Below are 226,812 nucleotides of genomic sequence, written 5' to 3'. Positions count from 1 at the left end.
CTTATCTACGCGCGGGGATCGGGCTGCCAGCGGCCCTCGACCAGGTCGCGCACTTTTTGTGCCACGGCCTCGGCAGTGATCCCGAACTTCTCGTAAAGCGTTTCCGCAGGGGCCGACGCACCGAACCCGTGCATGCCGACAAAGCCCGACTTCTCGCGCTTGCCGCGCTCGCCATAGAGCCAGCGGTCCCAACCAAAGCGGATGCCCGCCTCGACGGCCACGCGCACCGGGCCACCTGGCAACACGCGCTTGCGATACGCCTCGTCCTGCTCCTCGAACAGCTCCCAGCAGGGCATAGACACCACCCGCGTGCCGATCCCTTCGGCGTGCAGGATATCACGCGCCGCCATTGCGATCTCGACCTCAGAGCCGGTCGCCATCAGGATCGCCTGACGCTTGCCCTCGGCATCGGCCAGCACATAGGCGCCTTGCGCCGTGAGGTTCTTGGTCTTGTGTTCGGTCCGCACGGTCGGAAGGTTCTGCCGGGTCAGTGACAGCACGGACGGCGTCTTGGTCTGGGTGAACGCGATCTCCCACGCCTCAGCGGTTTCCACCGTGTCGGCAGGACGGAACACCAGCGTGTTCGGCGTTGCGCGGCTGATCGCCAGATGTTCGACCGGCTGGTGGGTCGGGCCGTCTTCGCCCAGACCGATGCTGTCATGCGTCATCACGTAGACCGTCGGCACCTGCATCAAGGCCGAGAGGCGCATCGCAGGGCGGGCATAATCGGTGAAACACATGAACGTGCCGCCATAGGGGCGGATGCCACCATGCAGCGCCATGCCGTTCATCGCCGAGGCCATGCCGTGTTCGCGAATGCCCCAATACATGTAGCGGCCCTTGCGGTTGTCCACGTCGAACACGCCCAGATCGCCGGTCTTGGTGTTGTTCGACCCGGTCAGGTCAGCCGAGCCGCCAAAGGTTTCCGGCAGGATTGGATTGACAACTTCAAGCACCATTTCCGAGCTTTTGCGCGTGGCCAATTTGGGCGCGCTTTCGCTGATCTGCTTTTTCAGCGCCTTGATGGTTGAAGACAGCTTCTTCGGCGCTTCACCGGCCATGGTGCGCGCGAATTCAGCCTGACGGGCATCCGACATGTCGGCCAGTCGGGCTTCCCACTCAACACGGTCTGCCGTGCCGCGGCGACCGATTTCTTCCCACGCCGACTTGATGTCGGCCGGCACTTCGAACGGGCCGGTGGTCCAGCCCCAGACCGCTTTGGCCGCCGCGTTCTGGTCCGCATTGGTCAGCGCGCCGTGACCTTTGGAGGTGTCCTGCGCCGCGTGACCCAGCGCGATATGTGTCTTGCAGGCGATCATCGACGGGCGCTTGTCCGCCTTCGCAGCAGTGATCGCCGCGTCGATCTCGGCCGGGTTGTGGCCGTCGATCTCCTGCACGTGCCAGCCCGCTGCAGTAAAGCGTGCAACCTGATCGGTGCGGTCGGACAGCTCAACCGTGCCGTCGATGGTGATGTTGTTGTTGTCCCAGAAGACGATCAGCTTGGACAGCTCCTGACGTCCTGCAATGCCGATGGCTTCGTGGCTCACGCCCTCCATCAGGCACCCGTCGCCTGCGATCACGTACGTATAATGATCGACCAGCTTCTTGCCGAAGCGCGCGCGCAGCGCTTCTTCCGCCATCGCAAAGCCAACCGAGTTGGCGATGCCCTGACCCAGCGGGCCGGTTGTGGTCTCGATCGCCTGTGCGAGAAAGTTCTCGGGATGGCCTGCGGTTTTCGCGCCCCATTGGCGGAAATTCTTGACCTGATCCAGGGTGATTTCGGGATCGCCCACAAGGTACAGCAGCGAATAGAGCAGCATCGATCCGTGACCCGCCGACAGGATGAACCGGTCGCGGTCGTGCCAGCCGGGATGGGCGGCGTCGAACTTGAGGTGCTTTTCATAAAGCACGGTGGCCACATCCGCCATGCCGATGGGCATGCCCGAATGTCCGGAATTGGCGGCAGCCACGGCATCAAGCGTCAGCGCACGGATCGCCGCCGCCTTGTTCCAATGGTCGGGGTTCTGGGCTTTGAGGGTCTCGATATCCACGGGCCGTCTCGTCCTTCATGATGGGGGCAAAAGGGGTCGTTGAGGGCGCTCATACCAGCGTCAACGCAGAGTTCAAGCGGCACAGCCTTGCCATATGTGCATAAGGGGGCGCATTTTCGAACGCGGATTGTTAAACTTTCACATTAAGAGGACGGAGCGATTCGTTTCGAGAGCACGGAAAAATGCGTCTGGCGGTGTCTCGCCAACGGTGGGCGCACAACAAACGGGGATCAGGCAAATGACCCAAATTGACGAGTTGCAATATCGCATAACGGCGGCGCTGGACCGGGTGGCACAAGGTGTAGCCCGGTTGGAAGAGCGTGCAGCACAGGCCGTTCCAGAGGTGCCCGCCGAGCCGGGAATCGACCCGGCAGAGGTGGCGCATCTACAGGATGCGCTGGACGAGGAAAAGCTGGCCAACGCCCAGTTGGAAGAGCGGGTGCGGAAGCTCCACGAAACCCACCGGCAAGAGATCGAAGCGATCAAGGCCGCAGCGGCACCGGCACCAGCGGCACCCACGGTGGATGTGGCGGCGTTGGACCTCGATCTCCAGCGCCTGCGCCAGTCCAACGAGATGCTGCGCGCCACGAACGAAGAACTGCGCAAGGCACTGGCCGAGAATGTTGGCGAACCGCATCTCATCAACAAGGCCATGTTGGCCGAATTGGAGGGCCTGCGCGCCGCCCGCTCGGTCGAGGCGGCAGAGACACGCGCGATCATCGCGTCCCTGACGCCGTTGCTTGAAGCTGCAGCTGAAACCGAGGAGGCGAACTGATGCCCGAAGTCGAAATCACCATCGGCGGTCGCAGCTTTGATGTGGCCTGCCAGGAAGGCGAAGAGCAATACCTGCATTCTGCGGCCCGCATGCTCGACACCGAAGCACAGGTTCTGGCGCAGCAGGTCGGACGTATCCCCGAAGCACGGATGCTCCTCATGGCGGGGCTGATGCTTGCAGACAAGACGGCCGGTCTTGAGGACAAGCTGCGCGAAAGCGAAGACCGTGCAGCCGCCTACCTGTCGGAACTGCGGGCGCTCAAGGACGCGCCGCCGCCCCAGCCGGAACGGATCGAGGTACCGGTGGTGCCAACGGACGTGACCGAGTCGCTTCAGGAAATCGCGGCACGCGCCGAAGCTCTGGCCCGCGATGTGGAAGAAAAAGCAGGGTAGGGCGACACTGCCTCAGACCCAAACGCAAAACGGCGCCCGTCAGGGCGCCGTTGGTCATTCGCGAGAAACGAACCGATCAGGAATTCGCTTCGCGGATCTTCTCGGCGGCGTCCTTGTCATAGCCGACGCCGTTCTCATCAAAGAGCTGGTCCAATTCGCCCGAAAGGGTCATCTCGGTGATGATGTCGCAGCCACCGACGAATTCGCCTTTGACATAAAGCTGCGGGATCGTCGGCCAGTCGGAATATTCCTTGATGCCCTGACGGATATTCTCGTCCGCCAGCACGTTCACATCGGCATACTCGACGCCCATGTAGTTCAGCACGCCAGCCACCTTGCTCGAAAATCCGCATTGCGGCATCGTTTTGGTGCCTTTCATGTAGAGCACCACGTCATTCGACTTCACGGTCTCTTCGATAATCTGTTTCGCGTCAGTCATTCTCTTGCTCCATCTCTTCGCGGCGTTTCCGATCCTTGCGGATATACGGCATGGTTGCGCCGACAGTTATCACAGTGACAAGGCCAATGGCTGCAAACATTGGCCAGGTGTTGGTCAGAAAGTCGATCATGCTGCGCCTGTGTGGCGGGCCGTTTCTGCCGGACGACACCACGTGGCATCGGCAAAAGGACCGATCGACAGGATCATCAGGATATTCCAGAGCCGCGCGGGCATCAGGCCGGTGCTTTCGTGGTGAGCGCCAGCGCGTGCAACTCGCCCTGCGATCCATCCATCTTGCCCTTGAGGGCGGCGTAGACGGCACGCTGCTGCTGGACCCGGTTCATGCCCTTGAAGCTTTCGTCGATCACCTCGGCCGCGTAATGATTTCCGTCGCCGGCCAGATCGGTGATGGTGATCTTGGCGTTGGGAAACTCTGCGCGGATCAGGTCTTCGATTTCCTGCGCTTGCATGGCCATGGCGCTGCTCTCCGGTTGTGGACGTTGCAAAAGATGTATGCCGGGCTTTGGTATTCCGCAAGCCGGTGCTGACGATCAGGCCGCCAGCGACACCCAGACCGGGACGTGATCCGACGGTTTCTCGCGTCCCCGCACCGCGCTTTCGATCCAGCACTCTGTCATCAGGTCGGCGCATTCGGGTGTGAGCAGGAAATGGTCGATGCGAATGCCATTGTTCCGCTCCCATGCGCCCGCCTGATAATCCCAGAACGAATAATGCCCGTCACCTTGGGTGCAGGCGCGGAAGGCTTCGGTAAAGCCAAGGTTCAGAATGCGGCGGAAGGCAGCGCGCGACTCGGGCCGGAAGAGCGCGTCATCGGTCCATTGCTCGGGCTTGGCCGCGTCCTCTGCCTGCGGAATGATATTGTAGTCGCCCGCCATCAACGCTGGCATCTCGTCCGCCAGCAGGTCCCGCGCCCGGGCTTCCAGCCGCTTCATCCAGTCCAGCTTGTAGTCGTATTTCGGCCCCGGCGCCGGGTTTCCGTTGGGCAGGTAGAGCCCGCACACCCGCACGGCTTGCGTATCGCCGATCACCGTCGCCTCGATCCAGCGCGCCTGTTCGTCGCTGTCGTCACCGGGAAGGCCGCGCGTGACATCTTCCAACGGCAGCTTGGACAGGATCGCCACGCCGTTGAACCCTTTCTGACCGTGGGTTTCCACGGTGTACCCCAAATCTTCCAGTTCTTGGCGCGGGAACGCCTCGTCCACCGATTTGATCTCTTGCAGCAGCGCCACATCCGGCGCGCTGTCGCGCAGCCAATCCGTCAGTGCGGGCAGGCGCGCCTTGATCCCGTTGATGTTGAACGTGGCGATTTTCATCTGATGTCTCCCCGATTGTCCCCTCTATCCCAAGAAGGACCGGTCCAGACAAGCGCCGATCGTGTCGAATCGAGTGACATTGGAGCCAGAGATTCGCGCCTCGACACGGCGCAGGACTTGCACAAACGGCATGCCATCTCTGCTCGCATGAACTTATCCCCAGATTTTTGAAATCTGTTGATAACTTCAGGACCCATTCGACAGGAACAACCTATGAGTGAATCTTCATGTGGATAAGTCTTTTGAATACCCGTTAAACGATAATTGATCTTCTCAAATTCAATTTTTACGTGCCAGCTTTGGAACATCAAACCAGCCAGAGGAGGCCAACATGACCGCAGTTCGCAAACTTCAGATTACCAATAACCTTCTGCAAGATCAGCAAATTTCCGACATGCACGGTGGCGACGCAACAGCTTTGTTCACATCGGGTTCCGCGCCGTTCGCATCGACCGATGCATTGATGGGCGATGCCGTCGAGATGTTCACCTCTGGCTCCGCTCCGGCAACCAGCGCAACCGCTCTGATGGGCGACGCGACAGGCCTCTTCACATCCGGTTCCGCACCGGCAGGCACATCCGCCAGCATCGGCGACGCGGTCGAAATGTTCACCTCCGGTTCCGCGCCGACCACGTCCGATGCCCGCACAGGTGATGCTGTCGAAGCGTTCACTTCCGGTTCGGCACCGACCACATCCGATGCCCGCACCGGCGACGCCGTCGAAGCGTTCACCTCCGGCTCCGCACCGACCACATCCGATGCCCGCACTGGTGATGCTGTCGAAGCGTTCACTTCGGGTTCGAGCCCGGTGACCGCCGAAACCACAACCGATGGCGAGGGCTGTGCACTCTTCACGTCCGGCTCTTGAGTGACGCTTTGACCCGGGGCGGGGAGGCCTGTCCCTTGTTACCCCCCAAGGAGGATTGAACCATGACCAATGTCATCACTTTCACCCCCCCGTCCCGGATCACATCGCAAGAAGCGCGCCTTGGCGCGCTTCTGAGCTGCTTTGCCGAACACCGCCGCCATGGCGATGACGTGTTCTGGCTCAAGGAAAACGCAGAAATTTTGAACATTCTGGAATGTACGGGCACCCGTCCGGGTGATGCCGCGCTCGACGCCTACACGGAATTTTACCAATCAGTCGAAAAACGCCTGCGCTTCTTCCCACAATACTACCGGTTCTTCCTGTCGATCACGCTCGACCTTGAAGACCTCGGCATGGCTGGAAACCACGCAGAGCGCATTGTCCATTGGGCGCAGACCCGGGATCTGCCTCGCGCAGAACTGTCCGATCTGCAACGCATGGAAGCGCAGCGGCTGATGGCACGGCGCGATATGGCGCCAAAGGGCGAGGACGCGACACTGGAAGACCGCGCGCGCTACTTCATGGGACGGTCCGACACCTTCGCGTTGCCCAACAAGAAAGCCGCGTATGAGCTGACACATCTTGTGTTCTATCTCAGCGAATATGGCCGCTGCGACCCGCAGCTTGACGCCGACGGCAAGCGCAGTCTGCACTTTGCCGGAATCCTCGCATTCATCGAACAGAACGCCGATCTCTTGTCCGAGATTTGCATCGCGATGCATTACGCCGGAGACGTGCCGCCCGTGCTCTGGACCGATTGGCTGAAACGGGAAACGGCGCTCTTTACCGTGACTGATGGTCCATCCGTCAGCGTTCAAGACGATTACCACGAATTTCTGGTGTGCAACTGGCATCAGGCTTTGGTCGGCGATACCGCCTTCGCCAAGGGCTTTGTCTATGACCGGATGCGGTTTGACCACAATGTCAGCCGCGCCACACCCATGCGCGAGATGTCAGAAGCGATGTTCAGCCTGGACGATGCCCGCAGCGGGGATTGGATCAGCATGCGTCTTTACATGGAAGACCGGCTGTCACCCGAGGCCATGCGCGTGCTGGAACAGGCGGAAACCTCGTCGAACCATTTTCACGACTTCTTCCATGGCTTCGCCCGCGCCGAAACGCCCAACGCATTGCATTGATGGGAGGGGGGCCGCAGCCCCCGATCCTTACATCGAGAAGCTTGTACCGCAGCCACAGGATGATGTGGCATTCGGGTTCTCGATCACGAACCGCGCGCCAATCAGTTCTTCGGAAAAGTCGATCACCGCGTTTGAGAGAAACGGCAGGGACACCGAATCCACAACAACGCGTTCACCTTGCCCTTCAAGCACCAGATCGTCTGCCGCCGGTTCATCCAGTTTGATCTCATACTGGAACCCGGAACAGCCACCGCCTTCAACCGCGATGCGCAGGGCCTTGCCCTCGGCACTGGCGCCGATCTCGGACAAACGTTCGAACGCACGAATCGTCACTTTCGGTGGAAGCTGCATGTCACCCTCGGGTTCGCTTTGAATTGTTCCGTGATCTGAATATAAGGGCAGTCGGGACAGGGAACAAGAACAGGCGGTCGAACATGACGGCGCAATTTGCATGCGATCCGGCCACGTCGCGCGGTAGGCTATACCCCGAAGAGGAAAGCGCCTTTCGCTCCTGTTTCCAGCGGGACCGGGATCGGATCATTCACGCCTCGGCATTTCGACGGCTCAAGCATAAGACACAGGTCTTCATCGAACACGAGGGCGATTACTTCCGTACGCGCCTGACCCATTCCATCGAAGTTGGACAGGTGGCGCGCACCATTTCCAAGACGTTGGGGCTGGATCTGGAACTGACCGAAGCCGTGGCGCTGGCGCATGATCTGGGGCACACGCCTTTTGGTCATACGGGAGAAGACGCGCTTGATGCGCTGATGCAGCCCTATGGAGGGTTCGATCACAACGCACAGGCGATCCGCATCGTCACCGCCCTGGAGCGGCACTACGCCGATTTCGACGGGTTGAACCTCACCTGGGAAACTCTTGAAGGCATTGCAAAACACAACGGTCCGGTGAAGCAGCCGATCCCGCACGCGCTGGCGGCATATAACGCAAGGCACGATCTGGAACTGCACACACACGCAAGCGCCGAGGCGCAGGTCGCGGCCTTGTCCGACGACATCGCCTACAACCACCACGATTTGCATGATGGCCTGCGGGCAGAGCTGTTCTCGACCGACGAACTGGCTGAGCTTCCCATCGTAAGTGATTGTTTTGCAGAAGTAGATCGCATCTACCCCGGCCTGAATTACTACCGCCGCCGCCATGAGGCGCTGCGCCGGTTCTTCGGCGTTCTGGTCAGCGATGTGATCACCGTAACCCGCGCCAACCTGAAAGAGCTCGACCCAAAATCGCCCGAGGACATCCGCGCAGCGGGGCGGATGATGGTGCAATTCAACCCTGCGCTCTGGTCTGACCTCAAGGTGATCCGCGAATTCCTGTTCCACCGCATGTACCGCGCGCCCGGCGTGATCGAGATGCGCGCGCAGGTCACCAAGGTGATCAACGAACTCTTCCCGCTTTTTATGTCCGATCCGGCCCTTTTGCCCAAGCAATGGCGCAAGGATGTTGCAGAAATTGAAACCGAGACGGAACTCGCACGGCTTGTCGGGGATTACATAGCCGGGATGACCGACCGGTTTGCCCTGCAGGAGCATGCGCGCCTGACGGGTTCGGATGTGATTTCCGCAAGGTCATAAAAGGAATACATCGTGGCAACACCTGCAGACGCCGGAATGAATCCGGTCACCGCTTTTGCATTGGTCGGAGTTCTGGGCGTCGGCGCCCAGTGGCTGGCATGGCGGTTGAACCTTCCGGCGATTGTTCTGATGTTGCTGGCAGGTCTGCTCGTGGGTCCGGTGTTCGGCATCCTCGATCCGTCCGTGGCGATGGGAGATTTGCTGCAACCGATTGTGGCAATTGCAGTGGCGATCATCCTCTTTGAAGGGGGTCTGACGCTCAATTTCAAATCCCTGACGGATGCGGCGGTTGGCGTTAAACGACTGGTCTTTATCGGCGGCCCCATCGGTTGGCTGCTGTCTGCCTCCGTGCTGCATTATGTAGGTGGGCTCAGTTGGGCCACGTCGGCAGTGTTTGGCGGCATCATGATCGTCACCGGGCCAACGGTGATTGCACCGCTGTTGCGTCAGGCGCGGTTGAAACGCCGCCCGGCGGCGCTTTTGCAATGGGAAGCCATTGTGAACGACCCGGCAGGCGCTTTGGCCGCAGTTTTGGCCTTCGAAGTGGTGCTGGTCTGGCAGACCGCGACCACGGTGGAACAGGCCATCACCGAGCTTGCCATCGGAATCGTTGTCGCCACTCTGGTTGGGCTTGCCGCAGGCTGGGGCATCGCGAAATCCTTCTCCAGCGGCTGGGTGCCGGAATACATGAAGGTGCCGGTGCTGTTTGTGAGCGTGCTGGTGGCCTTTGCCGCCTCGGACTCGCTGCTGCATGAAAGCGGGCTTCTTGCCGTGACCATCATGGGCGTCTGGATCGCCAACGCGCATCTGCCCAGCCATGCCGAGATGCACCGCTTCAAGGAACATGCGACGATCCTGCTTGTATCCGGCGTGTTCATTCTGCTGGCCGCCAACATGACCCGCGAGACCCTTCTGGCGATGAACTGGCAGACGCTGGCGACGGTGGTCGCCGTGATCCTGATCGCGCGCCCGGTGACCGTGCTGATTTCGCTGGCCTTTTCCAACGTGCCTTGGGCGGAACGCCTGTTGGTGGCTTTCACCGGCCCGCGCGGCGTGGTTTTGGTCGCCGTTGCGGGCCTCTTCGGGGACCGTCTCGTTCAGGCCGGGATCGAGGACGCGGCGCAGATCTCGTCGCTCGCCTTTGCGCTGGTGGCCGGCACGGTTGTTTTGCACGGATTCACGCTGAAGCCGGTAGCGACGTTGCTTGTTTTGACCGCATCCAGCACCCCCGGAGTGCTTTTGGTGGGTGGGAACCGCTGGACAGTGGAATTCGGGTCGCTGCTGAAAAAGCTCGATCTGCCAGTGATGATCTCGGACCCGAACCGCAGCCATCTGCGCGAGGCGCGGGATGCAGGCCTCAGCATCTACACGGGCGACATTCTGTCGGAAGGGGCAGAGCACCGGCTGGATCTGATGGCCTATGAAACCGTCATCGCCGCCACCGACAACGATGCCTACAACACACTGGTCGCCACCGACCTCGCTCCGGAGTTCGGACGCGAGAATGTCTACCAGTTGGCCCGTGAAACCTCGGATTCAGCCCGCTATGCTCTGCCGCCGAAACTGGGCGGGCGGGCCATTGGCGCGGGCGAGACCTACTGGCAGGTGCAGCGCCGCATGTGGGACGGTTGGGAATTCCGCTCCACCACATTGTCCGAGGAATTCACCCTCGAGGATTGGTACAACACCCATCCAGAAGGCATCCCGATTGCCGATATCGGCCCGCGCGGCACGCTGCGCATTCTGGGGCCGAAGGATACGCCCAAGGACACGCGCGGCACCCGTCTGATTGCCATGCTTCCGATGAAAGAGCATCGCGCCAAAGTCGAACAGCAAGCCTGAGGTTTGACGCCGCGCGCCAAGGTGGTAGAGGACGTTCCGAACAAAGGACGTGTGACATGAACCTCTTCTCCGATATCCGGGCGCTTGTGATTGATAGCCTGAACGCGATGGTGGCCGAAGGCGCGCTGCCAAGTGGTCTCGACTTTGCCAATGTGACGGTCGAGCCGCCACGCGACCCGCTGCATGGTGATATGGCCACCAACGCGGCGATGGTGCTGGCAAAACCTGCCGGAGCCAAACCGCGTGACATCGCCGAGGCTCTGGCTGCCAAGCTGGTTGATGATGCGCGTGTGTCGTCCGCCGAAGTCGCCGGTCCGGGCTTTCTCAACATGCGGCTTGGCGATGGCGTCTGGCAGTCCTTGCCCAAGGCGATCCTGACCGAGGGCACGACCTATGGCAAATCCGACATGGGGCAGGGCAAAAAGGTCAACGTGGAATATGTGTCTGCCAACCCCACCGGCCCGCTGCATGTGGGTCATACACGGGGCGCGGTCTTTGGGGATGCATTGGCGTCGTTGCTCGATTACGCGGGATATGACGTCACAAGGGAATACTACATCAACGATGGGGGCGCGCAGGTCGATGTGCTCGCCCGGTCGGTGTACCTGCGGTATCAGGAAGCGCACGATCTGAGCGTTGACTGGCCCGAGGGCAGCTATCCCGGTGACTACCTGATCGAGGTGGGTGAAGCGCTCAAGGACAAGATCGGCGACAAATACCTCAACGCGCCGGAAGAAGAGTGGCTGGAAGAGGTGCGCGACTTTGCCACCGATGCGATGATGCTGCTGATCCGCAGTGACCTTGCCTTGCTCGGCGTCGAGATGGATCGGTTCTTCAGCGAAAAATCGCTCTATGGAACAGGCATGATCGAAGCCGCAATCAAGTCTCTTGACGATAAGGGTCTGATCTACCGGGGTACGCTGGAACCACCCAAGGGCAAAACACCCGAGGATTGGGAACCGCGCGAACAGACCTTGTTCCGGTCCACTGCGCATGGGGATGATGTGGATCGGCCGATCCAGAAATCGGACGGGGCATGGACGTACTTCGCCCCCGACATCGCCTATCACTATGACAAGGTTCAGCGCGGCTATGACCTGTTGATCGACGTCTTCGGCGCCGATCACGGTGGCTATGTGAAACGGATGAAGGCGGCGGTCAGTGCGCTGTCAGACGGAAAGACACCGCTCGACATCAAGCTCACGCAGTTGGTCAAGCTGTTCAAGAACGGAGAGCCGTTCAAGATGTCCAAGCGGGCAGGGACCTTTGTCATGCTCCGCGACGTGGTCGATCAGGTGGGTCCCGATGTGACGCGGTTCCACATGCTCACCCGCAAGAATGACGCGCCGCTTGATTTCGATTTCGACAAGGTGCTGGAACAGTCCAAGGACAACCCGGTCTTTTACGTGCAATACGCCAATGCGCGGGTGCATTCGGTGTTGCGCAAGGCCAAAGAGGCCGGAATTGCTGTGGATGATGCCACGCTGGCCGGGGTCGATCTGTCAGGCATGACCCACGACAGCGAATTGGCCGTGGCCCGCAAACTGGCTGAATGGCCGCGTTTGGTCGAGATTGCCGCCCGCACAAACGAGCCGCATCGGATCGCGTTCTATCTCTATGAACTCGCCTCCGATCTGCACGCGCTGTACAACAAGGGCAACGATGTTCCGGAACTGCGCTTTTTGCAGGAAGGCAACACCGACGCCACACAGGCGAAAATCGCCCTCGCGCGGTCCGTCTCTGTTGTTATTTCCGCAGGCCTTGGTATCTTGGGAGTCACTCCGGTCGAAGAAATGCGCTGACACAAGCGCCGCGATCGGTTGAGGCAAAGGCAAGAAACCACCGGTGGCAACGACCGCCGGACAATGAGGCGGACATGGCAGACATGCATATGACGGGCCCCGCACGCGGGGAAGGGACGTCTGGCAACCTGGCCACGACAGCCAATTGGCTGGGCGCGGCCATGTCGCTGGCACTGGTGATTGGTGTGGCAGTTTGGGGATACCGGCTGATCATGCGTGACGTTTCGGGCGTGCCCGTGGTGCGGGCGATCGAAGGCCCGATGCGCGTCGCTCCGGAGAATCCCGGCGGACAGATCGCGCGCCACGAAGGTTTGGCGGTGAACGACGTCGCCGGGCTTGGCACCTCGGCGCCGCCACCGGATCAGATCGTTCTGGCCCCACGTCCGCTTGATATCACCGAAGACGATATGATCGTGACCGAGATCACAGACACCCGCACGCTCACTCCGCAGGAAGAAGTTGCGCTTGCAGCACTTCAGCAGGATGCCGCAACACAGGCTCCGGCACTGTCGCTGACCGATATCGCGAATGCAGATGACCCGATCAAGGCGTTGGCAGATCAGATCGCGGCAAACGCAACGCCCTTCACGGAAATCGCCCCGGCGCCCGGAACTGGCGTGTTCGACAGCACAGCCGAAACGGAAGAGCTGGCGTCCGCGGACGTCATTCCGCAGTCGGTTCCGGGTGTCGCGCGGTCGTTGCGGCCAGCGCAGCGCCCTGCGGGACTTCAACTCGCATCCCTGTCGTCCCCAGCTGCGCGGGATGTGTCCGCTGGCGTCGCGGAACGCGACCCTGGTGCCATTCCGGCAGGCACCCGTCTGGTGCAATTCGGCGCGTTTGACAGTCCTGAAATCGCCCGCGAGCAATGGACGAAGCTGTCGGCCCGGTTTGGCGAATACCTTGGCGACAAGGAGCGCGTGATCGAAGAAGCCACATCAGGCGGTCGTGTCTTTTACCGTCTTCGCGCACATGGGTTCGAGGACCTGAGCGAGTCGCGGCGCTTCTGCGCTGCCCTTGTGGCCGAGGGTGCGGACTGCATCCCCGTGGTCAGCCGGTGACATCCAAACCGTTCGGAGCGGCCATTTTCGGCTGTGATGGCGTGCGCTTGTCCAAGGAAGAGCGCGCATTTTTTGCCGATGCCAATCCGTTTGGGTTTATCCTGTTCGACCGCAATCTCGAAAGCGCGGATCAGATCCGTGCTTTGACATCGGACCTGCGCGCAGCAGTCGGCTGGACCGCGCCCATCTTCATCGATCAGGAGGGCGGCCGCGTGCAAAGGTTGCGAGCGCCATTGGTCACCGACTGGTTGCCGCCTTTGGATCATGTGACCCTGTTGGGCCCCAATGCCGAAGCGGGCATGCGCCTGCGCTATCGGATCATCGCGCATGAACTGATGGCGCTTGGCATTGACGCGAACTGCGCCCCGATGCTGGATGTCGCCCGCCCCGAGACCCATCCGTTCCTGCGCAACCGGTGTTACGGATCAAATCTTGACCAAGTGGTAAAAATTGGCCGCGCCGTGGTCCAAGGCCACGAGCAGGGCGGCGTATTCCCGGTGATCAAACACATTCCCGGCCACGGTCTTGCGCAGATGGACAGCCACCTTGACCTGCCGCGCATCGATGTGCCCACGGGCACGCTGGATCAGATCGATTTCGCGGCTTTCCGCCCCTTTGCCGATGTGGCCATGGGGATGACGGCGCATCTGGTCTACAGCGCGTTCGGCGAAACAGGCCCCGCCACCACGTCGCCGACGATGATACAACGCATCCGCCATGATCTGGGCTTTACTGGCCTTCTGATGACCGACGACATCGGCATGCAGGCGCTGTCGGGCACCGTGCCGGAACGAGGCGCTGCATCCATCGCCGCAGGCTGCGACGTGATCTTGCACTGCAACGGAGATCTGGCTGAACGCATTGCCCTGATGGACCGTGTTGGCACGATGCCCGACGCCAGCCAATCCCGTGCCGAGGCCGCGCTGGCGCGTCGAACCCAGCCTCAGGATGTTGACATTGCCGCCCTCAAAGCCAAGCTTGCGGAACTGGAGCAAGGGCGCTGTGCATGAACGACGCGACATCGGACATTTTTGAAAGCTCAGTCGCGGATCGGCTGGCGGCGGAAGCACTGATCGTCGACGTTGACGGGTTCGAAGGCCCGCTTGACCTGCTTCTGACACTCAGCCGTACTCAGAAAGTCGACCTGCGCAAAATTTCTGTCCTGGAACTGGCGCGGCAATATCTGGGCTTTGTCGAGAAGGCCAAGGCGTTGCGCATCGAACTGGCCGCCGATTACCTTGTGATGGCGGCGTGGCTCGCGTTTCTCAAATCCCGCCTGTTGCTGCCACCGGATCCCACCGAAGACGGCCCGTCCGGCGAAGACCTTGCCGCGCATCTTGCGTTCCAGCTGGAACGACTGCAGGCGATGCGGGATGTGGCCGCGAAGCTGATGGCCCGCGATCAGTTGGGCCGCGATTTCTTTGCCCGAGGGATCACTCAGGACGTCGAACGGGTGCGCAAGGTCGAATACACCGCAACGCTGCTTGACCTGATGCAAGGCTATGCCCGCATCCGCACCAAAGACGAGTTCCGCCCCTTCGTGATGGACCGCGACGCGGTCTTCACCATGGAACAGGCGCTGGAGCGGATGCGCGGGCTGATCGGCTTTGCAGGGTCTTGGACCGACATCTCCAGCTACATGCCGGACGGTTGGGATGCGGACCCGGTGCGCTGGCGGTCGGCCACGGCGGCGACCTTTGCCGCGTCCTTGGAACTAGCAAAGGAAGGCAAGGTCGAGCTGCGCCAGTCCGATACTTTCGCGCCCATTGAACTGCGCCGGAGAGACGGACGATGACCGACGACACCGATATCGACACCGAAGTCGAGAAAAGCCTCTTCGAAGCCCCGCCCATGGGCGAACAGGAACGCATGGTCGAAGCGATCCTCTTTGCCACGGCAGAACCTGTCACGGTCAAGGATCTGAACGACCGCATGCCGCACGGGTCAGACGCCGCCGAGGCGCTGGTCTACCTGCGCAAACGCTACGAGGGCAGGGGTGTGAACGTGGTCAAGGTGGGCGACGCCTGGGCCATCCGCACGGCACCGGACCTTGGGTTTCTGATGCAAAAGGAAACGGTCGAAACCCGCAAACTCAGCCGTGCCGCCATCGAAACGCTGGCGATCATCGCCTATCACCAGCCCGTCACCCGCGCCGAGATCGAAGAAATCCGCGGCGTTTCGGTCAGCCGCGGAACGGTGGATCAGCTTCTGGAAATGGAGTGGATTCGCTTTGGCCGACGCAAGATGACGCCGGGCCGCCCGGTGACATTTGTCGTGACGCAGGACTTTCTAGACCATTTCGGCCTCGAATCCGCGCGCGACCTGCCAGGGCTCAAGGAATTGCGCGCCGCTGGCCTGCTGGAAAACCGCCCGCCACTGGGAACGCTTCCGCAGATGGGCGAAGGCGACGTGGATTCCGAGGAAGAGACCGAAGAGGGCCAGTCCGAACTCTTCGAGGACTGAGCTTTTTTCCGTTAACGGAAAGATACGATGCGTCGACGCATCGCGCGCCCAAACCGACCGATTTTTCGCAAAAAGATGCGGATTTCCTGAAACAATGCCTGAAAATCGTCGCATTTGTCGCCTATCTCCCCCCTGAGGCAGACGCAGCAAACGGAGGACGACATGAACCTCAATCAGATTATCAACATGGTTGTGCGCACGGTGATGCGCCGCGTGATCAATTCCGGCATCAACGCTGGCATGAATGCCGGCCAGAACGCTCTGGCCAAGCGCAAGAAGCCTGTAGAGGCTCAGAAGCAAAATCCGCGCGGTTAAACCGCCGCAAAGTGTTTGGACAGCTTCAACCCCTGTCCCTGATAATTCGACGCGATCCCCGCGCCATAAAGCTGGCTCGGGGATTGATCCATTTTCTCATAGACCAAACGGCCGACGATCTGGCCGTGCTCCAGCACAAACGGCGCCTCATGGCATCGCACCTCAAGCACGCCGCGTGAGCCTGTGCCACCGGCCGCATCATGACCGAAACCGGGATCAAAGAACCCGGCATAATGCACACGAAACTCCCCGACCATCGCAAGGAATGGTGCCATTTCGGCGGCATAGTCGGGTGGGATATGCACGGCCTCCCGGCTCACAAGGATGTAGAACGCATCCGGATCAAGGATGATCAGGCCATTTGTTGTCCGCACCTCTTCCCAGAAATCGGACGGCGCGTAATGCCCCAGCTTCTCGAGGTCGATCACCCCGGTGTGCGGTTTGGCGCGATAGCCCACCAGATTGCCTGTTTGAGGCTTCAGATCGACGGAAAAACCCAACCCGTCGCTGATCACCGCAGGTCCACCCGTCACCAATGTTTGCTCTTCATGCAACGCCCGCAGCGTGGCGTCTGACAGCACAGACTGACCATTGCGGAACCGGATCTGGTTAAGGCGCATGCCCGGACGCACCAGCACGGAAAACGAGCGCGGGCAGATTTCGGCATAGAGCGGACCGGTATAGCCGGGGGCCACGCGGTCGAATTCGGTGCCTTCATCGGTGATGGTGCGCGTCAAAAGATCAAGTCGCCCGGTCGAGCTTTTGGCGTTGGCGACAGCAGAGATGTCGGAGGGCAGGGCAAGCCGCTCCATCAATGGCACAAGGTAGACACAGCCTTTTTCCAGCACCGCGCCCCCCTCAAGCGAAATCCGGTGCATTTCGAAATCCGCCAACCGGTCCTCGACGCGCCGACCTTTGCCCGCGAGAAAAGACGCCCGTACGCGGTAGGCGATATTTCCCAAACGAAGATCAAGACTGGCGGGTTGGACCTGTCCTTCGACAAAGGGCGTCGACGCCGCAATGACACCCCGGTCCATCAGATCCGTGATTTGCTGATTGGCCAAAACACCTGTCATCGGAACCCCCTTCGTCGCAGTTCGTCTTGCATAGCAAGACGTTGCGCCCCGTGCGAGGCGTTTTTCCCCACATCTTGCAGAGAACGCGGAATTGATAGCTGTGTGTTGATTGGTCGGGCTAGCAGGACTTGAACCTGCGACCTTCCGTCCCCCAGACGGACGCGCTACCAGGCTGCGCTATAGCCCGACTGCGGCCTGTCATAACGGTTTTGGTCCGGGCCGCAAGTGCGAATTTCGGCCGCTCGGCGCTTGAGGGTGTTATCGCACCCGGGCTTTCAATTGTTCGAGAATCGGCGCGATCTGTGCCGCCTGATCAGCCGACAGACGCGATATGCGCGCGAGATGGGTCAGCGCGCTTGGAATCGGCTCTGCCGGCGCGGCCACGGCCGGAGCAGCTATGTCTTCTGCAACATCTGTGGGCACCTCGGTCTCTTCTGCCGCCACGCGATCCGCCATTGATCGCTGAAGAAAGCCGGGCAGCGCGGTCTGCGGTTCAGGCGGTGGGGCAGGCGTCACCTCGGGTTCCCGCGCAACCTCTGGCTCAGGCTCTGAATCTGGCTCTGGCTCTGGCTCTGGCTCTGAAAGGGCAGCCTCTTCCACGAATTGAGCCACAGCAATTTCTGGTTCTTCGGTTACCGGAGCCAGTGGTTCCGCAACCTCCGCGTCGGCCATGGCAACAGGTTCGTCGTCCCCGACTGAAAGCGCCTCGACGGTTTCCTCGGAAACCTCTTCCTCGACGACCGGCTCCGCCATTGCGGGTTCCGGTTTCGCAAAAGGCACGACCGTATCAACCGGCTCGGCTTCGACCGCTTCGTCGAGATAGGCGAGATCCGCTTCTTCCTCTTCGCTCAAACTTAATTCACAAAGCGAAGAAACGTGCTTAATGCCTTGTTCACGCAGAATTTTCTGAACGCCTTTGATGGTCATGCCGTCATCATGGAGAAGCTTCTTGATGCCTCCCAGTAGGCGCATATCCGCAGGGCGATAGTACCGCCGCCCGCCCGCACGCTTGACGGGTTTCACCTGCGTGAACTTGCTTTCCCAGAACCGCAGAACGTGGGCCGGGGTGTCCAGCCACTCTGCCACTTCGCTGATCGTGCGGAAGGCGTCTGCGGATTTGCTCATGCGGTCAGCCCTTGTTGCCAGCCGCCACGCGGTCCTTCATCAGATGAGAGGGACGGAAGGTGAGCACCCGACGCGGATTGATGGGAACCTCTTCGCCGGTCTTCGGGTTGCGGCCGACACGCGCCGCCTTGTCGCGGATGGAGAATGTCCCGAAGGACGATATCTTGACCTGCTCACCCGCAACCAAAGCGTCGGACATGTGGTTCAGCACCGTCTCGACCAAATCCGCGCTTTCATTTCGCGACAGCCCTACCTCGCGAAACACGGCTTCGCTAAGGTCCATACGCGTCAGTGTCTTTTGTCCCATTGCACAAACCTCCCCGGTTCAGGGCAGCATGCGCTTTGAGATTTTCCGAGTCAATATCAACGGCTTGCAGGTGGCTATTTAGAAAGGTTTTTTGCCTACCAGCGAAGAACGACAGCGCCCCAGGCCAAACCGCCCCCGATCGCCTCGGTCACCACCACGTCGCCGCGTTTGATTTGACCGCGTTCCACACCAACGGACAGGGCCAGAGGAATCGATGCAGCAGAGGTGTTGCCGTGGTCCTGAACTGTGACCACAACGTTGTCCATCGACAGGCCCAGTTTCTTGGCGGTGCCCTGAATGATGCGGATATTGGCCTGATGAGGGACGATCCAATCGACGTCCTCATTGGCGATTCCGGCTTTCTCCATCGCGGTGGTCGCGGTTTGGGCCAGTTTCTCCACCGCATGGCGAAAGACTTCCTTGCCCTGCATGCGCAGAAAGCCGGTGGTCTGGGTGCTGACGCCGCCATCGACGTAGAGAATGTCGCGGTGCTGACCATCGGAATTCAGATCCACAGACAGGATGCCGCGGTCGGTCTTGTCGCCGATTCCGTCCTGCGCTTCGAGGATCACAGCGCCCGCGCCATCACCGAACAGAACGCAGGTGGACCGGTCGGACCAATCCATGATGCGGCTGAAGGTTTCCGCCCCGATCACCATGATCCGCTTGGCCTGACCTGACACGATCAGCGCGTTAGCATTGGCCATGGCGTAGATGAATCCGGCGCAGACAGCCTGCACGTCATAGGCAAAGCCCCGGTTCATTCCCAGAGCGGCCTGAACCATGGTCGCGGCAGAGGGGAATGTCAGGTCGGCCGTGGAGGTGGCCAGCACGATGGCGTCCAGATCATTCGCCGTCAGCCCGGCATCGGCAAGCGCGTTTCTGGCTGCCTTGGTGGCCAGATCCGACGTGGTCTCGCCTTCAGCCGCAAAGTGCCGCCGTTCGATCCCGGAGCGGGACTTGATCCACTCGTCGGACGTGTCCAGCGTTGCCTCGAATTCGGAATTTGGGACCACGCGCTCGGGCAGGTAATGACCCAGCCCGACGACAACCGAACGTATGGTCATTTCGGGCTCTCCTCGTCAGTTTTTTTATTATCTTCGATGATCGTGGCCGCGCTTTCGGTGATCGACGCAAGGCGCGCGGCCAACCGTTCGGAAAAGCCCGATTGCGCGAGTTGTACCGCCAGCTTGATCGCGGCAGACACGCCTGTCTCGTCCGCCGACCCATGGGATTTCACGACCGTTCCGTTCAGACCCAAGAATACACCGCCGTTCACGCGTCGCGGGTCGATCTTTTTCTTGAGACGTCGCAGCGATGTCAGCGCCAAGAGCGAGGCCAGCCGCGACAGGGGCGAGTAGGCGAACGCTTCCTTGAGACGATCTCCGATCAGCGACGCCGTGCCTTCGCCTGTTTTCAGGGCGATATTGCCGGTGAAGCCATCGGTGACGATCACATCACAGGCCTCACCGGGAATATCGCCGCCTTCGACAAATCCAACAAAATCGAATTGCGCTTTCTCGGCCATCCGGGCGATCAGCTCATGCGCCTCTTTCAGCTCGGCCTTGCCCTTGTGCTCTTCGGTGCCAACATTGAGCAGGCCGACACGCGGCCGCTCCAGCCGTAGGCCGTTGCGGGCGTAAGACACACCCATCAATGCATATTGCAGAAGGTCTTGGGCATCGGCACGCACATCGGCGCCAACGTCCAACATCACGTTGAAACCCTGCGGATTGCGCGACGGCCAAAGAATTGCAATAGCCGGGCGGTTCACCCCCGGCAATTTGCGCAAACGGATCATCGACACCGCCATAAGCGCGCCCGTGTTGCCACAGGACACCGCGACCGTCGCTTCCTTGTTGCGGACAGCTTCGATCGCTGCCCACATGGACGTGTCCTGACCGTGCCGCACGATCTGGCTGGGTTTGTCTTCCATCGACACAATGCCCGAGGCATCCCTGATCTCGCAGCGTCCGGCCAGCGCCTTCTTCCGCTCGATCAGCTTTGCAAGCTTGTCTTCGGGCCCGTGTACGAGGAACCGGATATCCGGATTCGCCTTCGCAGAACGAGACATGCCGGAGACGACAGCCTCCGGCCCCAGATCGCCGCCCATGGCGTCGATAGATAGCACGATTGGCGTTTTCCCCACCTTGTTATGATCCTGCAACGAGGTCATGCGGAGGGTTTCGCCCAATCGTTACTTATGCCGCGTCTTCGTCCAGGTCGATTTCGTCGGCCTGTGCAATCACTTCGCGGTCTGCGTAGTGGCCGCAGGACGGGCATACGTGGTGCGGACGCTTGAGTTCGCCGCAGTTGGAGCACTCGTTCGGATTAGCAGCAACCAGAGCGTCATGTGCGCGACGGTTGTTGCGACGCGACTTGGATACTTTGTTCTGTTGGACAGCCATGTCTCAACCTCAATTGTCTATAATCTGTGGCATGCTCGCCATGCCGCGTTTTGGGTGTGTCCGGCCTCTTAAGGGGAAACCGGGCCGGGTGACAACCCCACCTCAGATGAAGGCGCGAACATAGGGGCAATCGTGAAATCCGCAAGCGTTTTCTGGCGGGTTTCTTTACGAGTTTTCATCGAACCGATCCCGCAAGGCGGCAAGACCAGCGAACGGCTTGGTGTCCTCGTCCTTCAGGGGTGCCACGCCGTCCTCTGTGAACACGGCTTCCCCCAATTCGGCATTTTCAGACCGGGGATAAAGCGGCAGGGCCAGCAGAAGCGATTCGACCATGACATCCTGCGCCGAGATGATCGTACCCAGAGGTTCGGCACTGGTGTCCTCGGGCATCTCCGATTCCGAACCGGGCTCAACATCGTCGAAATACTCGGCAGGCAGATACCGCCGCTCCACCGGTTCGTCGATCCGGGTGGTCACCGGATCAAGCGTCACGACGCAAGGCTGCACCACGGTTGCACCAAGCTGCCCCGTCAAGGCCCATCCACGCGCGCCGGATGGCGAAATCTCGCCGGTAAAGCGCAATTTCTTCACGCCCAGCACATTTAGCTGCGCCGCAATCTTGGCCCGCACCTCTGCATCGGGCTGCAAGTCGAACGGAGTTTCCCGCCGGCTCGACAGGTCGCTGACGCGAAATTCTCCGGGTTTCAGAACCTGTTGTGGCATATCTTGTGTGCACCCTTTGCTTGAACGCAGGCCCAAGGCCGTGTAATCGGGATAAAAGGCAGCGAACGCCAACGCAAGAGAGGCGCCATGCAGGGCATCAAATCGACAGTCAGGATCGGGCTCGTGACGCTCCTGTGCATTGCCCTTGCCGGCTGCACGGCCCGCTACCGCACGCATGGTTATGTCCCCTCCGAAGATGAATTGCAGCAGATCGTCCCCGGCGTCGACACGCGGGGCACGGTCGAGGATCTGATCGGCGTTCCGTCAACCTCGGGAACTCTGAACGAATCCGGCTTTTACTACATCGAAAGCGATGTCCGGCACTTCGCCTGGAAAGCACCGGAAGTTGTCGACCGCGAGGTTCTGGCCATCACCTTCGATTCAGCCGGCGTGGTCCAGAACATCGAACGCTTTGGTCTCGAAGACGGTCAGGTCGTACCGCTTGCGCGTCGGATCACCCGGTCGGGCGACGGTGACATCAGCTTCATCCGCAAACTCTTCGGCAATATCGGCGGATTGAACGCAGCCGACTTCCTGAACTGATGGATTTGGCGGCGGCGGCGTATCCCGTCGCGGCTGAGACAGCCCATGTGTCTCTGTACCTGAACGGCCACAGCGCCGTCATCAGCGCCGCCCCCGATGTGCGCCAAGCCGCGCTTGCCATGCGCGCCAAGGCGTTTCGCTACGGGTTGGACGATGAAGACACGTTTGACGATGGGTTTCTTCATGGAATTGTTTGGTCCGGGAAAGACACGCCGCGTGTCGCCTTCCGCGTCCGCCTTATCCGCGATGCTGCGGATTTGGGCGACAGCTACACGGGACAGTTCTACGATCTTGCACCGCTGCGTGCCCATCCGGGTGCCTATCTTGAATTGGGTCGGTTCTGTCAGGCCGAAGGGCCGACCGATGTGATGGCGTTGCGGTTGGCATGGGCGGCGCTTGGCGTTCTTGTGGATCGCAACGGCGTGGGCATGATGATTGGCTGCAGCTCATTTCCCGGTGCCGACCCTGAGCGCCATCTTCCGGCGCTGGCCGCATTGCACGCACACCATCTCGGCCCGGACAGGCTGCGCCCGAAACGTCTGTCTTCGCTGTCCGTCGATCTGCCCCGGACAGGTGCCGTCACAAGCAGCCTGCCGAACCTGCTGCGCAGTTATCTGGGCATGGGCGGCTGGGTCAGTGACCATGCGGTTCGGGACCTCCAGCTCGACACGTTGCACGTCTTCACAGGTCTTGCCATCGACGCCATGCCGGAAGCCCGCAAGGCGCGGTTGCGCGCCGTCGCACGCGCCGCGCAGGTCGATACCACCAACCCCCTTGACCTTGCGCGCGCCGCGCCGTAGCGCGGCGGCATGGCCGTCATTCCTCTTCTCCAGCTCAACGACATCTCGCTGACCTTCGGTGGTGAGCCGGTGTTCCATGATCTCAGCCTTGTGGTGCAGCCCGGGGACCGCGTTGCGCTTGTGGGGCGAAACGGTTCGGGCAAATCCACCCTGATGAAAGTGATGGCCGGGCGCGTCGAAGCCGACAAGGGCGACCGCATCGTGCCGCCGGGCATCAGCACCGGCTACATGGAACAGGACCCCGATCTCAGCGCCTTCGCAACGCTTGGCGACTATGCGATGCATGGGCTTGATCCTTCGGAACTTTACAAGGTGGAGCGTGCGGGCGAGGGGCTCAAATTCGATCCCGCCCGCGCGGTCGAGACCGCCTCGGGCGGCGAACGCCGTCGCGCGGCGCTGGCGCGGCTGATGGCGCAGGACCCGGACCTGATGCTGCTCGACGAACCAACCAACCACCTCGACATCGAAGCGATTGGGTGGCTCGAAGACGAATTGAAGCGCACCCGCAAAGGGTTTGTCCTGATCAGCCACGACCGTCGTTTCCTGACGGAACTCACCCGTGCGACGCTCTGGATCGACCGGGGGGAAGTGCGGCGGCAGGAAAAGGGATTTGCCACCTTCGAGGCCTGGCGGGACAAGACCTGGGAAGACGAGGATCTCCAGCGCCACAAGATGGACCGCAAGATCAAGTCCGAGGCACGTTGGGCTGTCGAGGGAATCAGCGCACGGCGCAAGCGCAACATGGGACGCGTCCGCGCCCTGCAGGACCTGCGCGGCGAACGCGCCGCAATGATCCGGCGGCAGGACACCGCCGCGATGGAGCTGGCCTCCGGCCCGAAATCCGGCCGCAAGGTGATCGAGGCGGTTGGCGTGACCAAGAGCTTTGGCGACACCCAGATCGTCCGCAATTTTTCGCTGACCGTGCAGCGCGGCGACCGGGTGGCTTTTGTCGGCCCGAACGGAATCGGCAAAACCACCCTGATCCGCATGCTGATGGGCGAAATCGCCCCGGACGAGGGCACGGTCAAGCTGGGCACCAATCTGGTGCCTGCCGTCTTTGACCAGACCCGCGCACAGTTGAACGAAGACCTGAGCCTTTGGGAAAACCTGACCGGCGATCCCGAAATGCGGGTGTCCGGAAAGGCGGATCAGATCATGGTCCGCGGCGCGCCGAAACACGTGGTGGGATACCTTAAGGAATTTCTATTCGACGAACGGCAGGCCCGCGCTCCGGTGCGGTCGCTGTCGGGCGGAGAAAAGGCGCGGCTGCTTCTGGCTCGGATCATGGCCCGGGAATCGAACCTTCTGGTGCTGGACGAACCGACCAACGATCTTGATGTCGAAACGCTCGACCTCTTGCAGGATCTTTTGGGTGACTATGACGGCACGGTCCTTCTGATCAGCCACGACCGCGATTTTCTTGACCGCGTGGCGTCAACCACCGTTGCGATGGAAGGGCGGGGCCGCGCCACCGTTTATGCCGGGGGATGGAGCGATTATCGCGCACAGAGGGGCGACGATGAGGCCGAAAACGCGACGATGAAACCCGTGTCGAAACCGGTCTCGAAACCTGTTGCAGCACCGAAATCGAAATCCGGCCTAAGCTTCACCGAAAAACACCGGCTGGAAGAGTTGCCCGCCGAGATCGACCGCCTGGCAGCCGAGATTGCCAAGCTGGAAGAGCTGATGTCCGATCCAAACCTCTTCACGCGCGAACCGGTGAAATTCAAGAAAGCGTCCGAAGCGCTTGTGGCGCGTCAGACCGCCTTGGCAGCCGCAGAAGACCTGTGGCTGGAGCTTTCGGAAAAGGCCGAGGCCGGGTGACGTTTCCGTCAACGGAAACGCAAAACGCGTCGACGCGTTTCGCAGCGCTGCGTGGCAGTCGCGGAGCTCCGTCCTAGGTTCGAAACGATGACGCACACGCCCATCTTCATCGGCGCACGGATCTATCGCGGGTCAAGCTATGGCGCACACCATCCGCTGTCGATTCCGCGTGTCCCGACGGTTATTGAACTTTCCCGCGCCTTGGGCTGGCTGCCTGATGCGCAGTACCGCACCAGCCCCTGCGCCAAACCCTCGGCCCTGACCGGGTTCCACACCCCGGACTATATTGCTGCCCTGCAGAAGGCTGAGGCCACCCAGCAGCCAGACCCGGATTTCGATCTGGGCACGTTGTCGAACCCAGTCTTTCCCGAGGTGTACCGCCGCCCGGCAACGGCTGCGGGTGGCGGGCTTCTTGCCGCAGAGCATGTCCGCAACGGTGGCGTCGCCTACAACCCCGGCGGCGGCACACATCACGGGCTTCCGGACCGCGCCAATGGCTTCTGTTATGTCAATGAACCGGTGCTGACCATCCGGCACCTGCTGGGTATGGGCCTGAGCCGCGTTGCCTATGTCGATATCGACGCACATCATTGCGATGGCGTGGCGGTGGCCTTCCATGGGTCCGAACAGGTGCGGATGATCTCGATTCACGAAGAAAAACGCTGGCCCTTTACCGGAGCGCTTGAGGATGATGCAGGGGGTGCCGCGATCAACATCCCGGTGCCGCGCGGGTTCAATGACACCGAGTTCGATTTGATCCTGAACGATGTAATCCTGCCCGCGGTGGCCGCGCAGAAGCCCGACGCGATTTACCTGCAATGCGGTGCGGATGCGGTGACCGAGGATCCTCTGTCGCGCCTTGCCCTGTCGAACAGGTGTCATGTAATGGCCGTGGACGCCCTGCACGCGATGGCACCGCGCCTCATCGTGGCGGGGGGCGGCGGCTACAATCCGTGGAGTGTCGGCCGCGCCTGGACATGTGTTTGGGCCACGTTGGCAGGCCATGACATACCGGAGAGGTTGCCCGAGGCAGCGTCGGCAATTCTGCGCAGCCTGCACTGGTCGCGCAAGGCACAACCAACAGACGACCTTCTGGATACTCTGCTTGATCCACCCCGACATGGGCCGATTTCTGATCAGGTTCGCACAGCGGTCGCGGTTTTGACGAAACGGTTATCCATTCAGACCGGGAAGCACCAACCTTAGCTCGACCCGGTCATCCAGCGCCTCGAGTTCTGTTTCGACGGCCGCCTCGCAACAGATCCGGGCCAGCAGCAGGAACTGGACATCGGGAGGCCCCACATCTGGCAGATCCAGACATGCCGCGCCGTTCAGGACTGACCAGATCGGCCATGTTTTGCGTAGCGTTTCAGCCCGTGCCGTTGCGGTCAGGGTGTTTTCCGAAAGCGAAATGCCGATGAGACCACCTTGCGGCAAGGCCGTTTCAAGACACAGGGCCGACAGGTAGGCCAATTGCGTGTCGTTCCGACCCAGATCGCGATCAATGTGCCATTCTGCGGAAATGCGTGTGCCAGCATAATGATCCGCCAGCGTCTTGCGTGCCTCGGCGCATGCGATTGGGCGGGTGTCCGAAGCCGTGCCAAAGGCGATGCGAAAAAAGCGGATGCGTGCTGCCGCGTGATCGCAGCTTTGCTGGATGAGCGACATTTCCGGCCCATCCCGCGCGCCGGATGTCATGCCCACCAGTTCCAATCCGTTGGAAATGGCGCCAATAGGGCTGATCAGGTCATGGCAAATGCGCGACCCGATCAATGCCGCCAGTGAAGCCCCGTCCTGATGCACTATATCCTCCTCAACGCAGCAAGGAGCCCGCGCATGTCTGACCTGAATGGATTGTTGGAACCCGGATCGCTGGTTCGCCACCCCGATGAGCCGGATTGGGGGATCGGGCAGGTGCAGTCCAATATCGGCGACCGGATCACGGTCAACTTTCGCGAAGTCGGAAAAGTGGTCATTGACGGGTCACGCATATCACTGGTTCCTGTGTTCGACCACTAACATCACAACCAAGAGTTGACAAAATCTTAATGGCCGGGCGAATTGCGCTTTTTTGGGCCAGCCCGACGCCGTTGCGCGTCAGCAAGGCGCACTTTATGGTGTCCGCGAACCAGTGCGGCGGTCCAAATGCTCCAGAATTCCCCCCAGCTTCAGGTCTCGCTTGCCCGGTCTGCGGACGAGATCCAAGCCGCACAGCGGCTGCGGTACGATGTTTTCGTGACCGAACTTGGTGGCGACGGGGACGGGGTCGATCACACCCGACGGATCGAGACCGATGCGTTCGATCCCCATGCCGACCATCTGCTGCTGCGCGATCTTCACCACAGCGACGGCGAAACAATGGGCATCGTCGGCGTCTACCGGCTGATGACCGCGCGCCACGCCAAGGCCGCGGGCAGGTTCTATTCCGCGTCCGAATTCGATCTCGCCCCATTGTTGAACAGTGAACTCCGGCTCTTGGAGCTGGGGCGCTCCTGCCTGCATCCCGATCATCGCGGGGGCCCGGCGCTCATGGCGCTGTGGCAGGGATTAGCCGACTATGTTGCGGAGCACAGCATCGACATTCTTTTCGGGACAGCCAGCTTTCATGGCACCGATCTGAACGCGCTTCTGCATCCGATTTCACATCTGCATGAAGCCTATCTCGCGCCCGAAGCGCTGAGGGTCACGTCGATCATGCAGACCGAAACGCCCCTGTTGCCCGCTGACAAGATCGACCGGAAGGTTGCGATGCGCGACACGCCCGCGCTGATCAAATCCTACCTCAAACTTGGTGGAACAATCGGGCAGGGGGTCTATGTCGATCACGCCTTCAACACCACCGATGTCTGCCTCATCCTCGACACCGCAAAGATGACCGCTGGCGCGCTCCACCGTGTCACCCGGCGGGCGTCATGAGTCCCACCTGGGACAGCGACGACCCGATCGCCGAGACACGGATCTCTGCCGCAGGATGGCTGCGCGTCGTTCTGCGTGGCGTCGTTCTGGCCCTTGTGGTGTTCGGAGGGTTGGGCCTCATGCTCTTGTTGCGCCTGATCGAACGGCCGATTTTCGGCGTCGACCGTCCGATCACCCCCTATATCACGCAGGCTGTGTGCCGGTCCGCCTTTGTCATCATGGGTCTTCCTCTGGTGGTGCGTGGTCCAAGGATGAAAGTGCCCGGCGCTGTGGTGGCCAATCACGGGTCCTGGCTTGATATTTTCGCACTCAATGCGCGCAAAAACGTCTATTTCGTCTCCAAATCCGAGGTGGCATCCTGGCCCGGCATCGGCTGGCTGGCCCGTGCGACGGGCACCGTCTTCATTGAACGCGATCCCCGCGATGTGAAAAACCAGATCGCCGTTTTCGAAGAGCGGTTGCAGCACGGTCATCGACTGTTGTTCTTCCCGGAAGGCACATCAACCGACACGCTGCGGGTCTTGCCTTTCAAGCCCACGCTTTTTGCGCCGTTCTTTTCCGACCGGATTGTCCATGACATGCACATCCAGCCTGTCACAGTTGTTTATCACGCACCGGACGGGGCTGATCCGCGCTTCTATGGTTGGTGGGGAGACATGGGCTTTGCGCACCACTTGATCAAGGTGCTGGCTGAAAGCCGACATGGCCGAGTGGAACTGATCTATCACCTGCCTGTCCGGGTGGACGCGTTTCCAAATCGGAAATCTTTGGCCAGTCACCTTGAGTCGCAGGTGCGATCGGCCCACCCGACGCGTGACGAATGACGCCGGTTCCATAAGGATACAGTCCCTGCCGGCGCATTCTCAGTTTGCGCACTAGGCCAATCGACCCAAAGATCAGAAACCCCACCTGTATAAAGAACGCCCCCAGATTGAAGGCGCCCACGAGGCTGATCAGGACCAAAGTGGCTGCTGTGAGCTGATTGCAGGAATAATACGGCCCATTGCCGCAGATCCGTCCGGTTTGAACCAAGGCAAACCCGCCGACATACAGGATCGAGCCAAGCACCCCGCAAAGCTGGAGCACATCCGGATAGCTGCGCATCGCATCCAGCAGGTCTGACATCAATGGGCTCCAAGTAATAAGCCCGACCGCCGCCCATGACGGACAGTCGGGCGATAATGTTTAAATGCGCACCGGCAACAGATGAGGGCTGCCACCGACACAAGTTTGAAAAGGGATTTTCGAAACAGACATTGATCCTCGTTACCCCCATCACACCCTGCATTCGATCCAGGATCGAATAAGCCGTCACCTTGAAATAATATGTCGGCTTATCAGGCTGCGAAGAACTATCCTTACACTCTCTTTATACAAATGACGTTAAGTCAGCGCAGGTCTGGAATACCTGACCTTGGTCCGTTCCACCCGTGAATTGAGTGTGAAACTCCGACCGCAGTCACCTGTCCAACTGATGTCTGCCTGCTGTCTATCCGAGTCGCGTAACACCAAAGCAAAACGGCGCAGGTCACCCCGCGCCGTTTAGATTTCAAATATTATCAGATAGCTAAGGCGCGATCTTCACCCTTGATGGGATCACGTTTCAGCACCGGACTCGTCTTCATCACCCTGATCGGCGATCCAGGCGACCGAAACGACCTCTTCATCGGCCCCGGTGTTGAACACCCGCACGCCACCTGCGCTGCGCGACCGGAACGAGATGCCGTCAACCGGTACCCGGATCGACTGGCCTTTGGAGGTTGCAAGCATGATCTGATCGTCCATCTCCACCGGGAAACAGGCCACGATGGCTCCGCCACGCATGCCCTTGTCGATGGCCTGAACCCCTTGGCCACCACGTCCGCGCACAGGGTAATCATGCGACGACGACAGCTTGCCCGCACCTTTGGCCGTGATGGTCAGGATCAGGTTCTCCGCCGCCGACATCTCGGCATAGCGTTCCTGAGTGATGGAGCCGGGTGCTGCTGCATCCTCGTCATCATCGATCTCGGCATCATCTGCCAGACCCGCCACCGCGCGGCGCATCTTGAGGTAGGCTGCCCGTTCCGCGGGATCTGCCTCGAAGTGCCGGATCACGGCCATGCTGACCACACGGTCGCCGTTGTTCAGACGGATACCCCGGACACCGGTCGAATCCCGGCCTTTGAAGATCCGCACCGCCGTGGTTGGGAAGCGGATCGCGCGACCGGCGTCGGTGACCAGCATCACGTCGTCCTCTTCCGATGCGATCCGCGCATTCACCAGTTCCACGCCCTCGGGCAGTTTCATCGCGATCTTCCCGTTGCGCATCACATTGGTGAAATCGGAAAGCGCGTTGCGGCGCACGTCCCCTGCGGTGGTGGCGAAGATGATCTGAAGATCATCCCAGTCTTCCTCGTCCCGGTCCACCGGCATGATGGCGGCAATGGAAACCCCTGTCGGGATCGGCAGGATATTCACAATCGCCTTGCCCTTCGCCGTGCGACCGCCTTGTGGCAGACGCCAGGTCTTGAGCTTGTAGACCATGCCATCGGTGGTGAAGAACAAAAGCTGCGTATGAGTGTTGGCGACGAAGAGCGTGGTCACCACGTCGTCATCCTTGGTCGACATCCCCGACAGACCCTTGCCGCCGCGCTTTTGCGCCCGGAATTCGGTCAGCGGTGTACGCTTGATCCAGCCGGACTGGGTCACTGTGACCACCATGTCCTCGCGCTCGATCAGGTCTTCGTCTTCCATGTCGCCCGACCAGTCGACAATCTCGGTCCGGCGCGGCACAGCGAACAGCTCGCGCACCTCGCGCAGCTCGTCCGCGATAATGCCCATGATCCGGTCGCGCGAGCCGAGGATTTCAAGATATTCGCGGATCTTGCCTGCGAGTTCTTCCAACTCGTCTGTGACTTCCTTGACCCCGATCTGGGTCAGGCGTTGCAGACGCAGTTCGAGAATGGCCCGCGCCTGAACCTCGGACAGGTTATAGGTCCCGTCTTCGTTCGCGGTGTGGGTCGGATCATCAATCAGTTTGATATAGGGCAGGATGTCCCGTGCGGGCCAGCGCCGCGTCATCAACCGATCCCGTGCCTCTGCCGCATCTGCAGATGACCGGATGGTCGCGACGATCTCGTCGATATTGGTGACGGCCACGGCCAGACCGCACAGGATATGGCTGCGCTCCCGCGCCTTGCGCAGGAGATGCGCGGTCCGTCGCGCCACCACGTCTTCGCGGAAGTCGATGAACGATGTCAGGAACTTGCGCAGGGTGAGTTGCTCGGGACGGCCGCCATTCAGCGCCAGCATGTTGCAGCCGAACGAGGTTTGCATCGGCGTAAAGCGGAACAGCTGGTTCAGCACCACCTCGGCGGTGGCATCCCGCTTCAACTCGACCACAACCCGCACGCCATTGCGGTCGGATTCGTCCTGAACATGGGCAATGCCCTCGATCCGCTTTTCCCGCGCCGCCTCGGCGATGCGTTCGATCATTGTGGCCTTGTTCACCTGATAGGGAATTTCGTCGATGACAATGGCCCAACGGTCCTTGCGGATCTCCTCGACGCGCGTTTTCGCGCGGATGATCACAGACCCGCGCCCTTCAAGATAGGCTTTACGCGCACCAGACCGACCCAGCATGATGCCGCCCGTCGGAAAGTCGGGGCCGGGGACGTATTCGATCAACTGTTCGGAACTCAGATCCGGCTCTTCAATCAGCGCCAGAGTGGCATCAACCACTTCGCCCAGATTGTGCGGTGGGATGTTCGTCGCCATACCAACGGCAATACCGCCCGCACCGTTGACCAGCATGTTCGGGAACCGCGCTGGCAGAACCGTCGGTTCGCGGTCCTTGCCATCGTAGTTGTCCTGAAAATCGACCGTTTCCTTGTCGATATCCGCCAGCAGATAGGCGGCAGGCTTGTCCATCCGCACTTCGGTATAGCGCATGGCCGCCGCGTTATCGCCGTCCATCGAGCCAAAGTTGCCCTGACCATCCAAAAGCGGCAGCGACATCGAGAAATCCTGTGCCATCCGCACCAGCGCGTCATAGATCGCTGAATCGCCGTGCGGGTGGTATTTCCCCATCACGTCGCCTACAGGACGCGCCGATTTGCGATATGGCTTGTCATGCCCGTTGTTGCTTTCGTGCATCGCATAGAGGATGCGCCGGTGCACCGGTTTCAGGCCGTCGCGCAGATCGGGGATCGCCCGGCTCACGATCACGCTCATCGCGTAATCGAGATACGAGGTCTTCATCTCGTCGGTGATCGACACCTGAGGACCCGCGTATTTCGGGCGCTCTGGCGGCATATCTTCTGTGTTTTCAGGAGTTTCTGGCGTGTCGCTCACGTGGATAGCCTGCTGTCTTTATGTCTATATTTTGTTGGCCTAATGTATATCAGAGACAGGATGTAGGCTGCAATGCACTTGACCAAATTAGTGGCATCCCCGCCTTGGCACTCACGCCTCGAAATGGATAACATACTGTTTTTGTTGAAAGTTAACGAATCCGTGGCAAACTTATTCGTACAACAAGAAACGATGAGGTTTGCATGACCGAAATGAGTGAAACCGAGTTGATGCTGCGGGGCTACGGGCTGACCACGGCGCAATTGTTCTACCGGATGCCCGATTACAAGAACGTGCTGAACACGTTCGTCTGGCAGGAATACGATTTGGCCCCGGACCATCCCAAACTGTTCGAGTTCATCGAGTTCTGGCAGGACACGATCGAAGGCCCGCTGCATTCGGTGCAATACACCCACCGCAAGCTTCTGTCCTCGGGAGAGTGGCGGCAGATCGTCGGGGAATTCACGGTGCACTAAGATCGTCGTCTTCGGGTTTGCCTCCAGGGCCTTTCGCCACCGTCATCCTCGAGCTTGACCATTGGGCCTCCCGATACCGTTATCCTCGGGTCATGCCCGAGGATGACGCTCTTTACTTCTGCGTCACACCCCGTAGAGCTCTCCGAACTTCGCTTCGAGATAGTCGAGCAAAGGCCCCTCATTAGGGGCGAACCCGCAGGCCCGCTCAATCACCTCGCGCGGCTCGTAAAGCCCGCCATGCCGTTGCAGATTGTCTCTAAGCCAACCCGTCGCGGCTGTGGTGTCACCCGCCGCCAGTTGCGCATCCAGATCCGGCACCGCCTTGCGCAGCGCCTCGTGCAGGCAACCCGCATAGACATTGCCCAGCGAATAGGTGGCGAAATAGCCGAACAGCCCCACCGACCAGTGCACATCCTGCAATACACCGTTGGACGGCTTGTCCACCGCATAGCCGAAATCGGCCTCGAACCGCGTGTTCCACGCCTCTTCCAGATCGGAAACATCGAGCGTTCCGGCAATCAACTGCCGTTCCAGATCGAACCGCAACAGCACGTGCAGATTGTACTGCACCTCATCCGATTCGGTCCGGATATAGCCTTTATGAACGCGGTTCACCGTGCCGTAGAACGCGTCCGGATCATTGATGCCGAAATCGCCAAACGCCTCGACCATCTGTCCATGCAGCCAGCCGGTAAAGGCGCGTGAGCGGCCCAGTTGGTTCTCATAGATCCGCGACTGGCTTTCGTGCACACCCATCGACACACCGCGCCCCAAGGGCGTCAGCAGGTAGGCCTGGTCGATGTTCTGCTCATAGGCCGCGTGACCGACCTCGTGGATTGTCGAATAGATGCAGTTGAACGGATCTTCCGGGTTCGTCCGCGTCGTGATCCGCACGTCATTGCCGGAACCCGAGCTGAACGGATGCACCGCCTTGTCCACACGCCCGCGGCTCATGTCATAGCCAAAGGTCTTGGCAATGTGCCGCGACAGCTTCATCTGCGCGCTTTCATCAAACGTGCCGCTTAGTGCTGCCGGGGCAGGGGCGCCCAACACCTTGTCGCGCAGCTCTACCAGACGCGGCCGCAAAGCACCGAACATCGCGTCGAGATCCGCCGCCGTCGCCCCTGGCTCGTAATCCTGCAACAGCGCGTCATAAGGATCGCCGCCTTCAGCCAAAGCCGCACCTTCCTGCCGCCGCAGATCCAGCACACGCTCCAGCGTCGGCGCAAAGGCCGCGAAATCGTCATTCGCCCGCGCCTCAGCCCAGATGCCCTGCGCCATCGACGTGGTGCGCGCCAACTCCGCCGCCAGATCGGCAGGTACTTTTGACGCCCGGTCGAAATCGCGCTGGATGTGACGCAGATGCGCCTTGGCCTCGTCATCGCCGCCCTCGGCCTTGGCCAGCCAATCCCCCACACGCGGGTCCATCCGTCGCGCATGCAGCACCGATTCCAGCGCCCCCATCTCCTCGGCCCGCTGCGCGGCAGCCCCGCGTGGCATGGTGGTTTCCTGATCCCAGCCAAGACGACCGGCGACCTGGCCCAGCGCCTCGGTCTCGCGCGTGAAGGCCATCAACTCGTCATAGGCGGTGGTCATGCCGTCGCTCCTCGAATGGATTGTTGAACCGGATACTGCGCCCCGAACCGCGCCCGCAGGATCAGCACCCAGAGGATCACAGCCCCCACCTGATGCGCAATCGCGATCTGCCAGGGTGCCATGTAAAGCACCGTCACGATGCCCAGCGCCATCTGCACCCAGAGCATCGCGAAGACCGCGTTGAAGCGAAACCGCGTGTCCGCATTGGGCGACTTGCGCGCCCTGAGCCAGACCACGATGCCGAAGGCCAGCAGCAGGTAACCCGCCATCCGGTGCATGAACTGCACCAGCCCGGCGTTCTCGAAGAAGTTGCGCCAGATGGGCTCAATATCGAAGGGGAAGGGCGGCAGAAACGCCCCGGCCATCAATGGCCAGTCGTTATAGGTGCGCCCGGCATCAATGCCGGCCACCAACGCGCCCAGCAGGATTTGCAGGAAGGTAAAGTGCAGCAACCCGGTGCCCAGCCCATAAAGCTTGCCCTCGCGTGACCGCCGCGCCTGCATCAGATCGCGTTCTTCGCGCCCCAGCTCGAACGTGTACCACGCGATGAAGCCAAGGATCACGAAGGCCAGCCCCAGATGCGTCGCCAACCGGTATGAGGCCACGTCAAGCATGGTGCCGGTGAGACCGGACGACACCATCCACCAGCCGATTGCACCCTGAATGCCACCCAGCACGCCAAGGAAGAACAGACGCCCAGTCCAACCGGTCGGGATCTTGCGCGCCAGCAGGAAGCCGAAAAAGCCCAATGCCCAGACAAGGCCGATCACCCGGCCCAACTGCCGGTGCCCCCATTCCCACCAGTAGATGAACTGGAACTCGGCAAGGCTCATGCCCTTGTTCTGCAACTGGTATTCCGGGATAGCGCGATAGAGGTCGAACTCCCGCTGCCAATCCTCAGCCGTCATTGGCGGCAAAGCCCCACTCAGGGGACGCCATTCGGTGATCGACAAGCCGCTGTCAGTGAGCCGTGTCAGCCCGCCCACCGCGATCATCACCATCACCAGCGCGAACAGGATCATCAGCCACACCCGGATCGCGCCACGCGCGCCGCGCTTGCCCGCGTCGATCATGCCACCCTTTGGGGTTTCCTTGCGCGGTGTCTCTGCACCAACTTCTTCAAAGATGCTGCGTTTGCTGCTCATTCACGGGGTCTCCTTCTTGGCCGAGACACTAGGCTTGGGGCAGGGGCGCTTCAAGGCGCAGGCCTAGCCCTTCTCCTTCCAGCGCACCATTTGCCGCAGCACACCGTGCAGCGTCTGCACATCGGCACGGGTCATGGGCATCCGCGACCACATGTTCCGCAGGTTCAGCTTCATGCTGTCCGCCTTGGTTGCGGGAAAGAAGAACCCCGCTTGGTCCAGCGTGTCTTCGTAATGTTCGGCCAGCTTGTCCATCTCGATGGCATTGGCCCAGTCGCTGCCCGCCATTTCCATGACCTCGGGCACAGTCTCAACTGATTGCCGCCGCCATTCGTACCCGGTGAGCAACACACATTGCGCAAGGTTCAGCGACGGAAACTCCGGGTTCACCGGAACCGAGATGATGGCATTGGCCAGCGCGATATCCTCGTTTTCCAGCCCGGCGCGTTCGGGACCGAACAACACCGCCACCTTTTCGCCGCCCGCGATCTTCTCGCGCGCAACCTCCATCGCCCGTTCCGGTGTCAGAACGGGCTTCGTGAGGTCCCGCTGCCGCGCCGTGGTCGCAAACACATACGTACAATCTGCCACTGCCTCCACGGTGCGATCGAAGAGCACCGCATCATCCAGAACGCGCCCGGCGCCCGAGGCCATGGCAACCGCGCTCTGGTTCGGCCAACCATCGCGCGGCGCCACAAGACGCATCCGATCCAGCCCGAAATTCAACATGGCTCGCGCAGCGGCACCGATATTCTCGCCCATCTGCGGGCGGACCAGCACAAAGGCGGGCTGCGGCGTGTCGCTTGGCATGGATGGTGTCTCCGAAAATCCCAGGTCGCGCCTGAGTATTGCGCGCAGGCTCAAAGGGCAAGCGGTGCAAGCCCTTGGCGCAGGGCGTGAAATCGCTGTATAGGGTGGCGATGACCAAGAAAGGGGCCGAAGATGTCCGACGCAGAGCAGCCGCAGATCTACCTGATCACGCCACCCGAGATCGAACTCAGCCATTTCCCGACCGATCTGGCCCGCGTGCTGGACGCGACCGAGATCGCCTGTATCCGCCTCTCTCTGGCCACCCGCGACGAAGACCTGATCCTGCGCGCCGCCGACGCCGTGCGAGAGGTGGCGCACCGGTTCGACGTGGCCTTGGTGATCGACACCCATGTGGTTCTCGCCCAGCGCCTCGGCCTCGACGGCGTGCATCTGACAGACGGTGCGCGCTCGGTGCGCATGGCCCGCAAGGAACTGGGTGCTGACGCCATTGTCGGCGCGTTCTGTGGCCACCTGCGCCATGATGGCATGAACGCCGGAGAAGCCGGAGCCGATTATGTCAGCTTCGGACCGGTGGGCGAGACGACATTGGGTGACGGATCGCGGGCAGAGGCAGAACTGTTCGAGTGGTGGTCTGAAATGATCGAGATCCCGGTGGTCGCCGAGGGCGGACTTGATGCCGACATCATACGCACCCTGTCACCGATCACGGATTTCTTTGGCATCGGAGAGGAAATCTGGCGGACAGATGATCCCGTGGCCGCACTGAAAACCCTGACCGCGGCGATGGCTGGCTGACCGGGGTAGGGGGCTGTCTGCCCCCTCGGCGCGTGCCGCGCCTCACCCCCGAAAGTATTTCTCAACCAGAGAAGTAACGAAGCGTTAACCTTAACGCGGCATCTTGCATGAGCGGTACAGGCGGAAGCGCCGATGACCGTAACCGGAGAAGCCCCCTGCCACAAATGCAGGGGGTGGACCCGGCCCATATCTTCTCTGGTTCACAAATACTTCGGGGGTTTGGGGGCAGAGCCCCCAAGCGTAGGATCAGGGAATGATCCTCGTGTATTTCACGCCTTCCAGCGTCGCGCCCAACCGCAGACCCGCCTGACCGAAGATCACCGCAATCACCGGTGCCAGCGATGTGGTGGTCTCGGCGGCAATGGTTTCACCACCTTCGGGGATCGCATATTCGATATTGGCACCTGCGGCCCAACCGGGCGAGCGGCGGAAGTTCATCAGCGCGTCTTCGGTCATGAAGAAGAGCACATGGGCGTATTGCTGCGCGCCGATCTGCAGGCCCGCGCTGGCCTTGGTGGTCGAGTAGTAATCCACCGTGATCCCACCCACACGCAACGCTCCGCGCCCGAAGGCGCCTCCCAGACCCAGACCTGCCTCGGTCACCAATGGCATGACCAGCAAACCATTGGCATTGGCGGCAAGGTTCTGCGTTCCGGGGAAGCGGCGGTACATTTCTGCAATCGTCGCATCTACCCGCGCGTCGATCCGTGCGCCACCATTGCCGCCCACGCCGTTGTTACAGCCGGCCAAAAGGAATGTCCCGCCAAGCCCAAGGGCCAGTTCGCGTCGTGTCAGGGATGTCATTGTCTCTGCTCTTTCTTTGCCGATGCCTCTGAAATCCGGCTGTGCCGCCGGTTGCGCATCAGTATAGCCGCAGAGACGCGCGCTGTCACTAAGGATAGATCACGATAAGCGGCGCACCGCTATCCGTTGAGCAACCGCGCTGCAGCCGGGGCAAAATAGGTCAGCACCCCGTCACAGCCTGCGCGTTTGAAGGCCATCAGGCTTTCCAGCATCACCCGGTCGTGATCGAGCCAGCCACGCTCGGCCGCGCCCGCCAGCATCGCGTATTCTCCGGACACCTGATAGGCGAAGGTCGGCACGCCGAACATGTCCTTGGTGCGGCGGCAAATGTCGAGATAGGGCATGCCCGGCTTGATCATCACCATATCGGCCCCTTCGGACAGGTCCCGCGCGATCAGGCGCATGGCCTCGTCGGAATTGCCGGGGTCCATCTGGTACCCCTTCTTGTCGCCCTTGAACGCCCCGGACGCCCCCACCGCATCGCGGAAGGGACCATAGAACGCACTGGCATATTTCGCGGCATAGCTGAGGATGGCGACGTTCCTGAACCCTTCGCTTTCCAAAGCCCCGCGCATCGCGGCGATGCGGCTGTCCATCATGTCGGACGGGCCGATAATGTCCGACCCGGCGCGCGCCTGAGACAGCGTCTGCTTGACCAGCGCCTCGACGGTTTCGTCGTTGAGGATATAGCCGCTCTCATCCATGTACCCGTCATGGCCGGTGATGTTGTAGGGGTCGAGCGCAACATCTGTCATCACCATGATGTCCGGCACGGCATCCTTGATCGCGCGAGTGGCGCGGTTGGACAGGTTCTCGGGGTTCCAGGCCTCGGCGCAATCCTTGGTCTTCAGAGACGGGTCGGTGTAGGGAAACAGGCAGATTGCCGGAATCCCGAGGCTGTAGGCCTCACGTGCCGCTTCGACCACTTTGTCCACCGACCGGCGCACGACACCCGGCATGGAGGGCACGGGTTCTTCGATCCCCTCACCATCGCGCACAAAGACCGGCCAGATGAAATCATCGGGCGTCAGGGTGTTTTCGCGCACCATGGCACGCAGGGCTTCGGTGCGGCGCAGACGGCGCAAACGTGTGGCGGGAAAAGCGGGGGTGATCGGTTTCATCGGGGCAGTCCTTGTCTTTGCCGTATTTGGGTGGCATGGAATGACCGCTGGAACAAGGCCTGCCACGCGTTAAGGCCATTTGAACAAGGGATGACGCGCGCCTTGGATTGGTACTCTACCGTCTTTGAACTGATCGACATGCGGTCGTTTTCGAACCTCTGGTTCTGGATCGCGTTGGCCGTTGCGTGGTCTTCGGCCAGCCATTGGGTGCTGGGCGTGCCCTTCGACATGGTCAGTCGCGCACGGCGCAAGGGGGGGCAGGCGGCAGAAGATTTGACTGATCTGCTGCGCATCAACACCACCCGGCTGCTCTACATCGCAGACGAAGCCGGGCTTTGGGTGATTGCCTCGGGCACCTTCTTCCTGACCGGCTTTGCCGTGTTGGGCTGGGTCTACTGGGTCGAGATCGCACAGGCCCTGTTTCTTCTCGGGTTCCCCATGTCGCTGGTCAGCCTTCTGAGCGTCTACACAGCCCATGCCTTGCACGAAAAGGATCACGACCTTGACGCGGTCTACAAACGCCTTGGTCGCCACCGTCTGATCGTTCAGGGTATCGGCATGGTGTCGATCTTTGTCACCGCGATGTGGGGCATGTACATGAACCTCAGCGTTGGCGTTCTTGGCGGTTGACGCGGAGCCGGTGCCGCGCCACATGAGCGCGCTATGAAGACATCCCAACACATCACCATGGGCGGCGCGCCCGAAGGCTATGACGCCCGTCTGGTTCTGGCCGAAGCCGAGAAACACGGCGGCGCGGTCTGCCACATCGCCCGCGACGACCGTCGTTTGGCGCAAATGCGCGAGGCGCTGCGGATTTTTGCGCCGGGAATGCCGGTCTTTGTCTTTCCTGGCTGGGATTGTCTGCCCTATGACCGGGTGTCGCCGAACCCCGACATTTCCGCCACACGCATGGCAACTCTGGCGGCGCTCACTCATGCGATGCCGCAGCAATATGTGCTGCTCACCACCATGAGTGCGGCCACGCAGCGGTTGCCCGCCCGCGAGGTGCTGCGCGAGGCCGCCTTTACCGCCCGTGTCGGCAATCGCGTGAACGAAGAGGCACTGCGGAATTTCCTTGTTCGGATGGGGTTTTCCCAAGCACCCACCGTTCTTGAACCCGGCGATTATGCCATTCGAGGCGGCATAATTGACATCTACCCGCCAGGGGATGGTGGGCCGGTGCGGCTTGATCTGTTTGGCGATGTTCTGGACGGGGCGCGCCGGTTCGATCCGGCAACGCAGCGCACGACAGAAAAGCTGGATCTGGTGGAACTGGCCCCGGTGTCGGAGGTCATTCTGGACGAAGCAGCGATCACCCGCTTTCGCCAGAACTATCGCATCGAATTTGGCGCGGCAGGGACCGACGATCCGCTCTACGAGGCGGTGAGTGCGGGACGCAAACAGGCCGGGATGGAGCATTGGCTACCGTTTTTCCATGCGCGTCTTGAAACACTCTTTGATTACCTGCCCGGTGTTCCCGTCACACAGGACGATCAGATCACGCCGGCACGGCTCTCGCGGTGGGACGGGATTGTGGACCAGTACGAGACCCGCAAAGCCGCGCTTGCGCAGAAGTCGCGCATGGACACGGTCTACAAGCCGGTGTCGCCCGAACAGCTTTACCTTGACGATGCCGCGTGGAACGCGGCTTTGGGTGACCGACGGGTTGTGCAATTCCATCCGCTGGCGCAGGCCTCTGGCCCCGGCGTGGTGGATGCAGGCGGGCGCATCGGGCGCAATTTCGCACCGGAGCGTCAACAGGAAAGCATCAGCCTTTTCAGCGCTTTGGCGGATCATGTTCGTAAGAAGATGCAGGATGGCCCTGTTGTTATAGCGTCCTATTCCGAGGGCGCACGTGAACGCCTGTCCGGACTGATCGAAGACGAAGGGCTGGCCGAAACGATTCATGTCAACGATCTGACCCGTGTCGGCAAACGCGGTCTGCACCTTGCGGTCTGGCCGTTGGAACAGGGGTTCGAAGCACCTTGGAGTGAGGCTGGCAAAGAGGCCCGGATCACCGTTGTGTCCGAGCAGGACGTTCTAGGTGATCGCCTGATCCGGTCCCCGAAGAAGCGCCGCAAGGCCGAGAACTTCCTCACCGAAACCCAATCGCTGTCTCCCGGCGATCTGGTGGTCCACGTAGACCACGGCATCGGTCGCTATCTGGGGATGGAGGTCATCACGGCCGCAGGCGCCGCGCATGAATGCCTCCTGCTCGAATATGCCGAAAGTTCAAAGCTTTATCTACCGGTCGAAAACATCGAACTGTTGTCCCGCTACGGTCACGAGGAAGGCCTGCTGGACAAGCTGGGTGGTGGTGCGTGGCAGGCCAAGAAGGCCCGCCTGAAAGAACGCATCCGCGAAATGGCGGACAGGCTGATCCGCGTCGCGGCAGAGCGTGCGTTGCGCAAGGCCCCCGTGATGGACCCGCCGCCGGGTGCGTGGGACGCGTTCTCGGCCCGGTTCCCCTATCAGGAAACCGACGACCAGCTGCGCGCCATCGAAGACGTGATGGCGGATATGCATTCCGGCCAACCGATGGACCGTCTGATCTGCGGCGATGTGGGCTTCGGCAAGACCGAGGTCGCGATGCGCGCGGCCTTTGTCGCCGCCATGTCCGGCGTTCAGGTGGCGGTGATCGCGCCGACCACGCTGCTGGCCCGCCAGCACTACAAGAGTTTTGCCGAACGCTTCAGGGGATTTCCTTTGGAAGTCAGACCCTTGTCGCGCTTTGTGTCGGCCAAGGATGCCAACGAAACCCGTGACGGGCTTGCCCGTGGCACGGTGGATATCGCGGTCGGAACACATGCGCTTCTGGCCAAGGGCATCCAGTTCAAGAACCTCGGCCTCTTGATCATCGACGAAGAGCAGCATTTCGGCGTCGCGCACAAGGAGCGTCTGAAGCAGTTGCGCTCGGACATTCACGTGCTGACGCTGACCGCCACGCCGATCCCGCGCACGCTGCAATTGTCGCTGTCGGGCGTGCGTGACCTGTCGATCATCGGCACACCGCCGGTCGACCGTCTGGCGATCCGCACCTATGTCAGCGAATTCGACGCGGTGACGATCCGCGAAGGGCTGCTGCGCGAGCATTATCGCGGCGGCCAGAGCTTTTTCGTCGTGCCGCGCATCAGTGACCTGCCCGAGATCGAAGACTTCCTGAAAACGCAGGTGCCCGAGGTGTCCTATGTCGTGGCCCATGGTCAGATGGCGGCGGGCGAGTTGGACACCCGCATGAACGCGTTTTACGACGGCAAGTATGACGTTCTGCTGGCGACCACCATTGTGGAATCGGGCCTCGACATTCCGACCGCGAACACGATGGTCATCCACCGCGCGGATATGTTCGGGCTGAGCCAGCTCTACCAGATCCGGGGCCGGGTGGGCCGGTCCAAGACCCGCGCCTATGCCTATCTGACGACAAAACCCCGCGCCAAACTGACCCCTGCCGCCGAAAAGCGCCTGCGGGTTCTGGGGTCGCTCGACACGCTGGGGGCGGGGTTCACTCTGGCATCGCAGGATCTCGACATCCGGGGTGCGGGCAACCTTCTGGGCGAGGAACAATCCGGCCAGATGCGCGATGTGGGCTACGAGTTGTACCAGCAGATGCTGGAAGAGGCGATCGCCAAGATCCGCTCGGGCGAAATGGAAGGCCTGACCGAGACCGACGACCAATGGGCGCCGCAGATCAATCTTGGCGTGCCGGTGCTGATCCCGGAAGAGTATGTGCCGGATCTCGATGTGCGTCTGGGTCTCTACCGTCGCCTGTCGTCGCTGCACAGCAAGGTGGAGCTGGAGGGCTTTGCCGCCGAGCTGATCGACCGCTTCGGCAAGCTCCCGCGCGAGGTGAACACGCTGCTTCTGATCGTGCGGATCAAGGCGATGTGCAAACGGGCCGGGATCGCGAAACTCGACGGCGGGCCGAAGGGGGTCACGATCCAGTTTCACAACAACAAGTTCGCGTCGCCTCAGGGGCTGGTGGAGTTCATCCAGGACCAGAAAGGTCTTGCCAAGGTCAAGGACAACAAGATCATCGTCCGCCGCGACTGGGCCAAGGACAGCGACAAGATCAAGGGTGCCTTCGCCATTGCTCAGGATCTGGCCAAGAAAGTGAAAGACGCCGAAGCGAAGACGAAAGCGTAATCCCAATCCACCGCGCGGTCGCAGTCAATTTTTTCAGCCAAGGGTGCAGCCGCCCTTGACCGAAAGCTGCCATCGCGGGACAATCCAGCATCTCTAAACGTTTCTATAAATCAATTCGAGGCATGACAGGCGTCGCCCTATCGAAAGTCATTTTCGAAAGGACGACTTCTATGCCCGCATTTTATCGTGAAAGCCCGACGCGGCTGGTACAGGATCAGTCGACATGTTGGGCAGCTGCAGCCGAGGCCTATACGGAAAAGACAATAGGCCAGGATCACGTAACCCTGGTCGAACTGATGGATGAGGCGAAAGCCGCCGGCATGAGTGCGTGGAATGGCGCGCTCAAGGGCGGAGACAAATCTATCAAATGGCTTGCGAACCGTTTGAATTTGCAATGGTTCCACGGAAGCAACCTCGCCTCCAACGCGTCGATGCTGCCGCGTCTAAAGACAAGCCACGTCATTTACATGTATCGGAAACGGACATGGAAAACGTCGGTTCATGCCGTTTGTGTCTGGGGAACGGATGACAATATTGTCGCCGCCATGGACCCCTTGCACGGACAATGGACATTCGATGACCCGGCGACTTTTGACTATTCTTGGGAGCTTTGTCTCTGGCGGAAAAATCTCGTCTCAAATAGCCTGTAGCATGCCACGCTGCATCGCAGCACCTGTTCCGGCAAGCCGCCAAAATTTTCCGTACGCAAACGGTGGGGACTGAAACATGCGAACCGGTCAGCTTTACATCTTCGGCGACAGCCTTTCTGACGATGGGGCCCGCGCGGTTCAGGTGCAGGACGAACCGATTGACCTGTTTTTCGCGGGGCGTGCCTCGAACGGGCCGGTCTGGCACGAATATATCCGCAATGATCTGGCCATCGCGCCTGCGGCCATGTCGATCAGCCAGGCACCCAACTTTCAGGGCTACCTCAGCGGCTCAGCGCTGAACGGTATCAATTTTGCGCATTCCGGCGCGGTATCGTCTTCGACCGACGATCCGTTGCTTCCGGGGGCGGTTCAACAGGCCGAAGGGTTTGCAGCCTTGGTGGCTTCGGGCGACATCCCGGCCCCGGACGATCAGGATGTGTTCGTGATCTGGATCGGCGGCAACGATTTCCTGAGCTTCGCGGACGCCACGATTTCGGACATCTTCGACATCCTGAATCTGGACGAGTCGATCATCGACAATATCGAAACCGCCGTCGACACACTGGCGGCCGTGGGCGCACGCAATTTTGTCTTCCTCGGACAACCCACCATCGGCGGTGCGTTCCTCGGGGCCGAGGCGCCAGCGGGGTCGTTGCTGGCCAGTCTTTGGAACAGCCTGACGAAGACGTATAATGACGCCCTTCAGGATTACGCAGACGGCGTGGGCGCGGTGGACGGGCAGACATCGCTTTTTATTGATATCGCAGACTTCATCGACGATCTCGAAGACAATCCCGCGCAATACGGGTTCACGAATGTGACCAGTGACATCTTCACGGATGGCGCAGATCCCGCGGATCAAAGCTATTTCAGTGTCGACGGCATCCACCCGACCGGCGCAGGCCATGCCGCAATTGCCGAATATGTCGTTCGGGCCGCTGCTGCGGCCGGGTTCGATCTGACCGCGATGGCTGGCAATGTCGTCCCCGGTTCGGCGCGCGACGATGATCTGATGGGCACTGCCGGCCCCGACAGCCTCACCGGGGAGGGCGGCAACGACATGCTTTCGGGAGGCGACGGGCTGGACATCGCGATCCTGCAGGGCGCGCAGAACCTCTACACGTTGACCATTGGCGATGAGATCACCCTGACGGACCGCAGCGGTGTGGACGGCACCGACACCCTGCGCGGGGTCGAGTTTCTTGATTTCAGCGATGGCCGCTTTGACCTGACGCGCTTTGACGATGGCGTGACCCTGACAGGCGACCAGTTTCGCAGCCTGACCGAAGTCTATGTCAGCTATTTCAACCGCGCCCCCGATGCGTTGGGATTGCTTTTCTGGGCAGATGCCTTGGCAAACGGCACAACGCTGGACCGGATTTCGGATGCATTCGCCATGTCCGAAGAAGGACTGGATGTTTTCCCACTCGACGCGCAATTGTTCGAATTCGTCTCGTCCGTGTACCAGAACACACTTGGCCGCGCCGGCGATGATGCAGGCGTGAATTTCTGGGCCAATGCCTTGCAATCGGGTGGTGTGGGGCGCGGCGACTTCGTATTGCGCGTTCTGGAAGGCGCGCGCGCGGCCCCACCCGAAGACGCAACGCCCGAGTTCCTTGCCCAACAGGTGGCAGACCGGGCCTATCTTGACGGGAAGATCGACATCGGGCTTTACGTCGCAACGCAACTTGGTCTGAGCGATGTGGCCGCTGCCTCAGGTATCATGGCCCTTTACGACGGGTCCGGCCAAAGTGTTGCAGCCGCGATTGCCGCAGCGGACCAGACGTCCGAGGTCGCGTCGGGCATCGACGGCAGCGGGCAGTTCCTGATCGAGCTGGTCGGCATTGGCGATGCGCTGTCGATCGTGTGACGCGTGGATCGCCGCCTAACCATCTGACATGCCCTTGCGCAGCGCTGGCAGCTCGAGGTCGTCGTGGATTGTCACCTCATTCTCGGGTGATATCGAGACAACCCGGAGATAGGGCGCTCCTGCCGAAGGGTCGGTGACATGGTTCCGGGACAGCCCGGCGACCAAGGCGCCCGTACCGGGCCGCCGATCCACGGCTTCTGCCAATTCGCGTCTGAACCGGCATTGGAAGCTGTTGCAAATGTCAGCGCGCAGCGGGCGGTCCAACGTGCAGCCTTGCGGTCCGTGATACACGCAACTGCCGGTGGTCGAAATCGCCGGAATGCGAGACAGGTATGCCTGCACAAGCGCTTCCGGCGTCACCTCCGGGTCTTTCCAGCGCTGACAGGTGATGGTTCCCTCCGTCAGGAAGGCGTGCCGGTCACCACCCAAGAGGCAACAATCCCCCTGGCACGCGATGCAGGCGGCATTCAGAACGACGGGTTCCTCGTTTTCCTGCTTCAACCGGGTGACGTAACCCGGATCATTCTCGGGTGGTTCCGGGTGGGTTGAGACGCCGTCAGCTTTGGCAAAGCTGGACTCGACAATGGAACGCAGATGCGCCTCGAAGGCGGCGCGGCGCGCGTCGGGCAATGGCACCTGTGGCAGGTCGATATAGGGCGCGAGGCCATGTGCGATGCGTCCCAGATGGGGCACACCGATCTTTCTTGCTGCGTCCCGAAGAACACGGCGGGTGCGGCGGTGCGAAATCGCGCGCAACTCGGCCTCTTTCTGATCTCGTTTGCGGGCAATCGCGGCTGTGACCTCGATCTTGTGGCGGGTCCGGCAATTTACGTTGTCACAGATGTCCTCAGCATCTTCCGCAAGCGGACGCCGACACAGGCGGCACAGCCAAGGTGGACCGTGGCGAAGGGGGCGGTGGAAAACGGGGCCAGCCATATCTGCACTTTCAAAAAATCTGATCGGAAATGCAGACAGGATGGCACAGAACCGGACGCGGTCAATCCATTAAAGCGGAGCGGGACAGGTGTGGAAGGAGTGGAGCGGGTAGCGGGAATCGAACCCGCAACGTAAGCTTGGGAAGCTCGCGTGATACCTTTTCACCATACCCGCGCTCTGGAGCGACGGGATACGCCGCGGGCTGATCCGCGTCAAGATCGCTCCGCATGATTGCCATGTCCGAGGGAACGATCCGGCACATCGCGCGTTGCCTGACCAACGAAACCCATAAACACAATCGAGGTCAGCATGTCGAAGATGGAAACCATCAACCCAGCCACCGAAACCCCCATTGCCACATACGAGGTGATGGACAGGGACAGCGCGGTGGCCAAGGTCGAGGCCTGTCATGCCGCGTTCCTCGACTGGCGCAGCAAGACACATCAGGAGCGCGCGCCGTACCTGACGAAGATCGCCAAGGCGCTGCGCAGCAATGCCGATGACCTGGCCAAGCTGATGACCCGCGAGGTCGGCAAGCTTTACCGGGACAGCAAGTCCGAGGTGGAGCTCTGTGCGCAGATCTTCGAATACACCGCCGAACATGGGCCGGCCGAACTGGCCGACGAGACCCGCACCCATTCCGGGGGCGAAAAAACAGGGCTTGTCACCTATCAGCCCATCGGCGTGATCTACTCCATCCAGCCGTGGAATTTTCCGCTCTACCAGCCGGTGCGCGTGCTGGCGGCGAACCTGATGGCGGGCAATGGCGTCGTGTTGAAACACGCGTCAATCTGCACGGGCAGCGGGCTGAAACTGCGCGAGATCTGTATCGAGGCGGGTCTGCCCGAGGATCTGTTCCAGGTGGTGATCATCGCCCACGACACGTCGGACGATCTGATCGCCCACAAGCTGGTGCGCGGTGTGACCATGACCGGCAGCGATGGCGCGGGTCGCCATATCGGCGCACTGGCGAGCAAGCATCTCAAGAAGACGGTTCTCGAACTGGGGTCGAACGACGCCTACCTTGTGCTGGAGAAGGCCGACGTCGAATTGGCGGTCAAGACCAGCGTCATGGGGCGGCTCTTCAACAACGGCGAGACCTGTGTCTCGGCCAAGCGCTTTGTCGTGACGGACGCTGTCTATGACGCCTTCGTCGATGCCTTTGTCGAACAGATGAAGGCGATCAAGATGGGCGATCCGATGGATGAGAACACGCAGCTTGGACCGCTCTCCAGCAAGGACCAGTTCGATACCGTGAAAGAGCAAGTGACGAAAAGCGTCACCAAGGGCGCGAAGCTGCTCTGCGGTGGCGATCCGAAAGACGACACAGGGCATTACTACCCAGCGACCGTCCTCGCCGATGTCTCGCCGGGGATGCCCGCCTATGACGACGAAATCTTCGGCCCCGTGGCCGCCGTCATCCGCGCCAAGGATGATGAGGACGCGATGCGCATCGCCAATGACAGCCGCTACGGCTTGGGCGGCGGCATCTTCTGCCAGGACGAAGAGCACGCGATGAAACTCGCCCGCGATCACTTTGACACCGGCATGGTGCGGATCAACAGCTTTGGCGCGGCGGATCCGAACATGCCGTTCGGCGGTGTCAAGGACTCAGGCTACGGCCGCGAACATGGCGGGTTCGGGATGAGGGAGTTCGTGAACATCAAGGCGATCTTCCGTCCCTGAACCGACCCCTCCGATCTGAAAGGACATATCATGAATATTCTAGTAGCCGGAGCCACCGGCAAAACAGGCCTGCGCCTGACCCAAACCCTCTTGGCCAATGGCCACCACCCGATTGCGCTGGTGCGCGACAGCTCTGACACCTCGGATCTGCCCAATGGCACCGAGACGCGCCATGGCGATCTGACCGACCTGCAACCGGGCGTCTGTGATGGCTGCGACGTGGTGGTCTTTGCCGCCGGGTCGGGCAGCAGCACCGGGCCGGAAATGACCGACAAGGTTGACCGAGACGGCGCAAAGCGGCTGGTCGATCTGGCCAAGGACGCGGGCGTTTCGCGGTTTGTCATGCTCAGCACCGTGGGCGCGGGCGACCCGGACCCCGACAGCAAGCTGGGGCATTACCTGATGGCCAAACACGAGGCGGACGAACACCTCAAGGCGTCAGGGCTGGACTTTGCCATCCTGCGGCCCGTGGCGCTGACCGATGAGGACGGGTCGCGCGACATCGTCTTTGGGGATGCCGTAGACGTGCAGGGCGAGGCCGCCCGGGGCGACGTGGCCTATGTGCTGGCGCAGGCGGTGGACGACCCGGAGTGGCGCGGCAAAACGCTGCTGATGGCGTCGGCATGAGATTGGGGTGCGTGCTTCGGTGCGCACCTTTTTCGTTGGGGTGATGCGTGAAATCAAAGCGAAGCTCTGAAATTTCTCATTCTCGCCTCAATGAATCTATTTCACCAGATTAAGGCGGTGGTCGCGCATAGGTTGCGTGTCATATCGTTTTTTTTGATGAAATGGGAAAACTCATGTTGAAACGCATAATCATGGCAAGTTTGCTTTGGTCATTGTCACCAGTGGCTGTCAGTGCATTCGAAATCAAACAGCCAGATGCATTTTTTAACGAACCCTTTAACTCACAGCGCCAAGCGTGCCTTGACCAATTCGAGACAGCACTTGTGAGCCGATTTGATAAACTGACCTCTATCTCCTTGGGCGATCCATCATTCTTCAGTGACATTGACGGGACTTACGCACTTGTCACTTTCGCTGGCGTCACATTCGATAGCGGCCATGGTTCTGCAAACGGTGCGATTACCTGCCTCTTTCTGGAAGGTGGACGTCGGTTGACCCACGTGTCAGCGACGTTCCAGCCCCCTGGTATCATGGGAGCGGCACGCGCAGGCTTTCCTCAACAGCGCTTGCTGTCCGCCGGAGCGCAGGTATTTTAGCAAGTGTATTTTGCGTGAAATCACGCACCATACGCCATGTCACCACATTGGATCACAGAGCAAGCGTCCGACCGGGTGGGCGCGGAACGCGCCCGCCATGGGGCGGGCGGACGCGTCGCCGCCGCTGCGCGACGGCGGGGTTTCGAATGTCTGGCGTAGAGGTCTGGTAGGGTGCGTGCTCGCACGCACCATCATCTTACATTCCTACAAGGTGCGTGAAATCACGCACCCTACAGCGAGGCTTCCCCTTCACCCCCGCTTCCGCCGCCGCACCCGACCGCCGTCACTCCCATCCCCCTGCGTGTTGAACCCGACGACGGGCAGAGTCACCACCTTGCCCAGTTCCGGGAACGGGTCGGTGGCGTGGGGGATGGCGTTGGCGGCGACGAAATGTTCCTGAAAGCGCGGCTCGATGGCGGTTTCGACCTTGGTGATCTGGCGCACGGTGCGTTCGATCTCGGCCCGCGCGGCCAGATTGCAGAGCGCGATGCGCGCCCCGGTGCCAGCGGCGTTGCCCGCGCTTGATACCTTGTCTAGCGGCACGTCCGGGATCATCCCGAGCACCATCGCATGTTTGGCGCTGATATGCGCCCCGAACGCGCCTGCCAGCACTACGCGGTCCACCACGTCCACGCCCATCTCGTCCATCAACAACCTCGCGCCCGCGTAGAGCGCGGATTTGGCCAGCTGGATCGCGCGGATGTCGCCTTGGGTGACGGTGATGCGCGGGCCGCCCTCGGCCGTGGCGTCGTGGATCAGGTAGGCGTTGGTGCGGCCTTCGGCAAAGCAGCGGTCGGTCCCGGTCTGCGCCGCCGATCCGATCAGGCCCGAGGGGTCGAGCAGCCCCGCAATGCGCAACTCGGCCACCGCCTCGATGATGCCAGAGCCGCAGATGCCGGTGATGCCGGTGGCGGCGGTCTCGTCCCAGAAGCCGTCCTCGTCCGACCACTTGTCACAGCCGATCACGCGGAAGCGTGGTTCCTTGGTGACGGGGTCAATGCGGATCGCCTCGATCGCACCGGGCGCGGCACGCTGGCCGGATGAGATCTGCGCACCCTCGAAGGCGGGGCCGGTGGGCGAGGAACAGGCGAGCACGCGGGTGGTGTTGCCCAAGAGGATCTCGGCATTGGTGCCCACATCGACGATCAGCACGAGATCGTCAGATTTGCCAGGCTGTTCCGACAGCGCCACAGCGGCGGCATCCGCCCCCACATGGCCCGCGATGCAGGGCAGCAGGTGGATCTGGGCACTAGCGGGCAGGGTGGTGAGGTCGAGATCGCGGGCGGTCAGGTTGAGGTGGTTCGATGTGGCGAGCGCAAAGGGCGCCTGACCCAGTTCTACCGGGTCGATGCCGAGGAGCAGGTGGTGCATCACGGGGTTGCAGACGAACACGGTTTCCAGAATGAGAGAGGGGTCAATCTGCGCCTCTTTGGCGATTTCCTCGGCCAGCGTGTTGATCGCCTCGCGCACCGCGCGGGTCATCTCGGCATCGCCGCCGGGGTTCATCATGGCGTAGGAAACGCGGCTCATCAGGTCTTCGCCAAAGCGGATCTGCGGGTTCATGATACCCGATGAGGCCACGACTTCGCCTGTGTCGAGATTGGTCAGATGCGCCGCGACGGTGGTGGAGCCAAGGTCGATGGCAAGGCCGTAGAGGCCGCCTTCGTGCAGCCCCGGCCATGCGGCGATGATCTGCGGCGTGGCGTCTTTGGTTGTCTTGTGGAGTGCCACGGTGATCGCCCATTTGCCTTTGCGCAGAACGGGTTGCAGGCGGGACAGCACCGGGAAGGCGCAAGTGATCTGTGCGATCTCCCACTGGTCCTTGAGCGCACGGGCGACGCGCTCCAGATCACCGGTGGGGGTGTGCATGTCGGGCTCATCGACCTCGATGTAGTAAAGCCGGGTGGCCGGGTCCATTTCGATCACCCGCGCGCTGGCGGCCTTGCGGACAACCTGACGGTGGACCTGGGATTCGGGCGGCACGTCGATCACGATGTCGCCCTGAACCTTGGCCTGACAACCCAGACGACGCCCCGGCTTCAGCCCGCGCTTTTCGTCATACCGCGCCTCAACCGCGTTCCAGTCGGACAAAGCGCCCTCTTTTGCGGTGACGCCATGTTTGGAGAATTCGCCATAGCCGGGCGTGATCTGGCATTTTGAACAGATGCCGCGCCCGCCGCAGACGGAGTTGAGATCCACGCCCAATTGCCGTGCGGCCGTCAGCACCGGGGTGCCGACAGGGAACCGGCCGCGTTTGCCGGAGGGGGTGAAGACGACGAGCGGGTCTTGTTGGGACATGGGATTCTCTCTGGCCTTTGTTGACCGGGACCATAGCGTTCCGCGCGGTGGGAAAAAGGTGAATTGCGTCATAATGTTTATGCAGAGCGGCATGGGATGCGGCGTTGACCGGCTTGGACGCCCGGTGCAAGAGTGAAGACGACTTTGTGATGGAGTGTCCCATGCGTAACCTGTTCCGTCTCATCACCCATGGCGCGGCGTTTGTCGCCGGTCTCGCGCTTGGCATCTACATCCTGCCGATCCTGACCGCCGCGCCTGCGCCGGATGCCGGTATGCTTGAGGAAAAAGCGTCCCGCGCGCTGTATTCGGTTGAGTTGACACGCGATCTGCGCGGCAGCGATTTCCTGCACTGGGACGAGGGCATGATCAGCGTCACTCCCGAAGAGATCGTGCATGAGGGCAAGCTGGCGCCGGGACCGGATTACAAGCTCTACCTGACCAAGGAATTCGTCGACCACGAGGACGCGTTCGAGCCGATCAAGGCCGAGGCGGTGCTGATCGGGGATGTGAAATCCTTTTCGGGCTTTTTGCTTGCAGTACCGGAAGGTGTCGACGTGGCAGACTACAACACGGTTGTGGTCTGGTGCGAGGCGTTTGGCGAGTTCATCACCGCCGGGCAGTACAAATAGCGCGCAGGACGACCCCGCCGCGGCAGGGCCGGGCAGGGCGTCTGGATCATCTGTCCTGAGTGGAAGCGGCGCCGCCCCTTGGGCCTGACCGTTCTCTCGTGCTAACAAAGCCGTGGCTTTGGACCTGTACCCCGGTGACGGGGCCTAGTGTGACCGGTCTCTCATGGTCGTCCCCGCACCGGGGCGTTCGAGAGCAATGTCAGTTCTGGTGTCGCGGCATGGGAGTGACCCTTCCCGCTCAAAAGCTTTTGTGCGGCAGAAGGTGACGCAGAGGCGTTAAAGACTTAGAAAGCCTGCGTCCGGTGGCGTGCAAGCACGTTTGAACGCGCCTAGTCCTTGCCCTCAAGCCAGCGCAGGATCTCACCCCGGTCTCCGTCGAGATCGGGAGCAGCGGGGCGCACCGTCGGATCGCCAAGGCCAGACATCTTGATCGGGTTGCCTGCTGCCTTGAAGGCAGGGCGTCCATTGCGGTCAAGCACGTCCACCACCATATTGCGGGCGAGGATCTGCGGATCGCGCATCACTTGCGCCACGTCCTGGATCGGACCGCTTGGGATGCCCGCTGCGCCCAGTTTGGCGATCCAATGAGCGCGAGTCTTGTCAAGGGTCACCGCCTCGATCAACCGCTTGAGAAGGCGGGCATTTTCCACCCGCGCCGGATTGGTTGCAAAGCGCGGATCGTCAGACAAAGGCAGGTTCAGCGCGACGCAGAGCTTTTCGAACAGCACGTCGTTCCCGGCTGCGATCACGAACAGACCGTCCGAGGCATGGAAGGTCTCAAACGGCGCGATCGACGGATGCCGCGCCCCTGTCGGCACGGGAGGCGTTCCGGTAACCGAGGTGATGGCGATGGCGTGTTCGAGGATCGCAAGTTGGGCGTCCAGCATCGACACGTCCACCTTGCGACCAACACCGCTGCGTTCACGGTCCATCAGCGCGGCGAGCACACCTTGGCTCAGGTACATGCCCGCCACGATATCGCCGATGGAGGCACCCACCCGCACAGGCTCGCGCCCCTTTTCGCCGGTGATCGACATGACCCCGCCGCGTGCCTGCACAACCATGTCATAGGCGGGACGTTTGGCCTCGGGCCCGGTATGGCCGAAGCCGGACACCGCGCCGTAGATTAGGCGCGGGTACTCGGCATGCAGGTCGTCCCATCCATAACCCAGCCGCTCCATCACGCCGGGGCGGTAGTTTTCAAGGATGACATCGGCACGCGGCAAGAGCCGTTCGAAAATCGCGCGATCCTCCTCCTTCTTGAGGTCCAGCGCGATGGATTTCTTGCCGTGATTGATGGCCGCAAAATAGGCGGATTTGCCTTTGGCAAAGGGCGGAAAGGCGCGCGTGTCGTCGCCTGCGCCCGGTCGTTCCACCTTGATCACATGCGCGCCCAGATCGGCCAGCGTCATGGAACAGAATGGTCCGGCCAGCACATGGGTGAGGTCGAGGATCGTGATGCCTGCGAGCGGTTTGGTCATGGTGTGCCTGCCGAGTCGGTTTTTTCCAAGTGAACGCAGCCGACCCAACAAGTGCAACAGGGCTGTGATGGGTCGGCGGAAACCCGTCGTTTGGGCTTATCCGCCGCGCTGCCCTCGCGCGTGAAAGACAAAGCCGAGAAGGTTCATCAAAACCTGAGCGGCGAGGATCGAGGTCGATCCTGTCGGGTCGTAATCTGGGGCCACTTCGACAAGATCGATCCCAACGATCTCGTGCTTGCGAGCCACCTGTTGCAGCAGTTCGAGCACGTCGTAATAGAGGAACCCACCATGGCTCGGGGTGCCCGTGCCGGGTGCAATCGACGGGCAGAAAGCGTCGATGTCGATGGTGATATAAACCGGCGCACCTTGGGGCAGGCGGCTTGCCACACCTTCGGGGCCAAGCTTGCGGGCCTGCCGCACCGACAGGATGTCCGACCCGCGCGCGCGGGCATCCTCATAGCCCTCGCGCGCGGTAGAGCTGACATTGCGGATGCCGACCTGCGTCATACCCGAAACCCACGCCTTTTCAGAGGCGCGGCGCATCGGGTTGCCGTGGCCGTTGCGCACGCCGTGGCGTTCGTCGACGAAATCCAGATGGGCGTCGATCTGCAGGATGTGGAGCGGATCCGCGCCCTCGAACGCATCGATACAGGGAATGTTGATCGAATGGTCTCCACCGATCACCACGGGCAAAGCGCCCGCCTTGCGGATCGCCTCGACACTTTTGCGGATATTGGCGTGGCTTTGCACAGTGTCGGTATGGACAATGTCTGCATCGCCCAGATCGATAATCCGCGTGTCGGCCAGATAGGTCACGTCGTCTTCGTGATCATAGGCCCCGGCATGGCCAAAGCTGAACAGCGTCGATGCCTCACGCACGCCGCGCGGGCCGAACCGGGCACCCGCGCGCCATTGGGTGCCTGCATCAAAGGGCGCGCCAAGGATCGCCACATCGGCGTCAATCTTGCCCCAGTCCGGCTGGTACGGGCTGCGGGCAAAGGTACAGATGCCTGTAAAGGGCAGGTTCAGGCGTCCCGCCTCGTATCCATGTGCCATGGGTGTCACTCCAGTTGATCCAACGCCAGACTGCGGCACCGCTTTGCCGCCGTAAAGAGCGGATTGGGGCTTTCCCCCAAGGGCAACCCATGCAATAGGGACGTGCCTAACGATGCTGTCCGTGGAAAGGGATTCCGATGGAGATTCGCGAGGCTCTCACCTTTGATGATGTTCTGCTGGTGCCGGGGGCGTCAGAGGTTCTTCCGTCCACCGCCGACACCCGCACCTGGGTGACGAAACGCATCGCGCTGAACATCCCGCTGCTGAGCTCCGCCATGGACACGGTGACCGAAGGCCGCATGGCCATCACCATGGCACAGGCCGGCGGCATGGGGGTGATCCACAAGAACCTCAGCGTCGAACAGCAGGCGCGCGAGGTGCGGCGGGTCAAACGGTTCGAGAGCGGCATCGTCTACAGCCCCGTGACCCTGCGCGCCAATCAGACGCTGGCGGATGCCAAAGCGTTGATCGAGCGGTACAATTTCACAGGCTTCCCGGTGGTGGATGAGCAGGGCCGCGTGGTGGGCATCGTCACTAACCGCGACATGCGCTTTGCCACCTCGGACGACACGCCGGTCAGCGTGATGATGACCTCCAAGGACCTGGCGATCCTGCGCGAACCTGCCGACCGCGACGAGGCGATCAGCCTGATGAAATCGCGCCGCATCGAAAAGCTGCTGGTGGTGGATGGCAATGACAAGCTGACCGGGCTGCTGACCCTGAAGGATACGCAGCAGGCGGTGCTGAACCCGACTGCCTGCAAGGATGAACTGGGCCGGTTGCGTGTGGCGGCCGCCACCTCTGTCGGGGATGCCGGGTTCGAGCGGACAGAGGCGCTGGTGGCCGCAGGCGTGGATATCGTGGTGATCGACACGGCGCATGGTCACTCTCGCGGCGTCCTGGAGGCGGTCACCCGCGCCAAGACCCTGTCGAACGAAGTGCAGGTGATCGCTGGCAACGTGGCGACAGCCGAGGCGACCCGCGCCCTGATCGATGCAGGGGCCGATGCGGTCAAGGTCGGCATCGGACCGGGGTCGATCTGCACCACCCGCATGGTGGCAGGCGTGGGTGTGCCGCAGCTGACCGCGATCATGGATTGCGCGCGCGCTGCAGGCGACATTCCGGTTATCGCCGATGGGGGCATCAAGTTCTCGGGCGATTTCGCCAAGGCCATCGCGGCAGGTGCCTCGTGCGCCATGGTGGGAAGCATGATTGCAGGTACGGACGAGTCCCCGGCGAGGTCATCCTCTACCAGGGTCGCAGCTTCAAAGCCTATCGCGGCATGGGCTCCATCGGCGCCATGGCGCGTGGATCGGCGGATCGCTATTTCCAGAAGGACGCCGCCAGTGACAAGCTGGTGCCCGAAGGCATCGAAGGGCAGGTGCCCTACAAAGGCTCGGCCAGCGCGGTGCTGCACCAGTTGGTGGGCGGGTTGCGGGCGGCCATGGGCTATACCGGTTGTGCGACCATCGACGAGATGCGAAACAACTGCCAGTTCGTCAAGATCACAGGGGCCGGTCTTAAGGAAAGCCATGTGCATGACGTTCAGATCACGCGCGAGTCGCCGAATTACCGGCTGGCCTGAGCGGACTGACGCACGCGAATGACTCCCGCTGCACGATGGGCTGCCGCTGCGAGCATCCTTGATCAGATCGCTGCCGGAGATCCGGCGGAAAAGGCGCTGACCACATGGGCGCGCAAGTCGCGCTTTGCGGGCTCCAAGGATCGTGCGGCCATTCGCGATCATGTCTATGACATTCTGCGCTGCTGGCGCAGCACTGCGGCACTTGGTGGCGGCGAAACCGGCCGCGCGCGTGTCCTTGGCAGGCTGCGGCAAATCGGTGAAGATCCGGACGCGGTGTTTATCGGCGACGGTTATGCGCTGAGCCCCTTGTCAGAGAAAGAGCGCGAGGCTGGCCATCCGCCAATCGGAGCCGAAGCACTGGACCTTCCCGATTGGGTTTATGAACGATTTCTCAGCAGCTTGTCCGACAAAGCTGATGCAACAGCCGAAACCCTGCGCCATCGCGCGTCTGTGTTTGTCCGGGTCAACCTGCTGAAAACCGACCTTGCCTCCGCACAGGCCGCGCTGCTTGAAGACGGGATCGAAACCGTGCCGCACCCGCTGTCCGAAACCGCGCTCGAAGTGATCGAGGGCGCGCGGCGCCTGTCGCAGACCGAAGCCTTTCGGACCGGATGGGTCGAACTTCAGGATGTGGCAAGCCAGGCCGTGGTTGACGCCTTGCCTTTGACGGAAGGGATGCGCTGCCTCGACTTTTGCGCCGGAGGAGGCGGCAAAACACTCGCCTTGGCCGCGCGCCTGCGTGGACCGGTCGATGCGCATGATGCTGACCCACGCCGGATGTCGGACCTGCCGGACCGAGCCGAGCGTGCCGGGGCCACCGTGACGCGGGTCGACCGGCCCAAGGGAACCTATGACCTTGTTCTCTGTGATGTTCCCTGTTCCGGCAGCGGATCGTGGCGGCGGTCACCCGAAGGCAAATGGCGGCTCACCCCCGAGCGTTTGGACGAACTGACAGGAATTCAGGCAAAGATCCTTGATCAGGTCGCCGGACTTGTCCGCCCCGGTGGCACGCTGGCCTATGCGACATGTTCTGTGCTCACCTGCGAAAACGAGGCGCAGATCGACGGTTTTCTGTCCCGCCACTCCGAATGGCGCGTCGCAATGCAACAGCGATTTGACTTGTCTCAGGGCGGTGACGGCTTCTTCGTTGCAACGTTGACAAAAACCTGACTCCAAAATACAACTATAGCGTGCATTCCCGTTAAGTGTCGCTTAAGTTTCATGCGGTCTAAAGACAGGGAACCTTTGTGCTTGGGGCTTTGTCGATGACCGTATACGACCGCTTTGTACCCGCATCCCGACTTGCATGGCCCGCCGCTGCATGGCTGTTGGCCAGTGCTCTGGGCAGCGCTGGTCTGGCGATCATCGCGCCTGACGACCTTGTCCGCGCCGGACTTTCAGCCACCGCAGCGGCGTTCGGATTGGCGTGTCTCGTTCTGGTCGTACACCAGAAAATCCGAATGTGGTCTACGGCAAAATCTCTGAAACACATGGCGTTGCTGGTCGAACATGACATAACGCCCTGCCTCGTCACCGATCTGCAAGGAACGATATTGCAGGCCAACAGGGTCGCATCACGAACCTTCAAGATCGCCCCGGAACGGATGCTGCGCGACATCGTGGGTGAACACGTTGTCGATCCATCAGGTCTCATCCATCGCGTGCAAAGCGCCGCTTTGGTCGAGGGGATCGGTTCTGAAAAAATCGTCCTGAAGGATCGGCACCTCAGGCTCGTCGCACATCAACTTGGCCCGACAGCACTGATGTGGCGGCTCGAACTGGTGCTTGCGCGGGACGACCCGATGACCGCAACCAAGATCACTTATCCCAGCATGACCGTCGGGCGCGGTGGCACGGTTCTCTGGATGAACGCTGCGGCACGGGACCTTGCGGGCGGCCGCGTGCGGGTTGTCGAAGATCTGATCACCGATCCACCCTTGCGGCCGGGTCAAACCCACCGCGTGCGGTCCCACGGTGAGGCGCAGGAGTTCACGATCAACGTGCATCCCGCAGGCTTGGGGCGCGAAGAAGTGGTGTTTGTGCCCAACATACAGCCCTCGGATACAGCGCCTGACGACATGGGGTTCGAGGCTTTGCCAGTGCCGCTGCTCAAAGTGACGCCGCGCGGCGAGATCAGCAAAGCCAACCGCTGCGCCCGCGACTTGCTGCATGCTGATGACGGAAGCACTCACAGCCTTGCCGACCTGATGGAAGGGCTGGGACGGGCGATCCCGGATTGGCTGGCCGATGCCGCCTCGGGCAAGGGGCTGGGGCGGTCGGAATTCCTCAGACTGACGCGCCCGGACAAAGAGGTTTTTGTTCAGGTCACGCTGGCGCGGGTTGTCGAAGATGGCGAAGTACTTCTTGTGGCGGTGCTGAACGACGCAACCGAACTCAAGAGCCTCGAAGCCCAGTTTGTTCAAAGTCAGAAAATGCAGGCAATTGGCCAGCTCGCAGGCGGCGTGGCGCATGACTTCAACAATCTTTTGACTGCAATATCAGGGCATTGCGACCTGTTGCTGCTCAGGCACGATCAAGGCGACCCAGATTATGGCGACCTTGTTCAGATCCATCAGAACGCGAATCGCGCAGCAGCGCTTGTCGGGCAACTGCTGGCCTTTTCACGCAAGCAGACGCTACGGCCTGAACGGTTGGAATTGCGCGATATCCTGTCGGACTTGACACATCTGCTCAATCGTCTGGTCGGCGAAAAAACGGCACTTGATCTGCGCCAGGCCTCGGGTCTGCCGCCCATTCGCGCCGACAAGCGGCAGTTGGAACAGGTGATCCTGAATTTGGTCGTCAACGCCCGTGACGCCATGACGAAGGGCGGCACAATCCGGATCGAAACCTCTGAGCGTGTTCTGCACAAACCGATGCAGCACGGGCGCGCGCGGGTGCCCGAAGGGGCTTACGTGGTGGTGCAGGTCAAGGATGATGGGGTCGGCATCGCGCCGGACAAGCTCGAAAAAGTGTTCGAGCCTTTCTACACCACAAAACGCACCGGCGAAGGCACGGGGCTTGGCCTGTCCACCGTCTATGGAATCGTGAAGCAAACAGGCGGGTTCATCTTTGTGGACAGCACCTTGGGCAAGGGCAGCGTCTTTACCGTCATGTTCCCCGTCTGCGATGATCCGGTGATCGAAGAGCCTGTTCTGCCCGACCCGCCACGCGCTGCTCCGGCCCGGTTCGGTGAAGGGGTTGTGCTGCTGGTCGAGGACGAAGCGCCGGTGCGGGCCTTTGCATCGCGCGCCTTGGCCCATCGCGGCTTCCGCGTGATCGAAGCCAGCACCGCCGAAGACGCGCTTGATTTGCTGAAAGACGCGGATCTCAAAGTGGATGTCTTTGTAACGGATGTTGTCATGCCCGGCCTCGACGGGCCAAGCTGGGTGCGCAAGGCCCGCAAGATGCGGCCGGATGTGCCGGTGGTGTTCATGTCCGGCTACGCGGAAGACGTGTTCAAGTCACAGGGCGCACGGATCGAAGCCTCGGCGTTTCTGGCCAAGCCGTTCTCGCTGACGGAACTGACCTCGATCGTCAATCAGCAATTGGCGACACTCCCGGCACCAACCCCGGGCGCAGAGACTCACCCCTGATGGCCCCGCACCGGGATCGACTCCCACAGCGTAAATTCCGCCGCTCTTTCCCGCCGCACCAAGGCTTCGACGTCGGGTGAGGCCTGCAAATCGAGACGGGGTGAAACATTCACGCTTGGAATGTCGGGCAGATCACCAAGGCGTTCGGCAAGAAAGGCGCGCAACCCGGCCTGATCCTCGTAGCGGAAGAAATGCGAGACCGCCGTTCCGTTGGGCCGCGCCTCGACGAATTTTGCCTGATTGCCGACATTGGCGAAGGCAGGCGGAGCGTCACCACAACTGGCTTTAAGAAACGCGTCAAAGCTGTGCCCCTTGGTCGAAGTCGGCCGACCGTCAAGCGCCGGGCGCTGCCTGTATCGGTACCAGCTGCCCAGCCAATCCAGCGGTTCCCGGATGACCGCCACCAACTCCATCTCTGCTGCTCCCATCTTCTCGAACATGGGGCGGAAGAATCGATTGTACCGATAGACCGGCGCGTGTTTGAGCTCGGGCGGATCGGTGATCACCATGGACGCGCGTGGGCTCAAAGCCTGCGTATAGGCATGGGTGCCCGTCTTGGGCACCGACAACAGCACAAGCCGTTCGTTCCAAAACACCAACATATGCGCCGCTCCGATCCTTTTTGTGGCGTCATAAACCACTCCTTAACCAAAGCGCGCAACAGTGCATGTGAAAATAAACATTGAAATGTTCGCGTTTTGATCTCATAAAGCACGAGAACAAGAGGCGAACAAAAGCAGCAATTGCCGCCCCGGACGGGGTGTGGAATAAGGATCAAAAGCAATGGCAACGGCAGATCTTCTTACCATGGACAGCAAGCGGGACGCGAACAAACAAAAGGCGCTCGATTCGGCGTTGGCCCAGATCGAACGCCAGTTCGGCAAAGGCTCGATCATGAAGCTGGGTGGCGACAATGCCATGCGCGACATCGAGGCGACATCGACCGGATCGCTTGGTCTGGACATCGCGCTTGGCATCGGCGGCCTTCCGAAGGGTCGGATCATCGAAATCTACGGCCCTGAAAGCTCGGGCAAGACCACGCTTACGCTGCATTCCGTGGCCGAAGAGCAGAAAAAAGGCGGCGTCTGCGCCTTTGTCGATGCGGAACACGCGCTTGACCCACAATACGCGAAAAAGCTGGGTGTCGACCTGAACGAATTGCTGATTTCCCAGCCTGACACTGGTGAACAGGCGCTTGAGATCGTGGATACGCTGGTGCGTTCCGGCGCGGTCAGCCTCGTGGTGGTCGACTCGGTTGCGGCCCTGACCCCGAAATCCGAACTTGAAGGCGATATGGGCGACAGCAGCGTCGGTGTGCATGCCCGCCTGATGAGCCAGGCGATGCGCAAGCTGACAAGCTCGATTTCCCGCTCGAACTGCATGGTCATCTTCATCAACCAGATCCGTATGAAGATCGGTGTGATGTTCGGCAGCCCTGAAACCACAACGGGCGGCAACGCGCTCAAGTTCTATAGCTCGGTCCGTCTGGACATCCGCCGCATCGGGTCGATCAAGGACCGCGACGAAGTGGTCGGCAACGCGACCCGCGTAAAGGTCGTCAAGAACAAGGTGGCACCCCCCTTCAAGCAGGTGGAATTCGACATCATGTATGGCGAAGGCATCTCGAAAACCGGGGAGTTGATCGACCTTGGTGTCAAGGCCGGCGTGGTCGAAAAATCGGGTGCCTGGTACTCCTACGGCGACGAACGGATCGGGCAGGGGCGCGAAAACGCCAAGACCTTCCTCAAGGAAAACACCGCGATGGCGCTGGAGATCGAAGACAAGATCCGCGCAGCTCACGGGCTCGATTTCGACATGTCCTCGTCCGATGACGACGAAACACCGGACGACATCATAGACAACTGATCTCACGCAGATGGCGACTGCAGAAACGCCCCGGGTTCAGACATGAATCCGAGAATACTCGGAACAGGGTGGCGGATGCGCCACCCTGTTTCCGTTTCAGCGTGACCTCTGCTGTGGACAGCCCCTCTGGCAAGGGCTATTTCAGGCCGAACCCGGATTGCCCGGACCCCGAATACCTTGCAGGTCAGGTCACACATGCCCACGCTGAACGATATCCGCTCCACGTTTCTGAACTACTTTGAAAAACAGGGTCACGAGGTTGTTGCCTCAAGTCCGCTTGTGCCCCGCAATGACCCGACACTGATGTTCGCGAACTCGGGCATGGTGCAGTTCAAGAACCTGTTTACCGGCGTCGAACACCGCGACTACAAACGCGCGACCACCGCGCAGAAATGTGTGCGCGCGGGCGGCAAGCACAATGACCTCGACAATGTGGGATATACCGCGCGCCACCACACGTTCTTTGAAATGCTGGGGAATTTCAGCTTTGGCGACTACTTCAAGGAAGAGGCGATTCCGTTCGCATGGGAATTGATCACCAAACATTTCGGCATCCCGGCCGAGCGTTTGTATGTCACGATCTACCACACAGATGACGAAGCCTTCGAGATCTGGAAAAAGGTCGGCGTGCCGGAAAGCCGGATCATCCGCATCGCCACATCGGACAATTTCTGGCAGATGGGCCCAACCGGCCCTTGCGGCCCCTGCACCGAGATTTTCTACGACCATGGCGACCACATCTGGGGTGGCCCTCCGGGAAGCCCCGAGGAAGATGGCGACCGGTTCATCGAGATCTGGAACATCGTCTTCATGCAAAACGAGCAGTTCGAGGATGGCTCGATGCGGGCGCTCGATATGCAGTCGATCGACACAGGCATGGGTCTAGAGCGGATTGGCGCGCTCTTGCAGGGCAGCCACGACAATTACAACACCGACACGATGCGCGCGCTGATCGAGGCATCGGCGGATGTGACATCAAGCGACCCCGATGGTCCGGGCAAGACGCATCATCGTGTGATCGCCGATCACCTGCGGTCCACCTCGTTCCTCATCGCCGATGGCGTGATGCCGTCGAACGACGGGCGCGGTTACGTTCTGCGCCGGATCATGCGCCGTGCGATGCGTCATGCGCATTTGCTGGGCTCTCAGGATCCGGTCATGCACAAGTTGGTCCCGGCACTTGTCCGCCAGATGGGTGCGGCCTATCCGGAACTGCCGCGCGCACAGGCGTTGATCGAGGAAACGCTGCGGTTGGAAGAGACACGGTTCAAGCAGACGCTGGATCGTGGCCTCAAACTGCTGGACGAGGAATTGGCCGGCCTGGGCGAAGATGCCCCGCTGCCGGGCGCTGCCGCGTTCAAACTGTATGACACCTACGGCTTCCCGCTTGACCTGACGCAGGACGCACTGCGCGAAAAGGGCCGGACGGTGGACACCGACGGGTTCGATGCGGCCATGGCTGAACAGAAGGCCAAGGCACGTGCAGCATGGTCGGGCACAGGCGAATCCGCCGATCTCGCGATCTGGTTCGATCTGGCGGAAACCCACGGTGCAACTGATTTTCTTGGCTATGACACCGAGACCGCCGAAGGACAGATGCTGGCGCTAATCAAGGATGGCGCGGTGGTGGATGCGTTGGCGACGGGCGAATCCGGCTGGATCGTGCTGAACCAGACGCCGTTCTATGGTGAATCCGGTGGTCAGGTGGGCGACACGGGCTGGCTGCGCCGCCTTGAAGACGAAGACGATCAGGCCGAAGTGAGCGACACCCAGCGCATGGGTGGCGGCAAGGTGTTTGCGCATCACGTGACCATCAAAAGCGGGACGTTCAAGAAGGGCGAAGCGGTTCAGCTTGAGGTGGATCACAGCCGCCGCACGTCGATCCGTGCGAACCATTCAGCCACGCACCTGCTGCACGAGGCGCTGCGCCGCGCGCTTGGCGATCACGTCGCGCAGCGCGGGTCGCTCAATGCGCCGGATCGACTGCGGTTCGATTTCAGCCACGGCAAGGCGCTAACGCAAGACGAACTGCGGCAAGTCGAGGCCGAGGTGAACGCCTATATCCGCCAGAACGCTCCTGTCGAGACACGGATCATGACCCCGGATGACGCCCGCGCCATCGGGGCGCAAGCGCTGTTCGGCGAGAAATACGGCGACGAGGTGCGCGTCGTGTCGATGGGCACGCAAACGGGCTCGGGCAAGGGCGCGGATGGCAATACCTACTCGCTGGAGCTTTGCGGAGGTACCCATGTGCGGCGCACGGGCGACATCGGCGTGTTCGTCACGCTCGGCGATTCCGCATCCAGCGCGGGTGTCCGCCGGATCGAGGCGCTGACCGGGGCGGATGCGTTCCGCTACCTGTCCGAGCAGGATCACCGTCTGACCGAAGTGGCGCTGGAGCTGAAGGCGCAGGCCACGGACGTGCCCGCAAGGGTGCGCGCGCTGCTGGACGAGCGCAAGGCACTGTCGAACGAGGTGGCACAGTTGCGCCGCGAACTGGCGATGGCCGGTGGCTCGGGGCAGGGCGGTGGCGCCGAGGCCCGCGAGATCAACGGCGTGAAGTTCCTCGCACAGGTTCTGTCGGGCGTGTCAGGCAAGGACCTGCCCCCCCTGATCGACGAGCACAAATCACGGATCGGGTCGGGCGCGGTTCTTTTGATCGCAGACACAGGTGACAAGGCGGCTGTGGCGGCCGGCGTGACCTCGGATCTGACTGGGGCCATTTCCGCAGTTGATCTGGTCAAAGCGGCTGTGACAGAATTGGGTGGCAAGGGCGGCGGTGGCCGTCCGGACATGGCGCAGGGCGGTGGTGCCTCGGCCGAGAATGCCGACGCCGCGATCAAGGCCGCCGAAGCCGTTTTGGGAGGATAAACCATGCCCGCACTCTGGATTGCCCATGTCACGGTGACGGACCCCGAGTCCTACGCAAAATATGCCGAGCTGGCCGGTCCTGCGATTGCCAAACATGGTGGACACTTCATTGCCCGTGGTGGCCGCTATGTGCAGCTTGAAGGGCAGGAACGGCCGCGGAATGTCGTGGCCAAGTTCCCCTCGGTGGAAGCGGCAGAGGCCTGCTATAATAGCCCGGAGTACCAGAAGGCGCTCGACCATGCGCGGGATGCGTCCGAGCGGGAATTGCTGATCGTCGAAACCACCGAGTGATCCCCCTCAAAGACCTGATGTCCCGCCATGCGCAGGACGGATGTCTGGATTGGATCGGCGTGCGCCCCGCGCGGCTTGCCGATCTTGTCTCTCTGAACGAGGTCGAATTCGCACTTGATGGGTTGGACGGCGATCACGCCCGGCCCGGAAAACGCGCAGTCACCCTGATTCAGGCAGAACATATCCCGGTGATTGCCGCGCTTGCGAAGCACGCGCGCCTTGCGCCGGAAATTCTCAGACGCAATCTGGTTGTGTCCGGTCTGAATCTGTCCGCGCTGCGCGGTGCCGTCATTTCGGTCGGCAGCGCACATCTTTGCATCACAACCGTCTGTGCGCCGTGTTCACGGATGGAAGGCGCGTTGGGACATGGCGGTTACAGCGCGATGCGCGGCCATGGTGGCTGGTGTGCGGAGGTGGCGAAACCGGGCCGCGCCAAAATTGGCGACCCGGTTTGCGTTGTGGAGCATGACCCGTAATCAGGATCCGGGCGTCTTGGACATCCGCTTGCGTTCGTGCGGATCGAGGTAGCGCTTGCGCAGACGGATCGCGTTGGGCGTCACTTCGACCAGTTCGTCGTCGTTGATATAGGCGATGGCTTCTTCCAGCGAGAGCGTGATCGGCGTGGTGAGGCGCACGGCTTCGTCGGTGCCGGACGCCCGGACGTTGGTGAGCTTTTTACCCTTGAGCGGGTTCACTTCCAGATCATTGTCGCGGCTGTGCTCGCCAATGATCATGCCTGTGTAGACGGCTTCCTGCGCACCGATCATCATACGACCACGGTCTTCGAGGTTCCAAAGCGCATAAGCGACCGACACACCGTTTTCCATCGAGATCAGAACACCTGCGCGCCGACCCGGAATTGGGCCTTTGTGCGGGGTCCAGCCGTGGAAGACGCGGTTGAGAACACCCGTGCCGCGCGTGTCGGTCAGGAATTCACCGTGATAGCCGATCAACCCGCGCGACGGGACATGGGCGATGATGCGGGTCTTGCCAACACCGGCAGGGCGCATTTCGACCAGTTCGCCTTTGCGCGCGCCGGTCAGCTTTTCGATCACCGCACCGGAATAGTCATCATCGACGTCGATGGTCGCTTCTTCAACGGGTTCCAGCAGCTTGCCGTTTTCGTCTTCCTTCATGATGACCTGCGGGCGCGAGATCGATAGTTCGAACCCTTCGCGGCGCATGTTTTCAATCAGAACACCCATCTGGAGTTCGCCACGGCCCGACACCTCAAAGGCTTCGCCGCCGGGAGTGTCCTTGATCTTGATCGCGACGTTGGATTCCGCCTCTTTCATCAGACGGTCACGGATCACGCGGGATTGCACCTTCTTGCCATCACGACCGGCAAGCGGGCTGTCATTGATGCCAAAGGTGACGGTGATGGTGGGCGGATCAATCGGCTGCGCTTCAAGCGGTTCTTCCACAGCCAGCGCACAGATCGTGTCGGCCACGGTGGCCTTTGACATGCCCGCGATGCTGACGATGTCGCCCGCCAACGCCTCTTCGATGTCCTGCATGCCAAGGCCACGGAACGCCTGAATCTTGGTGACACGGAACTGTTCGATCTTCTGACCCACACGGCTGAGCGCCTGAACCGTGGCACCCACCTTGAGACGGCCGGACTCAACGCGGCCGGTCAGGATGCGGCCCACAAACGGGTCGGAGCCCAGCGTGGTGGCCAGCATGCGGAAATCGTCATTCTGGTGCTTGATCTGCTTGGGTGCAGGCACGTGGTCGACGATCAGCTTGAACAGAGCATCGAGGTTCTTGCGTGGACCTTCAAGCGTGGTGTCGGCCCAGCCGGAACGGCCCGAGGCGTACATGTGCGGGAAATCAAGCTGGTCCTCGTTGGCGTCAAGGTTGGCAAAGAGGTCAAAACACTCGTCCAGCGCGCGGTCGGGTTCAGCGTCGGGCTTGTCGACTTTGTTCAGCACCACGATGGGACGCAGACCAAGCGCCAGCGCCTTGGAGGTCACGAATTTTGTCTGCGGCATCGGGCCTTCGGCGGCGTCCACAAGCAGAACAACGCCGTCAACCATCGACAGGATGCGCTCCACCTCACCGCCGAAATCGGCGTGACCGGGAGTGTCGACGATGTTGATGCGCGTGCCTTTCCATTCAACCGAAGTTGCCTTGGCCAGAATGGTGATGCCGCGTTCGCGTTCGAGGTCGTTGCTGTCCATTGCGCGTTCGGCGACAGCCTGGTTGGCGCGGAACGCGCCCGATTGTTTCAGCAGTTCGTCAACCAGCGTCGTCTTGCCGTGGTCAACGTGAGCGATGATCGCAATGTTGCGAAGGTCCATGAATCTTTGTCTCGTACAGGGAAGAGTTGGCCGGGGGTTACAAGGGACCGTCAAGGAAGGCCAGCAAAAAAGCCCGGTGATATGGGTGTTGCCGTTCAGCCCCCACAGGTTCCTCACGAGAGAGTGACAGGGAACCGGCAATAAAGCACTGACGGCATGGGCTTTTTGGGCGGGCTTTGGCCGGAAAACCGCCCGTTTGAAGAAAGCTCTGCCCATGACGTTGAAACGCGATCAAGGGTGCCGACGTTGAGACAACAGCACGGCAGGACGCATCTGCGCCTGCCGTGATCAATGAGGCAAACGAGAAAGGAACTCTCATGAAACGCATTCTGCTTGGAACGGCCCTTGTGGCCACAGCAGCAACCTCCGCTTATGCAGGCAGCGCCGATCCGGCCCCTGTGGAGCCGATGATCGTGGAACCCGTCACTGTGGCTCCGGCCCCGATGGGGGGCGACTGGACAGGTGCCTATGGCGGTCTGAGCTTTGGCAACCTGTCTGCTGAGGCCGACGGCGGTCTTGACGACAGCGAAGCGGTCTATGGCGTCTTCGGTGGCTATGACTATGACTTCGGTCAATTCGTTGTTGGTGGTGAACTCGATTACCAGACCGGCGAAGACATCCAGTTGGGCGGGATCGAGGTCGACGACATCCTGCGTGCGAAGGTCCGTGGCGGCTACGACCTTGGCCAGACATTGGTTTATGCCACCGTCGGTGCGGCACAGCTGAACACCAATATCGGCGATGATACCGGCTTCGTTGGCGGTCTGGGTGTCGAATACAAAGTGACCGAGCAGTTCACCGTGGGTGGGGAATACCTGGCCCACCGCTTTGACGATTTCGACGGGACAGGCGTCGATGTCGATGCGGATACGGTGTCGATCCGGGGCAGCTTCCGCTTCTGATGCCACCCTTGGTCGCAAGGCACGAAACGCGCATCGGTCCCTCCGGTGCGCGTTTTTTAATGGGTTGCGGTGCCCGAGAAGAGATTGATGACCAGTATGCCCGCCATGATCAGGCCAATCCCGAGGATCGCTGCCAGATCAAGCTTCTGCCCAAAAACCGCAAATCCAATGACCGCGATAAACACGATCCCCATGCCTGACCACATGGCGTAGGCGATGCCGACTGGAAAGGTCCTGAGCGCGATGGCGAGAAGATAGAACGCCACCCCATAAGCCACCACCACAATGACCGAGGGCAGGGGGCGGCTGAACTGCTGGCTGGCCTGCAACGCGGTGGTGCCGATGGTTTCCGCCAGAACGGCGAAGATGAGGATGACATAGGGCATGGCGATCTCCTGTGGGACAGGAACTTCATGGCCCATAGCGTCCGGGGGGACCAGCCCCCCGGAGCACTTCTTCAGGTCAATTCAGATGAATGTTGAATCGGCTGCGGATTACGGCGTCGACATCCGGCGCAAACCGGGCGCGGGCAGGTTTCGACAGGATCTTCTCTTTCCGCTCGGTCGCCTTGTTCACGAGGATCGGCTGGCCTTGCTCCACCCATTCCTTGGGCGATGCGCGGTTGCCCAGCACCGGGTAGACATAATCGCGCTGCATCCGGTTCAGTGTGTCATCGCTGCCAAGATAATGGCCCGGCCCGCCAAGGCATGTGGCGCGCATGACCTCAAGGCTCAGGTCGTCCTCGGTCACTTCGATCCCGCGCACACAGCGCATCGCCTGACCGATCAGGTCATCGCCCAAAATCAGGCTTTCGTGGCAGAAGCCCAGAAGCGAGGCATGCATCCCGGCGGCTTCGTACACCATGTTAAGACCCGCAAGCCCGGCCATGACGTTGGAACACATCTGTTCCCAGCCCGCCTGCATATCCGGCAGCTTGGCGTCGGCAATCCCTGCCGCCGCACCTCCGCACAGGCCATAGTAGCGGTGCATCTGCGCGCAGCCCGCCGTCAACAGCGCCTGTTCGCCAGATCCGCCCGACATGGCGCCTGTGCGCAAATCCGACACGAAAGGCCATGTGCCGAAGATCACCGGATGGCCAGGCGCCATGGCGTTGACATAGACGACACCTGCCAGACATTCCGCAACCGCCTGCACGATGGCCCCGGCGATCGACGCAGGGGCGGTCGCCCCGGCCTGACCCGCGCTGAGCAGCAGAACGGGCATGCCGCCGCGAATACAGGCCTCCATAACCTGACAGGCCTCGGTCGCGAATTTCATCGGTGGGACGACGAAACAGTTGGAGTTCGACACAAAGGGCCGGGCGCGCCACGCGTCTTCGCCCCCTGCGATCAGGTGAAGCAGTTCGAACGCGTCGGGCACAAAGGACGGTTCGGTAAAGGACACGCCGACATGTTTGTAGGTGCCGGAACAGCAGGCATAGATGGTGTTGAGGTCCATCTCCTTGTTGTCCAGAATATCCCGCGCCACCATCGGACGCTGCAGGAAATGGATGTTGTCCAACTGGTCCGCGATGCGGGCGGCGTCGTGCAGATCCTGCACCGTGCTTTCGCGGTAATGTCCGGTCTCCACGTCGACCATGTGCACCGCAGCACCAGCCGTCCCGTAATGGACGCGGGTGCCCGAGAGGTCGAGGTCATAGAGCGGATCGCGACCGCACAGGGTCACGGACCGATTGGTCAGTGCCAGCATGTCTTCGACCAGCGCACGCGGGAAACGGATGCGTCCATCGTCACCCAGCACCGCTCCGGCCTTGGTCATGATCTCGATGCCAGAGGCCGGGGCTTCGGAGAGGCCGATCTCTTCCAGAGCGGTCAGGGCGGCATTGTGGATGCGGTCCATATCCGCAGGGTCAAGCGGCGTGTAACGGCCACCGGACATGCCCGCACGGATGGGGCGGAGGTTGTCGGCCAGGGGATTTGCGCGTGCTTCACGCCGGGCAGCACGGCCACCGGCGCGACGAGGGGACAGATCAGTCATGGGATGTCTCTTGTGAAGGGGAATGCTGGGTCGGATCGGAAGGCAAACCGATCAGGGACGACCCCGGGCAGCGCGTCCCCGCCGCGCCCCGATGGTGCGCAGAACAAGTGTCAGGGCGGAACGATCACCGCGCATCTGCATCTCCATATTGATGCAAAGATGCTGCCTTCAGCGAGCCTCGCAATCTGCGCTGATTGCGACAAGGTGTCGTTTTTGTCTGTTTCTTGTGCAGAAGCGGATCAGGATCGCGCCACGTACCGATCGCGACGATGGTTCACGGTGATGATCATGTTCAGAATCACCGCTCCCAGAAGCGACCAGATCACCACGTCCGCTGGAAGAATCCAAAAGGCGAAGCCGAACACGAAGACGTCAAACAACAGCTGCGTGTTTCCTGCCTGAATGCCACGTGTGTCCTGCAACCAAAGCGCCACGACACCCACACCGCCCAGTGTTGCCCCATGCCGGATCAGCGACAAAAGCCCGATCCCCGCCAATACGCCACCCACCACCGCGCTAAGTGCCGGGTGCACCATGTCGAGGGTTAGAACATAGGGGAAAAGTTCGGAGATCGTGGACATCAGCGCGACCGCGGCAAAGGTCTTGAGCGTGAAGGTCCAGCCAAGCTGATAGACCGCAAGAATGTAGAAAGGCAGGTTCAGCACGAAGAAGACCGCCCCGAAAGGCCAGTTGGTTGCATAGCTTGTAATCAACGCAAGCCCGGCAATCTGCCCGGTGATCAGGTTGGCCTGAGACAGGAACTGGATCGCGAGCGCCACAAGGGTGGCCCCGATCAGGATGCCCTGGATGTCTTCAAGAACCGTGTGACGGTCTGCGGGTGGTTTGCTGAGCAGAAACATAGGTCAGCAATTATGACATATTTTCCGAATGTCAAGTCGCTCACCACCGGCCAGAGGCGCCACCCCCGCCGGATCGTCCGCCGCCGAAACTGCCCCCGGATGACGACGACACGCGGGACACCGTGAACCGGCGAACGTCGCGGTAGCTGCATTGACTGCACCGTGTGATCGCCTCGCCAGCGCCTTCGCTGGTCTTCGTCGCCTTGCGCAAGGTCTTTCGCGTTCGGCTCAGGGCGCGGCTTCCGCAATTCGGGCAGCGCCGCAAGCGGGTCATCAGGTCGCCAATGAACCGGCGCGCCACGATCAGGAAACCGCCGATCAAGGACACCACAACCATCCATGTCGAGATCGTATCATCCGATACAGGCGCTTCGGATCCCCCCGAGAATGGCAGCGCAATGGAGGCGATCACATCTTCGACCCCGTCGGTGATGCCGGTGGCGTAGTCGTCATTTGAAAACGCTGGCAGGAAGGATCGGTTGATGACATCCGCCGCGACACGATCCCAGTCGCGCCCATAACCCGCGCCCAGTTCGATGCGCATGGCACGGTCTTCGGAAAGGACCATCACAAGGATACCGTCGTTGCGGGTGGCATCGCCGATGCCCCAGTGATTGAAGAGACCCGTGGCAAAGCTTTCAAGTGTCTCGTCCGGCGCGTAGGGTATTTGCGAGGGCAAGGTGAGGACGGCAAATTCGATACCCGTGTCTGCCCGCAATCCAGAAAGCCGCGCATCCAGCGCCGCTTCCTCGGCATCGCTCAGGAGATCGGCCCTGTCGGTGATCGTGGTGCGTTCGTGATCCGGGTAGGACTGCGCCCAGAGCGGAGCCGCAAGAAACAGGAAAACCGCGAACCACCGCATCGTTCTTACCCCGTCAGAGCCGAATTCAACCGTTGGTCCAGCTTTTCGAGGAAACCCATCGTGGTCAACCAGCTTTGCTGTGGTCCGACCAGCAAGGCCAGATCCTTGGTCATGTACCCGGCCTCGACCGTTTCCACGACCACCCGTTCCAGTGTTTCCGCAAAGGCGCGCAGGCTGATGTTCTCGTCCAGCTTGGCGCGATGCTTGAGCGCGCCGGTCCATGCGTAGATCGACGCGATGGAATTGGTCGAGGTCTGTTCGCCCGCCTGATGCTGGCGATAATGGCGGGTGACGGTGCCGTGGGCGGCTTCGGCCTCGACGATCTTGCCATCGGGGGTCATCAGCACCGAGGACATCATCCCCAATGACCCGAACCCCTGCGCCACCGTGTCGGACTGCACGTCGCCATCGTAGTTCTTGCAGGCCCAGACAAATCCGCCCGACCATTTGAGCGCAGACGCGACCATGTCGTCGATCAGGCGGTGCTGGTATTCGATGCCCTTGGCCTCGAAGGCCTCGCGGAATTCGGTGTCGTAGATGTGCTGGAAGATCTCGAGAAAGCGGCCATCATACTGTTTCAGAATGGTATTCTTGGTGGACAGGTAGACCGGCCAGCCGATGTTAAGCCCGTAGTTGAACGACGCGCGCGCAAAATCAGTGATCGAATCGTCGAGGTTGTACATGCCCATGAACACGCCTGCCGACGGCGCGTCATAGACATCGCGTTCGATCACCGTGCCATCTTCGCCGACGAATTTCATCGTGAGCTTGCCCGCTCCGGGGAACTTGAAATCCGTGGCCTTGTACTGATCGCCAAAGGCGTGGCGGCCAACGACGATGGGCTTCGTCCAGCCCGGCACAAGGCGCGGCACGTTGCGGCAGATGATCGGCTGGCGGAAGATCACACCGCCAAGGATGTTCCGGATCGTGCCATTGGGCGACCGCCACATCTGTTTGAGGCCAAACTCCTCGACCCGCGCCTCGTCCGGGGTGATGGTCGCGCATTTGACGGCGACACCCACCTCTTTGGTCTTTTCGGCGGCATCGATGGTGATCTGGTCATTGGTGCGATCCCGCTCCTCGATCCCGAGATCGTAGTAGAGCAGGTCTATGTCCAGATAGGGCAGGATCAGCTTCTTCTTGATGAAATCCCAGATGATCCGGGTCATTTCATCGCCATCCATTTCAACGATGGGATTATCGACTTTGATCTTCGACATTGGAGGTTCCCTTTCCTTTGTCGGGTCAGTGGGTGCCCAGCGACGGCGACATTTGCGCCTCGGCTTTCATCATCAACTGCGTCAAATACAATGCCAACACTGCATTGAGGAACATGGCAGCCGCCAGCGGAATCGGGGTGCCGTCGAACAAAAGCCCGACCGGGATCGCCAGCGTGACGCCGACGACCGTGGCAACGGCTCCGATCACGCTTGCCGCCATGCCCGCGATATGGCCCATCGGTTCTTGTGCGATGGCCATAAGATTGCCCAGCGTCATGCCTGCCTGAAAGAAGACGGTGATCTGCCAGATTACAAACAGCGCGAAGTAGAGCGTGTCCGGGATATACCCGGCACCGGCGGCATAGCCGATGGCCACCATGAGGGCCGAAAACCCAACCTGCGCCAGCAGCATAGCGCGGACAAGGAACATCATGCCCAGCCGCATCACAAGGCTGGCATTCAGAAAGCCCGACGAGCCCGCGACAATTGCGACAAAGCCGAACCAGATCGCAAAGGTATCGGCGCGGCCAAAGGTAATGTCGTAGATCTGCTGAACGCTCGAGAGCATGGCAAAGAGCATGGAAAAGCACAGGCTTTGCACGAGGATCGAGAGGCGCACGACGGGATGGGCGAACATCTCGACCACCGCGCTGCGCAAGGAGTGAATGCGGAACGGACGGCGATCCTCTACCGCCAGTGTCTCGGGCAAGCGCAGCGCAAGCCAAACCGCCGAAATCACGGAAAAGATCATGAACCCGTAGAACACGGCGCGCCAACTGTAGGCGTCGATCACAATCGCGCCCAGAAACGGGGCGATGGCAGGCACCAGCGTGAAAATGATCATGATGAGCGACACGATCTGCGCCATGCCGCGCCCCATGTAGAGGTCGCGCACGACGGCCATGGCAACAACGCGCGGACCGGCAGCCCCGATCCCCTGACACACCCGTGCGATCAGCAACACTTCCAGCGTTTGCGCCTGTGATGCGACGAATGCGCTGACCGTATAGAGCACGGCGCCCCATAGCATGACCGGTTTGCGCCCGAACGTGTCAGACAGCGGGCCGGTGAAGAAGGTGCCAAGCCCCATGCCCATGACAAACATGGTCAGGATCAACTGCGCCTTGTTGATATTGTCCGGCGTCAATTCCTCTGAGATCTGCGGCAGAGCGGGCAACATGGCGTCGATGGACAGCGCAACGGTTGCCGCCAGCATCGCCATCAATGCAATGAATTCTGTGCGCGGCATGGCGTTCTGCATGAGACTGTCCTGAAAATGTGGTGACAGCCCTAACAGCACTTTTACCGAGGGAACAGACCCGGCGACCTTTAGTGGCGTCGCGATGCCGGGGACGGTTCACGTTCGCTGGGATCGTCGTCGGTATTGGCGGTTTCATCTGGTTCTTGAAACCGCGCGACAAGCCATTCGGTATGCTCTTCGCGTTTGCGCATGGCAAACATGCCGAATTGCTGAATGGTCACCGCAAAGACGCCGAGACCGACAAAAATGAAAACGGTTGTGCCGATTTTACCAAGCGCGGTTGCCGGCACAAGATTGCCATAGCCCACGGTCGACAGGGTCACGACGGTAAAGAAATACAAATCGAGCCAGCTCCACCCTTCAGCCCAGCGGAAGAACACCGTCCCGCCTGCGACAATCGCCGCGAGGGTGACAACCAGAGTGATGACGCGGAAGGGAAACTGCATCGCTCAGGACGCGGTTTGCGCCAGATCGTCCATGACTTGCAGCCAAAGCTCGGTCGGTTGCGCGCCGGGAACGGCATGTTGGCTGGCCACGATAAAGGTCGGTACCGATGTCACCCCCATTCCGCGCGCGACGGCGTCGCGGTCTACGATCTCGCGGCGGTCTTCGTCGGTGGCGAGAAGGCGCAGAACGACACTGGCATCCATGCCGCAGGAATCCGCGATGTCGGCCAACACGTCAGCCGCACCGATATCGCGACCTTCAACAAAATATGCGGTAAACAGGGCATCGACGACGGCGTTCTGATGGCCTTCGATCCCGGCCCAGTGAATAAGCCGGTGCGCATTCAAGGTATTGGGCGTCTTTTCAATGGCTTCGAAGTTGATCTTCAACCCGGCCTTTTCGGCATGTTGCACCACGGGCGCATAAGCGCGGACCGCGCCTTCCTTGCCACCGAACTTCGCTTCGAGATAGGCGCGGCGATCCATGCCCTCTTTCGGCATGTCCGGGTTCAACTGGAACGGATGCCATGTGATCAGGAACGGATGATCCGGGCGCTGCGCCAGTGCGCGGTCAAAGTTGGTCTTGCCGATATAGCACCAAGGGCAAATCGGGTCGGACATGATGTCGAGCTTGACCATGTGTCATTCCTTTGCAGTCGTTGAGGACGGTCTAACAGACTGTGCCGCGATTGATAAGCGCAGGTCAGAGCATTGGCTGGTCGGGCAATGCGCGGCGCAACAGTTTGTTATTGGCATTGCGGGGCAGGGACGCGATGCGCGTGTAAAGACGCGGTTGTTTGTATCGGGCAAGGCGTTCGGCGGCAAAGGCATTCAGGCTGTCGGCATCCAAGGCATGATCGGCCACGTAGTAGGCGGCGATGATGCGAGTGTCTGTTTTGATTTCGATATCGGTGACGCCGACCTCGTGGATGTCGGGATGGGTCAGCAACGCGGCTTCGACCTCAAGCGGGCTGACGCGGTAGCCGCCTGCATTCATCATGTCATCAGCCCGGCCATGATAGCGAATGTCTTTGTTTTCAGTCATTTCACCCATATCGCCCGTCAGGAACCAGTCGCCCTGAAAGCGCGCGGCGGTCTCTTCTGGTTTGTTCAGATAGCCAAGCATCAATCCCGGATCATTGCGATGGACGGCGATGATACCGGGGGTGCCGAATGGAACGGGGCCAGTGTCCCCGATGATCGCCACGCGGCGGCCCTGTTGGGGCCAGCCAAGGCTTTCGGGGGGAAGGTCGGGCGATCCCGGTGGCGCGGAAATGAAGGTCGAGCATTCGGACATGCCGAACGCCTCGTAGACGCGGGTGCACGTCGCGGCCAGCCACGCGTCGCGGATCGAGGCGGGCAGCTTTTCTCCGGCGGAAAGGCCATGGCGCAGTTTGGGAAGGTCAAGCTGACCCAACTTCAGGACATTTCGATAAACCCCTGGCGCTGCTGCGAAAATCGTTGCCTCATGGCGTTTGAGCAAAAGCGGGATCTGCGCGTGTTCAACGCCCTGTGCCGGGATCAGGGCCGTTGCGCCCTTTGTCCACGGGTCCAAAAGGCCAGTGCCCAGCGTGTAGGTCCAGTTGAACGCGCCTGCGTGCATCAGGCGGTCGGACTCGGTCAACCCGTACCAGCCGTCCATCATCATGCCCCGCGCCCAGATCGCGCGGTGGGCGTGGCAGACGGCACGGGGTTTGCCCGATGTGCCGGAGGTGAAGATGATATAGGCGAGGCGGTTCGGATCGCCGTAGTCGTAGGTGGCGGGGGGCAAACCGTACCATTGAGAGATCTGATCCGTACGGATTACCCGTACGGTTGAAGGACAGGCGGTCTGGCCGTCATGCAGAACCGCCGCCGGACCCGTCATGTCGATCAACACCTGTACCTCAGGCTCGGTGAGCTGGGACGAGGTGGGAATGGGAACGATGCCGACCGCGATGGCTGCAAGATAGGCGACCGGGAATTCGACCGAATTGCCGACCCGCATCAGAAGCCGGTCACCCGGTTTCAATCCGCTGTTCAGAAGCCCGCTGGCGGTGCCGAGGATGGCGCTGCGCAGGCGGTCAAAGCTCCAGCGTTGGGCACCGGTGGGTTTGACCACGGCCAGCGCGATCTTGTCCGGCACACGGTCAGCCGCAGCCAGAACATGGGCGGTCAGGTTGAAATTCTGCGGGCAGGGCGGCCAGTGGCCGGTGTCGAAAAGCGAGGTCATGGCAACAGCCCTAGGCCGCAATTGACAGCGCCGCAAGCGCCGGTTGCCGGAGCGGAAGGCCATGCTTATAGATGACTTCATAACTCATGATCCAAAGAACCTGATCCGCATTGCGCGGGACACCGGAAGCCACGATCAGCCCGAACCGCTGAACCTGGGCGAGCGCGTGCGCGACCTGCGCAAGGCGCGGAACTGGACGCTCGAACAGGCCGCGCAGCAGGCGGGGCTGGCACGATCGACCTTGTCGAAGATCGAGAACGGGCAGATGTCGCCCACCTACGACGCGCTGAAAAAGCTGGCCATTGGATTGCAGATCAGCGTGCCACAGCTGTTCACGCCGCCGCAGCGGGAAAAGGTGAATGGCCGGATGGTGATGACCCCCAACGGAAAGGGCCAGCACCACGCCACGACCACCTATGAGCACGAGCTATTGGCGGAAACCCTGACCAAGAAGCAGATGCTGCCTTATCGCGCGCGGGTGCGTGCGCGTTCGGTGGACGAGTTCGACGGTTGGGTCCGCCATGACGGCGAGGAATTCCTGTATGTCCTGACCGGGGTCATCCGGCTCTACACCGAGTTCTACGAACCGGTTGAGATGCGCCGCGGGGACAGTGCCTATTACGATGCCACAATGGGGCATAACGTGATCTCGGTGTCAGACGACGACGCCAGCATCCTGTGGGTCACATCACTGACGTCTTGATCCGGGATCGACCGGGCAAGACGGTCAGGGGCATTCAGAGAAGCCGAACCGCTTCAGAACCACAATTGCACGGTGCGGGACGTGGTCGAGATATCCTGACCGATCCCGTCAACCGTGGCACAGGCGCTGAGCGCGCCTGCGATCACAATCAGCAGAGTGCATGCTCGCATGGTTCACTCCTCTTCCCACCACCAGACATCGGGCTGCCAGCCGATCCAGTCGCCATAGATCGGGATGTCGGTCGGATATTTCAACTGTTTCGCATGAGCGATGCGGCTGATGTTCCACTGGTAGATCGGGATGACATACCGGCCCGTGGTCAGTACCCGGTCCAGCGCGCGGGTGGCCGCGATGAAATCCTCGCGTGTGTCCGAATTGAGGATCTCGTCGATCATGGCTTCGGCAGCGGGCGAACACATGCCCATCCAGTTGCGTGTGCCGGGGGCTTCGACGCCGTCACAGCCCCAGTAGAGCTTCTGTTCGTTGCCGGGGCTGAGAGACATGCCCCAGCGGTTGTAGCTCATGTCGAAATCGTAGTTGTTGGTGCGTTCCTTGAACTGCGCCGCGTCGATCGTGGTGATCGTCGGAGTGATGCCGACCCGTTCCAGCGACTGAGTGTAAAGGTCGATGATCGACTGTTCTTCGGTGCTGCCTTGCTGGAGCAGGATTTCGAAGGTGAAGGGCTGCCCATCGGGGCCAACCATCTGGCCGTCGGTGATCGTGTAGCCGGCCTCTTCCATCAGGTCGATGGCGGCGCGGATGTTGCCACGGTTGCGTTCGGTGCCGTCGCTGACCGGCAGGGCGTAGCCGTCGAGCGCGCCCGGCAGCAGGTCTGCGGCGAAGGGTTCGAGCAGATCGCGCTCGCGTCCCTCGGCGGGGCCGTCCTGCATGCCGAGCACCGAGTTCGAGAAGTAGGACGTGATGCGCGGCTGTTTGGAGCCGGTCATGGTTTCGTTGATGAATTCGAAATTGAACGCATGCAGCATCGCATCGCGTACACGCCAGTCCTTGAACTGGTCGCGGCGGGTGTTCATCACGAACCCGGTCATGCCTGACGGGCGTTCATGTGGAATCACCGACTTGACCACATCGCCGCTGTCGATGGCGGGGAAATCGTACTGGGTGTCCCATTTCTCGACATTGAATTCGCGGCTGGAATTCAGCGCACCGGCCTTGAACGCCTCGAACATGGCAGTTCCGTCGCCGTAGAATTCCATGCGGATCTCATCAAGGTTCGCCTGACCGCGCATGAAGTTGACGTCTTTGCCCCAGTAGTCGGGATTGCGTTTGAGGCTGACAAAGCGGCCCGCCTCGAAATCGTCGATCACGTAAGGGGCGGTGGAGATCGGCACCTCGTCGATGCCGGAGGCGTCGAATTCCTTGCCTTCCCACTGGGCCTTCTTCAGGATCGGGCGCATGCCGATCAGCAGCGCCATTTCCGGATCGTCTTCGTTGAAGGTGAAGCGGATGCTGCGCGGACCGGTCTGCTCCATCGACGCGACTTTTTTCCACGCGCCGTGGTAGCGGGGGTGACCGATTGTGCCGAGGGTCTCATAAGACCACATCACGTCTTCTACGGTAAGCGGCGTGCCATCTGAGAACGCGGCCTCTTCGCGGAGGACGAATTCGACCCAATCTCGATCCTCGCCCACCTCAATCGATTCGGCGAGAAGACCGTAGAGCGTGAACGGTTCGTCCCAGTTTCGGCCCATCAGGCTTTCATAGGCGAGGAACCGGAGCTGCCACGGGGTCGAGCCTTTGGAGATATGCGGGTTGAGGCTGTCGAAGCTGCCAACCTCACCAGTCACGATGCGTCCCCCCTTTGGCGCATCCGGGTTTGCATAGGGCAGGGACACAAAATCCGGTGGCAGTTCGGGGTCCCCATACATAGCTATGCCGTGCTGCGGGTCTGCCGCGCCCGATTGCGCGCTAAGCGCGAGTGCCAGTGCGGCGATGCTGATGTGCCTTTTCAGGAATAAAACCGATCTCATTTTCGCAACAATCCCTGTCTGCCCTTATTTTGTTGTCTGAGAACGTAACTGGGCTTTTGAGGCTTTTCAAACTTTTAGCTTGGATCACCGCGAAGAATTGCCTATAAAGGACTTACTGCTCGATAGGTTTCTTGCCTGTATGAAACCTGCCTCAATAACTTAACCCCGGCTTCGTGCCGGGGTTTTTTTCTGTCTGATGACCAGCCGTTCTGCAAGGATGACGCAGCAGCAGGAGAGGTGACATGGACAGCTTGACCCAAGTTCTAAAGGCCTATGGCGATGCGTGGTGCGAAGTCGATGCTGAAAAACGGCGGGCGCTTCTGGAAATCGCATGGGCAGACGATGGGCTTTATCAGGATCCCGGCAGCGAGGCGCGGGGGCGCGATTCGCTGCATGCGCTGATCGGGCGTGTTTTGGCCCGATTTCCCGGAGGACGAATCGAACTGACCTCGGGGGTGGATGCGCATCACGACCGCATCCGGTTTGCATGGCGCATGGTGATGGCGGATGGGACGGTTCCGATCCAAGGGATCGACTGTGGACGGGTCGGCGCAGATGGCCGCCTGACCGAGATCATCGGCTTTTTTGGAGCGCAGCCGCCAGAGGTGTGAACCAACATCCTTCCTTTGTGTTATGCACATGCAGCATGTAGCATGCTGCACAAGCAAAAGACCAAGGAAGGAGCGATCATGTCGCTGAAAGGGAAAACTGCTGTCATCACCGGTTCGAATTCCGGGATCGGGTTGGGCGTTGCACATGAATTGGCCCGTGCCGGCGCGGACGTGGTGATCAATTCGTTCACCGACCGGGACGAGGATCATGCGCTCGCCGCGGAGATCGCCAAGGAGCATGGCGTCACGGTGCGCTATATCCAGGCCGATATGTCGAAGCCCGACCAGTGCCGCGCGCTGATCGAACAGGCGGGGGCCTGCGATATTCTGGTGAACAATGCGGGCATCCAGCATGTCGCCCCGATCGACGAGTTCCCGATCGAGAAATGGGACGCGATCATCGCCATCAACCTCAGTTCGGCCTTTCACACCACCGCAGTTGCATTGCCGATGATGCGCAAGGCGGGCTGGGGCCGGATCATCAACATCGCCAGCGCCCATGGCCTGACGGCGTCACCGTTCAAATCGGCCTATATTGCCGCCAAGCACGGGGTTGTCGGCCTGTCCAAGACAACGGCTTTGGAAACGGCACGGGAACACATCACCTGCAACGCGATCTGTCCGGGCTATGTTCTCACACCGCTGGTCGAGGCCCAGATCCCCGATACGGCCAAGAAGTACGACATGAGTGAGGAAGAGGTGACGCAGAAGGTCATTCTGGAGCGCCAGCCTTCCAAGGAATTCGCCACGGTCGAGCAGATCGGCGGCACGGCGGTGTTCCTCTGCTCGGATGCGGCGGCGCAGATCACCGGGACGACGATCTCGGTGGACGGGGGCTGGACAGCGCTGTGATCTCCTTTTTCACGAGGGGCCAGCCCCTCGTGCTCCCCGGAGTTTACTTGGCAAGATGAAGGAGCAGGTGGTGGTATGGTAAAGATCAATCTTGCCCTTCAGGGCGGCGGCGCACATGGCGCGTTTACTTGGGGTGTGCTGGACCGGCTTCTGGAAGAGGAAGACGTGGAGATCGCGGCAATCACCGGCACGTCGGCAGGGGCGCTCAATGGCGCGGCGCTCAAGGCGGGGTGGCTGCTGGACGGGCGGCAGGGGGCAAAAGACAACCTCGACTGGCTCTGGGCACAGGTGGCGCGGCTGGATGATCTGGCAGTGCCGAAATGGATGCAGGCCTGGCTGCCTACACCGGGGGCGATCAGCAAGGGATTGGAGTTTTCACCCGCTTACATGCTTGGTGACACGCTGGGGCGGATGATGTCGCCCTATGCCTGGGGGCCGCTCTACGAGAACCCGCTCGAAAAGATTGTTGACCAGTTCGATTTCGGGCGGGTCTGCGCGATGGAAGGCCCGCGCCTCTATGTCTGCGCGACGCAGGTGCGCGATGGCAAGGTGCGGATTTTCAAAGGCAAGGCAATCAGCACCAAGAGCATCCTTGCTTCGGCCTGTTTACCAACCCTCTTTCAGGCGGTCGAGGTGGAAGACCCGCAGACCGGCATCGTGGAGCCGTTCTGGGACGGCGGCTATACAGGGAACCCGGCGCTGTTTCCGCTGTTCGATGCCGACCTGCCGGATGACGTGGTGATCGTGAACATCAATCCGCTGAAGCGGGATACCGTGCCGGTGATGCCCAACGAGATTCAGAACCGGATCAACGAGATCAGTTTCAACTCATCGTTGCTGCGCGAATTGCGGGCCATCGAATTCGTCCAGCGCCTGATTGCGGATGGCAAGGTGCAGGAGGGCGCAATGAAGAACGTCCGGGTGCACATGATCGCCGATGACGACCTGATGAACGATTTGTCGGTCGCAACCAAGCTGGTCCCCGTACCATCGGTGATCGCCGAATTGAAAGAGGCCGGCCGCCGCGCCGCAGGGACATTCCTTGCGCATCACAAGGAAGATCTGGGGCAACGGCAGACCGCCGATCTTGTCAAAATGTTTGGCTGAGCCACGCCATGTAGACGGCGTAGAGCAGCAGAAAGACGAGACCCGAAACGCGGCTGATGGCACGGCGCCAGAAGAGCAGGCCGATGAGAACAGCCGTTGTCGCCAGCATCACGCCGATGTCGGGCAGGAGGCTGCTTTCGATAGGCAGCTTTGCGAAAAGGGCCGTGGTGCCCAGAATACCGAGGATGTTGAAGATGCCGGAGCCCAGGATGTTGCCGAGCGCCACATCCGATTGCCCGCGCCGCGCCGCCATGACGGTGGTTGCAAGTTCCGGCAGCGAGGTGCCGACGGCGACCAGCGTAAGCCCGATCACGGCTTCGGGCACGCCATAGGCGCGGGCGATGCCGGTTGCGCCATCGACCAGAGCAATGGCGCCCCCGATGGTGAGGGCGAGGCCGACCACCAGGAACATCGCCGCCTTGGGCAACGGGTCGGTCGGGATATCTACATCATGCGCCGGAACTGCGCTGCTGCGGAACGCGCCCCAGAGATAGACCCCGAGAAGCGCCAGATGACCAATACCGGCGACGAAAGAAATCTGTCCGGCCACCGCCAGAACGGCCAATCCAAGAGCGCTGCCGCCAACCCATGCCGCTTCGCGCGGCAAGCCAGCCATCTGTGCCGACACCGGACGGATCAGGGCGGCAAGCGCGAGGATCAAAAGGATGTTGGCGATATTGCTGCCAACGACGTTCCCGAGCGCGATGGCCGGCGCCCCGGCAAGTGCAGCGCTGAGCGAGGTGACAAGTTCAGGAGCCGAGGTCCCGAAGCCTACCAGCGTGAGGCCGATGACCAGCGGAGACACGCCAAAACGACGCGCCACGCCGACAGCGCCGCGCACCAAAAGATCGCCGCCAACAAGCAGCGCCACAAGGCCAAAGGCCACGAGTATCAAGTTCAAGGAAACCACCCCAACGGGTCGCGTGCGGGACTGCAGCAGACCGTTCTGATCAAGTGTGTGGGATCGAAACCCCGTTCAAGCCGGGACGCAAAATAATCAGGCTGCCTTGGCAGGCTGGGACGGGTCTTTGGCGTTGGGATAGACCAGACCCGCCGAAATCACCAGTTTCGCCGCATCCTCGATGGTCATGTCGAGTTCGATCACGTCTTCTTCGGGGAAGAAGAGCAGAAATCCCGATGTCGGGTTCGGTGTGGTCGGAACGAACACCGAGATCAGTTTGCCCATGGTCTCGGCGCGGTCGGAAATTTCGCCTCGTGCATCGGTCGAGATAAAGCCAATCGCCCAGATGCCCTTGCGCGGGTATTGGATCAGGCAGGCCTTTTCGAAGTTCCGCTCGGACTGGGCAAAGATCGTTTCGGCGATCTGTTTGACCCCGCTATAGATCGACCGGATCACCGGCATGCGTTCGACAAGGCTTTCGGCGAAACGGATCAGCGAGCGCCCGATCAGGCCTTTGGCGACCCAGCCCACGAAGACCGTGAAGACGAGGAAGAAGATCACACCGACGCCGCGCAGGTTGATGCCGATATATTCTTCGGGATTGAACCGGCTCGGCACCAGCGGCAGGACAAAACCGTCGATCCAGCCCATGATTGTCCAGATCAGCCAGATCGTCAGGGCAACTGGCGCGATGACAACGATGCCCGTCAGAAAGCTTGCCCGAAGCCGTGCAAGGAGGCCTGGCTTGCGTCGTGCTGGTTCAAAAGGGGTGGTCATGTCGGGTCCGTCACTGGTTCGTTGAAAACCTAGGAGGTCGGGCTGCGGTCTACAATGGGTGCCGGGGCCAAGATCCTGTTTTTCAACGCAGAGCTACCAATTCCTGTGCAATTTGCGCCCCAAGACGAGCATTGTTCAGCACCAATGCGATATTTGCCTTGAGCGACCGTCCTTCGGTCAGTTCGAAAATACGCTGCAGCAGGTAAGGCGTGAGGGCCTTTCCCGAGATGCCATGCGTTTCGGCGTCCTGCGTGGCGCGGGTGATGATCGGGTGAATCTCGGTATGAGGGATTTCGGCCTCGGCCGGGATCGGGTTGGCGATCAATTGCCCGCCGGGCAGGCCAAGTGATGCGCGCATCAGATGCGATTTGGCGATTTCTGCGGGTGTGTCCGCACGCAGCGGCGCTTTGAGGTTCGACCCGCGTGACCAGAAGGCGGGCAGAACATCCTGGCCATAAGCCATCACCGGAACACCCAGCGTTTCCAGCACTTCGAGCGTTTTCGGCAGGTCAAGGATGGCTTTCGCACCCGCCGCAACGACCGTAACCGGAGTTTGCGAGAGTTCCTGAAGATCGGCGGAGATGTCAAAGCTTTGATCGGCACCGCGATGGACGCCGCCAATCCCGCCCGTCGCAAAGACTTTGATCCCGGCGAGATGGGCCGCGATCATGGTTGCGGCGACGGTTGTGGCACCCGTGCCGCCCTTGGCCATACAGACCGCCATGTCGGCACGGCTGAGCTTGGCGACCTGTTTGGCCTGCGCCAGTGCTTCAAGCTGGTCAGCGCTCAGGCCCACGCAGAGGCGGCCTTCGATCACAGCGATGGTGGCGGGTTCGGCACCTGCGTCGCGCACGGTGGCCTCGATGGCGCGCGCGGTCTCGAGGTTCTGGGGCCAGGGCATCCCGTGGGTGATGATGGTCAACTCGAGCGCGACGACGGGTTTTCCCGCATCAAGCGCGGTCTGGACAGCGACGGAGATATCGAGGGGCAGGGTGGTCATGTCAGGTTCCTCCGGCGACATAGGCGGCAGCAGTGGCAAGGGCGCGGTGCAGGGCTGTGGGGCGGTCGGCACCGCGCAACTCTGACGCGATATGGGCGGCCATGAAGGTGTCGCCAGCGCCCGTGACACGGGTGACCATCACCTCGGGTGGGCGTTCGGCGAGGATGCCCTCGGCTGTGGCGTCGCAGGTGACATTGCCACCATCGGTGACCAAGGCGCGTGCGGCTCCGCGTTCGATCAGCGCAGCCCCGGCTTGGGGAGCATTGGTGAATTCGGTCTGGCACAGAAGGCCCGCCTCTTCGAGGTTTACATAGAGCACCCCTTTGCCCGCGCGGATGAAGGGCAGCAGTCGTTCCGCTTTGCCGGGCGACGCGGGTGCAATGCGCAGATCGGCTGCGGCAAAGGCCGGGTGATGGACGATCTGGTCGAGCAGCGTTTCCGTAAGGTTGCCATCCAGCGCGATGGGTCCGGGGAAGGGAGCTTCGACAAATCCCACAGGCCCGGTGATCAGCGGGCGCAGGATCTTGTCACCCGCCTGCTCCAGCGAATGGGCGTCGGCGATGGCGGCGATCAGGCCGTTCTTGCCCTCGACCGCCATGTATTGATCAGTGGGCAGATCGTCCGAGCGGTAGAGGTGATCGGTGATCAGCCCAAGTCGGTCGCAGGCGGCAACCAATTCGTTGCCTTCGGGATCACGGCCAACGACGCTCAGCAGGGCGGGCAGCAGGTCAAACCGCGCCAGCGTCATTGCGATATTGAGCGCAACACCACCCGGCAGACGGGTGATATGGCCGGGCACGTCTGCGCCCTGTTTCATGTGGCGGTCTGATCGGCCGATCACGTCCCAAAGGACGGAGCCGATGCAAAGGATATCGGGGCGCTGTGTCATGCGCCCGTCATCGCCTGAGTGCTATTTCAGCGCAAGGGTTGGAATGAAGAACGTACCGTCGCGCCGCCCATTGTTGCCGCGCCTGCTTTGTGGCAGGCCTGCGCACAAGAATTGAACGGAGTTTTGCGACAATGATGAAACCAACCCTGATGCGTCCCGGCGGACTTCCCAACAGCGCGTCCAGCCCCGTGGTGACGCCGCTCATGCCGTCGGTGGTGTATGCCAGCACAACCCCGGATCAGCTTGACGATCAATACGAAGGCCGTACCGAAGGCTACACCTATGCGCGCGAGGGCCATCCCAACGCCGATGTTCTGGCGCGCCGGATCGACGCAATGGAAGGCGCTCCCGTTCCGGGGATCGTTCTGGGGTCTGGTATGGCGGCGGTGACAGCCGTGCTGCTGGGACTGTGCAAGGCGGGGGATCATGTGGTCGGTGGTGATCAGCTTTACGGGCGGTCCCTGCGGATGATGCGCGACGACCTGCCCCGATTGGGGATCGCAACCTCGCTCGCCGATCCGACGGATGCGGCGGCGATCGCGGCGGCGCTGCGGCCCAATACGCGATTGGTGCTGATCGAGGTGGTGTCGAACCCGACGCTGCGGATTGCGGATGTGCAGGGGATCGCCGATCTCTGCCGCGAGAAGGGCGTGCTTTTGGTCGTCGACAACACCTTCACCACGCCGCGCGCTGTCACACCGTTCGAACTGGGCGCGGATGTGGTGCTGCATTCGGTGACCAAGCTGCTGGCCGGCCATTCGGACGTGACGCTGGGTTGGGTGGCGACGCGGGACGCCGCCCTGAGCAAGGCAATCTACGATTTTGCAGTGACCACGGGCATGACGCCCAGCCCGTTCGATTGCTGGCTGGCCGAGCGCGGGTTGATGTCCTTTGACCTGCGCTTTGACCGGGCGGAATCGAATGCCGCACGTCTGGCAGATCATCTGGCAGCGCAACCTTTGATCAAGCGCGTGCTCTATCCGACGCGCCCGGACCATCCCGACCGCGCCCGTTCGCAAGGGCTTTTGCAGGGACGCGGCTGCAACATGGTGAGCTTCGAGTTGCATGGTGGACGGGCAGAGGCCAACGCCTTTACACAAGGGGCGCATCAGATCGCCTTTGCCCCAACGCTGGGGGATGTCGGCACCACCCTGTCACACCCGGCGAGTTCTTCCCATCGAGGACTCACCCCCGAGGCGCGCGCGGCACAAGGCATGACCGAAGGGTTCTTCCGAGTGTCCGTCGGGCTTGAGGATCCGGACGCACTGATTGGAGCGTTCGACGCAGGCCTGGCATCGGTGGCAGCGGTCAAATGACCGCAGCGCCCCGCGATGTTCTGATGGTTCTGGGCATTCCGGCGCTGCTTATTGCGCCGGATCACCGGATTTTTGCGACCAATGCCGCTGCCGAAAAGCTGCTGGGCAAGAATATCGAGGGACGGCATTTCATCACCGCACTGCGCCAGCCGACTTTGCTGGATACGATCGAGCAGGTTCAGCGCGACGGCACCCGGCGCGAAACCCGCTATCTGACCAATGACGGGCAGCACGACATCACCTATCGAGTCACCTGCGGCGCGGTGCCGATGCAGGGAAAGCAGGGCGTTCTGGTGTCTTTTGAGGACATCACGCCGATGGAGCAGGCCGGGCAGATGCGCCGCGATTTTGTGGCCAATGTCAGCCATGAGCTGCGCACGCCTTTGACAGCCCTCTTGGGGTTCATCGAAACGCTGCAGGGGCCGGCACGAAATGACGCCAAGGCGCAGGAACGTTTTCTGGGCATCATGGGGGCGGAAGCAGAGCGCATGAACCGCCTTGTGTCGGATCTGCTATCACTCAGCCGCGTCGAAGCCGAAGAGCGCGTGCGTCCGGCGGGCCAGGTCGATTTGGGGGCGATGATCGAACAAACGCGCCACAGCCTTGCGCAATTGGCGGACGAGGCCGGGATCGGCATGTCGGTCCATTTGCCGCCAGAGCCTATCGTGGTGCCGGGTGACGCCGACCAGTTGCGGCAGATCCTGACCAACCTCGTTGAGAATGCGATCAAATACTCGGGCAAAGGTGCCTATATCCGGATCAGCCTGGGCGTTCCCGATTACGAGACGCGGCTGCGCGGGCAGGGGGTGCGGATCGAGGTGAGCGACACCGGACCGGGCATTGATGCGGTTCACCTGCCGCGTCTCACCGAACGTTTCTACCGGGTCGACAGCCATCGCTCTCGCGAATTGGGCGGCACCGGGCTGGGCTTGGCCATCGTAAAGCACATCGTCAACAGGCACCGGGGCCGTCTGCAGGTTGAAAGCCAGTTGGGCAAGGGCACGACCTTTACCGTGATCCTGCCGATGGACGGACGTCAGGACTGAACCGGCTGTCATCGGCATGGACTGCCGACAATTCCGTCAACGGAAACGGATGATGCGTCACCGCATCATCCCCGGCCCAGAGGATCACCCCAGTGAATAGCCAGCGCCACGCACTGTGCGCAGAGGGTCCGCTCCACCGGTCGTGGTCAGCGACTTGCGCAGGCGACCGATATGCACATCGACAGTCCGGGTGTCGACATAGATGTCCCGGCCCCAGACCCGGTCCAGAAGCTGTTCCCGCGACCAGACACGGCCCGGCTTCTCCATCAACGTTGACAGCAGGCGGAATTCGGTTGGGCCGAGTTTGACTTCGGAGCCGTCCCGCGTGACGCGGTGGGTTTCGGCATCGAGGATGATGTCCTCGAATTCGAGCCGCAATCCTGCTGCTGCCGGTCGGGTGCGCCGGAGTTGGGCGCGGACGCGGGCCATTAATTCCACAACCGAATACGGCTTGATCACATAGTCATCCGCACCGGTTTCGAGGCCGCGCACGCGGTCCACCTCTTCCGAGCGGGCGGACAGCATGATGATCGGCACATTGCGCGTGTCCGCGCGGGTCTTGAGTTGGCGGCACACTTCGATGCCCGAAACATTCGGCAGCATCCAATCCAGCACGATGATGTCGGGCTGTTCCTCGTCAACAAGGATCAGCGCCTCTTCGCCGTTTTCCGCCTTGGCCACACGAAAGCCCTCGGCTTCGAGGTTGTATCCCAGAACCTCGCGCTGTGCGGGTTCATCTTCGACGACCAGAACCGTCGGCTGGACGCTGGACATGGCTTACACTCCGCGGTTGGCTACAGATGACATCTCGGTATCGGTCGAGGTTGTGTCTTCTTTCTGGCGCGGCTCTTCGGGCTTTTCGCCAGTGACAAGGAACACCACCTGTTCTGCAATCGAGGTCACGTGGTCGCCCATGCGCTCCACGTTCTTGGCGATGAAATGCAGGTGCATACAGGGTGTGATGTTGCGCGGGTCTTCCAACATGAATGTCAGGAATTCCCGGAACAGCGTGTTGTACATCTGGTCGATGTCCACATCACGTTCGATCACGTCGCGGGCCAGCGCTTCGTCGCGCTGGATATAGGCGTCCAGCGCGTCCTTGAGCATGATCTGTACATCGCGCGACATGCGGCGCAACTGCGCAGCCGATCCGTTGATCGCCGGCATGGTCATCAGAACCGCGTTGCGCTTGGCAAGGTTCTTGGCGAGGTCACCGATCCGTTCGAGGTTTGCGCTCATGCGCATGACCGACAGGATCACCCGCAGGTCGATGGCGGTCGGCGCACGCAGGGCGATGACGCGGGCGGCTTCTTCGTTCAGAAGCTCCTCCAGTTCGTCAATCACCCGGTCATTGGCGCGGACCTGTTCGGCAAGTTCGAGGTCACGGGTTTCGAGCGCCTGTGCGGCGTCGAGGATCGCCTGCTCCACAAGTCCGCCCATCTTCATGATGCGGGCCTGAATGCCTTCAAGATCGCGGTCAAACGCGCTTGAGATGTGGTCTTTCGTTCGGGTCACGATGTTATCCAATCCGTCCGGTGATGTAGCTTTCGGTGCGGCTGTCTTCGGGGTTCGTGAAAATCTTCGACGTGTCGTCGTATTCAACCAGATTGCCCAAGTGGAAGAAGGCAGTTTTCTGGCTCACACGCGCGGCCTGCTGCATGGAGTGGGTCACGATCACCACTGCGTAGTTCTGGCGCAACTCGTCAATCAATTCCTCAACCTGCGCTGTGGCGATGGGGTCAAGCGCGGAACACGGCTCGTCCATCAGCAGCACTTCGGGTTCGGTCGCAACGGCGCGGGCAATGCAGAGGCGCTGTTGCTGGCCACCTGACAGGCCGGTGCCCGGCGCCTGAAGACGGTCTTTGACCTCTTCCCAGATCGCACCCCGACGCAGAGCGCGTTCGACGATATCGTCCAGTTCGGCTTTATTGCGCGCCATGCCATGGATGCGCGGACCATAGGCGATGTTGTCGTAGATCGACTTGGGGAACGGGTTCGGCTTCTGGAACACCATGCCGACCTTGGCGCGCAGCTGCACCGGATCGACACGCTTGTCGTAGATGTCGTCGCCGTCGATCAGGATATCGCCTTCGACGCGGCAGATGTCGATCGTGTCGTTCATCCGGTTGAGGCAGCGCAGGAATGTCGACTTGCCGCAGCCGGACGGGCCGATGAACGCGGTCACCGTGTTGTTCTCGATCTCGACCGACACGTCCTTGATCGCGTGATTATCACCGTAATAGACCTGTACGTCTTTGGCTTTGATCTTGACGTCCGTCACGGCGGTCTCCTGTGTGGGATGTGGAATATCGTACATGGGGCAGGGTCCTGTTTACCAGCGGCGCTCGAAGCGACGGCGCAGAATGATGGCGATGATGTTCATCGTCAGGAGGAAGATGAGCAGGATGATGATCCCGCCCCAGGCTTTTTCGTAGAACCCGGCATCGGCGCGGGCGGCCCAAGTGTAGATCTGTGCAGGCATCGCGGAATTGGGGTCGATGAAACCTGATACCACACCTTCTGGATAGGCGCGCGCGATAAAGCCGACCATGCCGATCAGCAGCAGCGGAGCGGTTTCCCCAAGCGCCTGCGCCAGACCGATGATGGTGCCGGTGAGGATGCCCGGTGCGGCCAGCGGCAGGACGTGGTGGAACACGGTCTGCATCTTGGACGCGCCCACGCCCAGAGCGGCTTCGCGGATCGACGGCGGCACCGCCTTGAGCGACGCACGGGTGGAAATGATGATGGTCGGCAGGGTCATCAGCGTCAGCACCAGACCACCGACAAGCGGGGCCGACTGGGGCAGGTGCATGAACTGGATGAACACGGCGAGACCAAGGATACCGAACACGATGGACGGCACGGCGGCAAGGTTCGAGATGTTCACTTCGATCAGGTCGGTGAACCAGTTCTGTGGCGCGAATTCCTCGAGATAGATGGACGCGGCCACACCGATGGGCAGCGACAAGGCAAGCACCACCAGCATCATGAAGAACGATCCGATCACCGACACACCGATGCCCGCACCGCCGGGGTTGTCCACACCGGAATCCGACCCGGTGATGAAGTTCCAGTTGAAGTTGCGCACGATGATGCCCGCGTCCGCAAGCGCGTCCACGATATCAAGGTCGCTGGCTTCGAAAAAGCGGCTATCGACAACGCTGTCACGGGTAACGCGGCCCTTGAAGTAGCCGTCCACGCGGGACGAGGCGGGCAGGCTGAAGGTGACCGGCGTGCCGATCTGATCGGGGTTTGCGCGGAAATATTCACGGATCGTGCTACCCGGCTTGCCCAGAAGGCGTTCAATCGCAGCAGCGTCGAAATCAACCGAGATGCCCTTTTCGGTCAACGCGGTGCTCAGCTTGTTGATGAAGATTGCTTCATAGGCCTTGGTCTTCAGAACCTGACTTTCCGCGGAGTCGAACTCTTCCTGCGTCAGGACAAATTCCAGTTTCATCTCTGCCTGCGTGAAGGCCGGGATCCCAGACCGCAGGATAGAGACCGCCAGAACAACAAGGAAGAAGATGCCGATCAGGATCGCAATCATGCCGTAGGCCTTGAAGCGCTTCTCGGCGGCGTTGCGTTTCTTGGTGCGGGCGTCGACGGTTGTCAGGCGGCCCTTCATCGGGACGCTGTCCATGCTGGCGTCGGTCATTCGTACTGCTCCCGGTATTTGCGCACGATGTAGAGCGCGAAGATATTGAGCCCGAGCGTGATGACAAAGAGCGTCATCCCAAGGGCAAAGGCGACAAGCGCTTCGGGCGAGGCGAAGTCCGAGTCGCCGGTCAGCTGCGATACGATCTTCGCGGTCACTGTTGTCATCGCTTCGAACGGGTTGAGCGACAGGCGTGCTGCGGCACCCGCGCCCAAAACCACGATCATGGTCTCGCCAATGGCACGGCTCGCGGCGAGAAGGATCGCACCGACGATGCCGGGCAGGGCGGCAGGCAGAACCACCTGGCGGATGGTCTCAGATTGGGTCGCACCCAAACCGTAGGACCCGTCGCGCATGGCTTGCGGCACCGCATTGATGATGTCGTCCGACAGCGACGACACAAACGGGATCAGCATGATGCCCATGACCAAACCGGCGGTCATCACAGCGGTGCCAGCCTGCATCCAGCCAAGGCCGTCATCGCCAAACACGCTGACCAGCAGCGGGCCTACGGTGAGCAGGGCGAAGAGACCGTAAACAATGGTCGGGATACCCGCCAACACTTCGAGCATCGGCTTGGCAAAAGCGCGGACCTTGGGACTGGCGTATTCCGAGAGGTAAATCGCAGAGAACAACCCGATGGGAACCGCCACGATCAGCGCAACGATGGAGATGTAGAAGGTGCCCCAGAGCAGCGGCAGGATGCCAAGGTCCGACGAGCCGCCGCGACCCGAGAAGCTGGGTGCCCAGCTGGTGCCGAAGAAGAACTCTGACGCCGGGTAGAGGCGGAAGAACTCGATCGTGTTGAACACCAGAGACAGAACGATGCCCAGCGTGGTGAGGATCGCGATGGACGCGGCCGCGATGAGCAGGACACGCACGCCCTGTTCCACAACATTGCGCGCACGGAAATCCGGCCGTGTTTCCTTGAACGCCCAAAGGCCACCGGCAACAGCGATCAGCAGAACAACGATGCTCATAAGCTGGTAACCGGTGCTGTTCATCACACGGAATTGCTGGGCTGCCCGCAAGATAGGCTGTGTAATCTGCGAGGTCACGATGGCACCGGCATCGGACAGTCGCTGTGTCACGTCAGAGATGTCGGCGCGCATGTTCCGCGCCTCGTCTTCGGTCATGTTGCCGGTGGCAATGGCCAGATCAATGCCATCCGCTGCGCGACGCACTTCCGCCAGCACGAGGCTGCGCGACGAGGTCTCGGCGATATCACTGTCGGGGATTGCTCCAGACACAACGCTGTTCACGTAAAACGGTTGCGCGATAAGCCAGATCACCAGAACCAGCAGGGCAGGAATCGCGGATTTCATCGCGGCATTGCTGCCGTAGTAATTCGGGAGAGAATGAAGGGAGCGTCGGTCCTGACCCGACATCGCCATCACACGCATGCGTGCGAGCACAAAGGCAGCGCCAGCGATCGCGAGAACAATCAGGAAAAGCCAGAGTAATGGCATGTGGCCCCCAGGGTCGTCACAAGAAATTCAGAAGAAAAAGGAGGCGGCGATGTCTGCCGCCTCCTGATTGACCAGGTGGTCAGACATTTACATGTCTGCGCCCATGACCTTTTCGTCAGCAACCATCTGCTGTGTCTTTGCCAGTTCCGGATCGGACACGAGGCCGTACTGAGCGAGCGGGCCGTTCGGGCCTGCGAGATCGTCGGAGATGAAGAACTCAGCGAATTCCTTGAGGCCCGGGATCACGCCGATGTGTGCTTTCTTCACGTAGAAGAATAGCGGGCGGGAAACCGGATACTCACCGGAAGCGATGGTGGCGGTTGTCGGCTCAACGCCGGACATGGTGGCCACTTTGAGCTTGTCGGTGTTGTTCTCGTAGAATGCGAGGCCGAATACGCCGATGCCGTTGGTGTTGGCATCGATACGGGCGAGGGTTTCGGTGTAGTCGCCGTCGATGTCGACCGACTTGCCGTCCTGACGCACGTCAAGGCAGGCGTCTTCTGCGTCGTCTTCGGACATGCCGCCGTCGACCATCGCCTTCATTGCGCCGGTTTCTTCACAGCCGATCAGAAGAACCTTCTCTTCGAAGACTTCGCGGGTGCCGTGCTTGGTGCCCGGGATGAACATCGCGATTTCTGCATCCGGCAGATCCGCGTTGAACTCGGACCAGTTGGTGTGGGGGTTGTCGACGATTGCGCCATCCTTCAGAACCTTCGCGCCGATGGCGTTGAAGATATCGGTCGGTGTGAACGCGGTGAAGGCCGGGCCGGACTGCTGCGACGCAAACACGATGCCGTCATAGCCGATGCGGACTTCGATGATGTCGGTCACGCCGTTTTCCGCGCAAGCCGCAACTTCTTTCTCACGGATGGCGCGGGACGCGTTTGCGATGTCGATGGTGTTTTCACCAACGCCTTCGCAGAAGCGCTTGAGGCCCGACGAAGAGCCGCCGGATTCGACAACCGGTGTCGGGAAGTCGGTGTTGTCGCCGAACGCTTCGGCCACGATGGACGCGTAGGGCAGAACGGTGGACGAACCGGCAACCTGCACGTTGTCACGTGCCACAGCGGCTGTTGCAGATACGGCTGCAATCGCAAGCACCGATACAGAGAGTTTTACGGACATTATGTCAGCTCCTTGGTTGGATATCTCTCGGCCATCCCCCTGATGACCGTTGGCGGTGGGTCTAGACGGCTTTCGCCATGCTTTTGTGACAGTTGCGTAACAGTTTCATGACATGCCGGGATTGATGAGCAGAAAGACCACCTTCAAGCATCAATGCATTGATTTTAATATAGAATAATTTTTCAAGTTGACGCAGGGGCAAGCGCCAATCGCGCTCAGACAGCAAGTCAGAACACCCGAAATCTCCAAAACGACAGAGATTTGTGTAACATCGTCGACTGACTCGCTGTGATGCGCGAATCCGAATTGGCACGAGCCGGGACTGCGTTCGGGGGCTATGCACTACGCGCGCAGCGCTTAGGCTGAACACACCGGATAGAATACTTTAAGTGTGGACTTTACCTAATTGAAATCGCTAGGGGAACTGTGGTCAATCGCACTCCTTATTTCGCATAATCAGTATTATGTAACTAATTGATGCGCCTCTCTCTAGACAAAACCGCGAAACTGGCCATACACAACCATCATGAACGGTTCTCGACAGATAGTGACGCCCGAGCAAAGCGCAGCCCTCTTGGACCTGACGCACTCCAACAGCATCGAAACGCTGTGGGACTTGCATTGCCGCCGGATGGCGGATTTCGGATTCGACCGACTGCTCTATGGCTTTACCCGTTTTCGCACAGCAACCTCTTTGGGAGATCCGGACGACTTTATCGTTCTGTCGAACATCGATACGGCATATGTCAGCACGTTCATCAATGACGGCTTGTACCGGTCTGCACCGATGGTGCGCTGGGCGCTGGAGAATGATGGTGCCGCAAGTTGGACCTTGTTGCGCATGATGATGGAAAGCGGCGCAGTCACAGACGACGAGCGCCGCATTCTGGAATTCAACACCAAGCACGGGCTCACGGCTGGATATTCGATCAGCTTTCGGAGCCTGTCGGACCGCGCCAAGGGTGCAATCGCGCTGATCGCCGAAGATGGCATGTCTCAAGACGATGTGGATGCGCTTTGGGCACAGTCCGGAGAATTGATCCAGTTGATGAACAATATCGTTCATCTCAAGATTCTGACCCTGCCCTACACGCCGCCGAACCAAAGCCTCACCAAACGCCAGCGTGAAGCCCTGGAATGGGTTGGCGGCGGCAAGACGATGCAGGACATCGCGACCATCATGGGACTGACACCGGCAACGGTTGAAAAGCATCTCAGACTGGCGCGCGAGGCACTGAACGTCGACACAACGGCACAAGCGGTTTTGAAAGCAGCCCTGCAAAACCAGATGTTTATCAGCGACCGCTGACGGCGTGAAAAAACTGTGAGGTCAGGAAATCCAGACTTCCTTGACCCTGCGTAAATTGGCAGAATGGTGATGTTCCGTGAGTGGTGGCAATTTCGGCCAAGGAACGCGGGACCCGCACCCATGATATTACTTTGGCTCTGCGGGTCTCACCAGAAAGACACTTGATGCCCGTCGGATAATGGCCTGTCCCGGTTGATTTGTCCGCTGTCATCAAGGGGCTGCGTCATCCCCAAAATGACGCCGGTCCATTGCTCCCGCAAAAAAGCGGCGCTGTTCATTTCAACAGCGCCGCTTCCTTTTTCAGACGTGCGTCAGAGACTTAGCCCTGAGCAGCCTTTGCAACTTCGGCCGCGAAGTCTTCGACCTTCTTCTCGATGCCTTCACCGACTTCGAGACGGACAAATCCGGTGATCTCGACACCGGCTTCTTTTGCGGCGTCTTCGACGGTCAGGTCCGGGTTGATCACGAAAGACTGGCCCAGCAGCGTGACTTCGCTGAGGAATTTCTTCATGCGGCCTTCGATCATCTTTTCGATGACCTGCTCGGGCTTGCCCAACTCGCGCGCGATGTCGATCTGGATCTGACGTTCTTTCTCGACAACTGCGGGATCAAGGTCTGCCGAGGACAGCGACGCCGGGTTCACAGCCGCGATGTGCATCGCAACCTGCTTGCCGAAGGCTTCGTTTTCGCCGGACAGCGCCACCAGAACGCCGATCTTGCCCATGCCGTCTGCCGCAGCATTGTGGACATAGGACACGACCTGAGTGCCTTCGAGCGTGGACATGCGACGCAGCGACATGTTCTCGCCGATGGTGGCGATCTTGTCGGTGATCATGTCCTGAACGGTCTTGCCGCCGACGGTCTTGGTCTTGAGGTCTTCGACATCGCTGGCAGACAGCGCGGCGCCGGAGATGGCATCGACCATCGCCTGGAATTCCGCGTTCTTGCCGACGAAATCGGTTTCCGAGTTCACTTCGACAGCAACGCCTTTGCCGCCGTCAACCTTGACCGCGACAAGACCTTCGGCCGCGGTGCGGTCGGATTTCTTGGCGGCTTTGGCCAGACCCTTGGTGCGCAGCCAGTCTGCTGCGGCTTCCATGTCCCCGTTGGTTTCGACAAGCGCCTTCTTGGCGTCCATCATACCTGCGCTGGTCAGTTCGCGCAGTTCCTTCACGAGTGCTGCTGTGATCGCCATCTTGGCTCTCCTCATTTCAAATTCGGGCGTGGTGGGCCGTTATGTTCAACGGCCCTGCCCTGTCATATCGATGTAACGACGCGGTAAAGCTCAGCTTGCGGCGTCTTCTGCGACGGCGTCTTCCAGCACCTCTTCAACCGGCGCTTCTTCAAGAGCACCAAGGTCGACACCGGCAGCGCCCATCTGGGCGGTCATGCCGTCGAGGGCTGCGCGGGACACGAGGTCACAGTAAAGGCTGATCGCACGCGCCGCGTCGTCGTTGCCCGGGATGATGTAATCCACACCTGCGGGCGAGCAGTTGGTGTCGACCACAGCCACAACCGGGATACCCAGCTTGTTGGCTTCCGCCACGGCCAGCGCTTCTTTCTTGACGTCGATGACGAACAGAAGATCAGGCACACCGCCCATTTCGCGGATACCGCCGAGCGACGCCTGCAGTTTGCCCTGCTCGCGCTCCATGCCCAGACGCTCTTTCTTGGTCAGGCCTTCAGCGCCGTTCGCCATCTGCTCGTCGATCTGCTTCAGACGCTGGATCGACTTGGACACGGTCTGCCAGTTGGTGAGCGTGCCGCCCAACCAACGGTGGTTCATGTAGTACTGCGCGCATTTTTCAGCGGCTTCTGCGATCGGCTGCTGTGCCTGACGCTTTGTGCCGACGAACAGGATGCGGCCGTTCTTGGCCACGGTTTCGCGGATCACGTGCAATGCTGCGTCGAGCATCGGAACGGTCTGCGTGAGGTCCATGATATGGATGCCATTGCGCGCACCATAGATGAACTCGCCCATGCGGGGGTTCCAACGCTGCGTCTGGTGGCCGAAGTGTACGCCTGCTTCAAGCAGCTGGCGCAATGTGAACTCTGGAAGAGCCATTGTCGTTATCCTTTCCGGTTTCAATCCTCAGCGGGGGTATCAGCCTGTTGGCCAACCGGTGGACATTTGGGGATGTCTCCCCCAAAGGCCCGACCCCGCCTGTGGTGTCAGTGGCGCGCGTATAGCGGGGGTCGTCGCTGGACGCAAGCCCCGCTGTGATGTGTGGATAAGGTGCTTTTAGGCACCTTGTTTACAGCCCGAAGAACCAAGTTTGCCGTGATTACAGAAACACGCGCTCCACAAACCAATACGCGCCAACCATCGCAATGGCGGCCGAGGCCGGCACCGCAACAAAGCGGCGATAGGCGTTCAGCTTGTCCACCAGTGTCGCCGACACTGCACACAGCACGCACAATGCGGCCATCGGCCAGAAGAAGACCATCGCAGAAGCACCCATCACCTCCTGGAAGCCGGGGGTGTTCATGGCAAAGCCCAGCCCCGCAAAGATCACCGCAAGAACGCCATAAAGACCCTGCGCCGGGGCGACATCTGCCTCGCCCCGGTCCACGCGGATGGCATACCAGACAAGGATGAATGCGATGGCAATCACCGTCAGCTGTCCAAATTCCACACCGACGTTGAACCCGATCAAAGCAGGTACCACCTGTCCATCCGGCAAGCCGAATTCACCCAGCACGCTGGCAAACCCCAACCCGTGCAAAAGGCCGAAGCCGAAGATCACGAAAGGCCGCCAGCGGTGCAGCTTGTCAGACACCACGTTTTCCAACGCGACATAGACAATGGAGGCGGCAATCAAAGGCTCGACGATGCTGCCCGGCACGGACACGATGCCCAGAACCGCCATCGCGAGGGTCACCGTATGAGCAAGGGTGAAGGCAGACACCTGCCACAGCAGCGGCGTGAACCGTGTGGACAGGAAAAACAGACCCAAGACGAACAGGATGTGGTCCAGACCCTTGGGCAGAATGTGGTCAAAGCCGACCGGAATATAGGTGGCAAAAGTCATCCACCCGCTGGCTTCGTCTCCACCGCCCAACTGGATGTCACCGCTGCTTTGCCCGCCTTCCAGGTAGCCGGTATACGGTTCTTCAACGCCCTGTTGGCGCAGCACCAGCGCGCCATAGGCCGAGGGCCATGTCAGACTGATCGTCTCTGCACCGTCTGGCAACGGGCCGCTCAGGCTCAGAACAGTGTCGCGGGGCAGTTCGGTATTGCCCACTTCGGCCACGTCGATCTGGATCACGGTCAGGTCCACCGGCATACCGCCTGCAGTCACCTGAAGGCTTTGCACGAACTCCGGCATGCGCGGTTCCAGTTCGGCACGCAGCGCGTCTGGCTCGAGGGCACGCACGCGATCCACCTCGTCCGAAGCGTCGAGCGCATCCGTGTTCTCAATCCCCTCAAGGCTGACACCAGCAACCAGCGCCTCCCCGTTGAGGGTCAGCGTGATATCCACCTGCCCCTCGGCCACCTCGAAGTCACCAATCGCCGGACGCACCTCGTGGGCGGACACCATCGCCGCCATGACGATGAGACACAAACTGATCCAAATCGCTTTCATCACACCCATTCCTTCAAGCCCAAACAAAGACTGGAGCAGACACGCGCCGCTTCAAGTGAAAGTTTCAAGAAACCAAGCGTTTTTCTTTGCTTAGAGCGCTTTTAACCCGTCGCGGAAGCGGCGCATATTGGCCTGATAGCCAAGCGCGCTTTTGCGAAGCCCCTCAATCGCAGCGTCATCGAGGTCGCGGACAACCTTGCCCGGAACCCCCATCACCAGCGATCCGTCGGGGATCTCTTTGCCTTCGGTGATCAGTGCCCCTGCCCCGATCAGGCAATTCTTGCCGATCTTGGCACCGTTCAGGATCGTGGCGCCCATGCCGATCAGGGAATTGTCACCAATGGTGCAGCCGTGCAGCATGACCTTGTGACCGATGGTGCAGCCTTTGCCGATGGTCAGAGGGTAGCCCATATCGGTGTGCAGCACGCAGTTTTCCTGAATGTTGCTGCCCGCACCCACGGTGATCACTTCGTTGTCGCCACGCAGAGTTGCGCAGAACCAGACGCTGGCCGTCTCTTCCACCACAATGCGTCCGATCAGGTTCGCATCCGGCGCAATCCAGGTGTCTTCGGCGATCTGCGGCGCGATGCCGTCCAAAGCGTAAAGGGTCATGTCAGATCCTCGAATTCCTGTTGCAGCTTGCGGACATGCTCGACCAGCCCCGGCTGTTGCAAGCGGCGCAGACGGGTGGCTGTGACGATGGTTTGCAGATTGGCAAAGGTCTGGTCCAGATCGTCATTGATCAGCACATAATCGTAGCTGCCCCAATGGCTGATCTCGTCCCAGCTTTTAAGCATCCGCTTGCCGATGGTTTCGGCGCTGTCCTGTCCGCGGCTTTCCAAACGGCGGCGCAATTCGGCAATCGACGGCGGCAGTATAAAGATGGAAAGCGTGTGCGGACCAAGCGCCGAGTTCACGATCTGCTGCGCACCCTGCCAGTCGATGTCAAAAAGCACGTCATTGCCCGCGTCGATGGCGGTCTGCACAGGCATGCGGGGGCTGCCGTAGAAATTGCCGAAAACATGCGCATGTTCGAGCATGTCGCCATTGTTCACATCGTGCTTGAACGCCTCTTCGCTGAGGAAGTGGTAGTGTTCGCCATCCACTTCGCCGGGACGCGGCGCGCGGGTCGTGGCCGAGACCGAGAAGCTGAGGCTCTCGTCCCAATCCAGCAACCGCCGGGACAGTGTGGACTTTCCCGCGCCCGAGGGCGAGGAAAGGATGATCAGCAATCCGCGGCGCTGGATCATGGCTTACTCCACGTTCTGAACTTGTTCGCGCATCTGTTCGATGACGGTTTTCAGCTCAAGCCCAACAGCCGTCAAAGGCGCTGATTGTGCCTTGGAACACAGCGTGTTGGCTTCGCGGTTGAACTCCTGCATCAGGAAATCAAGCTTGCGGCCAACGGCCCCTTCAGATGTCAGCAGATCGCGCGCGGCATCGACATGGGTGCGCAGGCGGTCGATCTCTTCAGTCACGTCAGCCTTGACCGCGATCAAGGCAAGCTCCTGCGCAATCCGCTGTTCGTCGAGGTTGTCCTGAGCATCCAGAACACGTGCCATCGCCGCGCGCATCCGCGCTGCCTGTTCGTCTTTGCGCGCGTCGGCAACCGCGTCGGCCTGAGATACGAGCTCGGCGATCTGGTTCACCTGGCCATTCAAAACATCAACCAATGCCGCACCTTCGGAGTGCCGGGACGCGATGAAGCTCTCTAACACCGGACCAAAATCCGCGACCAGAACAGCCAGAACTTCGGCCGGATCGGATTGCTGTTGCGGCGCATCCATCACGCCGCGCACGGTGATCAGGTCCGCCGCCGAAGACGCAGTCAGCGACAGACCGCGCGCCATGGCTTCGGCCTCGATCCGCAGCATCGCGGTCAGAACCCGATCCAGTTGCGCCTCGTTCAGCTCCTGCACCGCCTCGGTGCCGTTTGAATGCAGCCGGAGCGAGACCGTCACGCTGCCGCGAGACAGGCGTTTCATGATCAGCCCCCGGAGCGCTTGTTCCAGACCATCGACCCAATCAGGCACGCGCACGCGGATGTCGAGGCCGCGTGCATTCACGCTGCGCAGATCCCAGGTCCAGGTCAGGCCCAAAGCCTCTCCCTGCCCCGACGCAAACCCCGTCATGGATTGACGCATCTCTTTGTCCTCGCTCCGCCGGTATCAGGCGTTGGGTTACGCTGTGCGACGGGTCGATGCAAGCCGGTGGGCTTGACCAAGGGAGTTAACCATTTGTTAAGATCCAAGACCAAATTGCGGCAAGACTGTGGTACGCCCCGTCCGGGAATTGGGATGGGACGACGGGGATGATCATCACATCGTTGACGCACCACGCGTTGACCCAACACGCCGCACGGGCGCTCGGGATCTTGGGGGCGTATTGGGCAAGCTTGGTCAGACAGGGCGATCTGCCCTTATGGTCAGAAGTTGACCCCGGCCAAATCCAGGACGCGCTGGATCACGCGTTCCTCGCCGAACGCTTTGGACATTGCCATGCCCGCATTCGCGTGGCCGGTGGCGCAGTTGAGGACATGGCGGACAAGCCCTGCAAGGGCCTGCCACTCAGCTTGCTGATCCGCGCAAATGACCGCGCCGTTTTCAACGAGGCGGTGACCGCCTGTTGCATCGGAGGTCACCCGGTTGAGATCGCCCTGACATCCGAGGAGGATCTCGCAACAAGAAAGGTTTCAGCGCGATTGGTCCTCTATCCCCTCGTAGACACCACGGGACGCATCACGCAATTCCTAGGTGGGCTGGCCCCTGTGGGAGATGCGATTGCCCGGCCCGGACCTTTTGGCGTGGTCGAGGTGATGGCACACCGTACGGCGACACGACGGACACACTTGCGTCTGGTCGTCGACAACACATGAAAAAGGGCGGCCCCGCAGAGCCGCCCCATTCTCAAACAGTTCAGGTCAATCAGCCCGCCTTGGCGGCAACCTGTGCCTCGCGGCGCGATGTCAGCTCTTCGGCCACAAGGAACGCGAGTTCCAGCGACTGAGACGCGTTGAGGCGCGGATCGCAGGCTGTGTGGTAGCGGTCGCTCAGGTTTTCCTCGCTCACCGCCCGGACACCTCCGGTGCATTCGGTCACATCTTGACCGGTCATCTCGAAATGCACACCACCGGGGACAGTGCCTTCGGCGTTATGGATGCCGAAGAATTCGCGCACTTCGCGCAGCACCAGATCGAACGGGCGGGTCTTGTAGCCCGTGGACGACTTGATCGTGTTGCCGTGCATCGGATCGCAGACCCATGTGACGTTGGCGCCCTCTTCGGCCACGGTCTTGATCAGACGCGGCAGATGTTCGCCCACCTTGCCAGCCCCAAAGCGTGCGATCAGGGTCAGCTTGCCCGCCTCATTCTCCGGGTTCAGCTTGGCCATAAGGACCTTGAGGTCTTCGGCGGTCGTGGTCGGGCCGCACTTGAGACCGATCGGGTTCAGCACGCCGCGCGCGAATTCCACATGCGCGCCGTCCGGCTGACGGGTGCGGTCACCGATCCAGATCATGTGCCCAGAGCCCGCAAGCCACTTGCCCGATGTCGAATCCTGACGGGTCAGCGCCTCTTCGTATTCCAGCAGCAGAGATTCATGGCTGGTATAGAAATCCACCGTCTGAAGTGACGGTTCACGATCAGAGTCCAGACCAGCAGCCTTCATGAAATCGAGAGTGTCGCCAATGCGGTTGGCCATATCGCGGTACTTCTCCGCTTCCTCGCGGTCGGTGAAGCCCAGAGTCCACTGATGGACCTGGTGTACATCGGCATAACCACCGGTCGAGAACGCCCGCAGCAGGTTCAGCGTGGCCGCTGCCTGCGTGTAGGCTTGCAGCATCTTGGCCGGATCGGGAATCCGCGCTTCGGGTGTGAAGGCAAGCTCGTTGATGATGTCACCGCGGTAGCTTGGCAGCTCCACACCATCAATCACTTCGGTCGGTGCAGAGCGCGGCTTGGCGAACTGGCCCGCCATGCGCCCCACCTTGACCACAGGCACCTTGGCACCAAAGGTCAGAACCATTGCCATCTGCAGCATCACCTTGAACGTGTCGCGGATCGCGTTCGCGCTGAACTGGTCGAACGCCTCGGCGCAGTCGCCACCCTGAAGCAGGAACGCATCACCGCGAGAAGCCGCCCCAAGGGCCTTTTTCAACTTTCGTGCCTCGCCCGCAAACACGAGCGGCGGATACTTCGACAGCTGGGCTTCGACAGCCTCCAGCTTTGCCTGATCCGTATAGTCAGGCATCTGTACCCGCGGTTTCGCGCGCCAGCCTGATTTTTTCCACTCGGTCATTGTCTCTACTCCGGTCAATCCAAGTAAGTTAGCGTTAGCGGGGTCGCTATACAGAAACCACCCCTGTCTGACCAGACAGGAATCGTCCCCCGATGCCTTGACCCGGCGCGTCACTTCTGACCTTGTGACCGGCAACGTGCCGCAGAGCACTGCCCAAGGTCCAGAGAACATGCTTCCGACACGCCAGACCGTCGAACTCGATCATATACCCAGCCGCCCGCGCCGGTTTGTCTTTGTTTTGCTGCCCGAATTCACCATGCTGTGCTTCTCGGCGGCCGTGGAATCGCTGCGCATCGCAAACCGGATGGCGAACCGCAAGCTGTATGACTGGACGATTATCGGCGAAGGCGGGGTCGAGATCACCTGCTCGGCGGGTGTGTCTTTTCGGCTGGATTCCGACCTGATCGAGATGAACCGCGATGACGTGGTCATCGTCTGCGGCGGCATCGACGTGCAGAAAGCCACCACAAAGCGCGTCATCAACTGGCTGCGCCGCGAGGCCCGTCGGGGTCTGGCCATCGGCGGATTGTGCACGGCCGCTTATTCACTGGCGTCTGCGGGATTGCTGGACGGCAAGCGGGCCACCATCCACTGGGAAAACCAGGACAGCTTTGCCGAGGAATTCCCCGAAGTGACGCTGACCAAGTCGATCTTCGTGGTCGACGGCAGCCGGATCACCACCGCAGGCGGCACGGCCTCGGTCGACCTGATGCTCAAGATCATCGCCGACGATCATGGCGAGGAACTTGCGGGTGCCGTGGCCGATCAGCTGATCTACAACTCGATCCGCACCGATCAGGACACCCAGCGCCTGTCCGTGCCCACCCGCATCGGCGTCCGGCATCCAAAGCTGTCGAAAGTCATCCAGATGATGGAGCAGAACATCGAAGAGCCGATCAGCCCTTCGGTCCTCGCCCATCAGGTGGGTATGTCCACCCGCCAGCTGGAACGGTTGTTCCGACGTTACCTGAGCCGCAGCCCCAAACGCTATTACATGGAACTGCGCCTGCAAAAGGCCCGCAACCTGCTGATGCAGACGGATATGAGCGTCATCAACGTGGCGCTGGCCTGTGGCTTTGCCTCGCCGTCGCATTTCTCGAAATGCTACCGGGCGCATTACGAAACCACGCCTTACCGCGAACGTGGGGCACATGCTTCAAGGCTGTCGGTCTGACCTGCTTCAGAACTGCGCGTTCAAATCATTGAAATCAGTGTTGAACTGAAAATTCACGCTGACAATGGCGTCATCCAACTGATGCAACACGAGATAGGCAAAGATGTAGCTGATCCCCGTGCGGTACGAGATCAGTTCCTGCGACCAGCCGTTTTCCATCTCGTTTCGGCGCACCAGCGCAGCTTCGGTGAAGTCCTGCGGGAATATCTGTCGAACGCGGCCCTGAAGATTGTCCAATTGTTGTATTGTCATCTCGTCCGCGCCGCCGAACCTCAGCATCACCGATTTGATGTCCCGCGACTTCATATACTGGTCTAGGTCGCTGCGCAGTTCCTCGTAATTGCGGAATACGCCATCCTGAGCCACAGCACCCTGTGCAAGACCCAGAGATACCGCCAGTATACCGCTGAAAATAACAGATTTCATGGGCTGTTCCTTTCAAGGATCACAGACGAAGTGTGACTCCTCACCCTTTTCAAAGCAATCGCAGTTGGCACCAACAGTCAAATCGGCGTCGGATCGCCAGTTGCAAGTCAGTATCAACCGCAAAATCAGAGGGTTGAGCGAACGGCCCCGGACTTGTAAAGCGCCCCCATCCAAAGGGGAACGCCATGTCCGCCGCACTCAAACTTGCTCTGGGAAGCCTGCTGGTGGGCGTTGTCGTGCTTGGCCTCAAGGCGCTGGCCTGGTGGGTGACGGGGTCTGTCGCGCTTTTGTCGGACGCGCTCGAAAGCACGGTGAACCTGACCACCGCTTTTGCCGCGTTGATCGCCATCCAGGTGGCGCAGCGCCCTGCCGATGCCAACCACCCGTTCGGACATCACAAGGCGGAATTCTTCAGCGCGGTGCTGGAAGGCGTGATGATCATCATTGCAGCCCTCTTCATTCTGCGGGAGGCCTATGACGGGATCATGTCCCCGCGTGCTTTGGACGCTCCGATTGAGGGTCTCTTGATCAATGCTGCCGCCACCGCGTTGAACGCGGTTTGGGCGATGGTTCTGGTGCGTCAGGGGCGGCTTTTGAAATCGCCCGCGTTGGTGGCGGACGGCAAACATCTCTGGACGGATGTGCTGACTTCGGTCGGCGTCGCTGTGGGCGTGTTGATCGCGTTTGCCACGGGATGGTGGCTGTTCGATCCGATCATGGCGGCGCTGGTTGCGGTTAACATCCTGTGGTCCGGGTCGCGGGTGGTGAAAGAGTCACTGAGCGGTCTGATGGACGAGGCGGTTCCCGAAACCACGCTGGCGCAAATCCGCGAGACGATCTCGGACAAGGCGCACGGCGCGGTTGAGGCCCATGACCTGCGCACCCGGCATGCGGGACGTGTGACCTTTGTGGAGTTTCACCTGGTGGTGCCCGGCGACATGACCGTATTCGACGCACACGAGATTTGCGACCGGATCGAAGCGGCCATCGGCAAGGCTGTGCCGGACAGCCGTGTCACGATCCATGTCGAACCTGAACACAAGCAAAAACACACCGGGATTGTCGTGCTCGACTGACGCAAACGGTGGTCTTTTCGTCGACGTAAAGACGCACATGCGTCGGCGCATGTGCCGTGCAAACGGTTACGACCCGACAGCTGCCATCCTGTAGAGGGCGCCGTTGCCGACGCTCAGGAACCACAGCGCGCCGTCCGGTCCCTGACGAACGTCCCGGACCCGTTGGGTGCTCTCACCACGGATCTGTTCCACTTCGCGCAGGGGTGATCCTTCAAGCCGCGCGATGTAGTCGAATTTCAGCGACCCTGCCAACATGTCACCCGACCATCCCCGGATCGGACCGCTGGTGTAGAAGGTCAGCCCGGATGGGGCGATGGAGGGGTCCCAGTAGGTCACCGGTTGTTCCATGCCAGGCTTCGATGTGCCTTCCCCGATGCTGCGCCCCGAGTAGTGGGTGCCGTAGGAAATCACCGGCCAGCCGAAATTGGCACCTTTCTGGATGCGGTTCACCTCGTCGCCGCCGCGCGCGCCGTGTTCGGTGACCCAAAGCTGACCATTGCTGTCCATCGCGGCACCTTGCGGGTTGCGATGACCGTAGGACCAGATCTCGGGCAGCACGCCTGCAGTGTTCACGAACGGATTGTCAGAAGGCACCGCCCCGGTCTTGGTGATGCGCAGAACAGACCCGTTGTGCAGGCTTCGATCCTGCGCGGTGTCGTCAGAGCCGCGATCCCCGACGGTGACAAACAGCGTCCCATCCCGCGCTTCCACGAGACGTGACCCGAAGTGCCGCCCCCCGCTTGAGCCGGGTGCGATTTCGAAGATCGTGTCGTGAGCGGTCAGCGCCGTGCCATCCGCACTCAACACCGCCTTGGTGACAGCCGTTCCGCTGCCGCGTCCCTGCCGTTTGGCATGGGTAAAGTATAGCGTGCGGCTTTGCGCAAAGTCGCGCGGCACCAGAACATCGAGCAAGCCACCCTGCCCATCCGCCAGAACCTGAGGCGGGTTGCGCAGCGCAACGGCCCCGGCACCCGGCGTGACCAGAAGAACCCGGCCATCCCGTTCCGTCACCACAATTTTACCATCCGGTAAAAAGCCAAATCCCCACGGTTCATCCAGCCCGGTGACAACCGCAGACACCTGCAGTGCACCGGCGCTGGTCTGGATGGTTTCCGAGGCCACCTGCGCCAAAGCAGGCGCAAGCGCCGCAGAGGATAGCAGAAGCGAGAGCGAGAGGGTCAGACGGCGAAAGGCATTCATCGGGCGCATCTCCTTTGGGGACATCGTGTTTCTGAAATAAACGCCGCTGACGTTGGGACAACCGGGTTTACGAAGACGTGAGCGCGGAGCACCGGGCGCAAAAAGATTCGCACCATGTCAATCTCAACGCCTAATCCTCTGATTAAAAAACAAAACGAGGCGCAACGCCCCAGATGCAAGAGGTCTTTTCTTTTCCCCGGCATCTGAATATCGTTTGCGCCAGAACACAGCGATGTTCCAACATGGGAGAATAATTATGAAAAAGTTTCTGACAGCCACAGCGGCTGGCGCATTGATGGCGGGCACTGCCTTTGCAGCCAGCCACTCCAACGAGATCAAGATGGGGATCATTCTGGGCTTCACCGGCCCGATCGAATCCATCACACCCTCGATGGCCGCTGGTGCCGAAATGGCGATCAAGGAAGTGTCCGACAGCGGCAAGCTGCTGGGCGGTGCGACAGTTACAGCCGTCCGCGCGGATTCGACCTGCGTCGACAGCGCTGCAGCAACGGCCGCAGCCGAGCGTCTGATCACATCCGACGGCATCAGCGCGATGATGGGCCCGGATTGTTCGGGTGTGACCGGTGCGGTTCTGGCCAACGTGTCCGTACCCAACGGCATGGTCATGATTTCGCCGTCCGCCACGTCGCCCGCCCTGTCGGTTGCCGAAGACAATGGCCTCTTCTTCCGCACAGCACCGTCTGACGCGCGTCAGGGTGCCGTTCTGGCAGAAATCATGATCGAAAAAGGCATCACCAGCGCTGCCGTGACCTACACAAACAACGACTACGGCAAAGGCTTTGCCGATGCGTTCCAGGCTGCTTACGAAGCGGCTGGTGGATCTGTCACTCTGTCCGCGCCGCATGAAGACGGCAAGGCCGATTACTCGGCTGAAGTGGGCGCTCTGGCCTCTGCCGGTGGCGACGCTCTGGTCGTGCTGGGCTATGTCGACCAAGGTGGCGCAGGCGTCATTCAGGGCGCGCTCGACACCGGTGCGTTCGACATGTTTGCCATGGGCGACGGCATGATCGGCAACTCTCTGACAGACCGTTTCGGCGACGATATCGCTGGCATGATCGGCACCGCGCCGGGCTCGGACAATGCTGGTGCCGCGATGTTTGCGGACATGGCGTCTGCAGCCGGCATCGACGGCACGTCGGTCTACGCCGGTGAGTCCTATGATGCGGCAGCGCTGATGCTGCTGGCAATGGCGGCGGCTGGTTCGAAAGAGCCGGGCGACTATGCCTCTCATGTCTTCCACGTGGCCAACGCACCGGGCGAGCCGATCCTGCCGGGTGAATTGGGCAAGGCTCTCGACATCATCGCGGGTGGTGGCGATGTGGACTACCAAGGTGCAACGGGCGTCGAACTGGTTGAACCGGGCGAAGCCGCCGGCTCCTACGCGGAATACACCGTTGAAGGTGGCGCGCTGAAGGTCGTTGGCTACCGCTAAGCCGTCTATGGCAACCAACACCAAGCGGCGCGGGAGGTTTCTCGCGCCGCTTCACTATTAAAAGGCGGGCCGGACAACACCGCCACAGGGATACACGATGATCGAGGTGAAAAACCTTCACCGCCATTTCGGCGGTTTCCGAGCCGTTGATGGCGCCACTCTCGAAATCGAGACCGGGTCCATCACCGGGCTGGTTGGCCCGAATGGCGCGGGAAAAACCACGCTTTTCAATGTAGTGGCGGGCGTTCTTCCACCAACCTCAGGGCAAGTCTTCATGGCGGGTGAGGACATCACCGGATTGCCGCCGCACACGCTGTTTCACAAAGGGCTGCTGCGGACGTTCCAGATCGCGCATGAGTTCAGTTCCATGTCTTGCCGCGAGAACCTGATGATGGTTCCGGGCGGACAGACGGGTGAAACGCTCTGGAACACATGGTTCGGGCGCAAGCGCATCGCAAACGAAGAACGCGCGCTCAGGGCCAAGGCGGACGAGGTGCTGGAATTCCTGACCATCGAACATCTGGCCGACCACAAGGCGGGTCAGGTCTCGGGTGGTCAGAAGAAACTGTTGGAACTGGGCCGCACCATGATGGTGGACGCGCGGATCGTCTTCCTGGACGAGGTCGGAGCCGGGGTGAACCGCACCCTGCTCAATACCATCGGCGACGCAATCATCCGGCTCAACAAGGAACGCGGCTACACGTTCTGCATGATCGAACACGACATGGATTTCATCGGTCGGCTTTGCGATCCGGTGATCGTGATGGCCGAGGGCAAGGTGTTGTCCAAAGGCACGATCGACGAGATCAAGTCGGACGAACGCGTGATCGAGGCCTATCTGGGCACCGGTCTCAAGAACAAGGAAGCGGTTGGATGAGTGGTAACCCCTACCAAGACGACCGCGGCAACAAGGACGCGTCGATCACCAATCCGCACGGGGCTGGCACGCTGACCGCCTCAGGCACGCAGGAGCGCGCCATGCCCGGCGGAGATGGGCCGTTTCTGATCGGTGAGAACATGACCGGCGGCTATGGCAAATCCGGCCCCGACATCCTGCATGGCTGCACCATCGCGGTGGAAAAAGGCGAGATCGCGGTGATCGTCGGGCCCAACGGTGCGGGCAAGTCGACAGCGATGAAGGCGGTCTTCGGCATGCTGGACCTGCGCGAAGGCCGTGTGCTTCTGGATGGCGAGGACATCACCCAACTGACGCCGCAGGCGCGGGTGCGCTACGGCATGGGGTTTGTGCCGCAGACCTCGAACATCTTCACGTCGATGACGGTGGAAGAGAACCTCGAAATGGGCGCGTTCATCCGTGAGGATGATTTCCGCAGCACGATGGAGCAGGTCTACGAGCTGTTCCCGATCCTGCGCGACAAGCGGCGCCAGCCTGCGGGCGAACTGTCGGGTGGTCAGCGTCAGCAGGTGGCCGTGGGCCGGGCGCTGATGACCCAGCCCAAGGTGCTGATGCTGGACGAGCCGACGGCGGGTGTGTCGCCCATCGTCATGGACGAACTGTTCGACCGGATCATCGAGGTGGCGCGGACAGGCATTTCGATCCTCATGGTCGAGCAGAACGCGCGGCAGGCGCTGGAGATCGCGGACAAGGGTTATGTGCTGGTGCAGGGTGCGAACGGCTATTCGGGGACCGGCAAGGATTTGCTGGCCGACCCCGATGTGCGCCGGTCGTTCCTGGGTGGGTGAGTTGGGCGCCGGGCTGAAGCCCGGCCTACGCGTTTCGCTCCGGGCGCGCGGGATGGAGATGATGGATTTGCGTATTTGGAAAGAGAAGAAGATGCGGGCTTTCAGTGCAGCACTCGGTGTGATCCTTGCGTTCGGTGCACCTGTATCGGCGCAATCCGCCGACACCCTGCCCGCGTGCCGGTCGGACAGTTGGTCTGTCGGACTGGCATCTCTGACCGGGACTGGTCAGGTCGTTCTGCGCATGGACGGGGTGGATGTGGACTTGGTGGCGCAGATCCAGCAGGCCTTTGGAGATCATGCTCTGGTCGCCGTGTCACCAGACGCGGGTCTGGTGCTGAACGTCGTTCTCCGCGCAAGTGGCGATGACCTGATCCGGGTGCAGCCGTTTGGTCAGGAAAGCGCCGAAGAGGTCGCGACATGCGATGACGCTTTTATCGAAGCGGTGACGGGAGGCGCGTCGCAATGATGTTGGAACAGACAGTGCTGTGGAAAGACATGTTCAAGGGGACCGGCTCATGGACTTGTTGAATGGTTTTGTCGCGCTTGCGAACTTCGTCCTGATCCCTGCGATTGCCTATGGCAGTCAGCTGGCGCTGGGCGCGCTGGGGGTGACGTTGATCTATGGCATCCTGCGGTTTTCGAACTTTGCCCATGGCGACACGATGGCCGTGGGCACGATGGTCACGGTGCTGGCCACTTGGGGCTTGCAGGCGATGGGGGTCAGCTTTGGCCCCCTGCCAACGGCGCTGCTGGCCATTCCGATAGGCATTCTTGGCGCGACGGCGCTGGTGCTGTTGACGGATAAATATGTCTACAAGTTCTACCGCGCGCAGAAGGCCAAGCCGGTGATCCTCGTGATCGTGTCGATGGGCGTGATGTTCATCTACAATGGCCTCACGCGCATCATCATCGGGCCGGACGATTACCGCTTTGCCGATGGCGAACGGTTTGTGATCTCGGCGCGAACGTTCCGCGACATGACGGGGCTCGAGGAAGGTCTGGCGCTGCGCACGACACAGGTGATCACCGTGGTGACGGCGATTGCGGTTGTGGCAGCACTTTTCTGGTTTCTGAACAAGACGCGGACTGGCAAGTCGATGCGGGCGTTTTCGGACAACGAGGATCTGGCGCTGCTCTCGGGCATCAACCCAGAGCGCGTGGTACTAGTGACATGGCTGATCGTGGCGTCACTGGCGACGGTGGCGGGCGTGCTTTACGGCCTCGACAAGTCGTTCAAGGCCTTCACCTATTTCCAGCTTCTCTTGCCGATCTTTGCGGCGGCCATCGTCGGAGGCTTGGGCAACCCGCTGGGCGCGATCGCGGGCGGGTTCGTGATCGCGTTCTCGGAGGTGGGCATCACCTATGCCTGGAAGAAAGTGCTGACCTACGTGCTGCCCCCTGCCCTTGAGCCAGACGGCTTGGTGCAGATCCTGAGCACCGAATACAAGTTCGCGGTCAGCTTCGTGATCCTTGTGATCGTGCTGCTGTTCCGGCCGACCGGCCTCTTCCGGGGGAAATCGCTATGAAAACCGTTCTGCTTTTCGCGGCTGTTGCCGGTCTTATACTGGGGACCGGGTTTCTACAAAGCTGGAACTCGGCGCTTCTGATCCTGAACATGGGATTGATCAGCGCGGTCATGGCGCTGGGTGTAAACCTGCAATGGGGTCTGGCGGGGCTTTTCAACGTCGGCATCATGGGCTTTGTGGCGTTGGGCGGCTTGGCGGTTGTGCTGATCTCCATGCCGCCGGTGAGTGCCGCATGGCAGGCCGGTGGCGGTGGTATCCTTTTGGGTCTGGTGCTTGGGGCCGCGACCATCGTTGCGGCGGTGCTGTTCTGGGCGCGCACATCCGGCAAGCTGCGCGGTTGGGGCACGGCTGGTGTGTTGCTGGTCGGGATGATCATCTATCGCATGGTGCTGGACCCGTCGGTTGAGGCCGTGGAAGCGGTCGATCCGGCGCTGGCGGGCTATCTTGGCGGTCTTGGTCTGCCGGTGCTGCTGGCATGGCCCGTTGGCGGATTGCTGGCCGCAGGTGCGGCTTACGTGATCGGCAAGACAGCACTGGGCCTGCGGTCGGACTATCTGGCCATCGCGACGCTCGGCATTGCCGAGATCGTCATTGCCATCCTCAAGAACGAAGACTGGCTGGCGCGGGGCGTGAAGAATGTGATCGGCCTGCCCCGCCCCGTGCCCTACGAAGTCGATTTGCAGAACGATCCGGCTTTCGTGGAACGTGCCGCTGGTTTCGGGTTGGACGGGACAACCGCCTCGACGATCTATGTGAAGGTCGAATACGGGTTGCTGTTCGCCGCCGTCCTGATCGTGCTTCTGGTGCTGTCTCAGCTTGCTCTGAAAAGCCCATGGGGCCGGATGATGCGCGCGATCCGTGACAACGAGACCGCCGCCCGCGCGATGGGCAAGGATGTGACTGCCCGGCACTTGCAGGTGTTCGTACTGGGCTCGGCCATCTGCGGGATTGCGGGCGCGATGATGACCACGCTTGACGGGCAGTTGACCCCGGGCAGCTACCAACCGCTGCGCTATACGTTCCTGATCTGGGTGATGGTGATCGTCGGTGGATCGGGCAACAACCTTGGCGCCGTGCTGGGCGGGTTCCTGATCTGGTTCCTCTGGGTGCAGGTGGAACCGATCGGTCATTTGCTGATGTCGCTGATCACGGCGGGCATGACGGATGGGTCATGGCTCAAGGCGCATCTTCTGGACAGCGTGCAGCATATGCGCCTGCTGACCATGGGGATTATCCTGCTTCTGGTCCTGCGTCTGTACCCAAGGGGGCTGCTTCCGGAGCGCTGATTTTGACCCGCGCCGTATGAGACCTTTCGGCAAGTGACGGCGCGGGCGGAAATCCCTAATCTGGAGGGACAGGCAGACCATCGCCACGTCTGCCGAAAGGACGACAGAAGAGAGCAGAACAATGCGAGACATTCCCACAGCAGAGCTGACCGCATTGGTCGTGGATGACCACCCCCTGTTCTGTGACGCGCTCATGCTCACGCTCCGCTCCATCGCCGATTTCTCGGAAATCCAGACAGCGGGAACAATGGATGCCGCCCTCGACAAGGTTGCAGCAGACGCGGATTTCGATCTGATCCTTCTCGATCTGAACCTGCCGGATGTGAACGGACTGGACGGTCTGGTGCGCCTACGAACGGCGGCACCGAAATCCACGATCCTGATCGTGTCGTCGATGGCCGACAACCGGATGATCAGCCACGCTCTTAAGGCTGGCGCAAACGGGTTTGTGCCCAAACATTCGCAACGTGCGGTGTTCCGCAAGGCGTTCGATGCGGTGCGTGAGGGGCAATCTTTTGTTCCCGACGGCTATATCGACCCGCAAGGTCAGGACAGCAGCCGCGACGCCCCGGAAGAGGCGCTGTCGCGGTTGGCCTCGTTGACCAATCAACAGGCGCGGATCCTGAACCTGATCTGCGAAGGCAAGCTGAACAAACAGATCGCCTTTGATCTCTCCATCGCGGAAACCACTGTCAAAGCCCATGTCACAGCCATCATGCGGAAGCTTGGGGTGCACAGCCGGACACAGGCCGTGCTGATTGCGCAAGACGCCCGCTTCAACCGAGTCTTGCCAAGCGACGTGTGATCCTCCTATCATCAGCGATAGCCAACACTTGGGAACCATTGCGTGGAAGGAAGCCGGGAATTTCCTGAGGCCGAACGTTCTGAGACCGACCAAGAGGTGATCGCTGTTGCTCAGGTGCGCTGCGATGACCCCAACTCTGCGGACCAAATAGCCAAACAACTCGGACCGGGACCTTTCGAGCTTGTTTGTCTGTTTGTGTCTCCAGAGGCGGATTTCACAGCGTTGGTGGCCGCAACAGCGCATCTTTTCGGGGATGCGGATGTTCTCGCATGCACAACAGCCGGCGAGATCGGTCGCGCGGGCTACGAAGAAGAGCAGATCATCGCGGTTGCGTTCCGCAAAAAGCACTTCAAAATCCACACCTATGCCATTGAAGACCTTGACAATATTAACGAGCAATCTGTTGCTGGTTCGCTGATCGAAGCACGGTTGGCGCTGGCTCACAAAACCCCGGACTGGACATCCGACTTCGCGTTTCTTCTGGTCGATGGGCTCAGTCTTCGCGAAGAGCAACTGACGGCATTCCTGTCCGCCGGTTTGGGGCCAACCCCGCTTTTTGGCGGGTCATCCGGCGACGGTACTCGGTTTGGCCAGACCTGGCTGGCCCGGAACGGCAAGGTGATGCAGAACGCGGCCATCGTTGCGGTCGTGCATTGCGACAGGCCCGTTCGCGTGTTCAGCCTCGACCATCTCGTGCCCACCGAACAGCGCATGGTGGTCACCTCGGCCTCGCCCGAGGAACGGGTGGTTCACGAGATCAACGCAGAACCCGCCGCATTGGAATACGCGCGATTGCTGGGGCTTGACCCGAACCAGTTGGATCAGTTCACCTTTGCGGAGCATCCAGTCGTCGTACGGCTTGGCGACATCCACCATGTCCGCGCCATCCAGCAGGTTCGCGAAAACCACGATCTGGTGTTCTTTTCCGCAATCAACGAAGGCATGGTTCTGACGCTTGCCACCCATGACGACATCGTGGCCCACCTGGATCACGGGCTGAGCGATCTGGCCAAACAGGACAAACCCGAATTCATTCTGGGATGTGACTGTATCCTGCGCCGGATCGAGGCGGGACGTTTGCAAAAGACCCGCGCCGTATCGGACGTGCTGAGCGCGCATAACGTCGTTGGCTTTTCGACCTATGGCGAACAGATTGGCGGCTTGCATGTGAACCAGACCCTGACAGGTGTGGCGATCTACCCACCCACCGGCAACGAGGCGACCCGTGTCCCTGATTGATCCCAGCGACAGTCTTGAACGACAGAACGAAAAGCTGCTCAAGATCGCAGACAGCCTCATGCGGCGCGTGGAATACGGCGTGGCCCATTCCGGTGCGGCTTATGCGCAATTCGAACGCGCGGCACTTCTGGAAAAACGGGTGCGCGAGCGGACGCTCGAATTGGAACGCACGCTGGACCTGTTGCACGAGGCCAATGGACAGCTTGCCCGCGCCAATCAGGAAACCGAGGCGGCGCGGCGCAACCTTGCGGACGCAATCGAGACCATTTCCGAAGGCTTTGCGCTTTTTGATCCGAATGACGACCTTGTCATGTGCAATTCGCGCTTCTGCCGGGACTTTCGCGACACGGCGTCCGATCTGAAGCCCGGTCTTGCTTTTGACAGCTATGTCGACCGGATCAGCAGGTCCGAATACCTGCACCTGCCGGACCAACAGGACCGCAACACCTGGGCCAAAATGCGTCGTCAGCGGCACAAGGACCGGCGGGTCATGTTCAACGTGCAACTGACCCATGACCGGTGGCTGCAGGTGTCCGAACACCGCACTGCGAACGGCGGGACCGTGGTCCTTCAAACCGACATCACCGACATCATGCGGGTCGAGCGGCAGGAACAGGCCAAGCTGAGGGACAAGCAGACGCGGATGATCCGCGCCACATTGGATCACCTGAATCAGGGGGTCTGCATCTTTGACGAAAACGCGCGGCTGGTGGGCTGGAACCAGAAGCTGGGCAGCCTGCTGTCGATCCCGGCGCGTCGGTTGCGGATCGGTGCGTCTTTCACCGGGTTGTTGGACGATCTGGACGATACGTTCGAATTCACGCGCGGGATTGATCGCGGATCCTTTCGGCGCTGGGCGACGTCCGATGGGTTGCGCCACCCGGTTTCGTTTGAGGTGCAGAAGGGTGACAGCCTTGTTCTGCACATCTTCGGGCGCGCCATGCCGGACCGCGGCTTCGTGATTTCCTGCACCGATGTGACGGCGGAACGCGAAGCGGCGCAAAAGCTTTACGAGTTGAACGAAATCCTCGAACAGCGCGTGATGGAACGCACGTTGGAATTGGAAGACGCGTTAAGTGCGGCTGAACGGGCCAATGCGTCGAAATCGCGTTTTGTCGCAGCGGCAAGCCACGACCTCTTGCAACCGCTCTCTGCAGCCAAACTGTTCATGGCCTCCTTGTCCGACAAGATCGAAACACCGAATGAACAGGCGGTTCTGGCCAAGGCGGAAACGGCGCTGGGCGCAGCGGAACAGATCATCGACGCGCTGCTCAACATCTCCAAGCTGGAATCCGACGGGCTGAGCTTTGACATCCGGCCTGTCGCCCTGCGCGAGATTTTCGATCCGCTGCGGGATGAGATGGAGATGCTGGCCGAGAAAAAGGGGCTGATCCTGCGGATCGTCGACAGCTCACATGTGGTTGAATCCGATCCCGCGTATCTGCGGCGGATCGTGCAGAACCTGCTGACCAATGCCATCCGCTACACCGACACCGGGCGGGTGATCGTCGGCGCGCGGCGCAACGGCGATTCTGCCCGGATCGAAGTGTGGGACACGGGACCCGGCATCGCCGAGGAGGATCAGAATTCGATCTTCGAAGAGTTCCGACGCCTCGACACCAAGGCCAGCAACAATGACGGTCTGGGACTCGGCTTGGCCATCGTGGAGCGCGCCTGTGCGCGTCTGGGCCATCCGCTGGGTCTTTGGTCCGAACCGGGGCGCGGGTCATGCTTCATGCTCAACGTGCCATTGGCACGGCATGCACAGCCGCACATGCCTGTCAAATCGCGCAATGCGTCCGCGATGACCTTGTTGAAAACCGGACTGATCGTCCTTCTGGTGGAAAATGATCCGCAATTGCGCCGCGCGATGTCGATCCTGATCGAAAGCTGGGGAGTCAGCGTGATCGAGAGCGAAAACGCGGAAAGCGCGCTGGAGCTGATGGAAGATCTCCAGATCACTCCTGACGCGCTGCTGCTGGATTACCAGTTGGGGGACGGGGCATCCGGGACAGAGCTCTTTGAAGAACTGACCCGCAGGCTGGGCCGCCTGCCCTGCGCCGTCGTGTCGGCGGAACGGTCACCGCAACTCCGGCAGGAAACCAAGCGGCTGGGACTGGAATTGCTGCTGAAACCCCTCGACCGCACAAAGCTGATCGAGTTCCTGCATTCGGCGGCGCGCGAAATCGCGGTCTGACCCTCATTCGGCGACCTTTTTGCCCGACTTCGCATCCGGCGCGACAAGGTAATCCTTGACACGCTCGGCAATCGTGTCGGGCCAGCGCCGGGTGCGCAGCGCGACAGCCTCGGACAGAACCAGAGTGCCCGTGATGGTGACACGGCTTTCCGCGCCGGTTGTTGCGTTCAATTCCAACCACAAGCTGCTGCGCCGCAATTCGCGGACAGACAACCGCCATGTCAGACGATCGCCCAAACGGCTGGGGGCCGGGAATTCGGCACTGATGTTCACAAATGGCAAGGACAGACCGTCGCTGCCCTGAATCTGGCTCATCGGCCAATCCAAAGCCTCATCCAGCCAATTTTCGATAACGGTGTGAACCATCTCAAAGTATCGGGGCAGAAAGACGATGCCAGACGGTTCGCAATCGCGAAGCATGACATCGTGGATATATTGATATGCCGGCATTCCGGGGCGTCCTGTCGTCATCTTTTCTGTCCGGGTCAGGCGCAAGGCCAGCTCGGTATTCCACTGTATTCCAGAAATCTGATGATCTTTTCAACGTTTTTTGTAGCAACCGCCCAATCGCGCGGCACGACTAAAGTCGTAGAAACCCCGCATAGCAGGTGTTTCACCGTGCGATTACGATATCCGCCCGCAATCCCCCCATGGACTCGCTTTCGCCAAGACGCAGAACACCGCCATGCGCCCGCGCGATGTCAGCGGCGATGGCCAGGCCCAGCCCGACGCCAGAGCCCTTGTCCTGATTGCGCGCCGGGTCCAGCCGGACGAAGGGGCGCAAGGCTGCGTCGCGCTGGTCAGTGGCGATACCGGGGCCGTCGTCTTCGATCCGGATGCGCAGAGACTTGTCAGTCAGCACCACCGACACCTCGCACCGCGAGCCATAACGTTCCGCGTTACCGATCAGGTTCTCGATGGCGCGGCGCATGGCCATCTGGCGCAGCATCACCTGCCCTGCCCCCGCGATTTCCACCAATCGCACCGGTGTGCCGCTGCGGGCGCAATCGTCGACGACACGCTGCACGAAATCGGGAATGTCGGTCGGTTCGGACTGCCCGCTATCGGCATTGCCCCGTGCGAAATCAAGAAAGGCGTCAATCAGCTTTTGCATGTCGTCGATGTCACGTGCCAGCAGTTCACTGTCACTTTCGTCGAGCATGGACACCGCCAGCCGCAAGCGCGTCAGAGGTGTGCGCAGGTCATGGCTGATCCCCGACAACATCATCGTACGCTGTTCGATCTGCCGTTCGATCCGCGCGCGCATGTCCAGAAAGGCGTGCCCGGCCGCCCGCACCTCGACCGCACCGGACGGGGAATAGGGAACATGCCGCCCCCGGCCAAAGGCTTCAGCCGCCTGCGCCAATCGGGTGATCGGGCGCAGCTGGTTGCGCAGGTAGAGATAGGCGATGACCGTCAAAAGCGCCCCGAACACCACCATGTTCACAAGCAACTGATGCGGGTTGGAGGCCGATGCCCGTTCACGGGCGAATTCGATCAGTGTGAGCGGATCATCCCCCCGCTTTACCCAGACCAGCACCGTCCAGTCATCGACCAGATGCGCACGCTCAAACCCGATCACGTAAGAGCGAAGCGTGCGGATCACCACGATCCCCGAAAAATCATACCAGCGGCGCAGGTCCTCTTCCGGCATCGCATCCGGCGAGGTCGGCAGGAAATCAAAGCTGAGCGCATCCGCGATGTCCGTGTCGTTCGCCCGCGCGGGATCCAGCGTTGCATTGATCTGGCGGGCAATTTCACGGCTCATCTGCTGCGTGACGCCTTCGAAATGGCGCTGCACAAACACCACGGACACAAGCAATTGCAGCGCCACCACGGGGAGGAGCAGGATCAGCGCAGCCCGACCGTAGAGCCCGCGAGGCATGTAGCGTTTGAGCCAGTCGAATGTCATACCGGGACGCTACTCTGAACAGTGGCAAAACGGAATGTCCCGCCGCATCAGGGATTGCAATTCCCCGTGTGCCCTGCTGCTGTACCCGCATGATGCAAGATCCCCAACCCGATTTCCGGCCAGAACCGGGCGTGGCCGAATGGCTCGCCCCGGGTCTGCGCCGCGTGCTTGCGCCGAATCCGTCGCCGATGACCTTTCGCGGCACCAACACGTACCTTGTGGGTGACGGCGATCTTGCGATCATTGACCCCGGCCCGGCCGACAATGATCACTTCAACGCCATCCTACAGGCCATTGGTTCTGAAAGGGTTTCCGCTGTTCTTGTGACGCATTCCCATGTCGATCATTCGCCCTTGGCCCGCAGCCTGGCAAAGCAGGTCGATGCCCCGGTCTACGCGTTCTCGGATGCCTCGGGCGGGCGCAGCGCGGTGATGCAGGAGCTTGCAGCGACGGGGGTGGTCGGGGGTGGCGAAGGTGTGGATGCGGAGTTTCATCCCGACATCACACTTGCGGACGGCGACACGGTGCGCGGCGACGGCTGGAGCCTGCGTGCGCTCCACACGCCCGGCCATTTCGGCAATCATCTGAGCTTTGCATGGGAAGACGCGCTGTTTTGCGGCGATCTGGTCATGGGGTGGGCCAGTTCACTGGTCTCGCCGCCCGATGGCGATCTGACGGATTTCATGGCCTCCTGTGGACGTCTGCAATCCGAGAGGTGGTCGGTGCTCCATGCAGGCCATGGTGCGCCGATCCTCGACCCCGCTGGACGCCTCGACTGGCTCATCTCGCACCGACTGGCCCGCGAGGCCGCCGTGCTGGAGGCTTTGCACTCCGGGCCATCGACTGCGGCGGCCCTTTCCGCGCGGATCTACACAGACACACCCGCGGCACTTCTTCCCGCAGCTGCGCGAAACGTTCTCGCGCATCTCATTGATCTTTATGTGAAAAACCAAGTCACCCCGATCGGACAACTTGGTGCCGAGGCACAATTCGCCCTGACGTGACGGCGATTACATTTTTTTCACAAAACCCTCTGGACGTGGTCCGACACTGTTGCTAAACCCCGCCTCGTGTTCCGGCGTAGCTCAGCGGTAGAGCAGTTGACTGTTAATCAATTGGTCGTAGGTTCGATCCCTACCGCCGGAGCCAAAACTTCCAAGAAAGCAGTAATTTAGCTTATCCTGCACCCTGCAGGCTTGGTTGGTTTTGGCCGTTCGCCATGCATGTATCTTGAACGAGAAACTTCAGCCCTTTCCGACCCGCGCATGAAATCGGTCCAGTTCGCTTTGCGTAGGTGCCTGACCGGTAAAGGTTTTCACGTAGTCGGGAATCCGTTTCAGCCGCAGGCCGAGGTCTTCCTGAACCTGCATCGAGATATAGCCGATCTGGACAAGGTACATCGTCCGGGCGCGGACATCCGCCTCTCCTGATGGGAACCCAAACCGGTCGAACATGGTCCGCATCGCCGCAAGGCGCGTTTCGTCGGCGCGATTGACCGACGCCGCGACGGTGTCCGACTGGTGGGCCCAGCCTCGGACGGCAAGATCAAGCCGGGATTCAAATCCGCCGCCGGGCAGAAATACAGCGATGACATTCAGCGCAGCCTCTGCAATCGTTTCGGCAAAGGCCTCTGACGCCTGAACCATCCGCCTGGTGTTGGTGTCTTCCCAATCATCCAGCAGAGCTTGAAGCACTGCGTCCCGATCCTCGAAAAACCAGTAGAAGCTGGTGCGCGACAGGCCGAGGCGACTGGCCAATGGTTAAATCTTTACCGCGTCGATGCCCGACTCAAGAAACGCCTCGCGTGCCGCGGCCAGCCAGACCTCGCGCGATCCACGCCAGCCTTTCGCCTTTTCGTCGATGTCCAAAGCATCTGCCATGTCGCAGATTTACGCCCGAATGTCGCCGCCGACAAGCAAAATGGTCAGTGATGAACACAAACTTGACAGGTATGAACATTTACGGCAACGCTGGACCAAACCGCGCGGAGTGACCATGTCCAACGACCCTCTTCTGCAGCCCTATCAGCTCAAGCATCTGACGCTGCGCAACCGCATCATGACCACCAGCCACGAACCCGCCTATCCCGAAGACGGCATGCCAAAAACGCGCTATGCGGCCTATCACGCCGAACGCGCCAAGGCAGGAGTTGCGCTGGCGATGACGGCGGGATCGGCAGCGGTGTCCAAGGACAGCCCACCCGTTTTCAACAATATCCTCGCCTACAAGGACGAGGTCGTGCCCTATATACGTCAACTCACTGATGCCTGCCACGACCACGGCTGCGCGGTGATGATCCAGTTGACCCATCTGGGACGCCGAACCACCTGGAACAAGGGCAACTGGCTGCCCTCCGTTTCCTCGTCCAAACACCGCGAACCGGCACACAAGGCGTTTCCCAAGCTGGCCGAAGACTGGGACATTGAGCGCATCATCACCGATTTCGCCGATGCCACAGAGCGGATGAAGGAAGGGGGCATGGACGGGATCGAATTGCAGGTCTACGGCCACCTGCTTGACCAGTTCTGGTCGCCGCTGACCAACGATCTGGACGGGCCTTATGGGGGCCAGACGCTCGACAGCCGGATGAAGCTGCTGCTCGACGTGCTCCGTGGCATTCGCAAGCGCGTAGGCGACGATTTCATCGTCGGTCTGCGCTATACGGCAGACGAGGCCGAGGCGGGCGGGATCACCCGTGAGGAAGGCATCGAAATCTCGAGACGGCTGGCCGCGACCGGTATGGTGGATTTCCTGAATGTGATCCGGGGTCGTATCCACACCGATCCCGCAATGACCGACGTGATCCCGGTGCAGGGCATGAAAAGCGCGCCGCATCTGGATTTCGCGGGTGCCGTTCGTGCTGCCACCGGCATGCCCACCTTCCACGCCGCGCGCATCCCTGATGTGGCAACGGCGCGCCATGCGGTACAGGCGGGTCTGTTGGACATGGTCGGTATGACCCGTGCTCACATGGCCGATCCGCATATCGTGAAAAAGATCATCGAAGGGCGCGAGGATGATATCCGCCCGTGTGTCGGCGCGACCTACTGTCTGGATCGTATCTATGCCGCAGGTGAAGCGCTGTGCATTCACAACCCGGCCACGGGCCGTGAGCTGACAATGCCGCACGAGATCACGCCTGCTGAGACCCGCAAGAAAGTGGTGATCGTGGGCGCGGGTCCGGCAGGGCTTGAAGCGGCGCGGGTGGCGTCTGAGCGGGGGCATGACGTGACGGTGTTCGAGGCGCAGCCCGATCCCGGTGGTCAGGTTCGCCTGACCGCGCAGAACCCACGCCGCCGCGAGATGATCGGCATCATCGATTGGCGGATGGCACAATGCGCCGCACGCGATGTGGACTTCCGCTTCAACACTTGGGCCGAGGCCGAGGATGTGATTGCGCTCACCCCCGACGTCGTGATCGTCGCAACTGGGGGGCTACCCAATACGGAGCTTTTCGAGGCTGGGCGTGAGAACGAGCTTGTCACCTCGTCCTGGGACATCATCGCGGGCGACGTGAAACCCGGGCAGTCGGTTCTGATCTACGATGAAAGCGGCGACCACCCTGCCCTCATGGCCGCCGAAGTGGCTGCGAATGCAGGCAGCACGGTTGAGATCATGACACCCGACCGCACCTTCGCGCCCGATGTGATGGCGATGAACCTTGTGCCCTATATGCGCGCGCTTCAGGACAAGGACGTGACCTTCACCGTAACCCGACGGCTCAAGGACGTGATGCGCGACGGCAACCGCCTGAAGGCGGTGATCGGCACGGATTACAGCGATCACACCAGCGAAAAAACCTATGATCAGGTGGTGGTGAACTACGGGACGATTCCGCTGGACGATTTGTATTTCGCGCTCAAGCCATTGTCGTCGAACGGTGGGGCGGTGGATTACGACGCGTTGATCGACGGCCAGCCGCAGGATGTGACCCGTAACGAGAGCGGCACGTTCCAACTGTTCCGCATCGGCGACGCGGTCAGCGCCCGCAACACTCACGCCGCGATCTATGACGCGCTGCGTCTGGTTAAGGACATCTGAGGCGCATGCAGATGCCGATTAATGAGGCAATTTTCTGCTGGTCGAGCGCTCCTTTTGCGCCCTGTTTTCACGCGAAACCGACGCTTGGGAAACCGCAACGAGACGCGGGTCGCAAACTGAATTTGCGGCGTCGCAAATCATGACGTGGGCCGTCGCCTTGCGTGCGATTGCGCGATCAGAAAGCCGGGCTTTGGCCCACCCCCATTTCATCCCATCGCCGATTGGCGAGAGACCATATTCATAGGTGTCCCATGCTGCGTGAAGCCGATGTCTTGTCCACGTTGATGCGTCGCAAACCGGCGCATTCCCTCGCTCAGGATCTCTATTGCGACCCCGGCGTCTTTCAGGCGGATATGGAGCGGATCTGGTATCGCGAGTGGCTGTTCGTGCTGCCCTCCTGCGAAATCCCGAAGCCGGGCAATTACGTCGTTCACGACGTTGGTGCTTATTCGGTGGTGATTGTGCGCGGCAACGACAACGAGATCCGCGCCTTCCACAATTCCTGCCGCCATCGCGGGTCGGTTCTGTGCAAGTCGAAGAAAGGATCGAACCCCAAGCTCGTTTGCCCCTACCACCAGTGGACCTACGAACTGGACGGCAAGCTGCTTTGGGCGCGCGACATGGGGCCGGATTTCGATCCTTCGAAACATGGGCTGAAACAGGTCCACTGTCGCAACCTGTCCGGTATGGTCTATATCTGCCTTGCGGATGATGCGCCTGATATCACCGAGTTTGCCGCCCAGACCGCGCGCTATCTTGCGCCGCATGATCTGGAGAATTCCAAGGTCGCGTTTGAGAGCACCATCGTGGAACATGGCAACTGGAAGCTGGTGTGGGAGAACAACCGGGAGTGCTACCATTGCTCGGGCAACCACCCGTCGCTCTGCCGCACTTTCCCCGAAGACCCGCGCTATATCGGGTCGGACAATTCGGGCGTTCTGTCGGAGGTGGCGTCGAACCACATCACCCGCTGCGAAGCGGTGGGCGCACCATCGGCCTTTCTTGAATCAGCGCTGGGCGATTGGCGCTATGTGCGCACGCCGCTGCTCGACAGCGCAGAAAGCTATACGATGAACGGCAAGGTCGCGGTGGCAAAGCCCAACTCCTCGATCCCGTTCAAGGATGCAGGGTCGCTGCTCAAGTACAAGTATCCGGGCTGCTGGAACCACTTCCTGTCGGATCATATCCTGCTGTTCCGCGTGACACCGATCAGCGCGATGGAGACCGAAGTCTGCACCAAATGGCTGGTCCACAAGGACGCGGTCGAAGGGCAGGATTACGACCTCAAGCGCCTGACCGAAGTGTGGCTTGCCACCAATGACGAGGACCGCGAGGTGGTCGAGAACAACCAGCGTGGCATCCAATCCCCCGCCTATACGCCGGGTCCCTATTCGCCCACCCATGAGGGCGGCAACATCCAGTTCACCGACTGGTACGCGACCACGATGATCCGAGGGATCACCGGCGGCGCGACCCCGATCGCGGCGGAATGACCCTATGGCCCTCGATGCCGATCTGACCGCCACCGCCGATGCCGGCATCTGGACCGATGCTGAACCGTTGGTCTGCTGTGCCGTGGTGCCCGAAGCGCCAAACACAGCGACCTTCAGCTTTGTCTCTCCATCGGGCAAGCAGTTCCGCTATGAGCCAGGGCAATTCCTGACGTTGGAATTGCCGGTGCCCGGCGGCACTCTATGGAAGACCTACACAATCTCCTCCTCGCCGTCGCGGCCTCTGACCATCGCGGTCACGGTCAAGGCGCAGTCCGGCAGTATTGGCACGCGCTGGATGCTGGATCATCTGAAGCCGGGCATGCAGATCAAGGCGACGGGACCAGCGGGTATCTTCACCCTACCCCGCGCGACCAAGAAGAAATACCTTTTCCTCTCGGCCGGGTCCGGCATCACGCCATCGCTGTCGATGACCACTTATCTCTATGACCGGGGAACCGATATCGACGTGGTTTTTGTCAACTGCGCGCAGCGCCCTCAGGACATCATCTGTCGCCAACGGCTGGAGCAGATGGCCAGCCGCGTTCCGTCAATCAAGCTGTTCTTCATTGTCGAGGAAGACGACCCCTACCGCGTTTGGACCGGGTTTCGCGGGCGGTTGAACCAGTTGATGATCGGTCTGATCGCAGGCGACTATCTCGAGCGCGAGGTCTATTGCTGCGGGCCGGAACCATTCCTGGACGCGGTGCGCGACATGCTGATCGGTCTGGGCTACGACATGGAGCGGTACCATCAGGAAAGCTTTGTCGCCCCGGTCAAGAAGGAAGAGCAACTTCCCGACCATGACGATGTGATCCCGGATGACAGCGCCACGGCCAGTGTCGTTTTCGCACGATCAGATGTCACGGCAGAGTGCATGGAAACCGATACGGTTCTGGCGGTCGCACGCGGTGCGGGGATCGTCATCCCGTCGGGTTGCACCTTTGGTGTCTGTGGCACCTGCAAGATCCGCAAGACCGCCGGCGAGGTGCATATGGTCCATAACGGCGGTATCTCGCAGGACGACATCGACAGCGGCTACATTCTGGCCTGCTGTTCCAAGCCCATCGGCGCGGTCGAGATCGACGTCTGACCCGACCGCGCGAAAGTTTCAGCCCTCAATCGGTCGGGCAAGGCGCACCGCTGTCTTGCCCGGCCAAAGCCGCCGCGACGGCATGATGAGCACCGTCGGGTCATGCGGCGCGAGAACCTCGCGGTCTCCGTCATGGCCGATCAGCGTGCCTTGCTTAAGGTGTTCGAACCCGCGCCAATCCTGCGCAAAGCGGAAGTTGTCGGTTTCTATAGTGACGGGCTGCATCACCTCGTAATACTTTGTCTCAGGCTTAGGCGGACGCGCGTTCATGCGATCCTGCTGGAAATCGGGCGCGACAGCACCTGTGGCGCGCAGGAAACCGATGCAGCAATCCTTGGCCACGTCGGCCGCCTCGGCTTCCCAATGCTGACCACATTCGACCAATGCCGCGTTGCGGGCTGATGCCGGGTCGGCGAAATCCGCGAAATCCCGCATCCGCTGCCCTTCGGCATGGCCCTTGTCGGTCACGACGATCCCCGGCCAACCGATCTGCCCGCCAAGCGTTCGTCCTTTTACAGTGGGTCCGGCGATGATCAGCGGGTCGGTCTTGTGCTGCATGGAATGGATGTCGAGCAGCAGATCGACCGTGCTGAGCCACGGGCGGATCTCCCGCGCACGCTCCACTTCCGGTGTCACACGGCGATCAGGATCATCAAGAACGCCCTCGCCCCAAAGACGGTTGAAATCCTCTTCGACCCAGCGCGTGGCATCCGGCACTTCGGGATCGAACGCCTCGTATGCCGCGATGTTCACAAATGCGAAGGACAGCGCGCCTCTCAGCGGGCGCAGGTTCATCTGCATCAGCCAATCAATGGCGATGGCACCGCAAGGTTCATTGCCATGCACCACGGCAGTGATCGCCACATGCGGACCTGCCACACCACTGTCAAAGGTCCAGACATAGGGGATGCCTGTGTTGCCAGACGCGTAGCCGGAGATGTCCGGCGGGGACAGTTCGACCGAATAGATATTGGGCAAACCTGTTGCAGAGCTCATTGCGCAAAGCTTTCCTTGAGGGCCGCAGCGACATGGTCGGCCAGATGGCGGGACAGATCCGAGAAGGTGGCTTTCAAAGCATCATACCCGGCATTCGGTTCGCGGGTGCGCTCGTCCATATAGAGCTTGCGATTGACCTCGATCTGGAGCGAATGCCGACCTTCGGCTGGCGCGCCATTCGCGCGGACCAGTTCCATTCCCTTATAGGGATCGTTGATGGCCACGCTGTAGCCCCGTCCGGTCAGAAAGCTCTCGACTGCTGCGGTGAAGGCAGGGGCACAGGCGGTCCCATCCCGGTCGCCCAGCACGAAGTCGGGGCGCGGGGTACCCTTGTCCTGCGTCGACATGGCTGACGCCACCTCTTGCATCGAATGGCAGTTTACGTGCCAGACCGTGCCCCAGTGCGCGTGTGCGGCATCCAAGAGTGACCGAAGCTTGGTCTGGTACGGGCGGTGGTAGTTGGTCACCCGCGCGTAGACCTCGTCTGAGGTCAGTGGGCGGTCATACAGCGGCCCTCCGTCCGGTGGCACGCGTGTCCAGCAGAGGCCAATGCCAAGCTGGCTTTTGATCGACGGGTTCAGCGATTCGGGATACACCCCCTCAATCGCTGCAGGGTCCATATCGTCGGATGCGCGGTTCGCATCTACGTAAGATCGCGGGAAATGCGCGTGCAAGAGCAGCGCCCCTGCCTGAACAGCCCCGGCCCAAAGGTCATGCACATGGGTGTCCTCGGCGTGGCGCAGCGTTTGCGGATCGGCAGCATGATTGAAATCCAAAGGGTAGTCGGTGCCGGAATGAGGGCTGTCCATCACAAGAGGAAGGCGCTGCGTGCCCTGTCCTTCGACAGTCAGCACACCGGGAATATGCAGGGTCATTCAGTTCCTCCGTCTTCGAGATGGCAGGCGATGGCGCGGGTGCCCTCGTGACGCAACACCGGAACCTCGCGCTGGCAGCGTGGCCCCGCGAAGGGGCAGCGTGGGTGGAAATGGCAGCCGGGTGGAGGGTTCAGCGGCGACGGGATTTCGCCCTTGATCGTCCGAAAGCTTTGCCGCCCGCCATCCAGCCGCGGAATCTGGTCGATCAGCGCCTGCGTATAGGGATGGCGCGGCGCATCAAACAGCGCTTCGGTTGTGCCGATCTCGACGATCCGGCCCAGATACATCACCACCACCCGGTCGGCGATGTGTTCGATCACCCCAAGGTCGTGGCTGATGAAAAGGTAGGTCAGGTCCAGATCGCGGCGCAGGTCCTGAAACAGGTTGATCACCTGCGCCTGAATCGACACGTCCAACGCCGCGATGCTTTCATCACAGATCAGAAATTCGGGTTTGACCGCAAGCGCGCGGGCAATGCCGATACGCTGGCGCTGGCCACCGGAGAACTGGTGCGGGAAGCGCTGGGCGTAGGCGGGATCAAGCCCGACCTTTTCCAGCGTCGCGGCCACGTAGTCCGGCATTTCGCGCCGGGAGGTGAGGCCGTGATAAACCGCCGCTTCCCCCACAATGTCCTCAACCCGCATCCGGGGATTGAGCGATGACATCGGGTCCTGAAAGATCATCTGTATCCGCAGTCGCGCAGACTTGGCCTCGGGCGTTGCGGCATCGGTCACATCCACGCCTTCAAACCGGATTTTGCCACCCGTCACCGGCAACAGGCCCGCCACCATGCGGCCCAAGGTGGATTTGCCACACCCGGACTCACCGACCAGCCCGACCACTTCGCCCCGCGCAACCGAAAAGCTGGCACCATCAACGGCGTTGACGCAGCTTTCCGAGACATTTGCCCCCAGCTTGCGCGCCAGCTTTTCAATGGAATCGAGCTTGCGGATGAATTGCCGCGACACGGCATCGAGTTCGAGCATCGCGGTCATGACAGCGCCTCGCGTTCCAGCACGGGGAAGTGACAGCGCAAGTGCTGGCCCGGCGCTGGTTCGGTAATCCGTGGCGCATCCTTACGACACTGATCCTGGACGCGGAAACAGCGCGGCGCGAAGGCGCATCCTTCTGGCAATCGGGCCATGTTGGGGGCCATACCGGGGATCTGCGCCAACCTTTGCCCTCGGTGCCCGTGCCCGGGGATCGATCCGAGCAATCCGACAGAATAGGGATGACCGGGCTGCGTTAGCACCTGATCCGTCCCACCTGTTTCGACGATGCGCCCCGCATACATCACCGCCACACGATCAGCGAGGCCTGCCACCACGGCAAGGTCATGGGTGATCCAGATCAGCGAGGTTCCGGTTTCCTTGGCCAAGCCCTGCACCTCGGCAAGGATCTGGCTTTGGATCGTCACATCCAGCGCCGTCGTCGGCTCGTCCGCGACGATCAGGTCGGGACCGTTCAGCAAGGCGATGGCAATTGCCACACGCTGCCGCATGCCGCCGGAAAACTGGTGCGGATAGGCTTCAAGCCTCTCTGCAGGGGATGGAATGCCCACCTTGGCCAAAGCCGAGATCGCCCGATCCCGTGCCGCCTTGGCGCTGACCCGCTCATGGGCGCGCACGGCTTCGATCATCTGGGTGTCGATCCGCAGCACCGGGTTCAGCGTCATCATCGGATCCTGAAAGATCATCGCGATCCGGTTGCCGCGCATCCGCCGCATCTCGGGTTCAGACAGTTGCGCCAGGTCCTGCCCGCGAAAGAGGATTTGACCGCCCACCACCCGGCCCGGCGCATCGACAAGGCGCAGGATGGAAAACCCGGTGACCGACTTCCCCGATCCGCTTTCCCCTACAAGGCCCAGCACCTCGCCTTCATCAAGCGCGAAATCCACGCCATCGACTGCCTTCACGACCCCCGCATCGGTGAAGAAATGGGTTTGCAGGTTCCTGACTTCGAGAACGCTCATTTCCGCAACCTCGGGTTCAGGGTGTCGCGCAGACGGTCGCCGACAAGGTTGATGGACGCCACGATGGCCAGCAACGCCACGCCGGGATACATGCTCATCCAGTATTGGCCAGACAGCATGTAGTCATAGCCATTCGCAATGAGCAGCCCGAGCGACGGCTGCGTGACCGGCACACCGACCCCCAGAAAGGACAGCGAGGATTCCAGAACGATGGTGTTCGCTATCTGCACGGTCGAAATCACCAGAAGCGGCGGAATGCAGTTGGGCAGAAGGTGGCGGAAGATGATCTTGCGCACCGGCAGCCCCAGACCCCGCGCGGCGTCGATATATTCCTTTCGGGTTTCCGACAGCGCAGTCCCCCGTACGGTGCGGGCGTAATAGGCCCATTGCACGATGATCAGCGCGATCACCACCTTGTCGAGTCCACGCCCGAAGGCGGCCATCAGCATCAGCGCCACAAGGATCGATGGGAAAGACAGTTGCAGGTCCACCAGCCGCATCAAGATCGACTCGATCCGGCCTCCGGCCCACGCGGCATAGATGCCGACCACCACGCCAATCGCCATCGCAATCAGCGTCGCTACGATCGCCACGCTGAGCGACACGCGCAGCCCATAGAGGATGCCCGACAGGATGTCACGGCCCTGCTCGTCCGTACCCAGATGATAGGTGAAGGTTCCGTCGAAATTGGTCGCGCCGGGCGGCAGGCGCCCATCCATGATATCAAGCTGGCGCAGGTCGTAAGGGTTCTGCGGCGAGATTTCGTTGGCGAAAAGCGCAAGAATCACCAGAAGAACAAGGCTCCCGGTCGCGGCATAGGCCATCGGGCCATTGAAGAACTGCCTGCTCCGCCCCTTGAGCAGCTGCGCCGCCAGCGCGACGCCTGCGAGGAACAGCACAATCCTTGCAGGCAGGCTTGCCCAATCCGGCCCAAAAGCGAGAGCAATCGTGGCAAGGCACACCACACCAATTGCGGGCCACAGCATGCGGTCCCGTACCGGGGGCTGAGCGGTCTGCGGGATCGACGTTTCGGTCATGACGTGCCTCCGGTGACACGCACACGCGGATCAAGCAGGGTGTAGAAAATATCGACGACAAGGTTGATGACGATGAAGATCAGGACCGTCATCATCAGGTAGGCAACGATCACAGGCCGATCCAGCGTCAGGATCGAGTCGATCAACAACTTGCCCATGCCCGGCCAGGCAAACACGGTCTCGGTGACCACGGCGAAGGCGATCATCGATCCCAGTTCGAGCCCAAGGACAGTGACGATGGGGATCATGATGTTCTTGAGCACATGTACGAACAGGATGCGCGTCTCCGAAACCCCCTTGGCGCGGGCGAATTTCACGTAGTCCTGCACCAGCGCTTCTTGCGTCCCCGCACGCGCCAATCGGGTCACGAGTGACGCTTTGTAAAGCGCAAGCGTCAAAGCGGGCAGGATCATGTATTGCAGACCGTTTTCGGAAAAGATCGACAGTCGAATGCCAAACACATCCACCGTGTCCCCCCGTCCCGTCGAGGGAAGCCATCGCAACTCGACGGCGAAGATCAGGATCAGCAGCATCCCGACCCAGAAATTGGGCAGCGAAAAGCCGAAGATCGACCCGGTCATGATCGCCCGGCCCTGCCATTTGTCGGCCTTGTAGCCTGCGTAAACACCCAACGGCACGCCAATCAGGACCGAAAAGATCAATCCCAACGCGGCCAGTTCGAGCGTCGCGGGCATGTAATGCAGGATAAGTGTGACCGCGCTTTCGCCATGCACAAAGCTGCGACCAAGATCACCCTGAAGCGCGTTGCCGACGAAGGTGAAAAACTGAATGTAGATCGGCTGGTCGAACCCGAACCGCGCCATGGTCTCTTCGATCTCGCGCGGGGTGGCGTCCGGGGAGATCAGAATGTCGATCGGATTGCCGATCATGTAGATCCCGAAAAACACGATCACCATCATCGCCAAGGCGACGAAAATGGACTGCGCGATCCTTCTGAGCAGGTAAACGAGCATCGTGCACGGACTTTCCGAGGGATGGGATTGCGGGAACATCCCGCGGCGAAGTCCTGCCTCGCCGCGGGGTTGGTCGCACTTAGTTTGCGGGCGTGATCAACGCCGGCAAGGTGTACTGGTCGACACGCGGCACATAGCTGACCTTGTCGGTCATGGCCCAGGGTGTCACTTCGAAATGCAGCGGCAGGATGGCCCAATCCGCCATCGCGACACGCGACGATTCACGCAGCAACTCCTGACGGGCGTCATCGTCCACGGTGGCCAGTGCCTTGGTCAGCAGATCGTCCACCTCGGGGTTCGAATACTGCCCCCGGTTGGTGCCGCCATAGCCACGATCACCATCCCGTGTGGCGACAAGGGCCTTGATCGGCGATGACATTTCGCCTGTGCCTGCACCCCAGCCAGCCAGATAGACCGAGAATTCAAACGCATTGCGGCGCGAGAAGAAGGTCGAAGCCGTCACGGCGTCGATGCCGGTTTCCACACCGATCCGCGCCCACATCTGCGCCACGGCCTGAGCCACCTGTGCGTCGTTGATGTAGCGGTCGTTCGGCGTGCCGATGGTGATGCCAAAGCCGTTCGGATACCCGGCCTCGGCCAAAAGCGCCTTTGCACGGTCGGGATCGTAGGGTGCGGGCGGCATTTGCCCTTCTTCATGCGCGCCGAACATGCCTGCGGGAAGCAGTTCACCCGCGGCCACGGCGACACCGCCCATGATGCGGTCGACGATGGCATCGCGGTTGATGGCAATGGACAGGGCCTCACGCACGCGCACGTCTTTCAACGGGTTCTTGCCGTCGGTCCCGGTGATCATCGGGCTAGGTTCCTGTGCGTGGTCCATATGCAGGTAGATCACACGGTTCGAGATCCCCTGAACCACCTTCAATCCACCTTCGGAATTGATCCGCTCCAGATCCTGAAGCGGCGGGTTTTCGATGAAATCGACATCTCCCGCAAACAGCGCCGCAACCCGCGGACCATCCGAGGTCAGAGGCTTCATGCTCACCCGTTCCCACGGAGCAGCATCCCCCCAATAGTCGGGATTGCGCACCAATTCGATGCCTTCACCCCGGCGGAAGCTTTCCAGAAGGAACGGCCCGGTGCCAATCGCGGCAGAGCCGTCGTTGAAGGCTTGGGTTTCCGGATAGGCCAGATCGCCACAGCCATCGGGCGAGAATACGATCGACGCCCCATCGACACCATTGGCCTTGGCCGAGATGATTCCCCAAGTCGAGAACTCGGTCGGCAACAGCGGATAGGGCGACGCGGTTTCAACGATGAGTGTCAGCGGATCGGGGACTTCAAACCCGGTGACCGCCTTGGTGTAGGTCGTAAAGAGCGACGGCGAGTCCGGCACGCCCGGAATGCGGCAGACGGAATAAACAACGTCATAGGCGTCAAAGGTTGATCCGTCCGAGAAGGTCACACCGTCCCGCAGCTTGAATTCCCAGCGCGTGTCATCAAGCGGCTTCCAGCTTACAGCAAGCTCCGGGTAAAGCTTTTGCTTGTCGTCCGTGCCAACCAGCGACTGGAAGATGTTGCGCCGAAGCTGGTTGTTCGGTCCGAGGTTGTGAAAATGCGGGTCAGCCGAACTGGGTTCAGAGGCCAGTCCAATCCGTAAATCCTGTGCAACAGCGGGCAGTGCCGGCAATGCAGTTGCAACGGCAAGCGCTGTCAGGCGCAGATACCTGAGGTTCATGTCATATCTCCCTGCGTGTCCGGGTCCGGCAATTCGGCCCGAATTGGTTTTTGTGTTTGAGAATGACACCAAGCCTAACACCGCATCAAAACGAAGGAAGTGTAGACTCGATGCTGATTTGCTATAGACATATGTCAAGACCGCATGATTGGCGGTCACAGCCCAACCTCCCGGTTGAAGAGGTGACATGCGCAGCAATTGGCATTCGATCCGCGAATACGAAGCACTCCGTGCGGTGATCACCTCAGGCACCACCAATGGCGCAAGCCGCCTGCTTGGCGTCACTCAACCAACCGTCAGCCGCGCCATCAGCACATTGGAATCCCGTCTGGATGTTGTGCTGTTCGAACGGCGCGGCGGCAGGTTACGCCCCACGGCCGAAGCGCTGCGGCTGAACGCGCAACTGGATCGCCTGTTTGATGCCATTTCGCTGATCAACGGCACCGATCCCGACGACCCAGGCAGCCAGCCTTTGCGCCTTGCCGCTCCGCCATCTCTGTCGGATCTCGTCGGCACGCAAATGGCCAGCTTCATGAAGCTGCATCCCGGACAGCGCATGTCGCTGGAAACCTGTACCTCGAACGGATTGGTGAGCCGACTGGTCGACGATTCCGTGGATCTGGGGTTCACCCATGCCGATCTCACCCATTCCGCGATGGAACTGATCCCCTTTCATTCCAGCGAAGCGGTTTGCGTGATGGCGCGAAACCATCCGCTGTCCAAACACGAGGTCATCACACCGGACCTGCTGCATGGTGTGGATTTCATTTCCATTCTGCGCCGTCACATCGTGCGGTCCCGGCTGGACCGGCTGTTCGCCGAAGCAGGGTCGGTGCCGCATCGTGTCGCCGAGGTGGCGACCGGGCTCAGCGCGGTCACGCTTGCGCGGCAAGGTTGCGGCGTGTCGATCATCTGTCCTTTCCCGGTCTTGCGCGCCGATGATCCGACGCTGATCATCCGCCCCTTCCTGCCTAAGTTTTATTATCGCACGTCCTTTGCCGTCTCGACGGTACGACCGCTGACCCGTGAGGCTCGGGCCTTTATGCGGCATGTGAAACTGTCGATCCGGTCAGACCCGGCTTGGCATGGCTCCGACAACAAATCGGCGGAACCCAGTGCCGAGTCTCTTCTGCAAGCCGAGGTCGCGGGATCGGTCTTGTTCTAAACCGACGCTGCGAGGAGCGCACCAAGCGCCATCGTCACCGCCGCCTGCGTCGGGTCGATCACGGGAACACCCAACTCCGCCTCAAGCGCAGCATGATGCCGCGCCATCCCGGCACAGCCAAGGATCACGGCACCCGCGCCGTGGGCCTTGAGGGACGTGCCAACCTCAACCAGTCGGACAAAGGTGCCCTGCCCCCGTGCGCTTTCATCGACACTCATGTTCAACGCGATCTCGCAGGCCAGCCGATCCAGAACCTGCATCCGTGCCATGTACCGACGGTGGCGCGGAATCGACCCGTCGGCCAGCGCAATGACCCCGAACCGGTCCGCCCGCGCCATCGCGGTCAAAACGCCGCTTTCCTGAATGCCGAACACCGGCTGCGGCACGACAGACCGGCAGGTGTCGATACCGGGATCCGAATAGCAGGCGATCACGAAGGCCCCGGCATCCGGGCGCGATTGCATGAGCGCGGCCAGCGGCAGGATCACGCTGTCGGAATCGCGCTGGCTTTCGATGCCGAACGGGCCTTCCTTCAATGTCAGGCATTCGATGGCTGGACCGCCTTGCAGGCTGAACGTGGCCAGCGCGTCGCGCAATCCATCGGTCACAGCCTGATTGGAGTTCGGATTGATGACCACGATGGGTCCGGTCACTTGAGGATCTCCGCGCCGAAATTGGTGGCCGGGTCGGTCTCCGGCAGGCATGTTCCCGTCAACCCCGACAGATCGCTGCGCCCACGTTTGACAAAGGCACCATCCCCCGGTTTGGCAATCAGTTCGCCTTGATCCACGATCCGCTTTCCGCGTGTCAGAACCGTGATCGGCCAGCCGGTCACTTCCATCCCTTCGAACGGGTTGTAGTCCATCGCGTCGTGCATCTCGCCCGCGATGCGGGTCTCTGTCGGGTCCCAGATCGCGATATCGGCGTCCGCCCCGATGGCCAAGGTGCCCTTGTTCGGGTGCATCCCGTAAAGCCGCGCCGCGTTGGTCGAGGACAGGGCAACAAACTGGTTGAGGTTGATCCTGCCTTTGACCACCCCTTCCGAGAACATCATCGGCAGGCGCATCTCGATCCCCGGCATGCCGTTGGCGATCTTGCGGAAATCCACGTCCCGACCGTTCGAGAACTTGCCCGTATCATCATACCGGAACGGCGCATGGTCCGAGGACACGACGCTGAACGTGCCGCGCGCGATGTGCCGCCAGAGCACCTCTTGCGTGTGGGTATCGCGCAGAGGCGGCGAACAGATGTATTTCGCCCCCTCCATCCCCGGACGGTCCAAATCGTGTTTCGTCAGGAACAGGTATTGCGGGCAGGTTTCGCCAAAGACATAGGCCCCATCCGCGCGGGCTTGCGCCACCAGTTCCGCACCTTTCGGCGTGGAGACATGCACGATCATCAGCGGCGCATTGGTCAGCTTGGACAGGCTGATCGCTCGGTTGATCGCCTCTTCTTCCGCCAAACCGGGACGCGCGGGGGCGTGGAACTTGGGTTCGGTATAGCCATTGTCCGCCAAGGCGGAGGCCATCCATGTCAGCATGTCGTGGTTTTCCGCATGCACCATCGTCAGCCCACCATGCCGGCGCGCCACCGTCAGGATATCCAGAAACTGCGCATCGCTGACGCGGGTGGCGTATGTCATAAAGACCTTGAACGAGGTGATGCCCCGGTCGAAAACCCCCGGCAGTTCCTCAAGAACCGATGGGTTCGGATCGGTCAGGATCAAGTGGTAGGAATAATCGATCACCGATTTGGGGGCTGCGCGTCCATCATAGGTGGCCAGCGTGTCGGCCACGCTCTGCCCCGGTTTTTGCGCGGCAAACGGTACGAAACAGGAATTCCCGCCAAACGCCGCTGAGATCGAGCCGGATTCGTAATCGTCCGACGTCATCAGCCCCATGCCGCTTTCCTGCGCGATATGGCAATGCGCTTCGATCCCGCCGGGCAGGACCAGCTTACCCGTGGCGTCGATCACGTCTTCACCGCTCAGGTCATGGCCCAAGGTCGCGATCTTGCCGTCGCGGATGCCGATATCGGCGCTAAACGTTTCGGACGCAGTGGCAAGCGTGCCACCCTTGATCACCAGATCATGCTGCATGATGTCGTTTCCCTTCTAGCCCAATGCCGCCAGCTTGCGAACCAGCCTGTCCATCAGCCGGGTCAGTTCGTCGTGATCGGCCTTGGTCATCGACGGTCCCGGCGCGCGCACCTTAGGGGCCGCCAGCACACCCCGACGGTGCAGGATTTCCTTGCGGATGGCGAGCCCGATGCCCAACTGCTGCTCGTATCGCACCATCGGCAGATAAGCGTCGAACAGATCTTCCGCCCCGTCCACATCCCCCGACTTGTGCCGTTCGACCACTTGCACCAGCATCTCGGGATACGCGAACCCGGTCATTGCACCATCTGCGCCGCGCGCCAATTCCTGAGGCAGGAAAAGCGCGGCGTTGCCTGTCAGGATCGATAGGCGCGGTGTGTCGGCGGTGCCACTCTCGGCCCGCACGCGAGACAGCTTGTTCAGCCCCGGCCAATCCTCGTGTTTGAGCATGACGATCTGGTCATGGTCGCGGGTGAGCTGCAGGATGGTTTCCACGCTGAACTGCACGCCTGTGGTTTGCGGGTAGTCCTGCATACAGACCGGCACGTCCGACCCCAAAGCGGAACAGACCTGAGCGTAATACCCCTTGAGTTTTACCTCGGTCGCCAGTCCCGGCATCGGGGCCACCATGACGCCAGCGGCACCTGCATCCATCACGCTGTGCGAGAGCCGCGCCATATTGTCGAGCCCGGCACCAGAGACCCCCACAACCACGGGCACCCGGCCCGCGACGCGATCAAGGATGTGCTTGGCAAAGCGTGTCGATTCTTCGCCAGACAGCTTCGGGGCTTCCCCCATGATGCCAAGGATCGTCATCCCCGTCACACCACAGTCAAGGTAGAAATCCACCATGCGGTCGGTGCTGTCCAAATCCAGCGCGCCGTCGCTCGCAAAAGGCGTGGCGGCGATGATGAAAACCCCTTCAGACTGCCTGTCGATCCGGTTTGGCATTGCAAAATTCTCCCTTGATTGCGGCCGGTCCGGTCGTTGGGTGCCGGTCGGTCCGTCTGGCCGCAGAATACCCATCATTCGAAAACACGCCAGCATCCGCTGCCGGGTTGTCGGCGGCGGATGCGCAAGCGATCAATTATGCGGCATTCTCAGATGACGGTAACGGTCAGGCTGCCCAATCCGTCGATGCTCAGCTCCATCGTGTCACCCTTCACCACCGGGCCCACACCGGACGGCGTGCCGGACAGGATCACATCACCGGGGGCCAGTTCAAAATACTCGGACAGGTACGAGATCATTTCCGGCACCTTCCAGATCATCTGGTTCAGGTCGCCTTCCTGGCGCACCTCGCCGTTGACCTTGAGCTCGACGCGGCCCTGGTCGAGATGTCCCACCTCTTCCACGGTGTGAATCGGTCCGCAGGGCGCAGACTGTTCGAACGCCTTGCCGATCTCCCATGGGCGACCTGCCTTTTTGGCGATTCCCTGCAGGTCGCGCCGCGTCATGTCGAGCGCCAGTCCGTAGCCAAACACATGGTCGAGCGCCGACGACACCGGAATGTTGGTCCCACCCGTCTTCAAGGCCACCAGCATTTCTGCCTCATGGTGCACATCCGACGTGTGCGGTGGATAAGGAAAGGCATCCGACGTACTGAGATTGTTGGGATTTTTCTGAAAGAAGAACGGATCTTCGCGGTCCGGATCATGACCCATTTCGATCGCATGAGCCGCATAGTTGCGACCGATGCAGTAAATCCGGCGGACCGGAAACATCGTATCCTGCCCGGCCACGGGAAGTGCCACGACAGGCGGCGTTTCGATTGCGTATTGGGTCATGCGGTTCTCCGGATTTTTTGAAGGCTTAGGGTGGATTAGCTCAGCGCCATGCGTAAATCAATTCTAGACCACCCGGCGAAATGCAAGAAAAATCATTGATTGATCGCCCAATTTAGGCTTACCGTCAGACCAGAACCGCCAAATTGGTGGAAATTGGTTGACCAATGTGAGGGCCGAGTCGTGCTCATGAACTCTGTCACGGTGGATGCGGATGACGTGGTTTCCAAACTGCGGTCCTACATTGCCGAAGGGGGATACAAGCCCGGTGACCGCCTTGAATCAGAGCGGGATCTGATTGTGCGCCTTGATGTGACCCGTGCCCGACTGCGCAAGGCGCTGGACACTCTGGAACACGAAGGAGCGATCTGGCGACACGTCGGAAAAGGCACGTTCATCGCGTCGCCCAATGTCACGTCTGGTCCAAGCAACCTCAAACTGCTCAGCCAACAGGTCACACCCGTGCAACTGATGCGGGCCCGCCTGTCGCTGGAACCAGCCATTGCCCGCGAAGCTGCCCTGCACGCGTCCGAAGAGGCGGTTCGGCGTCTCAAGCGATCCCGTGACCTCGCGACCGAAGCACCGAACTGGGACGAATACGAAGCGCAGGATGACAATTTTCACCGCGTTCTGGCCGAAGCGACGGACAACGTGCTGTTGCTGTCCTTGTTCGACCATCTGAACGCCGTTCGACGCGCCGTTGCGTGGAACATGGTCATTCGCACGTCAGAACGTCCGCCGCGCACCCATTCGAGCTTTGCCGAACATGACGCCATTGTCGCAGCCATCGAGGCGCGCGACCCCAAGGCCGCTCAGGAGGCCATGCGCGCACATCTCGGTTCGGTCTCTGCAAGATTGTTTGGGGAGGCCTGAAGACAAGAGCACAACCCGCGGGACAGAAACAACAAAAACGCCCCGCACATGACGACGATCAACACGATCTCAGGGAGGAGACACATGTTTCGTTTTCTAAAGGCAGCCGCCGTCGCGGCTCTGGTACTGCCCTCTGCCATCGGCCTCAGTGCCGGACCGGCACAGGCCGAGAAAATCCGCATCGCGCTTGCGGAAACCCCGTCAGACGAGCTTGCGGCGTTCTTCGTGGCGCTGGACCGGGCCAAGGCCAATGGTCTGGACTATGAATGGACCGCGTTCTCGGACGAAGAGCTTGCCATCCAATCCGTGCTGAGCGGCCAGATGGATATCGGCTTTGGCACGCCTTATGCGGCAATGCAGCGCTCCAAGGCGCCGCTGCGGATCATTTTCCAGCTGTCCAAACTCAAGTTTTTTCCGGTCACGACCAAGAAATACAGCTCGCTTGAGGATCTGAACGGCGAACCGATCCTGCTGCATTCGCGTGGCGGCGGCACGGACTCGATTGCGAACGTGATCGAAGAGCGTGTCGGCATCACCTTTGGCGAACGGTCCTACGTGCCGGGGTCTTCAAACCGAGTGGCGGCCCTTCTGGGTGGGCGCGCAGATGCAACCATAATCGATTTGTCCAACAAGAACAAGCTGATGCGCAGCGAAGCTGGTGGAAACTTCAACGTTCTGGAGATGTTTGAAGTTGATGCAAGCGACGAAGCACTCTTCGGAAACCTGAACTGGATTCAGGAAAACGAAGAAGACGTTTCGATCTTCGTCAATGCGCTGGTCAGCGTCTGGCAGGACATGGCCAAGGATCCGACGATCATCCGCCGCGAGACCAATCCGGACGGCCCCATCGGCCAGCTTCCGGCCGAGATCCTTGCTGAACTCGACGGGTTCTATGCGGATGCGGTCGAAGGTGGCCTTTACGATCCCAATGGCGGTGGCCGCAAAGCCGCGATGGCCGACATGGAGTGGTATTCGGCCGCCGGTCAGCTTGAAGGCACACCGGACCAGTTGAACATCGAAGACTTCTGGTATCTCGCCCCGCTTGATGCCGCGATGAAGTAAGCCTCTGTGCTGCCGCTGCGCGGGTCCTTCGCGCAGCGGATCTGTCTCTTTGCAGTCTGAAAGACTCCGCCAAATGCCAAACCGCGCCCTGCTTCTCAAGCTGCTCTCTGCCGTGATCCTGTTCGGCGCATGGGAGATCGCAGGCCGTGTGCCTGTCAGCTTCGCCTTTCCGACTTTCCTCGAATCCATGAGCGCGCTTCTGGCGATGACGCTGGATGGCAGTATCTTCGAAGCCTATGCCGAAACCCTGAAACCGCTGGCCATCGGCGTCGCGATTTCCGCCGTTCTGGGCATCGCCATCGGCCTGTGGGTTGGCCTGAGCAACACGTTCGACTGGCTGTTCTCGCCCATCTTCATCGTCATGCAGGCCGCGCCTTTGGCCGCACTGATCCCGCTGCTGGTCTTGGCATACGGAATTGGTCTGACCTCCAAGGTACTGGTCGTCTGCATCATGGCGATGCCGGTGATTGTGCTGAACACATCGGGTGCGGTACGCAACACACCGGAATCGTTCAAGGAAATGGGGCGGTCATTCCTTGCCTCTGAAACCGCGATCATCCTGCGTATCGTCATTCCCGCCGCATCCCCGGTGATCTTTGCGGGCCTGCGGCTTGGCATCTCAGCGGGTTTTATCGGCGCGATCCTGTCCGAGTTGAAAATCACACCCACAGGCGTCGGCGACATCATCACTTACAGCCGCTCTATCGCGGATTACCCCAGCATGTACGCCGCCATCTTCTCGATCATCCTGCTCGCGGTTCTGTTTCTGAACCTGCTCGAAAAGGTCGAGACCACTCTCTTCAAAGGAAACCAACGTGACTATGTCTCAAACTAAGGAAACGATCACGCCAGCCGCTTCCGCCTCGTTCGAAAGCGCGGTTTCCGCTCGGAACATCTCCAAGAATTACGGAGATGTCGAGGCGCTGCGGAACATGTCCTTGGAGTTCCCGCGCGGTCAACTCACGTCGTTGCTGGGACCGTCTGGCTGCGGCAAGACCACGTTGCTCAAGATCATCGCTGGCCTGCTGAAACCCTCCTCAGGCGAGGTCGAGGTGAACGGGAAAAAGGTCACAGGCCCCGGCCCCGACCGTGCCTTCGTGTTTCAGGACTTCGCGCTGCTGCCTTGGGCCACCGTGTTGCGCAATGTGGCGTTTGGGTTGGAAATGCGGGGGGTGGCAGCCTCTGAGCGTGAGGCGCGCGCCGAAAAATACATCAAGGAAGTCGGCCTAGCCGGATTCGAAAACGCCTATCCGCACGAATTGTCCGGAGGGATGCGCCAGCGCGTGGGTCTGGCGCGCGCCTTGGCTGTGGACGCCCAAGTGCTGTTGATGGACGAGCCGTTTTCAGCCGTCGATGAACAGACCCGCCGCAAGTTTCAGGAAGATCTGCTGCAACTGGTGCAGAACGAAAACAAGACCTTCATCTTCGTGACCCACTCGATCGAAGAGGCCGTCTACGTATCCGACCAGATCGCGATCCTGCTGCCGCGCCCCAGCCGCGTGTCCGAGATCATCCGGCCGTCGAATTTCCGCAGCAAAGGCGTCGACAACATTCGGCGCGACCCGGAATACCTTGATATTGTAGATGAAATCTGGGCGTCGCTCAGAACCTACGTGGAATGAGGCGGGCAGAATGATCGTATTTGGTTACCGCCTTCCCGGAATGTCGTCACTCCTGCTATGGGGTCTCCTGTGGGAGATCGTCGGTCAGGCGGGCGTGACATTCTTTGTCCCACCGTTGAGCACGGTTCTGGGCACGCTGTTCGAAATCCTTGGAACAGCCGCGTTCCAGAAAGCGCTGTTCGAGACCGCCTATGCGTTCTTTGCCGGGGTGTTCTTCGCCATCGTGATCGGCATCCCTACGGGCATCCTGATGGGCAAAAGCCGCCTGCTGGACGAATTGCTTCTGCCATGGGTCAACGTTTTCCTGAGCGCACCGCTGACCGCTTTGGTTCCGGTTCTGATGGTGCTGTTCGGCTTTGGAATGAAGTCGATCATCATCACCACCACGCTTTTTGCGATCTGGATCATCATCCTGAACTCGCGCGCCGGGGTGCGGCAGATCAATCGATCGCTGGTCGAAATGGCGCACAGCTTTGGCGCCTCCCCAACTGACGCCTTCTTCAAGATCTACTTCTGGGCCGCCCTGCCCGAGATCTTGGGCGGTGTGCGGATCGGCATCATCCGGGCGGTCAAAGGCGTGATCATCGGACAGCTTCTGATCTCGATTGTCGGCTTTGGCGCCTTGTTCGAACTCTACTCGGCCAACTTCCTGATGGGCCATTTCTGGGCGGTTCTGATAGTGCTCTTCGCGCTGGCGTTCACGATCTCGGAATTCCTCGCCTACCTTGAACGGCGCGTGTCCTACTACGCGGCAAAGCGGTGATCGGAATGGAGGCACAAACCGCGTGAGTCATCTGACACTGACACTGGCGACCTGGGACCATGACCGCGTTATGGCGTTGCATGAGGGGCGCGTCACGGTGCCCGGCGTCACGCTCGAAAGCCATATCCACCCGACCTCCAAGCTGTTCCCTTGGGCGGTGCAGGAAGCGCGGTTCGATATCACCGAAATGTCGGTGTCCAGCTATGTCCTGCAACTGTCGCGCGGCGGGTCGGACTACACCGCGATCCCCGCATTCGTCAGCCGCGCGTTTCGGCACAGCGGGTTCTTTGCCCGCGCCGGTTCCGGCATCGAAAGCCCAGCCGATTTTGCTGGTCGCCGAATTGGGGTACCGGAATACCAGATGACCGCCGCGCTTTGGATGCGGGGTATTCTGGCGGATGAATACGGTGTGGCCTGTGACGACATCCACTGGCGCACAGGCGCTCTGGATGAAGGTGTGCGGCGCGAACGGCTGGAACTGGCGCTGCCCGAAGGCATGGTGGTCGAGCCGATCACCGAAGGCGACACGCTTCAGGATATGCTCCTGCGTGGAGAGATCGACGGGTTGCTTGCCCCCAAGCCACCGCAGGCGTTTCTGGACGGCAACCCGGACCTCGTGCGCCTGATCCCCGATTTTGAAGCAGCAGAGCAAGCCTATTACGCCAAGACCGGGTTCTTCCCGATCATGCACCTGATCGGCATCCGCAAGAGCGTGGCCGAGCAATACCCCGATCTGCCCCGCGCGCTTTATGACGCCTTCGTGCAATCCCGAGACATTGCCATGGCACGGCTGCGCTCGGTCTGGCTTGGCAATGCCAACCGCATGACATTGCCCTGGCTCAATTCCGCGATGGAGCGGACGCTGGCCAGCATGGGGCCTGATTACTGGAGCTATGGCTGCGCCGCCAACATGGCCGAGATCGAGGCGATCTGCCGCTATTCGCTGGATCAACACCTCGCTGCCGGTCCGGTTGCGCCGGAAAGCCTGTTCCACCCATCGGTTCTGGATACCTGAGATGATGGAGATTTGGCACGCAGGATTGGGATGGCCGACAGCAAGCGCGCTGCTTGCTGTCAGCTTTGCCAGTTCGTTTATCACCATCGCCTTTGGCATCGGCGGCGGCGCCGTGATGCTGGCGGTGTTGGCGACGCTTCTGCCCGCAGCGGCCATCGTTCCGGTGCATGGGTTGGTGCAACTCGGGTCCAACGCAGGACGCGCCGCAATCATGACGCGCTACATGCGCTTTGACCTTCTGGGGCCGTTCGCAATCGGGGCGTTGATCGGCATCGTTCTCGGCGGGTCTCTTGTGGTGCAGCTCGAGGCAGGCTGGATCCAGATCGGTGTCGGTCTTTTCATCCTGTGGTCCGTCATTGCCAAGCCACCTGCCTTTCTGAAGAGGTCCGGCGTGGTCACGGGCGTGTTTTCCAGTTTTCTGACGATGTTCTTCGGTGGCACCGGGCCGTTCGTGGCAACCTATGTCAAAGCACAGGATCTTGATCGTCATGCCCATGTCGCCACCCATGCGATGTTCATGACGCTGCAGCACCTACTCAAGACCGTTGCCTTCGGCATTCTGGGTTTTGCGTTCAGCATCTGGGCCGGGCTGATCATCCTGCTGATCGTCGCTGGCGTGCTGGGCACGCTGGCTGGACGTGTGATGCTGGCCAAGATCGACGACCGGCGGTTCCGCATCGTTCTGAACGTCATTCTAACGTTGCTGGCGGCGCGACTGATCTATGCTGGGGTCGTCGACATCTTTTTTTCGGATACGGCACAACTGCCGACTGGAGGACGTGACTAACCTGCAAAGACACTGCGCGATCTTTGCGGGCGACCATCATCAGCGCGTGTGAACTTGAACATGAAAACGGGAGGAAACCATGTCCATGAAACCAACGATCACCCGCCGCGCCCTGCTGGGAACAGGCGCCGCTGCTGCTACGCTCACGCTGGCCACACCCGGCCTCTTGCGTGCCAGCACATTCCCCGAGCGGAACTTCAGCGTTTACATCCCCACCGCCGAAGGCGGCGGTGCAGACCGCAACTTCCGCGCATTCTCGAGCGTCTGGAAAACCCGCCTTGGCGTTGAATTTGAGCCCAGCTTCTATCCCGGTGCATCCGGCCGCGTGGGCTATGAAATCTACATGGGTAAGGCCGAGCCAGATGCCTACAACCTGCTCTTCGGCAATATCGGACCGGAAGTGCTGAACTGGGCAATGCAGGCCCCAAGCTTCGACATCAATGACTACATCTATTTCGGTCAGGTCGACAAAGACCCCTGCTGTCTGTTCGTGGGTGCGGAAAGCCCGCTGAAGACGATGGACGACATCATCGCGGCCGCGAAGACCCGCAAGCTAAATGTCGGCACCAGCCGCATGGCGCACCCCGCGTCGATTGGATTGCTGGCGTTGGGTGACAAGCTGGGGCTCGATTTCAACCTGATCCCGCTGCAAGGCGGCAAGGGCACCGTGGCCGGTGCCGTGACGGGCGAAGTCGATTTCTCGGTCCTGACATCGGGTTCGGTGATCGCGGCGGGCGACGCGGTGAAAACGCTGCTTGTCTTTGGAGACAATATCGTCGGCGAAGCGCTCGACAATGCGCCGAGCATCAACGACGCCTACGACATGGACCTGCCCGAAATGCTGTCCACCCGCGCCTTCGGCATCCACAAGAAGGCGGTCGATGACTATCCGGACCGCTTCGAGGTCCTGACACGGACCTTCAAGGAAACCCACGAAGACCCGGCCCTGATGGAAGCCTATATCGCGTCCAAGGGACAGCCCGAATACCTTGTCTATGCGGGCGTCGAGGAATGCGAGGCCGAAAAGGCTGCGATGCTCGAACTGGGCGCGCGCTACAAGTCGCTGCTCAGCGGCGCGTAACACCTGCCAACCGGATCGGCAGCGCACCGCGCCTGCCGGTCCATTCCCGGACCTCACTCCGCATACAGGACGCAGACATCATGTCATCCGAGCATCACAAACCGCCACGCCAGATTGGCGGAGAGCTTGTCATCCCCATCCTTTCGGTGGGCTTCACGATCTACTTCTTCATGACGATCTGGAACTCTCCCTGGACGGCGCAGGTCAGCACCTTCTTGATCGGAGGCATCCTGCTGTTTGTGTGCGCGATCTTTTTCATTCGCTGCGCCATCTGGCTCAGCCGCGGCGAAGGCACGCTGGGGTTCGGAAACCTGTTTACGATGGACGACTTCCGCACCGGGCGGATTGGTCTTCTGATCACCACAATCGGTTATGTCGCCCTGATCGACAGCCTTGGCTTCACCCTGACCACCTTCCTGTTTCTGGCGGTCAGCATGCTGATCCTCGCACGTGGCAAGAATGCGGTGTTCATCACCATGATCTCGGCGGCCATGGCGTTGACCGGTTGGGCAGTGTTCATCTGGGCGTTTGACACACGCTTCCCGCGCGGCTGGTTCGAAACCACGATGAAGGCGGTACTGGCCAATGGATAGCAGCACAGCCTCGATCCTCACCGAAGTGTTCTTTGAAACGCTCGGCTACTGGTACATCATCATCCCGACGATTTTCCTTGGCCTGATCGTCGGCGGGATCCCCGGATTTTCGGCGGCCAACACGATCATCATCCTGATGCCGCTGACACTTGCTCTCGACCTGCAATCGGGGTTGGTGTTCATGATTTCGCTTTATTGCGCGGCACGCATGGGCGCGGGCATTCCGGCCATTCTCGTCAACATTCCCGGCACGGCAGGCGCCGCTGCAACGCCGCTCGACGGCTACCCGATGGCCAAACAAGGGAAGGGTCAGCAGGCGCTGGCGATTTCCTTTGTGGCCTCCTGTATCGGCGGTCTGCTGACGACGATCATCGCCTTGGCGGCCATGCCCATCCTTGCGCGGGTCGGGTTCTACATGCACTCGGTCGAAATGATCGTGGTTATGCTGTTCGGCATTTCCCTGATCGCGTCGATTGCGGCACAGGACATGGTCAAAGGTCTGATTGCCGGGTTCTTGGGCCTGATGATCGGCTCCATCGGCACCGATGTGGTCTACGCCACACCACGCGGGACCTTCGGGTTCCTCGAACTCTATGACGGGGTGCCGCTGATCCCTGCCCTTGTCGGCCTCTTTGCGGTCTCGGAAGCCTTTGTCATCATCGAAAAGCGCGTGATCGTGAACCATGACGGTGAACCCAAGGCCCCCAACTGGGGCGACACGTTCGAAGGCGTGAAGATCGCCCTCAGCCGCTGGGTGCATATCGTCTGGACCTCGATCATCGGTCTGGTCATCGGCGTGATCCCCGGTGCAGGTGCCTCCATCGCCAGCTTCGTCGCCTACCAACAATCGCGCAGCTTCTCCAAAACGCCCGAGCTTTATGGCACCGGCCACCCTGAAGGCCTGATCGCACCTGAATCCGCCAACAATGGCGTCACCTCCGGCACGCTGGTGCCGCTGCTGGTGCTGGGCATTCCCGGTGGCGCGACGGCGGCGATCATGCTGGTGGTGATGCAGTTCCACGGGGTGAGCTTTGGCCCGTCGCTGTTCGAAAACCAGCCCAAGGTCGGCTACGGCATGTTCATGGCGATGGCGGTCAGCTACGTCTTCATGTTCCTCACGATCCTTCCGCTGTCCCGTTACATGAGTTACGTGACCACGATCCCGACGATTTACCTCGCGCCTATGATCATCAGCTTCACGCTGGTCGGCGGGTTTGTCCCGCGCGAATACATGTTCGACATGTACCTCGCTTTGGCCTTCGGGGTTCTGGGCTATATCGCCCGGCGCACCGGGTACCACGTCGCCGCGATCCTGATCGGGGTCATTCTCGGGCCGCTTCTGGAAAAGTATTTCCTCTGGTCACTCAAGAAATCCGATGGCGACATCATGGTTCTTTTCTCGTCCACGCTGGGCAACATCCTTTGGGTCGCCTTCGCAATGTCGATCATCCTGCCCATTGTCTTCGGCATGCGGCGCAAACGCAAACTCGAGGTGCCTGCAGAATGAAACGCGAAGTCGAATTCGAGCTGTCCCGCAACATCCGTCGTCTGGGCCACCTCGACATTGAAGGCGGCGGCGAAGTGGTTGTCCGGGGCAGCTATGCCTATGTCGGCCACATGAAGCCGCCTATGGGCACCTCGATCATCGACGTGTCGGACCCCGCCAATCCAAAAGTGGTGTCCCATGTCGCACCGCCCGATGAGTGGTCGCACACCCACAAGGTCAAGGTGGTCGGTGATCTGATGATCACCAATGTCGAAATGGACCGCCGCCACTTCCTGCGCAAAGGCGACAAGATTGCAGGTCTTCGCGCCGAAGGGCTATCGGACGACCAGATCGCAGAGAGGCTGTCGGTCAAACTGTCGGACATCCCCGTACTCGAAGAGGCTTTGGCGCGCGGCTATCATAGCGGCGGCTTCCGCGTCTGGGACATCTCGGACAAGACCGCGCCCAGGCTGCTGTCCTACGTCAAGACACACGGCTTTGGTGTGCATCGCTTCGATATGGATGCCAACTACGCCTATATCTCGACCGAGATGGAAGGGTATGTCGGCAACATCCTCGTGATCTACGATCTGTCTGACCCCACCAATCCGACCGAGGTGTCGCGCTGGCATATGCCGGGGCAGCATGTGGCGCAGGGTGAAACCCCCACCGGCGTCGGCTACAGCCACCGCTTGCACCATGCCATGCGCTGTGGGGATGAGCTTTGGGCTGCAGTCTGGCATGCGGGCATTCGCGTGCTGGATGCCAGCGACATCACCAAGCCGACGCTCAAGGGCAGCTACCGCTTTCCAAAGGGCATCCCGGAACCGACCCACACCGTCATGCCGCTGGAACAGCCGATCAACGGTCGGCGCTATGCCATCGCCATTGACGAGGAACACGACCACAAACCGGGGCGTCTGCACGGCTTCATCTGGGTGATGGACGTGACCGACTTGAACAACATGGAACCCATTGCAGCCTGGGACCTGTCAGAACGGCTGTGCCCCTGGGTCGGCGAAGCGGGTGTGCGCTTTGGCGGGCATCAGTACCGCGAAAAGCTGGACAGTACGCTGATCTATGCCACGTGGTTCGCGGGTGGTCTGCGCGTGTTGGACGTGGCCGATCCGCACCTGCCCGTCGAAGTGGCGCATTTCATGGAACCCGGCCCCACTGGCGCACCGCCGCAGTCGAACGATGTCGATGTAGACGAGAATGGCCTGATCTATGTCCTCGACCGCAACCGGGGCCTCGACATTCTGGAGATGAGCCTGTGAGCGACAACGACCTCCTGCCCCCCAGTGTCGACCCCAACACCAAGGCGCTGGGCATCCGCCGCGTCAGCGCTCGGAACGAGGCCTCCACCCGATCCGTGATCATGGTGCGCAACCATGTCGTCATCACCGATGAGAAGGAATCGAACACCGGGCCGACTCCTTTGGAAATGACGCTGTCCTCACTGCTTGGCTGCGAGGGCGTCATTATCAACCGCTGCGCCGAGGCGATGCAGTTTGCCTATACCGCTGTCGACATGGAAGCGAATGGCGAGGTTGACCAGCGTGGCAGTCGTGGCGTGCAGGGCGTGCGCCCGTATTTCAACTGGGTCAAACTGCGCATCCGCGTCCATACCGACGAGACACAGGAGCGGTTTGACCGGCTCACACGGAACGTGGAATACCGTTGCCCGGTGATGAACCTGTTCAAATCGGCGGATGTCGATGTCCAGATCACATGGGAGCGTGTTACAACGTGAGCCTGAGCCTGACGATCAACGGAACACGGCACGACATCACGTCAGACCCGGACACTCCGCTGGTCTATGTCCTGCGGGATGAGCTCAAGCTCAAAGGCACAAAACTCGGCTGCGGGTTGGAGCAATGCGGTGCTTGTGCGGTCATGGTCGATGGCAAGGTTGTGCTGTCCTGCGTAACTCCGGTCGAGGTGTTCGACGGCAAGGACATCACCACCATCGAGGGCATCGCCGAGACAGAGATCGGTCAGCGCGTGCAGCGGGCGTTCATTGAAGAGACCGCCGCGCAATGTGGGTATTGCACCTCCGGGCTTGTGGTCGCGGCGACAGCGCTTCTGTCCGAAAACCCGGCACCGGACAGCGCAACCACCAAAGCCACCCTGACCCCACATCTGTGCCGCTGTGGGTCGCATCCGCGTGTTCTAAGTGCCATAAAACGGGCTGCAGGCACATGAGCCTTGACGCGTATCCTCTTGTTTCCGATTGGTTAACGCCGCAAGACAATGACCTTCTGATCCACACCGGAAAGGTGGATATTGGTCAGCGCATTTCGACCGCGCTCGTCCGGATCGTGCAAGAGGAACTGGCGCTGCCTCTCTCGCGACTGGATGTCGCGGCTGTTCGCACGGACCATGCGCCTGACGAGGGGATCACCTCGGGCAGCAACTCCATCGAACAATCTGGCCGGGCCGTTGCAGCCGCCGCCGCGACCCTGCGCAAGCACCTTCTGGATGCGGCAATCAACCAACATGGCGGCACCCCATCGGATTGGGCATTTGAGGACGGGTACATCCACCGCCCCGGCACCAACATCCGGATCAACCTGATCAGCCTGGCCCAAGATCTCCCACCCGATCTGGCCATAGATCCCGATCTGCCCCGGCACATCCCGGTCACGCCCCCCGCCCCGGACATGCGCGGCATCGCCGACATGGTCACAGGCCGCTTCACCTATCTGCACGACATTGACCTTCCGGGTATGTGGCACGCGCGCCGCGTCAGCCCGCCCCATGCGCGCGCCAGCCTTCGGGACATCGACCAGACGGTGCTGGACCGGATCACAGGCGATGGTCTTCATGTCGTGCGGGATGGCAGTTTTCTGGCGGTGACCGGCCCCGGGGAATGGGCTGTCGTCAAAGCAGCGACACGGCTTGGATTGGCCTGCAATTGGGACAGCGGTGGCGGATTGCCAGAAACCGATGTGTTTGCCCATTTGGCCCCCGAAAACGCGCAGCGCTTTCCGGTGGTCAACGGCACCCCGCAAAAAGTCCCTGTGCCGGAACCGCTCGACGCCCCGGACCTCAGCGGTCGGTTCGAACGCCCCTACCAGATGCACGGCGCGCTGGCTCCGTCGGCGGCGCTGGCGGAATGGACCGGCGAACGTCTTTTCGTAAAAAGCCACAGCCAGGGCATCTACCCATTGCGCGAGGCGATTGCCGACAGTCTTGGTCTTGCCACAGACCAGATCGAGATCACCCATGTGCAAGGCTCCGGTTGCTACGGTCACAATGGCGCGGACGATGCAGCCTACGAGGCCGCCTGTATCGCCTTGGCCCATCCGAAAATTCCGATCCTGCTGAAATGGTCACGCGAGGACGAACACGCCTGGGAACCCTATGCACCCGCGATGGCGGTTCAGGTCGATGCGAAGCTGGCCGATGGCCGCATCGCTGCGCTTTCCGCCGAAGCGCACAGCGACACCCATCGCGGCAGGCCCCGTCCCGGCCCGAACCGCGCAGGTCCGGCAAAGCTGCTGGCCAACAGGTTTCGCGCAGAGGCGATGGCGCCCTATATCGCGCCGCCAAACATGGGCAACCACGCGGGGATGCACCGGAACCTTGATCCGGTTTACGACATCCCCGAGAAACGTCTGGTCAAGAACCTTGTCCAAGGCCTGCCGCACCGCACATCCGCCATGCGCTGCCTTGGGGCCGTCGCCAATATTTTTGCGCTTGAAAGCACACTGGACGAAGCCGCGCATAGTGCCGGAGCAGACCCCATAGCCTTCCGCCGCGCGCATCTGAGCGACCCACGCGCTGTGGCGGTTTTGGACGCCTTGGAACATCGCCTGCCCCCGTTGCCCGAAGGAATGGGGCGAGGCATCGCCTATGCCCAGTACAAGAACGCGATGACCCGCGTTGGTCTGGCCATGGATCTCGCCGTCACGGACACAGCCGAGGTCAAACTGCACTGCGTCACGCTTGTGGCGGATGCGGGCCGCGTGATCGACCCCGATGGCCTTCAGGCGCAGCTTGAAGGTGGCGTCATGCAAGCGGCAAGCTGGGCGCTTTATGAACAGGTGACCTGGGACCGCGACGGTATCACCTCGCGCGACTGGGACAGCTACCCGGTGATCCGCTTCGACAATGTGCCCGACTTCGACATCACGCTCCTGAACCACCCAGACCAGCGCTCTGTTGGCGCGGGTGAGGCCTCACCCGGACCCACGGTTGCCGCGATCGCCAACGGGATCTTTGCTGCCACAGGGCTGCGCCTGCGCAGGATGCCGTTCACTCCGGGTGCGATCACACAGGCCGCGTTGGACCTTTAGTCCAAAACACGCGGCGGGTTGCACGAACCCCGGCAAGCTGGCACAGCTAGGGCAACAAGTGCGGAGTATCCCATGTCCAAAACCGTCTTTCTGATCAACGGTCCCAACCTGAACCTTCTGGGCAAGCGGGAACCCGCAATCTATGGCGCGGACAGTTTGGACGACGTGGCAAACCGCTGTGTAGCACTCGCAAAACCTGCCGGGTTCGATCTCAAATCCATGCAGTCGAACCATGAAGGCCAGATCATCGACTGGATTCATCAGGCCCGTGACGAAGCTGAAGCCATCATCATCAATCCCGGCGCCTTCACCCACACCTCTGTCGCAATCTATGACGCGCTTCAGGCTTATGAAGGGCTGGTGTTCGAAGTCCATATCTCCAACGTCCACAAGCGCGAGGCGTTCCGGCATCATTCCTACGTGTCCGCCCGCGCCGAAGGCGTGATTGCTGGGTTCGGTATCGAAGGCTACGAGTTGGCGCTGCGCAGGGTGATCAGCCTTTTGGGCTGACCCTAGAACGGACCATCCTCAAGCACGCCATCCGCTGACATCTGCGCATAGAGCAAGCCTTCGCGCAGCCCACGGTCTGCGACGGACAGCCGATCCGTCGGCCAGCAGCGCAGCAATGCCTGAAGGATCGCAGCGCCAGACATGATGAGCGCCTGACGGTCAAGCCCGATGCGCGGATCGGCCCGGCGTCCTTCTGGGCCAAGCTCCAGATAATTCGAGATTACCTTTTCGATCTGGTCTGACGTCATCCGCAGCCCATCTACCTTGGTCCGGTCGTAGCGTTTGAGACCCAAATGGCTCGCCGCGACAGTGGTCACCGTGCCGCTGGTGCCAACGATCTGGAACCCTTCGCGTGCCTGCTCGTCTTTGTAAGGTGCGAATTCGGCAAGGTTTTCCTCGAAATACCAGCTCATCAGCGCATAACGGGCTGAATTGCTTTCCACGTCCGAAAACTGGTCACGCAGCGTCGCAACCCCCAAGGGCACGCTGATCCAATCCACGACGCGGGCGGCGGGGAACGGGCTGTCCTTGGTGTGGAACCCGGCATGCAACCGCATGATTGCGCGCGGACGCTCGAACGCCGGCACAGCCGTCAGATCAATCCAGACCAGCTCGGTCGACCCGCCACCAATGTCCACTACCAGCAACTGTTCGGTCTTGGTGCTGACCAGCGGCGCACAGGAGATGACCGCCAGCCGCGCTTCCTCCTCCGGCTGGATGATTTCGAGGTTCAGTCCGGTTTCGCGTTTGACCTGCCGAATGAAATCCCGTGCATTGTGCGCCCGGCGGCAGGCCTCTGTCGCGACCAACCGCATGCGCGTCACCTCGTGGCGGCGAATCTTCTGCTGACACACGCGCAGCGCGGAAATGGTCCGGTTCATCGACGCACGACTCAGACGGCCGGACTTTTCAAGACCGGCCCCCAGCTGCACGGATTTGGAAAAACTGTCGACAACATGGAATTGGTTGCCCTTTGGCTGGGCAATCAACATACGACAACTGTTTGTGCCCAGATCCAGCGCGGCATAAAGCTCGGATGGGTCGGGCCGTGACGGCGCGGGGCTCTCTACCGGTTTCGGGAATGCGCCCGCACCTTTGGGACGCTTTGGCGCCATGACTTCGCGCCTTCCGAATATGTAAGTTACCTCAACCCTAAGCCCGCTTTGACTGCGGCGCAAGTTTCGTGATGCACCAAGGTAAAGTTATGAGAGGGCCTCATGCAAAGCCTGAGAATTTTGGACCTGCAAAAGCATCGCCATTCGCCTTGTCCTGACCTAATGTCGCCTCGGGTCGCAGACGGAAGCGGACACGTCGAAATTTGCACTCTTGTGGTACATGCCCTCCATTACGAAGACGCAGGCGAAACAAAGGAATCACGACATGCCGGATGTCACAATTGTCTACTGGCGCGATATCCCGGCTCAGGTGATCGTGGGCAAGGGCCGTCGTGGCGCCAAGGCCCAACTGCCCGAACGGTTCGAGCAGGCGATTGACCGCGCGGCGATGAAGATCGGTGCATCCGATACCGACAGCTACCTCGCCGAATGGCGCAAGGCAGCGCCTTACGAGCTCGAGGGGGACCCCGAAGAGGTCTGCTCTGCCGAGGCGGCCCGCATTGATGCGGAATATGACAAGGAACGCCTCAAGGCGTTGATTGATAACGAAGGCTGGGCGTAAGCCCCCATGACCCTGAGGGAGGCCATCATGGCATTGTTGAATTTCCGCAAGCGCGAAACCGTCGAAAACGGCACCACCCCCGAGATGGAAGCCTTCCTGAAAGGCTATTCCATCGAGGTCATGCCGCGTACGGCCGAGAAGGTCGAGGATTTCCGCGCATTGCTGGCCCCCGGAACCCGCGTCTACATTGCCCATATCGAAGGCACACCAATCGAAGACATGGTGGCCACCGCCAAGCGCGTTGCCGCTGATGGCTACCCGGTCATGCCGCACTTCCCGGCCCGCATCATCAAGGATGAAGCGACACTGGCCGATTGGATTGCCCGCTACCAGGGCGAAGCCGGTGTCGATCAGGCGCTGCTGCTCGCAGGTGGCGTGAACCAGCCGAACGGTGATTTCCACAGCTCCATGCAGCTCATGGAAACCGGTCTGTTCGACAAGGCAGGCTTCAAGCGTCTGCATGTCGCCGGTCACCCGGAAGGCAACAAGGACATCGATCCCAATGGCGGCATGAAGAACGTCGAAGACGCGCTGCGCTGGAAGCAGGCGTTCTCGGAACGCACCGATGCCAAGATGGCGCTGGCCACCCAGTTCGCCTTTGACGCCGATCCGATCATCAAATGGGTCGACGACCTGTCCGCTGCTGGCATCAAGCTGCCGGTGCATATCGGTATCGCCGGTCCCGCCAAGCTGCAGACCCTGATCAAGTTCGCCATCGCCTGCGGTGTCGGCCCGTCGCTCAAGGTTCTGCAGAAGCGTGCCATGGACGTGTCCAAGCTGCTCCTGCCGTATGAGCCGACAGAGGTTCTGACCAAGCTGGCCGCGCACAAAGCCAAGAACCCCGAGTTCAACATCGAACAGGTGCATTTCTTCCCGCTGGGCGGGATCAAGACCAACGCCACCTGGGCCATCGAAAACGGTGGTGCTGGCACTGCACCGGCCGCCGCGAACTGATCTGACCTGATGCCAGCCCTGCTTTTTGATCTCGACGGCACCATGCTGAATTCGGACCCCATTCACGAGGCCGTCTTCACCGAGCTGTGGGCCTCGCGGGGGCTTCCAACCCCGCACGGTTTTTATATCGAGCAGGTTCATGGCCGTCTGAATGTCGATGTGTTTGCAGAACATTTGCCGGACGAACCGGACCCGCAGGGTTTGAGCGAGTGGAAAGAGGCACAGTTCCGCGACCGTCTGCCCTCGCCCTACCCGGCGACACCCGGACTTGAGGCGTTTCTGAATCGCGCGCAGGCGCAGGGCTGGCAACTGGCCGTGGTGACCAACGCCATGCGCCTTAATGCCGAAGCGATGCTGGGTGCCATCGGCTTGCGCGACCGGTTCGAAGTGATCGTGATCGGCGAGGAGTGCGCGCATGGCAAGCCCCATCCACTGCCCTATCTGACCGCGATGCAGTTGCTTGGAGAGTCGCCCGAGACCTGCATCGCCTTCGAGGACAGCCCCTCCGGCATGCGTGCCGCCGCAGCCTCCGGTGCCTATAGCATCGGTGTCCGCTCGGCGCTGAGCGACGCCGAACTCCGCGCCGTTGGCGCAAAGATGACGATTGAGGATTTCACAGACCCCGCGCTGCCGGACATTCTGGCCCGCATTGAAGGAGTAGCCGCATGACCCGCACGATTGTCGAGTCCAAGACCAAAACCGCCATCATCGGGTTCGATCAGCCGTTCTGCGTGATCGGTGAGCGGATCAACCCGACAGGCCGCAAGATCCTGAACGAGGAACTCGAACGCGGCGATTTCAGCCGGGTCGAGGCCGATGCGCTGGCTCAGGTCGCCGCAGGCGCCAACATCCTCGACATCAACTCGGGCGCCGTGTTCTCGAACAAGATGGCCGAAGACCCGCGCTACGCCGACAACAACTTTGTCGAGCCGACATTGATGAAGGAACTGGTCGAGCGCGTCCAGGCCGTCACCGATTGCCCGCTCTGCATCGACTCGTCTGTGCCCGGCGCGCTGGAAAACGGCCTTGCCGCTGCCGAAGGCCGCCCGCTCTTGAACTCGGTCACAGGCGAGGAAGAACGTCTGGAACTGGTGCTGCCGCTGGTCAAGAAATACAACGTGCCGGTTGTGGCGATTTCCAACGATGACACCGGCATCTCGGAAGACCCCGATGTGCGTTTTGCCGTGGCCAAAAAGATCGTCGAACGCGCTGCCGATTTCGGCATCCCGGCGCATGACATCGTGGTCGATCCGCTGGTCATGCCAATCGGTGCCATGGGGACCGCCGGTCTTCAGGTGTTTACACTGGTCCGTCGCCTGCGCGAGGAACTGGGTGTAAACACCACCTGCGGTGCATCGAACATCAGTTTTGGCCTGCCCAACCGTCACGGCATCAACAATGCCTTCCTGCCGATGGCCATGGGTGCCGGCATGACATCCGCCATCATGAACCCGGTCGCCCTGCCCGTCGGCCCCACCAAGATCGCAGAAAAGCGCGCCGAGGTGGCCGCAGCCGGAATTGTTCTGCCCGAGGACTTAGACGACGAAACCTTCTGCATCCTTTTCGGCCTCGGTTCGACAAAACCGCGTCCGGGCAAGGAAATGGAAGCCATCCGCGCGGCCAACTTCCTTACCAACAATGACGAAGGCGGCGGTGCATGGATTGCGTTCAACCGCCAGCCGCCGAAAGCCGGACACGAAGGCCGCGGCCGTGATGGTCGCACCGGAGGCCGCCGCCGCCGCGCATAAGAAATAAGAGCACTTCCGTGCCTTTAACGGGCACGGAGGTTCCTTATTCAAACTACAAGCGCCGTTTTGCGACACTGCACCGAACCTGTATTGCAGGTATTGCAGGAAATCTGCTTAACGATTTTTTAACTACGCCGTTCCAGAATCTTCGTACGAAGATTCTGGGGCCCATCCATTAAATTCTGAGGTCTTTGGAAACTGGCAATGAGACAGCACAAAGACCTTAGATCGCGACGCCGCGACGTCCCGCCAGATCGGTGAAGTATTGCCACGCCACCCGGCCTGACCGCGCACCGCGTGTGGCTTGCCATTCAATCGCTTCGGCGCGCAACGTCGCATCGTCGATCTCGACCCGGTAGGCATCACAATAGCCCCGGATCATCGCCAAATAGTCGTCCTGATTGCACGGATGGAATCCCAGCCACAAACCAAATCGGTCCGACAAAGAGACCTTCTCTTCGACTGCCTCGGACGGATTGATCCCAGATGACCGCTCGTTTTCGATCATGTCGCGCGGCATCAGGTGGCGGCGGTTCGACGTGGCATAGAACACGACATTGTCCGGACGCCCCTCGACACCGCCATCCAGCACCGCTTTCAGAGATTTGTAATGCTGGTCATCATGGCTGAAGCTCAGATCGTCGCAGAAGAGCAAAAAGCGGTGATCAGCAACCCGAAGCAGGTTCAAGAGCCGCGCCACGCTGGGCAAATCCTCACGTTGCAACTCGACCAGCTTGATCGGCAAATCTTCGGCCAAGACAGCCGCATGCACTGCCTTCACAAGGCTCGACTTCCCCATCCCCCGCGCGCCCCACAAAAGCGCGTTGTTGGCAGGCAGGCCACGGGCGAACTGGCGCGTGTTGGCCAGCAACGTATCGCGGCTGCGGTCCACACCCACCAAAAGCTCTACAGGAACGCGGCTGACCTTGGGCACGGGTTGCAGGTGATCGGGGTCCATATGCCAGACAAAGGCATCCGCCACGTCATAATCCGGCGCTGGCTGCGGCGCGGGGGCAAGACGCTCCAGCGCGGCCGCGATCCGCTCCATCGGGTCGGTCACTTCTTCGCGTCCTCGTCGAATTCTCGCATCAAGGGGTCGTCATCCATACCCTCGGCAGGGTCGTCCTCGAACCAAAGCCCCTGCGCGCGCAATTCCTTTTCGCGCTTCTTTTCCACGCGACGGACCAGAATGATCGACACCTCGTAAAGACCATAGACGACGGTAAAGAGAATGAGCTGCGTCACAACATCAGGCGGCGTCACCAACGCGGCCAGCACAAGAATACCCACCATCGCGTATTTGCGCACGGCAGCCAGACCATCCGCCGACACAAGACCCGCCTTGCCCATCAACGTCAACAACACCGGCAACTGAAAACATAGGCCGAATGCCATGATGAACACCAATGAGGTCTGAAGGCTTTCGTTCACCTTGCCGAAAAAGGTGATCTTCAGGCCTTCATTGGTCGCTGGCACCACAGCCGTAGGGTCCACATCTACGGAATCGGACAGGAGGTTGGCAAAGAGCGATGGCGCATCGGTAAAGCCAAGAAAAAAGGCCATCGCCAGCGGGGTCACGACAAAATGCGCAAAGGCCGCGCCCAGCAGGAACATCACCGGCGATGCGATGATGAAGGGCAGGAAGGCCGATTTCTCGGACTTGTAGAGTCCCGGCGCAACAAAGCGCCACATCTGGTGTGCAATCACCGGGAAAGCCAGCGCAAAGCCAAACACCATGCCGATGCGGAAAAGCACAAACAGGTATTCCTGCGGGCTTGTGTATTGCAGCGTCGGGGCTGGATCCCCAAGCGCGCGGAGCGTGTCTTCGATCGGTACGAGCAGGAAACGCAGCACATGTTCCGCAAGAAAGTCGCCCTGGATCGGGATGAACAGAACGCAGATCCCGACAAACAGGGCCAGCACCGACCGGATCAACCGGGTGCGCAGTTCCGCCAGATGCTCGATCAGCGGTGCGCTGCTGTCCTCGATGTCGTCGTCGCGGGCACTCATCTCATGCGTCCTTTTCCGGCGCAGCGTCGGCTTTCAATGCCGCTTCCATTTCTTCGGCCTTTTTCAGCGCCTCTTCCGCCTCGCGTTTCTTGCGATCGGCAGCGGCACGTGCAGCGCTGGCTTCGATCTTTTTCTTGGCGGCCTCGCGTTCTGCGGAGAGTTTCCCGGTGTTGCTGGATGGGTCGAGATTGGTCATCGACTTCGCGGCGTCCTTGACCCCGTCCATCGCGCTGCCCAGCGGATTGGTGGCCGATTTGAACGTCTTTTGCACATCGCGCACACCGGATTCGTCGGCGGCATCGTTCATCGCGCGGCTGAACTCGCGCGCCATCCCACGGGCCTTGCCCATGAAATTGCCCACCTTCCGGAAGAGCACTGGCAAATCCTTGGGGCCGACAACGATCAACGCCACCACCCCGATCACCAAAAGCTCGGCAAAGCCAAGATCGAACATAATCGTTAGACCTTGTCCTTGTCTTTCTCGCCTTCGGGCGTCACGTCTTTGGCGCTTTCGGCTTTCTGCTCTTCAAGCTCCTGCTTGCCCTCGTCCACGCCTTTCTTGAAGGCGGTGATACCTTTGCCGACTTCGCCCATCAGCGACGAAATCTTGCCACGGCCGAACAGCACCAGCACCACAACGGCGATGAGCAGAAGGCCCGGCAGACCGATATTTCCGATACCCATGAAGTCTCTCCTTACCGGCAGGCAGATGCCTGCGTTGCATTCCATTGCGGTTATGTAATGGCTCGCGCCGCCCTGCGAAAGGACGAAAACACGCCATTTCGGGCCGTTTTTGTCAAGAGCTTGTCAGTTGACAGGTTTTTGTCAGTATTCATGCACCGCAGCACGGAGAATCACATGAAACGCAGCGACCGGCTTTATGCCTTGATGCAACGCCTCAAAGACGGTCGCCTGCACACTGCCGAAGCGATGGCGCAGGATCTGGGTGTGTCGGTGCGCACGATCTACCGTGACATGGACACACTTGCCGCGTCCGGAGTGCCGGTCGAGGGCGCGCGAGGATCAGGCTACACCGCGCAGGCGATGATCACCCTGCCCCCGCTCAACCTGACCCAGACCGAACTTGAGGCGCTGCATATCGGACTGGCCGCCGTGGGCTCTGCCGATAGCGAAGACCTCGCGACGGCAGCGCAAGCGCTTGCCGACAAGATCGACGCGGTGCTGCCCGAGGACGTAGGCACCCCAGGTGGTAAATTCGGCTTTGCCACCTATCCCTTTGCCGAGGCAGCGCAGGGCTTTCGCCACATGCCCGCCTTCCGCAAGGCGATCCGCTCCCGTCAGAAGCTGCGATTGCGGCTCGAGAATGACGACCAGTTCCACACCGTGCGCCCATTGCATCTGGACTACTGGGGTCGCATCTGGACCTGCGTCGTCTGGGATGAAACGGAGGCAGGGTTTGCCACCTTTCGCATGGACCGGGTGAACGACCTGACCCCATTGCCGGGGTTGTTCGTCGATGAGGCGGGCAAAACGCTCAAGGATTTTCATGCCTTGCAGTCTTGAGCGCAGAATGCTGCACTCTCCAAGGACGCGGAACACCGCGCCGATGGGAGGTCAACATGGGTCTGCGGTTCTTTTCCGATAAAAATCGGCCAGTGCATCTTGGACCGTTTCCGCTGGAACGCGCCGCGCGCGGCCCTATGCCAGACCCGGCGGCAATCCCGCGCCATCCCGGCCTCAGCTTCCACCGCCCCGAGGACCCCTCCTCTATCGTCAACGCGATGGGCGAGTATCAGGCGATGATGGACGCGATCCGCGACGGGCTTGTGAACAGGGCCAAATCCGTCATTCCGGATGATTTAAAAGACCGCGCCAACCATTTGAAAGCGTTCGGCTATTTCTCGGACGCCACAATGGTGGGGATCGGCCCTCTGCTGCCCGAGGCGCATCTGCCGGAACCACGGCTCAACCCAGATATTGACCGCCTTGCCCATGATCTGAAGACCAAACAGACCAAAACGCTGGCCTCGGGCATCGACATGATCATGGCCGATCTCAAGGAGTCGATGGAGGCCCCACCCAGCACAATCGACGGCCATCACACCGCTTTGGTGTTTCTCTACGAGATCCCCCGAGACCCGAAACCCGGCGAAACCGGAACTGCATGGATCACAGATGCGCAGGCGCACCGCGCCTGTCTGCGGGCGACCGAGACCGCCGTGGTGATCGCCAACTACATCCGTTTGCTGGGCTGGGACGCCAAGGCGCATACCGCGACCAGCACGGATGTGGACCTCAACATCTGTACGGTTGCGGCGGGTCTGGCGTACGGGACATCCGGACGGTTGGTCAATCCGTGGCTCGGCGACCGGTTCGGCGTGGCCGTCGTGACAACCACGCTCGACCTCGCCCATGACGCCCCTTTGTCCAGCGAGCAACCAAAATCCCTTACGCACGGCCTCGCGTGGAAACTCGGCACCACCTCGGCCCGCTCGGGCCTCAACCCCCACCCGTTCGACAGTCGACGATACGTTGATGGTCCTCATCCGTTCGAAACGCTCAAACGGGTGGACACGCCCACCACCTATATCGACGAAGCCAACGTGTCCCGCGTGCCCAAACGCGCGGATCTCTTTGCCCGTGCCCAGTTCGGAGACATGGGCAAAAAGCTGCAGGATGGCGCAAAGGGGGGGTATTACGTGCGCAAGGCGGCCCCGTCGGCGGCGCAGAGGCGGATGCTTGGGGCCTTTGTATTATTGCAAGACGGACCACGCGAAAACGGCCCACGTCCTGCAAATTTGCAAAACAACGCAGACGCGATCAAGGCCACGGGCTATTGGCTGGGATGTGATGCGGTCGGGATCAGCCGCTGTCCGGACTGGGCGTGGTACAGCCACGACGCGCGTGGGGAACCCATTGATCCGCCGCATGATCAGGCGATCAGCGTCATCATCGACCAGGGCTACGAGACGATGGAGGGCGCATCCGGTGACGACTGGATCAGCGTCGCGCAATCCATGCGGGCCTATCTGCGGTTCTCGTTGCTGGGTGGAGTTTTGGCCAAGCAGATCCGCAATCTGGGGTATTCCGCCAAGGCGCACACCGTCATGGACGGCGAAGTGCTGCAACCTCCGCTTCTGCTGCTGTCGGGGTTGGGCGAGGTCAGCCGGATTGGCGAGGTGATCCTCAACCCGTTCCTTGGCCCCCGACTGAAGTCCGGCGTGGTGACCACCGACATGCCGCTGGCACATGACAAGCCCATCGACTTCGGCCTGCAAAGCTTTTGCGAAAGCTGCAACAAATGCGCCCGCGAATGTCCTTCGGGGGCGATCACGGCCGGGCCGAAACTCATGTTCAACGGCTACGAGATTTGGAAATCCGACAGCCAGAAATGCGCCACCTACCGCATCACCACCGAAGGCGGCGCGATGTGCGGGCGCTGCATGAAGACCTGCCCGTGGAACCTTGAAGGGCTGTTTGCCGAAAAGCCGTTCCGCTGGGCGGCGATGAACCTGCCCAAGGCAGCACCTCTGCTGGCCAAACTGGACGACGCGGCTGGGCGTGGCGGGTTGAACCCGGTGAAAAAATGGTGGTGGGACCTCGAGTTGCAGGACAGCGGCAGCTACGCGCCGACCACCCACCCGGTCAATGCGCGCGACCTGCAAAAGGACCTCGACCTGAAATACGAGGACCAGACGTTGGCCGTCTACCCCGCCCCGTTGGCCCCACACCCCTACCCCTATCCGGATCCGATGGACCGCGAGGCCGGGATCGAGGCTTATACCAAGATGGTCAGCGCGGACGAACACAAGGCGCGGCTGGCCAAAGGCGATACCTCGCATCTGCACCGTCCGAAGGATGCCACCGAAAGCCCGGTGGTGCCCGTGGTGGTGAGCAAGGTCGAAAAGATGTCGCCCACGGTGACGAAATACGAATTCCGCCATGTCGACGGGCATGAACTGCCCGAATGGACGGCTGGCGGGCATCTCGATCTCGTTGTGGCACCGGAGTTCCTGCGCCAATACTCCATGTCCGGCGACCCGGCGGATCGGTCGGTCTACCAGATCGGCGTCCTGCGCGAGGATCAGGGGCGCGGCGGGTCGGCGCTTTTGCATCGGATCTTTGCCGAAGGGCGGCGGGTCTTCGTGTCGAAACCCATCAACCATTTTCCACTGGTCGAGGACGCGACATTCACATGGCTTATGGGCGGCGGGATCGGCGTCACCCCGATGATCGCCATGGCGCACCGCCTGCACGCGCTGGGGCGGCCCTTTGCCCTGCATTACTCGCTCAAGACCCGCGCCGAGGCCGGATATCTGGACGATCTGGCCAATATGCCTTGGGCCGACAAGGTACACATTCATGTCAGCAACGAAGGCACCCGCGCCGATCTGGAAGCGCTGATCCCGGACTACACGAGCGGCCAGCACATCTACACCTGCGGGCCTGATCTCTACATGAACGCCGTCATGGAAGCCGCTGAACGCAAGGGATTCCCAGACGACGCAAAACATCTCGAATATTTCGCCGTGCCGGAACTGCCCGAGTACGAAAACCACCCCTTCACGCTCACCCTCAGCGATGGACGCAGCTTCCACGTGCCGGCGGATCAGACAGCGACGGATGTTCTCAACGCCAATGGTGTGGCGGTGGACGTGAAATGCTCGGACGGGATTTGTGGTGTGTGCAAGGCGCGGGTCCTAAGCGGTGCCGTCGAGCATCGGGATTTCGTGCTGTCCAAAGCCCAGCGGCAGGACACGATCATCCTGTGTCAGTCGCGTGCCGCAGAGCCCGATGGCGAGATCAAGATCGAGTTGTAAGGGGCTGAAATATATTAATGGTTTTCAGGAAACCCTTCAAAAATCTTGGCTGCGCGGCCCACCAAAGAACCGCGCAGCCGGACAGCCTTAGCTGTCGGCTTCCGGCATCAGCCCTTCGGTCTGTGCCACCGCCAGTTCATCGGCATTGATGAGACCGTCCCCATCGGCGTCCACCGCCATGAACGTGTCCGTTGTGACTTCGGGCAGGATCGCCTGCACCTCTTCCAGAGACAGCATCCCATCCTGATTGGTATCTGCGGCCATATAGTCGGCGGCAAAGGCGGCCACCGGCAGTGTGATCAGGCTTGCAGCGATCAGTCGGGTCAATGTCAGTGTCATGTTGGTCTCCCATTCGGTCCTGTTGACGAAGCACCGCGTCTTGCGGCCTTCACGAGGTATGAGCGCGAAACCCGTCCTCGCGTCCCACCCACCGAGGACGATGGCGCAGACCTGCCCAAACCCGCCCAAACCATGCGCAATCCGCCGCGCAAAACAGGCCGCGTTTCGCCATCGGCGGAAACCCCCGGGATGGTCGGGGAAATCCCCGCTGTCATACTTCCCGCCATGGACACAACACATCTTTCCCGCCTGCGCGCCCGCGCCCGCCGCCTGACACGCAGCCCTCAGGATGCCGAAGATCTTTGCCATGAGGTCTGTCTGGCGTTTCTGGAACAAGAAGCCCTTGGCGCGCGGATTGCGCGCCCCTTGCCCTATATGATGACCGCCCTGCGCCATGCCGCCGCCGCCCGGTCTCGCCGGATGGCGCGGGAAACACCGATGGACACAGACCATGAACCCCAGGTCGAAGATGCAGCACTAGCCTGCCTCTGTTCGGAGGTGCTGGCGCATCTGGATCACCTGCCTGCCCCGGACCGCGCCTTGTTGCGGCGCGTGGCGTTTGAGGGGGTCACGCCCTCCGAACTGGCCGAGGAGATGGAGGTGCCCTTGGGGACAATCATGTCCCGCCTTGCCCGCGCCCGTGCGCGCCTGCGGGATGTCGTGGGGATTGCGTCGGTGTTTTGAACTGAGAGAGGGCATGCATCCGACCCGGTGGGCCAGAGCGAAATAGAAAAAAAGGGGGCCGCAGTGGCCCCCTTTGGAGTTTCGCTCGTCAAGCTCTCAAGTTGTACACCGCTCGGAATAATCTTGCCTGCGGCCCGACGCGCGTCAGAGGCGGGCGCACCCGCCCCGTGACTGTCGTGTTGAGGGCACCATGCGGTGCCTTCAACGTTCTCACTTCTTGTTCGGACGCTGTGTCAGCGCCGACGCTGCTGCCGTTTTGGCAGCCTTTGAAGAATTCGGATTTCTGAGCACTTTGGCTGCAGCAGATGCAGCTTTCTTGCTGGTCACTTCCGAATTTGATTTTCGAGACATGAGTGTCTCTCCTTCAAATATCCACAGCGGGTACGTGGGTAAGTCGCATAACAACCATGTATCTTCTGTGGGTTGGCAGCGCGTCATTGATTGCCGAACTCGTAAGTGTTTTCTCAGAAACATCGGTCCAAGACCGAGTCGGTTATTCCTCTGCCCACGCCGTTGAAGCAGGGGAAAGCCGGAGGGAGGTGTTGGCGCACCTCCCTCCAACCCAATCTCTTAGCTACAGCCCGATGTTGCGCCACAGGTGTTGCACTTCATGCAGGTGCCGTTGCGCACCAGCGTGTAGTTGCCGCAATCGCCGCAGGCCTCGCCTTCGTAGCCCTGCATCTTGGCACGGGTGACCGCCGTCATGGCAGGCACCGAGGTGCTGGCCTTGGCCGTTGCCACCGCTGTTGCCACGCCGCCGGTTTCCGGTACCAGCGTGTTGAGCGCGGCGACCGCATCGACACCGCCACCAAAAGCCACGGCCCCGGTTTGACCGCCTTGCAGCACGATCAACTCCTGCGGCAGACGCTTGCGCAAGTAGCCGGTGGAGCTGATCTGCTTGAGCACTTCCAGCGAGCGCGACGCTGCCGTGTCGGAGAGTTCCTTGACGTTGGACACGCCCTCTTCCTCACCCCGGCCCAGATCGTCGAACGACGCGCCTTCCGGCTTCACATGCGCCAGATCGGTGCGGTCCAGATAGCTGACAGCGAGTTCGCGGAAGATGTAGTCAAGGATCGACGTCGCGTTCTTGATGCTGTCATTGCCCTGCACCATGCCCGCCGGTTCGAACTTGGTGAAGGTGAAGGCATCCACGAACTCTTCCAGCGGCACGCCATACTGAAGACCAACCGACACCGCGATGGCAAAGTTGTTCATCATGGCACGGAAGCCCGCGCCTTCCTTGTGCATGTCGATGAAGATCTCGCCAAGGCTGCCGTCCTGATATTCGCCGGTGCGCAGGTAGACCTTGTGACCGCCGACAACCGCCTTCTGGGTGTAGCCCTTGCGGCGCTCCGGCATCTTTTCGCGGTGCGACTTCTGGATTTCCTTTATGATCACCTTTTCGACGATCTTCTCGGCCAGCACCTGCGCCTTCTCGGGCATGGAGCCGGATTCGAGGATCTCGGCGGCTTCTTCGTCATCCTCGACCAGTGCTGCCGCCAGCGGTTGGGACAGTTTGGAGCCGTCGCGGTAGAGCGCGTTGGCTTTGGTGCCCAGCGACCAGCTCAACTCGTAGGCCTTCTGGCAGTCTTCGATGGTGGCGTCATTCGGCATGTTGATCGTTTTCGAGATCGCACCCGAGATGAAGGACTGCGCTGCCGCCATCATCGTGATGTGGCTTTCCACCGACAGGAAGCGCTTGCCCTTCTTGCCGCAGGGGTTGGCGCAGTCGAAGACCGGGTAGTGTTCCACCTTCAGGTGCGGCGCGCCTTCCAGCGTCATCGTCCCGCACACGTGATCGTTGGCCGCGTCGATGTCCGACTTGGTGAAGCCAAGGTGACGCAGCAGGTCGAAGGTCGGGTCGTTCAGCTTGTCCGCCGGGATGCCGAGCACTTCGCGGCAGAACTCTTCACCCAGCGTCCACTGGTTGAACACGAAGCGGATGTCGAAGGCCGAGGCCAGCGCCTTGTCCACCTTAGCAAGCTGTGCCGGGCCAAAGCCGTGGCCTGCGAGCGAGGTGTGGTTGATGCCCGGCGCATTGCCGATGGTGCCGTGTCCCACGGCGTAGGACACGATCTCTTCGATCTGCGCCGAGCCGTAACCCAGCTTTTCAAGGGCAGCAGGGACAGACTGGTTGATGATCTTGAAGTACCCACCACCGGCGAGCTTCTTGAACTTCACCAGCGCAAAGTCCGGCTCGATCCCCGTGGTGTCGCAATCCATGACCAGACCAATGGTGCCTGTAGGTGCAATCACGGTGGACTGCGCGTTGCGGTAGCCGTGCTTTTCACCAAGGCGCAGCGCCTCGTCCCAGCTTGCCATCGCCAGATCGACCAGTCGGCTGTCCGGGCAGTTGGCGTGGTCAAGCGGAACCGGCTTGACCGACAGGCCTTCATACCCATCCGTCGCGCCATAGGCGGCATTGCGGTGGTTGCGGATTACGCGGAGCATGTGATCGGCGTTCTTCTTGTAGCCGGGGAATGCGCCCAACTCGCCAGCGATCTCTGCGGAAGTGGCATAAGACACGCCAGTCATGATCGCGGTCAGCGCACCACACAGCGCGCGGCCTTCATCCGAGTCGTAGCTGAAGCCAAGGTTCATCAGCAGGCCGCCAATGTTCGCATAGCCCAAACCCAGCGTGCGGAAGTCATAGGAGCGCTGCGCGATTTCCCTGGACGGGAACTGCGCCATCATCACCGAGATTTCCAGCGTCAGCGTCCACAGACGTGTGGCGTGCATATAGTCTTCGGACTGGAACTCACCGTCCTTGAGGAAGGTCAGCAGGTTCATCGACGCAAGGTTACACGCGGTGTCGTCAAGGAACATGTATTCCGAGCACGGGTTGGAGCCGCGAATTTCGCCATCCGCCGGGCAGGTGTGCCATTCGTTGACGGTGTCGTGGAACTGGATACCCGGATCGGCGCAGGCCCAGGCGGCGTGGCCCACATCTTCCCACAGGTCACGCGCCTTGATCGTCTTGGCGACGCTGCCGTCAGTGCGGCGGATCAGTTCCCAATCGGCGTCGTCTTTGACGGCCTGAAGGAACGCGTTGGTAACGCGGATCGAGTTGTTCGAGTTCTGCCCCGAGACAGAGGCATAGGCCTCGGAGTCCCAATCGGTGTCATAGGTCGGGAATTCGATCGACGCATACCCCTGCCGCGCATAATCCAGCACGCGCTTGATATAGGTCTCGGGGATCATGACGTTCTTCGCTGCGCGAATTGCGTCCTTCAAGGCATTGTTTTTCTTGGGATCATAGGCGTCTTCTTCAAGACCATCCCAAGCACCGATTGCCTTGAAGATCGCGTTGAGCATCTTCTCGTGCATCTTAGAACCCGCAACGATGCTCGCGACCTTCTGCTCTTCCTTGACCTTCCAGTTGATGAATTCCTCGATATCCGGGTGGTCGGCATCGCAGATCACCATCTTGGCCGCGCGACGCGTGGTGCCGCCCGACTTGATGGCGCCCGCCGCACGGTCACCGATCTTGAGGAAACCCATGAGACCCGAGGACTTGCCACCACCCGACAGCGGCTCGTTTGCCGCGCGGAGCGAGGAGAAGTTGGTGCCGGTGCCGGAGCCATACTTGAACAGACGCGCTTCGCGGACCCAGAGGTCCATGATGCCGCCATCGCCGACCAGATCGTCGGCCACAGACTGGATGAAGCACGCATGGGGCTGCGGGTGCTCATAGGCCGAGGAGGATTTGGTCAGTTCGCCTGACTTGTAGTCGACGTAGAAGTGGCCTTGGCTGGGGCCGTCGATGCCATAGGCCCAGTGCAGACCGGTGTTGAACCACTGGGGGCTGTTCGGTGCCGCCTTTTGTGTGGCCAGCATGAAGCGCATTTCATCGTAATAAGCCTGCGCATCTTCTTCGGTTGTGAAGTAACCGCCCTTCCAGCCCCAATAGGCCCAGGCGCCCGCCAGACGGTCGAACACCTGCTTGGACGATGTCTCGCCCGTGCGCGGTGTGTCATCGCTTTCGGGGACCGACCGCCACAGGAAGCTGGGAACGTCCTTTTCCTTGACCTTCTTCAGGGCAACGGGAACACCCGCCTTGCGGAAATACTTCTGTGCGATGACGTCACTGGCGACCTGGCTCCAGCTGTTTGGAACCTCAACATTGTCGAGCTTGAAAACCACGGAGCCGTCAGGGTTCCGAATTTCCGAGGTGGTCGAGACGAACTCGAGCCCCGCATATGCATCCTGCCCAGACTTGGTAAACTTTCTTTCGATTTTCATCGCACCGGTCTCTTTTTTCTATGTGTACCCCATGGCCCTTTGGAGGCCGCGATAAGCACGAGTTTTCCGGTCCCGCGCGTCGTCCACGCAGGCAAAGCGCCTCAAAAGCTGTTAACCGGTGTTCCCGTCCCTGTCGTCGGCCCAGACACTATATGTTGTGGTTGATCGAACCGACCCGCACAAACTGGCGGATATCTCACAGAGTCGTCAACACGTTTTTTACACTTTTCGGCACAGATTTTGGGTTGACCCGCACAGAAGACACAACCCATAGCGATTCAACTGTGGATCACCCGTGTATAGCCCTGTGGATAAGTCGGCAGGCAAAAAGTCAATGCCACCAGAAAGTTATCCACAGGCATTTAGAATAGGGTTCAACCCACTTTCGAGACCGGTGACATACGACAGAGCGCCGGGTTTCGAATCTGTTGGGACCGTCGCTGTGGCAGAGATCCCACGCACAAGACACAGCGAGTGACAGACGACCTTTGAGGCCCAACGAATGTGCCTGCGCGTCATATTTGCTGAATGTGTGAAGTGGTCGGGACGGCAAGATTCGAACTTGCGACCTACGGTACCCAAAACCGTCGCGCTACCAGGCTGCGCTACGCCCCGACTGAGGCGTCGTTTATCGACCAACGCCGGAATTGGAAAGCGGTTTTTTCCTTTGATCCGTCAGGACGCACAGGCCCAGACGGCAGTGTCCGCGGTAATCGCCGGATGCCGCATCTCTGTGCCTTCGTCGATGCCCAAACGATCAGCCATACCGCCATTGATCTCGAGAACGAACTGGATGTCCCGCCCACCTGGAATGCTTGTCAGATCCCCCGGGATCGCATTCTCATGCACCCGCTGAACGACACCGTCGCCATCTGCAAAGATCATATCAAGCGGGATCAGAGTGTTCTTCATCCAGAACGAGACTGTCTGTTCGCGATCATACACAAACAGCATGCCGCTCATGGTCGGCATCTCTTCTACGAACATCAAGCCTTGGCTTCGAAGGTCAGGCGTGTCGGCCACATCGACGGAGAAACGGGCATTGCCCCAATCGCCCCGCAGGTAGACGACATCCTCGCGACACGGCGCTTCGGCCGCAACAAGCGGCGACGCGACAAATACGAGAACGACGCTTAGGACAGACCACTTTCCCATGGGAGCACCTCGACCGCCATCCGCCCGCGGCTGCTCTCGATAGAGCGCAGCGCAAGCGCTTCTCCCGGGAGCAAATCCGAAAGACCGGAACGGCGCAAGACTTCCACATGTATAAAGATGTCTTCGGAGCGGCCAAAGACGTTGGCAAAGCCAAACCCTTTTGCCTTGTCGAACCACTTGACCCGTGCAGGTTCAAGCGGAGCAGCGGCAATATCTTCCGCCGAGACGCCTGTGAAATCCTCCAGAGGTGCAACCCCGGACTGCACAGGCGGCGTGATGCTCAAGACTTCGACGGCCTGAAGCCCCCGAGTCGTGGTCTGCACAACCACCTCGATCCGCGCGCCATCCGCGACAGACCCCTGCCCATAATTGCGAAGCACATTTGCATGTAGCAGGATATCTGGCCCGCCCTGATCCGAGACCAGGAAACCGAAACCTTTGGCTGGGTCAAACCACTTCACGTGTCCAGCGATACGTGAGCCAGGTTGTTGTGACTGTTCCACGACTTTTTCCAACATCAAAAACCCACCACCGTTTGCGGTGCCCCAACCTTAACTGCAAGTGTAGGGAAAAAAAGAGGAATTTCACCCCCGCAATTCACGTGACGTGAATGTCAAGGATTTAACCGACTGATTTCCCAAGTTATTTTTTCGTTACTTTTCACCCACCGGAACCGATCATGCAGTCTGAAAGCACCATCAGCCCAGAATTCGATCTCGGTGGGCTGAATCCGAAATCCTCCCCAGAAAGGTGGACGTGCCGGATTCGGACCCAACTTGGCCGTCAGCATGGCAACTTCTGCCATCAATTCAGTCCGCGACCCGAGTGGCCGCGACTGTTGCGATGCCCAGGCACCAAGACGACTTTTCAGCGATCTCGACGCATAATATGCATCCGCTTTTTCACCCTCCTCGCGGGTGACGGTCCCGCGCACCCGGATCTGACGATGCAGCGATTTCCAATGCAGGACGAAGGCCGCCTTTCCCGAGGCAGCAATCTCCTGCCCCTTGCGGCTTTCGTAGTTCGTGTAAAACACGAAAGCATCCGCTTCGATTTCCTTGAGCAGCACCATCCGGACGTTGGGCATGCCGTCGGCATCCACCGTCGACAGAGCTATGGCGTTCGGATCGTTGATCTCCGAAGCTTCTGCTTCCGCAAGCCAACGCCGTGCGATCTCGAAAGGATCATCACCTGCAAAGATTCCCGTACGATCACTCATCGCAACCTCCAATTGAGTGCGGCGCGTATATGAGATTGCCAAGGCTTGTCCACAGCAAATTCGTATCAACACAAACCCAGCGGCGAAGTCCCTCCATTCACAGCCTTGCCCGGCAGTCATCCATCGCCTAAACGATGGGCACACCGAACAACAAAAGGCGTGGCACCATGAAAAGCGAAATTATGGCCGGAAAGCGCGGGCTTATCATGGGCCTCGCCAACGACAAATCGATTGCGTGGGGCATCGCACGGGCGCTTGGCGACGCGGGAGCCGAACTGGCCTTTTCCTATCAGGGCGATGCGCTGAAAAAACGCGTCGATCCGTTGGCAGCGCAATTGGGATCGGACATCGTTCTGCCCTGCGACGTCAGTGACGCGGCATCAATCGATTCGCTGTTCGAAAGCCTCAAGCAGCGTTGGGACAGTCTCGACTTCGTGGTGCATGCCATCGGCTTTTCGGACAAGAACGAATTGCGCGGGCGCTATGTCGACACAAGCCGTGACAATTTCATGATGACCATGGACATCTCGGTCTATTCCTTCACCGCCGTGATGCAACGTGTGGAAAAGATGATGACCAACGGCGGCTCGGCCCTGACCATGACCTATTATGGCGCCGAACGGATCATGCCGCATTACAACGTGATGGGTGTGGCCAAAGCAGCGCTGGAATCCTCGGTGCGCTACCTTGCCGAAGACCTTGGCAAGGACGGCATCCGCGTCAACGCGATCAGCGCCGGTCCGATCAAGACGCTGGCCGCTTCGGGCATCGGTGATTTCCGCTACATCATGAAGTGGAACGAATACAATTCGCCGCTCCGCCGCAATGTGACCATCGAGGATGTCGGCAAATCGGCACTTTACCTGCTGTCCGACCTCGGCTCTGGTGTGACGGGTGAAACGCATCACGTCGATGCCGGCTATCACGTGGTCGGCATGAAGGCGGTCGATGCACCGGATATGAGCAAGGAATAACCCCAGATGACCACAGCGCAGTTCATCGCGTTCAACCTGACACTGCTGGCCGCCATGGCCGCGCCGGGGCCGGCTCTGCTTTATGCACTGCGCCAATCGGTGGCAGGCGGGTTCTGGACCGGTGTCGCCACGGGGGCCGGACTTGGCCTGATGGCCGCGCTCTGGACCGGAGCAGCGTTGCTGGGCCTCAATGCGGTGTTCGCCATTGTCCCCTGGGCCTATCTTGCGCTCAAGACAGCTGGTGCGCTCTATCTCATCTGGATTGCCGTACAACTCTGGCGCAGCGCCAACCAACCCGTCTCGGACAGCGCCAATCCCGGCGCGCGCGCCTTCCTCGGCGGAGTGCTGGTCAACCTCGCCAATCCGAAATCGGTCCTGTTCGCCGGCGCTGTTCTGGTGGTGATCTTCCCACCCGATCTGAGCCTTGGGGCCAAAGCGCTGATCGTCGCCAATCACTTCATCGTCGAACTTGTTGTCTACACCCTCTTCGCCGCCTGCCTGTCCAGCGCCCCTGCCCGCGCTGGCTACCTGCGGCTGAAACCGATCATCGACCGCATGGCCGCCGTAATCCTCGGCGCGCTAGGCCTGCGTCTGCTGTTCGGCCGCTGATCCAATAAAGGAGCCCGCCATGACCGATCGCCTGCCCCATGAAAAAGGATTCCACGTCAGCTGGGATCAGTTGCACCGCGATGCCCGTGCCTTGGCATGGCGTCTTCAGGGCGAAGGCCCCGACGAAGGTGGCTGGCGCGCGGTTGTCGCCATCACCCGCGGCGGCATGGCGCCTGCGATGATTGTCGCCCGCGAACTCGACATCCGCATGGTCGATACGATCAGCGTGAAGAGCTATAACCACCAGACACAGGCGGAACCCAAGGTCATCAAGTCCCCGGACATGTCCGTGGTCGGTGATGGCACTGGCGTGCTGGTGGTGGACGATCTGGTCGACACCGGCAAAACCCTCGAAGTGGTGCGCAGACACATGCCCAAAGCCCATATCGCCACGGTCTATGCCAAACCGATGGGCCGCCCGCAGGTCAACACCTTCATCACCGAGGTGAGCCAGGACACCTGGATCTTCTTCCCGTGGGACATGGCGCTGCAATATGTCGAACCCTATCGCGGCAAGGACTGAGCGGGCTTCTCTGGTTCGAAAATACTTCGGGGGAGTCCGCCAATGGCGGACGGGGGCAGCGCCCCCCAACAACTGAAAAAACCAGCGCGCCGCAGGCGCACAATGTGGAAAGACACGCATGACGTCACGGACCCAGACCACATTCGCCCCACCGGTGATGGAGGCCCGTCGCTGGCTTGACGGCGTGACGTTCCCCGACAATCAACCACTCATCAATGTCAGCCAGGCCGCGCCGGTTGAACCGCCCCCTGCACCCTTGCGCGCCGCCATGGCCGAAGCGCTTGAGCTGCCCGAGACGCATCTCTACGGCCCGGTGCTCGGCCTTCCTGCTCTGCGGTCCGAATTGGCCGCACAGTGGTCAGCGCATTACCAGGGCACAGCACGCCCCGATCAGGTCGCGATCACGTCGGGCTGCAATCAGGCCTTTGCCGCCATCATCACGGCACTTTGCACCGAAGGGGATGAGGTTCTCCTGCCAACCCCCTGGTACTTCAATCATAAAATGTGGCTCGACATGTCGGGTGTGACCGCTGTGGCATTGCCCACCGGCACCGATCTGATCCCCGATGCCGAGGCCGCCCGCGCGCTGATCACGCCGCGGACCCGCGCAATTTCGCTGGTGACACCGAACAATCCCGGCGGCGTCGAATACCCGGCCGAGACACTCTCCGCATTCTTCGCCCTCGCCCGCGAGACCGGCATAAGGCTGATCGTTGATGAGACCTACCGCGATTTCGACAGCCGCCCAAACCCACCGCACAGCCTGCTCTCGGAGCCGAACTGGGACGAGACGCTGATCCAGCTCTACTCCTTCTCCAAGGCTTACCGCCTCACGGGCCACCGCGTCGGAGCCGTCATTGCAGAGCCCAAACTTCTGGCCGAGGTCGAGAAATTCCTCGACACCGTCGCCATCTGCCCGTCCCAACTGGGCCAGCGCGCCGCGCTCTGGGGTCTGCAAAACCTCCGCGACTGGCTTGCAGGCGAACGCGACGAAATCCTCGACCGGCGCGCGGCGATCCATGACCACATGCCGCTGATCGAAGCAAAAGGCTGGCGGCTCATGGGCTGCGGTGCATATTTCGCCTATCTCGAACATCCCTTTGCCGAAAGCAGCGCCACACTGGCCCCGAAACTGGTGCAAGAGATCGGCGTGCTCGCCTTGCCCGGCACCATGTTCATGCCCGACACAGACCCCTCGGGCGCACGCCAGTTCCGCGTCGCTTTCGCCAATGTCGACCGGCCCGGGATCGAGGCGCTCTTCACCCGTCTGGCCAGCCTCGACTGGCCCCTTGCGACCCCTGTCCCCGCCGCGTAGACACGTCGCACGAATTCGCACTCAAGCAAGGGGCACACCTGCATGGCCATGGGCAAAGGCAAGCTGTCGAAGACCTTCATCTGGATTTTGATGGGGCTTCTCATCGTCGGCCTCGCGGGCTTTGGCGCAACCAGCCTGTCCGGCTCTGCACGCAGCGTGGCCACCGTCGGCGAAAAGGAAGTGTCCACCGACGCCTACCTGCGCAGCCTGCGGACCGAAATCAATGCCTTTGCCGCGCAAGCCGGTCGCGCCGTTCCGATGTCCGAAGCGCAGATGCTCGGGATCGACCGTCAGGTTCTGGCCCAGCTTGTCACGGCACGTGGTCTCGATAACGAAGCCGCCCGCATCGGCATCTCTGTCGGTGACGACGTGGTCGCAGACCAGTTGCTGCAAGTGCCGTCCTTCCAAAGCGCCGATGGCAGCTTCAACCGCGAAGCCTACAGCTTTGCCCTGCGCAATCAGGGCCTTTCGGAATCCGAGTTTGAAGAGCAGTTGCGCGACGACACGTCCCGCACAATCCTGCAAAGCGCGCTGATTGCCGGCAACACACTGCCCGACACCTATATCGACACTCTGCTCTCCTATACCGGCGAAACCCGCGACTTCACCTGGGCGCGCCTCACCGGATCGAACCTGCAAACCGGCCTGCCAGAGCCGTCCGAGGCCGATCTGCAAGCCTATTACGATGAAAACATCGCCAATTACACCCTGCCGGAACTGCGTGACATCACCTATGCGTGGATCACTCCCGAAATGATCGTTGACACGGTCGAGGTGGATGAAGACGCGCTCCGCGCCTCCTATGAGGAACGGTTCGACGAATTCAACCTGCCCGAACGCCGCCTTGTCGAACGGCTGGTCTTCAGCACCGAAGACGCCGCGACAGAGGCCCTGAACCGTCTCGGCGACGATTTCACCTTCGAGGATCTGGTGGCCGAACGCGGCCTTGCACTGGCAGATGTCGATTTGGGCGATGTCACACGCGACACGCTGGATGGTGCCGCAGATGGCGTCTTTTCTGCCGAAACCGGCGAGGTTGTCGGGCCTCTCCAGTCCAACCTCGGCCCGGCGCTTTTCCGCGTCAATGCGGTGCTCGACGCTCAGACCACCTCGTTCGAAGACGCCCGCCCCGATCTGCGCGGCGAACTGGCGCTCGACCGGGCCCGCCGCGTGATTGAAACACTCGCACAGACCATCGACGATGAACTCGCAGCCGGGGCAACGCTCGAAGAGGTTGCAAGCACCACCGAAGCCGAAATCGGACAGATCGAATGGTTCCCTGGTGCCGATGGAGAGATCGCGGCGTATGACGCCTTCCGCGAGGCTGCCGGACAACTGAACGAAGGCGATTTCCCCGAAGTGATCCAGCTTGGTGATGGCGGTGTCTTTGCCATGCGCCTTAATCGCATCCAGCCGCCCGCGCCGCAGCCCATCGAAGACGTGATCGATCAGGTCCGTCAGGGGTGGGACACCCGCGAACAGACCGCACAGCTGATGGCACAAGCCGAGGAACTGGCCGCGTCGCTGGCCAATGGCACCAGCTTTGAAGACTTGAGCCTTGCGCCGCAAACCGAAACCGGACTGGGCCGCAATGCGCAGATCGCCGATCTCCCGGCAGGCCTGCTGACCGCTGTGTTCGAAATGGGCGTTGGCGACACCCGCGCCGTGGCGGGTATCGGCGAAGTGATCCTGCTGAAACTTGACGCGATCACTCCGGTCGACCGCAATGATGGCGACATCGAAATGCTGGCACAGGCCCTGCGCAATCAGGCCTCCAACAGCATCGCCGAAGACCTCTTCCGCGCCTTTGCGACCGACGTGCAGCAGCGTGCCGGGGTCGAGATCAACCAACCCGCGATCAACGCGGTCCACGCCTTCATCCAATAAGCGCCATGGCCAACCTGACCCCCGATTTCGACAGCTTTGCCCGCGCTTACGAGGCCGGTGAGAACCAGGTGGTCTATGCCCGCCTTGCCGCCGATCTCGACACGCCCGTGTCGCTGATGCTCAAACTCACCGGGACCGCCAAGGACGCCTTTGTCCTCGAAAGCGTGACCGGAGGAGAGGTGCGCGGTCGGTACTCGATCATCGGGATGAAACCCGACGTGGTCTGGCAGTGCCACGGGACGCAAAGCCGCATAAACCGTGCCGCCCGCTATGATCCAGAAGCGTTCGAGGCACAGGACGGTGATCCCCTGACCACGCTGCGCGCGCTGATCGCAGAGTCGAAGATCGCCCTGCCCGACGATCTGCCTCAGGCCGCCGCCGGTCTTTTCGGCTATCTCGGCTATGACATGATCCGGCTGGTCGAACACCTGCCCAACATCAATCCAGACCCGCTGGGCCTGCCCGACGCAGTCATGCTGCGCCCGTCGGTCGTGGCCGTGCTGGACGGTGTCAAAGGCGAAGTGACGGTCGTGTCCCCAGCTTGGGTCAATGATGGCCTCACGGCCCGCGCCGCCTATGCGCAAGCCGCCGAGCGGGTGATGGACGCGGTGCGCGACCTCGAACGCGCGCTGCCGCAACAGGCCCGCGAAATGGGGGAAGCCGCCGAAATCGCACCGCCGGTGTCGAACTTCACCCACGAGGGCTACAAACAGGCGGTCGAGAAAGCCAAGGACTACATCCGCGCGGGGGACATTTTCCAGGTGGTCCCGGCACAGCGCTGGACGCAGGATTTCCCCCTGCCGCCCTTTGCGCTCTACCGCTCGCTGCGGCGCACCAACCCGTCGCCCTTCATGTTCTACTTCAACTTCGGCGGCTTTCAGGTGATCGGCGCGAGCCCGGAAATCCTCGTCCGGGTGTTCGGCAACGAAGTCACCATCCGCCCCATCGCGGGCACCCGCCCGCGCGGTGCAACACCTGCCGAGGACGATGCGCTCGAAGCCGATCTGCTGGCCGACGCCAAGGAATGCGCCGAACACCTTATGCTGCTCGATCTGGGTCGCAATGACGTGGGGCGCGTCGCCAAGATCGGGACCGTGCATCCGACCGAGAAGTTCATCATCGAACGCTACAGCCACGTGATGCACATCGTCTCCAACGTGGTCGGCGAACTCAGCCCCGATCACGACGCGCTCTCGGCCCTGCTGGCGGGTCTTCCCGCAGGCACCGTTTCAGGTGCTCCGAAGGTGCGCGCGATGGAAATCATCGACGAGCTGGAGCCGGAAAAACGCGGCATCTATGGCGGGGGTGTGGGCTATTTCAGCGCCGGCGGCGACATGGATATGTGCATCGCGCTGCGCACGGCGCTGGTGAAGGACAAAAAGCTCTACATTCAGGCAGGCGGCGGTGTCGTTTATGACAGCGATCCCGAAGCCGAATATCAGGAAACCTTGCACAAATCGAACGCCATCCGCCGCGCCGCTGCCGACGCCGCGCGCTTTACCGGGAACGGCAATTCCTGACCGTCGGTCGCATTGCGTATTTGGAAAGAGAAGAACAGCAGGACGCGCATCCCGGCTTCCTTGGGCTCCAAATACCTCGGGGGTTTGGGGGCAGCGCCCCCAACACGGCTTTGCGACCCGAAAGGTCGAAAAACCCAAACCTGCGCGCCGCAGGCGCTCAATTTAACTTGAAGACGCGCGCGCAAATCCTTGCAAACGCTCGATCATCGCACGCAACCCGTTGGAGCGCTGTGCCGACAAATGGTCATTCAACCCCAACCGCCCCAACTCGGCCCGCGCATCGATCGCAGCCACTTCCGATGGCGACAATCCATTGTAAAGCTTTCGCAGAACCGCGATCAGGCCGTTGACGATCATCGCGTCCGACTCGCCCTCGAACCGGATCACGCCGCTGTCGATCTGTGGGTGCAGCCAGACCTGACTTGCGCAGCCATCTACCTTGGTCGCAGGCACCTTCAGCGCCTCGGGCAATGGCTCCATCGCGCGGCCCAGTTCGATCACCATCCGGTAGCGGTCTTCCCAATCGTCCAGAAATTCGAAATCTTCGACAATCTCTTCAAAAGCGGCGCTCGCCATGGCGGTCTCCGGATGCGTGTCCTGTGTTCCCTGAACACCTAGGCAGCGACGGCGCAAAGGTCCAGCCCGGGCTTCGCGCTTTTCAACGGCGGCGCAATCGGTTACGTCGAAGACAGACAGGCAGAGGGACCGACCATGCGCAAACCCGTGACGCTTTTGATCCTTGCAACCGTGATGTTGACGGGCTGCGCCACCATCAGCGAGTCGCGCTTGAACCCGTTCAACTGGTTCGGGTCAAGCGAACCCGATCCGGCGGCTGCGGACGTGGCCAATGCCAAGGTCAACCCGTTGATTCCCGTCAGGCGCGCCTCGATCTTCCGGGACGACGGTCCCGAAGTTTTCGCCGGTCGCCCGATTGCCGAAGTCACCGAGCTTCTGGTCGAACGCCGTCCCGGCGGGGCCGTGATCCGTGCCACCGGTCAGGCTGACCGCCTTGGGCCTTTCGATGTCCGGTTGATCGCCGATGAGGCCGCAAGCGTCGACGGCACGCTTGTTTACGACCTGAAGGCCTTGCAACAACCTGGGCCCCGCAACACAAATCCGCGCGCGCGTCAGGTCACCGCAGGGCTGTGGATCACGGATCAGAGCCTTGCGGGCATCCGCACCATCACGGTACGGGGCGCAAACAACGCCCGCAGCGTCCGGCGCTGAAGCGGTTTACAATTCGATGATCTGAACCTGCTTGCCCTTCGCGGCAAGCCCGACGCGTCCGTCACACAGACGCAATGCGTCATGTCCGAACACTTCGCGGCGCCACCCCTGCAGGGCTGGAACGTTGCGGTCACCGGACGCCAGTGCATCCAGTTCCGCCGAGGTCGCGATCAGCTTTGACGCCACGCCGGAGCTTTCCGTCTTCGCCTTGAGCAGCACCCGCAGCAGGTCCGCCAATGCCGGGTTCACCTGCGGTGATGGGCGGGCATCCTCAAGCGACGGTAATTGCTCTTTCGGCATGCTTTGCGCCCGGTGGACCGCGTCCAGAATGCCCTGCGCGATCTCGCCCTTACGCGCTTCGCGCAAGAGCAGCCGCGACCGGCCCAGATCGGCCATGTCCTTGGGTTTGGTCGATGCCAGCTCAACGAGGGCGTCGTCCTTGTAGACACGGCTGCGCGGAATGTTGCGTTCCTGCGCATAGGCTTCGCGGAACCGCGCCAGTTCCTTGACCAGCGCCAGAAAGCGCGGCGCGTTGGAGCGGGTCTTGACCCGCATCCATGCGTCCTCAGGACGGGTGACATAGGTCTCTGGGGCAAGCAGCGTGGCGATCTCTTCTTCGACCCAGCGGTCGCGTCCGGTCTCGGCCAGTTTCTTGCGCAGGAATTCATAGATCACGCGGAGATGCGTCACGTCGGCCAGTGCATATTCGGTCTGGCTGTCCGACAAGGGTCGCCGCGACCAGTCAGTAAAGCGCGAGGATTTGTCGAGCGACTGCTTGGCGATCTTGCGGACAAGGGTCTCGTAGCCCACCTGTTCCCCGAACCCGGCGACCATCGCCGCGACCTGACTGTCGAAAAGCGGCTCAGGGATCACGCCATGGTCGATATAGAAAATCTCGAGATCCTGTCGCGCGGCATGGAACACCTTGACCACATCCCGGTTGCGGAACAGCTCCAGCAGCGGCTCGAGCGACAACCCGTCCACCAGCGGATCGACCAGAACCGCGTCGGTCTTGCCATCCCCGCGAAAGGCCAACTGGATCAGACAGAGCTTCGAGTAATAGGTGCGCTCGCGCAGAAATTCCGTGTCTACAGTGACATAGGGGGTTTGGGCAGCACGCGCACAAAACGCGGCAAGATCGGACGTGGTCGTGATGATGTGCATAATTCGGGTCGTTCGTTATTCTTGTTCTGTCGGCACCCCATCCCGCGTATAGCTCAAACGCAGCGCTTTGCCTAGCGCCCGAGCCACTATCGTCAGGTCAGGTCGATCCGGGTTGTCACGCCCTCGGCAAAGCGGCGCAGAATGAGCGGGTAGAGTCTATGTTCCTGTACCAGCACCTTGGCGGCAAGGCTGTCGGCGGTGTCGTCCGCTGCGATGGGCACGCGCACCTGTCCCAACACCTGTCCACCGTCAAGTTCTGCCGTAACCTCGTGTACGGAGCAGCCCGCCTCGGCGTCGCCCGCGTCGATGGCGCGCTGATGGGTGTGCAGGCCTTTGTATTTCGGCAAGAGTGACGGATGGATGTTGAGCATTTTGCCCTGCCAGCGCGTCACAAACCCTTCGGTCAGCACCCGCATAAACCCGGCAAGGCAGAGGATGTCGGGCCGTGCCTGATCCAGCACGTGGTTCAGCGCGTCCTCAAATGCGGGGCGGTCAGACCCAAACGGGCGATGATCGACGACCGCAGTCGGGATGCCCCGCGCCTTGGCTTTCTCCAACCCACCTGCATCGGCGCGATTGGACAGCACCAGCACGGGCCGCGCCGGATGATCACCGGTCATCTCATCGACCAGCGACACCATGTTGGAACCGCCACCCGAAATCAGGATCGCTACCCGTTTCGTCAAAGCAACGTGCCTGTGTAAGCCACGCCCGGCGTGCCGGTGACAGAGCCGATCCGCGAAACGGTCTCGCCCGCCTCTTCCAGCACTGCGGTCAGCGCATCCGCGCGATCGGCCGCCACAACGACGATCATGCCGATGCCGCAGTTGAAGGTCTTGAGCAGTTCCGCCTCGGCCATCCCGCCAGTGGCAGCAAGCCATTTGAACACCGGCGGCAGCTCCCATGCTGCAAGGTCGATCTCCGCGCCCATATCTTCGGGCAGCACGCGCGGCAGGTTTTCGGTCAGGCCACCCCCGGTGATATGCGCCAGCGCACGCACGCCACCCGCTTTCACCGCCGCCAGCGCCTGCGTCACGTAGAGCCGTGTCGGCGTCAGCAGCACTTCGCCCAGCGATCCGTCGGCCCAGGGGCAATCCGCCTCCCAGCCCAGCCCGGACACCTCCACCAACTTACGCACAAGGCTGTAGCCGTTGGAATGCACACCGTCCGACGCAAGGCCCAGCAACACATCGCCCTCAACCACACCCGACGGCAGGTCCGTGCCCCGCTCCATGGCGCCAACGGCAAAGCCCGCAAGGTCGAAATCGCCCGCAGGGTACATGCCGGGCATTTCCGCGGTTTCGCCCCCGATCAACGCACAGCCGGACCGCGCACAACCTTCAGCGATGCCTTCGATCACCCGTGCTGCCGTGTCGGTGTCGAGCTTGCCTGTCGCGAAATAATCAAGGAAAAACAGCGGCTCCGCGCCTTGACAGACCAGATCGTTCACGCACATCGCGACAAGGTCGATGCCGACGCCATCCACATGGCCCGTATCAATTGCAATCCGCAGCTTTGTGCCCACACCATCGGTCGCCGCCACCAGCACCGGATCGGTGAAGCCAGCACCTTTCAGATCGAACAGCGCGCCAAAGCCCCCCAGCCCCGACATCACACCGGGCCGCGCCGTGCGCTTGGCCGCCGGTTTGATCCGCTCCACCAGCGCGTTGCCCGCGTCGATATCCACACCCGCATCCGCGTAGGTGATGCCGTTCTTGCCGTCTGTCATGCTGCACCCTCCGAAGGTCGCGCGTGCCTTAGCGCAGCGATGAACACAAGTCCATCATCCCTGTGCCGCACCTCTTGACGCGCCCCGGTTGTCTGCTACTGAAACACACATGGCGGGCCTGTAGCTCAATTGGTTAGAGCAGAGCGCTCATAACGCTTTGGTTGCGGGTTCAAGTCCTGCCGGGCCTACCATATTTTACCGTTTGGTAAAAAACGCCACTCTCAGAAAACGCACTTGCTCACATCCGGCGTCGTCGCCCGCCAGCGGAGCGCATCCGCGATCATCTTGGGCACCTCCGGGTGCAGGCCGATGGGATCGAGGACGATACCTTGAAACCCGGATGCTGCAACCGCATCGGGCAGATCGTCGAGCACGTGGCCCCGTTTGGCGGCAAAGAACGGCAGGCAGATTGCGTTTGTCCCCAGACCGGATAGGGCCTCGGTCAGCGAGGGGTCCTCCTCGACAAAGCCGCAGCGGACGGAGCGTGGGCCAAAATCCTCGGCCACGCGGTCGGCAAAGGCGCGGGTTGCCTCTGAGACACGGCGGGATTTGCCGGAACCGTGGCCGGCGATGACAAGGTCGGTTCCGTACGGTTCGAACCCGTGATCCGTACAGACCTGCCGCAGCCAGTTGGCGGCGAGCATCGGCAAGGTGCAGTCAAGGCCGAAGCTGACCAGTTGCGGCCCAACGCCATCTGCCAGCCGTTTGGGCAGCTGTACCTGCGTGAACCAGCCATCGGCCATGAACATCGGGTAGATCAGCGCACCGGGGCGGTCTGCCGACAGTGCCTCGATCCGGCCTTCGGCGGCCAGTGTCACACCTTCAACTCGCGCCTCGGGCAGATGTGCCGCCACGGCCGCCGCAAGGGCGGCGATCTCCGCCTCGCCCACATCGGGATCCGAGGGCTGGCCGTGGCTGACGATCAGGGCATCGAAGGACATGGAAGTCTCCGGGGTTGGACCTGACGAGACTTAGCGCGGGGCCATACGAATGGCACCATCCAACCGGATCACTTCGCCGTTGAGCATCGGGTTTTCGACGATATGGCGCACCAGTGCTGCGTATTCGCTTGGGTGCCCCAGACGCGAGGGATTCGGCACCTGTGCGCCAAGGCTGTCCTGCACCTCTTGCGGCAAGGCTTCGAGCATGGGCGTCTTGAACAATCCCGGCGCGATGGCGCAGACGCGGATGCCCAACTGCGCCAGATCGCGCGCCATCGGCAGGGTCATGCCGACCACACCGCCTTTGGAGGCCGAATAGGCCACCTGCCCCACCTGCCCTTCATAAGCCGCGACTGAGGCGGTGTTGACGATCACCCCGCGCGCGCCGTCTGCGTCCAGCGGATCATGCGCCGCCATCAGCGCAGCCGCCTGAGAGGACACGTTGAAGGTACCGATCAGGTTCACGTTGATCGTGGCGATAAAGGGTTTCGGGTCGTGTGCTGCCCCTTTCGACACGGTCTTGGCGGCAGGGGCGATGCCCGCGCAGTTCACCGCGATATGGGCAGCGCCGTAGGTGGTTTTAACGACCTCCATCGCGGCGGCGACGCTGGCCGGGTCGCTGACATCGGTCTTGACGAAGATCCCGCCCAAGGCTTCGGCCTGCGCGGCACCGGCAGTTTCATTCATGTCGAGGATCACGAGCTTTGCCCCCGCCTCGGCCAAAGCCGTCGCCGCAGCGGCCCCGAGGCCCGATGCCCCGCCTGATACGATGGCGACGGTGTTTGCAGTGATGATCATGACCTCTCTCCCTCTTGGTCTTGGCAGTCACCGGTGGTGATGCATTGCGATCCTTACAGAAGTGTTTCGACAGGGAAAAACAAGACCAGCTCGTGCAATGTCGGTCCCTTGCGGTGCAAGCCCGTTGCAACGGGCTTTGACACGCGATTTGCAAATCGCGTATCAAGCGCCTTCGAAGGCGCTTCCCGCCGACACCAATGCAGGTTTTCCTTTTGGCCAAATCGAAGAAGCGCAATCATACCCCCGGCGGCTGGGAGGACTGGGCCACGGATCGCGTGCTGCGCGCTGCGATCTGGTGTGCGCTGCGCCTGCCGATCCGGGCGCGGCTGTGGCTGATGGGACGGCTGATCCGCCATATTGTTGCACCCCTGGCGGGCTACCGCGAACGCGCGATGGACAACCTCGCCCATGTCTGGCCCGAGATGGGCGTGCTCGACCGTCGTCGTCTGGCCGATCTGGTCGCGGACAATGCCGGGCGCACGATGATCGACAACTACGATGTCAAAGGTCTCATGCGGCGCATGGCCAAGGCCGAAATTCGCGGCGATGGCGTGGCCGAGGTCGAAAAAGCCCGTGCCGAGGGACGCCCGGTTCTGTTTGTCACTGGCCATTTCGGAAATTTCGAAGCGCCGCGTGCGGCGCTTGTGGCGCGGGGCTATCGCATCGGCGGGCTCTACCGCCCGATGTCCAACCCCTATTTCAACGCGCATTACGCGGCCAACATGCATGCTTTGTCCGACCCCGTGTTCGAACAGGGGCGGCGCGGCACGATGGGATTGATCAAGCACATCCGCGAGGGCGGCATGGGTGTGCTTCTGTTCGATGTCTATGACAGCGCGGGCGAACCCATCGACTTCATGGGCCAACCTGCGCCCACGCTGACCTCAGCCGCAGATATTGCGCTCAAGACGGGCGCGCTCATGGTGCCGTTCTTTGGCATCCGCAAAGACGATGGCATCAGCTTTGATGTCGTGTTCGAAGCCCCCGTCCCGCATGGCGATCCGGTTGTGATGATGCGCGAGGCCACGGCGCGGCTTGAGGCGCGCATCCGGGAAAACCCCGACCAGTGGTTCTGGATTCACCGCCGCTGGAAACCCAAGCGTCAGCGCAAGCGGGCAGCGGCGAAGATGGGTCCGTAACCCTTTTTCTGGATCAGAACGACAATCGGTGCCGAGCCGGACACGGACACGGAAGACGACAGGGGTGCGCGTCCGTTCCAGTCTCCGATATCGGACCATTCCGTGACGATATGGCTGTAGGCCAGCTTTTTCCCGGCGTTTTCACCGCGCGGAATGCTGACCGTTTCGGACGGCGTATAGCGGATGAGAAACACGTCGGCTTCGGCCAAACCGGACGCTGCAGGTGCGCTGATCGTCAACTGGTTGCCCGACCGTTTCAGGGTCAGTGGCACCGGCAGGCCCTTGGCCGCATGGGCCTGCACCTGATCGGTCACATCCATCGGACGGTTGCCGACCACATCGGTCACACCGTTCACCACCATCTGGGGGGTATAGATCGACCGACTGCCGAAGGATCGGGCATAGCCCTTCTGGCGCGTGGTAAAGGCGGAATGCGCGAACTTGTCTTTCCAACCGATGTAATCCCAGTAATCCACGTGCAGGGCCAGAGCGATCACGTTGTCGCGTTGGCCCAGATGCGCCAGCATCTCATCGGCAGGGGGACAGGACGAACAGCCTTGCGACGTGTACAGCTCGACCACAACCGGTGTGTCCTGGGCCAACGAGGCCGTTGCACCAACACCGACGATCATCGCCGTCACAAAAGCAAAAAGCCTGTTCATTCCGCTATTTTCCTGCGCTTGTTTATGCCTCAAGACAGATAGACTTACCGGACTGAAATAACCAATCAAGGTTTTGCGAGAGCCCGCGATCCGTTTGGTACCCGGTTATTGTGCACAATAGTATACCAAAATCGTCGCACCCCCCTTGATCAACTCTGTGCCATCATGCAAAGAGCAGCACAAAGACCCGAATTCCCCCATCTGAGGAGCCATGTCATGTCCATCATCGTTGGTCAGGATACAGCCAAGACTCGTAAGACCCTTACGGTCAATGGCCAGTCCATCGCCTATTACTCGATCCCCGCAGCCGAGGCTGCCGGTTTGGGGACGTTTTCGAACCTTCCCGCCTGTCTGAAAGTCGTGCTGGAAAACATGCTGCGCTTCGAGGACGGCAAGACCGTCAGCGTCGATGACATCAAGGCATTTGGCACATGGGGCGAAAACGGCGGCCAGAACCCGCGCGAGATCGCCTACCGTCCGGCCCGCGTTCTGATGCAGGACTTCACCGGCGTGCCCGCCGTGGTCGACCTTGCGGCAATGCGTGACGGCATCGTGGCGCTGGGGGGTGACCCGGAAAAGATCAACCCGCTGAACCCGGTTGATCTGGTCATCGACCACTCGGTCATGATCGACGAATTCGGCAACCCGCGTGCGTTCCAGATGAACGTCGATCGCGAATACGAGCGCAATATGGAGCGCTACACCTTCCTCAAGTGGGGCCAGAACGCGTTCAACAACTTCCGCGTGGTTCCGCCGGGCACCGGCATCTGCCACCAGGTGAACCTTGAATACCTCGCGCAAACCGTCTGGACCGATGCGGATCAGCATGGTGAGCAGGTCGCCTACCCCGACACGCTGGTCGGCACCGACAGCCACACCACCATGGTCAACGGTGCTGCCGTTCTGGGCTGGGGTGTTGGTGGGATCGAGGCCGAGGCCGCGATGCTGGGTCAGCCGATCTCCATGCTGATCCCGGAAGTGATCGGTTTCGAGCTGACCGGCGAAATGATGGAAGGCACCACCGGCACCGACCTCGTTCTCAAGGTGGTCGAAATGCTCCGCGCCAAGGGTGTGGTCGGCAAGTTCGTGGAATTCTACGGCGCGGGTCTCGACAAGCTGCCGCTGGCAGACCGCGCGACCATCGCCAACATGGCACCGGAATATGGTGCGACCTGTGGCTTCTTTCCGATCGACAATGAAACCCTGCGCTATCTCAAGACCACCGGTCGCGACATGGACCGGATCGCGCTGGTCGAAGCTTATGCCAAGGAAAACGGCTTCTGGCGCGATGCGGATTATGCGCCGGTCTACACTGACACACTGCACCTCGACATGGGCACCATCGTGCCGGCGATTTCCGGCCCCAAGCGCCCACAGGATTACGTCGCTTTGACGAATGCCAAGGCGGCCTTCGCCAAGGAAATGGAACAGACGTTCAAGCGCCCGATGGGCAAGAAATCCCGGTTGCTGGCGAAGACTATTCGATGGAATCCGGCAAGGTTGTGATCGCGTCGATCACATCCTGCACCAACACCTCGAACCCATATGTGATGATCGGTGCGGGCCTTGTGGCGCGCAAAGCCCGCGCGCTGGGCCTCGATCGCAAACCTTGGGTCAAGACATCGCTTGCGCCCGGTTCGCAGGTCGTGTCCGCCTATCTTGAGGCTGCCAACCTGCAGGAAGATCTGGATGCGGTTGGCTTCAACCTCGTGGGCTATGGCTGTACCACCTGCATCGGCAACTCTGGCCCGCTGCAGAAAGAAATCTCTGCCGCGATCTCCGAGGGCGATCTGGTTGCAACCGCCGTCCTGTCCGGAAACCGGAACTTCGAAGGCCGGATTTCGCCGGATGTGCGCGCCAACTACCTCGCGTCGCCGCCGCTCGTGGTGGCCTATGCGCTGGCGGGCACGCTGGACATTGACCTGACATCTGAGCCTTTGGGCACCGACAAAGACGGCAATGACGTGTTCCTGAAAGACATCTGGCCCACCACACAGGAAGTGGCGGAACTGGTCGAACAGACGGTCACCCGTGAAGCGTTCCAGACCAAGTATGCCGACGTGTTCAAAGGCGATGAAAAGTGGCAGAGCGTTGAGACCACGGACGAGATGACGTACGACTGGCCGCCGACCTCGACCTACGTTCAGAACCCGCCCTATTTCCGGGGCATCACCATGGCGACCAAGAAGATCGAAAACATCGAAGGCGCCAAGGTTCTGGCGCTGCTGGGCGACATGATCACCACCGACCACATCAGCCCGGCGGGGTCGTTCAAAGAGACCACCCCCGCAGGTCAGTACCTGATCGAACGTCAGGTCAGCCCGCGCGAATTCAACTCGTACGGGTCGCGCCGTGGCAACCACGAGATCATGATGCGCGGCACCTTCGCCAATATCCGCATCAAGAACGAGATGCTGGACGGCGTCGAGGGTGGCTACACCAAGGGCCCGGACGGTCAGCAGACGTCGATCTTTGACGCCGCGATGGCCTACCAAGAAGCCGGTGTTCCGCTGGTGATCTTCGGTGGCGAACAGTATGGCGCAGGCTCCAGCCGTGACTGGGCGGCAAAGGGCACAGCGCTTCTGGGCGTCAAGGCCGTGATCGCGGAAAGCTTTGAGCGTATCCACCGCTCCAACCTCGTTGGCATGGGTGTGATCCCGTTCGAATTCACCGGTGGCGACACCCGCAAATCGCTGGGCCTGACCGGCGACGAAACCGTCGCGATCCACGGTCTCGACACGATCACACCGCTGGCCGAGGTGCCCTGCACCATCACCTATGCAGACGGAACCGAGAAGACGATCACGCTCAAGTGCCGGATCGATACCGCGATCGAGATCGAATACATCGAACATGGCGGCGTGCTGCACTACGTGCTGCGCGACCTCGCCAGCCGCGATGCCGTGGCTGCGGAATAACGCCTGGCCTCTGCAGGCAACGACCCTTAACACCAAGACGGCGCGCCAATGGCGCGCCGTTTTTTTACTGGCAAGCTGCGTTTCGGAGCCTCAGTCCGGAACGGGGATGCACGCACCCCCTTCGACCTGCAGGGATGGGTTTTGCCCCCGCCAACTGATGTCTCCATCAGGCCCGAAGCACAGGATTTCCCCCTCAAAACTGGTCATCATGTCGTAGGGGACATCACTGGCACGATCACATTGTTTTTCTGTCGGAGCCACCACGTAACCGCCAATTCCCATAGCCATGGCAGCACAGAAAACCTGACCTGTATGCCCTCTTGCTACCAAACAGTCCGGCAGCCAGATCTTTTGAACCAGACCGTTCAACTGATTGAACAGATACGCGTTTTCAGCGGAAAAACCCTGCCCCAGCTGCAAACGACCGGCGGTCCCATGACAGCTCAAAACAAGGTTCTTGAGCCTCCCCCCACGTGCGCTGCGGGCGACTTCTCCAATCCACTCGACAATGTGTTCCGGCGATTCCGTTGTCGCGATATCCCATGTGTTCCACATCTGGAACCGGCGGGTGTGCGTGCCAATACTGACACGAGGGTCGTTGACGGCCATATTTGGTCTGGGCAAACGGTACATCAAAATTCTCCAAAAATTCGAAAATGCAATCAATATCGCATACGATACGTCGCTGCCCCTGTTCCCTCCAAGCGCAAAGTTCACAAGCGGCGTTTCACAGTTTTTGCCGTTTGCAGAACCGCCTGAGGACAGGGGCAATATCTGCTCCAGATGCGGATTGACTATTTTTCAAACATCATCGGCAGAAATTTGCACAAGAATGAAAAAAATATTCAAAATTTGGCACAAGTTGTCGCATGTGACAGCTTGGACCCTACACATTCAACAATTCTGTCCCACTTATCGAGGACACAGGCACACAGACCGATGAGTTGAAAGATGAAGATTTTGACAATCATTCAAACCGCCGCCTTGCTGTTGATCGCAGGGGCCAGCGTGTTTGCAGGAATCCCGGACGCCGGGACCTCGCTTTTTCCGTAACGTGACTCAGTCAGCCAGCGCTTTTTCCAGCGCTGGGACAAACCGCTGTTCATAGTCCGATCCGACAAGAGGCCCGGCAAAGCGAAACAGCACAACCCCATCCCCATCGACGATGAAGGTCTCCGGCGGCGCGGTCACGCCCCAGTCGATTGACGTGCGTCCTGCCGGATCAAAGGGAACCGCCACAAACGGATTGCCATCGTCTGTCAGGTACTGGCTCGCATTGGCTTCCTGATCGCGGATGTTCACGCCGATGATCTTCATGCCCTCGGCCTGCATCTCCAGAAGCTTGGGATGCTCCACCCGGCATGGCGGACACCAGCTGGCCCAGAAATTCACCAGTGTGACCTCGCCAGAGGTCAGCATGTCCGGTGTAAAGGCTGCATAACCGGTCAGCGGCACCTCGGTGATCGGCGGCGCGGACTGGCCGATGCGGGTCGATGGCAGGCCTTGGGGATCTTCGCGGAACATGCCGACATAGGCCATTACGGCAAACGCGCCGAAGATCACCGGCGGCAGGATCATCAATGGCGAGACCTTGGCCATCAGCTGCTCCGCCGGTTTTCGATCTCATCCAGCGCAGCCCGCACCTTTCGCGCGCGTCTGAAGCTGACCAGCACGATCACGGCCAAAAGCACGATCGTCACGCCGTAAGAGCTGAGCACCGCAAAGGCGTATTTGCCAAGATCGGGCATCATGCCTGCCCCTCCCGCGCAAGCAAAGCCCGTGTGCGGCGGGCGCGAATCTCGGTCTGGGTGCGCAGGAATACGAGCGCGATGAACAGCAGGACAAACCCCGCGATGCAGAAGAGCAGAGGGAACCAGAACACGTCCGAAATATTCTCTTCCTTGTCGAGGCTGAGCGTCGCACCCTGATGCAGGCCCTGGTTCCAGAAATTCACGGCATAGCGGCTGAGGATCGCAAAGACCGACCCCACCAGACAGAGGATCGAGGTCAGATCAGCCGCAGTGTCGTCATTCTCGATCGCTTCCCACAGTGCCATGTAACCGAGGTAGAACAGGAACAGGATCAGGAACGAGGTCAGGCGCGGATCCCACGCCCACCATGTCCCCCACATCGGCTGTCCCCAGAATGCACCCGTTGCCAGCGCAATCATGGTCATCACCGCACCCACGGGGGCCGCAGCCCGGGCCGCAAGCGCCGACACGTGGTGACGCCGGACGATCCAGATCAGCGAGGCCACCAACATCATCAGCCACGCGTTTATCGCCATCAGTGCCGAGGGCACGTGTATATAGATGATCTTGACGGTCGAGCCCTGCCGGAAGTCGTCAGGTGTAAAGAAAAAGCCCCAGACCAGACCGGTCACAAGGCAGATACCCGTCAATGCCCATACCCATGGCAACACCTTGTCGGTGGTGCGGATGAACTTCACAGGATTTGCGTATTCCCACAATGACATGTCAGTCAGGTAGGCGGTTTTTCAGGCGTCTTCAATTCAAAAAATCGCATGGGACGTGTTACCGCAGATTGATGCGCAACACCGCGGCGCTGGCAAAGGGCAAAAGCGCGATCACGCCAAAGCTGATCCCCGCCAGAAGCAGTAGTGGCGTCTGCACGGCCAGCCCCTCTGCCCCGCGCCGGGCGACCTCGGCGCCGAAGATCAGCGTCGGCACATAAAGCGGCAGCACGAGCAGCGACATGAGCAGCCCGCCGCGTTTGATCCCGACAGTCAGCGCCGCGCCAAACGTGCCGATCACGCTGAGCGCCGGGGTGCCGACCGCAAGACTGATCACCACCCATTGATAAGCCGGGACAGGCAGGCTGAGCAGCACGCCCAGGACGGGCGCAGCAAAGACCAAAGGCAGGCCCGTGGTGATCCAATGCGCCAGCGCCTTGACCGACACGATCCCCTCCATCGGCAGCGGGGCTGTTGCCAGCAGGTCGAGCGATCCATCCTCCCAATCAAGGGCAAAGATCCGGTCGAGCGACAGAAGGCAGGCCAAGAGCGCACCAATCCACAGGATGCCGGGCGCGATGCGGGACAGCAGTTCGGTCTGCGGACCGACACCAAAGGGCACTAGAACAGTGACGATCAAGAAGAACGCCAGCCCAAGGCCAAAGCCGCCACCGGCGCGGATCGCCAGCATCAGATCGCGGGTGAGCAGCGCCTTCACAGGAACGCCTCGTCCATCTGCCGCGTGCGCGGGGCCGCCTTGAACGGTGTCAGGTCCAGCACGCGGGCTTCGGCCAACCCAAGGTCGATATGTGTGGCCATCAACGCGCTGCCGCCTGTGTGCAGATGCGCGCGCACGGCTTCGGCAAACAGCGCGACAGAAGCCACGTCGAGCGATACTGTCGGCTCGTCCAGAATCCAGATCGGGCGTCCGGTGACCATCAGCCGCGCCAGACCAAGACGGCGTTTCTGACCGGCAGACAGCGTGCCCGCCATGCGGCCGCGCAGTTCGGTCAGGTCAAAAGCCACAAGCGCCGGTTCGATGTCCGACAGGCCAAAGACCGACGCCCAGAATTTCAGGTTCTCGGTGACACTCAGCATCGCCTTGAGGCCATCGGAATGGGCCGCGTAGGCGATCTGGTCTTCCGCGCCTGTCACTGTGCCGGTTTCGGGGGGCTGCAACCCCGCGACACTGCGCAAGAGAGTTGTCTTGCCAACGCCATTGGGTCCGCGCAGCACCAATGCTTCGCCCGGAGCAAGGTCAAAGGACACCCCTTCAAGGATTGCAAGACCCCCGCGGGTCACAGCCAGATCGCGTACGGACAACACCATGGCCTTGGCTTAGACCAAGCCCGACGCAGGCAAAAGCGCGAAAGTGTCGCTTTTCGGGGATCGCTATGGACTTAACGCGGCGCGTTGCCGCTTGGTGCGGCTTTCCGTCAACGGAAAGCCATGATGCGTCGACGCATCATGCACCCGCCCCAACAGGCAGAAGTGCGAGGGCAACCCTGCGGCCCTCGGACAAAAGCACATTGTAGGTCCGGCAGGCGGCGGGCGAATTCATCACTTCAACCCCAATCCCCCGCGATTCCAACACATCGCGCAACGCGGCAGGAATATGGGCGATGTCCCCACCTGTCCCGATGAACAACACGTCCACCTTGCCCTCAAAGGCCAGAAGCGTGTCTGCGTCCTCATAACCCGTCCAAGGCTTTGTCCCATCCGGGCCGGTCACCAATGGCGCTGTGTGCTTGGTTCCGCCGATGCGGAAAAACTCCGCGCCATAACCTTCGATCGGATGCGCGTCGGTATAAACGACTTCGTTCAAACGCATGCAGACTTCCTTCCCGTTACATCTGGTCCCAGATAGGCACGCCCGCCAGCGTGGCAAGGCCGATGATGGCATAGGCGACGACCCTGTAGAACCGCTCCCACTCGGGGCGGAACAGCGCCTGCCCGATCAGCGCGCCCACACCATAGGGCACAAGCAGCACGGCCCCAAGGGCCACCGCCTGCGCCGTCAGCACGCCTTGCGCGGCCATCAAGGGCAACACCAACAGGCTGGTCGCTGTCAGGAACACCACCGTGGTTGCGCGGGTCGTGGAGATGCTGTCACGGCCAGCCAATTGGAACAGCACCATGATCGGTCCCATCAAGCCGCTCAATCCTCCGACAAACCCCGCAGCACCACCAATGATGATCCGTGTTCTGGTGGTCGGCTCGACCCGGTACCGCCATCCTGCGACAAGCGCCGCCAGCGTCACCGCGCAGAAAACCACCACGGCCCAGCGGATCGCCGTCACATCCGCCATTCGAAGCACCCAGATGCCCAGTGACGCCGACACCGCGGCCGACAGGATCAGTACGGTGACCGCCTTGCGATTGACCAGCGGCCACGCCCTTGGAAAGACAGTGACCAGCGAAGACAGGGACGAGACGGAGAACGCCGCGATCGCCATCACAGGTGAGATAAAGATCACCGACACGGGCATGTAGATCAGCGCGGCACCGAATCCTGCAAAGCCATAGACGATGCCGGCGACAATGGTGATCAGGACAAGCCAAACAAGCCCCGGTGTCGCCACCGCGGCCTGAAGGGTGTCAAGCATCAACATTGGCAAACTGGTTGCCAGTTGTGTCCGTCGGTTTGGTCCAGTCGCGTTTGACGCCCAGCCATAGCAGGATCGCGGAGGCGACGAAGATCGACGAATAGGTGCCGACGATCACACCCCAGATCATTGCGAAGACGAAGCCGCGGATCACGTCGCCGCCCAAGGCAAACAGTGCAACCAAGGCCAGAAGCGTGGTGGCCGAGGTCATGAAGGTCCGGCTCAGGGTTTCGTTGATCGAAATATTGAGTACCTCTTTGAGGTCCTTCTTCTTGTATTTGATCAGGTTCTCGCGCACCCGGTCGAAGACGACCACAGTGTCGTTGAGCGAATAGCCCACAATGGTCAGCAGCGCCGCGATGATGGCCAGGTCAAACTTGATCTGCAGTTCGGAAAAGATGCCGATGGTCAGGATGACGTCATGCACCAGCGCGATCACCGCGCCCAGGGCGAACTGCCATTCGAACCGCAGCCAGATGTAGATCAACACCGCGCCAATCGCGAGAACCACCGCGATGGCGGCGGTCTGGATCAATTCACCCGACACTTTGGGGCCGACGGATTCAACGGACACGAACTTGATGTCCGGGCGCACCTCGACCAGTGCCGCCTCAACCGATGCGATCACCTCGGTGCTGACCGCCTCTTCGCCGTCCTGCGCCTGAATGCGCACCATTGCGACGTTCTGTTCGGGGCCAAAGGTCGGATCGAACACCTCGGAGATCGTGATGTCCCCGAGATCAAGCGCGCCGATAGCCTCGCGGTAGACACCCACATCCACGGGCAGCGGGCTTTCCGTACGGATCGTCGTGCCGCCACGGAAGTCGATGCCGTAGTTCAAACCTTGCAGCAGGAACGACCCGAAGGAAATCACCATCAGCACGGCAGAGATGCCGAACCACAGCTTCCACCGCTGAAAGAAGTCGAAATTCGTGTTCTCTTTGACCAGTCGCAAACGCATATCAGACCTCAATCGTCTTGGGGCGACGGCGTTCGAACCAGATCACGATAAGAAGCCGGGTGACAAAAATGGCGGTAAAGACCGAGGTCAGGATGCCAAGGCCCAGCGTGATCGCGAACCCGCGCACCGGACCGGAGCCCATGACGAACAGGATCACCGCCGTGATGAAGGTGGTGATGTTGGCGTCCAGAATGGCCGAGAGCGCCTTTTCGTAGCCCAGTTCGATGGCCCGCGCCGGACCCTTTGCGGTTTTCAGCTCTTCTCGAATCCGCTCGAAGATCAGCACGTTGGCGTCCACCGCCATACCCACCGTTAGAACGATCCCCGCGATGCCGGGCAATGTCAGCGTCGCCCCGATCAGGCTGAGCATTCCAAAGATCATCGCAATGTTGATCACCAGTGCGATGTTGGCGAAAACACCGAAGAGCCCATAGCTGAGCGCCATGAAGACCAATACCGCGACAAAGGCCACAAGCGTCGCAATGCGACCGGCGTCAATGCTGTCCTGACCAAGCTCGGGACCAATGGTCCGTTCCTCAAGGAATTCCAGACCCGCAGGCAAGGCCCCTGCCCGCAACAACACCGCCAGTTGGGTGCTTTCTTCAACCGAGAAACTGCCGGTGATGATGCCCGATCCGCCTGGGATATGGCTTTGGATCACTGGGGCACTGATCACTTCGTTGTCGAGCACGATGGCAAAGGGATTACCGATATTCGCCGCCGTGTAATCGCCGAACTTGCGCGCGCCGGTCGGATTGAAGCGGAAATTCACCGCCGGACGACCATTCTGATCAAAGGCAGGTTGGGCGTCCACCAACTCTTCGCCGGTCACCACAGGCGCTTGTTCGAGGATGTAGAACACACCCGTCTCGTCCAAAGAAGGCAGAACCTCGTTACCGACACCGGGGGCCGTGTTCGCGTCGTCCGTGCGTCCAATCACCGGCTGGAAGGTCAGTTGCGCCGTCGTGCCGATGATCTCTTTGAGTTCCGCGGCGGACCCGATACCGGGCACCTGGATCAGGATACGGTCGGTCCCCTGCCGCTGGATCGTCGGTTCGCGCGTGCCCACTTCGTCGATGCGGCGGCGGATAATCTCAAGGCTCTGCTGCATCGTGCGTTCGTCAGTGGCGATCTGCTCGGCCTCCGACAGGGTCACCACGATATCCGCCCCTTCGGCGCGCACGTCTAGGTCGTCGCTCAACGCGCCGGTCAGGGAGACCACCGGCTGAGCCAATCCGCCGACCAGTTCAAGCGCGCGCGCCATGCCCTCGGGTTGCGAAATGCGAACGCGGAGTTCGCCATTGGCTGACGGCTGCAACCGGATCGTGCCGACCGTGTCGCGTTCGGGGCGCAGAATATCACGTACTTCGGGCCAGAGCGCCTCAAGCCGTGCGGCGTAGACATCCTCAACCTGCACTTCGGCCAGGAGATGCGCCCCGCCGCGCAAGTCCAGACCAAGGTTCACCAGTCCGGACGGCAGGAACGACGGCCAGGACGCGCTTTGCTCAAGCAGTTTGGGTGTTTCGCCCGACACTTCGATCGCGGCAACCGCGTCGTTATGTTGTTCGACGCGGGGGTAAAACAGATTGGGCAGCGCCAGAACCAGCCCCACCGCAACGGTGGTCCAGATCAGGAGGCGCTTCCAGAGGTCGATCTGAAGCATGAGCGAACGGGTCCGATGCGGGCTGTGGTCAGGAGTGGATCAGGTGTTGGCAGGTTCGGTCTTGGACACAACGGTCGCGATGGTGTTCTGAACCACGCGAACCTTGACGCCCTCGGCAATCTCGACGTCCAACTCGTTGTTTTCCTTGACCTTGACGACCTTGCCGATCAACCCGCCTTGGGTGATGACAACATCGCCACGGCGCAGTCCTTCGACCATCTTCTGGTGCTCTTTCATCTTCTTCTGCTGCGGACGGATCAGCAGGAAATACATGATCGCGAAAATCAGAATTAGCGGTACAAACTGGGCGATTGCGTTGCCGTCCATGGGCGTGCTCCTTAGAAGATGGCGGGGCACACCCCCGCGTGATCTGGCCGTAAATTTGGGCGGAACCTATGTTGCCGGGTCCGGCTTTGCAAGGCAGGTTCGGCTGTCCGCGACAACGCCGATGTCGCATGGCAAACCGCCCCAGACCTTTCGCGAAAATCACACGGACGTTTGACCTGTCGCATTGTGGGATCCGCTGGATTGGGCCTTACATGTCAGCCATGAAACCCATGCTAACCCTTTTTCTGATGCTTTGGACTGGTGCTTTGGCCGCGCAAGAGCTTCCGGTCCTGCCCATAGAGGACCACACAGCATGGCAGGCCGTGGGACGCGTCAACGCAGCTGGCTTCCGAACGCGCGAGATGTGTACGGGTACGCTGATTGCGCCCGACAGGGTGCTGACCGCCGCCCATTGCTTGGCGGGCACCGACGGGCTGGGGCCGCTTCCACATGAGTTCACCTTTGTCGCGGGATGGCTGCAAGGCACCGCGGTGGACAGCGTGGCAGGTGCGTCGATCTGGATCCATCCCCGCGCCTATTCCGAGGGACAGCTTGATGTCCGCTTTGATCTGGCCGTTTTGACGCTGGAACGCCCTGCGATCGTCGCGCCTCTGCCGCTTCTTTCCACAGGCGCAACCGCGCCTTACGGCATTCTGGGATACTCGTCGCGCCGTCCGCACATGCTGGGAGCCGCGTTTGATTGCAATGGGCGCGAGGAATCCGCGCTTCTGCGCCTGAACTGCCCCGTCACACCCGGCAATTCCGGTGGTCCGGTGCTGGCGCGACAAGACTGGCACTGGGCGGTCGCAGGCGTGATCAGCGCCATGGGACAAAGCGGTGCTTTGGCGGTGCCTGTGTCGCGCCTCCAGTCGCCCTGACCCCCTACCAAAGCCCGGCATTCCGGTGCATAAGGCCGCCCATCACTGTTGCGAGTCAGAAGGACAAGACCCATGCATGACATCCGAGCCATCCGCGAGAACCCTGCTGCGTTCGACGCAGCGCTGTCGCGCCGTGGATTGGAACCGGTCTCGTCCGAGATCCTGCGCATCGACGAAGCCCGCCGCGCCGCGATCCTCGCCGCCGAAACGGCGCAGGCCGACCAGAACAAGGCCGCCAAGGAAATCGGTCAGGCCAAGGCATCGGGGGACGAGGCTTTGTTCGCCCGTCTGCGGGACGAGGTCGCGGCCAAGAAAGCCGCCGTCGCAGAGATGCAGGCAAGCGCCAAGGACCTAGACGAGCAGCTCACCGATCTGCTTGCCGGCCTGCCGAACCTGCCCTTCGACGATGTGCCCGACGGGGCGGACGAAGCCGACAACGTGGAAATCCGCCGCTGGGGCACGCCGCGCACATTCGAGTTCCAGCCGAAGGAACATTACGAGATCACCGGCGTTCTTCCCGGAATGGACTTTGAAACCGCCGCCAAACTGTCGGGCTCGCGCTTTGTCGTGATGTCGGGCGCCGTGGCGCGGGTACACCGGGCTTTGGCGCAATTCATGCTGGACACGCATATCACAGAGAATGGCCTGACCGAGACATGGACCCCCGTCCTTGTCCGCGACGACATGATGTTCGGCACCGGTCAGTTGCCGAAATTCGGCGAAGACAGCTACCAGACCACCAATGGCTGGTGGCTTGTGCCCACAGCAGAGGTCACTCTGACCAACATCGTCAATGGCGTGACGGTGGACGAAGATTATCTGCCCCGCCGCTATGTCGCCCACACCCAGTGTTTCCGCTCTGAGGCGGGCAGTGCCGGGCGTGACACGGCAGGTATGCTGCGTCAGCACCAATTCGAAAAGGTCGAGATGGTGTCAATCACCCATCCGGACCACAGCCGCGATGAGCTGGACCGCATGACCGCCTGTGCGCAGGGTATCCTGGAAAAGCTCGGCCTGCCCTACCGCACCGTGGTGCTCTGCGCCGGTGACATGGGCGCGGGTGCGCGCCGCACCCATGACATCGAAGTGTGGCTGCCCGGTCAGAACACCTACCGCGAGATCAGCTCCTGCTCGGTCTGTGGCGACTTCCAGGCCCGCCGCATGAACGCCCGCTTCAAGCCCGCTGGCGGCGGCAAGCCGGAATTCGTGCATACGCTGAACGGCTCTGGCCTTGCCGTCGGGCGCTGCCTGATCGCCGTTCTGGAAAACGGTCAGGAGGCGGATGGCTCGGTCACCCTTCCCGAAGCCTTGCATCCGTGGCTCGGTGGCAAGACTCGGATCACGGCAGACGGAGTGATGGAATAGGCATGACACGGGTTTGGGCAGTACTGGTTCTTGTCGCGGCGATCCTTTTCGCCGCGTCACCTTGGTTCACCCAAGGGTTCAACGGGTTCGAGCCTGACCAATTCCCGGTGCCGCAGGACAATCCACCGGTCCAACCGGCGGGCTATGCCTTTGCCATCTGGGGCCTGATTTACCTTTGGCTCCTCATTGGTGCAGCCTTTGGCCTGATCAAGCGCAGCGACGATCCTGATTGGGTAGCAATGCGCCCACCTCTGGTGGTGAGCCTCGCCATCGGTGCCACTTGGCTGCCGGTGGCCAACCTGTCGCCTGTGATCGCCACCATCCTGATCCTTGCCATGCTTGGCACCGCCTTTCTAAGCCTGTTCCGCGTGGGCGACACCGACCGCTGGTTCCAGCAGACCCCGGTGGCAATCTATGCAGGCTGGCTGACCGCCGCGTCCTCGGTATCCGTTGGGCTGTTGTTGGGCGGCTACGGTGTGCTGAGCGGAACATGGGCCGCCATCGTGGCCCTGTCGATCGGGTTGGTCGTGGCGCTTGTTGCGCAATACCGCCTTCACCGCGCGCCGGAATACGGCATCACCGTGATCTGGGCGTTGATCGGCGTGATCGTCGCCAATACCGGGCCTTTGAACATTGCAGTTGTCGGTCTCTGCGTGATCGGAATCATGTCGATCCTCGCCCTGCGCGGAACAGACACAGAGTAACCCCACAAACTAAAAGGGCTTCGGTTTCCCGAAGCCCCCCACATGAGGATCGTCTGGCAGATCAGCCGGCGACGAGGATCTGTGCATCCTGCGCTGCGGTCAGCTCTTCCATGCTGACAGCACCATCGCCATCCGCGTCAACTTCGGCGAACACGTCTTCTGTCAGGTCAGGATACGCGACCATCAACTCTTCCATCGAATAGCTGCCATTGCCATCCGTGTCTTCCACCGCAACCTGCGCATGCGCCAAACCGGCTGTCAGAGCGACCACGGTTCCAAGGGTTACAATTGCGTTCTTCATGATAGGTTTGTTCTCCATTGCGGTCTCTGCCGCAAACAACGACTGATTGTCGTCGAGGAGTGAGATAACATCTGAAAAGCGCCCCACAAGATACTGAAATAAAACCGTGATCCCGGATCTGCACCAAAGCGCCGATGGTCGTTTCCGTGAACGGAAAAGGTGGATGCGTCGACGCATCCACCCCCCTTTATCTTATCCCATCGCGCGCAGACGTTTGATCAGGCTTGACGTGTCCCAACGTCCACCACCCAACTTCTGCACATCCTTGTAGAACTGGTCCACAAGCGCCGTCACAGGTAGCGAAGCACCAACCTCGTCCGCGGTATCGAGGCAAATCCCAAGGTCCTTGCGCATCCAATCCACAGCAAAGCCGTGGTTGAACTTGTCGTCGATCATGGTCTCGTAGCGGTTCGCCATCTGCCACGATCCGGCAGCCCCTTGGCTGATCACCTCGACAACGGCCCGGCCATCAAGCCCCGCTTTCTCGGCGAAATGCAGCGCTTCGCTCAGCCCCTGTACCAGACCCGCGATGGCGATCTGGTTGCACATCTTGGTCATCTGGCCCGCGCCGCTGTCGCCAATACGGCGGCAGATGCGGGCATAGGCGTCGATCACCGGTGCTGCGCTGTCATAAGCCGCCTGATCCCCGCCACACATCACCGAGAGCACGCCGTTCTCGGCCCCGGCCTGCCCACCTGAAATCGGCGCATCGACAAATGCGATGCCAAGATCGGCGCTGGCCTCGTACAGCTCCTTGGTGACCTTGGCCGACACCGTCGTGTGATCGACAAAGATGCTGCCTTTGGCCATGCCCGCAAACGCGCCATCCTCACCCAAACACACGCTGCGTAGATCATCGTCATTGCCGACACAGGACATCACGAAATCGCAGCCCGCCGCAGCCTCGCGCGGCGTGGCGGCATGGGAACCGCCATGTTGCTTGGCCCAGGCCTCGGCCTTGGCCGCTGTCCGGTTATACACCGTCACGTCATGCCCGGCTTTGACCAGATGCCCAGCCATCGGGTAGCCCATGACCCCCAAACCCAAGAATGCCACTTTCGCCATGCCGCGCGCTCCCTATCTGATGTGGTAATTTTCTGCTGCCTTTACCTGACGCCGCACCGCCCCCTTGGCAAGGGCTTGCGTGTTCGGTAGGGCAACGCTGGTATCCGCTTGACGCCCGCAGCACGGGCGCATTTCCGGTTTGAAGGGTGAACAACGCGTGGCGCTGATCTTCAGAATTATGGTGTGGCTGACAACGGCCTCTCTCGTTCTGGGGACGATTGCCGTTGTGACGATATATTACCTCGGCTCGCGGTCGCTCCCCGAGTATGACAACATCGTCCCGGTTGCCGGGCTGACGGCCGATGTCGAGATCCTGCGCGACAATTCCGGCGTTCCGCATATCTTCGGCACCTCCGACCGCGACGTGTTTTTCGCGCTTGGCTATGCCCATGCACAGGACCGGTTGTGGCAGATGACGCTGATGCGGCGGACTGCGCAGGGGCGTTTGTCCGAACTGTTCGGATCGCGCACCGTGGAAACGGACAAATTGCTGCGGAGACTGGATATCTACCCCCGCGCCGTCCAATCGGTCGAAGCGCAGGACGACCGCACCCGCGATGCGCTTGACGCCTATTCTGCAGGTGTGAACGCGCGGATTGCAGAGATCAACCGCGACAGCCTTGGCAGGGGTGCGCCGGAATTCTTCGTGTTCAACGCACCATTGGCCCCTTGGCAACCGGCGGACTCGATCGCATTGGTCAAGCTGATGGCGCTGCAGCTTTCCAGCCATCTGCGCGAAGAGGTGCTGCGCGCGCGCACATCGCTTCTGTTGCCCGATGAAAACCGGCTGGCCGACATCCTGCCCGACATCCCCGGTGTGGGTGTGGCGGCCCTGCCCGAATACGCCCAGCTTGTTCCCGGAGTGTCCGGAGAGACCCAGTTCGCACAGACCGGCCCCGATCCGATGTTCTGGCCCGTGGCCCCGCGCGGGCTGGCGGGTGCCTCGAACGCATGGGCGGCGGACGAAACCCGCTCGGCCACGGGATCAACGCTGATGGCGAACGATCCACACCTGCAATTCACCGCTCCGGCGACATGGTATCTGGCCCGGCTGCAACTGTCCTCGGGTGGCGTGATCGGAGCCACGATCCCCGGAGTTCCGACGATCATGGCGGGACGGTCCGAATCCATCGCCTGGGGTCTGACATCGTCTTATCTCGACGATCAGGACCTCTTCATTGAAGAGTTGAACCCGGACAACCGCGAACAATATCGCACGCCGGAGGGCTACAAGGATTTCGTCACCCGACGCTCGATCATCGAGATCAAGGACGCCGAACCGGTCACCCTGACCCTGCGATGGACCGACAATGGTCCGGTGTTGCCCAGCACACAGTTTGGTCTTGCCTCGATCACGCCCCCCGACCATGTGGCCGCGCTCAGCTGGACCGCCCTCAGTCCTCGGGATACGTCGATGTCCGCTGCTATCGCGCTGATGTATGCGCAATCGGTGGAAAATGCGCTCGAGGTGTCCAAGGCCTATATTGCGCCGTCCCAGAACCTGACGGTGATCGACGGCGACAGCATCGCGATGAAGCTCATCGGAGCCATGCCCCGCCGTGATGCCGCCCACCAGAGCCAGGGCCGGATGCCATCGCTTGGCTGGCGCAGCGAGAACCGCTGGCAAGGCGTGTTCCCCGACAACTCGAACCCCGTCTTCCTGAACCCGGTCGGCGGGATTGTCGGAAACACCAACAACAAGACCGTCGACCGCCCCTTCCCGCTCCATGTCAGCTTTGACTGGGGCGACAGCCAGCGTGTGATGCGGTGGCAAGGGCTGATGCAGGGTCGCGAGGTGCACACCCGCGACAGCTTCATCGAGGCACAGCTCGACACCGTGTCCATCACCGCCCGTGCCCTGCTGCCCCTGATCGGTGCGGACCTGTGGTTTACCGGCGAAGCCGCCCCGGAAGGCACGCCGGAACGCCTGCGCCAGCGCGCGCTCGACCTGCTCGCCAACTGGAACGGCGAGATGAATGAACACCTGCCGGAGCCGCTGATTTACTCGGCATGGCTTCGTGCGCTTCAGGAACGGCTGATCCGCGACGATCTTGGCCCACTCGCGTCCGAGTTCACACGAGTCGAGCCGCTGTTCATCGAACGGGTCTACCGCGACGTGGACGGCGCCAGCGCATGGTGCAACGTCATTCGTTCGGCTATCGAGGAAACCTGCACCGACATCGCAAGACTGGCGCTGGACGATGCCTTGGTCTGGATTTCAGAAAGCTGGGGCACGTCACTCGAGTCCCTGCGTTGGGGTGACGCGCATCAGGCAACGCATGACCACCCGGTGCTGGGCGAGGTACCGATCCTGCGGTACTTCGTGAACATTCGCCAAAGCACCTCTGGGGGCGACCACACGCTCATGCGCGGGCGCGGCGCGGGCGAAGGCCCCAACCCATTCCTGAATGTTCATGGCGCGGCCTATCGCGGTGTCTATGACTTTGCAGACCCCGACAGTTCGGTCTTCATCCTGTCCACCGGCCAGTCCGGTCATTTCCTGTCCCGCCACTACGACGATCTCGGCACGCTCTGGCGGCGCGGCGAATACATCCCCATGTCGCTTGACGTGAACCTTGCCCGCGCAGCGTCTGTCGGCGTAACGCGGCTGGTGCGCGAGTAGAACAGCGAAAACCCTCACTCAATGGCCGTCATCCGAAAGCGTTGGTTTGGCCAATTCTTATTGTGCCGTGTTACATTCTCTTATGCAGGCGGCTGGATCTGACCAAGCAGCATCTTCACGGTGCTATTGAGAACATTTTCCAATCCGATCGGTTGCACACTCCTGCTACCGAGTGTTCATCCAAGAATACGGAGATGTTCCGGATCAAATGAATTTTCAATTCTTTCGATGTAGGCTTGCGGAATGTCGCGGAACAAACCTTTTTCACGATAACGATTTGCCTCAACTTCATCCGCTTCGAACAGTGCGATTCCCAATCGACAGATATCGTCTCGCGAAAATTCGTGTTCTTCTATCCAGCGCATTTGCGCCACCTCGTGTCTAAGCAAAGCTTCTCCGTCTCTGCGTTTGTAGGCAAATCTCTTACAGAAAACTCCCGACCTGAGTACTGATAGTGGCCAACGAATCCGGACTCCCATGGCATATTGAAGCGAATGACTTCAAATTCACTTTTCCTTATGGCTCCATGTATGCCCTGAACAAGGTTAGGTCGATTTCTGACAAACGACTTTCCATGATAGTAATTCGCGAGGCCAAGCGCCAAGAAAGGTTGGATAAAATCCGGGTAGTTGGAAAGTGCCGCCTGATCCCAACAAGGTACGCGAAACGCACCTGTGTGCCATGTTACCGTATCCGGGCGAGTGATCCGTTCGAAATTTTGCAAACGGATTTCGGTAACGTCGGAAGGCAAGTAACAGAGCAAGTCTGCGAGGTCCTGCTCCAAATGAAGGAACTCGTCGGTGTCGATGTGCAAAAACCAATCGCTCTTGAATATTGCCCGTGCGACTTTCAAATTCAGGAGTTGTCTTTCAGGTACAGTTTTCGGCTTGCCCTTCAGGTTTTGCCAGTATCCATCATCACAAATCACATACCGAATGATCTTCTTAAAAGCCTCGAATTCGTTCTGAGAATATATGTCTGGATTGTCCAAGAAATATATTGGACGGGAGGCACCCTGAGATATCAAATGACCGGCATGTCCAAGTATATTCCACGCTGGAGCATTCGTTGTTGTCACCGATGTCCAGGTTTGCATGGAAACTCAACTTTTTCTTCACTCAATCTGATCCAGCAACCTTACTGTTGACCTCCACATCCTGCAAGATGATCAAGCCGATGTGCACAATTATAGGCTGAGATCGCCATTCAGAACCCAGCCAACTGTACAGGTTCACTGAAACCGCTGGACACGCCGGAAAAATATTTGGTACTGCCGACGCGATGCTTCAACAAGAAGTCCAGCGCATTGCCTTTAGACACCACTATACAATCAAAAATGTCGTGTAAGGAACTGACAATCCGAATTGTTTTCGCGGCAGGTCCGAAACCAAAAGGCGCAGCGAAAACAAGACATTTTGGCTTGACCATACCAGAAACCACCCAGTCAATTCAGTATAAGGTCAAATCTACTTTACGAGTACTTCAATGTCTCGAACTGCCGCGCGTCCTTCGCTGACCAGCGAACCCGTACCGTGTATCCTGTATCGGTCTGAGTTTCTTCTTCCACCAGCGCCTTGTCAAACAGCCATGCGCGTTTGCGGCCTTCGTCAAAGGTCAGATGCAGCGTGTCTTCGCGGCGGTCCCCTTCGAGGATGCGGTTGACCGCTGCCAGAAGCGCATCGAGCCCGTCGCCCGTCAATGCAGAGGTTGCAAAGACACTGTCGTCCCGTTCGGCGCGCGCAACCGCTGCGACGCGATCTTCCTCTGGCATCGCGTCGATCTTGTTCCAGACTTCCAGAAGCGGCGTGGTCTCTGTCACACCAAGCGAGTTGAGGATCTCACGCACGTCGTTGGCCTGTTCTTCCGTCGCCGCATGGCTGATGTCGCGGACATGCAGGATCAGATCGGCGGCCAGCACCTCTTCCAACGTGGCACGAAACGCAGCGACCAGTTCGGTCGGCAGATCGCTGATGAACCCCACCGTATCCGAGAGTATCACGTCCGGCCCGTCCGGCAGCTTGACCGACCGCATGGTTGGGTCAAGCGTGGCAAAGAGCATGTCCTTGGCCATCACATCGGCCCCGGTCAGCCGATTGAACAGCGTCGATTTCCCAGCGTTGGTGTAGCCCACCAAGGCCACAATGGGATACGGCACCTTGGCCCGCGCCGCGCGGTGCAGGCTGCGGGTCTTGACCACCTTGTCCAGCTGTCGGCGCAGGTTGACCAATTGCTCGTCGATGGCGCGGCGGTCGGCTTCGATCTGGGTTTCACCGGGTCCACCAACGAACCCAAGACCACCACGCTGTCGTTCGAGGTGGGTCCACGCCCGCACCAGCCGCGTGCGTTGATAGGTGAGTGCCGCCATCTCGACCTGCAGCACCCCTTCGCGTGTCGCGGCCCGGTCGCTGAAGATCTCAAGGATCAGACCGGTCCGATCAAGCAGTTTGACACCCCACGTCTTTTCAAGATTGCGCTGCTGCACGGGCGAGACCGGACCATCCACCAGAACCAGCTCGATCTCGTTTTCCTTGAAGATCGTTTTCAGTTCTTCGATCTTGCCCGACCCGAACAGGGCTCCGGCATGTGGCTTGGGCAATCGAACGACATTGCTGCCCTTCACTTCGAGCCCGGGCAAAGCCGCAGCCAAAGCAACAGCTTCGGCCAAAGCCGATTTTGCCGATCGCCGGGACCGGTCGCTGGTGATGTCAGGATGCAGGACCCATGCCGGGGTCACATGCGCCTTGTGTTCTTTCAATTGTCGCCTTCGCCGTCATACAGATTGATCGGCTGTGCCGGCATAATCGTCGAAATGGCATGCTTGTAGACAAGCTGCGATTGGCCATCCCGGCGCAGGAGCACACAAAAGTTATCGAACCAGGTGATCACACCCTGCAATTTCACGCCGTTGATCAAGAAAACAGTCACCGGCACCTTTGTTTTGCGGACGTGATTGAGAAATGCGTCCTGAAGGTTCTGCTTATCAGATGCCATAAAATTAGCCTTTATTCTTGCTTTTGTCGCGCCGTAGGTCGTGATTTGACGTCACTATGTCTTGGCACTCACGTAAATTCCAGTGGAAAAACAAGGAATTTCGGCAAGTGTGCCGACAAGGCTCAATCGCGCCAAAGATCTGGTGTCAAAATCACCACAAGTGCCAGCATTTCAAGGCGTCCCATGATCATTGCAATGGCGGCGATTGCCTTGGGTCCGGGCCCCAGTTCGATCAGCGTGAGACGCCCGGCCTGAACCACATCGACCAGTGGCCCGCAATTCGACAGATTGGCCACCGCCAGCACAAGTGACTGCTCGAACGGGATACCAAAGGCTGAAAACGCTACGGTGGTTGCCGCCAGCGTGATGGCAAAGATCATGAAGAACACCCAGGCGATAAAGGCCCCTTCCCGGCGGGTGCGGCGCGACACGAGACCAGAACGCCCAACGGACGAGGGATGGACCAGACGATCCACCTCGCGCATGCCGTTCACCAGCAGCGCGAAAACGCGCATCAGCTTGACCCCGCCCGCCGTGGTCGCCACTCCGCCACCGATCAGCGCGAGGCCCATCAGGATGAGCCCTGGCGTTTCCAACCCCGACCAGGCCTGTGCGTCGATCCAATCGACGCTGGAATAGCCATGTGTGGTCAAGAACGACAATACCGTGAAAGCCGCGCCCCAGAACGCCCGCAAAGCCGCCAGAACGTTGTTCTGGTCGCCAATATCCAAGGCAGCCACGAAATGGCGCAGCACAAGCAGAGTTGGGATCGCAAGCACGATGGCCATGCCCAGACGAAATTCAGGATCATAGAACAAACCGGCCCTCTGGGCCGTGTTGGTGTCCTTGGAAAACGTCACACGCGACAGGGCGAACAGCAGAAACACCGCCATGATCGCTTCGCCTGCGATCCCACTGCTTGCCCCTTCTGGGCCACCGACAGGCGAAATGCCCGACGTGGACATCACGCTCATTGCATGGATCAGAGCCACGAATGGCGCGTCGCCCGCGACCAATAGCAGAACCCAAAGCGCCAGCGTCAAAAGCGCGTAGGACGGAACCAGAACAACGGCGCTGCGCGCAAGACGGCTGGCCGGATTGGCGGTATCCCGCCGCGCAGCCCCGGCAACCACATCCTGCCCCGGCTCTCCCAATGAGGCCACCTCGAACCCGCCAAGGTTCAACGGCGCGAGAATCGCCGCCGCCGCCACCCACATGAGCAACCCGCCCATCCACGCAACCTGTGCGCGCCACAGATGCTCGGCCATGGACAACCGCTCCGGGGCGAACAGCGGCAGCCCGGTCGTGGTCAGGCTCGACACCATATCGAGATAGGCATTCAGAAACGTCGTGGTCTGAATCGATTCGTAGAACGGAACCGCCAGTACCGCGGGCAGGATCACGAAACTGCCCAACAGAGCGACCAGTTGCCGGATGGCGTTGCGGTTGTGCGGTCGGTTCGCCAGCGCCAGCGCGATCAGGGCGCACAGGATCAGCCCCACCAATCCCGAATAGAAGAACGACCGCGCATCCCGGAATGCCTCGGCCCAGAGCGCCACAACCGCCGGCACGATCATCGACGCAGATGCGATCCCCGTCAGCAGCAACAACAGCGGCAGGCGATAGAGCAGCGCCATCGGATCAGAAGAAGTCGATCGACACCTGGAGCAGGCGTTCGACCTCAGGCACGTCCTTGGCCAGCGTGAAGAGCACCACCTGGTCCCCCTCCTCGATCACCATCGACCCGACAGGACGCCTCACCTTGCCCGCCTTGCGCACAGCACCGACCAGCACACCTTCGGGAAAATCGATGTCGCGCAGCTTCTGCCCGGCCATCGGCGAGGTCGACAGCACCTCCGCCTCGATCACCTCGGCCTCCGCATCGCCGATGGAATAGACCGCGCGCACCCGCCCGTGGCGGAAATGCTTGAGGATCGAACTCACCGTGACCGAGCGCGGGTTGATATAGGCGTCGATCCCCAAAGGCTCCATCAGCGGCTCAAGCGTCGGGTCGTTGATCAAAGCAATCGCCATCCGGCAGCCTTCGGACTTGGCGCGCACGGCGGCCAGCATGTTGACCTTGTCGTCATCGGTCACACACAGAACCGCATCCGCGCGCTCGATATTGGCCTCGGCCAGCAGCGCAACGTCCAAGCCGTCGCCATTCAGAACAATCGTCCGCTCCAACGCCTCGGCCGCGCGTTCTGCGTTCTTGCGGTTGCGTTCGATCACCTTGACCCGCACCCGGTCGGCACGCTGTTCGAGATCCTTCGCCACCATCAGCCCGACATTTCCGCCGCCGATGATCACCACCCGCTCCTGCTTGTGATGGGTCTTGCCGAAAATCTCCAGAGTCCGCCGCACGTCCTCGATATGGGACATCACGTAACAGGAATTGCCCGCGAAGATCTGGTCATTCGATTCCGGCGCAAACAGAGTGCCATCCCGCCGGATGCCCACCACGATGCTCCGCAGGGTCGAGAAGAGGTCCGTCAGCTGTTTCAGCGGCGTGTTCACGATCGGGCAGTCGTCGTCGATGGTCAGACCCATCAGCGCCGCCTCGCCATCGAGGAACTTTTCCGTGTCAAAAGCGGCAGGCGCGTTCAGCCGCTGCAGCGCCGCCTCGGCCACCTCCATCTCGGGGCTGATCACCACGTCGATGGGCATGTGATCGCGGCGGTAGAGGTCGGAATAGATCGCCGTCAGATAGCTCTTGGACCGCAGCCGCGCGATCTTGCGCGGGATCGAGAACACCGAATGCGCCACCTGGCAGGTCACCATGTTGACCTCGTCCGAATGGGTCGCCGCGATGATCATGTCCGCATCCCGCGCCCCGGCCTGCTCCAGAACATCCGGATACGAGGCAAACCCCGCAATTCCCTGCACATCCAGCGCATCCGTCGCCCGGCGCACCAGATCGGGGTTGTTGTCCACGACCGTGACGTCATTGCGCTCGCCCGAAAGGTGCCGCGCGATCTGCCAGCCGACCTGTCCCGCTCCGCAGATGATAACTTTCATATCCCGCGCCCGCAGTCGGGCCCCTTGGCTGTAACGCAGTCTTCTGTGTGGCAGAGGTCCGGAGTGGGGTCAATTGGCAGCAGGCTGGACCGTCCGACCGTGAACCGACCAGCGCCCTCAGGAACGTCGGGCGCGTCGCCGATCGCGGGCACGCCCCCAAGACACCGGAGAACGGAGAACGGAGGCAGAGATATTTCAGGCGCATTTCTATAAACGAGGGTCCGCCGACCGTTACCTTACCAAGGGAACGGACACGCCTCGCATCAGAGGGCACATAAAAAGGTACCGGAATGCAGACCGAAGACACATTGCACCAGATCGTCTATTTCAGCCAGCCAACCCGCTCCATGCCCCTGAGTGAAGTGCGCGAATTGCTGATCAAGGCGCAGATCAACAATCATTTCAATGACGTGACCGGACTGCTCCTGTTCGACGGCGATTCCTTTGTCCAGGTTCTTGAAGGGCCCAAGGATAAGGTGATGGCTCTCTTCGAGAAGATCGCGCGTGACCCGCGCCACACGCAGTTCACCACGTTGATGGAGAGAGAGGTCCCGCAACGCGATTTCGGCCAGTGGTCAATGGGTCTCGCTCATATCGAAGGAAAGCACATGAAGAGCCTTCCCGGTCTCACGGATATCGAAAGCGCCCGCAGGATGCTGTCGGACAGCGGAGCGGCTGAAAGCCTCGTTGAGGTGATCAAGTCCCATTACGGCGACAGTGACAAAGAGCAGGACGTCGCATAACAGGCCGGCCCGCTCTGCCAGCGCTGTTTGATCTTGTTGACCTGCCCGACCATGGCACCGCGATCCTAGCGAGAGCAGGCCGCACTATGCTTCGATGAAGGCAGTCTGCTGCCGTGGAGGCGCAACCGACGAGCCCGTAGGGTGCGTGCTCGCACGCACCGTCATCGCCAAACAAGGTGCGTGACATCACGCATCCTACCCCTAATTTTAAACAAACCGATTGAGTTCGCAAAAACTCATACGGAGATTGCGTTGTATAACGAATTTAGCGACGTAGATTAAAATCAAGGGATGTGTACATTTCCCAATCTGAACACCAACTCACACCGCAATCATTGCATGCGTCGGGTATATGCCGGTTGCCCATTCGTCTGTTCGGCCTTGATACTTCTTTTGTTACTATAACTCGCTTTGCGTCCGCTAGAGCATAGCTAATGATAAAGGCGTCGCGACCTATCTTTTCCAACTCACTATCATTGAACTGTGGGTTATCACCATCATATCCTTGTTTGACAACGCGTTGCACGAACGCAGGATCAGGATCCTCCATCAGCAATAATGCATCCTTTGTGATGCTATCACGCGCCCAATCACCTAGCGGATTATCTCTTTCGCTGATTTCATCATGTATTTCTCTAGGAATTTTTATTTTGTCGGCTTCACCCATTTCAATAAGCCATTCCCAAAACTGAGGAATCCTATCTAAAGGATAATAAAGGTTTTTAGCCGCAATAAGGACGTTGGCATCAATGAGAAACATTAAGTCAACTCACTGATGAAGCCAGACCTATTCAATTTACTTTCATACCCACGCAATAGTGTCTCGACACTATTTGCCTTTGAGCCCAAAAGATTTGCCGCTTTAGTATACGTCAATGCATTTGTACGTACACTTCGATAGACAACACCCAACAGGGCATCGCCAAGGTTGTGCGCTTTGACAACATTGGGATTAGGCCCATCTCCATCTTTTTGCTTACTCTTTTGCACTTCAAGTGCAGCTTGCCACCGGACATGGTATAGCGACCTGAGAGTCAAATAAGCTTTAGATGTCAGCTTGTTCATGCGGTATAGCTTATAGGCGACCATCGGCCCACTGACAGACCATTTATATGCAAAACCATCAATGATCTTCTCGGCTGCTTCAGCATTGCCAGGATCAAAAGAAATCATATCTGCATCAAAATACTCGGATGGCAAAAGAAATTCACCAGCGACATCGTTACAGAATTGTTCGACTTTCGCCTCGTGTGTTGTCGGATCCCCAGCATATGCTTGCCCACTCACCCCAGTCGCGCCTAACCAGATATGCGCAATTTCGTGCAACAGCGTGAATGAACGAGAGGTTTTCGCTTCCTTCGCATTTATCACTATAAATGGCGCGACTTCGTCAGCAATCGCAAACCCTCGAAAGACGCTAGAGGGTATCGTGGAGTGATAAGAGCCTAAATCAGATAGTAGCAACACAAAGATGCCTATGTCTTCTGCTGCAGCCCGAAGTGTTTTAAATAATTTGACAGGTTCACCTCGACGCAAATTTCTATCTCGGTGATCGAAACCTAACGTCTCACTGATAGACTCGACCACTGTGGCAATTGGAGTGCTAATTGTCATAGAGCCGACGAACTCATGCTCATGAAAATCATCATCATCAAGTATTAAGTCACGAACTGCTTCCTGTCTGGCTTTTACGTCTCTCAGCAAAGCATCCAGCATCGCATTTTCACGCTTCGTACGTTCGTCAGGGCTTTGACGAAAGTCTTGACCACGCTGTCCCTTGCGAGGCGGCTCAGCCATATAGAAGGCCAACAAGGGTCGTTTATAAACTTGCGCAAATTTCGCCAACTGCGTTCTAGTCGGTTGCTTCTCGCCTGCTTCCATTGCAGCCAATTTTTCGGCAGCCGTAGCATTCACGCCGTCACTGAATATCTTGGAAGCAGCGTCCTCCAGAGTGAAACCTGCAGTCTCGCGTGCCCAGATCAGTATTATTGGATTAATCTGGATGGACATGTGTACCTCAACCAAATGGTCTTTTTTCGGAAATCCTATGTCAAATCTGATGCAGCGCCTAGTGCAGCAATGTCACAGATTTGACCAGCCCTTAAAACGGTGCAAAATCTGCGCTTCCCATTAGATGCCGCATACATCCATCCCCAAACCTTACCAAACCCTTAATAGGTCCAGATCGGACCCAATGTTTCGCGCGCGAAACAATAGGGCCAAAACGGTCCTATCCGCCCGGAGCGAGATCCCGCGCCACGCGGAAGCCGACATTGGCCTGGCGGCGGGTCTTGGGGATACCCACCCGATAGCTGACCCGGAGGTTCTCCGGCGGATCGTCCCAGGATCCGCCCCGCAGCACCCGGCTGTCGCACGTGCCCGTCGTCCGCGCCGCCCCGTCCGCCGGGGCCCCGCGATGCGATCCGTTCCAGCAATCCGCCGTCCATTCCCACAGGTTCCCGATCATGTGCGACAGCCCGTACGGGTTGACCGGGAACACCCCCGCCGGCACCGGAGCCTCGGTCCCGTCATTGCAGGCGTTGTTGCGGTGCCGGAACCGGCTCTCCGCCCCTGCCCCGTTCACCCGCTGGCAGATCACCCCCAGCCCACCGGGCCACGGGTAGTCCTGATCCAGCGTGCCACGCGCCGCATATTCGAATTCCGCCTCCGACGCGAGCCGCCACCCGCCGCGCGGGTCTTCGTCGTTGAGCCAATCCACATAGGCCATCGCATCATCCCAGTTGATACAGGCCGCCGGATGATCGTCGGTCACGTCAAACCCCGGCGCGCCCCAATAGGCCCCGTCCCGCGACCGCAACCGCCCTTCCGCTGTCCAGACAAAACAGGACCGCCCCGTCCGCGTCCCCGTCGCCTCCTCGAAGGCGCGCATGTCGCCCACCGTGATCTCGGTCGCCGCAATCTCGAACGCCGCGATGGTCTGGCTGGTGCGCGGCCCCTCGGCCCCTCCCTGCTCCGACCCCATCACCGTGTCGCCCCCAGGAATGCGCACCATGCGCGGACAGACGGTACAGGTCGCCTGCGGTGGGTTCACCAGCACCAACGATGTGCGCGGCGGTTCGGGTTGCGGCTCTGGCTCTGGCTCCGGCTGCGGCGCGAGGTCAGGACGCAGCGCAAAGAGCTGCGCCTCCGCCTCGCTGCGAAACACCCCTTCGGGAAATGCCTCCAGATAGGCCTGAAACGCATCGGCGGTGTTCAGCTCCTGTGCAAACTCCCACGCCGCCCGGTCCACGCCCGAGCGGTCGATCTGCCGCGTGCCCTGCGCCCCCGCCACCCCGGCGGTCGTCATCAGGGCCACGGCAGAGGCCAAAATCAGATGTCGCATGGTGAAAACCCGGTTCGTTTCGACATCCGGACAGATAATCCCTTACGACGCCTCTTCCACCTCATCCTCGAGATAGGCCACCCGCCCGCCGGATTTGGAGCCAGTGACCACCCCAAGCGACTTCAGCTTCCGATGCAGCGCGCTGCGCTCCATTCCCACAAAGCTCGCCGTGCGGCTGATATTGCCGCCAAAGCGGTTGATCTGGGTGAGCAGGTATTCCCGCTCGAACGCCTCGCGTGCCTCGCGCAGCGGCATAGTGGCCAGCGTGCCCGACAGGACCACGCGCCCCTCTTCATCGTCGGCTGTGGCCGTGTCCTGCGGCAATTCCCGCGCCGCGATGTCGCCGGTGCCGTCACCAAGGATCAGGACCCGCTCGATCAGGTTCTTGAGCTGCCGCACGTTGCCGGGCCAGACCATCGTCTGCAACAGCGCCACCGCATCCGGGCTGAGACCGCGCTTCGGCAGCCCCTGCGTCTGGTTGAAGAGGTCAATGAAATGCGCCGCCAGCATCGGAATATCCTCGCGCCGATCCTCAAGGCTGGGCACGGAGATCGGCACGACGTTCAGACGGTGATACAGTTCTTCGCGGAAGGTGCCCGCCGCGATCTCGGCCTGCAGATCGCGGTTGGTGGACGAGATCACCCGCAGATCCACCCGCACCTTGTCCGCCCCACCGACGCGCTGGAATTGCTGATCCACCAGCACGCGCAGAATCTTGGACTGCGTGCCGATAGGCATGTCGGCCACTTCATCGAAATAGATCACGCCGCCATGCGCCTGTTCCAGCAACCCCGGCTCGACCCCACGTTCGGGGGTTTCGCGCCCAAAGAGCACCGCCTCCATGGTCTCGGGCGCCACGCCGGCGCAGTTTACCGTAACGAACGGAGCGCTCGCCCGGTTCGAATGCGCGTGGATGTAGCGCGCCGCGACTTCCTTGCCGCTGCCTGCAGGACCCGACAGCAAGACGCGCCCATTGGATTTCGTCACCTTGTCGAGGTTGGACAACAGCCCACGATAGGCTGCACATTCACCGACCATCTGCGCCACATCGGTTTCGCGGCGCTTGAGCTTGTTGTTCTCGCGGCGCAGGCGGCTGGTTTCCATCGCCCGTCGGATGACCACCAGCAACTGGTCGATATTGAACGGTTTTTCAATGAAATCATACGCGCCCTGCTTGATCGCAGCGACCGCGATTTCGATGTTGCCATGGCCTGAAATGATCACCACCGGCACATCCGGGTTGTCCCGTTTGACGGTTTTCAGGATGTCGATCCCGTCCATCTTGCTGTCTTTGAGCCAGATATCGAGGATCAGCAGCGATGGTTCTTCTGCATTGATCTCGGCCATGGCCTCGGACGAGTTTCCGGCAAGCCGGGTTGTGTATCCTTCGTCTTCAAGGATGTCACCGATCAGTTCGCGGATGTCGCGTTCGTCGTCTACAATCAGTATATCGCTCATAACCTCACCCTTGTCTTTCTCTACATCACGTCTTGCGGTCGTCTTCGGAGCCCGCATCCAGTTCCAGAACGTTGATTTCGTTCTCTATTTTCAGAGACACCAGAATAGGCAGGCGGATAACTGCCATCGCCCCACGCCGGCCGCTGTCGTCAAATGGCTCAGCCGGTTCCAGCGTCAGTGTCCCGCCGTGTTCTTCGATGATCTTCTTTACGATCGGCAAACCCAAACCCGTGCCTTTTTCACGTGTGGTCACATAAGGCTCGAACAGCCGTGACGGATCTTCGGGCAGACCAATGCCGTTGTCGGAAATGCGGATCTCGGCCGCGTCTTCCATCGTCACACAGGACACGCGGATCTGTGGGGACACCGCTCCCTCGGGGCCTGTTTCGATATAACTTTCAATCGCTTCCCCTGCGTTCTTGATGAGATTCGTAAAGGCCTGACCGATCATCGTCGCGTCGATTTCGGCCGGGATACCGTCTTCCGGCATGTCGGTCACGAAAGACACATTGGGCTGCCCGGCTTCCTGCAAAAGAACAACGCTGCGCAGGATATCAACGATGTCTTCGGGTTTGCGTTCCGGCTCCGGCATGCGCGCGAACTTGGAGAACTCGTCAACAATGCGCCGCAAGTCATTGGTTTGACGGACAATCACCTCGGTCAGCTGTTCGAGACTTTCGGCATCCTCGGTCCCAAGCACACGGCGAAACTTGCGACGGATGCGTTCGGCGGAAAGCTGGATGGGCGTGAGCGGGTTCTTGATTTCATGCGCGATGCGCCGGGCGACATCGCCCCATGCGGCCATCCGCTGCGCGCTGACCAGATCGGTCACATCATCAAAGGCGATCACGTAGCCTTCAAGCCCACCATCCTCGCGCCGCCGCGTGGACAGCCGCACCAGCAGATTTTCCAGCCGACCCGCCCGGCTGACCTTGATTTCCTCCTGCGCGGTTTCGATGCCCTGTTCCCGCAGCCGTTCGAACAAAGGTCCGAACTCGGGGACAGCGACGGTGATTTCAACGCTGCGCTGGTTTTCCTGCCACGCCAGCAGCCGCTCGGCAGAGCGGTTGACGAAGGTCACGCGACCACCCGCGTCAAGCCCGACAACGCCCGAGGTCACGGAAGTCAGAACGGAATCGAACAGGCGCTGCCGTCGTTCGATCTGGCGCGTGTTGTCGAGCAACGTCTCACGCTGCCCTTTGAGCTGGCGCGTCATCTGGTTGAAGTAGCGGCCCAGCATGGCGATTTCATCGTCGCCGTCCTCTTCCTGCACCTTCACATCCAGATCGCCCGCCCCGACGCGCTGTGCCGCCCCAGTCAACCGGCCCACAGGGCGGCTAAGACGCTCTGCAAACCACAGGCCCAGCCAGATAGCGGCGAGGATCAACAGGAAGGCAAAGCCAAGGTAGAGCAGCGCAAAATCAAACAGAACGCGGCCGCGGTCGTTTTCCTGCTGCTGGTAAAAGCGGGCCGTTTCCTGCGTGTCGTCGAGCAGATTTAGGATTTGGCCATCCACTTCGCGCGTGATGTAAAGATACCGGTCGGTAAAGGCCCGCAGCGGGATCAGCGCACGCAACTCGTTGTTGTCCCAATCCTGAACAAGCGCAAACCCGATTGCCATTGCTTCGGCGAAAACATCTGCAGACGGGCGTTCAAAGTCGAAGAGATAGGATCCTTCGCCCCTTGCTCGGATTTCGCCCGCCCCGTCAATGACATAAGCCTCGCGCAACCCGCGCTGGATCTGCGCCTGACCCTGGCTGAGCGCCTGGCGCAATTCACCGTCATCCATGATGAAGGTGGCGCGGCGGTTGGCATCAAGGAACGCGGCCAATGCCTGCGCATCCTGTGTCAGGCCATCGCGGTGTTCCTGCTCATAGGCTTCGGCGGCAGACAGGGAGGCGCCGACAACGTTGCGCACCCGCTCGGAGAACCATGTCTCAAGACCGATATTGATGGTGAGAACAGCAAAGACGGCTACGGTGATCGTGGGCAACAGCGCCATCAGCGCGAATGCCCCCGTCAGTCGCAGATGCAGCCGCGACCCTGCGGATTTGGCGCGCCGGGCGGCGATCAGGTTGACCACACGACTGAGGACCAGAGCGGCCAGCAACAGCACGTAGATGAGGTCGGCCAGAAGCACCAGACGCAGGTTGAATTGCGCCCCGGTCCCGGTGTCGAGCGGCCCAAGAACAAGAATCGTCGCAATGGCAAGAACAGGCCCCAGCAGCACCAGACCAAGGGTCATGGCGTTCTGATAGCGCCGTTGCCGACGCATCCGGTTCAACCGGGTCCAATTCCACGAGCGTGCCCAGGTGGCCACAGCCAACCCCCGCCTAGATGTGCCGCGCAGCCCGGCTACCGCCATATGTTGTGTTTCAGGCCTACTGCGTCACCGCCAGAACACTATTATGTGGCAGTTTTACATCAACTTGCGGCGGCGTGTCACCTGAATATCGAGGTCGGTGATCTTCTTTCTGAGCGTATTTCGATTAATGCCCAGCAAATCCGCGCACTTGGCCTGATTTCCACCGGTCGCTTCCAACGCGATTTCGATCATCGGAGCCTCGATCTCGCGCAAGATTCGCGGATAGAGGCCCGGTGGCGGCAGCATCGTGCCGTGCAAATCGAAATACCGGCGCAGATGGCGGGCGACCGACGTGCTGAGTTTTTCACTGTCACCACCGCGCAGGACGGGGCCGGTTTCCGGCTGGTTGCCCAGAACGTTCTCGACTTCGGCGCGCGTGATTTCGTCAGCGCGGGAGGTCAGGCTCAAACGGCGGACCACGTTTTCCAACTGCCGCACGTTGCCGGGCCAACTGTAGGCGCGGAACAGGTCGGCGGCGTCTTCGGACAGAAACCGCTTGGCCCCGCCGTCGCGTTCGGCACGGGCAAGGAAATGTTCGCACAAGAGCGCAATGTCATCGACCCGTTCGCGCAAGGACGGCACCGAGATTGTGGCCCCGCTGATGCGGTAATACAGGTCTTCGCGCACACCGCTGTCCGCGATGCCCTGTCCCGGATCGGACTGGCTGGTGGCGATGAAGCGGGGCACATGTTCGCCGGGTCCGTCCATCATGCGTACGATGCGGGCCTGCACCTCGTCCGGGACATCGGCCAGTTCGTCGATCAGAAGCGTACCGCCGCGTACCCGGGCGAGTATGCGCGCCGGGCCTTCGATATCGGAAAGGTCACTGGCCGTGACCGTGATGAACGGCAAGGATCGGCGGTCGGAAAAGTCGTGCAGCGCGCGGGCGATCAGCGATTTGCCGGTGCCGGATTCGCCGCAGATCAGCACAGGCAGATCGGTGTTCATCACCTTGGCGACCAGACGGTAGAGCGCCTGCATCGCGGGTGTCTTGCCGATCAGCGGCAGATCGTCAGGCGCATCGTCGATCACCCGGTCGGGCGAAGGTCGGGATACCCGGCTGCGGGAATCGAGCGCCTTGGCTGTGCGCTTCATCAGATCCGGCAGGTCGAACGGTTTGGGTAGATAGTCATACGCCTCGGCCTCGGCGGCCTGAATGGCGGTCATGATCGTGTTCTGCGCCGAAATCACGATGACCGGCAGATCGGGGCGGTCCTGGCTGATCTTGGGCAGCATCTCGAGCCCATTGCCGTCGGGCATGATCACGTCCGAAATCACCACGTCGCCTTTGCCTTCGGCCACCCAGCGCATCAGCGTGGTCAGCGACGAGGTCGCGTGCACCTTGCACCCGGCCCGCGTCAGGGCCTGTGTCAGAACCGTGCGGATCGTGCGATCATCATCCGCGACAAGTACCGTACCATCCATCAGTTAGACTCCTTTTGTTTTCGCGGTGCCTGCGGCAGCGAAATGCGAAAGCGGGTTTTTCCGGGAACGCTGTCAACAGCGACCCATCCGTCGTGATCCGAGATGATCTTGCTTACCAGTGCGAGGCCAAGGCCGGTGCCGTTTTCACGCCCCGAGACGAAGGGATCGAACACGTCACCCCTGATGTCAGGCGGCAGGCCGGGGCCGTCGTCGATCACCTCGACCTGAAGCGGCAGGGACTGGCCGGTGCCATCGGCACGACGCAGGCTGTAGCTGTGTTCGTAATAGGTGTGCAGGCGAATGGTGCCGCCTGTTTTGGGGTCTGCCGCCTCGGACGCGTTCTTGATGAGGTTCAGGACCACCTGAAGCAATTGGTCCGCATCCCCCAAGGCCAGCGGCAGCGAGGGGTCGTAATCCTCTATGATCTTCATATGCGCGCCAAAGCCCAGCAAAGCCGAGCGACGGGCGCGGTCGAGCACATCGTGCAGGTTGACCGGCTTGCGTTCGGGTGCCGAGAGGTTGCCGAATTGCTCGACCTGTTCCAGCAGCTTCACGATCCGGCGGGTTTCGGCCACGATGAGATCAGTCAGTTCCAGATCCCCATTGCTGAGGTTCATGCTCAGAAGCTGCGCCGCTCCTGTGATGCCGGCCAACGGGTTCTTGATTTCATGTGCCAGCATCTCGGCCATGCCGATGGCGGATTTGGCAGCGGATTTGACGGACTGGCTCTGGTTCACGCGGCCCGCCAATTCGCGCGGGCTGATGAGCAGGATCATGCAGCCTTCCATGCCTTGTACCGGCGCGAATTGCAGGTTGCAGACCAGCGGCGGACGGTTGCCCGTGCCAACATCCACATCATTGACGAAAAGCGGTGTACCGTTCGCCCGGGCACGGACCAGACTGTTTTCCATCGGCGCATCGACGGTCAGGCGGTCCCAGATGGGCTGGCCCTTCAACCATTTGGCCGAGTTGTTCATGAACCCTTCAGCCGCGGGGTTCATGTCAAAGATGTTTTCATCGCTGTCGATGATGATCGCGGGAACAGGCAGAGACGACCAGATCAGCCGCTCATCCACCATTTCGACATCATCGGACCCGTGCTCGCTCATGCAGCTTGCCTCACATCGGTCAAAAGCGCGTCCGGCAAGGCAGAGAGGACGTCTTTCGCGGCTTTGGCGGTCAGGATCGACTTGCGCAGGGTCGGCACGGTTCCCGCGTCGTCCATGTACCAGCCCAGATGTTTTCGCGCGACGCGGTTGCCCAGATCAACGCCGTAGAAATCAAGCATCGCTTCGTAGTGACCGGCCACCATGTCCACGAGCGCGTGGCCTTTGGGGATGTCTGGCTTGGGTGTGCCAAAGATGTCCCCCGCGATCTGCGCCAAAACCCAAGGTTTGCCCTGCGCCCCGCGTCCGACCATCACACCGTCGGCGCCGCTTTGCGCAAGCGCTTTGCGCGCCGTGGCGGTGTCAACGATATCGCCATTGGCGATGACCGGGATCGACACCGCGTCCTTGATATGCCGGATGGCGGCCCAGTCTGCGTGACCCTTGTAGAACTGACAACGGGTGCGGCCGTGAATGACGATCATCGCGATTCCCAACGCTTCGGCGCGCTGTGCCAGTTCGGCGGCGTTGTGCGTTGCGTCGTCCCACCCCAACCGCGTTTTGAGAGTGACAGGAACATTCACGGCACCTACCACTGCCTCGATCAGTCGACAGGCGTGGTCGAGATCGCGCAGCAGGGCAGATCCGGAATACCCGCCGACAACCTTTTTCGCCGGGCAGCCCATGTTGATGTCGATCACCTGCGCGCCCATGCCTTCGACCATGCGGGCCGCTTCGGCCATCGCTTCGGGTGTCCGGCCGGCAAGCTGCACCGAGGTGTTGGCGATCCCTGCCCCCAGTTCCGCCTTTTCGCGCGATCCGGGGCGCGCCGTCAGGAATTCACCGCTGGCGATCATCTCGGAGACAACGCGCCCGGCCCCGAAACGCGACACCAGCGTTCGGAACGGCAAATCAGTGATGCCGGCAAGCGGGGCCAGCATCACGGGAGGCGAAATCAGGTTTAGTGGAACCGACGGTGTCACCGCTGCAATCCTTGATTGATGAATTTGAGCTACGCTGTGGTCGCATGCCATTCAATGATAATAGCCTGAAAAACAGACCAACAAAACGCACATGCCTAATTATTGTGCAGGGCAGCCGGGGAGATTGCACAGGCTCAGGACAAACCTTAGACAAGCCATAACACTTCAAGGGATGTGCAAATGAGAGTGCGGCTTGGCAATGGGTATGACGTTCACAAGTTCGGGGCGGGCGATCACGTTTTCCTGTGCGGTGTAAAAGTTCCGCATGATCATGGGCTTATGGGCCATTCCGATGCGGATGTCGGGATGCACGCGATCACCGATGCGATCTATGGCGCGTTGGCGGCGGGTGACATCGGGCGTCACTTCCCCCCTTCGGACCCGCAGTGGAAAGGCGCGGCGAGCGAGATCTTCCTCAAACACGCGGTGCAGATGGCGCGGGATGCGGGATTCGTGATCAGCAACGTGGATTGCACGCTGGTCTGCGAATTCCCCAAGATCGGGCCCCATGCCGACGCGATGCGCGCGGCGTTGGCCGACATCATGGATCTGCCGGTCGCGGATATTTCGGTCAAGGCCACAACATCCGAGAAACTGGGCTTCACCGGGCGCGGCGAAGAAATCGCGGCGCTGGCAACGGCCGCACTGGTGTCGGCATGAACAAGCTGATCGCGACCTTCTTTGGTGTTGGGTATCTCAAGCCCGCCCCCGGCACGTGGGGGTCCTTGGCCGCCCTGCCCGTCGCTTACGCGGTTCTGTCGATCGGCGGGTTCTGGCTTTTGGTGAACCTGACCTTCTTTGTCTTCATGTCCGGCTGGATCGCGACGCGCGAGATCACCAAAGAGCAAGAGGATCACGACCCGTCCTATATCGTCGTGGACGAGGTGGTCGGCCAGTGGATTGCTCTGTTTCCAGTGGCTTACGGGGCGTCGCGCATGTCGGCGGACCTGCTGGCGCTGTACCCTGGCTGGATCGCCGCCTTCGTGCTGTTCCGGCTGTTCGACATCTGGAAGCCTTGGCTGGTGGGACGGGCCGATGCCCGCGGCGACGCGTTGGGTGTGATGCTGGACGACGTGATCGCGGGTGTGTTCGCAGCCATCGGTGTGGCGGCCTTGGCGGCGCTGTTCCATCTGGTGCTGATGTGACCTTGGCTTTGGCGGAAGAGCTGTTGCAGCTAGCCGATGCGGCTGGCGTAACCGTGACGGCCGCCGAAAGCTGCACAGGCGGCATGGTCGCAGCCGCGATCACCGATGTGGCCGGGTCGTCAGCGGTGTTCGAGCGGGGATTCGTGACCTACTCGAACCAAGCGAAAGTCGAGATGCTGGGTGTGTCGCCCGCCACTTTGGATGCCCATGGCGCGGTGTCTGAAGAGGTTGCGCGGGAAATGGCGCTGGGGGCGTTGGCTGCGGCCCGGGCCGATGTGGCGGTGTCGATCAGCGGAATTGCGGGACCCGGCGGATCGGAGTTCAAACCCGAGGGACGCGTCTGTTTCGGGCTGGCGACGACGCAGGGCGTCCAGACGAAAACCATCGACTTCGGCGCGCTTGGCCGGGCCAATGTCCGGGCGGCTGCAAGGGACGAGGCACTGTCTTTGTTGGTCGCAGCGCTGCGCAGGTTGTGACGCTTTATTGCGCAAACGCCCTCCTTTTTGCACAATATTTAAACAAAACCATGTCTGCATGAATTTCGGGCAGTGCGTTTGCAGTTTTGCCTCTTTTTTCCGCGAACCTGATCCGCTTTGACCACGCGCAACAACGCCAAATCAAAGGATGGGACAGATGAACGGAGCCGATACGGCCTGGATAATCGTGGCAACAGCGCTTGTGCTCTTCATGACGCTACCGGGGCTTGCCCTGTTTTATGGTGGGCTGGTGCGCGCGCGAAATGTGCTGAGCGTGTTCATGCATTGCTATGCAATTGCCTGTTTGATGAGCGTTCTGTGGCTCGCCCTCGGGTATTCCATCGCGTTTGGTGATGGCAACGCCTATTGGGGCGGCTTGGGCAAGATGTTCCTGATGGGCGTCGGAACTGACGATCTGTCAGGCACGTTGCCTGAGGTTCTGTTCTTCGCCTTCCAGATGACCTTCGCCATTATCACCCCTGCCCTGATCGTTGGTGCCTATGTCGAACGTGTGGGCTTTGGCTTTGTGCTGCTCTTCTCGGCGCTGTGGATGCTGCTGTGCTACGCACCGGTGGTGCATTGGGTCTGGGGCGGCGGGTTTCTGGCCGATGGTGGCATCTTTGGCGAAACCGGCGTGCGCGATTTTGCAGGTGGCATCGTGGTTCACGAAACTGCGGGCATCGCCGCGCTGATCATCGCAGTGTTCCTTGGGCCGCGCAAGAATCGCGTCACCCCGCCCCACAATCCCGGCTATGTGATGCTGGGTGCAGCAATGCTCTGGGTCGGCTGGTTCGGCTTCAATGGCGGGTCGCAATTGGCTGCAGATGGCGGTGCCGCGATGGCACTGACGGTCACGCATATCTCGGCTGCGACTGCGTCGCTGACATGGGCGCTTTGGGAAAAGGTGAAGTTCGGAAAGGCGTCACTAGTGGGCATGGTCACCGGCACGATCGCGGGGCTTGCCTCTATCACCCCGGCTTCGGGCTTTGTCGGCCCGATTGAGGCGCTGATCATCGGGGCCATCGCGGGTGTGCTGTGTCAGGAAGCCGTGAACGTGATCCGCAACATGCTAAAGATCGACGACACGCTGGATGTGTTCGCAGTCCACGGCGTGGGCGGCATCTTTGGCACGATCATGATCGCCGTCTTCGGCGCAGGCAGCTTTGCCGCGCAGTTGGGGTCATTGGCGATTGTCGGGGTGTTCACCGTGGTGGTGACGGTAGTTCTCGTGCTGGTGGTCAAAGCCATCACGCCGCTGCGGGTCGATGCGGAGACCGAGAATTCGGGGCTCGACATCATGGTTCACGGCGAACGGGCATACGACCACGCCTCCTGATTTCAGCATGAACATCAAAACGGAAAGCGGGCCTCACAGCCCGCTTTTTGCGTTTCAGCTGTAAAGCTCTGCCGCGCGACGCTCAAAGGCGCGGACGATGCGTTGCATGGCTTCGTAAAAGAACATGCCTGCCGCGCCCTGCAGGATGCGGTTCTTGAATTCGAAATCGACGAAGAACGTCACTTCGACACCCCCATCCACATCCTTGAACGCCCAGTTCGAATGCATGTGGCGGAACGGGCCATCCAGATATTCGGTGTCGATCTTCTGTTGTTCGGGCCAGAGAACCACGCGGCTGCCAAAGCGTTCGCGGAACACTTTGAAGCTGATCACCAGATCCGCCAGCATTTCCTCGTGATCGCCCCGATCCTCGCGCGAGCGGATTCGCGCGGCGGCAGTCCAAGGCAGAAACTTCGGGTAATTCGCCACGTCCGCGACCAGATCGTACATCTGTTGCGCCGTGTACGGCAGGGTGCGGGTTTCGGAATGTGTGGGCATCTGCTCTTTTGTTTTGACCGTGACAGTGGCGGGGGATGTCGTATTGTGCGCGCGAAAAATCAAGGGAAACCTATGTCAGAGCGTCCATATGTCATCGACGAAATGATCTCGGCCAAGGCCATTGCCGCCCGGATCGAGGAATTGTCACACGCCATCAAGGAAGAATTCCGCGACACCAACAAGCTGGTGGTCGTCGGTCTGCTGCGCGGCAGTTTCGTGTTCATCGCTGATCTGGTGCGCGAACTGGACCTGCCGGTCGAGGTCGATTTCCTTGAGGCGTCGTCTTATGGCGATGCGATGGAATCAAGCCGCGAGGTGCGGATTCTCAAAGACCTGCGTGGCCAGATCGAAGGGCGGGATGTGCTGGTGGTCGAAGACATCGTCGACACCGGACATACGCTGAAACACGTGGTGGGGCTGCTCGAATCGCGCAATCCGGGGCGGTTGCGGACGATTGCCCTGCTCGACAAGCCGTCTCGACGCGAAGCTGATGTGGCGGCCGATTGGATCGGGTTTTCGATCCCGGATGAATTCGTGGTCGGCTATGGCATCGATTACGCACAGCGCAATCGCAACCTGCCCTATATCGGGAAGGTGCGGTTTCCCGAGGCGTGAACTGGCAACATCTTTTGCGGATGGCACGCTGGGCGCGCAACCCGCCCAGCCCGGCGCGCGTGAAGCTTGTATGCGCGGTGATTGCCGTTTGTCTTGTGCTGTTTGCCATCGAAACATGGGTCGGCTGGCCAGACTGGATGTCGCTAGAGGCCGAACGTGTGCCGAACCGGGTTCTGCGCTAACGCCCGCCCGAGGCCTTTGGGACAGAGACAGTTTCGCCCGCAATCGCCGGGATGTGAGGCTGGAGCAGTTTCTCCATCGCGTCCATCAACCTTTGAAGGCGTTCGCTGCCCGCCAGATCGCGATGGCATGCGACCCAGACCGGAACATGGAAATCCGGAGCCACGCTGTCTACGCGGACAAGGTCAGGCGCGGCGTCGCCAAGCAGACAAGGCAGGATTGTCTGAGCATTGCTTTTCGCGGTCATCTGCGCCAGCAGGCAAAAACTGTCGGCATTTCCGACAATCTCGGACGGATTTATTTCGCGGGTCAGCCATTGCGCCGGGCCGGATCGCTCCAAGGCACCTGACATGCCCAGCCATCCCTGCGCCTCACGCCGGTTGGCCTTGGCATAAACGCTGAAGCGCATCTCGGTCAGTTTGCGGCCGATCAGATCGTCCGGCAACACCATCGCTGGCCGCAAGGCGACATCCGCATGCAGCCGCGCCATGTCGAGATGCGCATTCGAGCACAGGTAGCCAAGGCGATCCGGCAGCATGCGGCGGGCCAACGCCGGATAGATCCATGCCAGTACGGTCTGACAGAACGTGTCTGTCGACGTGATGCGCAGCATCTTGCCGACCTGATTGGTATTGCCCTGCATCAGAGCTTCGGCCGTGCTGACATGCTGGGCCGCAAGACGCGCCGCCTCGATCACCGGGGCGCGGCTCGGGCGCAACCGGTAGCCGCTGCGGTCCCGTTCAAACACCGGCCCTCCACAAGTCTCCTCGAAAGATGCGATACGGCGCAGAACGGTGGCGTGATTGACGCCCAGCACTTTGGCCGCTGCGTTCACTGACCCTGTGTCAGCGACCGCAAGAACGTATCTCAGATCATCCCAGTTGAGCTTGTGCATGAATGCCGACCCCTTTTGCATTTTCT

215 protein-coding genes, 5 tRNA genes and 5 pseudogenes are annotated in these 226,812 nt (G+C 60.7%); 105 read left to right on the top strand and 120 right to left on the bottom strand.

Annotated elements, in window-relative coordinates:
* Positions 1–5: 5 nt before the first annotated feature.
* Entirely contained in the window at positions 6–2,051 is a 2,046-nt protein-coding gene (gene tkt, locus ACMVPR_RS06180; protein WP_416882133.1) for a transketolase, read from the bottom strand.
* Positions 2,052–2,289: 238 nt separating this feature from the next.
* Between tkt and ACMVPR_RS06175 the strand changes: the two genes are divergently transcribed.
* Together ACMVPR_RS06175 and ACMVPR_RS06170 are read left to right on the top strand one after the other, a co-directional pair.
* Complete coding sequence (locus tag ACMVPR_RS06175) at positions 2,290–2,826, top strand: hypothetical protein (protein ID WP_416882132.1); 537 nt, start codon at positions 2,290–2,292, stop codon at positions 2,824–2,826.
* Entirely contained in the window at positions 2,826–3,218 is a 393-nt protein-coding gene (locus tag ACMVPR_RS06170; protein WP_300585679.1) for a cell division protein ZapA, read from the top strand. Before ACMVPR_RS06175 ends, ACMVPR_RS06170 begins: the two co-directional genes overlap by 1 nt.
* Before the next feature lie 76 nt (positions 3,219–3,294).
* On the opposite strand, the gene grxD is transcribed toward ACMVPR_RS06170, so the two are convergent.
* From grxD to xth, 4 genes are all read right to left on the bottom strand, one after another.
* A complete protein-coding gene (gene grxD / locus ACMVPR_RS06165; RefSeq protein ID WP_292267169.1) occupies positions 3,295–3,657 on the bottom strand; it encodes a Grx4 family monothiol glutaredoxin in 363 nt (120 codons plus the stop codon).
* Positions 3,650–3,787 carry a hypothetical protein gene (locus tag ACMVPR_RS06160; RefSeq protein WP_292267171.1) on the bottom strand — a complete coding sequence of 46 codons (138 nt, stop codon included), beginning with the start codon at positions 3,785–3,787 and terminating at the stop codon, positions 3,650–3,652. Before ACMVPR_RS06160 ends, grxD begins: the two co-directional genes overlap by 8 nt.
* 103 nt (positions 3,788–3,890) lie before the next feature.
* On the bottom strand, positions 3,891–4,133 hold the full coding sequence (locus tag ACMVPR_RS06155) for a BolA family transcriptional regulator (RefSeq protein ID WP_292267173.1): 243 nt from the start codon (positions 4,131–4,133) through the stop codon (positions 3,891–3,893).
* Positions 4,134–4,208: 75 nt separating this feature from the next.
* Positions 4,209–4,991, bottom strand: coding sequence for an exodeoxyribonuclease III (xth, locus tag ACMVPR_RS06150; RefSeq protein WP_416882131.1), 783 nt, complete (start codon positions 4,989–4,991; stop codon positions 4,209–4,211).
* Between the two features lie 331 nt (positions 4,992–5,322).
* On the opposite strand from xth, the gene ACMVPR_RS06145 reads away from it, so the two are divergent.
* A complete protein-coding gene (locus ACMVPR_RS06145; protein ID WP_416882130.1) occupies positions 5,323–5,859 on the top strand; it encodes a hypothetical protein in 537 nt (178 codons plus the stop codon).
* Between the two features lie 62 nt (positions 5,860–5,921).
* On the top strand, positions 5,922–6,998 hold the full coding sequence (locus ACMVPR_RS06140; RefSeq protein WP_416882129.1) for a DUF6902 family protein: 1,077 nt from the start codon (positions 5,922–5,924) through the stop codon (positions 6,996–6,998).
* Between the two features lie 27 nt (positions 6,999–7,025).
* Here ACMVPR_RS06140 and ACMVPR_RS06135 read toward each other — a convergent pair whose 3' ends face one another.
* Complete coding sequence (locus tag ACMVPR_RS06135; protein WP_416882128.1) at positions 7,026–7,349, bottom strand: HesB/IscA family protein; 324 nt, start codon at positions 7,347–7,349, stop codon at positions 7,026–7,028.
* A gap of 83 nt (positions 7,350–7,432) precedes the next feature.
* Between ACMVPR_RS06135 and ACMVPR_RS06130 the strand changes: the two genes are divergently transcribed.
* The 8 genes from ACMVPR_RS06130 (at position 7,433) to ACMVPR_RS06095 (ending at position 16,073) form a co-directional block, all read left to right on the top strand.
* Complete coding sequence (locus tag ACMVPR_RS06130) at positions 7,433–8,593, top strand: deoxyguanosinetriphosphate triphosphohydrolase (protein WP_416882127.1); 1,161 nt, start codon at positions 7,433–7,435, stop codon at positions 8,591–8,593.
* A 12-nt stretch (positions 8,594–8,605) separates the two neighbouring features.
* Positions 8,606–10,435 carry a cation:proton antiporter gene (locus tag ACMVPR_RS06125; RefSeq protein ID WP_416882126.1) on the top strand — a complete coding sequence of 610 codons (1,830 nt, stop codon included), beginning with the start codon at positions 8,606–8,608 and terminating at the stop codon, positions 10,433–10,435.
* Between the two features lie 56 nt (positions 10,436–10,491).
* A complete protein-coding gene (gene argS / locus ACMVPR_RS06120; RefSeq protein ID WP_416882125.1) occupies positions 10,492–12,237 on the top strand; it encodes an arginine--tRNA ligase in 1,746 nt (581 codons plus the stop codon).
* A 74-nt stretch (positions 12,238–12,311) separates the two neighbouring features.
* Positions 12,312–13,295 (top strand): SPOR domain-containing protein, encoded by a 984-nt coding sequence (locus tag ACMVPR_RS06115; RefSeq protein ID WP_416882124.1) that lies wholly within the window; start codon positions 12,312–12,314, stop codon positions 13,293–13,295.
* Positions 13,292–14,305, top strand: coding sequence for a glycoside hydrolase family 3 N-terminal domain-containing protein (locus ACMVPR_RS06110; RefSeq protein ID WP_416882123.1), 1,014 nt, complete (start codon positions 13,292–13,294; stop codon positions 14,303–14,305). Before ACMVPR_RS06115 ends, ACMVPR_RS06110 begins: the two co-directional genes overlap by 4 nt.
* A complete protein-coding gene (locus tag ACMVPR_RS06105; protein WP_416882122.1) occupies positions 14,302–15,090 on the top strand; it encodes a segregation and condensation protein A in 789 nt (262 codons plus the stop codon). The genes ACMVPR_RS06110 and ACMVPR_RS06105 overlap by 4 nt, the downstream gene beginning before the upstream one ends.
* Positions 15,087–15,758, top strand: coding sequence for an SMC-Scp complex subunit ScpB (gene scpB / locus ACMVPR_RS06100; protein WP_416882121.1), 672 nt, complete (start codon positions 15,087–15,089; stop codon positions 15,756–15,758). The genes ACMVPR_RS06105 and scpB overlap by 4 nt, the downstream gene beginning before the upstream one ends.
* Before the next feature lie 162 nt (positions 15,759–15,920).
* A complete protein-coding gene (locus tag ACMVPR_RS06095; RefSeq protein ID WP_300585705.1) occupies positions 15,921–16,073 on the top strand; it encodes a hypothetical protein in 153 nt (50 codons plus the stop codon).
* Here ACMVPR_RS06095 and ACMVPR_RS06090 read toward each other — a convergent pair.
* From ACMVPR_RS06090 to ACMVPR_RS06055, 8 genes are all read right to left on the bottom strand, one after another.
* Positions 16,070–17,149 (bottom strand): 2'-deoxycytidine 5'-triphosphate deaminase, encoded by a 1,080-nt coding sequence (locus ACMVPR_RS06090; protein ID WP_416882120.1) that lies wholly within the window; start codon positions 17,147–17,149, stop codon positions 16,070–16,072. The genes ACMVPR_RS06095 and ACMVPR_RS06090 overlap by 4 nt on opposite strands.
* 110 nt (positions 17,150–17,259) lie before the next feature.
* Positions 17,260–17,336: transfer RNA gene (locus ACMVPR_RS06085), tRNA-Pro, on the bottom strand.
* 71 nt (positions 17,337–17,407) lie between these two features.
* Entirely contained in the window at positions 17,408–18,274 is an 867-nt protein-coding gene (locus tag ACMVPR_RS06080) for a MerR family transcriptional regulator (RefSeq protein ID WP_416882119.1), read from the bottom strand.
* A 4-nt stretch (positions 18,275–18,278) separates the two neighbouring features.
* Positions 18,279–18,581: an integration host factor subunit alpha gene (gene ihfA, locus ACMVPR_RS06075; protein ID WP_292066769.1), complete on the bottom strand. Its 303-nt coding sequence runs from the start codon at positions 18,579–18,581 to the stop codon at positions 18,279–18,281.
* A 95-nt stretch (positions 18,582–18,676) separates the two neighbouring features.
* Complete coding sequence (locus tag ACMVPR_RS06070) at positions 18,677–19,648, bottom strand: beta-ketoacyl-ACP synthase III (protein ID WP_416882118.1); 972 nt, start codon at positions 19,646–19,648, stop codon at positions 18,677–18,679.
* Positions 19,645–20,757 carry a phosphate acyltransferase PlsX gene (plsX, locus tag ACMVPR_RS06065; protein ID WP_416882117.1) on the bottom strand — a complete coding sequence of 371 codons (1,113 nt, stop codon included), beginning with the start codon at positions 20,755–20,757 and terminating at the stop codon, positions 19,645–19,647. The genes ACMVPR_RS06070 and plsX overlap by 4 nt, the downstream gene beginning before the upstream one ends.
* A gap of 25 nt (positions 20,758–20,782) precedes the next feature.
* Entirely contained in the window at positions 20,783–20,989 is a 207-nt protein-coding gene (gene rpmF, locus ACMVPR_RS06060; RefSeq protein ID WP_085630687.1) for a 50S ribosomal protein L32, read from the bottom strand.
* A 165-nt stretch (positions 20,990–21,154) separates the two neighbouring features.
* Positions 21,155–21,712 (bottom strand): YceD family protein, encoded by a 558-nt coding sequence (locus ACMVPR_RS06055; RefSeq protein WP_416882116.1) that lies wholly within the window; start codon positions 21,710–21,712, stop codon positions 21,155–21,157.
* A gap of 87 nt (positions 21,713–21,799) precedes the next feature.
* Between ACMVPR_RS06055 and ACMVPR_RS06050 the strand changes: the two genes are divergently transcribed.
* From ACMVPR_RS06050 to ACMVPR_RS06035, 4 genes are all read left to right on the top strand, one after another.
* Positions 21,800–22,255, top strand: a complete 456-nt coding sequence (locus ACMVPR_RS06050; protein WP_292267219.1) for an outer membrane protein assembly factor BamE — start codon at positions 21,800–21,802, stop codon at positions 22,253–22,255.
* Positions 22,255–23,055, top strand: a complete 801-nt coding sequence (locus tag ACMVPR_RS06045) for a GNAT family N-acetyltransferase (RefSeq protein WP_416882115.1) — start codon at positions 22,255–22,257, stop codon at positions 23,053–23,055. Before ACMVPR_RS06050 ends, ACMVPR_RS06045 begins: the two co-directional genes overlap by 1 nt.
* Before the next feature lie 9 nt (positions 23,056–23,064).
* Positions 23,065–24,879: an ABC-F family ATP-binding cassette domain-containing protein gene (locus ACMVPR_RS06040; protein WP_416882114.1), complete on the top strand. Its 1,815-nt coding sequence runs from the start codon at positions 23,065–23,067 to the stop codon at positions 24,877–24,879.
* A gap of 87 nt (positions 24,880–24,966) precedes the next feature.
* A complete protein-coding gene (locus tag ACMVPR_RS06035) occupies positions 24,967–26,085 on the top strand; it encodes an acetoin utilization protein AcuC (RefSeq protein WP_416882113.1) in 1,119 nt (372 codons plus the stop codon).
* Here ACMVPR_RS06035 and ACMVPR_RS06030 read toward each other — a convergent pair.
* The gene (locus ACMVPR_RS06030; protein ID WP_416882112.1) at positions 26,053–26,682 is read right to left on the bottom strand and encodes a histidine phosphotransferase family protein; all 630 of its coding nucleotides are present in this window, start codon (positions 26,680–26,682) and stop codon (positions 26,053–26,055) included. The genes ACMVPR_RS06035 and ACMVPR_RS06030 overlap by 33 nt on opposite strands.
* Positions 26,683–26,715: 33 nt before the next feature.
* On the opposite strand from ACMVPR_RS06030, the gene ACMVPR_RS06025 reads away from it, so the two are divergent.
* The 3 genes from ACMVPR_RS06025 (at position 26,716) to ACMVPR_RS06015 (ending at position 28,619) form a co-directional block, all read left to right on the top strand.
* Positions 26,716–26,898: a DUF3553 domain-containing protein gene (locus tag ACMVPR_RS06025; protein ID WP_292268101.1), complete on the top strand. Its 183-nt coding sequence runs from the start codon at positions 26,716–26,718 to the stop codon at positions 26,896–26,898.
* Positions 26,899–27,024: 126 nt separating this feature from the next.
* On the top strand, positions 27,025–27,795 hold the full coding sequence (locus tag ACMVPR_RS06020; protein WP_416882111.1) for a GNAT family N-acetyltransferase: 771 nt from the start codon (positions 27,025–27,027) through the stop codon (positions 27,793–27,795).
* Positions 27,792–28,619, top strand: coding sequence for a lysophospholipid acyltransferase family protein (locus ACMVPR_RS06015; RefSeq protein WP_416882110.1), 828 nt, complete (start codon positions 27,792–27,794; stop codon positions 28,617–28,619). The genes ACMVPR_RS06020 and ACMVPR_RS06015 overlap by 4 nt, the downstream gene beginning before the upstream one ends.
* Positions 28,620–28,677: 58 nt before the next feature.
* Here the strand turns inward: ACMVPR_RS06015 and ACMVPR_RS06010 are convergent.
* Both ACMVPR_RS06010 and gyrA read right to left on the bottom strand, forming a co-directional pair.
* A pseudogene (locus ACMVPR_RS06010) lies at positions 28,678–28,899 on the bottom strand (CBU_0592 family membrane protein); the annotation flags it as partial.
* Positions 28,900–29,391: 492 nt separating this feature from the next.
* Positions 29,392–32,091 carry a DNA gyrase subunit A gene (gyrA, locus tag ACMVPR_RS06005; RefSeq protein ID WP_416884626.1) on the bottom strand — a complete coding sequence of 900 codons (2,700 nt, stop codon included), beginning with the start codon at positions 32,089–32,091 and terminating at the stop codon, positions 29,392–29,394.
* Between the two features lie 242 nt (positions 32,092–32,333).
* Between gyrA and ACMVPR_RS06000 the strand changes: the two genes are divergently transcribed.
* The gene (locus tag ACMVPR_RS06000) at positions 32,334–32,606 is read left to right on the top strand and encodes an usg protein (protein ID WP_416882109.1); all 273 of its coding nucleotides are present in this window, start codon (positions 32,334–32,336) and stop codon (positions 32,604–32,606) included.
* A gap of 123 nt (positions 32,607–32,729) precedes the next feature.
* Here ACMVPR_RS06000 and ACMVPR_RS05995 read toward each other — a convergent pair whose 3' ends face one another.
* The 3 genes from ACMVPR_RS05995 to ACMVPR_RS05985 form a co-directional block, all read right to left on the bottom strand.
* Complete coding sequence (locus ACMVPR_RS05995) at positions 32,730–34,202, bottom strand: carboxypeptidase M32 (RefSeq protein ID WP_416882108.1); 1,473 nt, start codon at positions 34,200–34,202, stop codon at positions 32,730–32,732.
* Entirely contained in the window at positions 34,199–35,347 is a 1,149-nt protein-coding gene (gene ctaA / locus ACMVPR_RS05990; RefSeq protein WP_416882107.1) for a heme A synthase, read from the bottom strand. The genes ACMVPR_RS05995 and ctaA overlap by 4 nt, the downstream gene beginning before the upstream one ends.
* A 63-nt stretch (positions 35,348–35,410) precedes the next feature.
* The gene (locus ACMVPR_RS05985; protein WP_416882106.1) at positions 35,411–36,154 is read right to left on the bottom strand and encodes an RNA methyltransferase; all 744 of its coding nucleotides are present in this window, start codon (positions 36,152–36,154) and stop codon (positions 35,411–35,413) included.
* A 132-nt stretch (positions 36,155–36,286) separates the two neighbouring features.
* Between ACMVPR_RS05985 and ACMVPR_RS05980 the strand changes: the two genes are divergently transcribed.
* Positions 36,287–36,910 (top strand): thiamine phosphate synthase, encoded by a 624-nt coding sequence (locus tag ACMVPR_RS05980; protein WP_416882105.1) that lies wholly within the window; start codon positions 36,287–36,289, stop codon positions 36,908–36,910.
* A 246-nt stretch (positions 36,911–37,156) separates the two neighbouring features.
* On the opposite strand, the gene ACMVPR_RS05975 is transcribed toward ACMVPR_RS05980, so the two are convergent.
* Both ACMVPR_RS05975 and hemB read right to left on the bottom strand, forming a co-directional pair.
* A complete protein-coding gene (locus tag ACMVPR_RS05975) occupies positions 37,157–37,714 on the bottom strand; it encodes a YSC84-related protein (protein WP_292268088.1) in 558 nt (185 codons plus the stop codon).
* 119 nt (positions 37,715–37,833) lie between these two features.
* A complete protein-coding gene (hemB, locus tag ACMVPR_RS05970) occupies positions 37,834–38,835 on the bottom strand; it encodes a porphobilinogen synthase (RefSeq protein ID WP_292268087.1) in 1,002 nt (333 codons plus the stop codon).
* A 102-nt stretch (positions 38,836–38,937) separates the two neighbouring features.
* Here hemB and ACMVPR_RS05965 point away from each other — a divergent pair, with 102 nt between their 5' ends.
* The 4 genes from ACMVPR_RS05965 to ACMVPR_RS05950 all read left to right on the top strand — a co-directional run bounded on the left by ACMVPR_RS05965 (position 38,938) and on the right by ACMVPR_RS05950 (position 45,498).
* Complete coding sequence (locus tag ACMVPR_RS05965) at positions 38,938–39,465, top strand: component of SufBCD complex (RefSeq protein ID WP_416882104.1); 528 nt, start codon at positions 38,938–38,940, stop codon at positions 39,463–39,465.
* Between the two features lie 33 nt (positions 39,466–39,498).
* Positions 39,499–42,978 (top strand): transcription-repair coupling factor, encoded by a 3,480-nt coding sequence (gene mfd / locus ACMVPR_RS05960; protein ID WP_416882103.1) that lies wholly within the window; start codon positions 39,499–39,501, stop codon positions 42,976–42,978.
* 170 nt (positions 42,979–43,148) lie between these two features.
* Positions 43,149–43,628 carry a hypothetical protein gene (locus ACMVPR_RS05955; protein ID WP_416882102.1) on the top strand — a complete coding sequence of 160 codons (480 nt, stop codon included), beginning with the start codon at positions 43,149–43,151 and terminating at the stop codon, positions 43,626–43,628.
* A 76-nt stretch (positions 43,629–43,704) separates the two neighbouring features.
* Positions 43,705–45,498 carry an SGNH/GDSL hydrolase family protein gene (locus ACMVPR_RS05950; protein ID WP_416882101.1) on the top strand — a complete coding sequence of 598 codons (1,794 nt, stop codon included), beginning with the start codon at positions 43,705–43,707 and terminating at the stop codon, positions 45,496–45,498.
* 15 nt (positions 45,499–45,513) lie between these two features.
* On the opposite strand, the gene ACMVPR_RS05945 is transcribed toward ACMVPR_RS05950, so the two are convergent.
* Together ACMVPR_RS05945 and ACMVPR_RS05940 are read right to left on the bottom strand one after the other, a co-directional pair.
* Positions 45,514–46,434, bottom strand: coding sequence for a hypothetical protein (locus tag ACMVPR_RS05945; RefSeq protein ID WP_416882100.1), 921 nt, complete (start codon positions 46,432–46,434; stop codon positions 45,514–45,516).
* A 100-nt stretch (positions 46,435–46,534) separates the two neighbouring features.
* A tRNA-Gly gene (locus tag ACMVPR_RS05940) sits at positions 46,535–46,608 on the bottom strand.
* A 135-nt stretch (positions 46,609–46,743) separates the two neighbouring features.
* Between ACMVPR_RS05940 and ACMVPR_RS05935 the strand changes: the two genes are divergently transcribed.
* The 3 genes from ACMVPR_RS05935 to ACMVPR_RS05925 all read left to right on the top strand — a co-directional run bounded on the left by ACMVPR_RS05935 (position 46,744) and on the right by ACMVPR_RS05925 (position 49,343).
* Entirely contained in the window at positions 46,744–48,120 is a 1,377-nt protein-coding gene (locus tag ACMVPR_RS05935; RefSeq protein WP_416882099.1) for an NAD-dependent succinate-semialdehyde dehydrogenase, read from the top strand.
* Positions 48,121–48,150: 30 nt separating this feature from the next.
* Positions 48,151–48,747 (top strand): SDR family oxidoreductase, encoded by a 597-nt coding sequence (locus tag ACMVPR_RS05930; protein ID WP_416882098.1) that lies wholly within the window; start codon positions 48,151–48,153, stop codon positions 48,745–48,747.
* 173 nt (positions 48,748–48,920) lie between these two features.
* Positions 48,921–49,343, top strand: a complete 423-nt coding sequence (locus ACMVPR_RS05925) for a hypothetical protein (RefSeq protein WP_416882097.1) — start codon at positions 48,921–48,923, stop codon at positions 49,341–49,343.
* A gap of 249 nt (positions 49,344–49,592) precedes the next feature.
* Here the strand turns inward: ACMVPR_RS05925 and ACMVPR_RS05920 are convergent, their stop codons facing one another.
* On the bottom strand, positions 49,593–51,641 hold the full coding sequence (locus ACMVPR_RS05920) for an ASKHA domain-containing protein (RefSeq protein ID WP_416882096.1): 2,049 nt from the start codon (positions 51,639–51,641) through the stop codon (positions 49,593–49,595).
* Positions 51,642–51,802: 161 nt separating this feature from the next.
* Between ACMVPR_RS05920 and ACMVPR_RS05915 the strand changes: the two genes are divergently transcribed.
* Positions 51,803–52,270 carry a DM13 domain-containing protein gene (locus ACMVPR_RS05915; RefSeq protein WP_416882095.1) on the top strand — a complete coding sequence of 156 codons (468 nt, stop codon included), beginning with the start codon at positions 51,803–51,805 and terminating at the stop codon, positions 52,268–52,270.
* A 329-nt stretch (positions 52,271–52,599) separates the two neighbouring features.
* Here the strand turns inward: ACMVPR_RS05915 and ACMVPR_RS05910 are convergent, their stop codons facing one another.
* The gene (locus ACMVPR_RS05910) at positions 52,600–53,751 is read right to left on the bottom strand and encodes a CaiB/BaiF CoA transferase family protein (RefSeq protein WP_416882094.1); all 1,152 of its coding nucleotides are present in this window, start codon (positions 53,749–53,751) and stop codon (positions 52,600–52,602) included.
* Positions 53,752–53,847: 96 nt separating this feature from the next.
* Entirely contained in the window at positions 53,848–54,807 is a 960-nt protein-coding gene (locus tag ACMVPR_RS05905) for an agmatinase (RefSeq protein WP_416882093.1), read from the bottom strand.
* 137 nt (positions 54,808–54,944) lie between these two features.
* On the opposite strand from ACMVPR_RS05905, the pseudogene guaB reads away from it, so the two are divergent.
* From guaB to ACMVPR_RS05890, 3 genes and pseudogenes are all read left to right on the top strand, one after another.
* A pseudogene (gene guaB, locus ACMVPR_RS05900) lies at positions 54,945–56,287 on the top strand (IMP dehydrogenase); the annotation flags it as partial.
* 123 nt (positions 56,288–56,410) lie between these two features.
* The gene (locus tag ACMVPR_RS05895) at positions 56,411–57,562 is read left to right on the top strand and encodes an RsmB/NOP family class I SAM-dependent RNA methyltransferase (protein WP_416882092.1); all 1,152 of its coding nucleotides are present in this window, start codon (positions 56,411–56,413) and stop codon (positions 57,560–57,562) included.
* Between the two features lie 95 nt (positions 57,563–57,657).
* On the top strand, positions 57,658–59,988 hold the full coding sequence (locus tag ACMVPR_RS05890; RefSeq protein ID WP_416882091.1) for an ATP-binding protein: 2,331 nt from the start codon (positions 57,658–57,660) through the stop codon (positions 59,986–59,988).
* Here ACMVPR_RS05890 and ACMVPR_RS05885 read toward each other — a convergent pair.
* Positions 59,979–60,590, bottom strand: coding sequence for a gamma-glutamyl kinase (locus tag ACMVPR_RS05885; protein ID WP_416882090.1), 612 nt, complete (start codon positions 60,588–60,590; stop codon positions 59,979–59,981). The two genes, ACMVPR_RS05890 and ACMVPR_RS05885, sit on opposite strands and share 10 nt — an antisense overlap.
* 181 nt (positions 60,591–60,771) lie before the next feature.
* On the opposite strand from ACMVPR_RS05885, the gene recA reads away from it, so the two are divergent.
* From recA to ACMVPR_RS05865, 4 genes are all read left to right on the top strand, one after another.
* Positions 60,772–61,854 (top strand): recombinase RecA, encoded by a 1,083-nt coding sequence (gene recA / locus ACMVPR_RS05880; protein ID WP_292265736.1) that lies wholly within the window; start codon positions 60,772–60,774, stop codon positions 61,852–61,854.
* Between the two features lie 195 nt (positions 61,855–62,049).
* Entirely contained in the window at positions 62,050–64,725 is a 2,676-nt protein-coding gene (alaS, locus tag ACMVPR_RS05875; RefSeq protein WP_416882089.1) for an alanine--tRNA ligase, read from the top strand.
* A 3-nt stretch (positions 64,726–64,728) separates the two neighbouring features.
* Positions 64,729–65,016: a DUF1330 domain-containing protein gene (locus ACMVPR_RS05870; protein ID WP_292265730.1), complete on the top strand. Its 288-nt coding sequence runs from the start codon at positions 64,729–64,731 to the stop codon at positions 65,014–65,016.
* Positions 65,013–65,492: an MOSC domain-containing protein gene (locus ACMVPR_RS05865; RefSeq protein ID WP_416882088.1), complete on the top strand. Its 480-nt coding sequence runs from the start codon at positions 65,013–65,015 to the stop codon at positions 65,490–65,492. The genes ACMVPR_RS05870 and ACMVPR_RS05865 overlap by 4 nt, the downstream gene beginning before the upstream one ends.
* Here the strand turns inward: ACMVPR_RS05865 and typA are convergent, their stop codons facing one another.
* A complete protein-coding gene (gene typA, locus ACMVPR_RS05860; protein WP_416882087.1) occupies positions 65,493–67,319 on the bottom strand; it encodes a translational GTPase TypA in 1,827 nt (608 codons plus the stop codon).
* 317 nt (positions 67,320–67,636) lie between these two features.
* On the opposite strand from typA, the gene ACMVPR_RS05855 reads away from it, so the two are divergent.
* Complete coding sequence (locus tag ACMVPR_RS05855; RefSeq protein WP_292265725.1) at positions 67,637–68,221, top strand: outer membrane protein; 585 nt, start codon at positions 67,637–67,639, stop codon at positions 68,219–68,221.
* Between the two features lie 56 nt (positions 68,222–68,277).
* Here ACMVPR_RS05855 and ACMVPR_RS05850 read toward each other — a convergent pair whose 3' ends face one another.
* The 9 genes from ACMVPR_RS05850 to ACMVPR_RS05810 all read right to left on the bottom strand — a co-directional run bounded on the left by ACMVPR_RS05850 (position 68,278) and on the right by ACMVPR_RS05810 (position 77,080).
* Positions 68,278–68,607 (bottom strand): DMT family transporter, encoded by a 330-nt coding sequence (locus ACMVPR_RS05850; protein ID WP_300585798.1) that lies wholly within the window; start codon positions 68,605–68,607, stop codon positions 68,278–68,280.
* Between the two features lie 76 nt (positions 68,608–68,683).
* Positions 68,684–70,219, bottom strand: a complete 1,536-nt coding sequence (locus ACMVPR_RS05845; RefSeq protein WP_416882086.1) for a trimethylamine methyltransferase family protein — start codon at positions 70,217–70,219, stop codon at positions 68,684–68,686.
* Positions 70,220–70,458: 239 nt separating this feature from the next.
* Positions 70,459–71,079 carry a YitT family protein gene (locus tag ACMVPR_RS05840; RefSeq protein WP_416882085.1) on the bottom strand — a complete coding sequence of 207 codons (621 nt, stop codon included), beginning with the start codon at positions 71,077–71,079 and terminating at the stop codon, positions 70,459–70,461.
* Positions 71,080–71,119: 40 nt separating this feature from the next.
* Positions 71,120–71,941 (bottom strand): TPM domain-containing protein, encoded by an 822-nt coding sequence (locus tag ACMVPR_RS05835; protein ID WP_416882084.1) that lies wholly within the window; start codon positions 71,939–71,941, stop codon positions 71,120–71,122.
* A gap of 5 nt (positions 71,942–71,946) precedes the next feature.
* A complete protein-coding gene (locus tag ACMVPR_RS05830; protein WP_416882083.1) occupies positions 71,947–73,161 on the bottom strand; it encodes an NADP-dependent isocitrate dehydrogenase in 1,215 nt (404 codons plus the stop codon).
* A gap of 25 nt (positions 73,162–73,186) precedes the next feature.
* A complete protein-coding gene (locus ACMVPR_RS05825) occupies positions 73,187–74,422 on the bottom strand; it encodes a multidrug effflux MFS transporter (protein WP_416882082.1) in 1,236 nt (411 codons plus the stop codon).
* A 68-nt stretch (positions 74,423–74,490) separates the two neighbouring features.
* Positions 74,491–74,868, bottom strand: coding sequence for a potassium channel family protein (locus ACMVPR_RS05820; RefSeq protein WP_416882081.1), 378 nt, complete (start codon positions 74,866–74,868; stop codon positions 74,491–74,493).
* Positions 74,869–74,871: 3 nt separating this feature from the next.
* Positions 74,872–75,507 carry a DsbA family oxidoreductase gene (locus ACMVPR_RS05815; RefSeq protein WP_416882080.1) on the bottom strand — a complete coding sequence of 212 codons (636 nt, stop codon included), beginning with the start codon at positions 75,505–75,507 and terminating at the stop codon, positions 74,872–74,874.
* 64 nt (positions 75,508–75,571) lie between these two features.
* Positions 75,572–77,080, bottom strand: a complete 1,509-nt coding sequence (locus ACMVPR_RS05810; RefSeq protein ID WP_416882079.1) for a class I adenylate-forming enzyme family protein — start codon at positions 77,078–77,080, stop codon at positions 75,572–75,574.
* 61 nt (positions 77,081–77,141) lie between these two features.
* On the opposite strand from ACMVPR_RS05810, the gene ACMVPR_RS05805 reads away from it, so the two are divergent.
* Positions 77,142–77,783 carry a helix-turn-helix domain-containing protein gene (locus ACMVPR_RS05805; RefSeq protein ID WP_416882078.1) on the top strand — a complete coding sequence of 214 codons (642 nt, stop codon included), beginning with the start codon at positions 77,142–77,144 and terminating at the stop codon, positions 77,781–77,783.
* A gap of 53 nt (positions 77,784–77,836) precedes the next feature.
* On the opposite strand, the gene ACMVPR_RS05800 is transcribed toward ACMVPR_RS05805, so the two are convergent.
* Together ACMVPR_RS05800 and ACMVPR_RS05795 are read right to left on the bottom strand one after the other, a co-directional pair.
* Positions 77,837–77,953, bottom strand: coding sequence for an entericidin EcnA/B family protein (locus ACMVPR_RS05800; protein ID WP_416882077.1), 117 nt, complete (start codon positions 77,951–77,953; stop codon positions 77,837–77,839).
* Positions 77,954–77,956: 3 nt separating this feature from the next.
* Positions 77,957–79,774, bottom strand: a complete 1,818-nt coding sequence (locus ACMVPR_RS05795; RefSeq protein ID WP_416882076.1) for an extracellular solute-binding protein — start codon at positions 79,772–79,774, stop codon at positions 77,957–77,959.
* A gap of 242 nt (positions 79,775–80,016) precedes the next feature.
* Here ACMVPR_RS05795 and ACMVPR_RS05790 point away from each other — a divergent pair, with 242 nt between their 5' ends.
* The 3 genes from ACMVPR_RS05790 (at position 80,017) to ACMVPR_RS05780 (ending at position 82,344) form a co-directional block, all read left to right on the top strand.
* Positions 80,017–80,385 carry a nuclear transport factor 2 family protein gene (locus tag ACMVPR_RS05790; protein ID WP_416882075.1) on the top strand — a complete coding sequence of 123 codons (369 nt, stop codon included), beginning with the start codon at positions 80,017–80,019 and terminating at the stop codon, positions 80,383–80,385.
* 78 nt (positions 80,386–80,463) lie between these two features.
* Complete coding sequence (locus ACMVPR_RS05785; protein ID WP_416882074.1) at positions 80,464–81,237, top strand: 3-hydroxybutyrate dehydrogenase; 774 nt, start codon at positions 80,464–80,466, stop codon at positions 81,235–81,237.
* A gap of 75 nt (positions 81,238–81,312) precedes the next feature.
* A complete protein-coding gene (locus ACMVPR_RS05780) occupies positions 81,313–82,344 on the top strand; it encodes a patatin-like phospholipase family protein (RefSeq protein ID WP_300585821.1) in 1,032 nt (343 codons plus the stop codon).
* Here ACMVPR_RS05780 and ACMVPR_RS05775 read toward each other — a convergent pair.
* The 4 genes from ACMVPR_RS05775 to ACMVPR_RS05760 all read right to left on the bottom strand — a co-directional run bounded on the left by ACMVPR_RS05775 (position 82,328) and on the right by ACMVPR_RS05760 (position 85,911).
* Positions 82,328–83,245 carry a calcium/sodium antiporter gene (locus ACMVPR_RS05775; protein WP_416882073.1) on the bottom strand — a complete coding sequence of 306 codons (918 nt, stop codon included), beginning with the start codon at positions 83,243–83,245 and terminating at the stop codon, positions 82,328–82,330. The genes ACMVPR_RS05780 and ACMVPR_RS05775 overlap by 17 nt on opposite strands.
* 96 nt (positions 83,246–83,341) lie before the next feature.
* On the bottom strand, positions 83,342–84,022 hold the full coding sequence (locus ACMVPR_RS05770) for a DUF502 domain-containing protein (RefSeq protein WP_300585825.1): 681 nt from the start codon (positions 84,020–84,022) through the stop codon (positions 83,342–83,344).
* An 82-nt stretch (positions 84,023–84,104) separates the two neighbouring features.
* On the bottom strand, positions 84,105–85,022 hold the full coding sequence (locus ACMVPR_RS05765) for a pseudouridine-5'-phosphate glycosidase (protein ID WP_416882072.1): 918 nt from the start codon (positions 85,020–85,022) through the stop codon (positions 84,105–84,107).
* 1 nt (position 85,023) lies between these two features.
* The gene (locus ACMVPR_RS05760) at positions 85,024–85,911 is read right to left on the bottom strand and encodes a PfkB family carbohydrate kinase (RefSeq protein ID WP_416882071.1); all 888 of its coding nucleotides are present in this window, start codon (positions 85,909–85,911) and stop codon (positions 85,024–85,026) included.
* Positions 85,912–86,045: 134 nt separating this feature from the next.
* Here ACMVPR_RS05760 and ACMVPR_RS05755 point away from each other — a divergent pair, with 134 nt between their 5' ends.
* Positions 86,046–87,227 (top strand): trans-sulfuration enzyme family protein, encoded by a 1,182-nt coding sequence (locus ACMVPR_RS05755; RefSeq protein WP_416884625.1) that lies wholly within the window; start codon positions 86,046–86,048, stop codon positions 87,225–87,227.
* Positions 87,224–88,273 (top strand): ATP-binding protein, encoded by a 1,050-nt coding sequence (locus tag ACMVPR_RS05750; protein ID WP_416882070.1) that lies wholly within the window; start codon positions 87,224–87,226, stop codon positions 88,271–88,273. Before ACMVPR_RS05755 ends, ACMVPR_RS05750 begins: the two co-directional genes overlap by 4 nt.
* An 84-nt stretch (positions 88,274–88,357) precedes the next feature.
* On the opposite strand, the gene phoB is transcribed toward ACMVPR_RS05750, so the two are convergent.
* From phoB to ACMVPR_RS05720, 6 genes are all read right to left on the bottom strand, one after another.
* Positions 88,358–89,047: a phosphate regulon transcriptional regulator PhoB gene (phoB, locus tag ACMVPR_RS05745; protein ID WP_292269566.1), complete on the bottom strand. Its 690-nt coding sequence runs from the start codon at positions 89,045–89,047 to the stop codon at positions 88,358–88,360.
* A 3-nt stretch (positions 89,048–89,050) separates the two neighbouring features.
* On the bottom strand, positions 89,051–89,788 hold the full coding sequence (gene phoU, locus ACMVPR_RS05740; RefSeq protein ID WP_416882069.1) for a phosphate signaling complex protein PhoU: 738 nt from the start codon (positions 89,786–89,788) through the stop codon (positions 89,051–89,053).
* Positions 89,789–89,792: 4 nt separating this feature from the next.
* Positions 89,793–90,590 (bottom strand): phosphate ABC transporter ATP-binding protein PstB, encoded by a 798-nt coding sequence (gene pstB, locus ACMVPR_RS05735; RefSeq protein ID WP_292269565.1) that lies wholly within the window; start codon positions 90,588–90,590, stop codon positions 89,793–89,795.
* Positions 90,591–90,605: 15 nt separating this feature from the next.
* Complete coding sequence (pstA, locus tag ACMVPR_RS05730; RefSeq protein WP_416882068.1) at positions 90,606–91,928, bottom strand: phosphate ABC transporter permease PstA; 1,323 nt, start codon at positions 91,926–91,928, stop codon at positions 90,606–90,608.
* Complete coding sequence (gene pstC, locus ACMVPR_RS05725; RefSeq protein WP_416882067.1) at positions 91,925–93,397, bottom strand: phosphate ABC transporter permease subunit PstC; 1,473 nt, start codon at positions 93,395–93,397, stop codon at positions 91,925–91,927. The genes pstA and pstC overlap by 4 nt, the downstream gene beginning before the upstream one ends.
* Positions 93,398–93,484: 87 nt before the next feature.
* Positions 93,485–94,525, bottom strand: a complete 1,041-nt coding sequence (locus ACMVPR_RS05720; protein ID WP_300585850.1) for a substrate-binding domain-containing protein — start codon at positions 94,523–94,525, stop codon at positions 93,485–93,487.
* Positions 94,526–95,048: 523 nt separating this feature from the next.
* Between ACMVPR_RS05720 and ACMVPR_RS05715 the strand changes: the two genes are divergently transcribed.
* On the top strand, positions 95,049–95,831 hold the full coding sequence (locus tag ACMVPR_RS05715) for a LuxR family transcriptional regulator (RefSeq protein ID WP_292266816.1): 783 nt from the start codon (positions 95,049–95,051) through the stop codon (positions 95,829–95,831).
* A 319-nt stretch (positions 95,832–96,150) separates the two neighbouring features.
* On the opposite strand, the gene tsf is transcribed toward ACMVPR_RS05715, so the two are convergent.
* The 6 genes from tsf to ACMVPR_RS05685 all read right to left on the bottom strand — a co-directional run bounded on the left by tsf (position 96,151) and on the right by ACMVPR_RS05685 (position 101,562).
* Positions 96,151–97,026, bottom strand: coding sequence for a translation elongation factor Ts (tsf, locus tag ACMVPR_RS05710; RefSeq protein ID WP_416882066.1), 876 nt, complete (start codon positions 97,024–97,026; stop codon positions 96,151–96,153).
* 90 nt (positions 97,027–97,116) lie between these two features.
* A complete protein-coding gene (gene rpsB, locus ACMVPR_RS05705; RefSeq protein WP_300585065.1) occupies positions 97,117–97,896 on the bottom strand; it encodes a 30S ribosomal protein S2 in 780 nt (259 codons plus the stop codon).
* Between the two features lie 220 nt (positions 97,897–98,116).
* Positions 98,117–99,418, bottom strand: coding sequence for a HupE/UreJ family protein (locus ACMVPR_RS05700; protein WP_416882065.1), 1,302 nt, complete (start codon positions 99,416–99,418; stop codon positions 98,117–98,119).
* 90 nt (positions 99,419–99,508) lie between these two features.
* Complete coding sequence (locus ACMVPR_RS05695; protein ID WP_416882064.1) at positions 99,509–100,030, bottom strand: gamma carbonic anhydrase family protein; 522 nt, start codon at positions 100,028–100,030, stop codon at positions 99,509–99,511.
* Entirely contained in the window at positions 100,027–100,668 is a 642-nt protein-coding gene (gene gmk / locus ACMVPR_RS05690) for a guanylate kinase (protein ID WP_300585068.1), read from the bottom strand. Before gmk ends, ACMVPR_RS05695 begins: the two co-directional genes overlap by 4 nt.
* A 3-nt stretch (positions 100,669–100,671) precedes the next feature.
* Positions 100,672–101,562, bottom strand: coding sequence for a YicC/YloC family endoribonuclease (locus ACMVPR_RS05685; RefSeq protein WP_416882063.1), 891 nt, complete (start codon positions 101,560–101,562; stop codon positions 100,672–100,674).
* 167 nt (positions 101,563–101,729) lie between these two features.
* Between ACMVPR_RS05685 and ACMVPR_RS05680 the strand changes: the two genes are divergently transcribed.
* The gene (locus tag ACMVPR_RS05680) at positions 101,730–102,293 is read left to right on the top strand and encodes a PAS domain-containing protein (protein ID WP_416882062.1); all 564 of its coding nucleotides are present in this window, start codon (positions 101,730–101,732) and stop codon (positions 102,291–102,293) included.
* Between the two features lie 49 nt (positions 102,294–102,342).
* On the opposite strand, the gene ACMVPR_RS05675 is transcribed toward ACMVPR_RS05680, so the two are convergent.
* Complete coding sequence (locus ACMVPR_RS05675) at positions 102,343–103,713, bottom strand: class II 3-deoxy-7-phosphoheptulonate synthase (RefSeq protein WP_416882061.1); 1,371 nt, start codon at positions 103,711–103,713, stop codon at positions 102,343–102,345.
* 169 nt (positions 103,714–103,882) lie between these two features.
* On the opposite strand from ACMVPR_RS05675, the gene ACMVPR_RS05670 reads away from it, so the two are divergent.
* Positions 103,883–104,887, top strand: coding sequence for a GlxA family transcriptional regulator (locus ACMVPR_RS05670; protein ID WP_292266799.1), 1,005 nt, complete (start codon positions 103,883–103,885; stop codon positions 104,885–104,887).
* A gap of 6 nt (positions 104,888–104,893) precedes the next feature.
* Here the strand turns inward: ACMVPR_RS05670 and ACMVPR_RS05665 are convergent, their stop codons facing one another.
* Entirely contained in the window at positions 104,894–105,313 is a 420-nt protein-coding gene (locus tag ACMVPR_RS05665) for a hypothetical protein (RefSeq protein ID WP_416882060.1), read from the bottom strand.
* Positions 105,314–105,498: 185 nt separating this feature from the next.
* On the opposite strand from ACMVPR_RS05665, the gene ACMVPR_RS05660 reads away from it, so the two are divergent.
* Positions 105,499–106,389, top strand: coding sequence for a cation diffusion facilitator family transporter (locus ACMVPR_RS05660; RefSeq protein WP_416882059.1), 891 nt, complete (start codon positions 105,499–105,501; stop codon positions 106,387–106,389).
* 66 nt (positions 106,390–106,455) lie between these two features.
* Here ACMVPR_RS05660 and ACMVPR_RS05655 read toward each other — a convergent pair whose 3' ends face one another.
* On the bottom strand, positions 106,456–107,589 hold the full coding sequence (locus tag ACMVPR_RS05655) for a PQQ-dependent sugar dehydrogenase (protein ID WP_416882058.1): 1,134 nt from the start codon (positions 107,587–107,589) through the stop codon (positions 106,456–106,458).
* Positions 107,590–107,845: 256 nt separating this feature from the next.
* Between ACMVPR_RS05655 and ACMVPR_RS05650 the strand changes: the two genes are divergently transcribed.
* The 9 genes from ACMVPR_RS05650 to ACMVPR_RS05610 all read left to right on the top strand — a co-directional run bounded on the left by ACMVPR_RS05650 (position 107,846) and on the right by ACMVPR_RS05610 (position 117,799).
* Complete coding sequence (locus ACMVPR_RS05650) at positions 107,846–109,042, top strand: ABC transporter substrate-binding protein (protein WP_416882057.1); 1,197 nt, start codon at positions 107,846–107,848, stop codon at positions 109,040–109,042.
* Positions 109,043–109,139: 97 nt separating this feature from the next.
* On the top strand, positions 109,140–109,919 hold the full coding sequence (locus tag ACMVPR_RS05645; protein WP_292266787.1) for an ABC transporter ATP-binding protein: 780 nt from the start codon (positions 109,140–109,142) through the stop codon (positions 109,917–109,919).
* A complete protein-coding gene (locus tag ACMVPR_RS05640; protein WP_300585076.1) occupies positions 109,916–110,746 on the top strand; it encodes an ABC transporter ATP-binding protein in 831 nt (276 codons plus the stop codon). Before ACMVPR_RS05645 ends, ACMVPR_RS05640 begins: the two co-directional genes overlap by 4 nt.
* A gap of 61 nt (positions 110,747–110,807) precedes the next feature.
* Complete coding sequence (locus tag ACMVPR_RS05635) at positions 110,808–111,212, top strand: hypothetical protein (protein WP_416882056.1); 405 nt, start codon at positions 110,808–110,810, stop codon at positions 111,210–111,212.
* 49 nt (positions 111,213–111,261) lie between these two features.
* Entirely contained in the window at positions 111,262–112,272 is a 1,011-nt protein-coding gene (locus tag ACMVPR_RS05630) for a branched-chain amino acid ABC transporter permease (RefSeq protein WP_300585078.1), read from the top strand.
* The gene (locus ACMVPR_RS05625; RefSeq protein WP_416882055.1) at positions 112,269–113,558 is read left to right on the top strand and encodes a branched-chain amino acid ABC transporter permease; all 1,290 of its coding nucleotides are present in this window, start codon (positions 112,269–112,271) and stop codon (positions 113,556–113,558) included. The genes ACMVPR_RS05630 and ACMVPR_RS05625 overlap by 4 nt, the downstream gene beginning before the upstream one ends.
* Positions 113,559–113,679: 121 nt before the next feature.
* On the top strand, positions 113,680–114,363 hold the full coding sequence (locus ACMVPR_RS05620) for a response regulator (protein WP_292266776.1): 684 nt from the start codon (positions 113,680–113,682) through the stop codon (positions 114,361–114,363).
* 42 nt (positions 114,364–114,405) lie between these two features.
* On the top strand, positions 114,406–115,602 hold the full coding sequence (locus tag ACMVPR_RS05615; RefSeq protein WP_416882054.1) for an FIST N-terminal domain-containing protein: 1,197 nt from the start codon (positions 114,406–114,408) through the stop codon (positions 115,600–115,602).
* Positions 115,589–117,799 carry a PAS-domain containing protein gene (locus ACMVPR_RS05610; RefSeq protein WP_416882053.1) on the top strand — a complete coding sequence of 737 codons (2,211 nt, stop codon included), beginning with the start codon at positions 115,589–115,591 and terminating at the stop codon, positions 117,797–117,799. Before ACMVPR_RS05615 ends, ACMVPR_RS05610 begins: the two co-directional genes overlap by 14 nt.
* 3 nt (positions 117,800–117,802) lie before the next feature.
* On the opposite strand, the gene ACMVPR_RS05605 is transcribed toward ACMVPR_RS05610, so the two are convergent.
* The gene (locus ACMVPR_RS05605) at positions 117,803–118,249 is read right to left on the bottom strand and encodes an acyl-CoA thioesterase (protein WP_292266769.1); all 447 of its coding nucleotides are present in this window, start codon (positions 118,247–118,249) and stop codon (positions 117,803–117,805) included.
* 163 nt (positions 118,250–118,412) lie between these two features.
* Positions 118,413–119,711 carry an ATP-binding protein gene (locus tag ACMVPR_RS05600; protein WP_416882052.1) on the bottom strand — a complete coding sequence of 433 codons (1,299 nt, stop codon included), beginning with the start codon at positions 119,709–119,711 and terminating at the stop codon, positions 118,413–118,415.
* A gap of 92 nt (positions 119,712–119,803) precedes the next feature.
* On the opposite strand from ACMVPR_RS05600, the gene ACMVPR_RS05595 reads away from it, so the two are divergent.
* Together ACMVPR_RS05595 and ACMVPR_RS05590 are read left to right on the top strand one after the other, a co-directional pair.
* Entirely contained in the window at positions 119,804–120,715 is a 912-nt protein-coding gene (locus tag ACMVPR_RS05595) for an MBL fold metallo-hydrolase (protein WP_416884624.1), read from the top strand.
* 70 nt (positions 120,716–120,785) lie between these two features.
* A tRNA-Asn gene (locus ACMVPR_RS05590) sits at positions 120,786–120,860 on the top strand.
* A gap of 95 nt (positions 120,861–120,955) precedes the next feature.
* Here the strand turns inward: ACMVPR_RS05590 and ACMVPR_RS05585 are convergent.
* Positions 120,956–121,591 (bottom strand): annotated as a pseudogene (locus tag ACMVPR_RS05585) (TetR/AcrR family transcriptional regulator).
* 115 nt (positions 121,592–121,706) lie between these two features.
* Between ACMVPR_RS05585 and ACMVPR_RS05580 the strand changes: the two are divergent.
* The 3 genes from ACMVPR_RS05580 to ACMVPR_RS05570 all read left to right on the top strand — a co-directional run bounded on the left by ACMVPR_RS05580 (position 121,707) and on the right by ACMVPR_RS05570 (position 126,335).
* Positions 121,707–123,752 carry an FAD-dependent oxidoreductase gene (locus tag ACMVPR_RS05580; protein ID WP_416882051.1) on the top strand — a complete coding sequence of 682 codons (2,046 nt, stop codon included), beginning with the start codon at positions 121,707–121,709 and terminating at the stop codon, positions 123,750–123,752.
* A gap of 251 nt (positions 123,753–124,003) precedes the next feature.
* Positions 124,004–125,245: an aromatic ring-hydroxylating oxygenase subunit alpha gene (locus ACMVPR_RS05575; protein WP_416882050.1), complete on the top strand. Its 1,242-nt coding sequence runs from the start codon at positions 124,004–124,006 to the stop codon at positions 125,243–125,245.
* A gap of 4 nt (positions 125,246–125,249) precedes the next feature.
* A complete protein-coding gene (locus ACMVPR_RS05570) occupies positions 125,250–126,335 on the top strand; it encodes a 2Fe-2S iron-sulfur cluster-binding protein (protein ID WP_416882049.1) in 1,086 nt (361 codons plus the stop codon).
* Between the two features lie 18 nt (positions 126,336–126,353).
* On the opposite strand, the gene ACMVPR_RS05565 is transcribed toward ACMVPR_RS05570, so the two are convergent.
* From ACMVPR_RS05565 to ACMVPR_RS05535, 7 genes are all read right to left on the bottom strand, one after another.
* Entirely contained in the window at positions 126,354–127,331 is a 978-nt protein-coding gene (locus ACMVPR_RS05565; RefSeq protein WP_416882048.1) for a succinylglutamate desuccinylase/aspartoacylase domain-containing protein, read from the bottom strand.
* Complete coding sequence (locus ACMVPR_RS05560) at positions 127,328–128,206, bottom strand: N-formylglutamate amidohydrolase (protein ID WP_416882047.1); 879 nt, start codon at positions 128,204–128,206, stop codon at positions 127,328–127,330. Before ACMVPR_RS05560 ends, ACMVPR_RS05565 begins: the two co-directional genes overlap by 4 nt.
* Complete coding sequence (locus ACMVPR_RS05555; protein ID WP_416882046.1) at positions 128,203–129,201, bottom strand: ABC transporter ATP-binding protein; 999 nt, start codon at positions 129,199–129,201, stop codon at positions 128,203–128,205. The genes ACMVPR_RS05560 and ACMVPR_RS05555 overlap by 4 nt, the downstream gene beginning before the upstream one ends.
* On the bottom strand, positions 129,198–130,178 hold the full coding sequence (locus ACMVPR_RS05550) for an ABC transporter ATP-binding protein (RefSeq protein ID WP_416882045.1): 981 nt from the start codon (positions 130,176–130,178) through the stop codon (positions 129,198–129,200). Before ACMVPR_RS05550 ends, ACMVPR_RS05555 begins: the two co-directional genes overlap by 4 nt.
* Positions 130,175–131,215 (bottom strand): ABC transporter permease, encoded by a 1,041-nt coding sequence (locus ACMVPR_RS05545; protein ID WP_416882044.1) that lies wholly within the window; start codon positions 131,213–131,215, stop codon positions 130,175–130,177. Before ACMVPR_RS05545 ends, ACMVPR_RS05550 begins: the two co-directional genes overlap by 4 nt.
* Entirely contained in the window at positions 131,212–132,189 is a 978-nt protein-coding gene (locus ACMVPR_RS05540) for an ABC transporter permease (protein WP_292268399.1), read from the bottom strand. The genes ACMVPR_RS05545 and ACMVPR_RS05540 overlap by 4 nt, the downstream gene beginning before the upstream one ends.
* A 79-nt stretch (positions 132,190–132,268) precedes the next feature.
* The gene (locus ACMVPR_RS05535) at positions 132,269–133,888 is read right to left on the bottom strand and encodes an ABC transporter substrate-binding protein (RefSeq protein ID WP_416882043.1); all 1,620 of its coding nucleotides are present in this window, start codon (positions 133,886–133,888) and stop codon (positions 132,269–132,271) included.
* A gap of 187 nt (positions 133,889–134,075) precedes the next feature.
* On the opposite strand from ACMVPR_RS05535, the gene ACMVPR_RS05530 reads away from it, so the two are divergent.
* Positions 134,076–135,053 carry a LysR family transcriptional regulator gene (locus ACMVPR_RS05530; protein ID WP_416882042.1) on the top strand — a complete coding sequence of 326 codons (978 nt, stop codon included), beginning with the start codon at positions 134,076–134,078 and terminating at the stop codon, positions 135,051–135,053.
* Here the strand turns inward: ACMVPR_RS05530 and ACMVPR_RS05525 are convergent.
* The 4 genes from ACMVPR_RS05525 to ACMVPR_RS05510 all read right to left on the bottom strand — a co-directional run bounded on the left by ACMVPR_RS05525 (position 135,050) and on the right by ACMVPR_RS05510 (position 138,938).
* The gene (locus ACMVPR_RS05525) at positions 135,050–135,706 is read right to left on the bottom strand and encodes an aspartate/glutamate racemase family protein (protein ID WP_416882041.1); all 657 of its coding nucleotides are present in this window, start codon (positions 135,704–135,706) and stop codon (positions 135,050–135,052) included. The two genes, ACMVPR_RS05530 and ACMVPR_RS05525, sit on opposite strands and share 4 nt — an antisense overlap.
* Positions 135,703–137,151, bottom strand: a complete 1,449-nt coding sequence (gene hydA, locus ACMVPR_RS05520) for a dihydropyrimidinase (protein WP_416882040.1) — start codon at positions 137,149–137,151, stop codon at positions 135,703–135,705. The genes ACMVPR_RS05525 and hydA overlap by 4 nt, the downstream gene beginning before the upstream one ends.
* A gap of 15 nt (positions 137,152–137,166) precedes the next feature.
* Complete coding sequence (locus tag ACMVPR_RS05515; RefSeq protein WP_416882039.1) at positions 137,167–138,102, bottom strand: dihydrodipicolinate synthase family protein; 936 nt, start codon at positions 138,100–138,102, stop codon at positions 137,167–137,169.
* 149 nt (positions 138,103–138,251) lie between these two features.
* Entirely contained in the window at positions 138,252–138,938 is a 687-nt protein-coding gene (locus ACMVPR_RS05510) for a fumarylacetoacetate hydrolase family protein (protein ID WP_416882038.1), read from the bottom strand.
* A gap of 186 nt (positions 138,939–139,124) precedes the next feature.
* Here ACMVPR_RS05510 and ACMVPR_RS05505 point away from each other — a divergent pair, with 186 nt between their 5' ends.
* The 15 genes from ACMVPR_RS05505 (at position 139,125) to aroQ (ending at position 153,028) form a co-directional block, all read left to right on the top strand.
* Positions 139,125–139,808, top strand: a complete 684-nt coding sequence (locus ACMVPR_RS05505; protein ID WP_292267992.1) for a FadR/GntR family transcriptional regulator — start codon at positions 139,125–139,127, stop codon at positions 139,806–139,808.
* 84 nt (positions 139,809–139,892) lie between these two features.
* Positions 139,893–140,870: an ABC transporter substrate-binding protein gene (locus ACMVPR_RS05500; RefSeq protein WP_292267991.1), complete on the top strand. Its 978-nt coding sequence runs from the start codon at positions 139,893–139,895 to the stop codon at positions 140,868–140,870.
* A 73-nt stretch (positions 140,871–140,943) separates the two neighbouring features.
* Positions 140,944–141,705, top strand: coding sequence for an ABC transporter permease (locus ACMVPR_RS05495; protein WP_300584053.1), 762 nt, complete (start codon positions 140,944–140,946; stop codon positions 141,703–141,705).
* Complete coding sequence (locus ACMVPR_RS05490) at positions 141,692–142,492, top strand: ABC transporter ATP-binding protein (RefSeq protein WP_416884623.1); 801 nt, start codon at positions 141,692–141,694, stop codon at positions 142,490–142,492. The genes ACMVPR_RS05495 and ACMVPR_RS05490 overlap by 14 nt, the downstream gene beginning before the upstream one ends.
* A gap of 10 nt (positions 142,493–142,502) precedes the next feature.
* Positions 142,503–143,255: an ABC transporter permease gene (locus ACMVPR_RS05485; RefSeq protein ID WP_300584057.1), complete on the top strand. Its 753-nt coding sequence runs from the start codon at positions 142,503–142,505 to the stop codon at positions 143,253–143,255.
* 22 nt (positions 143,256–143,277) lie between these two features.
* Positions 143,278–144,270 (top strand): 4,5-dihydroxyphthalate decarboxylase, encoded by a 993-nt coding sequence (locus ACMVPR_RS05480; protein ID WP_416882037.1) that lies wholly within the window; start codon positions 143,278–143,280, stop codon positions 144,268–144,270.
* Position 144,271: 1 nt separating this feature from the next.
* Positions 144,272–145,057 (top strand): sulfite exporter TauE/SafE family protein, encoded by a 786-nt coding sequence (locus ACMVPR_RS05475; protein ID WP_416882036.1) that lies wholly within the window; start codon positions 144,272–144,274, stop codon positions 145,055–145,057.
* A 79-nt stretch (positions 145,058–145,136) separates the two neighbouring features.
* Positions 145,137–146,138 carry a tripartite tricarboxylate transporter substrate-binding protein gene (locus ACMVPR_RS05470; protein ID WP_300584063.1) on the top strand — a complete coding sequence of 334 codons (1,002 nt, stop codon included), beginning with the start codon at positions 145,137–145,139 and terminating at the stop codon, positions 146,136–146,138.
* Positions 146,139–146,218: 80 nt separating this feature from the next.
* Positions 146,219–146,731 carry a tripartite tricarboxylate transporter TctB family protein gene (locus tag ACMVPR_RS05465; protein ID WP_416882035.1) on the top strand — a complete coding sequence of 171 codons (513 nt, stop codon included), beginning with the start codon at positions 146,219–146,221 and terminating at the stop codon, positions 146,729–146,731.
* A complete protein-coding gene (locus ACMVPR_RS05460) occupies positions 146,724–148,238 on the top strand; it encodes a tripartite tricarboxylate transporter permease (RefSeq protein ID WP_416882034.1) in 1,515 nt (504 codons plus the stop codon). The genes ACMVPR_RS05465 and ACMVPR_RS05460 overlap by 8 nt, the downstream gene beginning before the upstream one ends.
* Positions 148,235–149,494 (top strand): LVIVD repeat-containing protein, encoded by a 1,260-nt coding sequence (locus tag ACMVPR_RS05455; RefSeq protein WP_416882033.1) that lies wholly within the window; start codon positions 148,235–148,237, stop codon positions 149,492–149,494. The genes ACMVPR_RS05460 and ACMVPR_RS05455 overlap by 4 nt, the downstream gene beginning before the upstream one ends.
* Positions 149,491–149,970 (top strand): OsmC family protein, encoded by a 480-nt coding sequence (locus ACMVPR_RS05450; RefSeq protein WP_416882032.1) that lies wholly within the window; start codon positions 149,491–149,493, stop codon positions 149,968–149,970. The genes ACMVPR_RS05455 and ACMVPR_RS05450 overlap by 4 nt, the downstream gene beginning before the upstream one ends.
* Positions 149,967–150,422, top strand: a complete 456-nt coding sequence (locus ACMVPR_RS05445) for a (2Fe-2S)-binding protein (RefSeq protein ID WP_416882031.1) — start codon at positions 149,967–149,969, stop codon at positions 150,420–150,422. Before ACMVPR_RS05450 ends, ACMVPR_RS05445 begins: the two co-directional genes overlap by 4 nt.
* A complete protein-coding gene (locus ACMVPR_RS05440) occupies positions 150,419–152,518 on the top strand; it encodes a molybdopterin cofactor-binding domain-containing protein (RefSeq protein ID WP_416882030.1) in 2,100 nt (699 codons plus the stop codon). Before ACMVPR_RS05445 ends, ACMVPR_RS05440 begins: the two co-directional genes overlap by 4 nt.
* A gap of 72 nt (positions 152,519–152,590) precedes the next feature.
* Positions 152,591–153,028 carry a type II 3-dehydroquinate dehydratase gene (gene aroQ / locus ACMVPR_RS05435; RefSeq protein WP_416882029.1) on the top strand — a complete coding sequence of 146 codons (438 nt, stop codon included), beginning with the start codon at positions 152,591–152,593 and terminating at the stop codon, positions 153,026–153,028.
* 2 nt (positions 153,029–153,030) lie between these two features.
* On the opposite strand, the gene ACMVPR_RS05430 is transcribed toward aroQ, so the two are convergent.
* Positions 153,031–154,143: a Ppx/GppA phosphatase family protein gene (locus ACMVPR_RS05430; protein WP_416882028.1), complete on the bottom strand. Its 1,113-nt coding sequence runs from the start codon at positions 154,141–154,143 to the stop codon at positions 153,031–153,033.
* A 265-nt stretch (positions 154,144–154,408) separates the two neighbouring features.
* Here ACMVPR_RS05430 and ACMVPR_RS05425 point away from each other — a divergent pair, with 265 nt between their 5' ends.
* From ACMVPR_RS05425 to ACMVPR_RS05410, 4 genes are read left to right on the top strand one after another with little or no spacing between them, the layout of a single operon-like run.
* Positions 154,409–154,705 carry a virulence factor gene (locus tag ACMVPR_RS05425; protein ID WP_292267964.1) on the top strand — a complete coding sequence of 99 codons (297 nt, stop codon included), beginning with the start codon at positions 154,409–154,411 and terminating at the stop codon, positions 154,703–154,705.
* Positions 154,706–154,732: 27 nt separating this feature from the next.
* Positions 154,733–155,659: a methylenetetrahydrofolate reductase gene (locus ACMVPR_RS05420; RefSeq protein ID WP_416882027.1), complete on the top strand. Its 927-nt coding sequence runs from the start codon at positions 154,733–154,735 to the stop codon at positions 155,657–155,659.
* Between the two features lie 9 nt (positions 155,660–155,668).
* Positions 155,669–156,328 carry an HAD family hydrolase gene (locus tag ACMVPR_RS05415; RefSeq protein WP_416882026.1) on the top strand — a complete coding sequence of 220 codons (660 nt, stop codon included), beginning with the start codon at positions 155,669–155,671 and terminating at the stop codon, positions 156,326–156,328.
* Entirely contained in the window at positions 156,325–157,407 is a 1,083-nt protein-coding gene (locus tag ACMVPR_RS05410) for a methyltetrahydrofolate cobalamin methyltransferase (protein WP_416882025.1), read from the top strand. The genes ACMVPR_RS05415 and ACMVPR_RS05410 overlap by 4 nt, the downstream gene beginning before the upstream one ends.
* A 223-nt stretch (positions 157,408–157,630) precedes the next feature.
* On the opposite strand, the gene ACMVPR_RS05405 is transcribed toward ACMVPR_RS05410, so the two are convergent.
* The 4 genes from ACMVPR_RS05405 to ACMVPR_RS05390 are packed head-to-tail and all read right to left on the bottom strand — an operon-like array spanning position 157,631 to position 160,101.
* Positions 157,631–158,455, bottom strand: coding sequence for an ATP-binding protein (locus ACMVPR_RS05405; RefSeq protein ID WP_416884622.1), 825 nt, complete (start codon positions 158,453–158,455; stop codon positions 157,631–157,633).
* Positions 158,456–158,463: 8 nt separating this feature from the next.
* A complete protein-coding gene (gene tatC, locus ACMVPR_RS05400; RefSeq protein WP_416882024.1) occupies positions 158,464–159,417 on the bottom strand; it encodes a twin-arginine translocase subunit TatC in 954 nt (317 codons plus the stop codon).
* 1 nt (position 159,418) lies between these two features.
* The gene (tatB, locus tag ACMVPR_RS05395; protein ID WP_416882023.1) at positions 159,419–159,871 is read right to left on the bottom strand and encodes a Sec-independent protein translocase protein TatB; all 453 of its coding nucleotides are present in this window, start codon (positions 159,869–159,871) and stop codon (positions 159,419–159,421) included.
* A 5-nt stretch (positions 159,872–159,876) separates the two neighbouring features.
* Complete coding sequence (locus tag ACMVPR_RS05390) at positions 159,877–160,101, bottom strand: twin-arginine translocase TatA/TatE family subunit (protein ID WP_300584089.1); 225 nt, start codon at positions 160,099–160,101, stop codon at positions 159,877–159,879.
* A 174-nt stretch (positions 160,102–160,275) separates the two neighbouring features.
* Here ACMVPR_RS05390 and ACMVPR_RS05385 point away from each other — a divergent pair, with 174 nt between their 5' ends.
* Together ACMVPR_RS05385 and ACMVPR_RS05380 are read left to right on the top strand one after the other, a co-directional pair.
* Complete coding sequence (locus ACMVPR_RS05385; protein ID WP_416882022.1) at positions 160,276–160,941, top strand: helix-turn-helix transcriptional regulator; 666 nt, start codon at positions 160,276–160,278, stop codon at positions 160,939–160,941.
* A gap of 56 nt (positions 160,942–160,997) precedes the next feature.
* A complete protein-coding gene (locus ACMVPR_RS05380; protein WP_416882021.1) occupies positions 160,998–164,198 on the top strand; it encodes a reductive dehalogenase in 3,201 nt (1,066 codons plus the stop codon).
* 87 nt (positions 164,199–164,285) lie between these two features.
* On the opposite strand, the gene ACMVPR_RS05375 is transcribed toward ACMVPR_RS05380, so the two are convergent.
* Complete coding sequence (locus ACMVPR_RS05375; protein ID WP_292268823.1) at positions 164,286–164,537, bottom strand: hypothetical protein; 252 nt, start codon at positions 164,535–164,537, stop codon at positions 164,286–164,288.
* Positions 164,538–164,726: 189 nt separating this feature from the next.
* Here ACMVPR_RS05375 and ACMVPR_RS05370 point away from each other — a divergent pair, with 189 nt between their 5' ends.
* Positions 164,727–165,221 (top strand): RNA polymerase sigma factor, encoded by a 495-nt coding sequence (locus ACMVPR_RS05370; protein ID WP_416882020.1) that lies wholly within the window; start codon positions 164,727–164,729, stop codon positions 165,219–165,221.
* Between the two features lie 570 nt (positions 165,222–165,791).
* Here the strand turns inward: ACMVPR_RS05370 and ACMVPR_RS05365 are convergent.
* The 5 genes from ACMVPR_RS05365 to pdxH form a co-directional block, all read right to left on the bottom strand.
* Positions 165,792–169,463, bottom strand: coding sequence for a vitamin B12-dependent ribonucleotide reductase (locus tag ACMVPR_RS05365; protein ID WP_416882019.1), 3,672 nt, complete (start codon positions 169,461–169,463; stop codon positions 165,792–165,794).
* A 538-nt stretch (positions 169,464–170,001) separates the two neighbouring features.
* A tRNA-Pro gene (locus tag ACMVPR_RS05360) sits at positions 170,002–170,078 on the bottom strand.
* 60 nt (positions 170,079–170,138) lie between these two features.
* Complete coding sequence (locus ACMVPR_RS05355) at positions 170,139–170,618, bottom strand: DUF192 domain-containing protein (RefSeq protein ID WP_416882018.1); 480 nt, start codon at positions 170,616–170,618, stop codon at positions 170,139–170,141.
* On the bottom strand, positions 170,597–171,136 hold the full coding sequence (locus ACMVPR_RS05350; protein ID WP_416882017.1) for a cold-shock protein: 540 nt from the start codon (positions 171,134–171,136) through the stop codon (positions 170,597–170,599). Before ACMVPR_RS05350 ends, ACMVPR_RS05355 begins: the two co-directional genes overlap by 22 nt.
* A 95-nt stretch (positions 171,137–171,231) precedes the next feature.
* Complete coding sequence (gene pdxH, locus ACMVPR_RS05345; RefSeq protein ID WP_416884621.1) at positions 171,232–171,837, bottom strand: pyridoxamine 5'-phosphate oxidase; 606 nt, start codon at positions 171,835–171,837, stop codon at positions 171,232–171,234.
* A gap of 167 nt (positions 171,838–172,004) precedes the next feature.
* Here pdxH and fabI point away from each other — a divergent pair, with 167 nt between their 5' ends.
* The 6 genes from fabI (at position 172,005) to trpE (ending at position 178,665) form a co-directional block, all read left to right on the top strand.
* Positions 172,005–172,811, top strand: a complete 807-nt coding sequence (fabI, locus tag ACMVPR_RS05340; protein WP_416882016.1) for an enoyl-ACP reductase FabI — start codon at positions 172,005–172,007, stop codon at positions 172,809–172,811.
* Between the two features lie 6 nt (positions 172,812–172,817).
* Entirely contained in the window at positions 172,818–173,420 is a 603-nt protein-coding gene (locus ACMVPR_RS05335; protein WP_416882015.1) for a LysE family translocator, read from the top strand.
* Positions 173,421–173,439: 19 nt separating this feature from the next.
* Positions 173,440–173,943, top strand: a complete 504-nt coding sequence (gene gpt / locus ACMVPR_RS05330; protein WP_292268807.1) for a xanthine phosphoribosyltransferase — start codon at positions 173,440–173,442, stop codon at positions 173,941–173,943.
* 118 nt (positions 173,944–174,061) lie between these two features.
* Positions 174,062–175,258 carry an aminotransferase gene (locus ACMVPR_RS05325; protein ID WP_416882014.1) on the top strand — a complete coding sequence of 399 codons (1,197 nt, stop codon included), beginning with the start codon at positions 174,062–174,064 and terminating at the stop codon, positions 175,256–175,258.
* Between the two features lie 42 nt (positions 175,259–175,300).
* A complete protein-coding gene (locus ACMVPR_RS05320) occupies positions 175,301–177,145 on the top strand; it encodes a peptidyl-prolyl cis-trans isomerase (RefSeq protein WP_416882013.1) in 1,845 nt (614 codons plus the stop codon).
* Positions 177,146–177,150: 5 nt separating this feature from the next.
* Positions 177,151–178,665, top strand: a complete 1,515-nt coding sequence (gene trpE, locus ACMVPR_RS05315; RefSeq protein ID WP_416882012.1) for an anthranilate synthase component I — start codon at positions 177,151–177,153, stop codon at positions 178,663–178,665.
* 162 nt (positions 178,666–178,827) lie between these two features.
* Here trpE and ACMVPR_RS05310 read toward each other — a convergent pair whose 3' ends face one another.
* Positions 178,828–179,241, bottom strand: a complete 414-nt coding sequence (locus tag ACMVPR_RS05310) for a SufE family protein (protein ID WP_416882011.1) — start codon at positions 179,239–179,241, stop codon at positions 178,828–178,830.
* A gap of 135 nt (positions 179,242–179,376) precedes the next feature.
* Here ACMVPR_RS05310 and ACMVPR_RS05305 point away from each other — a divergent pair, with 135 nt between their 5' ends.
* Positions 179,377–179,892 carry a hypothetical protein gene (locus tag ACMVPR_RS05305; protein WP_416882010.1) on the top strand — a complete coding sequence of 172 codons (516 nt, stop codon included), beginning with the start codon at positions 179,377–179,379 and terminating at the stop codon, positions 179,890–179,892.
* A gap of 6 nt (positions 179,893–179,898) precedes the next feature.
* Here the strand turns inward: ACMVPR_RS05305 and rnd are convergent, their stop codons facing one another.
* The 3 genes from rnd to purM form a co-directional block, all read right to left on the bottom strand.
* Positions 179,899–181,056, bottom strand: a complete 1,158-nt coding sequence (gene rnd, locus ACMVPR_RS05300; RefSeq protein ID WP_292269040.1) for a ribonuclease D — start codon at positions 181,054–181,056, stop codon at positions 179,899–179,901.
* A 92-nt stretch (positions 181,057–181,148) separates the two neighbouring features.
* Positions 181,149–181,742, bottom strand: coding sequence for a phosphoribosylglycinamide formyltransferase (gene purN, locus ACMVPR_RS05295; protein WP_416882009.1), 594 nt, complete (start codon positions 181,740–181,742; stop codon positions 181,149–181,151).
* Positions 181,739–182,785, bottom strand: coding sequence for a phosphoribosylformylglycinamidine cyclo-ligase (purM, locus tag ACMVPR_RS05290; protein ID WP_416882008.1), 1,047 nt, complete (start codon positions 182,783–182,785; stop codon positions 181,739–181,741). Before purM ends, purN begins: the two co-directional genes overlap by 4 nt.
* Before the next feature lie 114 nt (positions 182,786–182,899).
* Here purM and ACMVPR_RS05285 point away from each other — a divergent pair.
* A tRNA-Ile gene (locus tag ACMVPR_RS05285) sits at positions 182,900–182,976 on the top strand.
* 30 nt (positions 182,977–183,006) lie between these two features.
* On the opposite strand, the gene ACMVPR_RS05280 is transcribed toward ACMVPR_RS05285, so the two are convergent.
* Positions 183,007–183,726, bottom strand: coding sequence for a sirohydrochlorin chelatase (locus ACMVPR_RS05280; protein WP_416882007.1), 720 nt, complete (start codon positions 183,724–183,726; stop codon positions 183,007–183,009).
* A 30-nt stretch (positions 183,727–183,756) separates the two neighbouring features.
* Entirely contained in the window at positions 183,757–184,524 is a 768-nt protein-coding gene (locus tag ACMVPR_RS05275; protein ID WP_416882006.1) for an SDR family NAD(P)-dependent oxidoreductase, read from the bottom strand.
* Positions 184,525–184,721: 197 nt separating this feature from the next.
* Between ACMVPR_RS05275 and ACMVPR_RS05270 the strand changes: the two genes are divergently transcribed.
* Complete coding sequence (locus tag ACMVPR_RS05270; protein WP_416882005.1) at positions 184,722–185,663, top strand: lysophospholipid acyltransferase family protein; 942 nt, start codon at positions 184,722–184,724, stop codon at positions 185,661–185,663.
* On the opposite strand, the gene ACMVPR_RS05265 is transcribed toward ACMVPR_RS05270, so the two are convergent.
* The gene (locus tag ACMVPR_RS05265; protein WP_416882004.1) at positions 185,627–186,325 is read right to left on the bottom strand and encodes a DUF1223 domain-containing protein; all 699 of its coding nucleotides are present in this window, start codon (positions 186,323–186,325) and stop codon (positions 185,627–185,629) included. The genes ACMVPR_RS05270 and ACMVPR_RS05265 overlap by 37 nt on opposite strands.
* 216 nt (positions 186,326–186,541) lie before the next feature.
* Between ACMVPR_RS05265 and acnA the strand changes: the two are divergent.
* Positions 186,542–189,243 (top strand): annotated as a pseudogene (gene acnA / locus ACMVPR_RS05260) (aconitate hydratase AcnA).
* 90 nt (positions 189,244–189,333) lie between these two features.
* Here acnA and ACMVPR_RS05255 read toward each other — a convergent pair.
* The 11 genes from ACMVPR_RS05255 to yajC form a co-directional block, all read right to left on the bottom strand.
* Positions 189,334–190,014 (bottom strand): hypothetical protein, encoded by a 681-nt coding sequence (locus tag ACMVPR_RS05255; protein WP_416882003.1) that lies wholly within the window; start codon positions 190,012–190,014, stop codon positions 189,334–189,336.
* Between the two features lie 288 nt (positions 190,015–190,302).
* On the bottom strand, positions 190,303–190,842 hold the full coding sequence (locus ACMVPR_RS05250) for a DsbE family thiol:disulfide interchange protein (protein ID WP_416882002.1): 540 nt from the start codon (positions 190,840–190,842) through the stop codon (positions 190,303–190,305).
* Positions 190,842–190,994: a heme exporter protein CcmD gene (gene ccmD / locus ACMVPR_RS05245; RefSeq protein ID WP_416882001.1), complete on the bottom strand. Its 153-nt coding sequence runs from the start codon at positions 190,992–190,994 to the stop codon at positions 190,842–190,844. Before ccmD ends, ACMVPR_RS05250 begins: the two co-directional genes overlap by 1 nt.
* Positions 190,991–191,719, bottom strand: coding sequence for a heme ABC transporter permease (locus ACMVPR_RS05240; protein WP_416882000.1), 729 nt, complete (start codon positions 191,717–191,719; stop codon positions 190,991–190,993). Before ACMVPR_RS05240 ends, ccmD begins: the two co-directional genes overlap by 4 nt.
* Positions 191,720–191,777: 58 nt before the next feature.
* Positions 191,778–192,434 carry a heme exporter protein CcmB gene (gene ccmB, locus ACMVPR_RS05235; RefSeq protein ID WP_300584141.1) on the bottom strand — a complete coding sequence of 219 codons (657 nt, stop codon included), beginning with the start codon at positions 192,432–192,434 and terminating at the stop codon, positions 191,778–191,780.
* Positions 192,431–193,045, bottom strand: a complete 615-nt coding sequence (gene ccmA / locus ACMVPR_RS05230) for a heme ABC exporter ATP-binding protein CcmA (RefSeq protein ID WP_416881999.1) — start codon at positions 193,043–193,045, stop codon at positions 192,431–192,433. Before ccmA ends, ccmB begins: the two co-directional genes overlap by 4 nt.
* Before the next feature lie 136 nt (positions 193,046–193,181).
* Positions 193,182–193,547 (bottom strand): Mth938-like domain-containing protein, encoded by a 366-nt coding sequence (locus ACMVPR_RS05225; protein ID WP_416881998.1) that lies wholly within the window; start codon positions 193,545–193,547, stop codon positions 193,182–193,184.
* Between the two features lie 16 nt (positions 193,548–193,563).
* The gene (locus tag ACMVPR_RS05220; RefSeq protein ID WP_416881997.1) at positions 193,564–194,322 is read right to left on the bottom strand and encodes a TSUP family transporter; all 759 of its coding nucleotides are present in this window, start codon (positions 194,320–194,322) and stop codon (positions 193,564–193,566) included.
* On the bottom strand, positions 194,315–195,283 hold the full coding sequence (gene secF, locus ACMVPR_RS05215; protein ID WP_416881996.1) for a protein translocase subunit SecF: 969 nt from the start codon (positions 195,281–195,283) through the stop codon (positions 194,315–194,317). The genes ACMVPR_RS05220 and secF overlap by 8 nt, the downstream gene beginning before the upstream one ends.
* 1 nt (position 195,284) lies before the next feature.
* Positions 195,285–196,946 (bottom strand): protein translocase subunit SecD, encoded by a 1,662-nt coding sequence (secD, locus tag ACMVPR_RS05210; RefSeq protein ID WP_416881995.1) that lies wholly within the window; start codon positions 196,944–196,946, stop codon positions 195,285–195,287.
* A gap of 39 nt (positions 196,947–196,985) precedes the next feature.
* Positions 196,986–197,273, bottom strand: coding sequence for a preprotein translocase subunit YajC (gene yajC, locus ACMVPR_RS05205; RefSeq protein WP_292268036.1), 288 nt, complete (start codon positions 197,271–197,273; stop codon positions 196,986–196,988).
* 230 nt (positions 197,274–197,503) lie between these two features.
* Between yajC and ACMVPR_RS05200 the strand changes: the two genes are divergently transcribed.
* The 3 genes from ACMVPR_RS05200 to ACMVPR_RS05190 all read left to right on the top strand — a co-directional run bounded on the left by ACMVPR_RS05200 (position 197,504) and on the right by ACMVPR_RS05190 (position 200,220).
* Positions 197,504–198,151, top strand: coding sequence for a trypsin-like serine peptidase (locus ACMVPR_RS05200; protein ID WP_416881994.1), 648 nt, complete (start codon positions 197,504–197,506; stop codon positions 198,149–198,151).
* Between the two features lie 72 nt (positions 198,152–198,223).
* Positions 198,224–199,516: a serine--tRNA ligase gene (gene serS, locus ACMVPR_RS05195; RefSeq protein ID WP_416881993.1), complete on the top strand. Its 1,293-nt coding sequence runs from the start codon at positions 198,224–198,226 to the stop codon at positions 199,514–199,516.
* Positions 199,517–199,518: 2 nt separating this feature from the next.
* Positions 199,519–200,220, top strand: coding sequence for a hypothetical protein (locus ACMVPR_RS05190; RefSeq protein WP_416881992.1), 702 nt, complete (start codon positions 199,519–199,521; stop codon positions 200,218–200,220).
* Positions 200,221–200,281: 61 nt separating this feature from the next.
* Here ACMVPR_RS05190 and ACMVPR_RS05185 read toward each other — a convergent pair whose 3' ends face one another.
* A complete protein-coding gene (locus ACMVPR_RS05185; protein ID WP_300584158.1) occupies positions 200,282–200,539 on the bottom strand; it encodes an EF-hand domain-containing protein in 258 nt (85 codons plus the stop codon).
* A 174-nt stretch (positions 200,540–200,713) separates the two neighbouring features.
* Positions 200,714–201,586 (bottom strand): NAD(P)-dependent oxidoreductase, encoded by an 873-nt coding sequence (locus ACMVPR_RS05180; RefSeq protein ID WP_416881991.1) that lies wholly within the window; start codon positions 201,584–201,586, stop codon positions 200,714–200,716.
* A gap of 157 nt (positions 201,587–201,743) precedes the next feature.
* On the opposite strand from ACMVPR_RS05180, the gene ACMVPR_RS05175 reads away from it, so the two are divergent.
* Positions 201,744–204,209, top strand: coding sequence for a penicillin acylase family protein (locus ACMVPR_RS05175; RefSeq protein WP_416881990.1), 2,466 nt, complete (start codon positions 201,744–201,746; stop codon positions 204,207–204,209).
* Positions 204,210–204,385: 176 nt separating this feature from the next.
* Here ACMVPR_RS05175 and ACMVPR_RS05170 read toward each other — a convergent pair whose 3' ends face one another.
* The 6 genes from ACMVPR_RS05170 to trkA all read right to left on the bottom strand — a co-directional run bounded on the left by ACMVPR_RS05170 (position 204,386) and on the right by trkA (position 210,218).
* Positions 204,386–204,574: a hypothetical protein gene (locus ACMVPR_RS05170; RefSeq protein WP_416881989.1), complete on the bottom strand. Its 189-nt coding sequence runs from the start codon at positions 204,572–204,574 to the stop codon at positions 204,386–204,388.
* On the bottom strand, positions 204,562–205,305 hold the full coding sequence (locus ACMVPR_RS05165; RefSeq protein ID WP_416881988.1) for a hypothetical protein: 744 nt from the start codon (positions 205,303–205,305) through the stop codon (positions 204,562–204,564). Before ACMVPR_RS05165 ends, ACMVPR_RS05170 begins: the two co-directional genes overlap by 13 nt.
* A 375-nt stretch (positions 205,306–205,680) precedes the next feature.
* Entirely contained in the window at positions 205,681–206,943 is a 1,263-nt protein-coding gene (gene hflX, locus ACMVPR_RS05160) for a GTPase HflX (RefSeq protein ID WP_416884620.1), read from the bottom strand.
* A gap of 17 nt (positions 206,944–206,960) precedes the next feature.
* The gene (gene hfq / locus ACMVPR_RS05155; RefSeq protein ID WP_085629992.1) at positions 206,961–207,200 is read right to left on the bottom strand and encodes an RNA chaperone Hfq; all 240 of its coding nucleotides are present in this window, start codon (positions 207,198–207,200) and stop codon (positions 206,961–206,963) included.
* 122 nt (positions 207,201–207,322) lie between these two features.
* On the bottom strand, positions 207,323–208,837 hold the full coding sequence (locus tag ACMVPR_RS05150) for a TrkH family potassium uptake protein (RefSeq protein WP_416881987.1): 1,515 nt from the start codon (positions 208,835–208,837) through the stop codon (positions 207,323–207,325).
* A gap of 4 nt (positions 208,838–208,841) precedes the next feature.
* The gene (gene trkA, locus ACMVPR_RS05145) at positions 208,842–210,218 is read right to left on the bottom strand and encodes a Trk system potassium transporter TrkA (RefSeq protein WP_416881986.1); all 1,377 of its coding nucleotides are present in this window, start codon (positions 210,216–210,218) and stop codon (positions 208,842–208,844) included.
* Positions 210,219–210,508: 290 nt separating this feature from the next.
* Between trkA and ACMVPR_RS05140 the strand changes: the two genes are divergently transcribed.
* Positions 210,509–210,961, top strand: coding sequence for a BLUF domain-containing protein (locus ACMVPR_RS05140; protein ID WP_416881985.1), 453 nt, complete (start codon positions 210,509–210,511; stop codon positions 210,959–210,961).
* Between the two features lie 265 nt (positions 210,962–211,226).
* Here the strand turns inward: ACMVPR_RS05140 and ACMVPR_RS05135 are convergent, their stop codons facing one another.
* From ACMVPR_RS05135 to dusB, 8 genes are all read right to left on the bottom strand, one after another.
* Positions 211,227–211,721 (bottom strand): DUF4411 family protein, encoded by a 495-nt coding sequence (locus tag ACMVPR_RS05135; protein WP_416881984.1) that lies wholly within the window; start codon positions 211,719–211,721, stop codon positions 211,227–211,229.
* Positions 211,721–212,971: an ImmA/IrrE family metallo-endopeptidase gene (locus tag ACMVPR_RS05130; RefSeq protein WP_416881983.1), complete on the bottom strand. Its 1,251-nt coding sequence runs from the start codon at positions 212,969–212,971 to the stop codon at positions 211,721–211,723. Before ACMVPR_RS05130 ends, ACMVPR_RS05135 begins: the two co-directional genes overlap by 1 nt.
* Before the next feature lie 220 nt (positions 212,972–213,191).
* A complete protein-coding gene (locus ACMVPR_RS05125; RefSeq protein ID WP_416881982.1) occupies positions 213,192–214,304 on the bottom strand; it encodes a formylglycine-generating enzyme family protein in 1,113 nt (370 codons plus the stop codon).
* A gap of 42 nt (positions 214,305–214,346) precedes the next feature.
* Entirely contained in the window at positions 214,347–215,762 is a 1,416-nt protein-coding gene (locus ACMVPR_RS05120) for a sigma-54-dependent transcriptional regulator (RefSeq protein WP_300586493.1), read from the bottom strand.
* A gap of 25 nt (positions 215,763–215,787) precedes the next feature.
* Positions 215,788–218,037: an ATP-binding protein gene (locus tag ACMVPR_RS05115; protein ID WP_416884619.1), complete on the bottom strand. Its 2,250-nt coding sequence runs from the start codon at positions 218,035–218,037 to the stop codon at positions 215,788–215,790.
* 144 nt (positions 218,038–218,181) lie between these two features.
* Positions 218,182–219,552 (bottom strand): response regulator, encoded by a 1,371-nt coding sequence (locus tag ACMVPR_RS05110; RefSeq protein WP_292264160.1) that lies wholly within the window; start codon positions 219,550–219,552, stop codon positions 218,182–218,184.
* Entirely contained in the window at positions 219,552–220,661 is a 1,110-nt protein-coding gene (locus ACMVPR_RS05105) for a two-component system sensor histidine kinase NtrB (protein WP_416881981.1), read from the bottom strand. The genes ACMVPR_RS05110 and ACMVPR_RS05105 overlap by 1 nt, the downstream gene beginning before the upstream one ends.
* A complete protein-coding gene (dusB, locus tag ACMVPR_RS05100; protein ID WP_416884618.1) occupies positions 220,658–221,599 on the bottom strand; it encodes a tRNA dihydrouridine synthase DusB in 942 nt (313 codons plus the stop codon). The genes ACMVPR_RS05105 and dusB overlap by 4 nt, the downstream gene beginning before the upstream one ends.
* Before the next feature lie 228 nt (positions 221,600–221,827).
* Between dusB and ispF the strand changes: the two are divergent.
* The 4 genes and pseudogenes from ispF to ACMVPR_RS05080 form a co-directional block, all read left to right on the top strand.
* Positions 221,828–222,301: pseudogene (gene ispF, locus ACMVPR_RS05095) on the top strand (2-C-methyl-D-erythritol 2,4-cyclodiphosphate synthase); the annotation flags it as partial.
* Positions 222,298–222,786, top strand: a complete 489-nt coding sequence (locus tag ACMVPR_RS05090; protein WP_292264157.1) for a phosphatidylglycerophosphatase A — start codon at positions 222,298–222,300, stop codon at positions 222,784–222,786. The pseudogene ispF and the gene ACMVPR_RS05090, both read left to right, overlap by 4 nt.
* 2 nt (positions 222,787–222,788) lie before the next feature.
* Positions 222,789–223,262, top strand: a complete 474-nt coding sequence (locus ACMVPR_RS05085; protein ID WP_416884617.1) for a CinA family protein — start codon at positions 222,789–222,791, stop codon at positions 223,260–223,262.
* Positions 223,263–223,419: 157 nt separating this feature from the next.
* Positions 223,420–224,598, top strand: coding sequence for an ammonium transporter (locus ACMVPR_RS05080; protein WP_416881980.1), 1,179 nt, complete (start codon positions 223,420–223,422; stop codon positions 224,596–224,598).
* A 54-nt stretch (positions 224,599–224,652) separates the two neighbouring features.
* Here ACMVPR_RS05080 and ACMVPR_RS05075 read toward each other — a convergent pair whose 3' ends face one another.
* Positions 224,653–225,096 (bottom strand): type II toxin-antitoxin system RatA family toxin, encoded by a 444-nt coding sequence (locus ACMVPR_RS05075; protein WP_416881979.1) that lies wholly within the window; start codon positions 225,094–225,096, stop codon positions 224,653–224,655.
* 72 nt (positions 225,097–225,168) lie between these two features.
* On the opposite strand from ACMVPR_RS05075, the gene hpt reads away from it, so the two are divergent.
* Complete coding sequence (gene hpt / locus ACMVPR_RS05070) at positions 225,169–225,711, top strand: hypoxanthine phosphoribosyltransferase (protein WP_300586507.1); 543 nt, start codon at positions 225,169–225,171, stop codon at positions 225,709–225,711.
* On the top strand, positions 225,708–225,893 hold the full coding sequence (locus tag ACMVPR_RS05065; RefSeq protein ID WP_416881978.1) for a hypothetical protein: 186 nt from the start codon (positions 225,708–225,710) through the stop codon (positions 225,891–225,893). Before hpt ends, ACMVPR_RS05065 begins: the two co-directional genes overlap by 4 nt.
* Here ACMVPR_RS05065 and ACMVPR_RS05060 read toward each other — a convergent pair.
* The gene (locus ACMVPR_RS05060; protein WP_416881977.1) at positions 225,890–226,786 is read right to left on the bottom strand and encodes a LysR family transcriptional regulator; all 897 of its coding nucleotides are present in this window, start codon (positions 226,784–226,786) and stop codon (positions 225,890–225,892) included. The genes ACMVPR_RS05065 and ACMVPR_RS05060 overlap by 4 nt on opposite strands.
* Positions 226,787–226,812 lie beyond the last annotated feature (26 nt).

Source organism: Marivita sp. (assembly GCF_048006345.1).
Classification (GTDB): domain Bacteria; phylum Pseudomonadota; class Alphaproteobacteria; order Rhodobacterales; family Rhodobacteraceae; genus Marivita.
This window is presented reverse-complemented; position numbering and strand designations above follow the sequence as displayed.

Excerpts from the sequence above, each read along its gene's own strand:
- ACMVPR_RS05500 (WP_292267991.1), top strand. The coding sequence starts at position 139,893 with ATGTTTCGTTTTCTAAAGGCAGCCGCCGTCGCGGCTCTGGTACTGCCC.
- ACMVPR_RS05200 (WP_416881994.1), top strand. The coding sequence starts at position 197,504 with ATGCTAACCCTTTTTCTGATGCTTTGGACTGGTGCTTTGGCCGCGCAA.
- ACMVPR_RS05770 (WP_300585825.1), bottom strand. The coding sequence starts at position 84,022 with ATGACCACCCCTTTTGAACCAGCACGACGCAAGCCAGGCCTCCTTGCA.
- tsf (WP_416882066.1), bottom strand. The coding sequence starts at position 97,026 with ATGGCGATCACAGCAGCACTCGTGAAGGAACTGCGCGAACTGACCAGC.
- ACMVPR_RS05420 (WP_416882027.1), top strand. The coding sequence starts at position 154,733 with ATGGCATTGTTGAATTTCCGCAAGCGCGAAACCGTCGAAAACGGCACC.
- rpsB (WP_300585065.1), bottom strand. The coding sequence starts at position 97,896 with ATGGCTCTTCCAGAGTTCACATTGCGCCAGCTGCTTGAAGCAGGCGTA.
- ACMVPR_RS05390 (WP_300584089.1), bottom strand. The coding sequence starts at position 160,101 with ATGGGTATCGGAAATATCGGTCTGCCGGGCCTTCTGCTCATCGCCGTT.
- ACMVPR_RS05460 (WP_416882034.1), top strand. The coding sequence starts at position 146,724 with ATGGATAGCAGCACAGCCTCGATCCTCACCGAAGTGTTCTTTGAAACG.
- ACMVPR_RS05845 (WP_416882086.1), bottom strand. The coding sequence starts at position 70,219 with ATGACTGATCTGTCCCCTCGTCGCGCCGGTGGCCGTGCTGCCCGGCGT.
- ACMVPR_RS05945 (WP_416882100.1), bottom strand. The coding sequence starts at position 46,434 with ATGGCTGGCCCCGTTTTCCACCGCCCCCTTCGCCACGGTCCACCTTGG.
- ACMVPR_RS06045 (WP_416882115.1), top strand. The coding sequence starts at position 22,255 with ATGGATTTGGCGGCGGCGGCGTATCCCGTCGCGGCTGAGACAGCCCAT.
- ACMVPR_RS05105 (WP_416881981.1), bottom strand. The coding sequence starts at position 220,661 with ATGAGCGAGCACGGGTCCGATGATGTCGAAATGGTGGATGAGCGGCTG.
- ACMVPR_RS06160 (WP_292267171.1), bottom strand. The coding sequence starts at position 3,787 with ATGATCGACTTTCTGACCAACACCTGGCCAATGTTTGCAGCCATTGGC.
- ACMVPR_RS05370 (WP_416882020.1), top strand. The coding sequence starts at position 164,727 with ATGGTCGGGGAAATCCCCGCTGTCATACTTCCCGCCATGGACACAACA.
- ACMVPR_RS05785 (WP_416882074.1), top strand. The coding sequence starts at position 80,464 with ATGTCGCTGAAAGGGAAAACTGCTGTCATCACCGGTTCGAATTCCGGG.
- ACMVPR_RS05930 (WP_416882098.1), top strand. The coding sequence starts at position 48,151 with ATGAATATTCTAGTAGCCGGAGCCACCGGCAAAACAGGCCTGCGCCTG.
- ACMVPR_RS05870 (WP_292265730.1), top strand. The coding sequence starts at position 64,729 with ATGCCCGCACTCTGGATTGCCCATGTCACGGTGACGGACCCCGAGTCC.
- ACMVPR_RS05365 (WP_416882019.1), bottom strand. The coding sequence starts at position 169,463 with ATGAAAATCGAAAGAAAGTTTACCAAGTCTGGGCAGGATGCATATGCG.
- ACMVPR_RS05405 (WP_416884622.1), bottom strand. The coding sequence starts at position 158,455 with ATGGAGCGGATCGCGGCCGCGCTGGAGCGTCTTGCCCCCGCGCCGCAG.
- ACMVPR_RS05700 (WP_416882065.1), bottom strand. The coding sequence starts at position 99,418 with ATGAAAGCGATTTGGATCAGTTTGTGTCTCATCGTCATGGCGGCGATG.
- typA (WP_416882087.1), bottom strand. The coding sequence starts at position 67,319 with ATGGACCTTCGCAACATTGCGATCATCGCTCACGTTGACCACGGCAAG.
- rpmF (WP_085630687.1), bottom strand. The coding sequence starts at position 20,989 with ATGGCTGTCCAACAGAACAAAGTATCCAAGTCGCGTCGCAACAACCGT.
- trkA (WP_416881986.1), bottom strand. The coding sequence starts at position 210,218 with ATGAAAGTTATCATCTGCGGAGCGGGACAGGTCGGCTGGCAGATCGCG.
- ACMVPR_RS05850 (WP_300585798.1), bottom strand. The coding sequence starts at position 68,607 with ATGCCCTATGTCATCCTCATCTTCGCCGTTCTGGCGGAAACCATCGGC.
- ACMVPR_RS05060 (WP_416881977.1), bottom strand. The coding sequence starts at position 226,786 with ATGCACAAGCTCAACTGGGATGATCTGAGATACGTTCTTGCGGTCGCT.
- ACMVPR_RS05305 (WP_416882010.1), top strand. The coding sequence starts at position 179,377 with ATGCGCAAACCCGTGACGCTTTTGATCCTTGCAACCGTGATGTTGACG.
- argS (WP_416882125.1), top strand. The coding sequence starts at position 10,492 with ATGAACCTCTTCTCCGATATCCGGGCGCTTGTGATTGATAGCCTGAAC.
- ACMVPR_RS05925 (WP_416882097.1), top strand. The coding sequence starts at position 48,921 with ATGTTGAAACGCATAATCATGGCAAGTTTGCTTTGGTCATTGTCACCA.
- ACMVPR_RS05275 (WP_416882006.1), bottom strand. The coding sequence starts at position 184,524 with ATGATCATCACTGCAAACACCGTCGCCATCGTATCAGGCGGGGCATCG.
- gyrA (WP_416884626.1), bottom strand. The coding sequence starts at position 32,091 with ATGCCGCCAGAGCGCCCGAAATACGCGGGTCCTCAGGTGTCGATCACC.
- purM (WP_416882008.1), bottom strand. The coding sequence starts at position 182,785 with ATGACAGACGGCAAGAACGGCATCACCTACGCGGATGCGGGTGTGGAT.
- ACMVPR_RS05170 (WP_416881989.1), bottom strand. The coding sequence starts at position 204,574 with ATGCGCTGGATAGAAGAACACGAATTTTCGCGAGACGATATCTGTCGA.
- recA (WP_292265736.1), top strand. The coding sequence starts at position 60,772 with ATGGCAACGGCAGATCTTCTTACCATGGACAGCAAGCGGGACGCGAAC.
- ACMVPR_RS05625 (WP_416882055.1), top strand. The coding sequence starts at position 112,269 with ATGAAAACCGTTCTGCTTTTCGCGGCTGTTGCCGGTCTTATACTGGGG.
- ACMVPR_RS05795 (WP_416882076.1), bottom strand. The coding sequence starts at position 79,774 with ATGAGATCGGTTTTATTCCTGAAAAGGCACATCAGCATCGCCGCACTG.
- ACMVPR_RS05835 (WP_416882084.1), bottom strand. The coding sequence starts at position 71,941 with ATGCGGTGGTTCGCGGTTTTCCTGTTTCTTGCGGCTCCGCTCTGGGCG.
- ACMVPR_RS05750 (WP_416882070.1), top strand. The coding sequence starts at position 87,224 with ATGACCGCAGCGCCCCGCGATGTTCTGATGGTTCTGGGCATTCCGGCG.
- ACMVPR_RS06020 (WP_416882111.1), top strand. The coding sequence starts at position 27,025 with ATGCTCCAGAATTCCCCCCAGCTTCAGGTCTCGCTTGCCCGGTCTGCG.
- ACMVPR_RS06015 (WP_416882110.1), top strand. The coding sequence starts at position 27,792 with ATGAGTCCCACCTGGGACAGCGACGACCCGATCGCCGAGACACGGATC.
- ACMVPR_RS05670 (WP_292266799.1), top strand. The coding sequence starts at position 103,883 with ATGCTTCCGACACGCCAGACCGTCGAACTCGATCATATACCCAGCCGC.
- ACMVPR_RS05755 (WP_416884625.1), top strand. The coding sequence starts at position 86,046 with ATGAAACCAACCCTGATGCGTCCCGGCGGACTTCCCAACAGCGCGTCC.
- ACMVPR_RS05560 (WP_416882047.1), bottom strand. The coding sequence starts at position 128,206 with ATGACCCTGCATATTCCCGGTGTGCTGACTGTCGAAGGACAGGGCACG.
- ACMVPR_RS05605 (WP_292266769.1), bottom strand. The coding sequence starts at position 118,249 with ATGCCGGCATATCAATATATCCACGATGTCATGCTTCGCGATTGCGAA.
- ACMVPR_RS05800 (WP_416882077.1), bottom strand. The coding sequence starts at position 77,953 with ATGCGAGCATGCACTCTGCTGATTGTGATCGCAGGCGCGCTCAGCGCC.
- ACMVPR_RS06070 (WP_416882118.1), bottom strand. The coding sequence starts at position 19,648 with ATGACCATACGTTCGGTTGTCGTCGGGCTGGGTCATTACCTGCCCGAG.
- ACMVPR_RS05955 (WP_416882102.1), top strand. The coding sequence starts at position 43,149 with ATGCCCGCATTTTATCGTGAAAGCCCGACGCGGCTGGTACAGGATCAG.
- ACMVPR_RS06155 (WP_292267173.1), bottom strand. The coding sequence starts at position 4,133 with ATGGCCATGCAAGCGCAGGAAATCGAAGACCTGATCCGCGCAGAGTTT.
- ACMVPR_RS06050 (WP_292267219.1), top strand. The coding sequence starts at position 21,800 with ATGCAGGGCATCAAATCGACAGTCAGGATCGGGCTCGTGACGCTCCTG.
- ACMVPR_RS06095 (WP_300585705.1), top strand. The coding sequence starts at position 15,921 with ATGAACCTCAATCAGATTATCAACATGGTTGTGCGCACGGTGATGCGC.
- tatB (WP_416882023.1), bottom strand. The coding sequence starts at position 159,871 with ATGTTCGATCTTGGCTTTGCCGAGCTTTTGGTGATCGGGGTGGTGGCG.
- ACMVPR_RS05375 (WP_292268823.1), bottom strand. The coding sequence starts at position 164,537 with ATGACACTGACATTGACCCGACTGATCGCTGCAAGCCTGATCACACTG.
- ACMVPR_RS05425 (WP_292267964.1), top strand. The coding sequence starts at position 154,409 with ATGCCGGATGTCACAATTGTCTACTGGCGCGATATCCCGGCTCAGGTG.
- ACMVPR_RS05335 (WP_416882015.1), top strand. The coding sequence starts at position 172,818 with ATGACCACAGCGCAGTTCATCGCGTTCAACCTGACACTGCTGGCCGCC.
- ACMVPR_RS05650 (WP_416882057.1), top strand. The coding sequence starts at position 107,846 with ATGAAAAAGTTTCTGACAGCCACAGCGGCTGGCGCATTGATGGCGGGC.
- ACMVPR_RS05910 (WP_416882094.1), bottom strand. The coding sequence starts at position 53,751 with ATGACCAAACCGCTCGCAGGCATCACGATCCTCGACCTCACCCATGTG.
- ACMVPR_RS05790 (WP_416882075.1), top strand. The coding sequence starts at position 80,017 with ATGGACAGCTTGACCCAAGTTCTAAAGGCCTATGGCGATGCGTGGTGC.
- ACMVPR_RS05465 (WP_416882035.1), top strand. The coding sequence starts at position 146,219 with ATGTCATCCGAGCATCACAAACCGCCACGCCAGATTGGCGGAGAGCTT.
- ACMVPR_RS05620 (WP_292266776.1), top strand. The coding sequence starts at position 113,680 with ATGCGAGACATTCCCACAGCAGAGCTGACCGCATTGGTCGTGGATGAC.
- ACMVPR_RS05320 (WP_416882013.1), top strand. The coding sequence starts at position 175,301 with ATGGCCATGGGCAAAGGCAAGCTGTCGAAGACCTTCATCTGGATTTTG.
- ACMVPR_RS05510 (WP_416882038.1), bottom strand. The coding sequence starts at position 138,938 with ATGACCCAATACGCAATCGAAACGCCGCCTGTCGTGGCACTTCCCGTG.
- ACMVPR_RS05165 (WP_416881988.1), bottom strand. The coding sequence starts at position 205,305 with ATGCAAACCTGGACATCGGTGACAACAACGAATGCTCCAGCGTGGAAT.
- ACMVPR_RS05975 (WP_292268088.1), bottom strand. The coding sequence starts at position 37,714 with ATGACATCCCTGACACGACGCGAACTGGCCCTTGGGCTTGGCGGGACA.
- ctaA (WP_416882107.1), bottom strand. The coding sequence starts at position 35,347 with ATGAGCAGCAAACGCAGCATCTTTGAAGAAGTTGGTGCAGAGACACCG.
- ACMVPR_RS06035 (WP_416882113.1), top strand. The coding sequence starts at position 24,967 with ATGACGCACACGCCCATCTTCATCGGCGCACGGATCTATCGCGGGTCA.
- ACMVPR_RS06115 (WP_416882124.1), top strand. The coding sequence starts at position 12,312 with ATGGCAGACATGCATATGACGGGCCCCGCACGCGGGGAAGGGACGTCT.
- ACMVPR_RS05490 (WP_416884623.1), top strand. The coding sequence starts at position 141,692 with ATGTCTCAAACTAAGGAAACGATCACGCCAGCCGCTTCCGCCTCGTTC.
- ACMVPR_RS05595 (WP_416884624.1), top strand. The coding sequence starts at position 119,804 with ATGCAAGATCCCCAACCCGATTTCCGGCCAGAACCGGGCGTGGCCGAA.
- ACMVPR_RS05505 (WP_292267992.1), top strand. The coding sequence starts at position 139,125 with ATGAACTCTGTCACGGTGGATGCGGATGACGTGGTTTCCAAACTGCGG.
- ACMVPR_RS05555 (WP_416882046.1), bottom strand. The coding sequence starts at position 129,201 with ATGACCGCGATGCTCGAACTCGATGCCGTGTCGCGGCAATTCATCCGC.
- ACMVPR_RS05110 (WP_292264160.1), bottom strand. The coding sequence starts at position 219,552 with ATGGATGGTACGGTACTTGTCGCGGATGATGATCGCACGATCCGCACG.
- ACMVPR_RS05090 (WP_292264157.1), top strand. The coding sequence starts at position 222,298 with ATGAACAAGCTGATCGCGACCTTCTTTGGTGTTGGGTATCTCAAGCCC.
- ACMVPR_RS05995 (WP_416882108.1), bottom strand. The coding sequence starts at position 34,202 with ATGACCACCGCCTATGACGAGTTGATGGCCTTCACGCGCGAGACCGAG.
- ACMVPR_RS05600 (WP_416882052.1), bottom strand. The coding sequence starts at position 119,711 with ATGACATTCGACTGGCTCAAACGCTACATGCCTCGCGGGCTCTACGGT.
- secD (WP_416881995.1), bottom strand. The coding sequence starts at position 196,946 with ATGCTTCAGATCGACCTCTGGAAGCGCCTCCTGATCTGGACCACCGTT.
- ACMVPR_RS05130 (WP_416881983.1), bottom strand. The coding sequence starts at position 212,971 with ATGTCCATCCAGATTAATCCAATAATACTGATCTGGGCACGCGAGACT.
- ACMVPR_RS05270 (WP_416882005.1), top strand. The coding sequence starts at position 184,722 with ATGCAGGTTTTCCTTTTGGCCAAATCGAAGAAGCGCAATCATACCCCC.
- ACMVPR_RS05265 (WP_416882004.1), bottom strand. The coding sequence starts at position 186,325 with ATGAACAGGCTTTTTGCTTTTGTGACGGCGATGATCGTCGGTGTTGGT.
- ACMVPR_RS05535 (WP_416882043.1), bottom strand. The coding sequence starts at position 133,888 with ATGAACCTCAGGTATCTGCGCCTGACAGCGCTTGCCGTTGCAACTGCA.
- ACMVPR_RS05220 (WP_416881997.1), bottom strand. The coding sequence starts at position 194,322 with ATGCTTGACACCCTTCAGGCCGCGGTGGCGACACCGGGGCTTGTTTGG.
- ACMVPR_RS05455 (WP_416882033.1), top strand. The coding sequence starts at position 148,235 with ATGAAACGCGAAGTCGAATTCGAGCTGTCCCGCAACATCCGTCGTCTG.
- hfq (WP_085629992.1), bottom strand. The coding sequence starts at position 207,200 with ATGGCATCTGATAAGCAGAACCTTCAGGACGCATTTCTCAATCACGTC.
- ACMVPR_RS05550 (WP_416882045.1), bottom strand. The coding sequence starts at position 130,178 with ATGAGCGTTCTCGAAGTCAGGAACCTGCAAACCCATTTCTTCACCGAT.
- ACMVPR_RS05545 (WP_416882044.1), bottom strand. The coding sequence starts at position 131,215 with ATGACCGAAACGTCGATCCCGCAGACCGCTCAGCCCCCGGTACGGGAC.
- ACMVPR_RS05660 (WP_416882059.1), top strand. The coding sequence starts at position 105,499 with ATGTCCGCCGCACTCAAACTTGCTCTGGGAAGCCTGCTGGTGGGCGTT.
- ACMVPR_RS05915 (WP_416882095.1), top strand. The coding sequence starts at position 51,803 with ATGCGTAACCTGTTCCGTCTCATCACCCATGGCGCGGCGTTTGTCGCC.
- ACMVPR_RS05540 (WP_292268399.1), bottom strand. The coding sequence starts at position 132,189 with ATGCTCGTTTACCTGCTCAGAAGGATCGCGCAGTCCATTTTCGTCGCC.
- alaS (WP_416882089.1), top strand. The coding sequence starts at position 62,050 with ATGCCCACGCTGAACGATATCCGCTCCACGTTTCTGAACTACTTTGAA.
- ACMVPR_RS05715 (WP_292266816.1), top strand. The coding sequence starts at position 95,049 with ATGAACGGTTCTCGACAGATAGTGACGCCCGAGCAAAGCGCAGCCCTC.
- scpB (WP_416882121.1), top strand. The coding sequence starts at position 15,087 with ATGACCGACGACACCGATATCGACACCGAAGTCGAGAAAAGCCTCTTC.
- ACMVPR_RS05440 (WP_416882030.1), top strand. The coding sequence starts at position 150,419 with ATGAGCCTTGACGCGTATCCTCTTGTTTCCGATTGGTTAACGCCGCAA.
- ACMVPR_RS05475 (WP_416882036.1), top strand. The coding sequence starts at position 144,272 with ATGATGGAGATTTGGCACGCAGGATTGGGATGGCCGACAGCAAGCGCG.
- ihfA (WP_292066769.1), bottom strand. The coding sequence starts at position 18,581 with ATGGGACAAAAGACACTGACGCGTATGGACCTTAGCGAAGCCGTGTTT.
- ACMVPR_RS05820 (WP_416882081.1), bottom strand. The coding sequence starts at position 74,868 with ATGCAGTTTCCCTTCCGCGTCATCACTCTGGTTGTCACCCTCGCGGCG.
- pstC (WP_416882067.1), bottom strand. The coding sequence starts at position 93,397 with ATGCCATTACTCTGGCTTTTCCTGATTGTTCTCGCGATCGCTGGCGCT.
- serS (WP_416881993.1), top strand. The coding sequence starts at position 198,224 with ATGCATGACATCCGAGCCATCCGCGAGAACCCTGCTGCGTTCGACGCA.
- xth (WP_416882131.1), bottom strand. The coding sequence starts at position 4,991 with ATGAAAATCGCCACGTTCAACATCAACGGGATCAAGGCGCGCCTGCCC.
- ACMVPR_RS05980 (WP_416882105.1), top strand. The coding sequence starts at position 36,287 with ATGTCCGACGCAGAGCAGCCGCAGATCTACCTGATCACGCCACCCGAG.
- ACMVPR_RS05180 (WP_416881991.1), bottom strand. The coding sequence starts at position 201,586 with ATGGCGAAAGTGGCATTCTTGGGTTTGGGGGTCATGGGCTACCCGATG.
- gpt (WP_292268807.1), top strand. The coding sequence starts at position 173,440 with ATGACCGATCGCCTGCCCCATGAAAAAGGATTCCACGTCAGCTGGGAT.
- ACMVPR_RS06175 (WP_416882132.1), top strand. The coding sequence starts at position 2,290 with ATGACCCAAATTGACGAGTTGCAATATCGCATAACGGCGGCGCTGGAC.
- hydA (WP_416882040.1), bottom strand. The coding sequence starts at position 137,151 with ATGCAGCATGATCTGGTGATCAAGGGTGGCACGCTTGCCACTGCGTCC.
- ACMVPR_RS05325 (WP_416882014.1), top strand. The coding sequence starts at position 174,062 with ATGACGTCACGGACCCAGACCACATTCGCCCCACCGGTGATGGAGGCC.
- ACMVPR_RS06055 (WP_416882116.1), bottom strand. The coding sequence starts at position 21,712 with ATGCCACAACAGGTTCTGAAACCCGGAGAATTTCGCGTCAGCGACCTG.
- ACMVPR_RS05350 (WP_416882017.1), bottom strand. The coding sequence starts at position 171,136 with ATGTTGGAAAAAGTCGTGGAACAGTCACAACAACCTGGCTCACGTATC.
- ccmD (WP_416882001.1), bottom strand. The coding sequence starts at position 190,994 with ATGATGCCCGATCTTGGCAAATACGCCTTTGCGGTGCTCAGCTCTTAC.
- pdxH (WP_416884621.1), bottom strand. The coding sequence starts at position 171,837 with ATGAGTGATCGTACGGGAATCTTTGCAGGTGATGATCCTTTCGAGATC.
- ACMVPR_RS05680 (WP_416882062.1), top strand. The coding sequence starts at position 101,730 with ATGATCATCACATCGTTGACGCACCACGCGTTGACCCAACACGCCGCA.
- ACMVPR_RS05515 (WP_416882039.1), bottom strand. The coding sequence starts at position 138,102 with ATGCCAAACCGGATCGACAGGCAGTCTGAAGGGGTTTTCATCATCGCC.
- secF (WP_416881996.1), bottom strand. The coding sequence starts at position 195,283 with ATGCGTTTGCGACTGGTCAAAGAGAACACGAATTTCGACTTCTTTCAG.
- ACMVPR_RS05310 (WP_416882011.1), bottom strand. The coding sequence starts at position 179,241 with ATGGCGAGCGCCGCTTTTGAAGAGATTGTCGAAGATTTCGAATTTCTG.
- ACMVPR_RS06170 (WP_300585679.1), top strand. The coding sequence starts at position 2,826 with ATGCCCGAAGTCGAAATCACCATCGGCGGTCGCAGCTTTGATGTGGCC.
- fabI (WP_416882016.1), top strand. The coding sequence starts at position 172,005 with ATGAAAAGCGAAATTATGGCCGGAAAGCGCGGGCTTATCATGGGCCTC.
- ACMVPR_RS05885 (WP_416882090.1), bottom strand. The coding sequence starts at position 60,590 with ATGTTGGTGTTTTGGAACGAACGGCTTGTGCTGTTGTCGGTGCCCAAG.
- ACMVPR_RS06000 (WP_416882109.1), top strand. The coding sequence starts at position 32,334 with ATGACCGAAATGAGTGAAACCGAGTTGATGCTGCGGGGCTACGGGCTG.
- ACMVPR_RS05760 (WP_416882071.1), bottom strand. The coding sequence starts at position 85,911 with ATGACACAGCGCCCCGATATCCTTTGCATCGGCTCCGTCCTTTGGGAC.
- ACMVPR_RS05765 (WP_416882072.1), bottom strand. The coding sequence starts at position 85,022 with ATGACCACCCTGCCCCTCGATATCTCCGTCGCTGTCCAGACCGCGCTT.
- ACMVPR_RS06090 (WP_416882120.1), bottom strand. The coding sequence starts at position 17,149 with ATGACAGGTGTTTTGGCCAATCAGCAAATCACGGATCTGATGGACCGG.
- dusB (WP_416884618.1), bottom strand. The coding sequence starts at position 221,599 with ATGCTGGCCCCGCTTGCCGGCATCACTGATTTGCCGTTCCGAACGCTG.
- ACMVPR_RS06080 (WP_416882119.1), bottom strand. The coding sequence starts at position 18,274 with ATGAGCAAATCCGCAGACGCCTTCCGCACGATCAGCGAAGTGGCAGAG.
- ACMVPR_RS05950 (WP_416882101.1), top strand. The coding sequence starts at position 43,705 with ATGCGAACCGGTCAGCTTTACATCTTCGGCGACAGCCTTTCTGACGAT.
- hemB (WP_292268087.1), bottom strand. The coding sequence starts at position 38,835 with ATGAAACCGATCACCCCCGCTTTTCCCGCCACACGTTTGCGCCGTCTG.
- ACMVPR_RS05655 (WP_416882058.1), bottom strand. The coding sequence starts at position 107,589 with ATGAATGCCTTTCGCCGTCTGACCCTCTCGCTCTCGCTTCTGCTATCC.
- ACMVPR_RS05415 (WP_416882026.1), top strand. The coding sequence starts at position 155,669 with ATGCCAGCCCTGCTTTTTGATCTCGACGGCACCATGCTGAATTCGGAC.
- ACMVPR_RS05185 (WP_300584158.1), bottom strand. The coding sequence starts at position 200,539 with ATGGAGAACAAACCTATCATGAAGAACGCAATTGTAACCCTTGGAACC.
- gmk (WP_300585068.1), bottom strand. The coding sequence starts at position 100,668 with ATGATCCAGCGCCGCGGATTGCTGATCATCCTTTCCTCGCCCTCGGGC.
- mfd (WP_416882103.1), top strand. The coding sequence starts at position 39,499 with ATGAAGACATCCCAACACATCACCATGGGCGGCGCGCCCGAAGGCTAT.
- ACMVPR_RS05890 (WP_416882091.1), top strand. The coding sequence starts at position 57,658 with ATGACCGTATACGACCGCTTTGTACCCGCATCCCGACTTGCATGGCCC.
- ACMVPR_RS05410 (WP_416882025.1), top strand. The coding sequence starts at position 156,325 with ATGACCCGCACGATTGTCGAGTCCAAGACCAAAACCGCCATCATCGGG.
- ACMVPR_RS05470 (WP_300584063.1), top strand. The coding sequence starts at position 145,137 with ATGTCCATGAAACCAACGATCACCCGCCGCGCCCTGCTGGGAACAGGC.
- hpt (WP_300586507.1), top strand. The coding sequence starts at position 225,169 with ATGTCAGAGCGTCCATATGTCATCGACGAAATGATCTCGGCCAAGGCC.
- ACMVPR_RS05120 (WP_300586493.1), bottom strand. The coding sequence starts at position 215,762 with ATGAGCGATATACTGATTGTAGACGACGAACGCGACATCCGCGAACTG.
- ACMVPR_RS05825 (WP_416882082.1), bottom strand. The coding sequence starts at position 74,422 with ATGCAGAACGCCATGCCGCGCACAGAATTCATTGCATTGATGGCGATG.
- ACMVPR_RS06105 (WP_416882122.1), top strand. The coding sequence starts at position 14,302 with ATGAACGACGCGACATCGGACATTTTTGAAAGCTCAGTCGCGGATCGG.
- ACMVPR_RS06135 (WP_416882128.1), bottom strand. The coding sequence starts at position 7,349 with ATGCAGCTTCCACCGAAAGTGACGATTCGTGCGTTCGAACGTTTGTCC.
- yajC (WP_292268036.1), bottom strand. The coding sequence starts at position 197,273 with ATGGACGGCAACGCAATCGCCCAGTTTGTACCGCTAATTCTGATTTTC.
- ACMVPR_RS05815 (WP_416882080.1), bottom strand. The coding sequence starts at position 75,507 with ATGGTCAAGCTCGACATCATGTCCGACCCGATTTGCCCTTGGTGCTAT.
- ACMVPR_RS05905 (WP_416882093.1), bottom strand. The coding sequence starts at position 54,807 with ATGGCACATGGATACGAGGCGGGACGCCTGAACCTGCCCTTTACAGGC.
- ACMVPR_RS05805 (WP_416882078.1), top strand. The coding sequence starts at position 77,142 with ATGCTTATAGATGACTTCATAACTCATGATCCAAAGAACCTGATCCGC.
- ACMVPR_RS05355 (WP_416882018.1), bottom strand. The coding sequence starts at position 170,618 with ATGGGAAAGTGGTCTGTCCTAAGCGTCGTTCTCGTATTTGTCGCGTCG.
- ACMVPR_RS05150 (WP_416881987.1), bottom strand. The coding sequence starts at position 208,837 with ATGGCGCTGCTCTATCGCCTGCCGCTGTTGTTGCTGCTGACGGGGATC.
- aroQ (WP_416882029.1), top strand. The coding sequence starts at position 152,591 with ATGTCCAAAACCGTCTTTCTGATCAACGGTCCCAACCTGAACCTTCTG.
- ACMVPR_RS05485 (WP_300584057.1), top strand. The coding sequence starts at position 142,503 with ATGATCGTATTTGGTTACCGCCTTCCCGGAATGTCGTCACTCCTGCTA.
- ACMVPR_RS05495 (WP_300584053.1), top strand. The coding sequence starts at position 140,944 with ATGCCAAACCGCGCCCTGCTTCTCAAGCTGCTCTCTGCCGTGATCCTG.
- ACMVPR_RS05190 (WP_416881992.1), top strand. The coding sequence starts at position 199,519 with ATGACACGGGTTTGGGCAGTACTGGTTCTTGTCGCGGCGATCCTTTTC.
- ACMVPR_RS05830 (WP_416882083.1), bottom strand. The coding sequence starts at position 73,161 with ATGTCGAAGATCAAAGTCGATAATCCCATCGTTGAAATGGATGGCGAT.
- ACMVPR_RS05140 (WP_416881985.1), top strand. The coding sequence starts at position 210,509 with ATGCAGACCGAAGACACATTGCACCAGATCGTCTATTTCAGCCAGCCA.
- ACMVPR_RS05250 (WP_416882002.1), bottom strand. The coding sequence starts at position 190,842 with ATGGCCAAGGTCTCGCCATTGATGATCCTGCCGCCGGTGATCTTCGGC.
- ACMVPR_RS05530 (WP_416882042.1), top strand. The coding sequence starts at position 134,076 with ATGCGCAGCAATTGGCATTCGATCCGCGAATACGAAGCACTCCGTGCG.
- ACMVPR_RS06140 (WP_416882129.1), top strand. The coding sequence starts at position 5,922 with ATGACCAATGTCATCACTTTCACCCCCCCGTCCCGGATCACATCGCAA.
- ccmA (WP_416881999.1), bottom strand. The coding sequence starts at position 193,045 with ATGGTGTTGTCCGTACGCGATCTGGCTGTGACCCGCGGGGGTCTTGCA.
- ACMVPR_RS06130 (WP_416882127.1), top strand. The coding sequence starts at position 7,433 with ATGACGGCGCAATTTGCATGCGATCCGGCCACGTCGCGCGGTAGGCTA.
- ACMVPR_RS06145 (WP_416882130.1), top strand. The coding sequence starts at position 5,323 with ATGACCGCAGTTCGCAAACTTCAGATTACCAATAACCTTCTGCAAGAT.
- ACMVPR_RS05635 (WP_416882056.1), top strand. The coding sequence starts at position 110,808 with ATGGATTTGCGTATTTGGAAAGAGAAGAAGATGCGGGCTTTCAGTGCA.
- plsX (WP_416882117.1), bottom strand. The coding sequence starts at position 20,757 with ATGACCTCGTTGCAGGATCATAACAAGGTGGGGAAAACGCCAATCGTG.
- ACMVPR_RS05985 (WP_416882106.1), bottom strand. The coding sequence starts at position 36,154 with ATGCCAAGCGACACGCCGCAGCCCGCCTTTGTGCTGGTCCGCCCGCAG.
- ACMVPR_RS05645 (WP_292266787.1), top strand. The coding sequence starts at position 109,140 with ATGATCGAGGTGAAAAACCTTCACCGCCATTTCGGCGGTTTCCGAGCC.
- grxD (WP_292267169.1), bottom strand. The coding sequence starts at position 3,657 with ATGACTGACGCGAAACAGATTATCGAAGAGACCGTGAAGTCGAATGAC.
- ACMVPR_RS05430 (WP_416882028.1), bottom strand. The coding sequence starts at position 154,143 with ATGGCGCCAAAGCGTCCCAAAGGTGCGGGCGCATTCCCGAAACCGGTA.
- ACMVPR_RS05580 (WP_416882051.1), top strand. The coding sequence starts at position 121,707 with ATGTCCAACGACCCTCTTCTGCAGCCCTATCAGCTCAAGCATCTGACG.
- pstB (WP_292269565.1), bottom strand. The coding sequence starts at position 90,590 with ATGTACGATATTCCACATCCCACACAGGAGACCGCCGTGACGGACGTC.
- ACMVPR_RS05075 (WP_416881979.1), bottom strand. The coding sequence starts at position 225,096 with ATGCCCACACATTCCGAAACCCGCACCCTGCCGTACACGGCGCAACAG.
- ACMVPR_RS05685 (WP_416882063.1), bottom strand. The coding sequence starts at position 101,562 with ATGCGTCAATCCATGACGGGGTTTGCGTCGGGGCAGGGAGAGGCTTTG.
- rnd (WP_292269040.1), bottom strand. The coding sequence starts at position 181,056 with ATGCACATCATCACGACCACGTCCGATCTTGCCGCGTTTTGTGCGCGT.
- ACMVPR_RS05225 (WP_416881998.1), bottom strand. The coding sequence starts at position 193,547 with ATGCGTTTGAACGAAGTCGTTTATACCGACGCGCATCCGATCGAAGGT.
- ACMVPR_RS05135 (WP_416881984.1), bottom strand. The coding sequence starts at position 211,721 with ATGTTTCTCATTGATGCCAACGTCCTTATTGCGGCTAAAAACCTTTAT.
- tatC (WP_416882024.1), bottom strand. The coding sequence starts at position 159,417 with ATGAGTGCCCGCGACGACGACATCGAGGACAGCAGCGCACCGCTGATC.
- ACMVPR_RS05280 (WP_416882007.1), bottom strand. The coding sequence starts at position 183,726 with ATGTCCTTCGATGCCCTGATCGTCAGCCACGGCCAGCCCTCGGATCCC.
- ACMVPR_RS05665 (WP_416882060.1), bottom strand. The coding sequence starts at position 105,313 with ATGAAATCTGTTATTTTCAGCGGTATACTGGCGGTATCTCTGGGTCTT.
- ACMVPR_RS05640 (WP_300585076.1), top strand. The coding sequence starts at position 109,916 with ATGAGTGGTAACCCCTACCAAGACGACCGCGGCAACAAGGACGCGTCG.
- ACMVPR_RS05695 (WP_416882064.1), bottom strand. The coding sequence starts at position 100,030 with ATGACCCTTTACGCTTTGGACGGCATCGCGCCGCAGATCGCCGAAGAC.
- ACMVPR_RS05080 (WP_416881980.1), top strand. The coding sequence starts at position 223,420 with ATGAACGGAGCCGATACGGCCTGGATAATCGTGGCAACAGCGCTTGTG.
- trpE (WP_416882012.1), top strand. The coding sequence starts at position 177,151 with ATGGCCAACCTGACCCCCGATTTCGACAGCTTTGCCCGCGCTTACGAG.
- ACMVPR_RS05840 (WP_416882085.1), bottom strand. The coding sequence starts at position 71,079 with ATGTTTCTGCTCAGCAAACCACCCGCAGACCGTCACACGGTTCTTGAA.
- ACMVPR_RS05810 (WP_416882079.1), bottom strand. The coding sequence starts at position 77,080 with ATGACCTCGCTTTTCGACACCGGCCACTGGCCGCCCTGCCCGCAGAAT.
- ACMVPR_RS05240 (WP_416882000.1), bottom strand. The coding sequence starts at position 191,719 with ATGTCATTGTGGGAATACGCAAATCCTGTGAAGTTCATCCGCACCACC.
- ACMVPR_RS05565 (WP_416882048.1), bottom strand. The coding sequence starts at position 127,331 with ATGAGCTCTGCAACAGGTTTGCCCAATATCTATTCGGTCGAACTGTCC.
- ACMVPR_RS05675 (WP_416882061.1), bottom strand. The coding sequence starts at position 103,713 with ATGACCGAGTGGAAAAAATCAGGCTGGCGCGCGAAACCGCGGGTACAG.
- ACMVPR_RS05385 (WP_416882022.1), top strand. The coding sequence starts at position 160,276 with ATGAAACGCAGCGACCGGCTTTATGCCTTGATGCAACGCCTCAAAGAC.
- ACMVPR_RS05380 (WP_416882021.1), top strand. The coding sequence starts at position 160,998 with ATGGGTCTGCGGTTCTTTTCCGATAAAAATCGGCCAGTGCATCTTGGA.
- ACMVPR_RS05125 (WP_416881982.1), bottom strand. The coding sequence starts at position 214,304 with ATGCGACATCTGATTTTGGCCTCTGCCGTGGCCCTGATGACGACCGCC.
- ACMVPR_RS05115 (WP_416884619.1), bottom strand. The coding sequence starts at position 218,037 with ATGCGTCGGCAACGGCGCTATCAGAACGCCATGACCCTTGGTCTGGTG.
- ACMVPR_RS05570 (WP_416882049.1), top strand. The coding sequence starts at position 125,250 with ATGGCCCTCGATGCCGATCTGACCGCCACCGCCGATGCCGGCATCTGG.
- ACMVPR_RS05780 (WP_300585821.1), top strand. The coding sequence starts at position 81,313 with ATGGTAAAGATCAATCTTGCCCTTCAGGGCGGCGGCGCACATGGCGCG.
- pstA (WP_416882068.1), bottom strand. The coding sequence starts at position 91,928 with ATGACCGACGCCAGCATGGACAGCGTCCCGATGAAGGGCCGCCTGACA.
- phoB (WP_292269566.1), bottom strand. The coding sequence starts at position 89,047 with ATGTCCAGCGTCCAGCCGACGGTTCTGGTCGTCGAAGATGAACCCGCA.
- ACMVPR_RS05855 (WP_292265725.1), top strand. The coding sequence starts at position 67,637 with ATGAAACGCATTCTGCTTGGAACGGCCCTTGTGGCCACAGCAGCAACC.
- ACMVPR_RS05935 (WP_416882099.1), top strand. The coding sequence starts at position 46,744 with ATGTCGAAGATGGAAACCATCAACCCAGCCACCGAAACCCCCATTGCC.
- ACMVPR_RS06025 (WP_292268101.1), top strand. The coding sequence starts at position 26,716 with ATGTCTGACCTGAATGGATTGTTGGAACCCGGATCGCTGGTTCGCCAC.
- ACMVPR_RS05630 (WP_300585078.1), top strand. The coding sequence starts at position 111,262 with ATGGACTTGTTGAATGGTTTTGTCGCGCTTGCGAACTTCGTCCTGATC.
- ACMVPR_RS06040 (WP_416882114.1), top strand. The coding sequence starts at position 23,065 with ATGGCCGTCATTCCTCTTCTCCAGCTCAACGACATCTCGCTGACCTTC.
- ACMVPR_RS05575 (WP_416882050.1), top strand. The coding sequence starts at position 124,004 with ATGCTGCGTGAAGCCGATGTCTTGTCCACGTTGATGCGTCGCAAACCG.
- ACMVPR_RS05895 (WP_416882092.1), top strand. The coding sequence starts at position 56,411 with ATGACTCCCGCTGCACGATGGGCTGCCGCTGCGAGCATCCTTGATCAG.
- ACMVPR_RS05920 (WP_416882096.1), bottom strand. The coding sequence starts at position 51,641 with ATGTCCCAACAAGACCCGCTCGTCGTCTTCACCCCCTCCGGCAAACGC.